Here is a 187,901-nt window from a genome sequence, read left to right on the forward strand (position 1 = left end):
TAATAAGGCTCATAACCTGAAGGTCGTAGGTTCAAATCCTACTCCCGCAACCAAAATAATACGCTAAATCAAACGCTTAGAGCCCGACTTAATCAGTCGGGCTTTCTGCGTTTGTTTCATGTCAACGCCATGTCAACGTTTGGCGAGTCGCACCCCCCGATAAGCCGTAATCGTTGGTAATCAACCGCACCCAAGGACGGTCGATGATGTTCGGGCGTATTGGAACGAATTGGTTTGGCCGGGTGATGGCTGACAATTAGGTCTGCTCGCGTTACGGTACCAGCTCGTAGTTCGTGCTGCGACCGCCGGCTTCGCCCTTCCGCATCAGGCCAAGTTCAATCAAGCTCGCAATGTCGCGATTTGCACTATCCTGAGAGCACTTGGCAATTGTCGCCCATTTCGACGTGGTCATCTTACCTTCAAAGCCGTCAAGTAAACGGTTCAGAACCTTGATCTGTCGCTCGTTCAGCGGCATCGGAGCTGCGCGCTCCCAGAATTGAGCCTTAGCGACAACTGCAGCTAGTACGCTATCCGCTCCACGGATGGCGCGATCCAGGCACGCGAGGAACCACAGAACCCACTCTGTTACGTCCGTGTCGCCCTTCTGCGTTTGCTCCAGTTGATCATAGTATGCGCTCCGTTCTGTTCGGATCTGCGCTGACATGCTGTAGAACCTCTGTGAGCTCCTCTCTGACCGCGCCAGCGCAAGATCAGCGATGGCACGAGCAATCCGTCCGTTACCATCCTCGAAGGGGTGGATCGTCATAAACCACAGATGCGCCAGGGCCGCCTTGATTACCGGATCGGATGAAATCGGCGCGTTGAACCAGGCGAGAAATGCTTCCATCTCTGCTGCGACCCAAAAGGCAGGTGGCGCTGTGTAATGCACGCGTTCCCGTCCGTAGGGTCCTGACACCACCTGCATCGGCCCGGTACTGTCATCGCGCCAATCCCCGACGCGGATGCGTGTCATGCCGCTGCGCCCGGTCGGAAACAGGGCGGCATGCCAGCCGAATAGGCGTTCCGCTGTCAGTGGAGCGTCGTAGTTGCGCGTCGCATCAAGCATGACCTCGACGATGCCTTCGACGTTGCGATCTGTCGGGGGCAGGGCGCCAATGTCGATGCCAAGACGACGCGCCAGCGATGAGCGCACCTGAGTGACGTCGAGCTGTTCGCCTTCGATTTCGCTTGTCTTGACGACGTCCTGTGTCAGCGTCTGCAGCACTGCTTCCTCGCGCAGCTTGAAGCCCAGCACTTCCATCCTGCCGATCAGTCTGCCCTGGATATGGCGCACCTCAGCTAGGTAGGCTGCGACGCGCGCGTCTTGCCAAGTAAGGTTAGGCCAGGTGTCCCGTTCCCAGGTTTGCATCACATTCTCCGCAAAATTTGCAGGGATGATCCGACTTTTTCTCCGCACTGGCAAGAGTAAAAGCCGTAGTATTTGCGGAGAATAGGGGGGATCAATCTCCGCACAACAAGCTAGTTGTGCTCGTGATCAAGGCTAATAGTATAAAGTTTGCACACAGAGATATGCTTTTTGGCGACGCTGACGGTCAAACAGTCCGCAACTGATCCGCCCCAACTGCAACACGGGTCTGACCACCCATGATCTCCATCAGGACCCAAACCCGCCGATCTGGCGCGATTGTTTCCACCTCTGCCACAAAATTTGCAAAAGGTCCCTTGGTCAACATCACCTGGTCTCCAGGCTTCAAGAGCTTTGGCGGCAGCAATTTGCCCTTTGCGTCACAGCGCAACATCAGCTGCGAGACCAGGTCCAGCGGCACAGCCGTCGGCTCCTTGCCGAAACTCACAAGCCGCGTGATGCCATGGGTCGAGTTAACTGTGCGCCAGAACCCGCGGGTCACATCGAAGGCCACGAAGATGTAGCCCGGAAACAGTGGCCGCATGGCAGTGACGTACTTGCCGTTCCGCGGGCGCGTTTCCTCTTCCATCGGCAGGAAGGTGTTGAAGCCCTGGCGCTTGAGGTTCTTATCCGCGATGTTGGCGCAGTTCGGCTTAAGTTGCGCCAGAAACCAGTTTGTGCCGCGATCGTGAAATGTCATTTTGCAACCTAGTTAATGTAATTTCCACACCTATCGCTCAAATTCGAACGCATGCAAGTAAGGTTTTCCGGGTGCGATGCGATAATTTGATGAAGGAGACTGCGCACCTCGCCCTCAGAGCATTGATATAATGAGATAATCCAGCACTATCAGCTTGATACACTTTGCGACCCGAGCAAACGTCCGACCGACAGACACACAGATCGGAGGCTGAGTTGGACGGGAGTGGCGAGATTACCGAGTTTCGGGCGGCGCAATATGTGCGCATGTCGACGGAGCATCAGCAGTATTCAACCCACAACCAGTCCGACAAGATCCGCGAATATGCCGAAAAGCGCGGCATCGAAATCATCAAGACCTACGCCGATGACGGCAAGAGCGGCCTTTCTATCGGCGGACGCGCCGCCCTGCAGCAGCTGATCGCGGATGTGGAATCTGGCGCGGCCGACTTCAACGTGATCCTGGTATATGACGTCAGCCGCTGGGGCCGTTTCCAGGATGCGGATGAGAGCGCCTATTACGAATACATCTGCAAGCGCGCCGGCATCAACGTCGCCTATTGCGCCGAGCAGTTCGAGAACGACGGCTCGCCCGTCTCAACCATCGTCAAGGGCGTCAAACGTGCGATGGCCGGCGAATACAGCCGGGAGCTTTCGGTCAAGGTCTTCGCCGGCCAATGCCGCCTAATTGAGCTGGGCTTCCGTCAAGGTGGCGCGGCAGGCTTCGGGCTGCGCCGGGTTCTCGTAAACGAGCGCGGCCAGATCAAGGGCGAGCTGAAGCGCGGTGAGCACAAATCGCTGCAAACAGATCGCGTGATCCTGATGCCCGGGCCCGACGAGGAAGTGGCTTGGGTCAACAAGATGTATCGCTGGCTGATCGAGGAGGACCTTTCTTTCCGCGAGATTGCCGATCGCCTGAACGGAGAAGGTGTCAAAACCGATCTGGACCGCCCCTGGAATTCTGGCACGGTGCGCACGGTTCTGACCAACGAGAAATACATCGGCAACAACGTCTACAACCGCTCCTCCTTCAAGCTGAAGAAGCTGCATGTGGAAAACCCACCCGATATGTGGGTGCGCAAGGAAGGCGCCTTCGAGGGGATTGTACCGCTCGAGTTTTTCCTGACGGCGCAGGAGATCATCACGGCACGGTCGGCGCGCCTGTCAGACGAAGAGCTGCTGGATCATTTGAAACGGCTTTATGCAGACGCGGGCCAGCTTTCTGGCGTGTTGATCGATCAGACGCCCGACATGCCGTCCTCATCAGCCTATCGAAACCGCTTCGGGTCTCTGGCCCGGGCCTATGAGATGATTGGTTATCGCTCGGACCGGGATCAGGAACGCATCGCGCTCAACAAGCGCCTGCGCGGGATGCATCCGGAGATCATAGCGCGCACTGAGGCGGCAATTGCCGAGGTGGGTGGCACAGTTGCGCGTGATCCTAAGACCGATTTGCTGACCATAAATGACGAGATGGTCGTCAGCTTAGTGCTGGCGCGATGCCAGCCTCAGGGCGACGGACGGCTACGCTGGAGAATCCGCTTTGACCCGATGCGCTATCAGGCCGACGTCACGCTGGCGGTCCGGCTTGACCCCGACAACCGCGACGAGCTCGATTACTACCTGCTGCCCTGGCTCGATCTACCCCGGCAGGAAATCCGCCTTTGCAACCGCACCAGCATCGCCTTTGAGGCCTTCCGGTTTGAGGATCTCGGCTTTTTCTACGGAATGGCAGAACGGGTCGGCATTCGCCGGAAATGGGGATGAGGCCTTGATGATGGAAATCGGAAGGAGAACACAACATGAACAATTGCGCTAAAAGAGGAAGCGAACCCTATGATGACTGACACACCCGAGAGCGTCACGCTCGTCCCCATCGACCGGATCGAGGTCCTGAACTCCCGGGACCGCAATATGAAGGTCTTTGAAGAGATAGTTGAAAACATCCGTTCCATCGGCTTGAAAAAGCCGATCACCGTGACAGAGCGCGAAGGTGCCGATGGGGCGCCCGCCTATTTGCTGGTCTGTGGCGAAGGACGATTGAATGCCTTTCGGCTGCTGGGTGAAAGCCACATCCCGGCGCTGGTGGTCAATGTGACCGATGAAGACGCCTTCATCATGTCGCTCGCCGAAAACATTGCCCGGCGGGGCCATCGGCCGCTGGAGATCCTGGCCGACATCGAGCTGTTGCTGGCGCGGGATTACAGCATCGACGACATCATCACTCGAACGGGGCTTTCCGAGAAATACGTTCGGGACATCGTTTTCTTGCTGGAAAAGGGTGAGGAGCGCCTGATCGAGGCGGTGCAAAACGGGACCATTCCGCTGACCACCGCTCTCGAAATCGCCCGCGCCAAGCATGACGATGAAAACCTCGGCGACATGCTGGAAGAGGCCTATAAGACCGGCCAACTCAAAGGGCACCAGATCACGGATGCCAAGCGGCTTATTGAAAAGCGCCGGGAAAAGGGCCCGAAAACCGGTGGTGATCGCCCGAAACTGCCAAACTCGGCGCATTCGCTGGTGAAGACATACCAGCGCGAGGTCGCCCGCCAACACAAGCTGATGCTGAAGGCCGATCACGCGCATCAGCAACTGCTCTTGGTGGTCCAAGGACTGAAACGCCTCTTTGCCGATGAGCACTTCGTGACGCTCCTGCGCGCCGAGGGCCTCGACAGCCTGCCGAAATACCTCGCCGACCGCATTGAAACCGCCTGAAACCCGAAAAGGAACATACGATGAATGACCTCAGCACTGTGAAGCCACTTTACCCGGGCGCTTTCCCCCAGCCAGACAGCGATGAAAACGACGCGCCGTATCCCAAGGCCCCGTTGAACCTGACGCTCGGGTTTGATCTGGAAACCTTCCAGATCCCGCTTGAGGAGCTGATGCCCTCGAAAAAGGTTCCCGACGGCGTGATGACAACACGCAAGTTCAAGCAGATTGTCTCCTCGATCCGGGAAATTGGGTTGATTGAGCCGCTCTCGGTGATCAAGCCAGATCCGGATGCTGCGGGGTTTCTACTGCTTGATGGCAATCTGAGGGTGCTGGCGCTGAAGGAATTGGGCCAGGACACCGCGCCTTGCCTCATTGCCAAGGATTTTGAGACCTACACCTACAATCACCGGATCAACCGGCTCTCAACCGTGCAGGAGCACTACATGCTGCGGCGCGCGATCGACAAAGGTGTCAGCAAGGAACGACTTGCGCGGGCCTTCAATGTGAACCTCTCGACCATTAACAGCCGGATTAACCTGCTGCACGGGATCTGCCCCAAGGCGGTGGAACTGCTGCAGGACCACCAGTTCACTCCGGACGTGACGCGGCACCTACGCAAGATGAAGGCCGCCCGGCAGATCGAGGCGGTGGAATTGATGATAGCCGCAAATACGATCACCGCCGCCCACGCGGACGCCCTCCTGAAGGCCACGCCGCCGGAACAGCGCACCGACTACAAGCCACCACAGCCGGAACAACCGACAGGCGACCCGCTGGAGCAAATCGTCAAGCTTGAGAGAGAGATGAGCCAGGTGCAGGAAAAGTACAAGCATGCCGAAGAAAACTACGGGTCCGAGCTGCTGAACCTGGTCGTCGCCAAAGGCTACCTGAAAAAGCTGATGGAAAACGAGGCGGTGCGCTCCTACGTGGCGCGGCATGCATCCGAGATCCTCGAGCAGTTCGACCTGGTGCTGAACACGGTCAGTATGGAGGAGGCAGTCGAACAGGCCGAACGGGAGGAAGGACCAATCGCCGCCGAAGCGACAGCACACACCCAAATGGCGAAAGACGACAGTGACGCAGCGCCGGCCCCTGGAATGGATGGCCAACTCGGATGACGGGCTCGTCCCGGGGTCAGATTGTAGTAGATCTGCCAAAGTGACTTATTTCCGAGCGACATAAGGCCGAGTCTCATGGGTCAGCCGCCATGCACCGCTCGGTGCCGACGATCAGCGGCGGTGATGAACCAGCCTTGTGCTGACGGGGTCGTTCAGTTATGAGCTTGTCACATATTCAGGTTCTCTGATAGTGGCGCGGTTGAAGGTCCGCCGATGTCCTCAGAGTGAGTGAGGTCCGCCTCTAGTTGGGCCTGCACCTGTGGGTTAGTGGCTACTTCATCGTCCGAACTGACGAAAACATCTGAAATTGTGAAATTCCCTCTTGTTTGCGCATGCAGCATTTGTTACCGCTCAAAGATGAACGATGTGGAATCTATTTTCAACGTCATCTTTGCATCCAACAAGGCGCCCTGCGGGCAGTTCTTGTGCGGTAGCCTGAGAAAATCTCAAATATGACTAGCAAGCGCACCAAACTGCAGGAAGACACGCATTTTCGCGTGCTCCGCCTCCTGCAAGAAAACCCAGAAATGTCCCAGCGAGAGCTGGCTGAGGCGGTTGGTGTCAGTGTCGGTGGAATACATTACGTTTTGAACGCCCTGATCGAAAAAGGTCTGGTGAAACTGGGGAATTTCACGGCGGCGGAAGACAAACGCCGATATGCCTACGTTTTGACGCCGAGAGGTATCGCGCGGAAGGTAGCACTGACGCGAGCATTTCTGGTCAGGAAGATGGAAGAGTACGAGGGGCTCAAGGAAGAGATCGAGTCGCTTCAAGTCGAGCTCGATGCCAACGCTGAAAAGAAGCTGTCCTGATCGCATTCGCAACTCGCTTGGCGGGGCATCTCTCACGAGGAACGGCGAAGTACTGCTCGGGCAGAGTTTGATTGCAGGCAGCGTCCACAAAAAATAGAATTTGAGGATCCAATGAAAAAAGTATTGCTGGTCTTTGGGACGCGGCCAGAAGCCATCAAGATGGCGCCAGTTTATGAAGCACTCAGGGCAAATCCCGGCCTTGATGTGCGGGTGGCTGTCACTGCCCAGCACCGCGAGATGCTGGACCAGGTTCTGCGTCTGTTTGGGATCGAACCCGAATACGATCTGAACGTGATGAAACCTGGGCAGGGGCTCACCGAGATCACCGCGGCGGTGCTTGCTGGGCTCAAGCCGGTGCTGGAAGAGTTTTCGCCAGATTTGCTACTGGTCCACGGAGACACGACAACAACGTTGTCGGCCTCGCTCGCGGCCTATTATCAGCAGATTCCGGTGGGCCATGTCGAGGCGGGGCTGCGGACCGGCAACATCTATTCGCCCTGGCCTGAAGAGATAAACCGTAAGGTCACTGGCGCTATTGCTCGGCTCCACTTCGCTCCGACAGAAAAGGCCGCTGCGAACCTGAAATTCGAGGGCGTCGAAGAAGACCAGATTTCGATTACTGGAAATACCGTCATCGACGCATTGCTTGAGGTGGTTGAGAGACTCGAGAACGATCCACAGCAGAGCTCAGCATTCGACACTAAATTCGGGATTGATCCGACCAAGCGACTGATCCTTGTGACGGGGCATCGTCGGGAGAGCTTTGGGGGCGGCTTCGAGCGTATTTGCTCTGCACTTGCCACCATAGCGAAGAGGGAAGACGTCCAGATCATCTATCCGGTGCACCTGAACCCGAATGTTAAGGGCCCTGTCGAGATCAGCCTCGGTGAGCTTGAGCGTGTTAAACTCATTGCGCCGCAGGATTATCTGCCTTTTGTGCATCTGATGCGTCGCGCAGACATAATACTGACTGACTCAGGCGGAGTGCAGGAAGAAGCCCCGTCGCTCGGCAAACCTGTGCTCGTAATGCGAGACACCACAGAACGGCCGGAGGCAGTGGACGCCGGCACGGTCAAGTTGGTGGGTACTGATGCCGATCTGATCGTACGAGAAACGAGTAGGCTCCTCGACGATCAAGCCGCCTACGACGCGATGTCGCGCGCGCATAATCCCTACGGCGTCGGGTTGGCCTCTCAGAGGATCCGCGATGCCGCTTTGTCATTTCTTACGATCGACTAGGATTAGCAATAATGCCTAAGCTCCCTTTCAAACGCATTTCTGTCGTCGGACTAGGCTATATCGGCCTGCCCACCGCCGCCATGTTCGCCTCGCGAAAAGTCGATGTGGTGGGTGTCGATGTGAACCAGAAAACTGTCGACACGATCAATCGTGGCGAGGTTCACATTGTAGAACCTGACCTCGACTTGGTGGTACGCGCAGTGGTGAAAGAGGGCTATTTGCGGGCCACCACGGTACCTGAACCCGCCGAGGCCTTTCTGATCGCGGTACCGACCCCGTTTAAGGGGCAAAACCACCAGCCCGATCTTGGCTTCATCGAGGCCGCGGCCCGCGCCATCGCGCCGGTGCTGGAAGCTGGCAATCTGGTGATCCTGGAAAGCACATCGCCGGTCGGGGCTACTGAAGCCATGGAAGGCTGGCTTGCAGAAGCCCGCCCAGACCTTAGCTTTCCCCAAACTGCCGGTGAAGACTCTGACATCCGCATAGCGCATTGTCCCGAACGGGTTCTGCCCGGCAAGGTGATGCAGGAACTTATCACCAACGACCGCGTGATCGGCGGCATGACGCCAGCCTGCTCGGAAGCGGCAGCCAGCCTCTACCGCTCCTTCGTCACCGGCGAGTGCGTGGTCGCCTCCGGGCCTCGCGTTGCGGAAATGGCGAAACTCACCGAGAACAGCTTCCGCGATATCAACATCGCATTCGCCAACGAGCTTTCGCTGATTTGCGACGCGCTGGGCATGGATGTCTGGGAACTCATTCGACTGGCCAACCGCCACCCGCGGGTCAATATCCTGCAGCCGGGTCCCGGCGTTGGAGGCCATTGCATCGCCGTAGACCCGTGGTTCATTGTCTCGTCCGCTCCTGAGCAGGCACATCTGATCCGCACCGCGCGCGAAGTGAACGACAGAAAGCCGGAATGGGTGCTCAAAAAGGTGCAGGCCGCGATTGGATGCTATCTCTTGGCCAACCCCGCGAAGACCGCTGCCGAGGTGACCCTTGCCGTTTACGGCTTGGCGTTCAAACCGGACATCGACGATTTGCGGGAAAGTCCTGCAATGGAAATAGCACGTTCGCTTTCGGCCACGCATGCGGGGCCGCTGATGATAGTCGAACCTTTCATCGATAGCCTTCCGCGCGATCTGAAAGACGCCAGCCTCGTCACTTATGCCCAAGCCTCCGAGGCCGACATCAACGTGCTTCTCGTCGATCATACCGCGTTCAAGAACGCAGCGGCACCGGTCGGCCGGAAGGTCGATTGTCGTGGCGTGTGGTGATCGACAGTCCATCAGAGCTTAGCAGGGAATCAAGACATGCAAATCAATGACCGCAAGATCGGCCCCGAACATCCGCCCCTCGTGATCGCCGAAATCGGTATCAACCATGGCGGCAGTCTCGAGGTCGCAAAGTCCATGGTGACCCTCGCCGCGAGGGCCGGTGCCGAATGCGTCAAGCACCAGACCCATTTCGTCGATGATGAAATGACCGAAGAAGCCAAGTCGATCTTTCCGCCCAACGCCGATGTGTCGATCTGGGAAGTGATGGAACGCTGTGCGTTGTCCCCCGCCGATGAAATCGCGCTCAAGCAGCACGCCGAGAGTCTGGGCGTGATCTATATTTCGACGCCGTTTTCAAGGAAAGCGGCGGATTTCCTTGCAGAAATCGACGTCCCGGCTTTCAAGATCGGCTCAGGCGAAGCCGACAACTTGCCGCTGATCCGTCACATTGCGAAATTTGGCAAGCCGGTCATCATGTCGACCGGGATGCAGACGATCGACTCGATGTCGCGCTCGGTTCAGATCCTTCGCGATGCGGGCGTTCCATTTGCACTGCTAGAATGCACCAACCTGTATCCGTCCCCCCCCGAGATCGTGTCGCTTCGCGGTGTGACCGAGTTGCGGCAGGCCTTCCCGGACGCGGTGGTCGGTTTCTCGGATCATTCGATCGGGCCGGATATGGCCCTTGCTTCCGTCGCGCTGGGTGCCTGCATTCTCGAACGTCACTTTACCGATACGCGGTATCGCGCCGGACCGGACATTTCCTGTTCGATGGATCCGGCAGAGCTGCGATATCTTGTTGATCGGTCGCGCGAAATCCATATCGCGGCGCGCAATTCCAAGGAGCGCAGCGCCCCTGAAGAAGACGTGTATCGGTTTGCCCGCGGGTCGGTCGTGGCCGACCGCGACCTGAAAGCCGGGGAAACGATCGGCGAAAGCGACATCTGGGCACGCCGTCCTGGAAGCGGCGAGATACCGGCGGATCAATTCGATGCGCTGATCGGTCGTCGGGTGAACCGCGACATGAAACGTAACACTCAGCTTCGCTGGTCGGATTTGGACTGAGTGGTTACAATGTCTGGAAAACCCGAATTGAATGCCAAGGCCGGGCATAACCTGCTCTTCGTGACGGGTACGCGGGCCGATTATGGCAAACTGGAACCGCTTGCCTTGGCAGCACTCGATGCTGGTCACCGGGTGACTTTCTTTGTCACCGGCATGCACATGCTTGAAAAATATGGGCTGACCAAGGAAGAGGTTCATCAACAAAAGCGCTTTAAAGTTGTCGAGTTCATCAACCAGCGCGATGGCGACCCTCAGGACATCATCCTCGCCAAGACTGTCATGGGGTTTTCTGATTACCTGCAGGAACATCAACCGGATCTGGTGATCATACATGGCGACCGCGTTGAAGCGCTTGCATGTTCATTGGTTTGCACGACCAATTACGTCCGCTGCGCCCATGTCGAAGGCGGTGAGGTTTCGGGAACGATCGACGAACAATTCCGGCACTGCAATACCAAGCTGTCCTCGGTGCACCTTGTCAGTTCGGACGAAGCAAAGGCCCGCGTCGAGCGTCTGGGAGAGCCGCCCGAGACTATCAACGTGATCGGTTCACCGGAACTTGACATCCATGGCCGCCCGTCGGGCGTGACGCTGGAACAGGTGCGGACGCGCTACAACATCGCCCCCGTCGATTACGGGATCTGCGTTTTCCATCCGGTTACCTCGGAAGCTTCCGCGATGGGTAAACAGGCCGAAGCACTGTTCGGGGCGCTGATCGACTCGGGACATTATTATGTCGTCATCCTGCCCAACAACGACCCCGGGTCCGAGTTGATCCTTTCGGTCATCCGAGAGCTGCCAAAAGACCGGTTTCGGGTCCTTCCGTCCATGCGTTTTGCCTATTTCTCGGAACTGATGCGCAATGCCCAGGCGATTATCGGCAATTCCAGTATGGGTGTGCGCGAAGCGCCATTCCTTGGCGTGCCGTCGCTCGATATCGGCACGCGGCAGTCGAACCGCGGAAACGCGCCTTCGCTGCTGCGCAGCGACGCGCATGACCGAGGCACCATCGACCGTTTCCTGTCTGAGTTCTGGGGGCAGCGGTTTCCCAGTAGTCAGAGCTTTGGAAGCGGCGACTCGGCGAAGAGCTTCGTTGAATTGTTGAACCGCGCAGATTTCTGGGACCGGCCGTTGCAGAAGTATTTCGTGGAATGACGGCCCATCGCACAACACCGGAAGCGATTGCGGTCGTGCCGGTTCGAGCCGGTTCCAAGGGGTTGCCCGGAAAAAACCTCATGCCGCTCAACGGCGTGCCCCTGTACCTGCACGCCGTCCGGCAAGGACTTCGCACCGTCGGTCGTGCCCTGCTCAGCACGGATATCGTGGAAATCGACGAGGCCGATCTGCCGGAGGGCTGCACATTGTGCAGGCGCCCCGAGCATCTGGCAGCCGACGACACACCGATGGCCGCGGTTATCGAGCACCTGATCGTCGAACGTTCGTTGCAAGGTGCCACAATCGTGCTGTTGCAGGCCACCTCGCCCTTGCGCTCGGATCAGGACGTCCAAAAAGCCGTGACCCTGTTTCAAGAGGGCGGTCACGACATGGTTCTGAGTGTCGTCGAGCGCGATCGAGGGGTTCTGAAGTACGGGACATTGGAAAACAACACCTTTACGGCCATGAGGGACCAAGCGTTTTGCTTCTACAACCGCCAGCAATTGCCGCCGGTCTTCGGCCCGAACGGAGCGGTATATGTTTTTCAGGCCCAACGGTTTCTTGACGTGAACGGGTTTCCGTCGGAACGCATAGGAGCAATCGCCATGCCGGCCGATCGCTCGGCGGATATCGATACGCTGGATGATTTGCATCGTGTGGAGTGGGTGCTGCAGATGCAAAGCTCCGCAAATAAGGGGTGATGAAACAAAGATGAGACTTATTGCAAGGCTCGACATCAAGAACGAGCACGTCATCAAGGGAATCCATCTGGAGGGACTGCGCAAGGTCGGAGATCCAAACGTCTTGGCCCGCAACTACTACGACCAGGGTATCGACGAGATCGTGTTCATGGATGCTGTGGCCAGCCTCTATGACCGCAACAACCTGTTTCACATCATCGAAGCAGCCTGCCGCGATGTATTCGTGCCGATTGCCGTCGGCGGGGGCATGCGCAGCGTAGAGGACGTGTCCAAAGCGCTGGGGGCCGGGGCGGACAAGGTCGTGATCAACACTGGTGCCGTGCAGAACATCAGGCTGATCGAGCAAGTCGCCCACAAGTTTGGGTCGCAATGCCTTGTCGGCTCGATCGAAGCCAAGAGACGCGATAATGGCTGGAAGGCCTATATCGACAACGGTCGTGAACCGACGAATCTTGATGTCGTGGAGTGGGCCCGCACCCTGCAAAGCGCGGGATGCGGCGAGATCCTGTTGACCTCGGTCGACAAGGAAGGCACCAGCCGCGGCTTTGACATCGACCTTGTCCGGCAGGTAAACGATGCGGTTACTCGCCCGGTCATTGTATCGGGTGGATATGGAAAACCTCAGCATCTGCAAGATCTGTTGGCCGCGACGCAACCGTCTGCCGTTGCCTTTGCGGCTGTTCTTCACTACCAGCGCAGCAGCGTCGATGACCTGCGTGCCGCTTTGAACTTATGTCAGGCGTGATTGATATGACAAAGACCAATTTGACCGGTGTCATCGACTATGGGGTCGGGAATGTCCGAAGCGTTTGCAGTGCCGTCGAGGCTGTCGGCGGACGACCGATTCTGAGTTCGGACCCCATTGAACTACTTGGATGCGAACGTCTTATTCTGCCCGGTGTCGGTGCCTTTGCCCATGGAATGACCGAACTCACATCGCGCGGGCTTGATACAGCCCTGAAGTCTGCCGTGAGTGACGGCATGCCGTTGTTGGGAATTTGCCTCGGCATGCAGATGCTGGCCCAAAGCAGCCTCGAATTCGGCGAGTCCGAAGGCCTGGGTCTTGCGCAAGGCGTTGTATCGTTGATCCCTTCCTCGGACCCCGCACACACGCTGCGCTTGCCACACGTAGCGTGGAAGACACTTGAACGACGGAGCGACGCCGCCGCGTGGCTGTTCGACGGTGTCGACCCGGACGCCCGTTTCTATTTTATCCACTCCTACGCGGTGCCCGCAACCTCGCCGGACGTTGTCGCGGTGGCCGAGATTGATGGAAACGAGTTCGCCGCGGTTTTTGCCGTAGACAATGTTGTCGGAACCCAATTTCATCCCGAGAAAAGCGGGCCGGAAGGCCTTAAAATGTTGAAAAATTTCGTAATGAAAGGAGACATGATCCATGTCTGAGACGGAAGCCCTCGAAGCCTTTTATGGCCTTCCGAACGAGGTTCGTTTTTGCAAGAGCTGTGTGATCTCCAACCAACGTCCCAGCTCGACTGTCGAATTCAAGCACGAGAAGGAAGACAAGAAGAAAACCATCGGCTTCGCTGCGGATGGCATCTGCGACGCCTGTCATTATCATCAGGAAAAAGCGCACCGCATCGACTGGAAGAAACGCGAGGATCAGCTTGTAGCTACTTTGGACAAGTTTCGGCGCAACGACGGCAGCTATGACATGATCGTTCCCGGAAGCGGAGGCAAGGATAGTGCCTACACATCGCACATCCTGAAGTATCGATATGGTATGAACCCGTTGACCGTGACGTGGGCCCCGCACCTTTACACAGATATCGGCTGGCAGAACTTCACCAACTGGATCCATGAAGGTGGCCATGACAACATCCTGTTCACGCCCAACGGGCGCCTTCACAGGCTACTGACGCGTTTGGCCTTCAAGAACCTGCTGCACCCCTTTCAGCCGTTTATTGTCGGTCAACGGATCATCGGGCCGGCGATGGCGCAGAAATATGGCGTGCAATTGGTGATGTACGGCGAGAACCAGGCCGAGTACGGCAACGATCCCAATGAAAACTTCAAGCCGACGATGGACACCAAATTCTTCTCAGCTCAGGATCCGATGCAAATGCGCCTAGGCGGTGTGAAGATCGCGGATATCATCCGCGACTACGACTACACGCTCAACGACTTTGCGCCCTACATCCCGCCGACCGCAGAAAGTCTCGAAAAAGCGGGGGTCGAGGTGCACTATCTGGGCTTCTACCTGCCTTGGGACCCGCAAGAGTGCTATTACTACGCCGTCGAGAACACCGGTTTTCAGGCCAACTCCGAGCGGACGCCCGGCACCTATTCGAAGTATTCGAGCATCGACGACAAGATCGACATGTTCCATTACTTCACCACGCTGATCAAATTCGGCATCGGTCGCGCAACCTACGACTCAGCCCAGGAAGTCCGAAACGGCAAGATCAACCGCGAAGAGGCAGTGCATCTTGTCCGCAAGTACGATCAGGAATTCCCGCAGCGCTATTATGCGGACTTCCTTGATTACATCGGACTGTCCGACGCCGAATTCTGGGAAACGGTCGACCAGTTCCGTTCGCCGCATCTTTGGCAGCACTCGGACAACGGGTGGGCGTTGCGCCACGTCGTCGAATAGGGGGCATCGCGGCCCCTGTGGCTGCCGATGCTGAGCGTTGGGATATGAGCCTGATTGATCGTCTGCGACGGCCCTCCGGAAGCGGAGCGTTCGTCGCGGAAATCGACGGACTGAGGTTCTTTGCCATCTTGCCGGTGGTTCTGGACCACGCCTGGTGGACCTACAGAGCCAATGTAGGGGACCCGGGTTTTGCGCTCGAGTCCCCGCTCGGACGCGTGTTTTCAGCGGGCGAACTGGGTGTTCAACTCTTTTTCGTCATCAGTGGATACGTGCTCGGGCTGGGTTTCTTCCGCGCCGCGAAAGAGCGCCGCGGGGTTGGCCTGGGCCGGTATTTCGTGCGGCGTCTTCGCCGGCTGGAACCCCCGTTCATCTTGATCATGACGATCTTTTTCGTCTTGCTGGTTGCGAGCGGGCGTTTCGGCCTGTTCGATGGTCTTGGGCATTACCTGGCGTCGATCACTTACCTGCACGGGTTGATCTATCTCGAGCCCAGTCCGATCAACACCGTTACCTGGTCCCTCGAGGTCGAGTTGCAGTTCTATGTCCTGGCACCGGCTCTCTATGCGATCTATCGACTGGAGCCGAGGCTGGCGCAGACCCTTTTCGCGGGTGGGATGCTGGTTTTCATTGCGACTGCGTATCTGGTGGGTGACTTTTATCTGACGCTGCTGTCGCATGGGCATTTGTTCTTGCTCGGTGCCGCGTTCCCCCTGCTGGGCCGTTTCGAAATCCCGGCACGGCTGGCCTTTGTTTTCCCCACGGCGCTGTTGGTGTATTTCCTGATCGAAGCCGACTATGCGTCGGTGTGGGGAAATCTGGCCAAGATCGTGTTGCTGACCGCGATCTTCGCGACGACACTGGGCTGCGCGCCGGTGCGCCGGTTCCTGTCCATGCCTTTTCTCTTCGTGGTGGGCGGGGCCTGCTATTCGATTTACCTGATCCACTATCCGCTTTTGTCCGCCTTCTCGAAAATCTGGGCGGCGACATCGTTTCCTGGAGGTTGCTGTCGTCGTTGTTCTTGTCGTCAGCATGATCTTTTTCGTCTTTGCCGAACGCCCTTTCATGACCCGATCTGCCGCCAGAAAGATCGCATAGCCAGAGGATTTCATGGTGTCCGAACTGCGCCTACTTCACATCGCCAGCTTCAGCGGAAACATCGGCGATAACGCCAACCACATCGGATTTCGCGATTGGTTGCAGAACCTAAGCCTGCGTCCTATCGCCTGGACGGAACTTGAAATCCGCCAGTTCTTCTGGCGTGAGCGCGCCTGGGACGCGGACCTGGTCGATTACATCAACGGCTTTGACGGATTGGTGATCGGCGGCGGCAACTACTTCGAGCTTTGGGTTGAAAACTCGCCGACCGGAACATCGATCGGCATCGCGCCCGACCTGTGGGCGAAAATCAATGTGCCGGTATATTTCAACGCCCTGGGGGTCGATCCCGGCCAAGGCGTTCCCGATGCCTGTCGCACGCGGTTTACCGGGTTCCTCGACACATTGCTCGCGAACGACAAGGTCCTCGTCAGCGTGCGGAATGACGGGGCCAAAAGAAACCTGTCCGATCATATCGGAACACCTTATGCGAACGCCGTTCTGCACGCTCCAGACAATGGGTTCTTTGCCGATTTTCAGCCGGCCAAGGGCATCCCGCTTTTCAGCGACCCGAATGTCAGCCGCATCGTCACGATAAACCTGGCCAGCGACATGGCCGAAATTCGGTTTGCCGGGCTCGACGACGGTGTCGAGGGGTTTGCCAAGGAAATTGCCAACGCAATAGGCACCCTTTCCGAACGGGATCCGGCGACCGGATTCCTGTTCGCGCCGCACATCTTTCGTGATCTCGATGTCGTGAACAGGGTGATCGACCGCCTGCCGGACCGCATGCGCCGCACCCGGGTCGCGCAGGCACCCTATGGAACGGGGGATGCGGCCGCACGGCTGGTTTTTGGCCATTACGCGGCCTCGGATGTCTGTGTCGGAACCCGTTTCCATGCCAATGTCGTGCCGATTGGCAACAGGCGTCAAACTCTCGGTCTGGTGTGCTACCCGCAGATTTCGGCGCTTTATGACGAGGTCGGCCAGCCCGACCGCTGTATCGACGTTTCAGAGCCCGGGTTTTCGACGATCCTCGCCGATCGGATTTCCGATGCCCTGGACGAACCAGACAGCGCCTTTTTGGGAACGCCGCAGCAGGCCCTTGATACGGCACAGGCCCTACGCGATGGCATTACGCCCCGCGTCGTCACCTGGATCGAGGGGCTCTGACCCCATGCCGAGCACCGGAGTTGTCTTTTTTGTCTTCAATGCCAGGGGTGTTGCGCGCTTGGCAGGCAACTCGGCTTTGCTCGATGGCGTCGATTGCGTGATTTCTGGCGTTCCGGGTGTATCGCTGGATATTCTGGGCGAGCGGGTCGCACATCTCACGCTGGAACAGGCTCTGGAAGCTTTCGGGATTACCCAGCGTGCGATCTCGACCCCGGAAAGCGCATATTGCCTAGCCTTGATGGACCGCGACGTCATCGGGCAGGTCTTGCCAAAGCTTGGTGTGAACGCGGACGAAAGCATCCGCCTCGCATTGCTGAATCACATCGGCCTGTTGACCCACAACGCATTCGCCTTCGAACTTCTGTTTCGCGCCTTGGTCGGTAACGGGTTGCGCAAGGCGCGTTTTTTCCGTTTTCACGGTCGCTATCGGCTTATCGAGAGGCTCGAGATCCGCACGTTACTTCAGATCGAACTGGGGTTTGGGCCCCTGTTACTGCATTTGTGCAATGAAGCGGGCATCAAGAAGGAGCATGTGGGTCAGGGCGCCCGCCTCGCATCTTTCAAGAATGCGCTGCGCGACTTGCTTTTGCTTGGGTATAAGGGCAAGACGCTGTTCTTGCGCAGCCGCGCAGCGCGCAGGCCCCCAGAGGGACAGAGTGTTGACGCCGTGTTCATCACCCGGGCTAGAACCGAAGTTGTCGCTGCCGAACCGATCATGCGGCACCGGGCCGGGCAAGGTTACCGCGACATCATGCTCGTCGATGATCTTATCAAATCACCTGACGGAACCGCTGCCGCATCGCGGGGAACACGCCCCTGGAATCCCTTGCACGGCTATTCCACTCCCGGCGAAATTGCGCGGATCTTTCTCACCTGTATTTCGCGACGGCATAGCGCAGCACGGCGCGCACTGGCGTCGCGGCCAGAGCGCGTGGCCGACTGGGGATTTCTAGGGAAGAAGGACATTGCGACCCAGATTATGTATACGGCTTTTGCATCTGTGCCCGAACTTCTCGTTCACCGTTTGCAGCTTGGTCGCGCGTTCGGCGCCCTGACCCCTTCGGCCGTCGTATCGTTCGATACCGTCGATCGCTGGGGTGCCCTCCAGGGCGAACTCGCCCTTCAGCGGTCGATGCGCTCTGTGATGATACAGAACACCTCGGCAGACGACGTATTCTATCCATGGCCATTGGCGATGGATCATCTCGTTGTGGGGAACCAGCGCCTTCGGGAAATCTTTACGGCGTCGGGCGCGGATCCCGCACGCGTCCATGCTTTCGGACTGCCACTTCAGGACGATGTGCTGACGGCGGGAAATGCCCGTTTGGACGCGTTGATCAATCGCGCCGCGCAGGGTCATTCGCCATTACGCGTGCTCGTAGCGACTCAGCCGTTCGTGCAAGAGTTCGACTATAACGCGGCACTGGTTGAGTCCTTGGAAACCGCAGCTAGCGACCTGAATTTTCCGCTGGTCTGGATCCTGAAACCTCATCCGCGTGAGCCCCTCGGGAAATACGAAACGGTTCGTGACGAACTCGCGTCGCGGTCACAGTCTGTCACACTGTTCAACGGGCCTTTCGAGGATGCCTTGTCCGAGGCCGACGTGGTTCTTTCGAGAACATCGACGAGCCTCGAATTTGCGGCACTGGGCGGAGTGCCCGGCATTGCGCACCTGCATCGATACCCCCGCGACATCGTGGATCGGCTCGATTATCTGAGGTCATCCGTCAACGACAAGAGCTACGACACCTCCGGCCTCAGGGCGCTTTTGCGGGCTTATGCGCCGGAAAAACGGGTCGAAAGCCTCGAGGCGTATGCGAACCGGCGGGCGGAGTTTATCGACGAGTTCTTTCCTGGCAAAGGACGAGCGACCGACCGCGTGGCCGACTTGATCGCTTCTGGATCGTCTGGATGCTGACCAGAAACGCGATGCGCCTGGCGGTCGGCGAGTTGGGAAGCCGCTTGCCTCTTCTCCTGCTCGAGGTGACTCTGGCGCGGCTGCTTGGTCCGGCCGTTTACGGCATTTGGTCAATTATTCAGACATTTGCGACATACGGTAATTTCCTGCATTTCGGCGTGTCATCGTCAATGGCCCGGCGGGAACCCGGTTTGATCGAACTCGGTTCGCCGAACGAGGTGCTTGCCAATCGAGCGGCGGCTTACGGTTTTCAGATCATGGTAATCGTGGTGGTTGCTGGGCTGCTTGTGGCGATCTCCGGTGTCCGTGACGATGCATTCGATGAGATCGGCGGTTTGTCGACCGCGCTTGCGCTGCTTGTCGTGATCTTGGCCCAGCAGTTCACCATTTCGACACAGGCAAGCGCGCTGAACGAATACAAGGTTATCGCTTCGTCAATCGCAAGGTTGGTTTACGCCTTCGCCTTCCTTGCGATTGGACTGGTCGTCATTCGGTTCGAGCCGCCACTGCTCTGGTTGACGCTCGGTTGGGCCGTGGCACTGGCTTTGGCACTGATAATGTTGAATGTGATTGCGCGCGGGATCGTGGTGTTCCCGAGGCTGGACTATCCCAGGACCATATCGATGCTTCGGGATGGTTTCCCGATCATGGTGCAAGGGCTGCTGCGTTTCGGCTTGATGAGCGTGGACAAGATCGCGGTGTTCTGGGTTGCGCGTCCCGAGGCCGTGGGATTTTACGGGATCGGGGCGCTTGCGGCCAGCGTGACCGGGCTTCCTGGATCGATAATCGCGAGGGTCTCTTTGCCGACGCATCTGCGGCTGCGTGAACGAACCAACGGCCCCGCGCTGATGCAAGCCGAGTTCGACCGGATGCTGGTGCTGATTCAGCTCCTTACCTACGGCGCGCTGTTCACGGTTTGCGCATTTTCACCGCTGCTTATTCACTTTGTACTGCCAGAATACGAACCCGCAGTGCGCGTCATTGGTATTCTTGCCATTACGGGGGGGGTCACAGGCCTCGCACAGGCTATGAGCGATGTCACCATGTCCTTGGGCATCAAGGCAGCAGTCTTGGTCAACACGGTCATTACCCTACTCCTCGAAATCTTGTTCTTGGGTGTCGCGTGGAACATTGGCGGCGGGATCGAGGGCATGGCTGCGTCAGTTCTGGTCGCGATGATCCTGATGAGTGGCCGTAGTGTGTGGCTGTGCATGCGTGCCGTCGGATTCGCGTGCGACGTTGCCAGGCGCCGCCTGGTCACACTCGCAGGGCTTGCAACCGTGGTCATGGTCGTATCCCTTGGGGTTCTGGAGCTTCAGATGATATGCATGGCCTATCTCGAAAGCGATGCCCGACCGGCTATCGTCGTAAACGTTCTTTTGTCGCTCGTGACCGGTCTCGGCTTGATCATCGCGTCGAAACGGTTCAGCGAACGTTCACAGGAAGATGAGATCGCGCGATGAGTGACCAAGCTGCCCAGAGCTCCGACCTGCTGTCGATCCGCGGTGAACTTAAGGTTCTGAAGGTCGCCGTCTTTTTCATGATCGTGTTTGCCGCTTTGAACTTGGTGGCTCTTCTCAGGCTTTTGGGTGTTCCGGGGCTGCCGCCGCTTCTGTTGTTGCTGTATCGGGCGATGGATGCGCTGATCGTGATTTCGTTCCTTAAGTATTGCGGATCGCGGGTCAAGGTTCGCGGCATCGACCTTTTGCTGCTCATCTTCGCGACCTATCCATTCCTGATCGGTATTGCCCGTGGAAATCTTTCGATCACCTTTGCAAACGACACGGTAATATTCTTCATGTTCATCGCAAAGATCGTGATTTTCAGAACGATCTTGTCACGCATTCATGCAGTTACCGACCTTGATGCGGTTTTCACGAAACCGGCACGCAAACTCGTGCTTTGGTGCGGTCTCTTTGCCGTAATTGCCCTTGCGGTGGCCTCGGTCCTGCTGGGAACCTCATCAGGCCGCTATTATCAGGCACCGGCGGAATTGACCTTTGCTGCAGCCCTGGTGTTAGCTCAGGGAAAGATATTCGCGTATCTCGTTTTTCTCGCGATCGCGCTTGCGGCAGGCAAGCGGATGGTCATGTTAGGGCTGATCGTCATTGCAGCTGTCGCCGCTCTGGCGCATCCGAAGGTGCGAAAGGGGTTTATCCGGTTCCTGGTCGTCGGCGTGGTATTTCTTCCAGTCGCGTTCATTGCCAGCAGCAGTTTTCTGGGTTCCGACCTGGTATCCGTCAACAAGATCCTCGGAACCTTCCGCCAGATCGAGCGTGCGATGGAGCAATCGGACAATCTCCTTGAAATCCTGATGTACACGGATCCAGGGCGTTATGTGGAATACGTATCATTGTTGCCCCATCTCGTTGACTGGTCGCTTTGGTTCGGAAATGGATACGGTTTTCGATACGATCTTGATTCCGACTTCCTTTTCGAATTCGGCATGGCCGATCATCTGGAAGTGACGAACGCCCATTTTACGCCGCTGGCGATCACGGCCAAATTTGGTCTGTTTGGCTTGATGATATGGATCATTTTGATAGCGCAGGTCTTGAGTACCAGGATCAATCGTAAGTCCTTTGCCGAGTACGCGTGTCGACTCGCCTTTATCTCGATGCTTGCTCAGTCGCTTTTCGCATATAGCTTTTTCATCAATATGTTCGTCCCGTTTTATATCGCGATGTCGATGGTTGGCAGCCGCCGGACCAAAGCGTCGAAACTACCGGAGACCTTGGTCACTGGTCAACAAAGAGGATACGGCTGATATGTGCGGACTGGTTTTTGCAATCTCGGCGCGGCCGGTGCGCAGCTTCGTATTGGTCGCACACGCAAGGCAGCATTATCGCGGACCGGATGGCGAAGGCGTGCTGTTCGAAGAGACTGGCGGTGTGCACATGGGCATGGCGCACGAGCGTCTGGCCATTGTTGGGTTGAGCGAAAGCGGCGCGCAGCCGATGCTGTCGGCCTCCGGGCGGTTCAGGATACTTTTCAACGGAGAAGTCTATAATTTTCGCGAGCTGGCCCGGCAATTCGGTCTGCACGATTTGAAATCGGGTACCGATACCGAAGTGATTGTCGAGCTTGTCGAGCGGTTGGGCATCGACGAGGCTGTGGCGCATTTCAACGGCATGTGGGCGATGGTCATACATGACATCGCGGCCAACCGCTTCTATGTCTCGCGCGACCGGTTCGGCAAGAAGCCACTTTACGTGCATCGCGACAGCGGCGGCGTCTTCATGGCCTCCGAGATGCACAGCCTTCTGGGGCTGCCCGGTGTCGATTTAACGCCAGACGCGGTGACGGCCTCGAGATTTCTGGCGCAATCCTTGCAGAATGTGGATGACCGCAGTTGGCTGGCGTCCATCAAGGCATTCCCGCCCGCGTCGATCGGCGAGATCGACGGCACCGATCCCACCGCGGGGGTCTCGAATATCCGCACCTTCTGGAAGTCCGGATACGAAACCCCGCTGCGGGCGCAGAGCCCGGACGATTGCATCGAGGAACTCAGATCACTGGTCCAGGATGCCGTTCGACTGCGCTTACACGCCGATGTTCCAGTCGGCGTTGCCCTGTCAGGGGGCATCGATTCGTCGATAATCGCTGTGCAGGCGACGCAGACGACCGGAGCCCAAGGGCAACGGACCGAGCTTTTTTCAGCCGTGAACCCTGGGTCGAAAGACGACGAGAGTGTCCATATCGACGCTATGGCCCGCCATTTGGACGGCGATGTCCGGCGCGTCCGTCTTGATCCAGAGGAAGGCGACGGATTGTTCGGTCTCTTGCAGACCTGCATTCGCCACGCCGACGGACCGGTCACGTCATTCTCGAGTCTGCTTTTCTACAAGTTGATGGAAAGCGCGCGCTCGGCTGGGATCACCGTTGTGTTGACGGGACAGGGCGCGGACGAGGCCTTTTGCGGCTATCGTAAATACCCGATCCTGGAAATCAAACGTCTGCTCAGGGCGCGCCGTGTGGGTGAAGCGACAAAACTCGCGGCGGGGTTCATCGCAAACGGCACGATCCTTCCTCAATTCAACCTCAACGACGCCAAGCGGTATACTGGTGCTTCGAACAAGTCGATCTTGGGGGAAGCCGCAGCGAGCGCGCTGGATCTGCAACCTCTCGGCCGGATCACCTCGTTGGGAGAGCGGCAGTGGCTGGATGTTTCGAAATATTCGGTCCCTTACCTGTGCCATTATGAGGATCGCATGTCGATGGCGTGGTCGCGCGAGGTCCGCTCTCCGTTCCTCGACTATCGCGTGGTGGATATGGGGCTACGAATGCCCGAGCGGTTGAAATTGTCGCGCGGCTGGACGAAATACGCCTTGCGCAAGGCCTTCGAGTGCGACCTTCCGCCCTCGATCGCGTGGCGCAAGGACAAGAAAGGGTTTGCGAACCCACAGGACGACTGGCTGAAGGGCAACCTGCAACCCGTTGTCCGCGACTTGATGGGGCGAAACGACGCGCGGGTCTATCAAACCGGCTTGGTGGACAAGGCCGGTTACCTCGAACGCTTCGATGCCTATTGCGCCGGGCGGGGGCATGTCTGGTTCCGTGACGTGTTTGCGCCTTTTGCCCTTGAACTGTGGATGGGCACCGCTGCCGAGATCGAACAGGACCTGAAGAAGCAGATGCAATGTCACGTTACGGCCTGATCGCCAGAACCGCACCGAAACTCGGCTTGCGCAACGTCGCACGAGTGGCACTTTACCGTGCAAGGCTTAAGTCGGGGTGGCGGCCGAGGCCGCCCGACACACCTTGCCCCGAGGGTGCGGTCTACGGCCTCGGTGACAGTGACCGACAGGGCGGTTCAGTCACACTGAAGCTCTTTGGCTGGTATCCAGTCGAATTGGGGGCAGCACCAGATTGGCACGCCGATCCCTTTGGTGCGGGCACCCGGCAGGATCCCGATGTCGACTGGGTCGCCGCGCTGCAACGGATCGGCGACGGGGACGTCAAGAGGTATTGGGAGCTGTCGCGCTTCTACTGGTTGCCCCAATTTGCGCTGGCAGCGCGTAATGGGGACGCGGATGCCGCAACTCGAATGGAAAACTGGCTGCGAGACTGGGTTGACGCAAACCCGCCCTATCGTAGTATCAACTGGGCCTGCGGACAGGAGGCCTCCATTCGCCTGATGAACCTCGCACTGGCGGCGTTGATCCTGGACACCTGGTGCGATCCATCGCCGACAATGCGGTGGCTCGTTGAAGTCCATGCACGGCGGATCCGGCCGACATTGTCATATGCCCTTGGACAGGACAACAACCACGGCACCGCTGAAGCCTGCGGGATCTACGTCGCAGGTAGCTGGGGGAAACGCTGGTCGATGCCGAACGCCGACCGGTGTGCACGGACCGGGTTGCGATGGCTGAATGATCGTGCGCTGCGGATGATTCAGGCTGACGGCAGCCCGTGTCAGTATTCGACGACCTATCACCGAGCCAATCTCGAGGGGTTCTGCCTGGCCGGCCTGTGGGCGGAAAAGACCGGTGCACCGCGACTGGGAACCGAGGCGCGGTCACGTATCTTGGACGGGGCGCGCTGGTTGCAGGCTATCGTCGACCCGGCAACCGGGGATGCACCAAACTTGGGTCCGAACGACGGCTCGCACCTGTTTACCGTGTCGCAAGCAGACTACCGCGATTTTCGCCCGACTGTGGCGCTGGCGGCGGTACTGTTTGACAACGAGCGACCATGGCCGGATTACGATGATCCCAGAGTGTCCGCGCTCGGCTTGAAACAAGGCGATCATTTCTGGCCCTCACCTACGTCGCGCAGTTCCGATGTCGGCGGCTATCATGTGTTGCGCGTCGGACAGGCCATGGCGGTTTTGCGCTATCCCCGGTTCCGCTATCGACCTAGCCAAGCGGACGCCCTGCATGTCGACCTGTGGCACGCGGGGCGCAACCTTCTGCGCGACGGCGGAACCTTCAGCTACAATGCCGAGGGAGCCGAATGGTTCGCAGGCACGGCAGCACATAATACCATCGAGTTCGACGGGCGCGACCAGATGCCCCGACTTGGGCGTTTCCTTTTTGGAGACTGGCTCAAGGCCGAAGCTGTTGAGCCTGTTTTGGATAATGGTGTTAAGGCAAGTGCAGCGGCGGCATACACAGATGCCCGTGGTGCCCAGCATCATCGGGCGATAACCCTGAGCGCTGGATCCTTGGTTTGTTGGGATGCGATAACCGGCAATTTTGAAGAGGCATGCTTGCGTTGGCGTTTGGTACCTGGCGAATGGTACTTTGAAGGTGACATTGTCCGTAATGGAAACTACTCGGTTGCGATTGAATTCGATGGCATGCCGATCTCCCCGACACTCGGCACCACGATGGAATCACGCTACTACCTGCGGAAAACAGAGATTCCGGAAATCTCGGTCAAGGTGAGTCGGCCGGGAATACTCATCACGAAAGTCGGCTTCTGATCATGCATGTTCTTTATTTCCATCAGCATTTCTCAACCCCGCAGGGATCAGCCGGCACCCGATCATATGAGATGGCCCAGGCACTCATCCGAGCCGGGCACAGCGTCACGATGGTCTGTGGCAGCTACGCGCAGGGCAATACCGGGCTGAGCATGCCGTTTAAAAAAGGTAGGCGGCGCGGCGCGGTCGATGGGATCGACGTGATCGAGTTCGCTCTCAACTATGGCAATCACATGGGGTTTGTTCAGCGACTTGGCGTATTCTTGAAATTCGCGGTTGGTTCGATCGGTGTGGCGCTTCGGGAGCCTGCTGACGTAGTGTTCGCGACGACAACCCCGCTTACCGCTGGCATTCCGGGCATTTTCGCACGCTGGCTAACGCAAAAACCCTTTGTGTTCGAGGTTCGGGATCTTTGGCCGGAATTACCCAAAGCGATGGGCGTGATCACCAACCCGGTTATGCTGTGGCTTATGTCCCTGCTGGAATGGGCATCTTATCGTTCGGCAGACCGGTTGGTGGGCCTTTCGCCTGGCATCGTCGAGGGCATCGCAGCCCGCGGGGTCGACAAATCGCGGATCGCCATGGTGCCAAATGGTTGCGATATGGATCTCTTCTCAACGCCCGAAGCGGCTTGGCGGCCAGACGGCGTTCAGGATGATCAGTTGCTTGCGATTTTCACGGGAACCCATGGGAACGCCAATGGTCTGGAAAGTGTTCTCAATGCTGCAGCGGTTTTGAAAGACCGCGGGCGCGACGACGTAAGGATCGCCTTGGTCGGGCAAGGGCGCGAGAAGCCAAAACTCGTAGCCGATGCTAAAGAACGTGGCCTCGACAATGTTCTTTTCGTCGATCCGGTTCCCAAGACCAAGCTCACTGGATTGATGGCGGGTGCTGATTTAGGCCTGCAAGTTCTTAGGAATGTTCCTGCATTTTACTTCGGCACGTCTCCGAACAAGTTCTTCGACTACATCTCTGCAGGGTTGCCAGTCTTAAACAACTATCCGGGCTGGCTTGCGGGTTTGATCGGTGAAAACGATTGTGGTTTCGCTGTGCCGCCCGATGATCCATCGGCCTTCGCAGATGCACTGATCGAGGCTGCAGAGCATCGGGACGCGCTGCGACTGAAAGGGGTTAACGCACGAGAGCTTGCCCAAACTCGTTTTGCACGCTCGGAGCTTTCTGACGACTGGGTTCAGTGGGTGACAGGGGTCGCGCGCTAAGCTTTAAGCCAAATAGCTGACAATTTTGAACGATACGGTAAATGAAGCGGATCATTGATATTCTCGGAGCCAGCGTGGGGTTGCTCCTCTTTTCGCCGGTTCTGGCGATTGTGGCCTATAAAATCCGCCGCGAGATGGGAGCGCCAGTGCTCTTCACCCAAACTCGCCCCGGGCGCGATGGCAAGCCGTTTGAGATGATCAAATTCCGCACCATGCGAGATGCGATTGACGCAGATGGCCGCCAGCTTCCTGATGCGGAGCGGCTCACCAAATTGGGCCGGTTCCTGCGGTCCAGCTCAATCGACGAACTGCCGGAACTTTGGAACGTGCTGAAGGGCGACATGAGCCTCGTCGGCCCGCGACCGCTCTTGATAGAATACTTGCCGCTCTACTCCGCAGAACAGGCACGCCGCCACGAGGTGCGCCCCGGCGTGACAGGCTGGGCGCAGGTGAACGGGCGAAATGCGATATCATGGGATGAGAAGTTCGCGCTCGACCTCTGGTATGTCGACAACCGAAGCCTCTGGCTGGATCTGAAGATCATTTGGCAGACGATCCGCAAGGTGATCAAACGCGATGGTATTTCAGCGGCGGGAGAAGCTACCATGTCAAAGTTTACGGGGAACGGATCGTGAGCCGGTTGATCGGCGTATATGGCGCTGCCGGATGCGGGCGCGGAGTCATGCCCTTGCTTCGCTCACAATACCGCGCGCCCGAACTTGTTTTCATCGACGATGGCCAAGCCCCAGGCTACGTAAACGGCCACGATATTTTGACCTGGACCGATTTTCTCGAACGCCAAACCGACCAAAAGGCAGTCAGCATCGCCATAGCCGCCTCACATATCCGCCAGACCCTCGCGGAAAAATGCGCCGCTGCAAATATCCCACTGATCGAGGTACGCGCCGCTTCTGTCGTGCAGATGGATGAAGTCGTGATCGAAGAAGGTGCATGCCTGTCCCCTTTCGTGACCCTGAGCTCGAACATCCGCATTGGCCGCTGCTTCCACGCTAACCTTTATTCCTATGTCGAGCATGATTGCATCATCGGTGACTTCGTGACCTTCGCACCGGGCGCCAAGGTGAACGGGAATGTCACCATCGGCGATCACGCTTATATCGGCTCGGGCGCCATTATCCGCCAGGGTCTCACCATTGGCGCTGGCGTCATTGTCGGCATGGGTGCGGTCGTCACCCGCGATGTGCCACCGGGCGTCACCGTCGTCGGCAATCCGGCCAAACCACTTATCAAGGACTGATCCATGCGTATCTACCTCTCCCGCCCCCACATGTCCGGCAATGAGGAGCGACGCGTGGCCGAAGCTTTTGCGTCGAACTTCATCGCCCCGCTGGGACCCCAACTGGACGCCTTTGAGGCGTCCGTGCGCGACTACCTCGGGGCGGATGTGCATTGCGTCGGCCTGTCCTCGGGTTCGGCGGCGCTGCACCTCGCGCTGCGCATCGCGGGGGTGGGCCCGGGCGACGAGGTCTGGATCTCTTCCATGACCTTCGCGGGCGGCATCTTCCCGGTAAACTACCTCGGCGCAAGTCCGCGTTTTTTTGATCTCTCACCTGAAAGCTGGACGGTCGACACAGCGCTGCTGGCCAAAGAGCTCGCAAAGGCCGCTACCGAAAACCGCCTGCCCAAGGCCATCGTACCGACCGATCTTTACGGCCAGTCCGCCGATCTCGACACGCTGGAGAGCCTCGCGGCGCAATACGGCGTACGCCTCATCGTTGACAGTGCCGAAAGCCTGGGCGCGACCTACAAGAATGGCCGCAAGGCCGGCACCGGCGGAGATGCCGCGATCCTGTCGTTCAACGGCAACAAGATTATCACCACCTCTGGCGGCGGCATGCTGGTCACCCGTCACAAAGCTTGGGCCGATGAGGCCCGTTTCCTCGCCACCCAGGCGCGCGACCCCGCCCCGCATTACGAGCATTCCACCTTTGGCTACAACTACCGCCTGTCAAACATCTGCGCGGCAATTGGGCTGGGGCAAATGGAGGTGCTGGACGCCCGCGTGGCTCGCCGCCGCGAGATCTTCGCGCGCTACAAAGCCGCGCTAGCCCGCCCCGGCATCGCCTTCATGCCTGAGCCCGAAGGCCTGCACTCGACCCGCTGGCTGACAGCCCTGACCATCGACCCTAGTGAAACCGGCATCACGCGTGAAGACATCCGCCTGATGCTGCTGGAGCACCAAATCGAATCCCGCCCGCTGTGGAAACCGATGCACATGCAGCCGCTCTATGCTGGCGCGCCCTATCACGGAAATGGGTTCGACGAGCGCCTCTTCGCCAACGGTCTCTGTCTACCTTCGGGCAGTGACATGACTGATGAGCAGCAGGATGAGGTGATTGAGCGGGTCTCAGCGCTCCTTGATAAAGGTCGTTGAACTATCCCGGTCAGCCTGATGCGAATAGGTCAGATCGGCTTAAGCAGGCAATAGCCTCAGATAGCTCGGATCCTTGGCCTCTTTGGCGAGAATGATCGTGTGCATACCAGCTGCTGTGGCTTTTTAAGGCAGACTTGCCGGACCCTTCAATAGCTCTGAGCCACCAGCCCGTTCGACGTCACCGACCGAAACCAAACGGTAATCAGAGCCGTGCCGGGCAATTAGAACACTGTGCTTATCGTCTAGATCACGCCGGTAGCGCTACTACTGATGATCTTCTTCGGCGCAGTCGCCGTAGCGTGTTGTAGGCAAGCCTCTGTTCCATTAGCGTTTTCTCGCGGGTCGGCCGCGCTTTGAGTTTAGGATGTAACCTTTAATGCGTAATTACATCGAACATTTTTCAATACTGAGCCGGCGCAATAAAATTGCGCTGCAAATTGTTCTCGACTCCATGCTGCTGGCCATTTCATTTCTTGGCGCCATGCTGTTACGGCTCGAGAGTCTAGATTTTGCAGGGCAGCCAGGTATCTGGGGCGCGTTGCTGTCCTCCATCATGGCCACCCTGCTGGCCTTTTGGGGATTGGGCCTTTATCGGGTTGTAGTGCGTTTCATCACCGGAAGGGTCCTAATAATCATTGGCAAGGGGGCTGTGGTGGCAGCAATTTCCCTTTTTGCCGCAGGACTTGTTTTTGACGCCAGCATTCCTCGATCTGTTCCGATCATTTTTGCTGTTTTTGCCTTTCTTTCCGTTGGTGGGCTGCGTTTCGCAGCACGGACGTATTTCCGGAACCCAAATCATTTGAACAAACGACCCGTGATCATCTACGGCGCTGGGGAAGCCGGACTTCAACTGCTGAACGCACTATTCCACGGCCAAGAATTTGCTCCGGTCGCTCTGGTCGATGATGACCCCTCCTTGCAGAACTTGGGCATCGGAGGATTGCGCGTTTATTCACCCGATAGAATACCGCGCCTGGTCCATGAGACGGGTGCCCGGGTGATCTTGCTGGCCATACCCAGCCTGGGTCGTGTCCGCCGCCGCGAGATTGTGAGCGCGCTGGAAGACCTGCAGCTGGAGATCAAGACGATCCCAGGCATGTCCGACATTATCAGCGGAAAGGCCAAGATTTCAGAACTGCGGACAGTTTCAGCTGAAGACTTGCTTGGGCGCGATCCTGTCGCCCCGGACACCGAACTGCTTGGCAGGAACATCACCGGGCGTGTGGTTATGGTCTCTGGCGCTGGAGGATCGATCGGCAGTGAGCTCTGCAGGCAGATTCTGACCCAGAATCCGTCCGTCTTGGTCCTTTACGACGTGTCCGAGTTTGCGCTTTACGCGATCGAAGCTGAACTAAGCGCAACAGCCGTGCGCTTGCTGCATCAGACTAAGGTCGTGCCCATCCTAGGGTCTGTGCAGCATAGCCGGCGGCTAGAGGCCGCTATCAAGGGCTTTAAGGTTCAGACGATCTACCATGCGGCAGCCTATAAGCATGTGCCGCTGGTAGAGGAAAACGTAGTTGAGGGCATCCGAAACAACGTGTTTGGCACACTCGCAATCACGCTCGCCGCCCAGAAACTTGGCGTCGAAAACTTCATTCTGATTTCCACTGACAAAGCGGTGCGGCCGACAAACGTCATGGGCGCGACCAAGCGCATCGCAGAGTTGATCTGCCAGGCCCATGCGCAGGAGGCATCTTCCACAGTCTTCTCGATGGTCCGGTTCGGGAATGTTCTTGGCTCGTCCGGGTCGGTCATCCCGCGGTTTCGGGCCCAGATCGAGGCTGGGGGACCTGTCACAGTCACGCACAAGGACATCAATCGCTACTTCATGACGATCCCCGAAGCGGCCCAGCTGGTGATCCAGGCAGGTGCCTTGGGTCAGGGTGGGGATGTTTTCGTGCTCGACATGGGAGACCCTGTAAAGATCATGGACCTCGCCTTCAGCATGGTTAAGCTGCATGGTCTGATCCCTTACATGGTCGACCACCCGGATCAGGTATTGCCGGAAAAGGGTGACATCCCGGTCTGTGTCACTGGTCTGCGCAAGGGCGAGAAGCTTTTCGAGGAGCTTCTGATCGGCAACAACCCAGCTCCAACCAAGCACCCACGGATCATGACAGCATCCGAAGTCTCACTGCCACGCGACGCGTTGATGGCAGTTCTGGATCGGCTTCTACAGGCCTGTGAGGCGTTCGACTTGCCAGCAATCGTAATCATTTTACACGAATTACCGCTCGAGTACGCGCCGTCGAGCACAGAGATCTCAGACCTGCTTTGGAGGGCTGATCACGACACCGACGAGCAGCAGAGCATGGCGATCGAGGCAGGCATTCGCACATGACATTTGCCGCCGAGAAGAAACCTAGACTCGCGCGCGTGTTGTTCAGCCGCACCCTTCACACATATTTTCTAATGCGCCGCGGACTGACGATTGGGGTTCGCGCGATTGTGCGGTCAGATGATGGTAAGTTCCTGCTCGTCCGCCACACCTACACTCCCGGATGGCATTTTCCTGGGGGCGGAGTCGAAAAGGGCGAAACGACAGAACAGGCTTTAATCAACGAATTGCGACAGGAGACCGGCCTGCAACTTGCTCATAAACCTGTTTTACACGGCGTGTTTTTTAATAATGGCGTGAGCAAAAGGGATCACGTTCTGGCATACCTTTGTGATGCCAAAGGGGCTGTCGATGCCAAGCCAAAGAGCATAGAAATCGCCGAAATCGGATATTTCGATTTCGAAAACCTACCGCCGGATACTGATCCTGGAACAGTTCGCCGCATTCGTGAAATTGTATGCGGAGATGCTCAAACTGAAGGCTGGTAACCAGTTCGGTCACAACACTGTTCGATCGTTCAATGATGGGTTTCCACTCCGACCACAACCATCCCCGTCAAATGCCAGACGGCCGCCATCATGATCCCCATATTGAAGGCAAACTCGTTGGCGCAGCTCTGCTTGAAGAACTCCCCCTCGAGGAACATGCAGGACCCCTTGCAGAGCTGAACGACGGGGCATGACATGCATTCGGGCCGGAAGGCAAAATGCGTCGCGGTATTCAGCGCGATCCCATCGAAGTCAGCTACATGCCCAATCTTGTGCACGCCCTTCGCCCCGGTGTTCTGGCAGGTCATGACGTTGCCGCGCAGATCCACGGCGATAGTGTCTTCCCGGTCCATGCCGCACTTTTGTCCAAGGGCCTCAATGGGCCTCTGCCGCTGGAGTGAGGCGTAGAACTCATCAATGCGCTCGCCGAGACCAAAGGCGTTCGGGTCCTCAACCAGCGCCTCGAAGATCGACCGCGTCAGGCTATTGAGTTCCGCAGGTTCAAACCGCCCCGTGCCGATTGCGGTCGCCGCATCATAAACATTCACCACGCCTTCGAGCCCGACAAACACATCCGGCCCGACATTTTCGGCGAACCAGGCCTTGAGGGCCCGAAGGTCGTGATGCTGGCGCGTCAGCACCGCATTGAACCCGGTCTTTTCGGGGCGATCGGCCAGCAGGGTTTCGATCCATCGACGCTTATCTGGATCATCAAGTGGATCGGGCCCGCGCAAATGCTGCCCCGGGCCGTCATGGCTGATCCCGATGGCAATGTCGTATTGCGCGATGAACTCGAGCTTTTCCCGATCAAGCAAGGATCCGTTGGTGATGATTGAGAAAGCAACCCCTGGAAACAGCTCCGCCAGTGCGGGGATCAACCGTTTGATCTTGGCCCAGTACAGAAAAGGCTCGCCGCCCCAGAGCTCAATCTGTTCTGGGGCTTGCGCGATCCATCCGTCAAGCTGGGTCAGAAACTGCGCGACATCTGCCAATTTGGAGACGGTTGCATCACCGATCTGGACAGCTTGATTGCAATAACTACAGGCGTAGTTACACGAGAGCCCAAGTTGGATTTTCAGGATGCGGGGTGCGCGGGATTTTCCGAGGGGTTTGTCTTTGGCCACGCGCGGTACCGCCGCGAAGATTCCCGGTTCTACCAGCAGCGGCAGCCCCTCGCATTCGGATGTGTGCGGGTTGTAGCGCACGTGATGACGGCTGCCGTCACGCGCTTCCAGTTTCAGATCGAACCACATCAGTCGAATAGCCTTTCCTCGATCGCCACGGGGAGATTGACGCGGAAGTTCGCGACGACCTGCACATGCGGCGCGCTCCCCTCGTAGGGGTGCTGGTTGTGGGGAATATGAGAGGGGAAGAAGACCGAGAGCCCCGGCCGCGGGTTAACCGAGTAGCCATGGCGGCTCTCATAAGGCAGCCGCCCCTCGTCAAAGTAGCGCGACGGGTCCTCGATTACGAACCGAGGGTTCCCCACGCTGTTCACCGGCTGGCCCGACCCACTGCCGGTCAGGAAGTGGACGCAGGTCAGGTCGCCCTCGCGGCTGTCTTTGTGGGTCGAGATGAAGCCGCCTTTGGTGATCACCAGCGCACGGTTTTCGCAATGATCGGGGTCGAGATATTTGGCCCAAGGGCCGAGCACGGCGCGCGCGCAAGCGAAGAGATGGGCTTTCAAGGTCTGACCTGCGTCGCATTGCTCAAGTATGCCGCGCACACGGCGCTTGGCTGCATTGGCCATCGACCCGCTGCCATTTGCTTCGACTGTGGCGATGGCCTCGTCGGCCAGTTGCCTATTCACCACCCAGTCGACTGGCGTCTCTACGAACGTGACCCGCGTCGGCCAGAGGTCGATACTCGTGCTTCGGATTTCCATCGTCAGCACCGGCAATTACAGTTGCAGTTGAAGCTATAGCGGTTGGCTGTAATGGTCACAGCACCGGAACTGCCGCCGCCTGAGAGGCTGTGAACCGTGCAGTTTGCCACGCAGTTACAGTTGCCGCCGGAAGTGTTGTAACTGCGCGGCCAAAAAGACCCTCCAGACGTCGGGGAGCCATTGCTGAGAGATACGCCCGTGATTGTGCCTGCACCAATTGCCGGCTTGTTGGTGATCCGCGACCAGTCCACGTTGCCGCTGTCGTCGATCACGATAGTTGTTCCGACCTTATAGGCCATGGCTGCCTCCTTGCGCCTGATGGGCCAGGATCTCGGAGAGCCCGGCCTTGCAGTGGGAATTTGGGAGTTCGAGCGAACAGAGGACGGGGATGCACATTCGCTCCTCGCCCTCGAAATAGGTGCTGTCATGGGGCACATGGCCCTCGAAGACGAACATGGAGCCCGTGCGTGGCTCGACCGCATACCAGCCGCCGACATAGGCGTCTGGGTTGTTGCAGGGCCAGAGCCGCTTACCGACATTCGCCGGATCGTAGAAGCGCACCGCGCCGCGATGGAGCGAGGTCTCGGGGCAATCGGCGTCCAGCACCACACGCGGGTAATAGGTGCAGACGATGTCGGTCTGAAAATGGGTGTGGGCGTTTATACCGACATTTTCGCGCAGGGCGCGGCGCTGCCAGAAGGTGTCCGACATCATGGCGATCTCGCCTGTGTGGTCGTAGCCATAGGCAAGCTGCAGATATTCCCTGACAGCTGCCGCCACCATCTGCGCCAGCACCGCAATCGCAGGGTCCTGTCGGTCCATCAGGAAATTGTGCCGCAGATGTCCAAGATGGTTGGTCTGGTCGCCAACATTACGGCCGTCGCCCGCGTCTTGAATGCGGTTCGCCACCGCGTCGTCGGCCGCTAACGCGTGTAGGTGGTCGTTAAAGCCCTCCGGCAACTCCCAGTGCTTGTGCAAAACGAAGGTGGGATAGATCAGCTGTAACTCGGTCGTGGTGGCAATCTCCATCACACCACCTCCAGGATGATTTTGCCGATCGCGGTATAGTGCTCGGTGTTAATCTTGACCGCGATCCGCTCGCCTGGGCTGAGCCCAAGCGCCTCGGCAACAAAGCTGCCCGCACCATTCATGTCCGTCGTCAGCCGCCGTTTCGGCAGATAGCCGGCGTCACTGTCGAGCTTGAGCGCCAGCGCATGTGCGCATGGCGCGCCATCGCCATTCCAGCGCAGCGCGATCGGCACATGAGCCCGCCCTCCCGCGGGCACGGTCACCGTCTCGGTCGCCACCGTGTGGAAATAGAACTGCTTGAACCACTGCCCGTCATTCGGGATCGTCGCGTCATCGATCCGGCCCGCGACGGTCGTACCATTCAGTAGGATTGGCTCTTGCTCACAGAGGACTTCGATGCGCGCACTGGACAGGGCCCCCGCGATCGGCATGAAGATCACCAACGCGTTGGAGCACTGCGTTCGGGCCCTGTGCCGAAAGGAAAAGTCAACTTTTTCACGCGCAGACTGCGCAAAACGGTTGCGCCAAGGAAGCGGGAATCCCGCTTCGTTGGTCATGATATCAATCAGTGCGTAATCAGTGATTTCATCATGGCCGATCATCCCGTCGAGAAACACATAAGAACGCCCTCTATAGATCGCCCCATGGGTCAATCCGGGCAAATCTGGAATGAACACGCCGTTGCCACGCATATCGACAAAGCCTGCCGCATTCGAGCGGTCATGAGGTGTCTCAAGCGCTGCCGCTAAGTCTGCCCATGGCAGTGGCTCGATGCCATCGCGCAGCCCTTGGCCGATCTCACAGGGATCGAAGACGGCAATCCCGGCATAGGTGTCTTGGACATCGACGGCGTAATGCAGCCGCGAGCCCGTGTTGTAGATGACATGTAGTCCGGTCTCGATCATGGCGCGCTCCTTTTCAGCTGATCGACCTCTTGGGCGAGGTCTTTGATGGCCTCGACAAGGAGGCCGACGAGATTGCCATAAGCGAGGCGCAGCACTCCCTCCGTCTCGACAACCGCTTCCGGTGCGACCGCCTGCACGTCCTGGGCAATGAGGCCCATCTGCCGTGCATCACTGCCCGCCATGGAAAAGGTGACGCCGCTCAGCGCCTGCACTTTGGCCAGCGCCGCGTGGATCGGGGCGATGTCGGATTTGAGGCGCGCGTCTGAGGAGGAGACGAAGTTCGGGGCGGTCACGGCACCGCTGAAGGTCGCTCCCGACAGGCGGGCAAAGGCGCTGGCGTGGTTGCCATCGAGAAGGTCGGCATCAATGCCAGAGCCAGACCCATCCACGGTCACCAGCTTGGCGCGGACCTGCGCGGCCGTGTCGGGAGACCCATCCGCCCCTGCGGGGCCTTGTGGACCCGTAGCCCCGGTGGCACCCGTGGGACCTGCAGGTCCCGTCGCACCTGTTGCCCCTGTCGCACCGGTTGAGCCTTTCAGGTTGACGTAAGCACCCCAGGTCGATCCGTTGAAAAAGCGAAGGCTGGTTCCGGACCACTGATGGGCAGGCGTTGGTCCTGTTGGCCCTGTCTGACCCTGCGGACCGGTCGCGCCTGTGTCACCTTTTGGGCCTGTTGCCCCGGTCGGACCTGCTGGACCTTGCGGTCCAGTTGGGCCGGTGTCGCCCTGAGGCCCAGTTGCACCGGTTGCCCCTGTGGCACCAATTGCACCCTTGAGATTGACGTAAGTGCCCCAGGCGGTGCCGGTATTGAACCGAAGGCTCGTACCAGACCATTGATGCGCCGGCGTTGGACCCGTGGCACCCGTTGAGCCCTGCGGACCCGTTGCACCTGTCGCGCCAGTATCCCCCTTTGGTCCTGTTGGCCCGGTCGCACCTTGGGGACCGGCCGGTCCGGTGGGGCCTTGCGGTCCAGTCTGTCCGAGTTCGATCACGGTTTCGGCGCCGGAGACACGTTTCAGGAAGAGCTTTCCGTCAGTAACATTTACGGCGAGTTCTCCGGCAGCGAGTTGCGCCGTGCTGGGTACCCGGCCGGCCACGGTCGTTCGTTTTACCAGAACGGTATTTGCCATGATCAGAATGTCCCACCGTCAAGGGTGATCCCGTTGATCGACCCACCGGTGATCGCGACATTGCTGGAGGCTTGCGTGGCCATGGACCCCAGTCCGAGGTTCGACCGCGATGTTGTCTTGTTCGGTAGGTCTGAGAGGTTCGAGGCTGCCGATAGCTTGCCCGCCAGCGCGTTCGTGACCGTGGTCGCAAAGTTGGGATCATCGCCCAGCGCGGCCGCCAATTCGTTCAGCGTGTCCATCGCTCCGGGCGCGGCATCAATAAGCGCACCGATGGCGGCAGCCACAAAGGCTGTTGTCGCAATCTGCGTTGTGTTCGTACCGGCCGTTGCCGTGGGGGCCGTCGGCGAACCTGTAAGGGCAGGTGATGCGTGAGCGGCCTTTGCATCCAGCGCCGTCTGGAGTCCCGTGACTTGCGCGATCGAATGGCTGTGGCTGGAGGGCGTGAAGCTTGTGGGCTTGCCCGTGATCCCAGACCAAGGAACGGCATCTGCAATTTCCGCGGCATCCACCTTGCCATCATTGTCCGTGTCATAGGTGGATTTTGCCATGTCGCCGGCGCCAAAGCCGGCAATGGCGTCATTGACGAAGGCCGTCGTTGCAATCTGCGTCGAGTTCGTGCCCGCGACCGCCGTCGGCGCCGTGGGTGATCCCGTGAAGGTGGGTGACGCCAAGGGCGCTTTCGCCGATAGCAGACTGTCTACCTGCGACTTGCGAACAAGGTCGGTCCCGCCGCTGGCATCTTGTCCAGATTTTGGCACGAGAGAGAAGGTTTTGGCCCCACCAACTGTCTGCGTGCCCACCAGCGCCAGAAAGCCACCACTCCCTGCTATGGGGACGATGGAGGTCGCATTGCCGTTGCCGTCATCGCCCTTTCCGACATAGACCGTATTGTCGACCTCGTTATGGGCAAGCTCGCCGGATTTTAGTGCAGCGGGCGCACCCGCCACGCCCGAGACACGGCGTTTGAGTTGGATGGTATTGGCCATCAGAAGAAGCCTCCGTTGATGGGTGTATCAGTGGGCAGGATCGTGATGCCCGGATCACCTTGATCGCCCTTGTCGCCTTGTGGGCCTGTCGCGCCCTGCGGACCTGGCTGGCCGCCGAGGCGTATGCGGAAAGGCCCGGAGACAACGCGCACCTTGATCGGCGCTGTGATGGTGATCGGGCCCGTTTGCAGCGTTGTTGCGCTCATGGGCTTAGCCCTCGCGTCACCGGCATCATCACGGGGATTTCGAGAAGGAAGCCCAAGTGTAGGTCTGGCTCGAGATCGGTGCGCACCAAATCCAACACCACGCGCCCAGGTGGGAGCACCGCGGTTTGGGACGGTGTCAAAGACAGTTCCAGCACAGTCTCAGTGACGTGCTGTATCCCGCCATTGGCGCTGGACAGTTCTGCCAGCAGCGCTGGATCACTGGGTTTGATGCGCAGATGACCGGTATAGCTTGCACCGTCCGCAAAAACCGATGCCTCGGCCTCAATCTGCAGACGCCAAGCGTAGCCGATGAGAATGGCCGGGCCCTCGCTCAAAGTGGCCACCGTCATGGTTGCCACCCGCAGAGCCGCGCGCCGACTTCGTTATGGGCAACGATCTGGGCCAGAGTGCCGTCGCTCATCAGGTCCTGGCGCGAGGGGCGAATAGGCTCGGCCCAATCGCAATCGTCCCGCAAAACTCGCGGGTCAATCGCGCATCCAGCGGTCAGCCCGACGCTCAAGATCAGTACGATCAGTGTTTTGAAGGTCATGACGGATGTCCTTGGACTTTTGCAGCGCGCGGACACGGGCATCGGCGCGGCGGATGGCGAGGTCGGCCTCTGCGGCGTGCTTGCCCTGGCGGATCAGGAGCCAGATGGCGACGCCAACTGCCGCAACAATCGCGCCCCAATAGGCAAAGCGTCGACCAAGGCCGGAGAACAGCGTGGTCAGGATGGCAATCATGCGGGTGCCCCCGGTGAGAGGGCCAAACAGCGCGTATCGAGCAGCAGCACGGTTTGCCCGCGCGCATCGGCGCCGGCCCGCATGTGTTCATACGTACGGACAGCGGCATCTTCGCAGGCGATAAAGTCAGGAAAGCGAACTGGGCTGATCCCACTGCCGCAGTCAGGCAGGCTGTCGCCCGCGATGCAGGAGACAACGATCAAGACCCAGGTCATGGCGTTTTCCCCGTGCGATGGTCGTCGATCCGGGCCGCCTTGGCGCGTAGGGCATAGATCACCACGCCAATGAACACCGCCGCGCCGATCCATGGCAGGACATTGGAAAGCGCGTTCTCCAGCCCGATTAGCGTCAAGACGCGCCCGGCCATGTCTCGGACCTCTTCTGCCTCCATAAGCGCAGGGGCAATCTGACTGCCGATCGAGCCCGCTGCACCAATGACACCGAGACCGATCTGCGCATTGGAGGCTGTTACGATCCGGCTTTCCGCGGGCGCACCAGAAGCCCTATCGGGTGTGATCTCCCGAGGCGTGGCATCTTCCAGCGCTTCGGTCAGCGCAACGTCGATGATGGGCACGAGGGCCAGGTCGTTGTCCTGCCGAAAGGCCAGGATGGCAGCGCGGGTGCGCGGCCCGATCTTTCCATCGATCTGACCCACCTCGTGATAGCCGAGTTCCTTTAGACGTCCTTGCACCTCCTCGACGGACATCGTCACGCTTGGCGCGACATTGCCCGCGCGCCGTACCCCGAGGAGCTTTGAGACCGGGTAGCGCTTCACATTGACGGCGTCGTCCTGGTTGCCGCCAAGGCCCCAAACCCAAGCGCCCTCGATCCGGTCGATAAAGAACACATGGCCCTGCCAGCTGGAGGAGCCGCGCGGGATCACACCGATGTCGCCCTGCTGGGCGTCTGCCACCTCGATCGGGATGCCCCAGTCGAGATAGGAGCGCGCCGTCAGCTTGCGGGTGGATTTGATCCCGGCCTTCTCGAGGCAATGTCCGACGAAGGCCGCGCACCAGGCCACAGAGTCGTGTTCGACCCAGTCGTGCCCCACCGAGGCATACATCTCCATGATGACGGGATTGTCGGCGGGCCCCGGCCCCTCGGTTGTGCCGATGTAGCTGCGGGCGATGTCGAATGGTGTCATGGTTCTCTCCCATGCAATGCAAAACGCCGCCCCAGACGGGGCGGCGCGTAGGATTTCCGTAAGTGGTGGGCGGGTTATTTCTTGCGGCAGAGCCAGGCCGCCAGCAGAGCTTCCGCCCCACGCGGGCCCAGATAAGCGAGAGTTGCCACGAACCCGGTCGAGACCGGCTGTGATAGGCCGATGTAACGCGCCGCCGCCTCCCCGATCAGCGCCATGCCGACGGCGACGGGGATTTCCCAGAGGAGTTCCTTGCCGAAGAAGCGGCGGTTGCCGAGCTTTACCTCCCCCGAATGCCACATCAGCCGTCCGGTGAAGGCACCAATCAGCGTGGTAACCGCCCCGCCGAAGAACGAGTTGATCATGTCGATGAACCCACCGTCATTCATGGGCGTGCCTCCTCAAGCGCCGCCACACGGGCGGCCAGTTCCTTGACGGCCTCGATCAAAAGGCCGGTGATATTGCCGTAGGCGACGGAGAGCTGGCCCGCCTCGTTGTCTCTGACGACTTCGGGCAGCACGGTCTCGACCTCCTGAGCGATGACGCCGATCTGGCGGCTTCCATCCATGGTGAAGCGCACCCCGCGCATGGCGGAGACCAGAGCCAGCGCATCGGCGATGGTCTCGATCTCGGACTTCAACCGCGCATCTGACGAGGAGACAAAGTTCGGGGCCGTGACGACGCCGGTGAAGGTTGCTCCGGACAGTGCCGCTTTTGCCGCGATCGCCGCGTCATAATCGGCTGCGGATTTCGTGGCCATTGTGCCGAGCCCAAGGTTGGTGCGAGCTACGGCCGTGTTCGCGAGCCCCGCCAGATTGCCTGCCGCATCCAGCAACGCATCCCAGCCCGTGTTCGTGGCGTTCCGGCGGCGCAGAACCGGCGGAGAGACCGAGGTGTCGACCCAGAGCATACCTGCCGTCGTCGCTGTTGGCGCCGAGGCCCCTGCGCTCGTCGATTGCAGGGCGGCGATCACCTCGTTGATCCGCGCCCGAACGGCTGCGCCCGCGTCGTTCGCGATCACAAAGCTGGATGTCTGGGGCATTTCAGCGTTTTCCGTTCTCAATCAAAAAGGCGTGCAGGCATTCGCGCTCAAAGCGCAGCCGAGAGGCAGCGAATGCGTGTGCCTGAGGGGCGCAAAGCGCGTTCACGCGACCTCATCGGCATAGAGCCGTAATTGGCTGACGATGGGCGTGTAGGACGCGTCCTTCGTCGTGAGATGCGCCCGCGCTTCCACCGCGCGGGCCTCGATTTCGTGGTTGTCTAGGCGACCCCAAGGACCCCAAACGGGGGCACCCGCTGGATCGTCATCGGTCTCGCGGATCTCGAATAGCACGTCGATCTCTGCCCCAGCCGATCCGTCAAAGTCGGCCCATGTGTCCATGAGTGCCGTTCGCGCATCGATCCGGTCATTGAGCGCGAGCGCCGCCACGCCGATTTCGGATCGGAGGCGGACACGTTTCACCGCGCCGAGATCGAGCCCGGCGGCAAAGCCGTATTGCCCCTCCATCGTGCTGACCTGCGTCACGCCATTTGCCGTCGCTGTAGCGAGCGTCAGGGTCGAACCCGTAACCTGTAGCCCAGATTTTGGACCGACAAAGCCGGGATCGGCCTGCAGGAAGTCTAAGGTCGAGAAGGCCAGCACCTGCGCGCCCTTGGTCGAGACGCGTGTTTCGGGGCCAGCGCGCCCGCCGCTGTCTTCAGCCCGCACCAGATACGTGCCGGGTTTCAGCGGTACGACGGCGATGGCCTCGCCGCCCGAGACCCGGTCCATCGAATAGCTGTCGGCCCAGGTTGCCGTCGCTTCCTTTGAGTGCCGGATCACGATGTTGCCGCCCACGCGGACGTCGGGATCGGCCGAACGCGTCCACTTCAGGATCGCAAGGCCACCTGCCGTTTGCAGGGTCACATTCTCGAGTTGGGCCGGAGGGGCGGTGAGCCCGAGGATTTCGGCTTGTGTTTCCTGCCAGGGCGAGGAGACGCCCAGAACCGAGATCGCTTTTACCCGGAAAGCCCAAGCCCCCGGTGCGATGTCGCGAATTTCAAGCGCAGTTCCGTCGGTGCGGCCATAGTCGATCCAGTCGGCCCCGCCAGAAAGTTTGCCCTGCAGCTGATAGGCCGCGACAAACCCAGACGGTGCTGCCTCCCACGCAATGCGTGCCAGAACCTTCAGCCCGCCGCCGTCTCGAGTGACATAGAGGTCCTCGGTGACCTGCGGCGCGCCGGGGGCCGGGATGTCATACGCATTGGGCAGCGCCGTGCGCGGGGCGGCGGCGTAGATCTGCTGCTCGGATGCCGACCAGTCATAGACCAAGGGCGAGGTCTCGCGCAGGACCAGCTCTGGGAGGAGCAGCGCGCCATCGCCCGATGCCGTCAAATCGAGGCTCACCCCATGCACCTCGAAGGGTTTGGCGGCAAAGCCCCAGCGGGCATAGGAGAGCGTCACCACATCGCCCACTGTGGCTGCCCAGGCTGAGAGCTTGCCCGACAGCCGCACCGTCATCTGCCGACGCGCGCGTTCGAGCTCAATCTTGGCCAGCCGCTGCGCCATAGACGCCGAGATCGTGAACGGCAGCGAGATGTCGCGCCATTTCTGTTCGCCCCCATCCTCGGCGAGGTAGACATCCGAGGCATAGGCCGGGAAGTCGTCAGGCTGCCAGTCGTTTTCGGGACTGACGAACTGCCCGCGCACGCCGTTGAAGTTGGACGACATCGTCACACGCGTCGCAAGGGTGAGCCCGCCCTCGCGGACATGGTCGGAGGTGAGCGCCACATCAGGCGCGCGCCACGCGCCCGCGTGGATACGCCAGGATCCACCCGAGAAAGCGCAGCGACCGGCGAAGGACGACAGCATCCCCTCGATGATGGTCTTCGGGACCTCGGAGAGGGTGATCACGCCGTTGCAGGCATAGCGCGGCTCAGACCCACCACCGGCCAGCGGGACGGTCTCATCGCAGATGTTCGCGGCCTCGACCAAGGACATCTCGTCAATCCCGTCGGGCTGGCCGATGCGCGCGCCAATGCCCCAAGTCGGATTGGCCATGTAATCTGCTAGGCAGAGGGCGGGGTTTTCTGAGTAACCTGCCGTTTGTGTTCGAGGGTCCCAGATGTCGTCCTTACCCTCGAGATCGACCGTGATGTTCGGGATCCCGCCCGGGAAGGCGTCCTGGTCATAGGTGAGGCGCAACCGGATCGCGGCACAGCCGCGCAGCCGGTGGTTCTCGGTCCATTTGTCCGGCAACGCTGCCTTGAGGCCCGCGAATGCGGTCTGATTGGCGGCGCCCAGTTTCTTCTCGACGACAACCTTTCCGGCCCAGCGGCCCTGCGCGGTCCCGGCGGCATTTATCGCCACTTCGCCTTCGAAATAGATGGCCCCAATCGATTTGACCCGATGCGTGGCCAGCACGATGACCAGATCGAGGAACTTATTGTCCGACCCCGAGGAGTGCAGGAAGACGATCACCCCACCTTTGCGGGTGCGGCCGTAGACGAGGTCGCGCGGCACCACCGGCTCGCGGATCGTGACCGTCCGCGGCTGCATCGTTGTCTGCGGTTTCGGCATCAATGCCTGCGCCGCGTAGGATAGAAGCAGCGTGCCGCCGATGCGCAGAAGGGCTGCGCCAATCCCGCCTGCAGCCAAAACGCCGCTGATCGCCCCCGCGATCGCGGTGACGGCTGTCACGATGAAGGGCATGAAACGGGTCCGGGTTCAGATGGGCCAGGCAAGCCGGCAGGAGGGCAGCGGTACGGTCACGAGGCCTTCAGGTGCCATGCCAACCGCTTGGGCCCCGGTACAGACGCCAAAGCCGAGGCCGGTATCGGCCAAAACGATATCGCCGCGCCCAGCCAAAAGAACGGCCGAGCGTGGCTCACCCAAAAGAGCTCGACCCATCTCCTCGAGCGAGGCCCAGCCCAAGCGGCGCATTACCCGCTCGCCGCCGAGCGCTGTGGTGTAGCGCCCGCGCCAGAGGGACGCGACATCCTCACCGCCGGTCAGGATCATGCGCGTCTCGAAGGCAAAGGTCGGGCAGTCATGCACGCCCCAAACGAAAGGACGCGCGCGGGCGGTATCGATCGCTGCTGCAAGCAGGCGTTCCCAGTGGTGAACGCGGGGGAGCATCATCCGCGCCCCCAGGTAATTTCGCGATCCTGGATCGCGGTGACGTATTCGAACCCGAGATCGCCCGGGAACAGCACCTGCTGGCTTTCATGGGTGTAGCGCCAGGTCCGCGCCACGGTGAGATCGATCAGACGGCTTTCATAGCTAATGGTGATCGTACAGGTATCGGCATCGTCCTTGATTTCTGGCACATCGAGCCGGCCCGAGAAGGCCTGAACCGGATCGGCGATGATGCTGCCATCCTCGGCCAGAAGCCCCAGCCAGATCCTGCCCGGCAGGCCCTGACGCGCTTCATCGATCGCCATCTGCACGAGATCCAGTGGCACGCCGGAAAGCGAGACGGCCGTGCCGCCGGCCACGACCTCTCCGGTTTCGTCGATGGCCCCGAGCCCGAGCAAAGACCCAGCCCCCGCCCAAGCCTGGCCGTTCCAACTGACCTCTCCCAATCCCGACCAGATCCGGACCCAGCCCGTGGCGAACTGACCCTCGAAGAAGATGACGGGCCTGAGGCTTTGATCGGCCAATGCCGTGGCGAAGGCGACGGTGAGATCGCGGCTCATCAGAGCGCCTCCCGTGCCGAGATCGTGAAGCGATGCTGATCCGCTCGGCCGATGACCGAGGGGACGGGTGCCGTCAGCCGCAACAGAACCGACGGGGCATCGAGGCCGAGCAGCGTGCCGACCGGCACGGAAGCCCGAAGCGGCGGCACGAGGGTGAGCGTCGCCTCGCTGCCCACGGGCACCACATCCGCCGTTAGCTGATAAAGCCGTGTGGTGGCATCTCCGCCCAACTGGAAGAAATCCCCCGCGCGAAGGCCAAGTCCCCAACCAGCCGTGCGCAGGGTGGAGGCTCCCGCAGCTTGCGCCTCGGTCACGTAAGGATTGCCCGCCGCCACCGGCACCTCGATCGAGGGATCGGGGAAGAGGAACCGGCCGCGCAATCCACCAAGGGCGGTGAAGAAGGCAGAAAGCCGACGGGCCTTAGCCCCTTGGGTCACCGCCATCTCGATCTGGTATTCCCACCACGACGCACCCCAGTCCTGGATCTGGGATGTGCCGGTGAACGGCGAGCGCGCCTCGGCCACAGATGTCACCAAGCGCCGCTCGAGCGAGGACACGAGCGTCAGGGGCAAGACAGGAATGGCCATCTCAGATCACCTGACCCCGCCGCCGCCCATCGGCCACGCTTTCTTTCGCTATGCGGGCGATCTCCGGGATCGCAGCGCGAAGGCGCGCGTCGATCTGCTCGGCCACACCCATCTGCGCCCCGCGCGCGTCGATGTTCACGGTCACGCCTGTGTCAGCACTGACTCGGCCGTAGCTCGCCGCCTCGCGGCGGTTCAGCACCCGTTCCCCACGCTGCAGGATCGTCGGGACTTCGTCGGGGCGGAGACCTGCCCAACCGCCGGAGTGCATCCGCGGCGCAGCAGCGAAGGCCAATGCTGGCACCGAGCGGCTATGTCCGGACAGTCCGACAATACCACCCGCATGCGAGACGGCCGCCGCAACGGACCCGCCGCCAAAGATGCCGGAGAGCGCCGAGGCGATGGGCCCCAGCACCGCACGCTTGAAGGACAGAACTGCAAGGTCCGCCAGGATCGAGCGAACGAGGCCCTTGAAGTCGAACTTGCCGGTCTCGACGAAGCTTCGGAACGCGCTTTCCGCGCCACTGAAAGCGCCGGTCAGGGTTTCACCGAGGCCTTTGCCCCAGTTCAGCGCATCTGCGGCATAGGCTTGAAGGGACTCCGAGACTGCACGCCAACCGGTGGCGATCCGATCCCCGGCGCTGCCCGCAGCCCCTCCCGCGCGCCCCATGGCATCCGACAGCCGATCTGCTGAGACAGTCGCCTCATCCAGCGCCGCCGCGCCTTCTTCGCCGGTGCCCGCAACGGCGTCACGAAGCGCGCCCCAGGATGTGAGCGGGGCTGTCGCGCCATTGGCGAGATCGGTTGCCGCCTGACGGTAGGTGTTCGCAGTGGCCAGCGCCTCGGCGGCAATCCCATCAAGACCAAGGTCAGGGGCCGTGAGCGGGTTGTCCTCGAAGGCTCGGCGAAATGCCTCTGCCGCAGCCGTTCCGGCATCTGCGGAGGCGCCTGCGAAGGGGTTGGGGATGTCACCGAGATTGATTTCACCGATCTGACCAAAGGTGGTCTCGATGCCCACTGCGGCAAGCGCATCGCGGATGCGTCCCGTAAAGGCATCGATCCGGGCGATGGCGCCGTTCAGCATAGCCTCGATCCCATCGAGCATGCGGTTGGCGGCCGAGAAGACGAGATCCCCGATCACGTCTGGCAGACGCGACCAGATCTCGCGGACAGCCAGTAGGGCACCCTCGAAGGCGTTGGCTGTGGTGTTGCCAAAAGCCACGACACTCTCGATGGCCCCAGCCATGCCGGAAGCGGCATCGGCCTTCAGATCGTAGAACATGGCGGTGGCCGCAGCCCCAGCGCTTGATGCCCCCATCTTGATCCGGTCCCAGACCTCGACCGCGACGTCTTTCAAGAGGCCCATGGCCTCGCCGAAGCCGCCCGCGCCGGAGGCCAACCGCGTGAACCAATAAACCAGCTCGCCCGCCCCGACGATGAGAGCACCGATGCCGGTGCGAATGAGCGCCCCGCGAAGGATGACGAGCGTCATTGCCAATCCCCGCACCGACAGTGCGGCCACCGCCATGGCGGCCACCCAGCGGCCTGCGAGGAAGGTGGCAAAGGTCCCGGCGTAGATCGCGAACCGATCAAGGTTGCTCAGCACCGCGTCAAAAGCCCGGCTGATCGGGCTGGTGCTGGACGCAAGGGCGACAAACGCATTGGCCACTGCCTCCAGCGACGGGGCGAGCGCCACGGCAATCCGGTTGCGAACGCCGGTGAAGACCTGGCCGATGCTGACCAGCGCGAGCTCCGAGCGGCGCATGGCAGCGATGGCATCCGCGTCCAGCACTGCGCCAAGCGCCTGTGCCTGTGCCCCGAGCCGGGTCATCTCTGCCCCGCCGTTTTGCAGCAGCGGGATCAGCCGGGTCGCATCCGAGGCCATCGCCTCGAGATAAAAGGTCATCTCCTGTTGGCTGACGCCCGCGCGTTCGAGGCTGTCGATATAGAGCTGCAGCGCCTCTGGCCCCGAGAGCCGTGCGAACTGGTCGGCCGTCACCCCCACCCGAGGCGCGATGTTCTCGAAGAAATCTGCCATCGGGCCGCCGCCCGTCTGCAGGAAATCACCCACCCGGTCATTCACGTCCTTCAGGATATCCGCGAGCTTCTCCTGTTCGATCCCCACCGTAGCCGAGGCCGCCGACCAGCGCTGGAACACCTCGGGGTTGGCATTGGCAACCTGGGAGAGCTGGCCGATCTCGTTGGCGGCCGCAACGGTCGAGCGGGTCATCGACACGACGGCAGCAGCGAGCGCCGTGGCAGCAGCAGTCGCAGCGATCCGGGCCCGACGCGCGAAGGCCGCCATGCGCGCATTGGCCTGGTCCATCTCGTGCGAGAGACGCCCCATGCCGCGCGCCCCCGCCTCGCCGACACCTTCCAGCTCGGCACGCACCTGGCGGCCGCCGGTCGCGGAGAGGCGGACGGAGACTTTTTTCTCAGCCATGTCGGTGTTCGATCTCTTCGTTTGTCTTGCGCACCATCACCGCCTCAATGGGTGGCAAGAGTTCCGCGATGATGAGGGGCGAGAGCCCGAGGGCTGCGCCGAGTTGCAGGGCTGCGCCCATGTCCCAGCCGAGGACAGCGCCGCCGCTCATGCCCCCCACGGCGCGCACCTGTCCGCCGAGGCGCTGGACCAGATCCCAGACCTGCCAGCCTTCCAGGGTGAGAGGTTTGTGCTGGGTCCGTGGGCATTCCGCGCACATAGAGGGGCACACCGCGCAATAGTCACCGCCCCCGCCGAACTCCCAGTCGGCGAGAGCGGTCAGGCGTTTTTTTCCGCATCCAGGATCAGCGCGCCCGCGATGTATTTCGTTTGAAACGCCTCGAAGATCGGCCAAAGCTCCAGCAGGGCATCGATGCCGTCATGTGAGATAGCCATTGGCTCGCCGTCCTCGTCTCCGACGCCCTCCCAATCCTTCACTACGATGCGCGCGACGGCCTTGGCGACGATGCGCGCGAGGTCGTCGTTGGAATCGCTGCTTTCAGCTCCAGCGGCAGCTGCGACAATCGCCGGATCGCTGCGTGCGGCGAGCATGATGGCTGTGGTCAGCGGCTCCACCAGCAGCCGCACGCCATGGCCGAGGTCGAGCCAGCGGGGTTCATTCGAAAGGTTCAAGCGCAGCATGGTCAGTAAACCTCGCGGTCGTTGGTCAGGGTAACGGTGCACATACGACCCACCACTGCATCGCTGGCCGCCTGCCAATCAAAGGTGGCCTGTACACCTTGCGGGCCCGAGATCTCGATCCGCGGGCGTGGAAGGTAAACAGCGTGGGCCGTAACGGTCAGGCTCTCGCCCGTTGGCAGCGTGTAGGAGAACTCCAACTCACAGGCCTCGCCGTTGATCGCCTGGGTCACGAGCGTCTGGTCCGCAAATCGGACAACGACATTGCCGGTCAGCGCCGCGATGGACGGATCAGCACCGTCGATTTTTCCATCGGAACGGATCGTCTCGATGCGATCGAGGTTGTTGGCATAGGTCAGGTCGGTGGAGACAACGTTGCCGATATTTGCCCCGTTCCGTGTGATCGAGCCGTTGAAGTGGCCGAAACGTTTCAGCGCGATATTGGCGGGCGTTCCCGCCGCCGTAGTCGTGGCGATGGCCTCGCCCTGTGCCACGATGCTGGCCGTTGAAGTCAGCAGCCCGGAACGCGCCATCTGCCAGTTTAGGCTATCCACCATGCAGCCGGAATACATGGCAAAGCGCGGTACCTCGGGCATGCCGGTCTCGACCGAGAATGATGGAAGCGCCCAACTGCCGGAACGGAACTCGTGGGTATAGGGGGCGTCGGCGCCTATGGTAGTGGGTGCCCCAAATGCTGCCTTCAACCAGAAGCCGAAGGCCTCGGCGTCAATCGGGATGACCACATCGCCATCGGCCGTCACCGCATCCTTGATTGGGGCCTGCGGATCGCGTCCGTAGCCCAGCAGTTCCGATGTCTGCAGCGGTTGCTCAGCCCCCAGCGTCGTGCTGGCAAATGGCATCTTGGTGTAGCCGCTCGCGGGCGGCGTTCCATAGGTCGTTTCGAACGCCAGCGCCATCTGCGCCCGCGCCCCTTGGGCTCGTGCCATGGTGTTTCTCCTCGAATTGGTCTGCTCAGCCCAGCGCGTCACTGGTCGCGTAGTGAAGGGTGATCGGAATGATCCCGGCTTTCAGAGAGGCGGCCCCCTCCACCGGAAGATCGACAGGTTCAGCAGCCTCCGGCTCGACCCAGTCGCACAACCCCCTCAATGTCCGATCGGCGGTGATCACCGCGCCGATCTGAGCGACAAGCGCGTCGAAAAGGGCGTCCCGATCCGTTGCTGATCGCACGATCATCTCGAGTTCGGCGCGATGCTGGAAATGATAGGTCAGCGGCGACAACGTCACGCCTGGCTCGCCCGGGGTGCCGTCGCGCAGGATCATGAGACCTGCAGGCGGGATGCGTTCCGGTAGAACTTCTCCGCGTAGAACCGGCACATGCGGGATCGTCCTGAGCAGGTCCGCCAGGGCGGTCAGGATGGTTTCGCGGGTGGTGGGCATTTACTTGTTTCCCAGCGCAGAATCCGGCATCTAGCCTGATAGCGGGCCTGTAGCTCAATTGGTTAGAGCAGAGCGCTCATAACGCTTTGGTTGCGGGTTCAAGTCCTGCCGGGCCTACCAAAGCCCCCTTGGCGGAATGGTAGACGCTGAAGACTTAAAATCTTTTGCCTTCGGGCGTGCCGGTTCGAGTCCGGCAGGGGGCACCAAAAGGAAGTGTGGCCGAGTGGTTTAAGGCTCTGGTCTTGAAAACCAGCGTAGGTGAGAGCCTACCGTGGGTTCGAATCCCACCGCTTCCGCCAGCCCTTTCATGACGCCCGTGCATCGAGCCAATTCGCCACGATCAGCCCCGGTATCGCCGCCTGTGCCCGCTCAGCATCCCGCGCCAGCGAAAGCCGTTTGGCGAGTTTCACCTGTGGTACCAGCAGGAAGATCGGCACAGTGCTCTGTCCACGCCCAGTCTTGGAGCGCGAGGCCACGCCCAGCCCGCGACTGTTCAGCCGCCCGTCGGCCACGAGCAAACTTGGTCCTCTCCGCCGATAGACAAAGCGCAGGGGCAGACCGCGCCGCCTTTCCCATTCGCCGGGCGTGAGCGCCTTGCCGCGGCTGCCCTTACCGGCCGCAGGCGTTGGGATGGCAAGCCAGAACCCATCTTTTGACCGGATCAATGGTCCGGTGTCATGCGCCCCGATGATCTGGGGTGCGTTTGACCAGACGAGCGCGGCCGCTTCCAGGCTTTCGCCCGCCGCAGGATAGGTTTTGGACCTGATCGTGTTGGCGAGCCGCTGACCGAGGCGCGCGCGCGTGATCTGGGCGCGCCAGTCGGATTTGAGACCAGCGCCTGCAACGCGCATGGCCGTGGTCACGGCCTTTTCGCCAGCGAGAATTTCGGCGCGCATCGCGTTGACAATGTCGCCGGTCACGGAGAGGTCGAGTTTCACGCGGCCGTTGCCTCGATTGTCCAGATCAAGCGCTCCCGATCACGGATCGGCTCGCCCTGTATTAGGAAGGTTTCGTCACCGATGAGGATCTGCTCATCGGGGCGAGGCGCGGGGAGCTCCGAGACGCGCACATCGAAGCGCATGGTCTCTGAGAGCAGACGCGCGGCCCCGAATGCGGTCACATCATCATTGCGCCGCATGATGATGCGGATGCGGGTGAACTGCCCTTCGCTGTCACGATGCCAGGCCTCGTGGGCGAGGTTCGGATCAGCGAAGAGCAGATCGAGGGCCAGGGCAAAGGCCGTCATGTCTCAGCGGCCTCAGTTAGAGCTGAAGATCCGGATGGCCAGCCGCGGGCGCTTGTTGACCGGCAGGATCGAGGCCTCGGTCATGAGATCGATCCAGCGCCCCTTGGTGTCCATCATCTGCCGCGCGTAAAGCGGCAGGCCGACGGTGTTGGCGGTCTCGAGCAGGTTGGCTGGCCCGCCATAGGTGGTGAAGGTGTCGAAGGTGCCAAGCGGGAAGGCGATGCCTTCGCCCGCGGGGATCAGGCGTTCCGAGGTGCCATTCGACAGGGTGACCGAGCCGTTGTATTCCTCGAAGAGGATGCCTGCGAACGGGAAGGCCCGGCGCATGTCTTCGCGCAGGGGCTGGCCGCCGGTCGCCGAGAAGAACTTGTAGGCTTCTTCGGTCTTGGGGTGGCTGATCAGCTTGTCGAAGAACTCCGAGCTCACAAGCGCATGCGCCGTGGTCATCGTCTCGCCGAGGAGGTTGTCCTCGATCCCGCGCAGGACCGTACGGACCTTGCCTTGCACATTGGTGCCGGCCGTGCCGAAGACGAAATCGACCGAGATCATCTCCAGCCCAAACTCGGTGAAGTAGTTGTAGAGGGTCGTGCCCGCACCATCCTTCACGATGCCGCGGAGCGCGTTCATCTCCATGTATTCGCGGGTCTGGGCATGCTTGCGGCGCATCAGCGTCAGCTTGCGGTTCATCACTTCGACCAGCGGATCAGCCGCGTCTGACAGGCCCAGCGCCGGCATGCCCTGGATATCGGCGGGCAGGATCACATCGTCATGTGGGATCCAAGGCAGGGCGAAGCTGCGCATCGAGCGCTGCTCGCGGGTGCCGACAGTGGCCGGCGCGCCCAGCGGGACCGAGGGCAGGAGGCTGAGGACACCTTCGCGCTGTTCGATGACAATGGAACGTTGCGTGACGCCTTCAAAGCGAAACAGGCCGATTTGGCCGAGGCGGGTGTAGAGGTTGGGCAGGATGTTGATGGCCTGCGTCATCTCGGCGAGCGAATAGCCGCCCGCATCAAACGGGTTGCGCGTGATGGTCATGAGGAACTCCGGGGAATAAGGGGTGACGCGCGAAAGCGCGACGGGAAGAACTGGCGATGCGCCTGATCAGGCAGCGTCGCGCGGGATGATGCCGAGCGCTGCCAGCTGGGCGTGCTTGGCCGCCGTCTTGGCCGCGTCATCGACACTGGCGTCGAACACGAGCGCGGCTTTCGAGACGATGGCTGGGCCGCGCAAGACGGCGATGCCGGCTACATCAGCCGCAGTTGCATCCACGTCGTAAAGCAGGACAGCGGCCGCGTTCTGAGCTCCGTCGGTGCCTGTGGCGGTGCTGAGTTTCATCTTGCCGCTCGCGGTGATGCGGCCCAGCACAGCGCCAACGGGGTAGCTGGTGCCGGCCAGCAGCGTGACGGTCTCTCGGGTGAAGTTGGGGTTCAGCTCGTATTTGAGGACATCGCCCATGGTGGGCGGTTGGGTCAGCATGGACATGGGCAATCTCCGAAGATGTGAGGGTCAAAAAGAAATCCCCCGCCGGGGAGGAGCGGCGGGGGATCAGGTGGGCGGCAGCTTTTGGGGAGAGCGGTTCAGCCCCTGCTGCCCGCCGAGGCAGCCTTCTTCGCGGCAGCCACAATCGGGCTTTCTGCGGATTTGGGGAGAACGGGTGAGGGTGGAGCGGCAACGATGTCGCGTGCATCTGCGGCTGCAGAGGCGCGCTGAAGGACCAGTTTGCGGAGGGCTTCCGGGGCCGTGCCCTCGCGCAGCGCCTTCGCGGCATCGATTGCGATGCCGAGGCGACCTGCTTGCGCCGCGATCTCGGCGATCTCCGCTGCCGCCTCGCGAAGCTGCGCCGACAGGTCCGCCAGATTGCTGGGTTGCGCAGCCGCCGGGGCGGGCAAAGGCGCGGCAGCTGCGACGGGCGCGGGGTCTTCTTCCTGCACGCTTTGTTCAGCTTCCTGCTCATCTTGTTCAGTCGCGCTCTCCAGCACGGTGTCCTCGGCATCTCTGATTTCCGTATTTGCCTCAGTGGCGTCAGTTGTGGCGCTCATGGCGGCCTCCTTTGCTCGGGGATGACTGGCGCGGGGCAGCCGCGCGGTAGGTGATGGGGCAGACAGGCTTTCGCGAAAGCGGGCAAAGCCACGGGTGAGGTCGATCACCTCATCGGCGAGGCCTGCGGCGATGGCATCCGTCCCGCGGAAGGTCGCAGCCTCGGTCGCCAGCGCTGCGTCCTGGCTCAGCCGCCCAGCGCGGCCCACGGCGACAGTCTCGGCGAAGAGGAACCGCAAAACATCGATCTCGCGCTGGATGTCATCGCGGACCGCTTCGGGCAGCGGCTCGTAGGGATTGCCATCGACCTTGTGCTGGCCTGAATGGATCAGCGTGACGCGAACGCCGTCCTGATCCAACTGGCTGCTAAGATCGGCATGCATCACCACCACGCCGATACTGCCAACGGCGCCGGTGCGCGGCAGCAGGATGCGGTCGGCCTGAGAGGCCAGCGCATAGCCTGCAGAGAAGGCATGTTCGGCGACGAAAGCCCAAACGGGCTTGTTACGGCGTAGGGCGCGGATCTGGTCAGCCAGGTCGAAGACGCCCGCCACCTCTCCGCCAAAGCTGTCGATCTCAAGCGCCACCGCGCGCACGGATGGATCGCGCGCCGCCGCATCGATCTGCGCGGCAATTCCCTCGTAACTGGTTTGGCCAGAGGACTGTCCGATCCAGCCACCGCGGTGGATAAGCACGCCGGAAATCTCGATCACCGCGATGCCGTCAACGACTGGATAGGGGGCATCGCCGTGATTGCGGAGACGCTCGCTAAGGTTTCCGGCGAGGATACTGGCGCGGGCGGGCAGGGGTGCCGCGCCTTCGTTCTCGTCATCCGGTCCTGGAAGTTCCACCCGGCGCCCGAGGATGCGTGGCCCGAGACCTGACAGAAACGCCATGGCCTTGGAGGGTTCCACCAGCAGCGGCGTATTGAAGGCGCGCGCGGCAATACGGGCATGGAGCATCAGGCTTGGTCCTCGTCAGGGCGTGGGCGGTCTTCCGCGTCATCGGTCTCATTGTTTGGCTCAGCCCCATCGCCCTCGGCCGGCAGGGCCTGTACGCCCTGCGCGGGCGAGCCCGGACGGCGGAAGTCGAGGCCCAGCGCTCGCTCGCGTTCCCGTTCAGCGGCGATTTCACGGTCGACTTGTTCGGCGTCATAGCCACGCTCGGCGATGGCCTGGGTGCGAGATTTCAGCCCTGCCTCGATCTGGGCGATCTCGGCATTGGCGTCTTTGAGCGGATCGACCCAGTCCCATTTCGTGGGGAGCCAATCGGCGGCCAGCATGCGCGGGCGCTCGGCCTCATAGCCTGGCAGGGCCAGCGCGCCTGATAGCACGGCTAGATCCAGCCAGCGCGCATAGACCGGCCGACAGAGCTGATAGACCATGACTGAATGCTGCCAGGCCGAGACACGACGGCGGAACTCGATTAGGGCAAGGCGCGAGTTCGAGAAGTTCCCCTTCACCATGTCATTGGCGAGGTAGGGGTAGGGGATCCCGAGCGCGGCCGAGATCTGCAGGAGCGTCCGGTATTGGAAGGGCTCATACGTCGCCCCGCTGTCAGCGGGCTGGCCGACAGTGACATCCTCGCCGGGATCGAGCCGCACAATCTGGCCCGGGCTGATCTCGACACCTGCGGGCATCTCCTCATCGTCCAAGGGGGCGAGCGGGTTCTCCGGGGCGGGCGAGGTCACGAACATCGCGTACATCGCGGCGACCTTTTTCCGGTCCAACTCCGCGTCGTCGTATTGATCCAAAAGGAACAACTTCACGATCGCCGGGGCCAATTTCGACACGCCACGCAGCTGACCACCCTCGACTGGGTCGATGACGTGGATCACCTCCGAGGCGGGCACGCGGACAATTTCTCCAGACATTACAGGATCGGTGCTGTCGCCCGGATGACGGCGGAAGAAGTGATAGGCGACGCGCCGTCCAATCCGGTCGAACTCAATCCCTTGGCGGATCGCGTTGCCGTTGCGCGCCACGCCGGTTTCATGGAGTGGCAGCATTTCCGAGGGCAGCATTTGCAGTTGGAGCGGAACCGTGAGGCCGTCCTCCACCCGCCGCGGCCGGATACGAACAAAGACCTCACCCGCCAGAAACACCTCGCGCGCCGCCCGGCGCTGTAGCCCGTAGAAATCCGTCAAGCCCTCGGCATCGGCCTCATCGGTCCAGGCGAGCCAAAGCCGCTGCAGCTCTTCCTTCCGCGCGGCATCGGCGAGTTTCGAGATCGGCTTGATCCCGTCGCCCACGGTATTCGCCGCCCAGCTTTCGACTGCATTCGCGGCATAGCCGTTGTTGCGCACGAGCCAGCGGGCGCGAGCGGTGATGTCAGGCCCCGAGGCGGCGATCAGCGCATTCACATGCGCGCGGGTCGCTTGGAACCCGCGCAGTCGCCGATGTTGCTGTCCAGCATCAAACCCGCCGATGAAGGCGCCGAGGCGCTGCCGCCAGTTCATCAGAGGTCTTTCACAGCAAAGGGGCGTAGCACACGCCCAGCGCCGCGCTCGAGTTTGGCGATGCGCCGTTCGACATCGCCTATGGCCGCGGCAAGCTCGGCGTCGGTCCCGTAGTTTACGGTCTTGCCGTCATAGCTGACCGACCGCGTGCCGCTGTAGCGCGCGGCCAAAAGCGCGCTGTGGCGGAGTTTTAGCTCGTCGAGGGTCATTCATCATTCCATGTATTTTGGCGTGCTGATCTTCCAGCCGCGCCGCCGGGGCGATGCGATCCGCCCCGCTTGCGGTTCGGTCGATTTATCGGGCTCGGCACCCTGCGCTGGGACAGCCGTCTCCACGCCGGCCTGTTTCTCCAACTGACGCCACATGCGTTCGTCGAAACGGTCGGCACCGAGGATCCACGCGGCCGCCCGGGCATAGACCCGTGTGTCCAGCGCCTCGTTGCGCTCACGCATCTTTTGCCATTCTTGGCGGGCGTAGCCGCGCCGGTTGCGGATTGTGACCAGCTGCTCTGCCACGAGCTGCTTGAGCCATTCGCTGTCTGCCCAGTCCGGCAGGTGGATCATACCCGCCGGATTGGTCATGCCCAGCGCACGATCTTCATCAGAGAGCCGCTCTAGCCGCAGATACCGATAGGTCTCTGCCTTGAAGGTGGCGGTGGCCACCGTCCATAGCCGCGCCCCACGCTTTAGTTTCCGACCATTGACGGTCGCATCGACAAAGGTTGGCCCCGACACGGGCGTCGCGCGGTTGAACCCCTCCAAACCTTTCACAGGTGCAACTTGCGCAATGCCTTGCGCACGTGCCCAGGCGTAGACGGCAGAGGTTTCATACCCAGTGTCGATTGCCAGCTTGGCCAGAGGCATTACCGCGCCGTTCTCATGCACCCAGGTTTGACCGAGCAGTTCTGTCAGTGCTTGCCAGCAGGCCGGATCACCAGGACCGCCTGGAATGACGATGTGATCGACGAGCCAGCTTTCGAGGCCACGGCCCCAAGCCCAGACATCGACCTCTATCCGGTCCTTCTGCACATCGGCTCCGGCGGTCAGGAACAACCCGCCCATGGGCACCTGCGCGGCGAATGCCTCACGGCGGTCCGCCAGCCGCTGCCATTCCGGCGCGTCCCCGCTTTCAACCCAGGTCTCGCCAAGGAGCGTGTTGCGCGCCGCACGCAGCATCTCGTCTGAACCCTGGGCCGCCAGCCAGTCGCGTGCGATCTGCTCCCAGCTTTTCCAGCCGATCGGCGAATAAAGCGCCGAGAGGTGAAACCCGATTGCGTTCGGGTCGGAACTGGTCGCCGTTGCCCGCCATTCGCCGCGCTCGAGCATCTGCGTCTTGTGGTGCTCGGCGATAGGGCGCTCGCACCCTTCGCAGGCATAGGCCGCTGTTTCCGGCCGGCCCTTGTCCCAGCGCAGCCGCTCGAACTGCAGCCATTGCATATGGCCGCAATGCGGACACGGCACGAAATACCGCCGCTGATCACTGGCCTCGAACTCGCGCTCGATGCGCGAGAGCCCCCGGATGGTCGGGGTCGAGACCATGAACACCTTACGCCGATGCGCAAAGGTCGTAGTCCGCGCCTCGGCGAGGCTCACAGGATCGCCTTCCTCGTCGGCGGAGGCCGGATAGGCATCGACCTCATCCAGAAACACATATCGGGCCGGCATGGACCGCAGGCCCGTCGCCGAATTAGCACCGGTCAGCACGAGAATGCCGCCTGGGAACTCCTTCGACAGCATCGAATTGCCCGCATCCCTAGACCGCGCCGGCTGGACGCGCTCCTTCAGCGCCGGGCTGTCTTCGATAAGCGGATCGATGCGGCCCCGTGAGGTGCGCTTGGCCATTTCCACTGTGGGCAGCACCGCCAGCATCGGGCCAGGCGCGTGATGGATCACAAAGCCGATCCAGTTGTTGCCAGCTTCCGTTGCGCCGACCTGGGCGGCCTTCATGAAGCTGATCCGCTGGGCTGGGTGGCCGGGGCTCAGCGCATCCATAATGGCGCGCAAATAGGGCGTGCGGGCTGTTCGGTATTGCCCTGGTTCAGCAGAGGCGCGCGAGGACAGCTTGCGATGCTTGTCGGCCCATTCGGAGACTGTGAGGTCAGGGTCAGGCCGCATGCCTCGACGCCAGGCACGCAGGATATCCTCGGCGCCGTCAAAGGCGAGATCGAGGCCCTCGGTCAGATCAGATGTGTTCTCCTCATCATTCAAGCGAGACCCTGAGGTCGGCCAGGGCATCGAGCTGCTCTCGGACATGGGTTTCCAACACCCTCTGCAAGATCGCAGTCTCGATCGTCACCGCCTTGCCGGATGCCTTCTCCATGTCTGCGGACAATTGTGCGGCCATGAGGGCCGCCACGCGTGTGGGCCAGGTGACCCAAAGATCCCGCTCCTGACGGGCCAGACGAAACACCAAGGTCTCGGCCCGCGCGCGATCCATTAGCACGCCCTTTTTCTTCTGGATCGAAAGCTGGCGCTCTTGCGCCTGATATACGGTCAGCGCCGTACGTGCTTTGATATAGGATGTGCTGTCACCGGGACCTGAGACTACAGGCCCTTCACCATTCGCGCCAAGCCCTCCCCGCGAGCGCATCTGTTGATCCGGATCGGTCGCTGAACCGCGCCGCACATCCGAGGCCGCGGCGTTGATCGAGCCATCGTCGAAGAGCACTAGGCGACCGGTCTTGCGGGCCTTCTGAACAGCCCCGCGGGAGATCCTGGCATGCTCGGCATAGGCGCGTTCTGACATACCTTCCATGGCGGTTGGATTGACCTCAAAACATTGAAAATAAACAGAAAAAACTGTATATTTGAGTTGATTACACTTCGGTGTCGAGCGATTCTCACATCAAGCAAATTGCCTGATTGGAGAAACACAGATGACCCTTGCCACCCGCTACAACGCCCAAGCCAAACGCCTGATGCCGCACATGGCAGACGATCTCGCGGTTGACCCCGCGATCGACAACGCCGGCCACATCGACGAGATCGTGTTCCGCCGCAGCGAATACCTGGGCGGCATGGCGGCGGTCCTCCTCGCCCTGATTGCGCAGCAGAAGTGAGGGCGATCCTATGAGCACCCGCGCACAGATCGCTATCCAGACCGGGCCCGAAGAGTGGGCGCATGTATATGTCCATTACGATGGCTACCCCGAGCACATGCTTCCCGCGCTAGCCGCGTGGGCGCCTGAGGACATCCTCGCCGCCCGCGAAATCCGGCAGGTCCGGGCTGATGCGCTGGACTGTTTTGATCCGCCCCGAGTGCCCCGCATCCTGCCGCGCCCAACTTGCGAACTGTCCCATCTCTATGTCTGGCAGGACGAGGCATGGGTCGATGCGACAGGCAACAGTTCCTGATCATAAAGCAATGATATTGCTTCTATTTTGCTACGTTAATCGGCTCTTCAGAGCGATTGTTATTGCACCAAAACGATGCAACTCACCTGAAAGGCCCATGCCATGACCACCTCCACCCTGATCGCCAACTTCCGCGCCGCCGCTGAAGAGATCGAAGCACGCCTCGCGCCCAGCGCCTGCGCCATGATCGCCGCGCACAACTGGATCGTGATCGACGACTTTGGACCCCTGACCTTCACGCTGACGCCTGAGGGCAAGAAACACCGCGCCACCTGCACGGGCCATGGCAGCGCCCACAAGGTCAACCGCTTCACGAAGGCAGATGCCGAGCGCCTTGCAGCTGCTTGTGACGCCCGCGCCGCTTTCTGGGCCGACGCTGCGCGCGAGGAAGCCGCCACGCTGCGCCGCCACATTGCCACGCTCGAAGCCCTCAGCGCCGCCTGATCGTACACCGGCGGGGCCAAGCGCCCCGCCACCCTCCATGAAAAGGATCCCACCATGACCAAGCACCCCATCCTGCCCAGCCGCAACGAAGATTACGGCTTCTTCCGCACCCTGACCGTCTGCCCACAGCGCGACCGCCGCAGCTCGGAGGTCTGGAGCCTTGCCTCGCGCCTGATCGCCGAAGCCATCCACGCCGACAGCGAAGACGAGATGATTGGCATCCGCGACTTTCTGGACAGCCGCATCGGTCGGCATTTCGCCGACGATGTCGTCGGCAACATGACCGGCGGCGGTATTGGGCTCGAGGCTGCTATCGGCTCCGCGATCCGCCGCTGGCAGGGCTGGCGCATCGACCGCCAGACTGAGCGTGAGCACGGCATCCCTGCTGGGCTGCCTTACCTAACCGGTTGGGTGCAGCACTTCGCGGTCACTGCCGCGATGGATGATGCCCACTGACCTGCTTCACGACACCTTTTGAAAAGGCGCAAACGATGCCCAAACTCACCGATACACAAACCATTATTCTCACCCGCGCTGCATCCCGCCCTGGCAATTTGGCTATGCCTCTGCCCGACGGGCTGGCTGGGGCTGCGGCCAAGATGACCGTCACCAAGATGATCGAGCGCGGTTGGCTTGAAGAGGTCGATGCCAATCTTCGTCGTCACGAACCGCTCTGGCGTGAGACCGGCGATGGTCATGGCACAACCTTGATTGCAACTGAGGCCGGACTTGATGCCATCGGCATTGATCCGGTTGTCGCGAGCACGGTCAGCACTATCCGCAAGGCTCGACCGGCGGCTAAATCTACAGAAGTGGCCGCAGACGCAAGTGAAGGCCCTAAGCTGGTCTCTATCCGGCAAGGTACCAAGCAGGCCATGTTGATCGAAATGCTGCAGCGCCCCGAAGGTGCCTCGATCACCGAGATTGTTGAAGCGACATCTTGGCAAGCACATACGGCGAGAGGTGCAATCTCTGGTGCGCTCAAGAAGAAGCTTGGCCTGACAATCACTTCCGAGAAACACCCTGAGCGTGGCACTGTTTACAAATTGGACGCGGCCTGATTCCGCCAGTCATCGCCAGCGCTCGAACAGCCGGCGCAGCGCATAGCTGCGCAGAAGCGAGATAATCACGAACATCGCGCCGATCGCGAGGTTGTCGTTCAGGCTTACTTTCAACCCGAACCACGGAAACACCACGATCTGCGTCAGCACCGCCAGCGCATAGCCCACCACGACATTGGTGATCGCTTCGATCAGCGATTGGCGCCGCGACTGCATCAAGCGGCCAACCTCTTGGATTTGAGTGCCGCGAAACTTTCGCCGCTGTCTTCCAGAACAGCCTCTTCGCCGGTGAAGGCCTGCCAGCGCTCGATGGCGACGTCGACGTAAACGGGGTTCAGCTCGACGCCGTAACAGATGCGCCCCGTGGTTTCCGCTGCAATGAGCGTCGTGCCGGATCCCATGAAGGGCTCGAAAACTGCTTGGCCGGGGCTGGAGTTGTTCAGGATCGGGCGGCGCATGCATTCGACCGGTTTTTGCGTGCCGTGTACGGTTTCGGCATCTTGGTCCTTGTTCGCGATTTGCCAGAGCGTGGTCTGTTTGCGATCACCGGCCCAGTGGCCTTTGCCCTTGGCGCGCACGGCATACCAGCAGGGCTCGTGCTGCCAGTGGTAATCGCCGCGGCTGAGCACTAGCCGATCCTTTGCCCAGATGATCTGGGAGCGGATGGCGAAGCCCGCGGCGATCAGGCTGTCGGCCACAGTCGCTGCATGAAGTGCGCCATGCCAGATATAGGCCACATCGCCGGGAAAGAGGGACCAGGCCTCGCGCCAGTCAGCGCGGTCGTCATTCAGCACCTTGCCGGTACGTTTGGTTTTTGCAGCTCCTGCCTGGTTGCGCCAGGACGGGTCGTATTCCACGCCGTAGGGTGGGTCAGTCACCATCAGCAACGGTCTGACGCTGCCCAGGAGGCGTCCAACCACATCGGCGCTGGTGCTGTCACCGCAGATCAGCCGGTGCGACCCAAGCTGCCAAAGGTCGCCTGCCACCGACACCGGGTTAACCGGCGGCTCCGGGATGTCATCCTCGCCCTCTACGGCCCCATCGTCGCCCACCGTCTCTGGATCCTGCAGTAGGGCATCCAGATCCTCATCCGAGAAGCCCAGCAGATCGAGGTCGAAGTCTTCCGCCAAGAGCCCTGCGATCTCGTCGCGCAGCATCGCCTCGTCCCATTCGCCAAGCTCGGTCAGCTTGTTATCGGCAATGCGGTAGGCGCGACGCTCCGCTTCATCTAGATGGCCAAGCCTGATGACAGGGGCCTCGGTCAGGCCCAGCGCGCCGGCTGCCAGCACGCGCCCATGGCCCGCAATCAACTCGCCGTCGTCCGCGACCAAGCAGGGAACGGTCCAGCCGAACTTCGCCATGCTGGCCGCAATCTTCGCAACCTGGGCCTCACCATGGATCTTCGCGTTCTTGGCATAAGGGCGCAGCTTCTCGATCGGCCAGAGCTCGATCTGGCGCGGTGCAAAGACAAGATCCATGGGGCGGGACGCTCACTGGCTGCAGGCAAGGCATGCTGAAGCCAGCTCCAAATGCATGGGCGTGTCAGCGATCGCGGTGCCGGAAAAACAAAAGCGCCCACGAGGGTGTCCTCTGGGCGCAATTCTTCGATGGTTCGTTGATAGGTCAAGGGGGCTAGAAATGTCAATCCGTTTTCTGTTTTGAATCAACGGCTTCTTAAAGTCGTGTGGTGGATTCCAACAAAGGTGGCTTCCTGGATTCCTCGATGGAATCCACTTGCACGGATGCAGGAAAGCGTAACCCTTTATAATGATTCAGGTTTTTGCGCGTCGTCCGCGTGCTGGCTTCCAGGTGGATTCCCCGGTGAAAAGGCCAGACGCTAGGAAACTTGCGCGCTGAGTACGCCCGTATACGCAAAGGCCCGAGGAGGAACCATGGGAGGGGGGGGGGGCGGACGCACACGGCCCTCTTCGGAAATTCATGCGGCTGGCCATCGCTGGGCCGTAACTTCCCCGAACCGGCCTTTTGAGACATCGTGCAGCAATTTTGGATGGGTGAGGGTTGGCGCGTCAGTTCCAGATGGCCTCCTGCTCCCAATTCTCCGGGAACCCAGCGGTCTGCGGGCGGATCTCGTACGGGAGGTCTTGGGTCAGGATCATGTCACGAAGACGGATGTGCCACTTGGTGCGCGGATAGTACTGCCGCATAATGAAGGTCATGATGACGATCGCGCTGTAGATCTTTTTCGTGGGCGCATCGTCGCCCATCCTGGGCTGTCGGAGGTGGTCAAGCTGTCCGAATGTCTTTTTCGGGGGGACGCCTGGGCTGTTTACCAAGGGCTTATTCCACGTCCGGGCGTGATGTGCGCAGCTGTTGCGGACGTCGTTGAGCGCTGTGATCCATGAAGCGAATGTCTTCATGGGGAGGTCTGGGTGAATGCGCGCCGCGATTGCCATTTTGTTTTTGTCGGAGAGGTGGGCGATAATGTGGGTCAGGTTGCCCCAGGTCCATGTCCCAGCCTCGATCCAGATCGGTGGGGGACCAAAGTAATTTCGTGCAAAATGCTTCGCGAAGTCCTCTTTCGAGCTTTTGAAGTGCTGATCCAGGCCGGCTATGAAACGCTCGAGAGGCGTGCTTTCATCTTCGTCCTTTTCGCTGAAGCGATCCTTGTATGAGCGCCTGTCGCGGTGGGCATGTGGTCCCAGCTCCCCGAGGACTTCAATCATCGCGGTTCTAACCGCGATCTCGATACGCTCGATCGCGTCCAGAAGTTCTATACGCAAGGCTTTGTCGAAGAGATAGAAGTTGATCGCATGATCGAAGGTCGTACCCACTTTGAACTTGTCGCATCGAACTTTCTGGTCCTCCTCACCGTTTGCCGCTGGGATCGTGCAGAAGTCACGGTACGGATACCCAAACGCGCTGAGTCGGTAGTATCCTATGCGGTGCAGGGAGCGCTCGGCATGGCCTCGGTCACGAATTTCCATGCCCCTCATCAACATTATGTCGATACATTCATCGGTCGACTTGTGCTGCTTGAGGTACTTCAATGTTGATACGGCTACATCCAGAAATTAGAAGACCGGGCTGTAACGAGGCGACTGAGGCCAGGTCAGGGAGCACCGGTCATAAGGCAAGAAAGGATAATAGCGTCGGCGCTGACGATGTCAACATTGTAGATGGAGCACCGAACGGTGAGGCAGTGCGGGATATCGGTTCGCTGCGCCCGGACTTAATCGTGACTGCGCTTTGCAGCCATTGGTGCCAGTGCAACGAAGTTCTGTTTCTCACCCGTATTGACCGTCTTTAACATAACTCCCACGGCTTGGCCTTTGGCATCTCGTTTGTCACCTGCACTTCGGTCAACATTCCACCTGCGATAAGCCCATCTCCAACCCAAACCAGCGCCTTCCACCAGGCGTCATACGCCCGCCTCGCTGCCTCAATCTGCCTTGCATCTGGCCGAAACATCACCGGACAGGCCCGCACCTCTACGGTCCGCCACTTGCCGCGCGACAGCACACGCTCGGTGCCGACTACCACGGTCGTTGCATGATCCCCGTGCCGATTGCGCTTCATCTCGACCGGCAAGCAGCGCGGCACAGCCCCTGGCATCCAATCAGGGGTGAGCCCAGCGCGCGCGAGCTCTGCCACTCGAATGGCCATACGCTTGCCGCCTAAGCTATCTGGCATTCCAGAAACAGTCGCAGCAATGACCTCGGCATCCTCGTGGGTGTAATCGCCCAGCTTGTAGCGACCGCCATCGATTTTGCAGCCCAGCGCGGCGCGTTGCATAAGCACGTGTTCGAGACCGAAGCCAAATCCCTGGCCACGCTCCGGATCAGGCGGTTCGGGCAGCTCCAGCTGTGCACATTCGGTGCGGAAGGCCCATTCCAGCGCCTGCTGCACTGTCATGATGCGCTTCGGGCGTCCATGACCAGCTTGCCGTGACGCCCTGTGCAAATTGCGATCGTGTTTCATTGGACGCCTCGCTCACGAAGTTGCTGTGATGTGACAAGGCCGCGGGCGAGCATCTGGTCGCGCATGCTGTTGCTGATTGCACTGGAGGGTAGGTATTTCTCCGAGTTCACCCAATCGGCGTAGAAGGCGGGAAGATCGGAGATCGGCTGGCGTTCCGGTTTTGTTGGCTTCTGTGTTTTGCGCCGACCTCGAGATTTTTCATCCGCCTTGCGCTGGGCGGTGCGCTGCATGACGCGATCCAGAGCCTTTGGCCCGTCAGGTGGCTCAGGATGCTCCTGCCGCGACGCTTCTGCCGCCTCGAGGATCTCGGCCTCGCTCAGCCCGAGGTCAGTCTGCCAGCGCCGAACATGCTCTCGGGGTGGCCAGCCTTGCCACCAGCCAGGAAGCGACCCGTCAGGATCGACGCCCAGCGCCGCGAGCAGCTTTCCAAAAAAATCATCAAAAGCGGTTTCGCGCGCTCGCGCGTCCTCCTCCTCCTTTACTGGTTTACTTAAAGGTTCCCTTACAAGGTTAGTCTCCGAATTTCGGAGATGGCTTTGGCTATTTTCCGGAAATGGAACTGCCCCAAATTCGGAGTTGGCTCCGTCTCCGAATTCCGGACACGGTTCGGCGTCATTTTCTTGGGTTATGCCTTGCTGGCCGTCTCCGATTTCTGGAGATGGCTCTTGTGGGTCGACCATTTCGAACCCCAAGATATAGCGTGTGGCTTGGCGGCGTTTGGTCCGATGATCCTGACATTGAATGCGTTGAATGAGCCCGAGCCCTTCCAGCTTCTTGAGGTGATCGTTGAGCGAAGAGATCGACATTTCAGCATCCTCGGCCAGACGGACCTGTGTCGGGAAACAGCCAAAGTCTGGGTTGTGACGATCGCAAAGATGCCAGAGGACGATCTTCGTCGCAGGCTTTAAACCCCTCTGCTGGATGGCCCAGTTGGTGGCGGCATGGCTCATGGCGCGCCCCTCCCGGTTGGGGAGGCAACACGCGTTGTGAACCCGTGGTCTGCCAAGGCGCCCAGCGCGTCATCAAGCGAGCGGACCAGCGCCCAGCCGAAGCCCTGCGCCAGCACTGCGTCGCGGAACGCCTCCTGCGCTGGGCTCAGCCGCCCCTTGAGGGATTTCAGCTCCAGGAACAGCACGCGGCCAGCGCAGAGAATGATTAGGTCAGCAAAGCCGGGATGGACGCCCATGCCGACGAGGATCGCCTGTCGCTTGGCTCCCCGCGGGCCTGCCTCCCTTACCTCGTTGGCGCAGTGATGAATGATGGCATCCTTGGGGAGAGCAAAGCGCAGCGCGGTCACGACAGCGCGCTGCAGATCAGCTTCTGGAGTTCCGCGTCGCTTCATGAGCGGCCCTCCCGATCTGGCGCGGGCAGCCGCCCAGGCGTTTTGGCATCGAGGACGACAAGCAGGAGGCGGGCATCCTCGCGCTCCTCGGGGGTTTCACCATGCTGGACCAACACATTGCAGGCGAGCCGAACGAGATAGTCGGAATGGTGCACCATATCGGCGACCACCATGCGCGCCTCGCGGCGGCGCTCTTCAATCCACTCATGGCGGACACGGTCCCGGGCGCTGGGCTTGCGGAAGGGAAGGGGGAGGCTCATCGGCGTGACCCCGCACGACGTGGCGCAGGGGCTTCCTGCAGCATCAGCCATTCCTGCACTGCATCTCGGCGATAGTAGATCTTCCGACCGGCGCGAACACAGGGCGGGCCGAAACGGATCTTCTCCCAGCGGTGCAGGGTTTCGACGGTGACCCCGAGTTCAAGGGCGAGGTCGAGGCGGCTGATCCAGCCGCTCATCAGGCGCTGAGGGCTACTGGATCGGGGGGCAGTTCCAAGGTCTGGCATCTGGTTTCTCCTGAGTTTGGCCCGACGAGGGCAGGGTTCAGGAGTTCAGAAGCGCAGAGCGGAAAGGGTGGCGGAAAGGCAGAGACCGGCGGTGATGCGCCAAATGGCTGCCGGTCATTGATATCATTGAGCTTTTGCGGCTTTGGCGCGGGTCGAGGTTGCGGCGCAGGACGGCGCAGAACCCTCGCAAATTGACCGATACAGAGTCGCAGCCGTCCAAAACTGGCTAATTTACAAGATTTCGCCGTGTTTCGTGGGCTTTCGCAGGCGTTCAAGGGGTATTCGCCCAACCGGCAAGGGGTCGGGACCCTTGCCGGTCATTGATTTTAAACGGAATTTGCAAAATCAGGGCATGGTCTGGGAGCAAAATGGCCTGAGGAGCACGCTTTAGGCGGCGAAACATACTCCGCTGGCCCACAGATTCGCCCAGCGCCATTAACACCGCCTTTATTTTTTTCCATGTTTTCAATGACCGGCAGGGTTTTGGCGCATCACCGCCGGTCACCGCCTATATGCCGCCCAGATCCCCATGCTTCGCTTGATAAGCCTGCGCATCTACGCCTGTGTCATGCGCACCAAGGAGGTATGAATATGGTCAACCGATTGCGATTAAATGATAAAACCGTGCGTGAGCAGATCCCGGAAGAGGATCGAGCCTACCAGGTCTTCGACACCGAGATACGGGGGCTGTCCATCCGCGTGATGCCCTCGGGCGAGCGGTCTTTTGTGATGGATTACCGCTTTGCAGGACGGCAGCGCCGCATGGCGATCGGGCGCTGGCCAGAATGGAGTGTCACTGCTGCTCGTGAGCGCGCGCGAGAACTGCGCCGCCTGATCGACGAGGGCACAGATCCTCTGGAAGAACGCGACACGTTGCGAGAAGCCCCTCGTTTCAACGACATGATCGAGCGGTATTTGATCGAGCATGCCTCGACGCTGACGCCTTTGAGCGCGTCCGATCATAAATCCTTCCTGACCAAGCTGGTCGCACCGCTCTGGGGCAACAAGCTGGTCACAGAGATCACGCCACATGATGTGACAAAGCTTTTGAACCTGATTGCAGAGGGCAGGGCGCGGCCGTCTAAGGCAAAGCCCAACAACCGCGCGCGTAAACTGCAAGGGCGCAAGCCCACACCGGTGCGTGCCAACCGCGTTGGCGAAGTTCTGCGTAAGATGTTCAACCTTGCCATCCAATGGGGCTGGCGCACGGACAATCCTGCTGCCGGCTTCAAAAAGCGCGTCGAGACGGCGCGCGAGCGCTTCCTCTCCCATGAAGAAATCGGCCGGCTGGCCGAAGTGCTGGATGCGGCCGAGGATCAGCGCGCCGCCGGCATCATCCGCATCTGCATGCTCACTGGGTCGCGGGTGGGTGAGGTGCGGCAGGCGCAGTTCGAGCAATTCAATCTGGAGCTGGGGATCTGGTCAAAGCCCGCAGCCACCACCAAGCAGCGCAAAATTCACCGGGTGCCGATCTCGGCCGATGTTGCGGCGATCGTGCGCCAGCGGGCGCTTGTGGTGCCCAAGGGCAATCCTTGGCTCTTTCCCGGTGACGTGCCGGGCCAGCCCGTCAAAGAAATTCGCCGGTTCTGGGTTATGGTGCAGCGCGAGGCCGACCTACCGGATGTGCGCATCCATGACCTGCGTCATACATTCGCCTCGCTCTTGGTCAGCGGCGGCGCTTCGCTGGAAATGATCGGTAAGCTTCTTGGCCATAGCCAAATGCAGACGACCCTGCGCTATGCGCATTTGATGGACTCGCCTCTGCGCGCCGGGGTCGATGCCGTGGCCGGCATGTTCCGGCCACGCCCGAAGATTGTGCATGACGCGGATGCCGAGAAAGAGGCAAAGCGGGCCTAAAAGCCAGGGCCTGTTTATTTCTCGCCGCGCATGGCGCGCCAGAAGGGCCGCAGACGGCGCCGAATGGTGCTCTCATCGGGGATCTCGCCGTTCTCGGCAACATCGGCAAACCAGTCCTGAAGATAACCGATCAGTTCGGCCTGGGTCTCGGGAATGCCATGTTCGTGGACGCGCTTCAGAAGCGCCACATACATGCCCTCCCAGTCATAGGGTGAGAGCGCGCCCGTGCCGCCGCCAATGCGGCGCAGCAGGTCATATTCGTCTTCGAACCTCAGGACGTCCTGACCGGTGATCAGGAGGTCTGCGATCGAGACTTCGACCCCGTCGGCAGGTTCGGTGACATAGCACCAGTCTTGCGCATTCTCCGGCTTGATCCTTTGCAGCTTGATGACCGTGGGGCCGGTGCCCGCGCGGCGAAAGAGGGGCAGCATGTCCATCGGCGAGATCGTGATCTTGCCGGAGACTTTCTCGTCGCCGCAGATCGCGAGAGAAACCCCTGTGACGATGTCCAGCTTGCCTTCGGTGGCCCAGCCGCCAATGTCGGCGATTGTGCAGCCCCATCGGGACGCGGTTTCGTGCAGGGTGAAGAATGCTCTTTGAGGTAGTGCCATGCGGGCTCCAGTTCTGATGTCGAGGTAAGACGGTGGGCGGCCTCGCAACTTGCTGACGCCGCCCAAGTGGCAGCGAGGCAGAAACTCCAGGGAGCAGGCCGCATGAAGCTGCACCGCCGCATTCATGGTCGTGCGGTGACTGCCAAATTCTTCAATCGATCGGCATCCTTAGGACGAATCGTCCTCTCTCGGGTTATAACCCAGGCACTACGTCAAGAACTGTCGGGGATAAGCGCCATGTCGTTCCAAAAGGCACAAGACCTGTTGAAGCTCGCTGGTATGTCTGCCAGCCGGCATGGCGGCATCACTGTGAAAGAAGTTGCCGAAGAGTTCAGCGTCAACGAGCGGACCGCCCAGCGCATGATTGCGGCCTTGAAAGATGTCTTTCCAAGCATCTCCCATCAGACGGACAATGAGCGCCGCCGACGGTGGAAGCTGCGCGACACCAGCATGCTCGGCATGCAAGGGCTCTACCGCCGGGAACTCGTCGCGCTCGAGGCCAGCATCACGCGGGCTGAGCGGGAGGGCGCTCATATGGAAGTGGAGGCGCTTCGGTCCCTGCGAGATCGCTTGGTGGCAACCTTGCCGTCAGCACAGGCCCGAAGCATGGAGGTGGATGCCGAGGCGATCCTCGAGGCCAAAGGCTATGCCTGCCGCCCAGGTCCAAAGGTCAAAACCTCTCCGGCTGTGCTGAACGTCGTTTCGGCTGCCCTCAGAGGGCCCTTCCGGCTCATCATCCGATACCAGGGGGCGCAGGATGCCAAACCGCGCAAACGCGTGATTGAGCCCTATGGAATTCTGCTCGGCACGCGACACTACCTGATTGCACTTGATATCGCCAAAGATGAAAATCTGCGGCGCTTCCGCATAGATCGCATTGAAAAGGCAGAGATAACAAATGAATGGTTCGAGAAGGACAAGGACTTCGATCTTGAGGCCTATGCGGCGCGGTCATTCGGGTCGTTTCACTCGGACGACGAGTTCAGCCGGGTAGCCTGGCGGTTCAGCCCAGCTGCCGCGCCGACGGCCTGGGAGTTTGAGTTTCATCCAAAGCAGGAAATGTCGGACTTGGAGGATGGTGGGCTACTGGTCAGCTTCAAAGCCAGTGGGTTGGTCGAGATGGCCTGGCATCTGGCTAAGTGGGGGAGCGAGGTTGAGGTGGTTGAGCCTGTGGCGTTGCGTGAGATTGTGACGGGATGTCGTGGTAGAACCATCCGCGTGCTGTCGTGATGTGGGATCCACCAAGACCTCCAAAGGGGCTTGTACACTCGTTGATGAAGGGGGGCTAAGTATGAATTCTTGGCGTCTGCGAGAGCGCCGCGCCAAAAGGTCAAGGCTGCCTTTCTAGCAGATTTTCGGCGCATTGGATCCCTGTATTGCTCTTCGGAGCATTTCGTCAGGTGACTCGATTTTCGAGTGTTCAAACATTAGCGAGAAACGCATGGGATCACCAATTGGATTTAGTCTGAAACCAATCGGCGACTTGTCTGTTACCGTTTTCAATTTTTCGCCTAATGGGCGTGACTCGGAAAGTGCGTAGGGCCAGCCCCTCAACTGGCAGTGAAAAACTTGTTTCAAAGTAAGCCGGTTGGCCGCCACAGCCTCCGGTAAGGCTATATTGATCATGTCAGCATCCTGTACCGACGGATAAAGTAGACTGTCCTTGTATGGTAAATTGAAAAGATTTTGAGCCATTGCGCAGCTCTTTTTGTAATGATGATCGTTTTCACGATTTATGGTTTTCGTGAACTCAGATTCGACAAATTCGCTAAGCTCGTGGCCCAATTGCTCTAGTGGACGCGCCATAGGGTTTGGCTTTGGTGGAGTCTTTATGACAACACTTGGCATATCGCCTTCATTCATCGCGCGAAGATGGTACACTCCCAACGTAAAATATTGACTTTCAGTGATAGCGGCTTCTTTGATTGCCGTCATTGGGTGGAGCGCGCCATAAAAAATGCGTTCGCCAATGTCGTTTGCTCTTGCTACCCTTACCAGAACTTCGGAAGGCGGCACCCAAATATCTGATGTTTCGAGGTGAGGCCGATCTTCGTCGCAGCTGCGCACCCGATAAACATAGCAGTTGCCAAGATTTGCCGTCATAATGCTGTAGACATGAAAAAATTTGTCTAGTTTTTGTCGGACCTCAGCAACAGACTCAGTCAAGAACTCCTTCTCTCTGAACCAGTCTAATTCGCGTCGAACATTCCGAAGGTACTCTTGCATTTAGTGTCTACCTCTTGAAAATGCAGCAATCATCAACCGATGCTCGAATGGCCGTTTCAGGTAAGCTGCACTGTGCTGACACCAACAATAATAATGACGTCAGCCTGCCTTTCCACGAAATTCATTCTGCAACTACAACGGATGCGCCCGCCTGTAGGTCCGACGGAGAGCTGCCGTTCGCCGCGGTCGCAAACCGATCTGATCACAATGACAGGAGCGGACTTTTACATCCCACGCGTCAGGCCGAGGACAAGACTGCAGAACCCCCTCAATTCGTCGGGATTTGTATCGCCGTATGGATCGCCATTGATCTCGGCATGGTTCTCGACCCTCGAATAGGCGTTGATATCCCTAAGGCCCTCGAGTGCACCTTTGAACGGGTGATCTTCGTTCGCAGTATTTAGCGCTCGAATGATTTGGTCGAGCGTTGCAGCTTCGCCAAAGAGTCCGGAGTCAGCTTTGCGGTAGAAGTCCTCGCAGACGGTTCGCAGGCGCGACCTTATGTATGATAATTCGTGGGGCTCGCCCTCGATGAACTCTTCTATTTTCATGCGCTCCGTAACATAGCGCGGTTGCGTTGAGCCAGGAATGTCGTAGGGCGCGATGGTCGTCACGCCGGGAGCGCCTGTTTGTAGCGCGAATGACCTGATGAGTTTCTGGTCGATTTTATCCCATAGAAGGCGGAGGAATCCCTTGTCGTGCGACAGAACGATCGTCTGTTTGGACCGGTCACAAATCCTTCTTATCTCAATGGCCGTGAACTGCCGCCTAAAATTGTCCAAACTCGTGAACGGGTCATCGAAAACGATGATTGTTTCGCTGAGATCCGGGTCCGCGTTGCATTGCGCCAAAAACAGCGCCAGTGCGAGAACCGACTTGTCTCCGGCGCTGAGTGTGTTTCGGAAGCTCGGCGCACCAGTTGTATCCCCGCTCACTCGGGGTGGAACCGGAACCTCGTTGATGAGAATCTGGTAGCTGGCGGTAGGCTCCTTGCCGCGATAGTCAGGTTCTTTGTAATCGATCCGAAAGCCCGCATTCAGACGCTTGAGATAGGAATTGATCGTCTTGCCGAGACTTTCGGTGATGGTCTTGCCGTGGGCGGTCAGCTCATCGCGAAGCTTGGCTTTCTCTTTTGCAATGTCGCCTTTGCGCTGCCTCTTCATTAGCAGGTCCGTGACTTTGGTAATGACCTCCGCTTCGAAGCGATGCTTTCGAGCCTGAAGGCTCTTAAGCTCGTTTGTGAGGCAATCAAGCTGCCCAGCGTCAACCGTGTCCTTAACGGCATCGACCTTCCGGTTGTACTCACCAAGCGCTGCATTGGCAGTTTCGATGGCCGCCCTCGCGCTCGTCCAGGCATCGATTGCAGCGCCAAGTTGCTCCATGCCTAACGCCACAGTGAGGTTTGCGGCTTTCGTCTGCAAAGCTGAATCCATTTCCGCAGCAGCGCGCTCTATCCCTAAAATCATTGCGTCAAGATCGATGGTCGCGGGGGCATCGACGCCAGCCGCCTCGCGCCAATACTCGAATTGTTTCTCGTTGGATTTGGAGCCTTGTTCCGCTGCGTTTCGGAAGTCGCCATTTGAGTAGCGCTGACAGGTTCGACGGAGCTTCTGAACATCTTCGGCCAGCTGTCGATACGATTCACTGAAAAAACGGCTATACGCTTCCAGCAGGCTCCGATCTCTAAGTTCCTGGCCGCAGAATGGACAATTGTCCTCCGCTTTGAATGGCAGACCCTGTTCCACCCACGTTTCCAGCCCCGGTTCGGTCGGCTCCTCGCATTCATGCGCTGCGACATGGGACCTTACGGCTTCCACGGCATCTGCGGCAATTCCTTCGACCGTCTTGTTTAGGACTGCCTCGAAGGTCGCCGGTTCGGATGGAAGCGGAAATGCGCTCGCACCGGCAGCGGCTTTAAGCTCTTTCGATTTCGCTGCGCGGGAAACCTCTGCCTGCTTTTTAGCGATTGCTGTATCGATGTCCGGATCCTGTTCCAGAGCTTCGAAGTCTGGCAGGCTCATGGTTGCTGGGCCTATCCCTCGAATACCGGCTGTCAGCTCCGCTTCGAGGGCGCGAATGGTCTTGTTGTTCTCGGTGTTTTCCTCATCCAGCGCCACGATCTGGCGAACGAGTCGCACGCCCTTTTCGCCGACAACGAGACCATACTGCCGACGCAGATGGTCAGCTGATACCGTGTCGCCGGAATAGACATTCTCATTCACAAAGAGGCTGTCGAACACTGCCACGCGGTTCTGGGTTCCGCTCCAACTGCCTCGCTCGAAATTCGCCCGACCTGAATCAAGCTGAAGAGAAATCTTCTGGTCCGGCCCCCCAGCGAGTGTCTTGCGGCCGATGATGATTTCCGGATCTCTGCGTGACAGAGATCGTAGAATATCTGCAATCGTCGATTTGCCCCAACCGTTCTCTCCATAGAAAAGCGTGCACTTTTCGAAGCGGACATTTTGGGTCGAGAGCGCCTTAGCAAATCGACCGACATTCTCTATGACGGTTATATTCCGTAACATGATACTCCCTCAAAGTCCGCTATGGGTCGATAACGATTACTGCCCGTTTGTCTAACGATCATCCATGTCAACGCCATGTCAACGAGCGTACGTCATTTTTTGAGTGTGGGGCACGACGAAAGCGTCCCAATGTCAGCGATTTTTAGGGCTGTAATTTTGTGAATTCAAAGGCTTGTTGCCTATGTATTTGAAATCGTTAAATTATTGAATTCATTCAATAATGGGCTCATAACCTGAAGGTCGTAGGTTCAAATCCTACTCCCGCAACCAAAATATCAAAATAAATCAAATGCTTACTTTCCTAGTAAAATACTGGGGAATTAAGCGTGTGCGTTTACGTCAACACCACGTCAACAAATCACGAGTCGCCTCATATCGCTTGGGTTACAGCCCTGAAAACCGCGCAGGGTGGCGATGAATGGCGAGCGGAATTCATTATTTTTCAATTCCGGCCACAACACAGCTTATACTTTCGGCCTGATCTGCAGGGGCATGGATCGTTCCGCCCCGGGCGGGGGGCGGCCTTGTCCGGCATGCCGGGAATATTAGCCGCAGATGCCCCAGCCAGTTCAGGGCGCGATTGGCGCAGGATCGTCGCGACACAGTTCGGGATCAGGTCCGGCGCTTCCAGATCGATTTCGTCGATCTCGTCATCCGTAATCTTGCTATTGCCCGTGTAGATGTCCTGAAGCGCCATCATGAAGATCATCGTGGCGCGAGTTTCGTCATCGGCCAGGTCGAGAAGGTTCTCCCAAGCCTCTGGACGCAACCGCATCGCACGAGTAAATCCGTCCACCCAAGGCTCCCATAGGGTCTCTTCACTGTTTGGATCCACCTCGTAGATTGGCTCGATCCAGAGCGATCGTGTCATCGTTTCCGCCACGGAATTGTAATGCGCCATCACGGCGCCGATCGTTTCTTCCGCCGCCTTTTGATCCGCGAATTCCGCCTCTCCAGTTTCGCCCCACACCTCCGGGAGCCATTCCGACGGTGAGATCCTCTCGGGGCAAGCCAGCACGCCGGTCACATAACCGTCGAGTTCGCTAAGCGTCATTGGCATATTATCGACTGGCAGCGCGAACAAGAGTTCGTTCAGCCGATCCAGCCGTTTTTCCTCTTTGGTCATGATCTGCCCTTTCTGTGTGCTGCCGTGATAATCAACGCGCGCATGAGGGTGAAGCCTTGGATAGACGCATCACCAGTCACTCCAGCCACTCATCCAGTTTCGACCAGCGCCGACGGCCTGAGACATTCTTTACCGCGATTGCCACGGCCTTCATCTGACCAACCAGCACGACGAGCTTTTTGCCCCGGGTAACGCCGGTGTAGATCAAGTTGCGCTGCAGCATCGCGTAGTGCTGGGTCATCACGGGGATCACGACGGCGGGGTATTCCGACCCCTGACTCTTGTGAATCGTGGCGGCATAGGCTGGAACAAGCGTGTCGAGTTCGCCAAAGAGAAATGTCACAGCGCGACCGTCGAAGTTCACGGCCACCTCGCCGTCATCGAGGTCGACATCCTCAATCATGCCGATGTCCCCGTTGTAGACGTCCTTGTCGTAATCGTTCTCGATCTGCATGACCTTGTCGCCCGGGGCGAAGGTCCATCCAAAACGTTCAACCTTCTTCTCCCCAGCGGGGTTCAGAGCGGCCTGCAGCTCGATGTTGAGGGACCGCGCGCCTACGCCGCCGCGGTTCATCGGGCAGAGGACTTGGATGTCCTTGATTGGATCGAAGTCAAAACGCTGCGGGATGCGCTTGGCGACCAGCTCAACAATGCGTGACACGGCTTGCTCGGGATCCGCTGCCGGCACGAAATAAAAATCCGCCTCGCCATCCGGCTTACCGAGATCGGGCAAACGGCCCGCATTGATGGCATGCGCGGTCGTGATGATCTTGCTCTGTGCTGCCTGCCGGAACACCTCGGTCAGACATACCACGGGCACCGCGCCTGAGCCGATGATATCGGCCAGCACCTGGCCTGGTCCAACAGAGGGCAATTGGTCGATATCGCCGACGATTAGCAGTGCCGCTGTGCTGGGCACGGCCTTCAAGAGCGATTGCATCAGCAGAACGTCGACCATCGAGCTTTCGTCCACGACCAGCAAGTCGCAATCGAGCGGGTTCTCCTCGTTGCGTTTGAAGCCGAAGGCTTTCGGGTCGAACTCCAGCAATCGATGGATGGTCTTGGCCTCCATGCCAGTGGCTTCGGTCATGCGTTTGGCCGCGCGACCCGTCGGCGCGCAGAGGAGCAGCTTTACGGCTTTGGCCGCGAGGATGCGCAGGATCGAATTCACGATCGTCGTCTTGCCGACGCCGGGTCCGCCAGTGATCACCATGAGCTTCGAGCGCAGTGCCAGCCGGATCGCCTCGGCTTGACTGGCCGCAAGGGTAAGGCCCGTCTTCTGCTCGATCCAGGGTAGCGCCCTGTCTGCGTCGATCTCCGGCCAGGGCAGGGCGCCCGCGCGGATGCGCTTTACATGCTCGGAGATACCGCGTTCGGCGAGATAGAGACCGGTTAGGAAGATGCAGTCGGTGTCGCCCACGCGATCGGCCGTTACGGTCTCCTCGGCCAGTTCTTCTTCCAAGGCGCTGTCGATCAAAGGGGCAGGGACCTCGAGCAGCTTGCCCGCCAGCCCGATCAACTCGGCCCGCGGCAAGCCGCAATGGCCATCGCCCATCGCCTCGGTGAGCGCGAAGGAAATGCCCGCGCGGACGCGGATCATCGCGGTTTTCTCAATGCCGAGTTTCTCGGCGATCATGTCCGCTGTCCGAAACCCGATGCCGCGGATGTCCTTGGCCAGCCTGTAGGGGTTTTCGCTCATGACCTGCACTGCATCCGTGCCATAGGTCTTGAAGATTCGCACCGCGCGCGCCGTGCCAACCCCATGCTGGTGCAGGAAGACCATGATCTCGCGGATCACCTTCTGATCCGCCCACCCGGCCGTGATCTTGGCTGCGCGCATGGGACCGATATCGGTGACTTCGCGCAGCCGTTCAGGCGCGGCTTCGATGATGTCGAAGACATCCTTGCCGAAGGCCTTGACCAGCCGCTTGGCATAGACCGGCCCAATCCCGCGGATCATGCCGGAGCCTAGGTATTTCTCGATGCCGTCAGTCGTGGACGGCGCATGGGTTTTCAGGAAGTGTGCCTTGAACTGCAGGCCATGGTTGCGGTCGTTTAACCAGGCCCCAGACGCCGTTATCCATTCGCCCGCCGAAATCATCGCGGCATGGCCCACAGTGGTCACCAGATCCCGGTGCCCTCTCGCTTTCACCCTCAGCACGCAGAAGCCGTTCTCAGAATTGTGGAAGGTCACCCGTTCCACAAGACCAGCGAGGACTTCCGTTGTGCTCTCGGCGGGTGGCTTCATGGCAGGCGCTGCCCCCGCCGCCAGTCCCATGGCATCACGAATTGTCCAACCCAGATATTGCGCCCAGCGCGGCGGGCTTGATCTTCCGCTCCGATGTAATCCCGCGAGTACCGCCTGTAGGCGACGGCCCAACCTTCGCTGACCAACCAGCGGTTCAGGTCCTGATTGTCTTGTTCGCAGACAGCGATCGCACGATCGTAACGGTCAACATCGCGCACCGCGCAGTTCACCGTACGGCGGCCGATCCGGTCGGCCAGGGCGAAGGCCGCTTGCTGCCCACAACGCCACTCGTCACCGGAATTACGCCGGCAAAGCTGTCTGCTCTCCGGGGCGTCAATGCCGTGTAGCCGGATCCTGACGCCGTGGATTTCAAGAGTGTCAGCGTCAATCACGCTGGCCACACCGACCAGATCGTTTGCCGCGACCGGAGCTGCCGAAAGAAAAGCGGCTAGGAGCAGGATCAGTCGCAGCACAGCTATCACACCCTCAGAAGGTCCAGCAAAGGGTCGAAGGCATAGAGCGCGGCCCTGCGGCCGGCTGCCGGCTGCAGGGTTCTGAGAAGACCCGCCTCGACAAGCCTTCGGGACAGCAGGCGCGCGGAGGTCGCTGGAATGCCCGATCTTTCGACAAAACGATCATTGCGAAATACCGGGCTAGCGAACACGAAATCCAGTGCCTGATCGTGAAACTGCGAGTTCAGCACCTCACGGAAACGCTCGCGCATTTCGCTGTGCAGACTGAAGATCGCATCAGCTGTCTGGATGTTCACTGTGGCCTGTTTATGCATGGCCTGCAGGAAGAAGATCACCCATCCGGTCCAGTCTTTCTCTGCGGACACCGCCCGCATTCGCTCGATGTATTCGTCCTTATGGGTCTCGAAATAGCCCGAGACAAAGAAGTTGGGTTGGCTGAGCACGTCTAGTCGCCAGAGCATCAGCGTGATCAGCATGCGGCCGATCCGGCCATTGCCATCTTCGAACGGGTGAAGCGCTTCGAATTCAACATGTGCGAGAGCCGTGCGGATGAGCGGACGCGTCGCACTGGTGTTTATGAACTGGACCAAAGCCGTCATCGCAGGTTCAAGCTGCTCTGGGGCAATGGGGACGTAGTAAATCTTTCCGCGGCGCTCATCCCCGATGTAGTTCTGCTCGATTTTATAGCTGCCAGGGCGCTTTGTAGCGCCACGCCCGGCGGAGAGCAGTTGTTGATGCGCAGATCGGATCAGGTGTTCCCCAAGCGGCATGCCCTCTGCAAGGGCATCTTGCGCACTTCGGAGGGCGCGCGAATAAAGGTAAGTCTCAATGTCGTCGTGGCGGGCGTCGCGATATAGATCCGTGCTTCCGGAATCTTCCTCTGCTTCCAGGCGATAGAGGTCCTCAATCGTCGAAATCGTGCCCTCCATACGTGACGAGGTCACTGCGTCCTGGCGGCGCAATGGAGCGAGGAACAGCTCGCCATTCACCATTCCTGATATCTTGGCATCATAGCGTGCCAGCGAAGCTGCAGCCTCTTCCAGTGGGCCAAGTAGCCGTTCATAATCCAGCGACTTGGGCGGAAAAGCACCCTCATGGTAGCGCACTGCATCTGCAAGATCGTAAGTTTTGGTGACCATTTTCCAGCTCAAACTGTCGTCAACGCGGTTTGATGGCACCCTAGTCACATCAAGCCCTGTTGGCAACGGAATGTGGGCAGGTATTGCCATCAACGGCTTTTGGTGCTTGTCGTTTGTCATCAAAGCGTCTTGGCGACAAGAAAACAGGTCAATGAGTTGCCAACCAGTCTTCTGATCTGCTTGGGCCTATTGCGACATTGGAAGGTAATGGCCGTGTCGGCCCGGCGGTGCCTGAAGATGGATTTGCCTCACATGAAGGTGTAGAGAAGCATTATGGATTTTGTCTTCTACGATCTTGAAACCACGGGGATCTCGCCCGAGTTCGACCAGCCGCTGCAGTTCGCTGCGATCTGGACGGATAAGAATTTCGTGGAGAAGGATCGGGTCAACATCCGCTGCCGGTTGGCGCCCCATATTTTGCCTTCACCACAGGCGCTGGTTGTGACCCGTGTCACCCCTGATCAATTGATAGACCCAAGCCTGCCGTCGCTGTTTGAGTTTTCGCAGCAGGTGGCAGAGTTCACCGAGCGATGGGCGCCCGCGATTTGGGTCGGCTACAATACGATGAAGTTCGACGAGGAGGTGCTGCGGCAGACCTTCTACCAGAACTTGTCGCCGAACATTTATGCCACGCAGTTCAATGGTAACACGCGCTTTGACATCCTGCCTGCCGTCTATGCTGCATATGTCCGACACCCTGGTCTACTTGTCTGGCCCACCGATGATACCGGCCGGCGGAGCTTCAAGCTTGATCGGCTGGCGCCTGCAAATGGCTTCAATGCCCACAACGCGCATGATGCCCTGGGGGATGTCGAGGCGACCATCCACATCGCACGTCTAATCGCAACGCGCAGCCCAGCGCTTTGGTCCGAGTTGATAGACAACGCCCACAAGGCACGCGTGCAGGCAAAGCTTGAAAGCTTTCGGCCCTATGAGCTCGTCACGCGCTTTGGCGGCGGTGAGCCGCGATCCTACGTGGGTTGTTTCTGTGGATACTCTCACGGTAACAGCGCGCAGGCCGCGTTTTTCGATCTGGATGCTGCTGACCCATCCGAGTTCCTCGGGGCCTCGGATGAGGCGATCTTTGCAGCAGTGGATGCCACGCCGAAGATCATTAGGGGCGTGTCCAAAAATAAGGCCCCCGCGCTCCTAGAACACACAGCTCCTAGCGCGGAGCATCTGCACCGGGCGACGATCATCGCCAACGCGCCTGAGTTTCGTCAGCGAGTAAGCGCGGCAATGGCCGCTCGCTTCGTAGAAGATCCCGACGCTCCGCCAAAGCCAGTTGAGCAGCAGATTTATGGGGAATTCTATTCGAACGCTAACAAGCAGCTTTTGCAGGAGTTTCAGCATGCGACCTGGCCGCGCCGGCAGGAAATCGTTGCAAACCTTTCAGATCCTCGGCTGCGTCAACTCGGTCGGCGGTTAGTGGCGTTTTACAGTCCGGAGCTGTTGACCGAGGAAGAGACGGCGCTTTTCAAAGCCTATCTGCGTGATAAGTGGTCTGCGCCCGATGTCCCTGAAACCGAATGGATGACCTTCGAAAAAGCGGAGGCCGCTTTGGGTGAATTACGTTCTGCTGGTGCTGCTGAGCCTCGTGAGCTTGAAGCTATTGGCTCATTTTTGAAGCCGATACGCAGCGCAATACACTGATCCTTCAATTGCCTTTCGTAACCAGGCTAGCACTTGATTTACTTACGGTCCTCAGATGCGATTTGGTCTATTCTGACGGGTATGGGCGTTAGCTGTGGAATGCGGCAAGCAAGATATCGCGTCACGTGTTCTGCGGTGGAAAAGGGTAAGCTATCTCCACTCTCATATATATAGCGACTTCTCCGAAAAATACCTTCGAGAAGTGCGAGTTCCTCATTTAGCCTTGGCATCCCGGAGAGGAGCTCTTCTTGATGTTCCGGCAAGGCATTTGTAAATGAATTCCCCAATTGATGACCCGCGCCACGTCCAGAGCTTGGCCGAAGCAGTGCCACTCCATCGCCGAAGTCGGTCGCCGTATCCTTCAAGTGGAGTGCTTTTAGGTATAGTTCAATTGCGTGACAGCGAAGATTGATTATGGGAATTGCATTGCTTCTATTATCTTTAAGTATTTCGACGGCGCTGTAGGGTCAGGATTCATAACCAGAACATGACCACGGCAGCCAAGGCGCATGCGGATAGGAAGACCTTCGGACACCTGTCGTAGCGGGTCGCGACCCGTCGCCAGTCCTTAAGGCGGGCGAAGCTGTTCTCGATCTTGTGGCGCTTTCGATAGCGCGCCTCATCGTGCGGGATCGCGACTTTGCGGCCTTTCCTCGACGGGATACAGGGTTTGATCCCCTTGTCTTCAAGGGCTTCGCGATACCAGTCCGCATCGTATCCACGGTCGGCTAGAAGGTGTTCGGCGGGAGGCAGGCCGTCTAGCAGTGCTCGGGCGCCGATGTAATCGCTCCGTTGGCCGGCCGTAAGAAACATCCGTAGCGGGCGGCCTGCCGCATCGGTCACCGCGTGCAGTTTTGAGTTCAAGCCGCCCTTGGTGCGCCCTATCAGGCGACCGCGCCCCCTTTTTTCAGCCCCAGGCTTGAGGCCGTGCGGTGCGTCTTCAAATGCGTCGCATCGATCATCAGCGTATCAGTCCCTCCGCCTTGATCGGCCAGTTCCAAAAGCATCCGAGCGAAGATCCCCTTCTCGCTCCATCGCTTCCACCGGCTGTAAAGCGTCTTGTGTGGCCCATACTCCGCAGGCGCATCGCGCCAACGCAAGCCATTGCGATTGATGAATATTATGCCCTCAACACCCGCTTGTCGTCCACGCGAGGTTTGCCGTGGGACTTCGGGAAAAAGGTTTCAGCTTGGCCATCTGTGCATCGCTCAGCCAGTAAAGGTCGCTCATGTCACCGCTCCGTTTTCGGAGCCGTGAATCACGCAGCGCAACAGAAATCAATGCATCCTGACCCTAATTTATATAATTCACTGCTTCAGCGAAGAGAAAATACAAAAAGTGCCATGGACACCAGCCAGTTGGATCTTAGCATAGTCGCAAAGCTGTCTTAAAACACAGAACCACTTAATACCTGAAAATAAGGGCATCTATTTGATTGAACTACAAAGAAATTACAAACCGGGCTCCACCCAGTTCAGATGTAGAAACACTAATTTCTCCGCGATGAGCCTCAACAATCTGTTTAACTAGTGACAACCCTAGGCCTGACGCATTTGCCTGCACTGCATTTCCCCTGCGTGCAGTGTAGAAACGTTCAAAGATAAGCTCAGTAGCTGCTTCGGTAACCCCTGGACCAGTATCTTCAATTTCTAGCACCACGCCGTGACGCCACGTCTTTTTCAATGTGATCCGAATAGTTCCAACCGGGCGCGTGAATGAGGTTGCATTATCAAGTAGATTTACAATGATTTGGCCCCATCGGTCTTGCAGCCCAGTAATAGCTACCCTTCGCTGAATGTTGCGAGCAAACTTGAGACAAGGATATTCGTTAACATCTTCATAGTGGTCGAGTATTTCTCCAATTGTTTCAGAAAGATCAAAGCGTTCACGCTTCTTCGTAACTAGATCGTTGTCAACCACAGCAGCTTCAGAGATCTCCGTCACGAGCTTGCTCATCCGAACAGCCTGCGCCTTCATTTTTCTTATGACCTCAGTGTCTGGCGCAGCCTGACTTTCGCAGCTCTCGGCATAAGCGATAATACTTGCTATTGGGTTCTTCAGTTCGTGGCTTACCTCAGTGGCAAACTGTTCTTTTTCCTGAAAGAGGTCCGTCACCTGATTAGTGAGTTTGACCAGATTTCCATGGAGCTTACCTATTTCGTCCCGGCGGCGACTTAGGCTATTGATCCGAAACCCCTGTAACTGCGTCGCGAGATCGTCTGGAGACAGTTTTTGATCCAGCCGTCGTGATAATTTGCGAAGGGGAAAGGCGATCGACGTCGCGAGGGAAAGACCGAACAAGCAACTGATCATTGAGATGCCGCCTAGTAAGTTCAGCCGAACGGCATTCCTACCAAAGTATGCATTCTTGATTTGATAAGTGTCTTGTACCTCAACTATCCCTACAGTCTCTTTTCCATCTCTTATTGGGGTAAGAACTCTTAGGGAGTATGAGCCCTGATCATCGTCCAAGACTTCAATTTGGCTCGTAAACCTTGCCCGCCTCGCAACAAGTGGTTCGGTGAGGACTTGGCTATCTACCACATACTTGTAGGCGTTGAACATGGTTGCCATGATTTGGTCGCTTAAGTTCACCTCGTCCTTCTGGGCGACGTTCAACTCATTTGGTAGCCCAGTCACAACAATGGGCGCCCGCCGGTTGACGGCGGAGCCATCAAAATACTTGAACCATTCGTCGAGTTCGCCTTCAGCCTCAAATCGATAGATTTTTATCCACTCAGAATTCGGAATAATTCGCCTTGAGAAGCGCTGGCTGATAACAACCATCTTCTCAAAGTCTGTGATCGTTTCATCTTGAATGACTGGCAAAGCGATCTGTGCATACAAGATGGACGCTAATGAAATTTGGTCCTTTTTGTACTTGATCGCGTTAGGAACAAAATCATCTGACGCCAATACAAACAGCCAAAGTACGGCATTAAACGTCAAGACAAGACCTAATATCTTTGCCAGAATACTGCGCATCTTTAGAGAGCTAACTTATACCCTAAGCCATGCACCGTCTTGATCGGTTCTGCGCCTTGATCAACAGCTCTTATTTTGGACCTGATGTTTCTTACATGGCTGTCGATCGTTCTGTCGCTGACGTACACATTGCCTTCATAGCAAGCGTCCATCAGCTGAGCTCTTTTTTTAACTGATCCAGGCCTTTCTGCGAGCGAAATTAATATCATACACTCTGTCACAGTGAGGGGGATGGCTTGATCCCGCCAACTCACTAAGTGACGCTCCCGGTCGATCGACAAGTCACCTGCTACGATGGGGCGTTGTGATACCTCCTCAGCTGGTGCGTACCGCCGAAGAACTGACTTGATCCGGAATATTAGAAGCTGTTTTGTGAACGGCTTCCCAACGTAATCATCTGCACCTACAGAAAACCCAATAAGTTGGTCGGCATCTTCATTCTTACTACTCAAGAAAATTGCAGGAATGGATGGATGTACGCCTCTCACTTTTTGGAGAAGATCTAACCCGTTCAGCTCAGGCATCTTGATGTCGAAAATCACAAGATCGACCGCTTGAGCCTCTAGATAAGCCAAAGCTTTCGCTGGACTAGAAAACGCACGCACCGAGAAGCCTTCCTCGAGGAGCATCTCCTCGAGTGGTGTTAAGATCTCCACTTCATCATCAACGATTACAATCTTAGGCATCTTGTCCTCACTTGAGACTTTCATGGAGGGTCATGCTCTTTGGATCAATCAGTTTCCCCGCGCCTGCACGCATTCTGCACAAATCTCCTTTGAATCCACACAAGCTGCAAAACGTATCTGCATTTTTGGTCTGTAAGCCCACACATACAGGTTGATGTGACCTGTCGAGCAGATGAGCTGGCTCTCCCCGCGAGGAATTCTCCCGCCTCGCGGGGGTTAGAAAAGCCAGCAATGAACCAAAGAGAGGTCACGGTGATATCAACAAGCACGTTAATCGTTTCGCTAATTCTAAGCTTCGCACTGGCTTTGTGGGCACAAGCATGACTCGCAAAATTATTTGTTCGGTGCTGTGCGTGGCCTTTGCTCAGATCGCTTCGGCGCAAGATACATGGGTGTTATCAGACGACCGCACGCTTATTGTTGAAAACGTGGAAGCTTCCAAAGGGTGGTTGGAGCTTACTACGTCCCAAAACTGTGAAGCTCTGGAGTTGCGGTTGTGGACAGAGTTTCCACATTCCAGCGTGCAAGGGGTAACAAGCGGTGACGCGATGGACCTGGTGTTCTTGTTGGCCGACAAGCAGATTGCATCTGAAGGTCGACTGTTAGAGCTCTTTCAAAGCGAAGCCGCAAACAGTGATCTCGTCTACATTAGATTGGGGTTCTGGGAGTGGGATGTGTCCGACTATCTGCCGCGCTTTACGGAGAAATCCGAGTTTTCTCTCCATGTTTCCAAAAATGGCGCCGTTACAAGCAGTACCTGGCCCGTGGCCAATCTTGGAGATGGTATTGAATTACTTAAACGGAGCTGTGATGCTCTGCACGAAGACACACTTCTGTGATGTTGTAGAATATCGATCGTGACAGTGTGTGCACACAATCAGCATTATTAATCAAAAAAACAAACGAGACCGATATTATGCGACACCTTATCCAAATAGCATCATTTTTAGTCTTGATGGCCTTTCCGTCGCTTCTTTTGGCTGAGCAGTCCGGCCGCCACGTCGCAATTGAAACCATTGTGGTGAGTGACAACACAACGGTGCCGGCTGGTGCTGAAGTGAACTTCTTGGGTGTCATCGACGTCAGTTTGAACACAGCACCAAGCGGCAAGCTCGCGACGTTTACTTACGGTGGTCAGGTGTACAACGCTGATGCCTCGTTGTTTTACGCTCAAAGTAGCGACCCAAACGTGACGACATATCCTGCACGGACTTTTGATAGCGGTGCTTCCGCATCAATGTGCTCAACATTTGTGCAACGGGTACACGGTGAAATTCTAGACTTCGCCGGTGACGGATATCAAAAATACTTTGAGCTCACGTCTGCTGGCCAGGTTGTTGATGCTTACGCGGTTACGAGCCCGACTGACATCTTTTCAAGACGAGAAGAACGTCGAGAGTTTTGTATAACTGGTCTCAATCATTCGACCCTCTATCAGCTGCGTCTCTTGCCCGACCTTGCACTGTCGCGGACAAGCTACGAGGTCGTTCTCAGCACTCCCATTACTATGGCGTTCAAGACACCGGGGCGAACTCCAAGCATCAAGCTGGACTCATCGAAATCAATCCTGACTGACCCTACCAGTGCGTTCATACCAATCGAGTATATCAACGTAACTGAGCTGGAAGTTACGCTGCACAAAGTCGACTTGGCATCGCTGCCTGCTTACGGCGACGTCTTTGCACTCCTAAATGGCGCCGAAATCGATCAGCTCGGAAATTTCTGGGCAGATGAGGTTGTTCAAAAAACGGTGCAGCTTGAAGCCCCGATCGATCAAGCACAGAATCTCAACCTAAACTTTAGCGACTTGTTGCAACAAGACACTACAGGGCTGTTTGTTGCTACATTCACATCGCCGCAGATCGACGCTAGCCGCTACAAAAAGCGGCCAACTCAATGGTTCTCGATCTCAAATATAGCGATGCAGTTTTACAAAGGGCTCAATCAGTCTGACATTTTTCTTACAAGTTTTAGCGATGCCACTCCAGTCGTCGATGCGGATGTGAGGGTTGTTGCGGCCAATAACCGTACCTTGTTTGAGGGCCGATCGGATGAAGCTGGCCGTGTCGCAATTCCAAATAATTATCTGAACGGCAGTGATGGTTTTGCGCCAAAATTCATCCTGGTTTCGGATGCCTCCCACGGCACAAGTATCATTCAAGTCGACAGCACGGATCAAAAACCTCGCTTTCTTGATGGTGGCGAAGTCAAACGGGTTCAGACGGATGTTTACCTAACCTCAGACAGAGGCATCTATCGGCCCGGAGAAGCCATTGAGCTGGTGGGGGTCGCGCGGCAACTAGACCTAACTCCTGTGCCAGCAGAAGAACTCATCTTAAAACTTGTTAACCGCCAGGATAACCAAGTTTATTCACTGGATGTATCGAGCAATGATGTTGGGGCCTTTTCTGCTCAGATCCCGCTCAAATCAACTACTCCACTAGGGCGCTACTCCATCCAGGTGACAACGGTTGATGGGGTGCCCCTCGCAAAACACGCCGTAACCATCAGCGATTTTGTACCCCTAACAATTGAAGCTCGCCTTGAGATTAAAGAAGATCATTGGCCGGTCGGAACTGAACAAGATATCTCTTTGACAGGTTCTTACTACTCTGGCGGGGTGGCGTCTGGTTTATCTGCAGAGATCACGACATCCTTACAAGAAGTCAGTTCTCACGATGACGGGCGTCTGTCGGGTTTTATATTTGGCAATAAAAATAACTTGCTGACGAACGAAGTGGATAGCTTCACCGGAGCGCTGGATGATGACGGTGAGTTCACGACCTCGCTGCTTGCCGAATATCAATTTGAAAAAGATCGGCTTTATGATGTCGTAATTGAGGGAACGGTGTACGATGTCGGCGGCCGGGCAAATACGGTGAAGAAGCGTGTCAGCCTTGACACCCAGCCAAGCTATGTTGGCGTAAGACCCGATTTTGACGACTATGCAAGTCGAGATTTTCCGCCGTCGTTTACTATCGCCTCTATAGATCGTCAGGGTGCGTCAGTTGCTTTCGAGGGGGTCTCATACACGGTCAACAAGGTCAAATATCGGTATAACTGGTACTATGATCGCGGATGGCGCTGGAATGCCGTACGCGTTTCAAGCGCCGCTGTGGAAGCAGGTGAGGTGACGAGCGACACGCTAACACTGCGAACGCCACTTGGTTGGGGACGTCATGAGATTATCGTCAAAAACAGTCATGGGTTTGAAACTTCGTATGAATTCTACGTTGGTTGGGGCGGTGATACGAAACCTGCGAGTGAGCCCGAACAGTTAAGCTTCTCTTTTGATGGCGCCTTGGTGCGTGGCACAGCGCCATTCAGTGGCGTGCTTTCGATCATGGTTGCTAATGAAGACATCCAAAAGGTGGTGCGGACAGAGGTGAAGCAAGGCGAGTTTGAACTTCCTTTTGTTCTTGCTGAGGAAACAGAGCCAGGGATCCACCTTCTTGCATCCCTTATTCGACCGATTGAGACAGGCTCTGAACACCTTCCGCAAATCGCTCTGGGAAAAACTTGGGTTTCTACCGTCAAGGCAAACCGGACAATTGACGTTGCAGTAAGTGCTCCAGCAAAAACTGACAGCCAGACACCTCTAGACGTTACCATCAACACAAATGCGTTGAGCGGTAGCGCGATGATCTTTGTGGTAGATGAAGGCATCCATGCGATATCTGGGTATAGAAATGATGATATTACAGAGCACTTCCTGAGTGAGCGCGCCCTAAATTATGGTATCTTCACAAATTTTGGGAAATTGGTCTCTCAAGACGAAACCTTGCGGTCGATACGTGTAGGCGGCGATGGCGATATGCTGTCCGCGGCGGCTCAAGCGCCCAAATCTGAATTTTTCAAAACGTTTGTCGAGGCCAGTCCTCTCCTCAGCATTATTGATGGCAAAGCCAGTTTTAGCTTCGAGCAAACAAACGAATGGGAAGGCCGCCTCCGCGTGGTTGTGGTTGCCGTCGACAAGACTGGGTTTGGTTTTTCCGAAACCGAAATTACTGTTCAAGATCCTGTCAGTATAGATGTCTCGGTGCCAAGATTTGTCGCTCCAAACGACAGAGTGAACGCCAAAATGAACGTTAGATGGAACGAGTTTAGCGGTCCAGTGGACCTACGAACCACTATTGGCGCATCAACGACTATTCAGAATATTGAGGCACCCACCTCTAATGAATACGCCATTGATCTGCCGATCGAAGCCCCGGCAGTAGGTACTCTTCCGGTGCATGTTGAAGTCACAGCTGGTGAGCGCGTTTATCGGCGAACATATGAAATTGTTGCACGCAACGCGTCCTACCCAATCACGGAAATTCAATCTGTGGAGTTGCAAAAACGAAACTGGCTCGGGTTCGGCGGGTCACTAGTCGAACCCTACAATGCAGATCTTGTAGAGCTTGACGCGCCGGGTAGTACGTACAGCGCGAGTTTGACCAATATCGCCGGCATCAACTTGATCCAGGCAGTATCGGAGCTCAATAAATACCCGTACGGCTGCGTTGAGCAGGTCTCATCTAAAGCCCGTGGCTTACTTGCTTTGACCGAAGTTCGCGGACTGAGCGAAGAAACCGCGAAGAAGATCCAGCTAGGTATTGATAACTTGCTGGCGAAGCAAAAAATCTCCGGAGCCTTTGGCTATTGGAGTGCAAACTCACGGACCTACGAGGTGTATCAGCCCTACGCGCTGGACACTTTGCAAAAACTACTGCCCTACGCGGACAATCCCGATCAAGTTGTGACCGCTATCAACAATGGCCTGGAGTACATGTACCGGTCGAACTTTGGAGACCAAAGCACTCAGCTTTACGCATATGGTATCTTGGCGCGTTCTGGGTATGAGGTAACATCTCGTGCTCGGTACACGATTGACCGAATATTGTCTCGGCAGCGTTCGGAGTTGTTATCAGCCAACGCCAGGCCTTACCTGATGGCGAATGCACTGGATGATTTTGCACTCGCTTATTGGACTGCAGCCAACCTGAGCGACACCAAAAGGATGATGCAGATCGCCGAGAAAGTTCGCTATTTGTTGGATCAATCTCCGGCAGTTGAAACACGTTCCAAGCGGTCCTCTGGGGTTTGGTTTTCTGGTGAACTGACAGAAGGCTTCGGAGCTAGGCTCTCCACTGCTGCACCGAAATATGCTCACCTTTTGACAGACATTGATCGCGATAGCTTAGCGCCTGCCTTGGCGGAAGTTATCGGGAACACGCATAAGTACCTTAGCCAGCGCCGCTATCGCTCTACGCAATCTAGCGCCAAGCTGGTTGCGCTGCAAAAGTATCAAGAGCAATCAATGGAAGGTACAAAAGTCTCAATCGACGGCATGAAATTTGTGCTCGATGAAACGGGAAGCATTCCTTTAACAGGCCATCAGCTTAAATCTGGTTTTGACATTGAGCATGATTCAAGCACACCGCTGTTCCTCAATGTTAAGACGACCGGGCAGCGGAGTTTTACTGACCCGTTGAATAACGGCTACAGGGTCAAAAAGTGGTGGTACGATCGGTCGGGGCATGCAGTCGATCTTGAAGCCGGACGACTAGATGTCAACCAAGGCGACTTGTTCACCGTAGTCATTGAGATCGACCGGACGAAATCAGGAGAAGGGTCAGATCTTCTTTTGACAGATCTATTGCCCACTGGTTTCGAGATTGAGGACGCAACGCTGGCGGACCCACAAGTAAACGGTATCGAGGTTGACTTGGGCGACGGCGAAACACCGTCTTTCACCGCTGCAATGGACGACCGTTTCATCGCGCACTTTGACGGTCGTTGGTATCGAAATGACCATGCTTTTGTCCGGTACACTGTCCGTGCCGCGTATCAAGGGAAAGCCCAAATTCCAGATGCAACGGTTGAGGAGATGTATGCTCCAGAAATCAACGGAAGATCAGGCATCAAGCAGGTCGTCGTTCAAGGAAGATGAAACGCGCTAAGCATATTATTGCGACGGTCTTCACAATTGTTGCGGTCATCACAGGCGCTCTGGCTTGGTATATTTCTCAACCACCCGAGCTTGGGCGCCTGACTGATGTTTCCAGTGTCCTTAGGTCAAACGACGGGCGCATTTTAAATCTGAGGCTTACCGAAAAAGGGTATTGGCGTGAGCCTGCGAAAATCGAGGAAATCGATCCCAGGCTGGTGGAGGTCCTGATAGCTTATGAGGACCAACGTTTCTGGAGGCACAATGGTGTGGACTTCAAGGCCGTAGGCCGCGCCGCTTTCAATCTTGTTAAACTTGCTCGTGTCACGTCAGGTGCATCCACCATAACAATGCAAACCGTGCGACTTCTAGACACGAGCCTGGGGCGTCAAACGCTGACCACCAAGTTGCGTCAGATGTTAGAGGCCATCCGGCTTGAGAGGCATTGGACCAAAGAAGAAATACTCGAGGCCTATTTCACATTGGCGCCTTATGGCGGCAACATTGAGGGCATCAAAGCAGCAACCGAGGCCTGGTTCCAGAAAAACCCTGCCGATCTAACGCTGAATGAGATCTCGTTGCTCGTTGCTCTTCCTCAATCACCAGAGCGACGTCGACCTGACAGGTTTCCCGATGCTGCATACAAGGCAAAACAGATTGTCTTGAGCAAAGTGGCCCCAAGGCTCGAACTGCTGCCAAGCACTATCGCCGAGGTTTCGCGGGAGCCTCTGCCCTCGCGTTTATCAAAGCCAAAGTCGCATGCTTTACACCTTGCTGATCGCTTTATTCAAACAACTAGGGCAAGTGGAAATACAACGCTATTTTGGGACTGGCAGCGCCAAGTAGAAAGCATTTTAGCGAATGCGATCGAAACACGCCCTGTGCCGATCCAAGCTGCAGCGCTGGTCGTTGAGCGTAAAAGTGGTTTTGTAAGAGCCTACGTCGGTTCTGCTCAATACGGTTCAACCGCGCGAAAAGGAGCTGTCAATTACCTAACAGCGCTCAGAAGTCCCGGTTCTACTTTAAAGCCGCTGATCTATGCCAAGGCCCTAAATCGTGGTCTTATTCGCTTAGATCAGGTTTTCGATGACACCACCTATTATAGGGCAGGATACCGACCTACGAATTTCGATCAGGGTTTCCGCGGAAAAGTTACTCTACGAGACGCGCTCGTCGCCTCACTTAACATTCCCGCTATCCGAGCCTTAGAGCAGGTTGGGCCCCGCATTCTCCACAACGAGCTCAACGGTTACCTAAATGGAAGTCTTTCGACCCAAGCGGATGCAGGCCTCAGTTTGGCTGTAGGGGGGCTATACCTTACACCAGAGCAGGTCGCCATGATCTACATGGGCCTCGCAGATCCTGGCCGCGCCCGGGAGTTAACATTTGAACCTGAGCAGCGGGTGGCAACAGATATGACGCTGATATCGCGCTCTACTTCCGACAAAATCTTGGATCTACTCATTCAAGAAATGAGCAATGGCGAGCGTGTAGCATTCAAAACAGGCACGTCTTATGCTCGTCAGGATGCTTGGAGCGTACAAATACATGAAAACCATCTTGTAGTAGTATGGATGGGTACCCCAGATAACGAGCCCACATCATCGCTGACAGGAGTAGGCTCAGCTTTTCCACTTTCGCTCGAAATTGGACGATCGCTCGGCTTAAGTGCCCCTACGAAGCCGAAGATCCCGCAGAGCGATGGTAAGGACGATTTTATAACAACTTTATCTTGTCCTGATCTTATACGCTATCCGCAGAATGGATCGTGGATACGGTCCGATGATCAAGTATTGGAAGTCATCGGTGACGACGATACCGTTTGGTACTTGAATGGAAAAAAACTTGAACGCTTCAAGCGCCAAATCGACGTACCGCAAGCCGGTATCAATGTATTAACAGCAAGAAAAGGCAGCTGCTCGCAATCAAATGAATTTTTTATTGAGCAGTAATTCTTGTGTCAAGAGAGGTATGGATATGAAATTCATGAGAAGTTTCAAATGACTGCTAAACTTATCGCTTTAGCTATTCTATTTTCATACCTCTATCTGTGGCTTGGTCGAATGGCTCGATCAGAACTTATTGAGAAAGGATGGTTCCCTCGTAATGGCTCTATATTTCTTGAAATGATAATGAGTCCGATTTTTGTTGTCTGGGGACTATTTTTTTACATGCAGCTTATTCTATCATTCATTCCGTTTATCATTGGAGGTGGGATATGCTATTGGCTAATCATTTACGTTATGGATATCTTCCGGTGGTGGCATTAAATTTATTTGTGGGAACCAAAATTTTGGCTTTTTCCTGTGTCCGCCGGCACTCCTCATAGCTTGAATCAGGCTAGAAGCCATCATCTGCCGATCCGCTGAGTTCCAGAACTGGGAGCATACATTCCATGGTATCTATCCACTCGCGGCCTCTGTTCTTTATGAAACCATGAGGCGTCAGCTCGCCAATGAGCGACCGCAAATTCAAAGTTACGCCGGCCATCTCGAAGATCGGCCATGTTCTTCAGATGTTGGTGTATGCGATTGAAACGTGTGGCGCTAAGGGGAGTGCCCCACTCATTTCGATAAGAGGCAGGAAGGAAGGGCAGGGTGGTATCGTAGTCTGCTGCCATCGCGTATTCTAAGATTGAACGTCGTTCGTTTTCTGTGCGGCCTGCGGTTTTACCCACTCGGTAGCCGAAGCAAACCAGCGGCGACATTTCCTGTCCGAATATGCCCTCGCCACCCTTAGACTTGTATTCACGCTCAAATTCGAGACGCGCTTTCAATATAAAGTCAGGAGCGGATGTTCTGATCTTTTTCAATAGAGCCTCGCGCTCTGCTTCGAGCCGTGATCGTTCGGCCTCACGCCGTGCGCGTTTTTCAGCATCTAGACGCTCTTTAGCTGCCTGTGCTTTGGCTGTGTCCCGCTCCCTTTCTGCGCGGACTTGTTTAGCCTGTGGACCCCAAACGAATAACCAAAGTAAGGCAAGCGCCGCGATAAGGAGAAGAAGCAAGGCTGAGCCGTCATTCATTGAAAATCCTATCGGCCACCTCTGTGTGGCTCTTGCCGGTACAACAATTCCACGCCAGTGTCGTCTTGAAGGCGAAACATGTCAAACTGCGTTGTGATGGTGAGATGGTCGCACCGCGCAGCCTCGAGGCTGCGGAATGACCAAGTTCAACGACACGATCCGCGTGCTGATCCTGCTGAAGTTGCGAAAGAAAAACGTGCGGCCGAAGATTTTGCCGTCTGCTGATTGCCGACCGGGTCAGGTCCAGACGAAGGACCCGCATGTCCTGTGCGCTATAGGTCGCTCATGGGGCTGGCGGCGGCGGATGTGAGCTTGCGAGTTTAACACGATCCAAGAACTGGCCGAAGCTGTTAAGCTTGCGGAATGCCATGTCAGCCGTCAGGTGCGGCGTGCCTGTCTCGCGTCGGAGACGCTGAAGTGCCTTACTTTTGGGCGCGGGCCTCTATCTCGTCGTGATCATGGACTAGGCGACACGTAAGGTACTGTCCTGGCGGATATCAAAAACGCTGGATGCCAGCTTCTGTGTTGAGGCGCTGCAAGAGGCCATTGCCAAATATGGCAAGCCCGAGATTATGAATAGGGATCAAGGATCGCAGTTCACGTGCTCCGCCTGGATCACCACTCTGACTGATGCCAAGATCAAAATCTCAATGGATGGTCGGGGCCGATACCTCGACAACATATTTATCGAGCGTCTGTGGTGATCCCTGAAGCAGGAGGCCGTCTACCTGCACGAATTGCAGGACGGATTCCAAACCAAACGCATCATCGACAACTGGGTCGAGTTCTGCAATGTTGAGCGGCCCGACACAGCGCTTGATAAACGAACTCCCGACGACGCATACTGTAAGCGGTGCGCCGCTCCCACACTTACGGCGTGACGCCTGATCTGCGATTCAGAGGCTTCTTTGATTTGTGGGGAGTTTCTGGATGGTAGCTACAAGCGAGTTTCTGGCAAGGGAGCCGCGTCGGGCGGACGGCAAGCGGACTTGGCCGCCGGAGTTGAAGGCTCGGATCGTGGCGGAGACTCTGATTGAAGGCGAGACGGTCAATGCGGTTGCTAAACGGTATGAGTTGATCCCCAGCACGGTGTCTGACTGGCGACGAATGGCGCGGCAGGGCAAACTGGTTCTGCCAAATTTGGAAGGTATGGATTTTGTGCCTGTTGAGATCGAGGCGTCTGCGCCTTTGGCCCAGCCTCTGGCCGTCACTTCCTCAAACACGATTGATGTGATCAAAGGCGATGTCACCGTTCGTCTTGATGCGGCAACGCCAGCCGCGCGACTCGCCGAGATCGCGCGGGCTTTGGCCACGTGATCATGCCATCCCACAAGGTTCGGATTTTTGTAGCCAGTGACCCGGTGGACTTCCGCAAGGGCCATGATGGGCTGGCCGCTTTGGTGCAGAGCCACCTGCGCCAGAAGCCGTTTGATGGGTCGGTCTATGTGTTCCGGGCCAAGCGCGCGGATCGGCTGAAGCTGATCTACTGGGACGGTAGCGGGTTGGTGATGGCCTACAAACGGCTCGAAGATAACAGCTTCACATGGCCCGCGGTCAAGAACGGGGTGATGCGCCTGGAACCGGCCCAGTTTGAGGCGCTGTTTGCGGGGTTGGATTGGCGGCGCGTGCGCCCTTTGGAGGTGGTAGCGCCCTCTGCGGCGGAGTGACTCACGGGGTTGTTTGCGCGGGTCATTCTGCCCTTGTTTTGTTATGGGATGGGGCATGACTGTGCCTGACAAATTGCCCGATGACATTGCCGAACTGAAGGCGATCATCCGTACGCAGCAGGATCAGAATGCGCGGCTTGAAGCCTTGGTCGCTTCGTTCAAGAAGGCGCTCTTCGGGGCCAAATCCGAGAAGCTTGACCCGGCCCAGTATGAGTTGGAACTCGAGGATATCGAGACCGCCATCGCGCAGGTGGAAGCAGAGATCGACGCGGACGAGCGCACCGCGCCCGTGCGGCCCCCAAAGCCGCGCCAGACCAATCGCGGATCACTGCCCAAACATCTGGAACGGGTTGAGGTGGTCATTGAACCCGAGCAATCCTGCGCCTGCGGAACTGAGCGTCACGTCATTGGCGAGGAGGTCAGCGAACGGCTGGACATCATCCCGGCCCAGTTCCGTGTGATTGTCACCCGCCGCCCCAAATACGCCTGCCGCTCCTGTGAGGGTGGGATCACCCAAGCGCCTGCACCCGCCCACATCATCGCGGGCGGCATGCCAACCGAAGCAACGCTCGCCCATGTGCTCGTCTCAAAATATGCCGATCACCTGCCGCTCTATCGGCAGGCACAAATCTACAGCCGCCAAGGGATCGATCTGGATCGCTCGACCCTGGCCGGGTGGGTAGGCAAGTCGGCGTTTGAATTGACCCCGGTCTATGAGGCGCTCATGGCCGATCTGAAGCGCTCCACCAAGCTCTTCATGGACGAAACCCCTGCGCCAGTTCTGGCCCCAGGGCGCAAACGCACAAAAACCGGATACTTCTGGGCCTTGGCCCGTGATAACAGGCCATGGGGCGGCGGCGATCCTCCCGGAGTGGCGTTTACCTATGCGCCCGGTCGGTCAGGGCAGCATGCGGATAACATCTTGAGCGGCTTCAGCGGCACCCTGCAGGTTGATGGATACGCAGGCTATAACAGCTTGCTCAAACGCCCTACACAGGATGTGGTGCTGGCCTATTGCTGGGCACACGCGCGGCGAAAATTGCATGACGTCACCCAATCTGGAGCTGCTCCAATCGCGCAGGAAGGCCTGGCGCAAATCCAGGCACTCTACCGTATCGAAAAAGACCTGAGAGGCCTGCCTGCCGATCAACGGCACGCTGCACGACGGGACCGCTCAAAACCCATCATCGACGCCTTCAAGCTCTGGCTCGCCCAGAACCGCGCACGCGTCTCAGCGAAATCGCCGACCGGTGAAGCCCTGAAATACATCGCCAAATACTGGGATGGCCTGTGTAGGTTCCTCGACGATGGCCGCATCGAACTCGACAACAACCCTGTCGAGCGCACCATCCGCCCCATCGCTCTGAACCGCAAAAACGCGCTCTTCGCCGGACATGATACCGGCGCTCAAAATTGGGCCGTAATCGCATCCCTGATCGAGACCTGCAAACTCAACGGGATCGAGCCGCATGGCTATCTGTCCGGTGTCCTGACAGCCATCGCAGGCGGGCACAAACAAGCGGATATCAAAGAATTGCTGCCTTGGAACTACACCGCACCAGTGTGAACGGCGCACCGCTTACTGTTGAACGCCTCTGTAGAGGGATAAGAATCATGCTCGTAACAGCAATCCTCCGCCTCGTGATGCGCGTCGTTAATGCAACTGCCTACGCGAACCAGCTCAGGGCCGAACGTGTTCTGAACGCACATCTCGCACGCGCTGGCAACAAACTCGACTGAGAACGCCAAAAGCCCTAAAGGCAAGATTCTGCCGTCTCTGCGAAGCAACTCACCGCCCTACCCGTTATGGCGCGTTGGGGCTATCAGCGACAACTAGGCTACATGCCTGTGACCGGGAAAACCGGACACGAAATCGTTCCAAGCGCGAAGAGCCGCCTCCTCCGCTTCAGCTGCGGTCCCGCACGGTTCTGACAAAGGGCCTTGTGGTGCGACTTCGCTCTCGCAACTGAGGCAGAGAAAATGCGCCTCGTGCTGCCCATATAATTCAAGGCAGTTGATTCCTAATTCGGCGCTTCTGCACACTGGGCATGGCTTAGGCTCAGTCATTGTCGTTCCACTCTACCGTTGATACGGACATTGCGGACTAGGGAAGCACTAATCTACACGTATGAGATTGTCGCTCGTGCCTTTCCGAGGCTCTCACTCGCTGATGTTGAGGATCGAAATCTTCGATTCTTCCCGACGCCATAACCAGTAACACTCCTGAATAGCCTCACGAGCGAGCTCCGGCTCGCGATCCCTTAGGGCTTGCACGAGTGCGCGGTACGCTTCGACGTTTCGTTCGAACGCACCGCGGACCATGGAGATGATCCTGACCTTGTTCGCAATCACAGATCGGATGACGGACGAGAGGCCATCGATGACGATGACGATTACAGGGTTGCGGCACGCCCTGGCGAGGCTGGCGTGAAGCTCGAACTGGAGCTCAACCACATCTTCCAAGGAGTCTGATGCAGCGATCTGGTCAATGAGATCCTCGAGGGCCTCAAGATCAGCATTGCTGGCCTGAATCGCGGCGGCTCCTGCCATTTCTCGACCAATCATTTCCATGGCGTTCTGGATCTGATCAATCGAGATGAACCCGAGCTTCAGAGCAACGCCGAAATAGAACTGCAGGAACCGCGAGTTTGGCAGCGCCAGATAGGTCCCGCTGCCTTGGACGCGCTGGAGCAACCCGAGCGTCTCCAGAACGGTCAGCCTATCCCGCAGAGTCGGGCGCTGGATGCCGAGTTGATCGGCCAGCTCACGCTCTGTGGGAAGCTTGATCCGTCCGCTGCTGTCGGGTCTCAGCTCCATCGCGATGTCGATGACGCGCGCAAGGATATCGTCTTCGCCGTCCGTCATATGAAAACGTAGTTCCTTTTACCCAGTGGCTCGTACCCCAAGCCGGGGCCGCGCCTCTTCATCCGCGTACGGGCCAGAACTACGATCTGCGAGAGCATGCATCAAGTCGCACAGTTGCGGGTAAGCTGCGTCAAAGATCGTGAACATGCGGTCGTAGGTCTCGATCGTCCGTTGGGACCCGGGCCTGATCGCTGTTGCGTTGGCCGAGATCAACGGAAGCTCCCTATCATCACTGCCCGTGAACAGCCCTGCCGCTATGGCACCAAGCAGGCCCGCTCCCAGTGCCGCAGCATCAGGCATATCAGACATGATATAGTCGAGCTTCAGGACGTCCGCCTTCATCTGCCCCCAGAACTTGTTCCGCGCTCCGCCGCCTACACTGAGCATGCGCTCCGGGCGCTTGCCCCATTTGGCGGAACCCCGCTCCAGAATCTGCCGAAGGCCGAACGTCGTGCCCTCAAAGACCGCGCGAACCATATCCTGTCGGCTGTGTCGGAGGAGAAGCCCGAGCCAGCTGCCGCTCGCCTCCGCATCCCAGATGGGGCTCCGCTCGCCGGCAAGGTAGGGCAGGAACAAGAGACCGTTGGCTCCTGGAACCGACTCCTGCGCCAGGCGCTCCAGCTCGGCAAGAGTCTTGAGCTCCGGCCAGACCTTGTTGTTGAGCCACCCGAACGCACCGCCCAGCGTCGACATTGCCCCGTGGGCGAGCCAGCGGCCGGGCACGATATGATGGCGATGCAGGAATGACGGCTCGAAGTCCGGACGGTCAAGGCAGAAGGTAATGACCCCGGACGTGCCGACGGACTCGAAAACCTCGCCGCTGTCCATCAGGCCAACCGCGAAGGAAGCCGCTGCCGTGTCGGCAGCGCCGAGCGCTACGGGGATGCCGGCCGGAACTCCAGTCAGGATGGAGGCTTCATCCGTCACTCGACCGATCATATCGGTACAGCCACTGATTTCTGGCAGGATAGCCCCATCGAGTCCCCACCTGGCTAGGAGGTCGCGACTCCACGACGGCTCGGGATCAGCAATACGCATCAGACCCGAGTAAGACGCTTGGGTCGGCTCGATGCCGTCCTGGCCACTTAGCCGGCGAGCCAGGAAACCGTTAAGCATAGTAACCCGCCGCACTTTTGCCCAAGCACCCGGTTCATTCTCACGGACCCAGGCCAGGTTGGCTGCCCAGCAGGTAGACGTGCTAGCCCGGTTGCCGGTCTGCTGCACCTCTGCTTCAGCGTCGGCACCAACCACATTTTCAAGACCTGCTTGGGCCCGGCCATCGAGGTAAAGGATGCCCGGCCGTATTGCCTGACCCTCCTCGTCGAGAAGGATGGTCGTCGGGCAAGTTGTGGCAAGCCCAATCGAGCTTATCGTAGGGACGCGGGTGGCAACCTCCCGAATAGCATCGGCGGTGGCCGCCCAATAGCGGTCGAGGTCGATTTCGGCCCAGAGCGGATAAGGTGTGACCACGGGAACCGCCCGGTGTGCCTTCGCAACCAAGCGGCCTTCGCGCGTGAAGGCACAAACCTTGATCCCGCTCGTTCCAGCATCGACCCCGAGGAAGGCTTCAGTCATTGCGGATTGCCACCTTAAGCGCCCGCCCACTCTCTGCCTCCTTCAGCGCCTCGACAGCATCTGCCAATCCGAAGCGATGGGTGACAAGCGAGTTGGCATCGATGAGCCCGCCTGCGAGCAGGTTGAGAGCCGTCTCATAATCTTGCCGACGCAGCGCGCTGGCTCCGGTCACGACGATCTCGTTGTAGTGCACGAGATTGACATCGAACGTCGCCATGTCACCCGCCGAGAACCCCGCGAAGAGGTTGACGCGGCCACCTTTGCGCACGAGCTTCAGCGCCTCGTTAGCAAGCGCCGGAACGCCGATGGCTAGGATCGCCACATCCGCGCCGAGACCGTCAGTCACCCCGCGGATTACCCCTGCCAAATCCTCCTTGGTCGGATCGCAGGCGATGTCGACGCCGCGCTCGAGGGCAGCCTCGCGGCGCATCTGGTTGGGCTCGCTGACGATGACCAGGCGTGCCCCGGCCCGACGCGCAAGCGCCGCATGCATGAGCCCGATCGGCCCTGCCCCGAGGATGACCACCACGTCACCGAGTTCAACGCCGACATTGCGCAAACCATTGATGCAGCACGCCAGAGGTTCCGCCAAAGCCGCCGCCTCGAACGGCATCCCCTGCGGGATACGGGCTGCGTTGCCGGAATCAAGCGCCAGCGCCGGCACCCTCAGGTACTCGGCATAAGCCCCATCGAACTCGTATCCGATGGCCTGACGATTCTGGCAGACATTCTCCCGGCCGGTTTTGCAATAGGCGCATTTGCGGCAGGGAATGACAGGATCAACCGACACCGGGTCACCGCAGGAGAACTGCGAGACGCCTGCCCCTACCTCAACCACCTCGCCCGCGAACTCGTGGCCGAGAACGGACGGGAAGCGGACGCCCTTGGTTTTGCGGCCACGCAAGATGCGGATATCTGTCCCGCACACGGTTGCGGCCCTCACCTTCAGGATCAGCTCACCGGGTCCGGCGGACGGGGTTGCGACATCCTGCAAGACGACGTCGTCGGGAGCGCGAAGAACTGCTGCCTTCATTTCTGGAGATCCTTCTCTTCTTCAAGGGCGCGCTCGTAAACTTTGAGAGCTCCTTCGACGCTGGCGTCATCGTGCATCAAAGCGGACAAGGATTTGATAACGGCGGAGGTATGCGGGTGAGACCACACGAAGCGGCCATAGGTAACACCGCGCATACCAACATCGAGTGCCTGGCGGGTCATGCGCAAATAGTCCTCCAGAGTCTCGCCCATCTCGCCACCAGCCAGAGCCACGATGGACGGGCAGGCATCCACCACCGAGCGGAAGCTCTCGGCTGAACCAGACCACATGGTTTTGATGATGTCGACGCCAAGCTCGGCGCCAGCGCGCACCGCGTAGGCCAACACCTCAGCGTCGTGCTGATCCTTGATCAGAGCGCCCTTCGGATAGATGTGCGCGACAAGCGGCATGCCGGCCGACGCTGCTTCTTTGGAGATCTTGCCAAGGAATGTCAGCTGCTGGGCCTGATCGGGGCCGCCGACGATGCAGCCCACCGAAATAGCGTCAGCGCCAAAGCGCACCGCTTCCTCCACGTCCGCAACGGGCGTGTCGTACGTCGGATGGTACTGCACGGAATAGGCACTAGCCTTCAAGATGATTGAGGCCTGGCCGGCATAGGGTGCGAACACCTTCTCGGCGATGCCCTTGTGCATGGTGATACCGTCAGGCTTGCCGGCTACAACCTTGCGCATAACAGAGCGGATATCCACGAGTCCGGGCATCATCCCGCGGGTGATCGGATGGTCAACCGTAACGGCGAGCATGCGGCCAGACTTGGGATTCACGATCCGGTTCAGACGAACTTCTTTCCCGAGAAACATAGAGGCTCCTTAATGCAGGTCGGATGTTGCCGACGAAACTGGGACTAGATTTGGTTATACCAATCAAGGCTGAGGTACAAGTCCAAACATCAATTGGTTGTGCCAATTTTACGCGACTAGGTTCCTTGGGTTGCCGGCCCGAAACAGCTCGATGTTCTCAAACAGCTGGTCCGTGAGCCCCTGGACAGCCTCGCTGCTCGCCCAAGCTACGTGCGGCGTAAGGATGAAGTCGGGCCGGTCCAGCAGGCGCATGAATGGGTGATCCGCAGCTGGCGGTTCCGCCGTGACCACATCAAAGGCAGCGCCGGAGATTTGTCCGGCTGTGAGCGCATCCGCCAGGGCAGCCTCGTCCACCAGCCCTCCGCGGGCCGTGTTGATGAGCAGGGGCCGACGCTCCATAAGGGCGAATTCCGGAGCGGCGATCATGTTGCGGGTCGATGGCATCAGCGGAGAGTGCAGCGTGATGACATCGCTCTGGCGGAGCACATCCTCGAAAGGGGTGTAGAGCGGACCCATGCCGGTTGAGCCCTTGTAGGCGGAGAACAGCACTCGCATGCCGAAGCCGCGGGCGATGTCGGCGACGGCTTGACCAAGCACGCCATCGCCGATGATACCGAGGGTCGAGCCGGCGAGATCGCGGATTGGATAGTCGAAGAAGCAGAACTGACCCGCCTCCTGCCATCGGCCTCGGCGAACAGCATCCGCATAGGCTAGGATGCTGCGCCGCAGGGCGAGGATCAGCGCGAAAGTGTGTTCGGGCACAGTGTTCACCGCATAATTGCGGATGTTGCACACGGAAATGCCGCGTTCCTGGCAGGCTGCGACGTCGATGATGTCGTACCCGGTGGCCGCAACAGCGACGAGCTTGAGCCTGGGTGCCTGCGCGATGGCATCGCGTCTTACCGGTGCCTTGTTGGTGATGACGATATCAGCATCAGCAATGCGCGTGCCTACATCGCCCGGAGCGGTCTTGCCATAGGTGATAAGCTCATGAGGGAAAGATAGCGTTCGCAGCTGCGTTTCTGGAGAGAGCGTCTCTCGATCGAGGAGCCGTCAAGCTGAACTCCGGTGGGGCGCAGACGCCGCTTACGAGTTTCTCAGGCAGTCGTTTTATCAGAATCTGCATCCCAATTTGTATCAAACCCAGTTTGACAACAATGACCGCCTAGATCTCATGAAGGTGATCTACGCAGTCCGGGATCGTGAGCCTAATGCACTCGAATGGCCATTTGATGATCTTGGGCGCGAAAGTTTCAAACTAGATAGACTCGCTCCGGCAAACGGCTTTACCAATCATGACGCCCACGATGCCCTCGGCGACGTGGAGGCGACCATCCATATCGCATCACTCATTCGCAAGCGTGCGCCTACGGTCTGGGATCAATGCTTGTTGAACCGCGACAAACACCAGGTTGATCGATTGCTAAAAAGCGGGCATCCCGTGTGCCTGATAGAACGATTTGGCGCGGCACCTCCACGATCCTATTTCGGAGCTTACGCAGGCACAAACCCGCAGAACAGGAACTCTGTGGCTTTCCTCGACCTTGACCTCTGCGATGGTTCTATCATCGATGCCAACAATCAAGATCTTGCCAAAGCTGTTTCTGCATCACCCAAGCTGATACGGACGATTTCGATAAACAAAGTCCCGAACCTTTTCCCAGTTGCCACCCCCAGCGCCGCGCATAGTTCGCTCGCCCAGCTAGTTTCTGCGCACCCTGAATTTCATAAACGAGTGGGGCAGGCTTTGGCCGATCGCTATGCGAATAAAGAGCCAGCTCAACACGTCGAACAGTTGATCTATGACGGATTCTACAGCACCGGTGACAAACAGGTCCTTGAAGATTTCATCGCCGCCGACTGGCGTGACCGCGCTCGAATTGTCGCTCAACTGGACGACATCCGCCTCAAGCAACTGGGTATGCGGCTTATCTTCTCTAATGCCTCAGAGTTTGCAACTATGAGCTACCGATCAGCAGCAAGCGCAGCGATCCGAGATCGCTGGCTGACCAACGAGCCATCCACGCCATGGACAACTAAGGCAACGGTAGAAAAACAACTCCACGAGATTGCCAATAGTGAGGTGCTAGACCAGGATCGGATTTGTGCACTTCAAGACTTCTATCACGCAAGAATCTCAGAAATTGACGCATAAATTCGCGCCGACGGCATGGCGCGTCATTTCTAACGCCACTTGATCCATCGTGTGGGTCTTCCCGGCTGCATTCCGCCACTGGCGAGCATACTCCCGCGCCGCCAGCCGCAAAACCCGCCGCCGCGCGGCCGGTCAACCAGCTCGTTACGATCACGAGGACAGCGGGCCCCCGCCTTCCACCGCAACCGCAACCCCACCCACCACCATCCCCGTCAAATGCCAGACCGCCGCCATCCAAATCCCCATATTAAACGCAAACTCGTTGGCGCAGGATTGTTTGAAGAACTCGCCTTCGAGGAACATGCAGGACCCCTTGCAGAGCTGGACGACGGGGCAGGACATGCATTCCTCTCGGAAAGCAAAATGCGTCCCGGTGTCGAGCGCAATCGCATCAAAGTCCTCGACGTGACCAATTTTGTGCTCGCCCTGTGCACCGGTATTTTGGCAAGTCATAACATTGCCGCGCAAGTCGACCGCGATAGTGTCCTCGCGGTCCATCCCACATTTCTGTCCAAGGCCATCAATGCTGCGGCGCCGTTGGATCGATTGGTAGAACTCGTTTATACGGTCTCCAAGACCAAAGGCTTCTGGGTCGTTTGCCAAGGCCTCAAAAATCGATTGCGTGAGGCCTCGAAGCTGGGCTGGCTCAAAGCGTCCTGTGCCGAGCGCTGTGGCTGCGTCGTAGACGTTCACCACACCCTCAAGGCCCACGAAAGCCTCGGGGCCCACCTTGTCGGCAAACCAATCTTGCAGCTCCTTCAGATCGTGGTGCTGCTGCGTGATCACCGCGTTAAAGCCGACCATCCCCGGCCGTTCAGCTAGTAGCGCGTCGATCCAGCGGCGCTTCTCAGGATCGTCCAAGGGATCAGGCCCGCGCAGATGCTGGCCCGGCCCGTCGTGCGAAATCGTAATGCCGATGTCGTACTTTGCGATGAAGTCGAGCTTTTCGCGGTCAAAGAGCGAGCCATTGGTGATGATGGAAAACCGGGCGTTGGGGAACCGCTCAGCCAAAGCTGGCAAAAGGCGTTTGATCTTTGCCCAGTAAACAAAAGGCTCGCCGCCCCACACCTCGATCTGCTCCGGTGCGTCCGTCATCCAGCCCTCAAGCTGTGCAAGAAAGCTTTCAACGTCGCTGAGTTTTGAGATGGTCGCGTCTGAGATTTGGAAGGCCTGGTTGCAATAGCTGCAGGCGTAATTGCACGACAGCCCCAGTTGGATTTTCAACACCCGGGGCGCGCGGGATTTGCCGAGGGGCTTGTCTTTCGCCACCCTTGGCACGGGGGCAAATGCGCTGGGCTCCACCGGCAGCTGCAGTCCCTCGCACTCCGAGGTATGCGGGTTATAGCGCAAGGTATGTCGAGCACCATCTGGCGCCTCTAGGGTCAGATCAAACCACATCAGTCAAAAAGCCTTTCTTCAAGGTCGTCGGGTAGGTTGACGCGGAAGTTTGCGACCACCTGCACATGGGGGGTGCTCCCCGCATGGGGGTGCTGGTTGTGGGGAATATGCGAAGGGAAAAACACCGACAGCCCGGGGCGTGGGTTGACGGAGTATCCGTGGCGCGGCTCAAAGGGCAGTCGGCCTTCGTCGAAGTAGCGCGAGGGGTCCTCGATCACAAAGCGCGGGTTTCCGACGCTATTGATAGGCTGACCTGCGCCACCCCCGGTCAGAAAGTGCACGCAGGTTAAATCGCCTTCTCGGCTGTCTTTGTGCGTTGAGATGAACCCGCCGGGAGCGATAACGAGTGCGCGGTTTTCACAATGGTCCGGGTCGAGATAGGCGGCCCATTGACCCAGCAAGGAGCGCGCGCAGGCAAAAAGGTGCGCCTTTAACACTTGCCCCGCAGAGCTTTGCTCGAGGATGCCTCGCACGCGCCGCTCCGGCGCGGCCTGCCCGCCTTTAAGCGTCAAAGGATCAGCACGCTTGATTGCCTCATTTGCCAGCTCGCGGTTTAGGCTCCAGTCCACGGGGGCTTCAAAAAACGAAACCCGCGTCGGCCAGAGCTCAAGGGAAGAGTGAGCAGCGTCCATTGTTAGCACCGGCAGTTGCAGTTGCAGTTGTAGAAGTTGCGGTGAGCCGTGAACGTCACCGCCCCGCTTGTTCCCCCGCCAGAGAGATTTTCGATGTAGCAGTTGCTCGTGCAATTGCAGTTGCTGCCATTGTTACCACCGTGCTTTCTGACGGAGCCTGATGTTGGGTTGCTCTGGACTAGCGTTACGGAGGTGATGTCTCCCGCACCAATGGCTGGCTTCCCGCTAATCCGGGACCAATCGATTGTGCCGCTGTCGCTGATCACGATGGTTGAGCCGACTTTATAGGCCATGGGGCCCTCCTTGCGTTTGATGGGCTAGGATCTCTGCGAGCCCGGCTTTGCAGTGAGAATTGGGAAGGTTGATCGAGCAAAGCACCGGAATGCACATCCGCTCCTCACCCTCAAAATACGTGCTGTCGTGGGGCACGTGGCCCTCGAAGACGAGCATGGAGCCCGCCTTTGGCTCCACCGCATACCAGCCGCCGACGTAGGCGTCAGGATTGCGGCACGGCCACAGTCTCTTTCCGACATTGGCCGGATCATAGAAGCGCACCGCCCCGCGATGCAGTGAGGTCTCAGGGCAGTCCGCGTCCAGCTTTACTCGGGGATAGTAGGTGCAGACGATGTCGGTCTGTATATGCGTGTGGGTGTTGATCCCAACGTTTTCCTTGTCAGCTCGGCGCTGCCAAAAGGTGTCGGACATCATCGAGATATCCCCGGTGTGCTCGTATCCATAGGCGAGCTGCAGATATTCGCGCACAGTCGCAGCCACCATCTCTGCTAGGGCCGCAATCGCAGGGTCTCGCTTATCCATCAAAAAATTGTGCCGCAGATGCCCAAGGTGGTTGGTTTGGTCGCCCACGTTGCGGCCGTCGTCCGCGTCATTGATGCGGTTGGCCACAGCGTCCTTGGCGGCCAGCGCGTACAGCCGGTCGTTGAACCCCTCGGGCATCTCCCAGTGTTTGTGCATCACGAAGGCCGGGTAGATTATCTGCATCTCGGAGGTGGTTTCGATGTGCATCAAACGACCTCCAGGAGGATCTTGCCGATGGCGGTGTAGTGCTCGGTGTTGATCTTCACCGCGATCCGGTCGCCGGGGCTGAGGCCCAAGGCCTCAATGGCAAAGCGCCCCACACCGTCTTCGCCCGTTACTAAGCGGCGTTTCGGCAAATACCCTGCGTCGCTGTCGAGCTTCAGCGTCAGCGCATGGGGGCAGGGCGCCCCATCCCCGTTCCACTTTAACGTAATGGGCACATCTGCTCGGCCGCCGGCGGGCACACGCACGACCTCCGTTCCCACCGCGTGGAAGTAGAACTGCTTAAACCAGACCCCATCATTGGGGATTGAGGCATCATCGATGCGGCTTGCCACGGGCGTCCCGTTCAGCAGGATCGGGTCTTGATCGCAGAGCAATTCAACGCGCGCCCCGGACAATGGCCCGGCGATAGGCATAAAGATCACAAGGGCGTTTGACGCCTGTGTCCGTGCCCGGTGCCGGAAAGAATAGTCCACCTTCTCGCGCGCAGATTGGGCAAAGCGGTTGCGCCACGGCAAAGGAAAGCCGTTGTTGTCGGTCATGATGTCGATCAGGGCGTAGTCGGTCAGCTCGTCGTGTCCGACCATGCCGTCGAGGAAGATGTAGGAGCGGCCTTTGTAGACCGCGCCATGGGGGCACCCGGGCAGGTCGGGCACAAAGACGCCGTTGCCCTCCAGATCGACAAATCCAGCCTTGTTGAAGCTGTCCTGCGGCTCCTCAATGGCCTCCTTCAAGTCTTGCCAAGCAATCTCGCCAATATAGTTAGGCGCGACTTGACCCTCTTGGCATGGCTCAAAAACACAGATGCCTGCGTAGGTATCCTGAACATCCACCGCGTAGTGGAGCCGCGCTGTCGTGTTGTAGATGACGTGCAATCCTGTCTCGATCATCGGTCTTTGCCTTTCAACTGCTCGACCTCTGCCAAGAGGTCTTTGATGGCCTCAACGAGAAGTCCGACGAGGTTGCCATATGCCAGCCGCAGCAGGCCTTCGGTCTCGACGACAGCTTCAGGGGCGACCGCTTGGACGTCCTGAGCGATCAGGCCGATTTCTCGACTTCCGCCTTCGATCATGTTGTAGGTAACGCCTCTCAGGGCCTGCACCTTTTGGAGCGCGTCAGAGATTGGCGTGACGTTTGTCTTCAGGCGCGCGTCGGAGGATGACACGAAGTTCGGGGAGGTCACCGTCCCACTAAACGTCGCCCCAGACAGCCGGGCAAATGAGCTTGCATGCAGGCCATCTAGCTTGTCGGCATCTATCCCGGAACCCGAGCCGTCCACAGTTTTGAGCTTGTCGCGCACTTGAGCGGCTGTGTCTGGTGAGCCGTTTGCACCAGCAGGCCCTTGGGGCCCGGTCGCACCAGTCGCTCCTGTAAGCCCTCGCACGCCCGTTGGTCCAGCTGGACCGGTTGCGCCTTGAGGACCCGCTGGACCTGTGGCACCGGTGTTCCCTTTCGGCCCGGTGGCGCCTGTCGCACCCTTCAGGTTTACATACCCTCCCCAAGCCGACCCGTTATAAAACCGTAGACTGGTCCCAGACCACTGATGTGCGGGTGTTGGGCCGGTTGCGCCCGTCGCGCCTTGCGGCCCGGTGGCACCGGTGTTTCCTTTTGAGCCAGTGGGTCCTGTTGGACCGGCGGGTCCCTCTGGTCCTGTGGGGCCCATAGCGCCGGTGTTGCCCTTTGGTCCGGTCGCACCAGTCGCTCCCTTCAGGTTTACGTACACCCCCCAGGTCGAGCCGGTGTAGAACCGCAGACTGGTCCCAGACCACTGATGCGCGGGTGTTGGGCCGGTTGCGCCGGTCGCGCCTTGTAGCCCAGTTGCGCCAGTCGCCCCCGTATTGCCTTTGGGACCTGTCGGCCCGCGCGCACCCGTCAGCCCTGCCGGTCCTCGCGGTCCGGTCTGCCCCAGTTCCACCACGCTTTCTGAGCCAGCGATGCGTTTCAGAAAGAGTTTGCCGTCAGCGATATTCATCGCCAGCTCACCAGGAGCAAGCTGCGCCGTGCTGGGTATCCGCCCAGCAACAGTGGTGCGTTTCACAAGAAGGGTGTTGGTCATGATCAGAAAGTCCCCCCATCCAGGGCAATCCCTGTGATCGACCCGCCCGTGATCGCGACAGATCCAGAGTTCTGCAAAGCCATGGACCCCAGCCCAAGGTTTGAGCGCGCAGCCCCCTTGTTCGGTAGATCCGAAAGGTTCGACGCTGCCGCCAGTTTGCCTGCCAGCGCATTGGTAACCGAGGCGGCAAAATTTGGATCATCGCCCAGAGCAGCCGCCAACTCATTGAGCGTGTTCATGGCTCCGGGAGCGGTATCGATCAGCGCACCGATTGCGGCGGCAACAAACCCTGTTGTTGCAATCTGTGTGGTGTTGGTGCCGGTAGAAGCCGTCGGCGCGGTTGGAGTTCCGCCAAAGGTCGGTGAGGTCAGTGGCGACTTACCATTAAGCGCGCTTTGTAGTCCCGTGATCTGTCCAATGGAATGACTGTGGCTTGAAGGCGCAAAGCTTGTCGGCTTGCCGGTAATCCCGGACCAAGGTGCCGCATCCGCAATTTCGGCCGCATCCACCTTGCCGTCATTGTCGCTGTCATAGGTGGATTTTGCCATGTCGCCGGCGCCAAAGCCGACAATAGCCTGGTTAACGAAGGCCGTCGTTGCAACCTGCGTTGAGTTCGTGCCCGTGACTGCCGTCGGCGCCGTGGGTGAGCCCGTGAAGGTGGGCGACGCTAAGGGCGCTTTTGCCGATAGCAGGCTGTCGACCTGCGACTTGCGAACGAGGTCCGATCCACCGCTGGCATCTTGGCCGGACTTTGGTACGAGCGAGAAGGTCTTGGCCCCACCGATGGTCTGATTGCCCACGCTGGCGACAAAGCCACCACTCCCCGCCACAGACACAATCGATGTTGCATTCCCGCTGCCATCATCGCCTTTGCCGACATAGAGCGTATCATCGACCTCATTATGAGCCAGCTCGCCTGATTTAAGTGATGCAGGTGCACCAGCGACCCCTGAGACGCGGCGCTTGAGTTGAATGGTATTGGCCATCAGAAAAAGCCTCCGTTGATGGGTGTGTCGGTGGGCAGAATGGTGATGCCGGGATCCCCCTGATCGCCCTTGTCCCCTTGGGGGCCTGGCTTGCCATCAGGACCCGGGGTGCCCAGAAGCCGGATCCGCGTGGCCCCCATAGCGATGCGGATTTTGATTGGGGCCGCGCCTGAAGACCCATCGGAGCCTGAGCTGGGGAATGGGGGACGCACGCCCTGTGGAGGACAGGCACTCATAGCAGGCCTCGGGTCACGGGCAGCATCACAGGGATCTCCAAGAGAAAGCCCAAAGGCAGAGTGGGGCTTACATCCACACGAACCATGTCCAGCACAACAGAGCCCGGTTCCAAGTTTGCGGTGTATGGGGCCGGGATTGTCAGAGACAGCAGGCAATCACTTTGGCGGGTCAAAGTTTCATCATCTGTCCTTAAGGTCGCAAGGATATCGGTGGCCGAAGGTTTGATCCGCACCTGCGCGATGATATCGGCGATCTCTGGAAACAGCGGGGTCTCGGCCTCCAAATCCAGCCTATAGGCATAGCCAACGAGAATGGCAGGGCCTTCAACGATGGCAACACTCATGGCACCCACCCGCAGAGCGTCGCTCCAACCTCGTTATGGGCGACGATCTGGGCGAGGGTTTGCGCACTCAGCACATCTTGGCGTGAGGGCCGAATGGGCGCGGCCAAATCACAATCTCCGCGCATCCCTCCTGTCTCAATCGCGCATCCAGCGGTCAGCCCGGCGCTTAAGACCAGCCCGGTCAGTGTTGTGCACCTCATGGCGGATCTCCTGTGATGTTTGCATGGCGCGAATGCGGGCCTCCGCGCGACGAATGGCGAGGTCAGCCTTTGCAGCGTGGCGCCCCTGGCGGAAGGCGATCCAGAGCGCGCTCAAAAGGGCAAAAGCAATGGCGCCGTAAAAGACAGCCCGACGGCCAAGGCCTCCGAGCAGTGTGCCTAAGACATGGATCATGGTGTTTTTCCCATGCGATGATCGTCGATCCGAGCAGCGCGGGATCGCAGGGCGTAGACGACAACGGCGAGGAACACGGCCGCACCGATCCACGGCAGAGCGATGGTGAGCCAATCCTCCAGCCCAAGCAAAGAGAACGCACGGCCGGCCATATCGCGTGCCTGTTCTGCCTCAACCAACGCCGGTGCGATCTGAGAGCCGATGGAGCCGGCCGCCCCCATTACCCCAAGTCCGACCTGTGCATTGGAGGCGGCGACGATCCGACTGTCTTTTGGCGCTCCAGATGCGCGCGCGGGGGTGATTGCGCGCGGCCCGGCATCCTCAAGGGCTTCGGCCATCACCACATCGATGATGGGGACGAGCGGCAGGCTGTTGTCATTGCGGAAGGCCAAAATAGCCGCGCGTGTTCGTGGCCCAACAATCCCGTCAATTATTCCCACTTCATGATAGCCAAGGGTCTTCAGCCGCCGCTGAACCGCCTCCACCGACAGAGTTACCTCCGGCGCAATATGGCTCGCTCTTCGGACACCCAGCAGCTTTGCGACCGGGTAGCGCTTGATATTCACCGCATCACCCTGGTTGCCGCCAAGGCCCCAGACCCAGGCCCCCTCAATCCGATCAATGAAGAAGACATGGCCCTGCCAACTTAAGCGGCCCCGCGGAATAATCCCGATATCTCCTTGTTGGGCATCCGCGGTCTTCACCGGGGCACCCCAGTCGAGATAAGACCGCGCGGTCAGCTTGCGGGTAGAGCGGATCCCAGCCTTCTCGAGACAGTGCCCGACAAAGGCCGCACACCAGGCGACGCTGTCATGTTCCACCCAGTCGTGACCAACAGACCCATACATTTCCATGATGGCGGGGTTGTTTTCGGGACCCGGGCCCTCGGTTGTGCCGATGTAGCTGCGGGCAATGTCGAACGGTGTCATGATCTGCTCCCATGCAAATGCAAACAGCCGCCCCAAAGGGCGGCTGCAGTTGAACGTTTAATAAAGGATAGGCTTTAAATGACCTTGAGCGGCTAGCTCGCTTGGGCGTCCTCAAAGACGGTGTCTTTGGCCTGCATCAGCCAATCATCCACGGCGGCGACCACGGAAGGACCAATGCCCGTCAGACCCATGAGTTGAACCTCAAAGAGGCCTTGGGCGTTTTCAGGATCGCACCAATGCCCGCCATGCGCGAGCACCAACCGCTTGACCGCTGCCACGGGATCCGGCGCGTTTTGTACCTGCGCCAAAACAGTTGCGATCTCAGTCATACCGTGTTCCTCCTATGGTCGTTTCTTGAGCCTCAATTGGTCATCGTGATTGGCCGCTTCAAGTGCGCGGTCCAATCTGCGTCGCTACTTCTTGCGACTGAGCCACGCGGCAAGGAGAGCCTCTGCCCCGCGTGGGCCAAGATAGGCGAGCGTTGCCACAAACCCGGTCGAGACAGGCTGCGAGAGCCCAATGTAGCGCGCGCCAGCTTCTCCAATCAGCGCCATGCCAACGGCGACGGGGATTTCCCACAGGAGTTCCTTGCCAAAAAAACAGCGATTGCCGAGTTTTACCTCGCCCGAATGCCACATCAGCCGGCCGGTAAAGGCGCCGATCAGCGTGGTCACCGCCCCACCAAACAGCGCGTTCATAGTGTCAATAAATCCGCTCTCACTCACAGGCGCGCCTCCTCCAATTCTGCCACTCGGGCAGACAATTCTTTGACGGCCTCAATCAACAGACCGGTGATATTGCCGTAAGCAACGGAGAGCTGACCGGTTTGCGCATCCGCTCTCACCACTTCAGGAAGGACCGCCTGGACCTCCTGCGCGATAACGCCAATCTGGCGGCTGCCATCCATTGTGAAGCGCACACCGCGCAGGGCTGAGACCAAGGCCAGTGCGCCGGCGATGGTCTCCACATCGGATTTTAACCGCGCATCGGACGAGGAGACGAAGTTCGGGGCTGTCACCACTCCGGTGAACGTCGCTCCCGACAGTGCCGCCTTCGCCGCAATCTCTGTGTCGTAATCCGCCGCCGATTTGGTCGCCATGCTCCCAAGCCCAAGGTTTGTCCGCGCCACAGCGTTGTTCGAAAGCCCCGCCAGATTGCCCACCGCATCCAAGAGCGCGTCCCAGCCAGTGTTCGTGGCATTCCTCCGGCGAAGAACTGGCGGCGAGACTGAGGTGTCGACCCAAAGCATGCCCGCGACGGCGGCACTCGGGGCCGAGGCCCCAGCACTGGTCGATTGCAGGGCTGCGATCACCTCGTTGATCCGCGCGCGCACCGCGGCACCCGCATCATTGGCAATCGTAAAGCTGGAGGTTTGCGTCATCTCAGCGGTTTCCGTTCTCATTTATAAAGATGTGCGGGCCTTTGCGTTCGAGGCGGAGCCGAGAGGCAGTGAATGCGCACACCTCAGGAACGGAAAGTGCCTTCACGCCACCTCGTCGGCGTAAAGCCGCAATTGCCTGACGATGGGCGTGTAAGACGCGTCCTTCGTCGTCAGAAACGCCCGTGCTTCTACTGCGCGGGCCTCGATTTCATGGTTATCGAGACGGCCCCAGGGGCCCCAGTTCGGCAAAGCTGCCGGATCGTCATCGGTCTCGCGGATCTCGAAGAGCACATCGATTTCTGCACCAGCTGATCCGTCAAAATCCGCCCAGGTGTCCATGAGCGCGGTGCGCGCATCGATCCGGTCGTTGAGCGCGAGCGCCGCCACGCCAATTTCAGAGCGCAGGCGCACGCGTTTCACGGCGCCCAGATCAAGTCCCGCCGCGAAGCCGTACCACCCCTCCATTGCGGTCACTTGTGTCACGCCATTGGCGGTTGCCGTGGCCAGTGTCAGGTTTGATCCAGTCACTTGTAGGTCCGATTTCGAGCCAACAAAGCCGGGATCGGCCTGCAAGAAGTCCAAGGTCGAGAAGGCCAACACCTGGGCGCCCTTGGTGGTGACCCGGGTCTCAAGCCCGGCGCGTCCGCCGCTGTCTTCGGCACGCACGAGATAGGTGCCGGGTTTGAGCGGTACGACTGCGATGGCTTCACCGCCTGAGACCCGGTCCATCGAATAGCTGTCAGCCCAAGTGGCCGTCGCTTCCTTCGAATGCCGGATCACGATGTTGCCACCGACCCGCACATCCGGATCCACCGAGCGGGACCATTTGAGGATCGCGAGCCCGCCAGCTGTTTGCAGCGTGATGTTCTCAAGCTGCGCTGGCGGGGCGGTCAGGCCAAGAATTTCGACCGATGTCTCCTGCCAAGCCGAGGAGACGCCCAGAACCGAGATCGCTTTGATGCGGAAAGCCCAGCCTCCTGGGGCAATGTCGCGGATTTCGAGCGCAGTGCCGTCGGTGCGGCCATAGTCAATCCAGTCGGCCGCACCAGCAAGTTTGCCCTGCAGCTGGTATGCTGCAACAAACCCAGACGGCGACGCCTCCCAGCTAATCTTGGCCAGAACCTTCAGCCCGCCGCCATCCCGCGTCACATAAAGGTCCTCGGTGACCTGCGGCGCGCCGGGTGCCGGGATGTCATAAGCATTGGGCAGCGCCGTTCTTGGAGCAGCCGCATAAATTTGCTCCTCACTTGCCGTCCAGTCGTAGACCAGAGGCGAAGTCTCGCGCAGAACGAGCTCCGGCAGCAACAATGCCCCATCGCCCGATGCGGTTAGATCAAGGCTCACTCCATGCACCTCGAATGGCTTCGCGGCAAAGCCCCAGCGGGCGTAGGACAGCGTCACCACATCTCCGACGCTGGCCGCCCAGGCCGAAAGCTTGCCCGAGAGCCGCACCGTCATCTGCCGCCGTGCGCGTTCAAGCTCGATCTTCGCAAGTCGCTGCGCCATCGAGGCCGAGATCGTAAACGGCAGCGAGATATCGCGCCACTTTTGTTCACCACCGTCCTCAGCCACATAGACAGCGCTCGCATAGGCCGGGAAGTCGTCGGGCTGCCAATCGTTCTCGGGGCTGACAAACTGCCCGCGCACGCCGTTGAAGTTTGACGACATCGTCACGCGCGTGGCGAGCGTGAGCCCACCCTCGCGGACATGGTCCGAGGTGAGCGCCGCATCCGGTGCCCGCCATGCCCCTGCATGTATGCGCCAGGACCCGCCCGAGAAGGCGCAGCGGCCTGCAAAGCTGGAGAGCATTCCTTCGATGATTGTCTTCGGGACCTCGGAAAGCGTGATCACCCCGTTGCAGGCATAGCGCGGCTCCGACCCGCCACCGGCAAGTGGAACGGGCTCGTCGCAGATATTTGCAGCCTCAATGAGGGACATCTCGTCGATCCCGTCGGGCTCGCCGATGCGCGCCCCGATGCCCCAGGTTGGGTTGGCCATATAGTCCGCAAGGCAAAGGGCGGAGTTTTCCGAATAGCCGGCGGTTTGGGTCCGCGGGTCCCAGATGTCGTCTTTACCCTCGATGTCCACCGTGATGTTCGGGATGCCACCCGGAAAGGCGTCCTGATCATAGGTCAGCCGCAGCCGAATGGCCGCACATCCCCGAAGCCGGTGGTTCTCGGTCCACTTGTCCGGCAGCGCGGATTTGAGGCCCGCGAAAGCGGTCTGGTTGGCAGCGCCGAGTGTCTTCTCGACGAGGACTTTTCCAGCCCAACGACCTTGGGCCTCGCCATTTGTGTCGAGGGCCACTTCCCCCTCAAAATAGATGGCACCGATCGATTGGACCCGATGCGTCGCCAGCACGATCACCAGATCGAGGAACTTATTGTCCGACCCCGAGGAATGCAGGAAGACGATGACCCCACCCTTGCGGGTGCGGCCATAGACAAGATCACGCGGCACTACGGGTTCGCGGATGGTCACGGTGCGCGGTTGCATCGTGGTTTGCGGTTTTGGCATCAGGGCCTGCGCCGCGGTGGATAGCAAAAGCGTGCCGCCGATCCGCAAAAGGGCCGCACCGATTCCGCCAGCCGCCAAGGTTGCACTGATTGCGCCCGCGACCGCAGTGACAGCAGAGACGACAAAGGGCATGGTTTAAGTCCAGTTTTGGAGGTTCTTGACTGCCAAAGTGAGAATGGCTTTACATGGCGTGGAGTTGACAACTGAAGGATCCAGGTCAAATGATTGGCCAACAACACCTTTTTTGAGCCGTTATTTACGCACAACAGATGCCTGGAGCAGGGATCTGGCAGTGTAAGGGTGATCGTAGACCGAGCAGCACCCAAGCTGTGTGACCGTCGGATATACGCGAGACCCTTAGCGCGGCTCGGGAGGGGAGGCCTGAGCCGCGCACCTATGCCACAAAAGCCAAATGCAGCCTTTAAACGGACCAAGCGACCCGGCAGGAGGTGAGTGGCACGGTCACGAGCCCTTCGGGTGTCATTCCCACAGCCTTGGCCCCAGTACAGATGCCAAACCCTAGGCCAGTGTCGGCAAGAACGATGTCGCCGCGCCCAGCAAGCAGCACCGTTGGGCGCGGTTCGCCCAAAAGCGCATGGCCCATCTCCTCAAGTGAGGCCCAACCTAAACGGCGCATCACTCGTGCGCCACCGAGTGCAGTTGTATAGCGCCCGCGCCAGAGGGCCGCGACATCCTCGCCGCCGGTCAGGATCATGCGAACCTCGAATGCAAAGGTGGGGCAGTCGTGGTGGCCCCAGGCGAAGGGCTTTGCTCGTGCGGTGTCTATGGCTGCGGCTAGTAGGTGTGGCCAGCCATAAACTTTCAAAGCATAGTCCTTTCAAGAACGTGATTATTTTGCGGGGAATTTTGAATGCTTAGAATGCTGGGCCGCTTTTGGTTTACTCTGATGGCACTCCTTACCGTTGCATCCCTTTCGTTGAATATTGGGATTCTTGCCGTCAGCACGATTGCAACCAAAGCAAGTATGGTTTTTGAGGCTTTGACCGGAACCACCTCAATGGTCACTGACTTACGTAACCAGCTCAAAGCCAAAGAGATGCGGATTTCGTCCCTATCGGATGAAGTGGCATCATTAAGGCAGCCCAAGGTCACGTATCGTGGAAAGCCACATCTTATCAAAGATGCAGTGTCTGACACTGCAGATCGAGTTTCAAAAAGAACGGCCATTGCTGCTTCACGCAGTGCGTCGTCTGTTGTTGCAGAATCGATACCCTATTTAGGTATTGCTGCGATTATTGGAGTCGCAGCTTGGGACATAAAAGACAGCTGTCAGACATTAAAAGATCTTTCCGAACTAGACTTAGCCTTCAACCCAGACAAAGAAGTTAACGCTCAAGCAGCCGAAGTCTGCGGTATGGAATTGCCTAAACGCGAAGATATCTGGGCGTCGGTTAAAGCAAACGCATCTGAGAGTTGGCATCAAGCTGGAACCTATGTTCCAGACTTGCCGGACTTTGAATGGCCATCGCTTTCAACGCTCGCTTTCTGGCAGTAGCTTACCCTCGTCCCCAGGTGATTTCGCGATCCTGGATCGCGGTTACGAATTCGAAGCCAAGATCGCCCGGGAACAAGACCTGCTGGCTTTCATGGGTGTAGCGCCAGGTCCGCGCCACGGTCAGATCGATCAGACGGCTTTCATAGCTGATGGTGATCGTGCAGGTGTCTGCGTCATCCTTGATTTCAGGGACATCGAGCCGACCTGAGAAGGCCTGAACCGGATCGGCAATGATGCTGCCATCCTCTTCTAGGAGCCCCAGCCAAATCCGGCCCGGCAGGCCTTGGCGCGCTTCATCAATCGCCATTTGAACAAGGTCCAGCGGCACGCCGGAAAGCGAGACGGCCGTGCCGCCGGCCACGACCTCTCCGGTTTCGTCTAGGGAGCCAAGGCCCAAGAGCGACCCGGCCCCAGCCCAGCTTTGGCCGTTCCAACTCACCTCTCCCAGCCCTGACCAGATCCGCACCCAGCCAGTCGCAAACTCGCCCTCAAAGAAAATGACGGGCCGGAGGCTTTGATCAGCCAGCGCGGTGGCGAAGGCGACGGTAAGATCGCGGCTCATCAGAGCGCCTCCCGCGCTGAGATCGTGAAGCGATGCTGATCCGCTCGGCCGATGACCGAGGGGACGGGTGCCGTCAGCCGCAACAGAACCGACGGGGCATCGAGGCCGAGCAGCGTGCCGACCGGCACGGAAGCCCGAAGCGGCGGCACGAGGGTGAGCGTCGCCTCGCTGCCCACGGGCACCACATCCGCCGTTAGCTGATAAAGCCGTGTGGTGGCATCTCCGCCCAACTGGAAGAAATCCCCCGCGCGAAGGCCAAGTCCCCAACCAGCCGTGCGCAGGGTGGAGGCTCCCGCAGCTTGCACCTCGGTCACGTAAGGATTGCCCGCCGCCACCGGCACCTTGATCGAAGGATCGGGGAACAGGAACCGGCCCCGCAATCCGCCAAGTGCCGTGAAGAAGGCCGAAAGCCGCCGGGCCTTGGCACCTTGGCTCACTGCCATCTCAAACTGATATTCCCACCACGACGCACCCCAATCTTGGATCTGGGACGTGCCGGTAAAGGGCGAGCGTGCCTCGGCCACAGACGTAATCAGCCTCCGCTCGAGGGAGGACACGAGCGTCAGCGGCAAGACAGGAATGGCCATCTCAGATCACCTGACCCCGGCGTCGGCCATCGGCCACGCTTTCTTTTGCGATGCGGGCGATTTCCGGAATGGCAGCCCGAAGCCGCGCATCAATCTGCTCGGCCACGCCCATCTGCGCCCCGCGCGCGTCGATGTTCACCGTCATGCCTGCGTCAGCACTGCCGCCCCTGCCATAGTCTGCCGCCTCGCGCCGGTTCAACACCCGTTCCCCGCGCTGCAGGATCGTTGGGACTTCGTCGGGGCGCAGACCGGCCCAGGAGCCAACCGGCCCCACGGTACCGCCGTTATGCATCCGCGGCGCCCCGGCAAAGGCCATCGCAGGCACTGAGCGGCTATGTCCCGACAGTCCCACAATACCGCCTGCATGCGAGACGGCTGCCGTTACAGACCCGCTGCCCCCAAAGACACCTCCGAGCGCCGAGGCGATGGAGCCCAGTACTGCGCGCTTGAACGACAGAACCGCAAGGTCCGCCAGGATCGAGCGCACGAGGCCCTTGAAGTCGAACTTGCCGGTCTCGACGAAGCTGCGGAAGGCGTTTTCCGCGCCACTGAAAGCGCCAGTCAGAGTTTCGCCGAGGCCTTTGCCCCAATTCATAGCATCCGCGGCATAGGCTTGAAGAGATTCTGAGACTGCACGCCAACCGGTGGCGATCCGGTCGCCAGCGCTCCCGGGCGCACCACCAGCTCGGCCCATGGCAGCCGACAGCCGATTTGCTGAGACAGTCGCCTCATCCAGCGCCGCCGCACCTTCTTCGCCGGTGCCCGCAACGGCATCGCGGAGCGCACCCCAGGAGGTGAGTGGCACCGTCGCGACACCCGCAAGATCGATGGCTGCCTGACGGTAGATGTTTGCGGTGGCCCGCGCCTCGGCGGCGATCGTTTCAAGCCCAAGGTCGGGAATAGTGAGCGGGTTGTTCTCGAAGGCTCGGCGAAAGGCATCTGCCGCAGCCGTTCCCGTGTCAGCGGAGGCGCCTGCAAAGGGATTGGGGATGTCGCCGAGGCTGATCTCACGGATCTGACCAAAGGTGGTCTCGATGCCCACAGCCGCGAGCGCATCGCGAATGCGACCCGTGAAGGCGTCAATCCTGCGGATTGCGCCGTTCAGCATGGCCTCGATCCCGTCGAGCATGCGGTTGGCGGCTGAGAAGACCAGATCCCCGATCACATCCGGCAGACGCGCCCAGATCTCGCGTACAGCCATTAGGGCACCCTCGAAGGTGTTGGCCGCTGCGTTGCCAAAAGCCGCGACACTCTCGATGGCCCCGGCCATGCCACTCGCGGCATCGGCTTTCAGGTCATAGAACATGGCGGTGGCCGCAGCCCCCGCGCTTGATGCCCCCATCTTGATCCGGTCCCAGACCTCGACCGCGACGTCTTTCAAGAGGCCCATAGCCTCGCCGAAGCTGCCTGCGCCGGAGGATAGACGGGTAAACCAATAGACCAACTCGCCTGCGCCTACGATCAACGCGCCAATGCCGGTGCGGATGAGCGCGCCCTTCAGAACCACCAGGGTCGTAGCGAGACCTCGGACCGACAGCGCCGCGGCGGCCATCGCCGAGACCCAGCGACCAGCGAGGAAGGTGGCGAAAGTCCCAGCATAAATCGCGAGCCGATCAAGGTTGCTCAGCACAGCATCAAAAGCCCGGCTGATTGGGCTGGTACTGGACGCAAGGGCGACAAACGCGTTGGCCACCGCCTCCAGCGACGGAGCAAGAGCCACGGCAATCCGGTTGCGCACGCCCGTAAACACCTGACCGATGCTGACTAGAGCCAGTTCAGAGCGGCGCATCGCGGCGATTGCGTCGGCGTCGAGCACCGCGCCAAGTGCCTGTGCCCGTGTTCCAAGCCGCGTCATCTCTGCCCCGCCGTTTTGCAGGAGCGGGATCAGCCGCGTCGTGTCAGACGCCATAGCTTCGAGATAAAAGGTCATCTCCTGTTGGCTGACGCCCGCGCGCTCGAGACTGTCGACATAGAGCTGCAGCGCTTCCGGTCCCGAGAGACGCGCAAACTGATCAGCCGTCACGCCCACACGTGGCGCGATGTTCTCAAAGAAGTCGGCCATAGGGCCGCCGCTCGTCTGCAGGAAATCCCCCACGCGGTCATTCACGTCCTTCAGGATATCGGCCAGCTTCTCTTGCTCGATCCCCACTGTGGCCGAGGCCGCCGACCAGCGCTGGAACACCTCGGGGTTGGCATTGGCCACTTGGGAGAGCTGGCTGATCTCGTTGGCGGCTGCAACGGTCGAGCGGGTCATCGCGACAACAGCAGCAGCGAGCGCCGTGGCGGCAGCAGTCGCCGCAATCCGGGTCCGGCGCGCGAAGGCTGCCATACGCGCATTAGCCTGATCCAGCTCATGGCTCAGACGTCCCATGCCACGAGACCCGGCGACACCGACGCCTTCCAACTCGGCGCGCACTTGGCGGCCACCAGTCGCGGATAGCCGGACGGATACGCGTTTCTCAGCCATGGTGGTGTTCGATCTCTTCGTTTGTCTTGCGCACCATCACCGCCTCGATGGGCGGCATGAGTTCCGCGATAATGAGAGGCGAGAGCCCAAGGGCTGCCCCGAGTTGCAAAGCCGCGCCCATGTCCCAGCCGAGGACAGCGCCGCCGCTCATGCCGCCCGCGACGCGCACTTGCCCGCCCAAACGCTGCACGAGATCCCAGATCTGCCAGCCCTCAAGTGTGCATGGCGCATGAAGGGCTCTGGGGCATTCCGCGCATACAGAGGGGCACCCCGCGCAATAGTCACCGCCCCCGCCGAACTCCCAGTCGGCGAGAGCGGTCAGGCGTTTTTTTCCGCGTCCAGGATGAGCGCGCCAGCGATGTAGCGTGTCTGGAAGGCCTCAAAGATGGGCCAGAGTTCCAAGAGGGCGTCGATGCCCTCAGGGTTCAGAGGCAGAGGCTCATCGTTTTCGTCACCGACGCCCTCCCAATCCTTCACGACGATGTGCGCGACGGCCTTGGCCACGATGCGGGCGAGGTCATCGTTAGTAGCGCTGCTATCAGCATCACCGGCTGCCGCAACGATCGTCGGATCGCTCCGCGCGGCCAACATAATAGCGGTGGTGAGCGGCTCAACGAACAGCCGCACGCCATGGCCGAGGTCCAGCCAGCGCGGTTCCGTGGACAGATTCAATCGCAGCATTAGTAATCCTCGCGGTCATTGGTGAGCGTGACAGTGCACATGCGGCCTACAACGGGATCGCTTGCTGCCTGCCAATCAAAGGTCGCCTGCACACCTTGTGGGCCTGAGATCTCAATCCGAGGGCGCGGCAGGTAAACCGCATGGGCCGTCAGGGTCAGGCTCTCGCCCGTGGTGAGCGCGTAGGAAAACTCCAACTCGCAGGCCTCGCCATTGATGGCTTGGTTCACCAGCGTCTGGTCTGCGAAGCGCACGACGACATTGCCGGTAAGCGCGGCGATGGACGGATCTGCACCGTCGATCTTCCCATCTGCCCGGATCGTCTCGATGCGGTCGAGGTTGTTGGCATAGGTAAGGTCTGCAGAGACAACGTTCCCGATGTTGGCTCCGTTCCGCGTGATCGACCCGTTGAAATGGCCGAAGCGTTTCAACGCGATAGTGGTTGGTGTGCCTACGGCGGTACTGGTGGCGATTGCCTCGCCCTGTGCCACGATGCTCGCCGTGGCCGTCAGCAGCCCGGAGCGCGCCATCTGCCAGTTGAGGCTGTCGACCATGCAACCGGAATACATCGCAAAGCGCGGCACCTCTGGCATGCCGGTCTCGACCGAGAAGCTCGGCAGCGCCCAGTTTCCTGAGCGGAACGCGTGGCTATAGTGCGCTTCCGCGCCCGTGGTCGTGGGCGCCCCAAACGCAGCCTTTAGCCAGAACCCAAAGGCCTCAGCATCAATGGGCACCACCACATCGCCATCCGCCGTCACCGCATCCTTGATCGGGGCTTGTGGATCGCGGCCATAGCCCAATAGCTCCGAGGTCTGCAGTGGTTGCTCGGCCCCCAGCGTTGTGCTGGCAAAAGGCATCTTGGTGTAGCCGCTCGCAGGCGGCGTGCCGTAGGTCATCTCGAACGCCAGCGCCATTTGCGCCCGCGCCCCTTGGGCTCGTGCCATGGTAATTTCTCCTCAGCTTCGAAAGATTAAACTGGTCTGGCTTGACGCCGGCGTTGGTGGGCCCCTAGCTGCCCCCACGTTTCAACGAAAGAGTGCCCTCATGGCCGATTACAAAACATCATCGAGCCCAAGTGCGCCAAGCCAGACAGAGCGCAAGCGCTCCATCTTTGCAGATGATCTGAGGATCGAAGGCAATATTACCTGCGAAGGCATTCTAGAGTTTGGCGGTCAGCTGACCGGTGATCTCACCGCTGATGCAGTGGTTTTGACACCTACGGCTCGGGTCAAGGGTAGCGTTCGTGCCCGCCAGCTGACCATTGAAGGCAAGCTAGAAGGTGATGTGACCGCAATGCATGTCAGTATCAAAACTGGTGCGCGCGTAATGGCCAGTGTGGCCTATGATCGTCTCGACATCGCCTCTGGGGCCCAAGTCGAGGGCGCATACAGCCGGGTGGATGCAGGAAAGTTCAAGCTTTAAGCCAAAGGATCGTTCGTCCCATAGTGCAATAGCACGGGCAAGATGGCAGCTTTTATACTGGCCGCACCCTCGACTGGAAGATCGACAGGTTCAGGGGCCTCTGCCTCGACCCAATCGCATAACCCCCGCAATGTCCGGTCGGCGGCAATGACAGCGCCGATGCGAGCCGTAAGTGCGTCAAACAAACCGTCGCGGTCTCTTGAAGATTGTACGATGACCTCGAGTTCGGCACGGTGCTGGTAATGATACGCCAGTGGTGACAGTGTCACAGCGGGCTCGCCAGGGCTGCCGTCACGCAGGATCATGAGACCTACGGGCGGGATGCGCTCTGGAAGCACCTCTCCACGCAGAACTGGCACATGTGGGATCGTGCGCAACAGGTCCGCCAAAGCGGTCAGGATGGTTTCGCGGGTGGTAGGCATCTAGATCTTCGCCATTAGGTCATTTCTTGACATGTACGGCTTTATACCGTACGTATTGGAAAAAGGAGTTCCCTCATGTTTGCTACTGAGAGCATCACACCGACCTCTGGCAAGATGGAGGCGCGCAAGGAATTGCGCCTGCATCGCGCTGATGAAGAACGCATCCGAGCCGCCGCAGCAGCAACCGGTTTGCAGGAAGCCGATTTCATTCGTCAGGCTGCGCTCTTACGTGCGCAGGAGGTCGAACAGCGTTTGTCGCTTTCAGTCCTGCCCATCGAGGCATTTGAGGCATTTCGCAGCGCGATCGAGGCGCCAGGCAAAGTCGTGACAGGGCTGGCGCGCGCTGCGGCCGCTAGCAAAGGTCATCTGACGGATGCCAAGTAAAGCACCGGTGGATCAACCCGCCCTTGTGATCGCGAAATTCGACAAGGCGCTGCATGATCGTAGCGCCTTTTCTTGTGGCTTTGGCCCGATCGATAATTTCCTAAAATCCTCGCTCTCGGATCAGATCAAGACCGGGATGGTCGCTGCTTGGATGGCCACGGCTGAAGGCGACCCAGCCGTTTTGGGGTTTTATACTCTTGGCGCACTGGCCATTCGCGCCAATCTCGGTCCGGGTAAATGGCAACGTGCCGGCGTGCCGGACATCCCGGTAATCTATATCCGTGCAGTTGCGGTGCGCAGTGACATGCAGGGCCAGGGCCTTGGCACAGCGCTTCTCATTGATGCCATGACGCGTTGCCTTGGCATCGCGGATCAGATGGGGGCAGCTGCCGTTGTCCTCGATGTTCTAGAGGACAACCAGTTTGAGCAACGCTGGCGCTTCTATAAAGGGCTTGGCTTTATACCATTGGGTGATCCCGACAATCCACAACGGGTTTATATTTCGATGGCAGATATCAGGGCGACGCTTGGCTGACATTGGCGTTCAAACCCTCTCTGAGAACCAATTCGCCACGATCAACCCCGGTACCGCTGCCTCCGCGCGCTTAGCATCCCGCGCTAGATTGAGCCTTTTGGCGAGTTTTAACTGAGGCACCAACATAAAGATGGGGACGGTACTCCGTCCTCGCCCGGTCTTGGACCGAGAGGCCACGCCCACCCCACGGCTGTTCAACCGCCCATCGGCCACGAGCAAGCTTGGACCTCCCCGCCGATAAACAAAGCGCAGGCGCAGACCGCGCCGCCTCTCCCATTCGCCGGGCGTGAGCGCCTTGCCGCGCGTGCCTTTACCGGCCGCGGGCGTTGGGATGGCCAGCCAGAATCCGTCCTTCGACCGGATCAATGGCCCGGTGTCATGCGCCCCAATGATCTGGGGTGCATTCGACCAGACAAGAGCCGCCGCTTTTAGGCTTTCGCCAGATTTTGGGTAGATTTGGCTCCGGATTGAATTCGCAAGGCGCCGGCCAAGGCCAGCTTGTGTAATCTGGCCCCGCCAGTTTTGTTTCAGATCCGAGCCCGCCTGCCGCATTGCTCGGGTCACAGCCTTTTCACCAGCAAGGATCTCGGCTTGCATGGACGCTACGATGTCGCCTGCCATTGAGAGGTCGAGTTTCATGCAGGCGTTGCCTCTATGGTCCAGATCAGCCGCTCGCGATCGCGGATCGGCTCGCCTTGGATCAGGAAGGTTTCCTCACCGAGCAGTATCTGCTCATCGGGCCGGGGTGCGGGGAGTTCGGAGACACGCACATCAAAGCGCAGTGACTCTGACACCAGGCGCGCGGCCCCGAATGTGGTCACGTCATCATTGCGGCGCATGATGACGCGGATGCGGGTGAACTGCCCCTCGCAGTCGCGATGCCAGGCCTCTTGGGCGAAGTTTGGATCGGCGAAGAGCATATCGAGGGCCACGGCAAATGCCGTCATTGCTTTCGTGCCTCAGTTCGAGCTGAAGAGCCGGATGGCGAGCCGTGGACGCTTGTTCACAGGTAAGGTGGAGGCCTCGGTCATAAGATCGATCCAGCGTCCTTTGCTGTCTATCTGCTGGCGGGCATAGAGCGGCAAGCCGACAGTATTGGCGGTCTCCAGCAAATTGGCCGGGCCGCCATAAGTGGTGAAGGTGTCGAAGGTGCCAAGGGGGAAGGCGATGCCTTCGCCTGCGGGGATCAAGCGCTCCGTTGTTCCATTCGAGAGCGCTACCGAGCCGTTATATTCTTCAAAGAGCAGCCCCGCGAAGGGGAAGGCGCGGCGCATGTCTTCCCGCAACGGCTGACCTCCATTTGCAGAGAAGTATTTATAGGCTTCTTCGGTCTTTGGGTGGCTGATTAATTTGTCGAAGAACTCGGGGCTGATCAAAGCATGGGCCGTGGTCATGGTCTCGCCCAAGAGATTGTCTTCGATGGCACGTAAAATACTGCGCACTTTACTCTGGATATTGGTGCCTGCCGTCCCGAAAACAAAGTCGACCTCAATCGGTTCCAAGCCAAATTCAGTGAAATAGTTGTAGAGGGTCGTGCCCGCGCCATCCTTCACGATACCGCGCAGCGCATTCATCTCCATGTATTCGCGGGTCTGGGCATGCTTTCGGCGCATCAGCGTCAGCTTGCGGTTCATCACTTCGACTAGCGGGTCAGCTGCATCCGAGATGCCCAGCGCGGGCATCCCCTGAATGTCGGCGGGCAGGATCACGTCATCATGGGGGATCCACGGGAGCGCAAAGCTGCGCATCGAGCGCTGCTCGCGGGTGCCGACGGTGGCCGGCGCGCCCAGTGGGACTGAGGGCAGGAGGCTGAGGACGCCTTCGCGCTGCTCAATCACCACAGAGCGTTGCGTGACGCCTTCAAAGCGGAAGAGGCCGATCTGGCCAAGACGGGTGTAGAGATTGGGCAGGATGTTAATGGCCTGCGTCATCTCGGCGAGCGAATAGCCGTCCGCATCAAACGGGTTGCGTGTGATGGTCATGGGGAACTCCGGAGAAATGGGGGAGGAATGTTGCGGCCTGATCAGGCGGGATCGCGCGGGATGATGCCGAGTGCGGTCAGCTGGGCATGCTTGGCCGCCGTTTTGGCGGCGTCATCTACGCTGGCGTCGAAGACTAGGGCCGCTTGTGAGGCGATGGCCGGACCGCGCACGATGACGACGGCCTTTTGGTCTGCGGCACTGGCATCGGTGGCATAGAGAAGCACAGCTGCAGCATTCTGTGCGCCATCACTGCCTGCTGCAGTGCTGAGCTTCATCTTGCCGCTCGCTGTGATGCGGCCAAGCACAGCGCCAACCGGATAATTGGCGCCGGCCAGTAGCGTGACGGTCTCGCGGGTGTAGTTGGGGTTCAGCTCGTATTTGAGCACATCGCCCATGGTGGGCGGTTGGGTGAGCACGGACATGGGCAATCTCCAAAAGATTGGGGTCAGAAAAAATCCCCCGCCGGGGAGGAACGGCGGGGGATCAGGTGGGCGGTTCGCGATGAGTGGGAGGGTGCTCAGTTGTTACGACCCGCCGAGGCAGCCTTCTTTGCGGCAGCCACAATTGGGCTTTCCACGGATTTTGGCAGAACAGGGGACGGCGGTGCCGCCACAATGTCGCGTGCATCTGCGGCGGCGCTCGCTTGGTCCAAAACCAATCGGCGCAAAGCCTCTGGGGCTGTTCCGTCGCGCAGAGCTTTCGCGGCGTCAATCGCGATGCCGAGGCGACCTGCCTGGGCTGTGATCTCTGCAATCTCGGCTGCTGACTCGCGAAGCTGTGCAGAGATCTCTGCCAGATTGGAAGGTTTCGTGCCGGCCGGTGTAGGTGATGCTGCGGCAGCGTCTGAGGCGGTCCCTGTGTCTTCTTGCAGCATTTCTTCTATATCGTCTGGGGCGTCGGATAGCTGTTCTGCTTCGTATAGCACCGTGTCTTCGGCATCGGTGGTTTCTGTATTTGCCTCTTCGGTATCTGTTTTGGCGCTCATGGCGGCCTCCTTTGCTCGGGGATGACTGGCGCGGCGCAGCCGCGCGGTAGGTGATGGGGCAGACAGGCTTTCGCGAAAGCGGGCAAAGCCACGGGAGAGGTCGATCACCTCATCGGCAAGGCCCGCGGCGACGGCATCCGTCCCGCGATAGGTCGCGGCCTCGGTGGCCAGCGCTGCCTCCTGGCTCAGGCGCCCAGCGCGGCCCACGGCGACAGTCTCGGCGAAGAGAAAGCGTAGAACATCGATCTCGCGCTGCATGTTGCCACGCACATTTGGCGGCAAAGGCTCATAGGGATTGCCATCAACCTTATGATCACCGGAATGGATCATCGTCACGCGCACGCCGTCCTGATCCAACTGGCCGCTGAGATCGGCATGCATCACCACCACACCGATACTGCCGACGGCGCCGGTGCGCGGTAGCAGGATCCGGTCAGCCTGGGATGCCAGTGCGTAGCCAGCCGAGAAGGCGTGTTCAGCGACAAAGGCCCAGACGGGCTTTGCGCCTCGGATCGCCCGGATGCGATCTGCGAGGTCAAAAATCCCGGCCACCTCGCCGCCGAAACTGTCGATTTCTAATGCAATGCCGCGCACCGCCGGATCGCTGGCTGCCGCCTCAACCTGTGTTGCGATCCCCTCATAGCTTGTTTGGCCAGAGGATTGCCCGATCCAACCGCCCCGATGGATCAAGACGCCCGAGATCTCGATCACCGCGATGCCGTCTACGACCGCGTAGGGCGCATTGCCATTTTGCTGCAGGTGGTCGGCGAGGTTGCCGGCCAAAATGCTGGCCTTTGCGGGAAGATGTGCTGCGGTGCTGTCTGACGCGTCGTCGTGATCAGAGAGATCGACCGGCCGTCCCAGAAGACGCGGCCCGAGCCCTGACAGAAACGCCATGGCCTTGGAGGGTTCCACCAAGAGCGGCGTGTTGAAAGAGCGTGCTGCAATGCGGGCGTGGAGCATTAGGGTCGGTCCTCTTCGGTGCGTGAACGCGCTGATACGTCATCGGCTGCGTCATCGCTGCGATTGTCATCTTCGCTGTCGTCGTTGACCGGCACTGCCTGCACACCTTGCGCGGGCGAACCCGGCCGGCGGAAGTCGAGACCCAGCGCGCGCTCACGTGCGCGCTCCGCGGCAACCTCCCGATCAACCTGCTCGGCGTCATAGCCGCGCTCGGCGATGGCCTGAGTGCGAGATTTGAGCCCCGCTTCGATCTGGGCGATTTCAGCATTGGCGTCTTTGAGTGGATCGACCCAGTCCCATTTCGTGGGGAGCCAATCCGCGGCGAGCATACGCGGGCGATCCGTTTCATAGCCTGGAAGCGTCATTGCGCCAGAGAGCACAGCCAAATCCAGCCAGCGCGCATAGGCGGGCCGGCAGAGCTGATAGACCATCACCGAGTGCTGCCAGGCCGAGACCCGGCGGCGGAATTCTATCAGGGCAAGGCGCGAGTTCGAGAAGTTCCCCTTTACCATGTCGTTCGCGAGGTAGGGATAGGGGATCCCGAGCGCGGCTGAGATCTGAAGCAGCGTCCGGTATTGAAACGGCTCGTAGGTTGCCCCGCTGTCTGCTGGCTGGCCTACGGTCACATCTTCACCCGGATCCAGTCGCACGATTTGACCGGGGCTGATCTCGACGCCTGCGGGCATCTCCTCGTCGTCCAAGGGGGCCAGCGGGTTCTCTGGCGCAGGCGAGGTCACGAACATCGCATACATGGCCGCGACTTTCTTCCGGTCAAGTTCCGCATCATCGTATTGATCCAGGAGAAAGAGCTTCACGATGGCTGGGGCCAGTTTTGACACACCGCGCAACTGACCACCCTCAACTGGGTCAATCACATGGATCACCTCCGAAGCGGGCACGCGGACAATCTCGCCGGAAAGCCCCGGATCGGTGCTGTCGCCCGGATGGCGCCGCAGGAAGTGATAGGCAACACGTCGCCCGATCCGATCGAACTCGATCCCTTGGCGGATGGCATTGCCATTCCGCGCCACGCCGGTCTCATGCAGTGGCAGCATTTCTGAGGGCAGCATCTGAAGCTGCAGCGGTACTGTCAGCCCATCCTCGGGCCGCCGGGGCCTGATCCGGACAAAGACCTCACCCGCCAGAAACACCTCGCGGGCAGCCCGGCGCTGCAGCCCGTAGAAATCCGTCAGCCCCTCGGCGTCCGCCTCATCCGTCCAGGCGAGCCACAACCGCTGAAGTTCTTCCTTGCGAGCAGCATCGACCAGTTTCGAGATCGGCTTGATCCCGTCGCCCACGGTGTTGGCCGCCCAGCTTTCCACCGCATTCACGGCATAGCCGTTGTTGCGCACGAGCCAACGTGCACGTGCAGTGATGTCTGGTCCTGAGGCCGCAATCAGCGCATTCACATGTGCGTGGGTCGCTTGGAACCCGCGAAGACGGCGATGATGCTGGCCCGCGTCAAACCCGCCGATAAACGCTCCAAGGCGCTGACGCCAGTTCATCACAGATCCTTCACGGCGAAGGGCCGGAGCATCCGTCCAGCGCCACGCTCGAGTTTTGCAATACGCCGTTCGACATCGCCTATGGCGGCGGCGAGTTCGGCATCCGTGCCGTAGTTCACGGTCTTGCCGTCATAGCTGACAGACCGCGTGCCGCTGTAGCGCGCGCCCAAAAGCGCGCTGTGGCGGAGTTTTAACTCGTCGAGGGTCATCTATCATTCCATGTATTTGGGCGTACTGATCTTCCAGCCACGCCGCCGGGGCGCTGCGATCCGCCCTGCTTGCGGTTCTGCAACCTTCTCTGGCAGGTCCGTCTGATCACTGATCTTGGTTTCCACGCCGGCCTGCTTCTCCAATTGGCGCCACATGCGTTCATCAAAACGGTCGGCGCCGAGAATCCATGCCGCGGCCCGGGCGTAGACCCGTGTGTCCAGCGCCTCGTTGCGCTCGCGCATCTTTTGCCATTCCTGGCGGGCATAGCCGCGCCGGTCACGTATGGTGACCAGCTGCTCTGCCACGAGCTGTTTCAGCCATTCGCTGTCGGCCCAGTCGGGCAGGTGGATCATGCCCGCCGGATTGGGCACACCCAGTGTGCGATCCTCGTCCGAGGGCCGCTCTAGCCGCAGATAGCGATACGTTTCCGCCTTGAAGGTGGCCGTAGCCACCGTCCAGAGCCGCGCCCCACGCTTGAGCTTCCGCCCATTCACGGTCGCGTCGACAAAGGTCGGGCCCGATACCGGCGTCGCGCGGTTGAACCCTTCGAGACCTTTGACGGGCGCGACCTGCGCAATGCCTTGCAGCCGCGCCCATGCATAGACCGCGGCGGCTTCATACCCAGTATCGATGGCCAGCTTTGCCAGCGGCATCACCGCGCCGTTCTCATGCACCCAAGTCTGGCCAAGCAGGTCCGTTAACGCCTGCCAGCAGGCAGGATCTCCAGGCCCGCCCGGAATGACGATGTGGTCAACCAGCCAACTCTCGAGCCCACGGCCCCAAGCCCAGACATCGACCTCGATGCGGTCCTTTTGCACGTCGGCTCCGGCGGTGAGGAACAGCCCGCCGAGGGGGATCTGCGCAGCATATGCCTCACGCCGATCCGCAAGCCGCTGCCATTCCGGCGCGTCGCCGCTTTCAACCCAGGTCTCGCCCAGAAGCGTGTTGCGCGCCGCACGCAGCATCTCGTCTGATCCTTGGGCCGCCAGCCAGTCCCGCGCGATCTGTTCCCAAGTTTTCCAGCCGATTGGCGAATAAAGTGCTGAGAGGTGGAAGCCGATCGCGTTAGGATCCGCACTGGTCGCCGTCGCCCGCCATTCCCCACGTGCCAACATATCTGTCTTGTGGTGTTCAGAAATTGAAGCGTCACAGCCTTCACAAGCATAGGCTGCGGTTTCAGGCTGCCCCTTGTCCCAGCGGAGCCGCTCAAACTGCAGCCATTGCATGTGGTCGCAATGCGGACACGGCACAAAATACCGCCGCTGGTCGCTGGCGTCGAACTCGCGCTCAATGCGGCTCAATCCCCGGATGGTTGGTGTCGAGACCATGAACACCTTACGTCGATGCGCGAAAGTGGTGGTGCGTGCTTCAGCCAGGCTGACCGGATCGCCTTCCTCGTCAGCCGAAGCCGGATAGGCATCGACCTCATCGAGAAACACATAACGCGCCGGCATCGAGCGCAGGCCGGTAGCGCTGTTCGCCCCGGTCAGCACCAGAATGCCGCCCGGAAACTCCTTGGACAGCATCGAGTTGCCCGCGTCGCGAGAGCGCGCCGGTTGGACCCGTTCTTTCAGCGCGGGGCTGTCCTCAATCAGCGGATCGATGCGGCCCCGCGAGGTGCGCTTGGCCATCTCCACCGTGGGCAGCACCGCCAGCATGGGGCCGGGCGCATGATGGATGACAAAACCGATCCAGTTGTTGCCGGCTTCTGTTGCGCCGACCTGGGCGGCCTTCATAAAGCTGATCCGCTGCGCCGGATTGTTCGGCGACAGCGCATCCATGATGGCGCGCAGGTATGGCGTTCGGGCCGTTCGGTATTGCCCGGGTTCGGCGGAAGCGCGCGAGGACAGTTTCCGATGGGTGTCGGCCCATTCGGAGACTGTGAGGTCAGGGTCGGGCCGCATTCCACGGCGCCATGCGCGCAGGATATCCTCGGCGCCGTCAAAGGCGAGATCGAAGCCTTCAGTTAGATCAGATGTGTTCTCCTCATCATTCAAGCGCGACCTTGAGGTTGGCCAGGGCGTCGAGCTGCTCTCGGACATGGGTTTCTAGCACCCTTTGCAGGATCGCGGTCTCGATCGTTACGGCCTTGCCGGATGCTGTCTCCATCTCTGCGGACAATTGCGCGGCCATCAGTGCGGCCACGCGTGTGGGCCAGGTGACCCAAAGATCCCGCTCCCGACGAGCGAGACGAAACACTAAGGTCTCGGCGCGCGCCCGATCCACCAATACGCCCTTCTTTTTCTGAATCGACAGTTGGCGCTCTTGGGCTTGGTAGACCGTAAGCGCCGTCCGAGCCTTTATGTAGGATGTGCTATCGCCTGTGCCCGAGGCCGCTGGCCCGTCACCAGTTGCACCAAACCCACCACGTGAGCGTATCTGTTGATCCGGATCGGTCGCTGAACCGCGCCGCGCATCCGAGGCCACCGCGTTGATGGACCCGTCTGCATAAAGCACTAGGCGGCCGGTCTTGCGGGCTTTTTGCACGGCCCCGCGGGAGATCCCGGCGTGTTCGGCGTAGGCGCGTTCAGATAGTCCTTCCATGACCTGTTCCAGAGCCTCAGAGCATTGTTATTAAACGGATAAATACGTCTATTTGAGTTGATTAGACTTCCGTGTCGAGCGACTCTCACATCAAGCAAACAGCCTGATTGGAGAAAGCCCATGAGCACCCGCGCACAGATTGCCATACAGACCGGACCCGAAGAATGGGCGCACGTCTACGTCCACTACGACGGCTACCCCGAGCACATACTGGCAGCACTTCACGCTTGGACGCCCGAGGACATCCTTGCCGCCCGCGAGATCCGGCAAGTCAGCGCCGAGGCGCTGGACTGTTTTGATCCGCCGCGGACGCCGCGGGTCTTGCCGCGACCAACCCGCGCCTTTGGCCATTTGTATGTTTGGCAGGACGGCACGTGGGCAGAAGCGGAGGCAGCACAATGAGCGAGCTGGTTCTTCCCAGTCAAAACGAGGCTCACGGGTTTTACGGGCAGATGAGCACCTGCGCGTTGCGGGACAGGCCGACGGATCGGATCTGGACGGTGACCTGCGCCTTTATTGGTTTGGCCACGGGTGCCGGTACCGAAGATGAGATGCGCGGCATCAGGGATTTCTTGGACAGCTCAATGGGACGGCATTTTGCAGATGATGTGATTGACGCGCAGCAAGGCCGCGCCACGAACAATGAAATCGCGATCATTAAAGCCATCGAGAAATGGCAAGCCTGGACCATCAGTGCGGAGACCCAGCGGAAAGAAGGCATCCCGGCCGGGCTGCCATACCTCACGGGTTGGGTGCAGCATTTCGCTGTCACGGCCGCGATGGATGATGCCGACTAACCAGTTTCACGAGACATTTTGAAAAGGAGCAAACGATGCCCAAACTCACCGATTCACAATCTATTATCCTCACGCGCGCCGCATCCCGCCCTCGCAACTTGGCCATGCCGTTGCCTAAGGGGTTGGCTGGCGCTGCGGCCAAGATGACTGTTGGCAAAATGATCGAGCGCGGCTGGCTTGAAGAGGTCGACGCCAATCTCTGCCGCAAAGAGCCGCTCTGGCGGGAGACCGGCGATGGTCACGGCACAACCTTGATTGCAACTGAGGCCGGGCTTGAAGCTATCGGCATTGATCCGGTCGTCGCAAGTACAGTTAGCAACATCTGCAAGGCCCGACCGGCGGGTAAACCTGCAGAAGCGGCCGCAGAGGCAAGCGAAGGCCCTAGGCTGGCCTCTATCCGGCAAGGTACCAAGCAGGCCCTGTTGATCGACATGCTGCAACGCCCCGAAGGTGCCTCTATCAACGAGATTGTTGAGGCGACATCTTGGCAAGCGCATACGGCGAGAGGTGCAATCTCTGGTGCCCTCAAGAAGAAGCTTGGCCTACCAATCACGTCCGAGAAACACCCCGAACGCGGCACTGTTTACAAATTGGACGCGGCCTGAGCCAGCCCATTATCGCCATCGCTCGAACAGTCGGCGTAGCGCATAACTGCGCAGCAAGGAAATCATCACAAACAGTGCACCGATTGCAAGGTTGTCGCCAAGGCTGACTTGCAGTCCAAACCATGGGAACACCATGATCTGCGTTAAGATTGCCAATGCATAGCCTACCACAACGTTGGTGACCGCCTCGATAAGTGATTGGCGCCGCGACTGCATCACGCTGCCAGCCGCTTGGACTTGAGGCTTGCGAAACTCTCCCCGCTGTCTGCCAAAACAGCCTCTTCACCCGTAAAGGCCTCCCAGCGCTCGATAGCGACATCGACGTAAACCGGGTTCAACTCGACGCCGTAGCAAATGCGCCCAGCGGTCTCCGCTGCGATGAGCGTGGTCCCGGATCCCATGAAGGGCTCGAAAACCGCCTGGCCGGGGCTGGAGTTGTTCAGGATTGGGCGGCGCATGCATTCGACCGGCTTTTGCGTGCCGTGCACGGTCTCAGTGTCTTGGTCCTTGTTTGCGATTTGCCAGAGCGTGGTCTGTTTGCGATCACCGGCCCAGTGGCCCTTGCCTTTGGCACGTACGGCATACCAGCAGGGCTCATGCTGCCAGTGGTAATCCCCGCGGCTGAGGACCAGCCGGTCTTTAGCCCAGATGATCTGGGAGCGGATGTTGAAACCGGCGGCAATCAGACTGTCGGCCACAGTCGCTGCGTGCAGAGCGCCGTGCCAGATATAGGCCACATCGCCGGGAAAGAGGGACCAGGCCTCGCGCCAGTCAGCGCGGTCGTCGTTGAGGACCTTGCCTGTGCGTTTGGTCTTTGCAGCGCCCGCTTGGTTGCGCCAAGAAGGGTCGTATTCCACGCCATAGGGTGGATCGGTCACCATCAGGAGCGGTTTGACGCTTCCCAGAAGCCGCCCAACAACATCGGCGCTGGTGCTGTCCCCACAGGTCAGCCGATGGGGCCCGAGCTGCCAAAGATCACCTTCGACTGACACAGGGGTTGCCGGGGGCTCTGGAACATCATCCTCGCCGTCAATCGCGCTGTCATTGCCCAGCGTCTCTGAATCCTGCAGCAGGGCATCCAGATCCTCATCCGAAAAGCCCAGCAGATCGAGGTCGAAGTCTTCGGCCAGCAAACCCGCAATTTCGTCGCGCAGCATCGTCTCGTCCCATTCGCCGAGCTCGGTTAGCTTGTTGTCGGCAATCCGGTAAGCGCGCCGTTCCGCTTCATCGAGATGCCCAAGCCGGATGATAGGAGCGTCGGTCAGGCCCAGCGCGCCGGCTGCCAGCACGCGCCCATGGCCCGCGATCAACTCGCCGTCGTCCGCGACCAAGCAAGGGACCGTCCAGCCGAACTTCGCCATGCTGGCCGCAATCTTCGCAACCTGGGCCTCGCCATGGATCTTCGCGTTCTTGGCATAGGGCCGCAGCTTCTCGATCGGCCAGAGCTCAATCTGGCGCGGCGCAAAGACAAGATCCATGGGGAGGAAGACTCACAGGGTAGGGGCGAGGCATGGTAGACGGCATCCTTGCAAAAGGATGTGTCAGCTATCGCAATGTCTGGAAAACGAAAGCGCCCGCGAGGGGTATCCTCCGAGCGCAATTCTTCGATAGTCAAGGGGTACGTCAAGAGGGGCAGCATTGTCAAAGCCAAATGTGAATCAGACTCACATTTTTTTTGGGTGGATTTTCGGGTGGCTTCCCGCTGGGTTCCTCTTTGGCTAAAGCTGGCTTGGATGGATTCTTGACTAAAAAACTAAAATCCACCTTTGGCACCCTTGGTTGGTGCGCAAGTATCTGTTGTTTATAGGCTTTATCTGAGGTGCGATCGCAGGTGGCTGCGAAGTGGATTCCCCGGTGAAAATCCAAGTCGCTAGAAAACTTGCGCGCTAAGCCCCCCCGTATACGGATTGCGCCCGGGAGGAACCATGGGAGGGGGACAGCCAACGCAACCGGCCCAATGCGGACCTTCAGGCCACCCGGGAGGAAGGTCCACTTGGATGAAGATTTTCTGATGCGGGCCAGGGTGCAATCTTTCGGCTTGGCTCGACTGTGGCCCGCGTTGGAAAATCTCTCAGGGAGGAAGCCGCGGGGGCTGGGCGGTGTCTATGGGGAAAGAGCGCTGTCTGTCGGGCTTGTGACTGCTGCCGATACGTTTTTGGTCAGATTGAAGACGGCGGTTCGTACGTTTTGCCCGCTCGCTTGCCTAAGATGGGAGCTGGGTCGCTGCCGGTTTGTACCTTTAACGTGATTTGCTGGATCGCTGCGCACAAGTGATTTTGGCCGGTGTTGCAGAAACAACCGGATCGCATTGGGCGGGATGAACGGGCAGTCAGTCATGCGGCCTGTTTCCTTGGTGGAGCGCGGGATCGGGGAACCTGGCCGCGCTTGAACGTTTCGATGATCAGCATTGTGCCGCCGCAACAGGGGCACGGTTCCCGCAATGTGAATGGTGTGGGATCATCCTCGGATGGTGGTTCTTGCTCTGGCGGGCTCGCCCCAATCAGGGCTCGGACCTTTGCAATATTGGTTTTACGTTGCGCGGACGCCAGCAGGCCATAGTGCCGGATCCGGTGGAACCCGTCGGGGAGAACATGCATCAGGAAACGGCGGATGAACTCGTCCGTTGTCAGGCGCATCACCTTTTGCCGGTCACCACTCTTGATGCGATAGTCCTTCCATCGGAACGCGACGGTGTTTGCATCGGCGCTGAAGAGGCGCTGGTTCGAGATCGCGACACGGTGCGTGTAACGACTGAGGTAGGCTAGAACTGCCCCGGGTCCGCCGAACGGTGGTTTGGCATAGACCACCCATTCAATTTTGCGGAACGGGGCCAACCAGTTTGCAAATGCACCGGTCTCAGCCAGCCCTTTTAGGTCACTATAAAACGCCAGATCACCCGAGCGATGCAACACCATCAGTCCTTCGATGAATAGGCGTCGGAACAACCGTGACAGCACCCGCACATGCAGGAAGAACCCCGGCTTGCACGCCACCCATTGGTTGCCGTCGCGCGACAAGCCACCGCCGGGGACGATCATGTGGATGTGTGGGTGATGGGTGAGCGCAGACCCCCATGTGTGCAACACGCTGGTCATGCCAACGCGTGCGCCGAGGCGCTTGGGATCAGCGGCGATGGTCGTCACGGTCTCGGCGGACGCCCGGAACAGCAGGCCGTAAATGGCGCGCTTGTTCCAGAGGGCGATCCTGGCAATCTCGGCTGGTAGCGTGAAGACGACATGGAAATACTCGACGGGCAGCAAGTCTTCGGCCCGTGCCGCCATCCAGTCGCGCGCAGCGGGTCCCTGACACTTTGGACAGTGCCGGTTTTTGCAGGAATTATACGCAATGTGCTGATGGCTGCACTTGGTGCAGGCTGCCACATGCCCACCGAGCGCCTCGGTCCGGCAGGCCTCTATCGCTGACATCACCTTAAGCTGGCTCAGGCTGATATGCCCTGCATTGGCCCGCCGCCACGCGGGACCATGCTTGCGGAATATGTCAGCAACCTCCAGCCTTGCGCGCGGCAATCCCCGTCCGTCACTCCGGTCGCTTCTTGCGTGTCTGGAGGTTCAACTGCTTGAGCGCCTCAAACGGGCTGGTTGTATCCCGGATCATCTTTGTGGCGACTTTGGTGTACTGCGCTGTTGTCGTCAGCTTGGCATGGCCTAACAGCACTTGGATCACTCGAACATCCGTCCCTGATTCCAGCAGATGGGTCGCAAAACTGTGCCGGAGCGTGTGCAGCGTTGCGGGTTTGTTGATCCCGGCCATGCGTTTGGCCGATGTGAAGGCCCGGTTCAACTGGCGCGGCGAGATCGGGTTGATCTTCGGCTTGCCCGGAAACATCCATCCTTCAGGCCGCGCCTCGCACCAATAGTCACGCAACAGGTCAAGCAATCCCGGCGACAGCATCACCTTACGATCCTTCCGCCCCTTGCCCTGCACGACGTGAATTAGCATTCGGTCGCTGTCGATATCGCCGGTCGTCAGATTGCAAACCTCAGAGGCGCGCAGACCCGCACCATAAGAGATACTGAGCGCCGCGCGATATTTGAGCCCGGGACCAGGTGCTACGGCCAGAAGTTCAGAGACTTCCTCAACGCTGAGCACAGCGGGCAGCTTGCGTGGCTCGGTGCGGAATTGCATGTACTTCTTCATCTCATCACGCCCGCAGGTCATCGAGAAAAAGAAACGCAGAGCAGTGATCCGCGCGTTGTAAACCGAGGGCGTGACCTCGTTATCCGTCATGTGAAGTTGATACGCGCGCAGCTCCTCACGCGTAGCCGTATCCGGTGAATGCCCCAGAAACGCAGCAAAATCCTTTACTGCCCGGATATGAGATCGCTGCGATTGGTGCCCCAGACCCCGAATGCGCATGTCTTCGATCATCCGCTCCCGAAGCGGTGTTGTTCTCTCGCTGACCATGAAATCCTCCTGTCTGTCGATTGAGAAACCTCAATCGTCAAACAGATCAGCCAGATCGCAAAATCCGCCAACATGTGGGATGCTTCAATACGCTTGCCACAAGCGCCAGTGCCGCGCGAGCGGCTTCGTCCCCGAGCCCAGACCAGCCATTGAACCAGCCTTCCGACGCCGCAGTGCAGCTTCCTCAGACCGGTCGTTCGTGCATCGCGCAGCCTTTTGGGCGGTTAAAGGACCGCAGTGCGGAAAAGCTGCCGTCCGCTATGTAGCGGTTCATCGTTTTGCGGTCGCCAAAGTTGTACCTGTGAAGAAGAAATTACTGCTGTCAGGGAAGGTTGGGCCAGAACGTATAATGGGCGGGCATGTCGCCAGTCAGACAGCCGCCGCGATTGCTTTTCCGCAGGTTATGGTATCTGCCGTCCCCCCAAGATCTCCGGTGCGCAACGCGGGATCGGTCAGAGTGGATTCGATCGCGGTCATTATGCCTTGTGCGGCTTCAGGATGCCCCAGATGTTCCAACATCATCGCACCTGACCAGATTTGACCGATCGGGTTGGCAATGCCCTTGCCTGCGATATCGGGTGCCGAGCCATGCACGGGCTCAAACAGCGAGGGGAACTTTCGCTCTGGATTGATATTGCCCGATGGTGCGATGCCGATGGTTCCCGTGCAGGCCGGACCCAGATCGGACAGGATATCCCCGAACAGATTTGATCCTACAACAACGTCAAAGCGATCAGGATGCAGCACAAACATCGCAGCTAAGATGTCGATGTGGTATTTATCGACTGTGACATCAGGATAGGTTTTCTGCATCTCAAGAACACGCTCATCCCAATAGGGCATCGTGATCGAAATCCCATTCGACTTGGTTGCCGAGGTCAGTTTCCCGCCACGTTTGCGTGCAAGATCAAATGCATATCGCAATATCCGGTCAACGCCCACGCGCGACATGACCGTTTCCTGCATAACAATCTCGCGGTCAGTCCCGGGGAACATCCTTCCGCCAATCGACGAATACTCGCCTTCGGTGTTCTCGCGCACGATCATCATATCGATATCGCCAGGACCGCGCCCTGCCAACGGAGAGGTCACGCCGGGCATCAGCTTAGCCGGGCGCAGACTGACATATTGGTCGAACTCACGACGGAACTGCAAAAGCGAACCCCATAGCGATACGTGATCCGGCACCGTATCCGGCCAGCCAACTGCACCAAAGAAAATTGCGTCATGGCCGCCAATCTGGTCTTTCCAGTTGTCCGGCATCATCTGGCCGTGTTGCTTGTAGTAGTCACATGACGAGAAATGAAATTCGTCAAAGTTAAAGTCCAAGCCATATTTTGTGGCGGCTGCGTTCAGGACACGCACCCCTTCGGGGACGACTTCCTTGCCAATCCCGTCGCCGGGAATAACCGCAATATTCATCTTGTTACTGGCCATAATCATGTCCTTTGTCGGTCGCTACAGGGTCTGATCGAGGTGAACGCTGCTTGGGTTCCCTAACAGGTCATCGTAGTGCACCAAAATTATGAGGCGATCTATGTCCTCGTGCATATGTATTGTCTAGGTTTAAGCTGCTACAAACAATCCAATTCCTGACTGTGGGTGATTCAGTACAATGCAGTGGGGGGCTTAGCTGCCGACAGCGGCGTTTAATCCGATCAGAGTGAATGTTGGGAAAGTCCGGCCAATCTGACTAACTTTGGGATGCATCGAACGAGTGCTGTGCTCACACTTCGGAGTTGTCCCAGCTGGGACTGTTCCAAAAGTGGGGGTTTTGCCCTAGTCGCGTCCGAGAGAAGATTGGATAGGGGTTTGTATGGTGTGGTCAGTTTGTCTGCTTGGGGAAGGTGTTGACGGAGTGACACAACGTATTGATCTGCTGGCATTGGGTTCAATTCCTTCACCTAACGATATCGATGAGATCGGGGTCACCCAAACCACAGGCAGGCGGCTACTCTGGGAATTGCAACAAGCTGTCGTTACGCTTCAGGAAGCCGCTCTTCGTGCCGCCGCGAAAGAGCGAACGGCGACCACATCAGACCTCACGCTCAAAGATTACCGCCTTCGGAAGGTCCAAACGCTGTTCGGCACTGTCTCATTGCGGGTCCCGCGCTTGGTCAATCAGGGCAGGATTGAGAGTGTTTTGCCAACAAGCTGTGGGGCTCGATCAACCCGCGAGTTTGATGATTTGCGCAACAAGTTGTCAGTTTGGTTGTGTCGCAAACTTTTCGAGCTTTTTCTCTGTCTAACGATGTGGCAGCAGTTTGTCTTTGAAGGCCACAGGCGCAGGGAGCAGAACCATGATTGATTTTAAAGGCGCGCATTATCCGAAATCTGTGATCCTGTACGCAGTCTATTTCTATGTTCGGTTTGCGGTATCGTATCGCGATCTCGAAGAAATCATGGCCGAGCGCGGCGTCGATGTTGATCACGCCACTCTGAACCGATGGGTCGAGAAGTATTCAAGCGCCATCGCTGTGCAAAGCCATCGCCGGAAGGCACAGACAGGGCGATCTTGGCGAATGGATGAGACTTACGTGAAGGTCAAAGGTCGCTGGATGTATATTTATCGAGCGATCGACAAATGGGCCAACACCCTTGATTTCATGCTGTCTGAACGACGTGATAAAGCGGCGGCGACCGCATTCTTCGCCAAGGTGATCGCCAGCAACGGATGGCCGGACAAGGTCGTTATCGACAAAAGCGGATCGAACGCGGCCGGTCTGTTCAACATGAATTGCCTGCTGGTAATGCATAACTGGTATTGGTTGATCGACGTCCTACAGGTGAAATATCTGAATAACATCATCGAGCAGGACCATCGTTTCATAAAGAAGATCACCCGCCCCATGCAGACCTTCAAGTCGTTCAATTCAGCCGCAGCCACTCTAGCGGGCATCGAAGTTGCGCATATGATCCGCAAAGGACAATTCGACCGACCAGGGAAGTCCGGCTTCGAGCAGTTCGCTGAGTTCGCTGGATAATTGTGTCCGGCTGAGGCCTCATCTCCCTTCACCCAAAAGTTTGCGACACTACCGACGGTCGCGCCGATACCGAGAAAGGCCGTGAAGAAGTTGAGCGAATTGGCATGGCACATCGGCATGACCAGGAGCGCGTCGTCTTGGCGCCGGAGGCCAAGCTCGACCTGCGTCATCAGCGCGAGCATGGCCATGCCGCGATGGCTGCGAATGGCGCCCTTGGGGTTGCCAGTGGTGCCGGACGTGTACATCAGGCACCAGGCATCGTCGGGTGACACCTCAACGTCCGGCTCCTCCGCCGACGCGGTTTCGAGGAAACCGGAGTAGCTAGTCCACCCCGGCAGTGCGGCGTCACCGATCAAGATGTAGGTGTTTTGGGGGATCGTCAGATCGGCGCGGATATCGTCCACGATATCGGCCAGCGCGGCCTCGGCGATCACCGCGGAGATCTTGCTATCCTTGCAGATGAAACACGCTTCGGGGCCTGTCAGGCGAAAGTTGATCGGGACCGCGATCAGGCCGGCCTTGGCGACGGCACCATAGATTTCGGCCCATTCCACACGGTTATAGGCCAGAACGGCGACGCGGTCGCCCTTCGAGAGCCCCAGCCCAAGAAGCGCGTTTGCAAGGCGGCAGGAGCGGGTGTTCCAATCGAGGAAGGTGAGGCTGCGTTCGAGATCCCGCGCACCGATGCGGTCGGGCTGAACCCTTGCCTGGGTGGACAGCATCTCTCCAACAGTCAGAAGCGCAGTCATGTCACAGGTCTCCGTCAGGTGTCAGGGGTTGGTCTTGTCGGCCGCGGGGCGCATCGAGCGCGGCGCGCAGGGTTTTGGCGGCGGCTAGGTCATGGTCGACCATCAGGGTCTCGGCGCGGTCCGTGTCGCCGCCTGCGATCGCATCGACGATCTCGGCATGCTGGCGCCAGATTTCGCGGGGAAGCGTCGCGCGGCGTAGAACCTCGCCCATCGCGCGGCGCAAGAAACGCCAGTGCGGCTCGGCGGTCCGCGCCAGGAGCGGGTTGCCGGACATGTCGTAGATCAACGTGTGCAGCGCCATATCGTGTCGGACTTGCCCGGCCACGTCGCCATTCGCGACGGCCTGCTCACCCCGTTCAAGGATGTCTCCCGCCGACTGGGCAAAACGCGCGCCAAGTTCTGGCGCGGCCGCAATGCGTGCCGCCGCCATGCGTGCGGCCAGGCCATCCAGTGTGGCGCGGATGTCGTAGTGGTGGCGCATCAGATCGGCATCGAGCGGCGTGACCCACAGGCCGCGCCGTCCGACCTCCTCCACCATCCCGTCCGCCTTCAGAAGGGCCATGGCCTGCTGCACGGGCTGACGTGACACGCCCAGACGCTCGGCCAACTGCTCCTGCACGAGGTGTGAGCCCGCTGGCAGCGCCCCCTCGCAGATCTGATCGACGATGGCGTCATAGACCTGATCGGTGAGGCTGGGTTGGGATTTGAGGATCTTCATTTACTGAATTCCGAGTTCTGAATTCAGAATTCAATATAGAGAGTCGCGGGCGCTGTCAAGCTGTCCAAGCGGGGCGTGATTAGCTGGACGGGCCGGTTGCCTCCCAATCCGGGGATCGGAACGTGTCGACCATGAAGTCGATGAAGCTGCGAATGCGCGGCACCATGTGGCGGTCGGGAAGGAACACCGCGTAGATGGCGGTGTCATCCAAGGCGGTGTGATCGGGCAGAAGCTGAACCAACCGCCCGTCGGCGATCGCGGGTCGGGCCAGATGTTCGGCCGCACGCATCGCGCCCATGCCGACCAGACACATCTGATATAGCGACATGCCCTGATTGCTGCGGAACCGGCTTTCGGCCTGGAAGATGACGTCCTTGCCGTCCTCTATGAACCGCCAGCGGTTCAGATGCGCCCGGCCACCATCCCAAGCCAGACAGGGGAAGGCGGCAAGGTCCGCAGGCCGGGTCGGCAGACCGTGCCGCGCGACAAGGGCAGGGGTGGCCACCACGATGCGCTGCAATCCGCACAGGCGACGATGCATCAAGCTGGAATCGCTGAGCGTTCCCATGCGGATAGCCACGTCGATCTGATCGTCGATCAGGCGTTCGCTGTCGTCGGTCAGGCGCATTTCAAGGGACAGCTTGGGGTGCCTTTCAAGAAACCCCGGTATGACGGAGGTGATGCGATCAAGCCCGAACGCAATCGGCACGGACACGCGCAACAGCCCGTCGACCTGCGCGTCGCTGATCTGCCAATCGGATTCCGCCGCTTCGACCGCATCAAGCACACGGCGCGCGACGTCGAGAAACCGCTCGCCATCGGGCGTCAGGCGGTGCCCGCGTGTGGTGCGGTGCATGAGTTTGACGCCAAGGCGCTTTTCCAGCCGTTGGATCGTCTGGCTGACGAATGGCTGACTGACCCCCAAACTATGGGCGGCGGCGGTGAAGGCACCGGTTGCGACCACCGCCTGATACACGCGCATTTCCAACAGCCTGTCGTCTTTCATCGCCTTCCTCATTCATTACAAAGAACGATAACACTTATTGCGACCATTGTATTGATGGAGTCGCGGGCGTTGCGCATTCTACGCCATCAAAGGCGACGGCAGTCCTGCCACGTCACGCATTGAGAGGAAATGCCATGCTGGATCTCGGAAACCGCGTCTCGATCTATCAACCCGAGCAAGAGGGGCTGATCTTTCCCGAACTGCCCGGCTTCGACACTGTCGAAGAGGAACGCCGCCACCGTAAGGAACGCCTTGTCGCGGCCTGTCGCGCCTTCGCGCAGCAAGGGTTTGACTACGGCTTTGCAGGACACCTGACCGTCCGCGATCCCGAGCACCCGGAACTCTACTGGACCAACCCGATGTGCGTTCATTTCGGCAAGGTGAAGATGTCGAACCTGATCCTCGTGGATCATGCGGGCACGGTGATCGAGGGCGATCACGCCGTGAACCGCGCGGGCTTCATCCTGCACGCCAATGTCCATGAAGAGCATCCCGACATCATCGCCATGTGCCATGCGCACACCACCTATGGCACCGCATGGTGCGCCACTGGCCGCCCGATCGACCCGATCACGCAAGATGCCTGCGCCTTCTTCGAGGACCATGTCGTCATCGGTGAACAAGGTGGTGCCGTCGCGGTGGAGAACCACGCCGGAAGCGACGTATCCAAAGCCTTCAAGGGCGTGAAGGCCGCGCTGCACCAAAACCACGGCCTGCTGACCGCGAGCCGCCACAGCATCGAGGCCGCCGCGTTCTGGTTCATCGCGCTTGAGCGGTGCTGCCAGCAGCAACTCGACATCGCGGCATCGGGGGTCGAGCCGATTCGCATCCCCGCCGACCGGGCGCGCTATAGCCGCGAGCATGTGGGCAGCGAATATATCGGCTGGCTGCACTTCCAGACCATCTGGAACCAACTTGTCGAAGATCAGCCCGATATGTTCGACTGACCAACGGACATCGCACCTGTGGGACGCACCTAGGAGGAACGGGGCATGAACCCTCAAGATTTCGATCAGATCCGGCGCCGTGAAGGTTATGGAGCCCCAAAGACTGTGCGCTTCGAACCGTTGTCCCGAAGTGCACGTCACACCCATGACAAGGTGTCGTTCGTCTATGTCCTGGAGGGTGAATTCATCCTGAATACTGCCGACGGCGCCCCGCGGTACCGTCCGGGCGAAACCTGTATTCTCGACAAGGACACCGAACACGCGGAGGAAGCCGGTCAAGACGGTGCGGTGATCCTCGTCGCAAGAAAATAACGTAGCGGCGGACATACCAAACAAAATGGATAGTACCTGAAGCTCGGTGCCCTAGACGCCCTTTCATGTCTTTGAGTGCGCCGAGAATCAAGTTGCCTTATGTCGCATTACGTACCTTTGTTGGGACGAACCCTATGTTGCGAGACCGGGGTCGAGACCAACACCGATCCCGAGCAGCGTGTCGAACGCGCTGCGCATGTGTCGCCGTCGGTTCCAGCGGAACACGAATTCGTCGAGATAGCTTTCGCAGAGCCCTCTAAACCCAACCAAAACCAGACTCCGCCAGCTGGGCGCGATCAACGTTTTGAAGATAGGAAGTTAACGATACGAAGTCCGAGTGAGCCAGGCGTTTGTTCGCGATCTTACACCCTTTTCATTCTTCTCGGCATAACATTGAACCGGAAAGGGACCGCGCGTGCGGCCCTTTTCCGGCTCTGCGCGTCAGCCCGTCGTCCCGGCAAGCGCCTGAATGTAAAGGTCTGCAATCGGATCATTTCGCATATCGACGCCGTCCATCATGACAACCTGCCCTTGTGCGACATCGCGGGTCAGGGTGACATTATGGGCCAGCCCAATCGGCAGCGCCCGCCCTGCCGCAGTGATCGGCAGCGCCTTACCCCACACGGTATAGCCGCCCTCGCCGTCCAGCACCTCGCCCGCCTTGAGGTCGCGTTTTGCGACGGAGGCGACAGTGCCGCACATCGCCCTTGTGCAACCCGTCGGCTCGTTACGCAGCGCCGCACTTAGGACAGAGACCGACAACTCCAGTCCGATCAGGTGAAACGGCTTGTACATCGCGGCATACCGCCCCGTGGAATCGGTGGGCAGCCCATATTGCGCAAAACAGGCGGCTGCATAGTCGTTGGGGGCCTCAAACACCACATAAACGCCCCACCGCAGATCACGGAACACAGGCCGACCATCCCGCTCAAGCGATGATACGGTCTCGACCATGCCGGAGCCGTCTAACTGCCCGCCGACCGCACGGGGGCGCATCACGTGGGCCAGGTCATCGACGCCGCAAGGTGGGAACGTCAGGCCTTGTGACGGCACCGTCAGCCCGCAGGCATTGGCAATGGCAACCATTTCAATGGCGCTTTTCGTCCCGTCCAAGAATGAATTAAACATTTGCGGGTTCATTCCTGCCGCTTTTGCCGCATCGGGGGTCAACCCGTAATGTTGCCACACGTCGTCGGGGGTGACGGCGTGAAAGGCAGGTAAGTATTTCGTTCCCTTACCAGCTGCCGTGACATGAAAACCGGCGGCGCGGGCCCAATCGACCATCTCGGAAACCAACGCGGGCTGGTCGCCGTAGGCCATGGAATAGACAACCCCCGCCGCCTCGGCTTCGCGGGCCAGAACAACGCCTGCCAGCACATCCGCCTCGACGTTGACCATCACCACGTGTTTGCCGGCCGCAATCGCGGCGCGGGCATGGGCGATACCAGCGCGGGGATTCCCAGTTGCTTCGATTACGACATCAACATCGTCGCGAGCCGCAAGAGAAGCACCGTCGTCCAGGAAGGCAGTGGCAGCCAAACGGTCATCATCCCAGCCCACGCCACGGCATGCCGCCCTTGCGCGGTCGGGGTTCAGGTCTGCAATAGCCGCAACCTCAAGCCCTCCGATAGTTGGCACTTGCGACAAAAACATCGACCCGAATTTTCCCGCGCCGATCAGCCCGGCCCGCACGGGGGTACCCCGCGCCGCCGCATCGGCAGCCAGTCTTGAGAGGTTCATATGGTTTCCTTTCTCTTGCGGGTGTGTGTCACAGCGTCCGCGTTCCGGTTGATTTCATGCGACGCAATGGGATCGAGCTCTCGATTTCGGCCACGCCTTTGACTTTGGTAAGCCGCCCGACAAGGAACTGTTCGAAATCTGCCATGTTGCGCGCCGACACCCGCAGTAAATAGTCGCGGCTGCCCGTCATGAGCCAGCAATCAACGACTTCGGCCATTGCGTTTATGGCAGTTTCAAACTGGTTCAGCGCATTGTCGATCTGACGGTCAAGTTTCACGGAAACAAAGACCGAAACCTCAAATCCGATGGCAGCTTCGTCCAGAATGGCGGTATACCCCGTGATGACACCACTGTCCTCGAGACGCTTCAATCGGCGCGAAACCGGAGTAGCACTGAGCCCGACTGTTTCACCCAAAAATTGAACAGAGATTCGACCTGATTGCTGCACGGCGCGCAAGATTCTTATGTCTATCTCGTCAAGATTAGCTATTTTCCCCAAGTTTATCAACTTTCGTAGGTATTTCCTGTTTTGATAAGTTGGAGTGATACGACATTCGCAGGAATCCTCCAAACCGTTTTGTATACGATACAGCCAACACAGGTGAGGACCATCAATGCAAGACGTAAATCTCAAGACAATTGAACAGCGCCTGCTGTGGTTGTCACATTGGATGATCCATAACGCCAACCATCTCCGCGCCAAGCAAGACGGCATCAAGATCGGCGGACACCAAGCGTCTTCGGCGTCGATGGTTTCCATCATGACCGCGCTGTATTTCTCGGCACTGAGGCCTGAGGACAGGGTGGCGGTCAAGCCTCACGCGTCGCCGGTTTTTCATGCGATGCAGTATCTGATGGGCCAGATCAGCCGTGAAAAACTACAAGCCTTTCGGGGCTTTGGCGGCGCGCAATCCTATCCGTCGCGCACCAAGGATGTGGATGATGTGGATTTTTCCACCGGATCGGTCGGGCTTGGTGTGGCAATCACGTCGTTTGCCTCGATCATACAGGATTATGTAACTTCGAAATCCTGGGGGGCTGATCGCCCGTTGGGACGCATGGTGGCACTGGTCGGCGATGCCGAGTTGGACGAGGGCAACGTCTATGAATGCCTGCAAGAGGGCTGGAAGAACGATCTGCGAAATGTGTGGTGGGTCGTGGACTACAATCGCCAGTCGTTGGACGGGATCGTTCACGAGGGTCTGTTCCAGCGTATAGAGAAGACCTTTGACGCTTTTGGGTGGGATGTGGTCAAGGTCAAATATGGAAAACTGCAACGCGCGGCCTTCGAAGAGCCGGGCGGCATTGCATTGCGCGACTGGATCGACCGCTGTTCCAACTCTGAATATGCGGCCCTGACCTTCATGGGGGGCAGTGTCTGGCGGCAACAATTGATGAATGACCTGGGGGATCAGGGCGATTTGACGGCGCTGATCGAGCGGCGCTCGGATGACGAACTGGCGGACCTAATGGAGAACCTTGGCGGGAACTGCGTTCAGACCATGGCCGAGGTCTTTGACGCCATCGACCACGACCGCCCGGTCTGTTTTCTGGCCTATACGATCAAGGGTTGGGGCACACCCATCGCGGGGCACAAGGACAACCACGGCGGACTGATGACGACCGCCCAGATGGACACATGGCAAGACCACATGGGCGTAGAGAAAGGCGAGGAATGGGATCCCTTCGCCACCGTGCCCGACCCTCAAGCCTTGCGCAGATATCTTGACGACGTGCCCTTCTTTGCGCAAGGCAGGCGGCGCTATCAGGATGCGACGTTGCCTGTGCCTGCCCTTGCCGCCCCGCAAGATCGTGAAATCTCGACCCAGATGGCGTTTGGGAAAATCCTTGACGGGCTGGCCAAGGCGCAGACCGCGCTGTCGGACAGGATCGTCACGACATCACCCGATGTAACGGGCACTACAAGTCTTGGGCCGTGGGTCAACCGCCGCAAGCTGTTCGGGCGCAATCCCCGCCCAGACGTGTTCAAGTCGCACAAGATACCGTCGACAGCGAAATGGGAATTCTCGCCTGACGGGCAGCACATCGAACTGGGCATCGCTGAAATGAACCTGTGTCTGTTGTTGGCAGCGGGCGGTCTGTCGACGTCGCTTTTCGGGCGCCGGCTGATCCCGATTGGCACGGTCTATGATCCGTTCGTTTCCCGCGCGCTCGATGCGCTGAACTACGCCTGCTATCAGGATGCGCGGTTCATGCTTGTCGGAACGCCTTCGGGCGTGACGCTTGCGCCCGAAGGCGGCGCGCACCAATCCATCGGCACCCCCTTGGTCGGGATGAGCCAACCGGGGCTGACCGCGTTTGAACCCGCTTTCGCCGACGAATTGGCCATTATCATGGAGTGGGCTTTTGGCTATCTGCAGGCTGACGACGGTGGGTCTGTTTATCTGCGGCTATCGACAAATCCGTTGGAACAGATCGGTCCACGCGGCGGGGACAGCTTTGCGGCGGATGTGATTGAAGGGGGCTATTGGCTGCGCGAACCCGGCCCCAACTGCGATGTGGTGATCGCCTATCAAGGCGTGGTCGCCCCCGAAGCGATTGCCGCAGCGGGAATGATCGGCAACGGGCGGCGTGACATCGGGGTTTTGGCCGTGACGTCGGCCGACCGGCTGCACGCAGGGTGGAGCGCGGCGCAGAAATCGCGGGCCGGTGGTCGACACATGGCACCCTCGCAGATCGAGAGATTACTGGGAAACCTGCCTGGACATTGCAGCATCCTGACAGTCATCGACGGCCACCCCGCAACGCTCAGTTGGCTGGGCGGCGTCGGGGGTCACCGCGTCATGCCCTGCGGTGTCGAAGAGTTTGGGCAGACAGGCACCATCGGTGATCTTTATCATCAATTCGGACTGGATGCCCACGCCATTGCGGCACGGGTTGCGACGCTAACGCCCGGACGAAACCTATGCACATGACATCCTGGAGGGGGAGCAACCATATGGGACCACTGAACGATATTCGAGTGATCGAGTTGGGGCAGCTGATTGCGGGGCCTTTCTGCGGCCAGTTGATGGCCGATTATGGTGCGGAGGTCATCAAGGTCGAACCGCCCAAAGTCGGGGACGTGATGCGGCAATGGGGCCGCGCCGACAAGGACGGAAAACCGGTCTGGTGGCAGGTTATCGCCCGCGGCAAGCGGTCCATCACGCTGGATTTGCGCGAGCCTGAGGGCCAACAGGTACTGCGGGATCTGGTCGCCACGGCAGATGTCCTGATCGAGAATTTTCGCCCTGGCACCATGGAACGCTGGGAGCTTGGATATGATGCCCTAAGCCGGATTAACCCGCGCCTGATCATGGCGCGTGTGTCGGGCTTTGGACAGGATGGGCCCTATGCCAAGCAAGCCGGCTTTGCCTCGGTCTGCGAAGCGATGGGCGGATTGCGCCACATTTCGGGCTACCCCGACCGGGCGCCGGTGCGTGTCGGTCTGTCGCTGGGGGATTCGATGGCCGGGATCAACGCGGCGATGGGGGTGTTGCTGGCGCTTCAGCATCGGCATAAAACCGGACGCGGGCAAATCGTAGACAGTTCGATCTTTGAAAGCGTCCTGCACCTGACCGAATCCATGGTTGCGGAATACGATGCAGCAGACCATATTCGCGAACGCCACGGGTCGTCCCTGCCCGGCATCGCCCCCTCCAACGCCTACCCTACCGCCGATGGCCGCGATGTGATCATCGGGGCCAACCAAGACACCGTCTATCGTCGGCTTTGCGAAGCGATGGGGGCACCCGAACTGGCCGATCATCCTGACTACGCGGACCACCGTGCACGTGGTCAAAACGCCGATGCCTTGGATGCCCGCGTCGGTGAATGGACCCGCCAGCACAACGCGCAGCACATCCTTAACACGCTGGCGCAGGCGGGTGTGCCCGTGGGGTTGGCCTATACCGCCCGCGAAATGGTCGAAGATCCGCATTTCGCCGCGCGGCAATCCATTGTGCGGGTGGCAGACGGCAACGGCGGAAGCCTTGCAATGCAGAATGTCTTTCCCCGCCTGTCGGAAAGCCCCGGCCACGTGCGGTCTTTGGGCCCTAAACTGGGCGCGGATACAGCCGAGATTTTGCAAGAACTTGGGTATGACGCCGCCGCGGTGGCGGATCTGGCCAAGGCGGGCATCGTCGGCCCCGAAGTCACCTACGCCGCGCACGGCCAAGAAAGTACATCCTGATGATAGAACCCATCCTCGTTGTCGTCATGTTGATCGGGATGATCGGCTTTGGCGCACCTATCTTTCTGGCGCTTGGCGCAAGCGGTCTTTTGGGCCTCTATATGGCGCGCGGATCGCTTGCGTTCTTCTTTGCGCCAACCTCTTTTTTCGGGCAGCTTAATTCTTTTGAACTGATCGCTTTGCCGCTGTTTATCCTGATGGGCAACCTGCTGGGGGCGACTCCGGTCGGCAAAAATCTGTTTCATGCCGCGTCGCTTTGGCTGTCATGGCTACGCGGTGGGCTGGCGATTTCTACCGTTGGGGCCTCGGCCATCTTTGGGGCCGTATCAGGCGTGTCGGTGGCTGGTGTTGCCGCCGTCGGATCCATTGCGGTGCCGCAGATGCTTGACCGGGGCTATTCGCGCGGCATTGCCGCCGGGTCGGTCGCATCGTCAGGGGCGTTGGCCATGCTGATCCCACCATCGGTTCCGTTCATCATTTACGGGGCGGTCTCCGGCGTATCCGTCGGCAAGCTGTTTATCGGAGGCATTGTGCCGGGGATTGCGCTGGCCCTGGCGCTTTGTCTGTACATCTATGTCCGCGCCTCGCTGAACCCCGAGGAAGCGCCGCTGGACACTGGCACAAGGGCCCCGTTGCGCGAACGGATGCGGGCCTTGGGCGGCATCTGGCACGCGCTGTTGCTGGTCTTTATCGTGCTCGGCGCAATTTATTCGGGTATCGCTACCCCGTCCGAGGCCGCCGCCTTTGGTGCGGCAGGTGCGCTTTTTATCGGCGGTGTCGTGTTTCGTGTCCTTGATTGGAAAACCCTGACATCGGTGTTTGCGTCGTCGGTCAAAGTGTCAGGCGCGATCCTGTTGATCATGGGCTGCGCAAAGATATTCGGGGACTATCTCAATCTGGTGCGTGTCCCGGAGAATGTAAGTGCAGCGCTGACGGCAACGAATCTGCCCGCGTGGGGGATTCTTGTGATCATCATGCTGGCGTTGGTCTTGCTGGGCATGTTGGTCGATGCTGTGTCGCTGATCGTGGTGACCACGCCGATCCTGTTGCCGTTGATCGTGACGCTTGGCTATGATCCCCTGTGGTTCGGCATCGTATTGGTGATGAACCTTGAGATTGCCGTAGTGACGCCCCCCGTGGGACTCAACCTCTATGCGCTGCGCGGTGTCTGCCCGATGCTGCGCGTCGAAGAAATCATCCGCGCCGTAATTCCCTTCGTCTTCGTCCAGTTTGTGATGTTGATGATCTTTGTCCTGTTCCCTGCACTCAGCCTTTGGCTGCCTAATTTGCTTTGAACCGGGCCCCTGTCATTCCATTAGGAGGAACCAAGAATGACCTATGATCGCCGCAGTTTTTTGAAAACGTCCGCCGCACTTGCGGGCACAACCGCCCTGACCTTTGCGTCACCTGCGTGGGCCAAAACGACCCTGACGGGCGTCAGCTATCTGCCGCCCAGCTACAAAGCTCTGTCCTTCGGCTCTAACGGCTTTGTCGAGCGTTTAGGTAAAAGCGATGCCGTCACCGTCGATTATTATGACAGCGGCAAGCTGTTGAAGGCTGACGAACAACTGCCTGCTTTGTTGTCGGGTGCGATCGACTTCATGTTCCACACGTCCAGCTACATCACCCGGTCCGTGCCCATCTTGGGCATCACAGGCCTGCCGGGAGTGGTTGAAGCGCTGTATGAAAACCCCGATCGCCTGAAGAAAGGCAGCCCCCTTTTCGATCTGATCAACGAAGAGTTAGGCAAGGAAGGTCTTTATATGGCCTCGATGATGGGTAACATTCTTCAGCCTGAATACCTTTGGAGCACAACAGCCGCACCGGTCCGTTCGCTTACGGACATCGATGGCAAGAAGGTTCGCGTTGTCAGCTTTGAAGCCACGCAGGTTGTCGAAGGGTTCGGGGCCGCGGCCGTGCGCATCCCGTCCTCCGAGCTTTACCTCGCGTTGCAACGTGGCACCGTGGATGCAGCGGTCGCCAACATCTCGACCATCATCGGGCGGTCGCTTCAAGAACAGTTGCACCAGGTCTACAAACTACCGCTGACCGCGTTTGGAATTGGCCTGTTCACCACCACTAAGCGGTGGGAAAAGATGACCGAAGATGAACGCGCAGCTTTTGGCGAAGCCGCCGATTGGCTGGATGAAAACGGCGCAGCCGAGGCGAACAATTCAATCTATCCCGATGAATTCTGGCCGATCATCAGCGACGCTGGGATCGAGATCATCGAACCCTCTGAAGAAGACCTGGCAGCATTGGATGAAGCCAGCGCGGGTGTACGCGAAGCATGGATCAAAGAGGTCGGCGCCGATGTTGGCGAACGCGCCATCGCGCTTGCCATGGGCACAAGCAGCTAAGCCACGAAGGGAACGGGACCGTGAAACATATCTTCAAGCGAATTGCACAGGCATTTCAGATCGCCGGACAGGTCGTTCTGGCCTTTATGATGATTACCATCTGTTACGATGCCTTCATGCGTTATGTGTTCACGGCCCCGACGTCTTGGTCGCTTGAGATCAATACGTTCCTGATTGTGTTCGTCGCGGCGATGACCGCGGCGGACGTTCAACGCACCGATAGCCACATCCGCATCACTTTTTTTGTCGATATGCTGGGCACATCTGCCCAACGGTTTACGCGGCTTGTTATTGCAGTGATCGGAATGATCTTTAGCGCGATCATGACGTGGCGCGGCGTTATTATGGCCCATCAGGCGTGGGACTTCGGTGAACGTGTTTCCTCCAGCTTCGGCACGCCGATGGTGTACCCTTATGCCTTGCTGCCACTCGGGTTCGGCATGCTTGCGCTTCAGTTCCTTTTTAACGCGCTGGATGCCGTGATGGGCAAAGCCCCATCGGGCGATGACCATCAAGACCTGCAAGAGATTTGAAACCAATGACCCAAAGACACCCAGAAATATGTGAAGTCGCCCCACGTGACGGTTTTCAGTCGATCATGGCACCGCTGCCAACCGATGAAAAGATTGCCATCATCCGCGATCTTGCCGCCACAGGCTGTACAAGGATCGAGATCGGCAGTTTCGTCAGCCCAAAGGCGGTGCCACAAATGGCCGATATGGCCGACATCGTCGACGGCGTGCGCGACCTGCCCGCGCGGCTGTCTGCGTTGGTGCCAAACCAGCGCGGCGCACAGGCGGCGCTGAGCGCTGGTATCACCGACATGGTCTATGTCTTTTCCATCTCGGAAACCCATAATCAGAACAACGTGCGCCAAAGCGTGGCACAGTCCCTAGACGGGTTGGCAAGGATCGTCACAGATTTGCCAGCCCGGACGCGCTTGCGCGTGGACCTGGCGACAGCGTTTGACTGCCCGTTTGACGGGGCAATTGGGCAAGGCACCGTTCTGGATGCCGTGCGCGCCGTGACACAGATTGCGCCGCACGCGGAAGTCGCATTTTGCGACACAACTGGTCGCGCCAACCCTTTCGTCGTCGCCGCACGGTTTGCAGCGGCTATCGCCCTGCCGCAAACGCAGGCCAACACCTGGGCGTTTCACGGGCATGACACCTTCGGGCAAGGCGTCGCCAACGCGATGGCTGCATGGCACAGCGGTGTGAACGTTTTCGATACAGCCGCCGCAGGGCTTGGCGGCTGTCCATTCGCGCCGGGGGCCACAGGCAACACCGCGACAGAGGATCTGGTCTTTGCTTTCAACGAAGGCGGGCTGCCAACCGGAATCGACATTGGGCTTTTGCTGCAAACTGCTGACCGCATCCATGCTCTGCCCGGCGGTATCACCGGAAGCCACTTGCGCCACGTCCCCAGGCATCGGGCTGCATGATCTTGGTCAATACGTTTTAAAATGTAGGTCCATTCAATGCGAACCCATTGAATATAAGAGCACCGCCTGAAACTGTCAGCCGGTGCTTTTCCAAGGCGTCAACGCATATTCAGATCACGCGAACTGAGCTACCTCCCCCAAATCGGACACTAACGTAATCTGCGATTTGTAGTTTGCTGATTTTCAACACGAAAGAAATCAGAGATGGGTCTTGTTGCACGTATCAACTCCAACTCGGAACACGGCCTATGAGGAGGTTCACCAGTTCACCAAGGCCATGAAGGCGCGTCAGGCCGGGACTGGGTTCCTGGGGAAGCCCGAAAGCCCCGCAGACGTTTTCAGCCTGCGCTACGGAGACTTCCTGAGCGTCGATGGGGAGGACCAACTGGACCAAGGTGGTCGCCCGGCGAGATATCGAGGAGCGACTGATGCGGCCACGGAATGGGCGAGGGAGTTCTACCTGAACGGTCTGATGATCAGTGCGAAGCGCTGGACCACTATAGCTGATTTTCTCTGTTTGCATCGACACCGCCTACTCCCAGATCAACAAACCAGCAACCTCAGGCCCGTTAATGTGACAACACCCTCCATCGCAATAGTGCACTTTCGCAGCTCAGAAATGAACTAAAGCAGTTTGTTGCGCTTGACCTGTTTGCGAAAAATGACTTCCCCTGTCGAGCTACAACCATGAAGCTGAAATACATTCTTTGCCGGATCTATGCCGACAAGATCCAAATTTTCCATCGTAATAACCTCCTGATAGTTTCCACCACTCAATCCTAGCACAACGCTAGGTGGGGGATGTCCAATCCATCAGAACCGCGTTTTGTCATCCCGCGACGCTAATTGCTCGCCCTGCCCGCCTCAACAGGTTTTCTTCTGACAGTGCCGAGTCATGGGTTACTGTACTCCCTGACTTGGTCCGCCGCCGTGCACTCGGATGGCGGGGTGCCGTTGACTTTATCCTCATGGATGACCGGGTTCATTGCGCAAGCCCCCCGGTGCTACCGTTGTCCGACCTTCATGTCCTTGAACAGTGTCGCAAATTCGCGGGGCTGCGAGCGCCAATACTGTTCGGGCGCTTCGACCTGTGCCCCCAGTGCAGCCGCCGCATGCCAGGGCCAGCGCGGATTATAAAGCATGCTTCGAGCCAGCGCGATTGCGTCGGCATCGCCGTCCTGCAAGATCTTTTCGGCCTGTTCGGGTTCGGTGATCAAACCCACGGCGATGGTCGGCAGGCCGGTCTCGGCCTTGATGCGGGCGGCAAAGGGCACCTGAAATCCGGGGCCAACCGGGATTTGCTGCTTGGGGGATACGCCGCCGGTCGAGACATGGATCGCTGCGCAACCACGCTCTTTCAGGGCTTGGGCAAGCGCCACTGTGCTGTCCAAATCCCAGCCTCCCGGCACCCAGTCGGTGGCTGATACGCGCACCCAGACGGGCATGTCGTCAGGCACCGCCGCCTTGACCGCGTCAAACACCTCAAGCGGGAAGCGCATGCGCGCCCGCTGGCTGCCGCCGTAGTCGTCGGTTCTTTCATTGGACAGGGGCGATAGGAATTGATGCAGCAAATAGCCATGCGCCATGTGCAGTTCGATCCCTTGAAAGCCCAGCCGAACCGAGCGTTTCGCGGTCTGCACGAACGCATCCTTGACGCGCTCCAACCCTTCGGCGTCCAACGCGGTGGGGGTGTCTTCGCCCGGTGCGTGCGGCAAGGCCGAGGGAGCCTCGCCCTTCCATCCTTGCGCCGCATCCGGCAAGATCTGCCCGCCGCCTTCCCATGGGGCCCGACTGGACGCCTTGCGCCCCGCATGCGCCAATTGGATCGCCAGTGGCATGTCAGATGAGGTGCGGATGGCGACAACCACACGGGCCAGCGCCGTCTCGTTGTCGTCTGAATAGAGGCCCAGATCACCGGGAGTGATGCGCCCCTCAGGCGAGACGGCGGTGGCTTCGATGATCATCAGGCCGGCACCTGACAGGGCCAGATGGCCAAGATGCATCAGGTGCCAATCCTGCGCATTGCCGTCGACGGCTGAATATTGGCACATCGGCGCGATGATGATGCGGTTCGCAAGGGGCAGCGTGCCGATGTTCAGAGTTTGAAAGAGAAGGCTCATGGTAACAGTTCCAACTTGGGGTTGGGCGCACGGTCTTGGGGTGCGCCGTTTATTTGGTGATGACGTATCGGGGCCTGTACGCAGGCGGATCAGACGTTCCGAGCGCTTGATTTATAGGCTTCCGCCGCATCGACCGCGAGTTTCACAAGGCGTGGATAGTGTTCAACCCGTGCCGCCGAATGCGCCGATGCCGCTGACCCCCGGATAACGCGCCCTTTGATGCCGTGAAAGATCGCGGCCATACGGAAAAAGTTGAAGGTGATGTAGAATTCGTAATCGGGAATGCCCGTACGCCCGGTCGCGGCGCAATACTGCGCCACATAGGAAGCCTCGTCTGGGATGTTCAGGGTGGTGGGATCGACATCGCCCAACCCCGCGACGACCTGGGGCGGCATCCGGTACATCATGGAATGATAGGTGAAATCGGCCAGCGGGTGCCCAAGGGTCGACAGTTCCCAATCCAGCACCGCGATGACCTTTGGTTCTGTGGGGTGGAAGATCAGGTTATCGCAGCGAAAATCACCATGCACGATGCAGGTCTCATCACTGTCGGGGATGGCGGTTGGCAGAAAGTCGATCAACATCTCCATACCCGGATCCCGCCTGGCATCCGTGTCTGCCAGATAGGATCGGGTCCAGCGACTGATCTGACGTTCGAAATAATTGCCGCCGCGGCCATAATCCTCAAGCCCGACGGCGCTTGGATCGATCTGGTGAAGCTGCGCCAAGGTGGCGTTCATCGCCGAGAAATAGGCAGGTCGTTCGTCTGCAGAAACATCCGGCAAGGTGGCATCCCAGAAGATCCGCCCCTCGACCATGTCCATGATGAAGAACCAACTGCCGATGATGGTCTCGTCCAGACAAACCGCATGGACATGGGCGACGGGAAACCCGGTCTGCCCAAGGGCCGTCAGCACTCGCGCCTCGCGGTCGACCGCATGGGCACCTTTGGCCAGTTGTCCGGGCGGTTTGCGGCGCAGCACATAGGTCTTGCCGGGTGTCACCAGCTTGTAGGTCGGGTTCGACTGGCCGCCGCGAAATTCAAACATCTCGAGAGGGCCGTCAAAGCCATCGACGTTTTCCGCCATCCATCGTGTCAGCGCGTCTTGGTCCAGGCCAAAGCCCGGACGCACAGGCCCTACTCCCAAATTGGCATCTTGATCGGTGGCAGAGGTGGTCACGCGGCGTTCTCCGCTTTCCAGTCGCGCTTGATCTTTTTGGCAAGGCTCCATTTGTGCACTTCGGTGGGGCCGTCATAGATACGGAAGGCGCGGATTTCGCGGAACACTTGTTCGACGATCGTGTCCGCCGTCACGCCCTGCCCGCCCATGCATTGCACGCAGCGATCGGCCACACGCATCAGCGCTTCGGACACGGCAACCTTGGCCATCGAGCTTTCGGCACCGCCCTGCGCCCCTGTGTCCAAAACATCGGCGCACCAATAGGTCATCAACTCGGCCTGCTTGAGATCGATCAGGTTCTCGGCCAGCATGAAACCGACGCCTTCGTGATCAACCAGCGGTTTACCAAAGGCCATCCGGCGGTTTGCATAATCGGTGGCGATTTCATTGGCACGGACGCAGGCCCCAAGCCATCGCATGCAGTGGCTAAGACGGGCGGGTGCCAGACGGACCTGCGCGTATTTGAACCCCTCGCCCGACGCGCCCAGCATCTGATCCGCCGGGACTCGCAGGTTGTCGATGGTGATCACCGAATGGCCCCCAGGCATTGAACTGTCGATGGTGTCCATCACCCGCACGATCTGGATTGCGGGATCGGGCAGATCGACCAGGAACATGCAGGCCCCCTCGTCGGATTTTGCCATGATAATGCCCATGCCCGCGCCGTCGGCCCCGGTGATATAGGTCTTGGATCCGTTGATCACCCAGTGATTGCCATCCATCTTGCAGGTGGTCTGCATCATCGACGGGTCAGACCCAGCACCGCCATCTTCGGCGGGTTCGGTCATAAAAAATGCCGACCGCATGCTGCCATCCACCATGCGCGGCAGAAACCGTTCCTTTAACTCAGGCGAGGCGACTTTGCCCAGAAGGTACATGTTGCCCTCGTCCGGCGCACAGGTGTGACAGGCCAGCGGCCCCAGCGGGGACAGGCCCGACCGGATCAGCACTGCTGCCGTTTCGCGTTGCGTCAGGTGCCCGCCATCATCCAGAATATGCGGCGTCATCACCCCTGCCGCTCGACCAAGGGCCTTCAATTCATCGGCAAGTGCTTCTGACGGACCGTGGGGGCCGCAGCGGAGATCGCCTTCGAACGGGGCCACGGTTTCGCGCACAAAGGCTTCGACCTTGTCCGCGATGTCGAGCGCACGTTGAGATATTCCCTGCCGTTCCAGATGAGTATTCATATGTAATTATCCTTTTCGGGTATCGCGTCGCGTTCAGCGCGTCAGGGGGGATTCAAATCCAAGCTCTTGCTTGATCTGTCGTTTGAGTATCTTGCCGTTAGCGTTGCGCGGTAAAAGCGTGTCGCGCAGCGTATAGCTTTCCCGGCAATGCTGTAGAACAACGTGAGGCAGGTATACCCACGGGGGCTATTGCTCAATCTGGCGGGTGGAAAAGCCCAAGAAATGTTTGAGACGACCCAATGTCCCGTAGACCAGATTTCGCGGCAGGTAGGATACCGCGATCCCGCTGCGTTCAGAAAGGTATTTCTGCGGCTGACCGGACTGGTTCCGCAGTCTTACAGACAAAGGTTCGCTGTTGGTTCGTGAGGGTACTGTAAAATTTACGCCCGGAACCACCGCAGGGTCAATACCTGCGGCGACGGCGCGCGCGTCAGTTTATTTGCGAGCGACCAAAATGGTTGCCCCGTCCGGGCCGGCCTCCTCGGCGTGATTTACGTCCTTCGGGAGGATGCAGGTTTCACCCGGGTCGTATCGCGGTGCACCATCGTCCGTGTTCAGGATAAATTCACCTTCGAGGACGTAGACAAATGACACTTGGTCGTGACTGTGCGTTTCGCTGCGCGACGACGGATCGAAGCGAACCCGCTTTGGCTCACCGTAGCCGTCACTGCGGGCGGTGTCTTCAAACTCATCTCTCGTCATGTGGTCGCTTTCTGTACTGAAACTTCGCGGCTGTCGGGCCGCAGTTCGGGTTTTGAGGAGGCGCGCAGCCGTTCACCAAGGTCCGAAACCTCGGCGTGCAAACGCTCCAAAGCGCGGGCATCCAGCCCCGTTCGTTCGAATATGCAGGCAGAGACATGCGCAGCGCGCCCTTCCATTTCGCCGCCCGCATCGGTGAGGGTCACATGAACCTTGCGCTCATCATGCGGATCACGATTGCGCGTGACCAACCCCGCAGCCTCAAGCCGTTTGAGAAGTGGCGTGACCGTGCTGGAATCCAGATAAAGCATGCCACCAATGCCGCTGACGTTCATTGGTGCCTTTTCCGCCCACAGAACACGCAGTACCAGATACTGTGGATAGGTGATCCCAAGCGCGTCCAGCAACGGGCGATAGGCCTGCTGCATCGCGTGCGTCGCTGAGTAGAGCGCGAAACAGATCATGTCTGATGGGGCCATTGTCATTCGATCCACTTACATAGTGCACGATTTAATTGCAAGCAATTGACATCCGGTATCAAGAGCGTCTATGACATGCGCACAATTAAATCGTGCACAAGGAGAATCCTATGTCTACCGATATTAAATACTGGACCGAAGCCCACGCCACAGGCGGAGGCCGTGAAGGCACAACTGCGCTGAAATCAGGTACGCTTGACCTGAACATGACTCCGCCCAAGGAATTGGGCGGGTCAGGCGCAGGTCACAACCCCGAAGAGCTCTTCGCGCTTGGCTATGCCGCATGCTATCTGGGTGCGATGCGGTTTGCGGCGCAGAGCGAAAAGCTGGGCAAGGTGCCGGACGACGCCACGGTGAACGCCCATGTCGGGATCGGCCCGCGCAGCGACGGCGGTTTTGGCCTGAAGGTCAAGCTGGTCGTCAACATGCCCGGCGTAGAGGCAACGGTCGCCGAAAAGATCGCGGAGCGCGGACATCACATCTGCCCCTATTCCAACGCTACAAATGGTAATATTCAGGTTGAGACAGAGGTTGCCTGACCACTAAACACGCGAGCAGTAGGCAATGGCTGTCCTGGACGGCCATTGCTGTCCTAAGTTCAAATCGCGTGGTCCCCAAACTGTAAGACGAAAAACAGAAATTTGGGTGAGCAAGCGAATATACCGCCCTATTTGGGGTCGTTTGCGGGAGGGGCGAATTGACACTCTAAGCCTCGTTTGGGTTAGCAGCCGTTCGTGCCCGTCGCGGCGAACGGCAGTTCTGATGAAGATTTTCTGATGCGGGCCAGGGTGCAATCTTTCGGCTTGGCTCGACTGTGGCCCGCGTTGGAAAATCTCTCAGGGAGGAAGCCGCGGGGGCTGGGCGGTGTCTATGGGGAAAGAGCGCTGTCTGTCGGGCTTGTGACTGCTGCCGATACGTTTTTGGTCAGATTGAAGACGGCGGTTCGTACGTTTTGCCCGCTCGCTTGCCTAAGATGGGAGCTGGGTCGCTGCCGGTTTGTACCTTTAACGTGATTTGCTGGATCGCTGCGCACAAGTGATTTTGGCCGGTGTTGCAGAAACAACCGGATCGCATTGGGCGGGATGAACGGGCAGTCAGTCATGCGGCCTGTTTCCTTGGTGGAGCGCGGGATCGGGGAACCTGGCCGCGCTTGAACGTTTCGATGATCAGCATTGTGCCGCCGCAACAGGGGCACGGTTCCCGCAATGTGAATGGTGTGGGATCATCCTCGGATGGTGGTTCTTGCTCTGGCGGGCTCGCCCCAATCAGGGCTCGGACCTTTGCAATATTGGTTTTACGTTGCGCGGACGCCAGCAGGCCATAGTGCCGGATCCGGTGGAACCCGTCGGGGAGAACATGCATCAGGAAACGGCGGATGAACTCGTCCGTTGTCAGGCGCATCACCTTTTGCCGGTCACCACTCTTGATGCGATAGTCCTTCCATCGGAACGCGACGGTGTTTGCATCGGCGCTGAAGAGGCGCTGGTTCGAGATCGCGACACGGTGCGTGTAACGACTGAGGTAGGCTAGAACTGCCCCGGGTCCGCCGAACGGTGGTTTGGCATAGACCACCCATTCAATTTTGCGGAACGGGGCCAACCAGTTTGCAAATGCACCGGTCTCAGCCAGCCCTTTTAGGTCACTATAAAACGCCAGATCACCCGAGCGATGCAACACCATCAGTCCTTCGATGAATAGGCGTCGGAACAACCGTGACAGCACCCGCACATGCAGGAAGAACCCCGGCTTGCACGCCACCCATTGGTTGCCGTCGCGCGACAAGCCACCGCCGGGGACGATCATGTGGATGTGTGGGTGATGGGTGAGCGCAGACCCCCATGTGTGCAACACGCTGGTCATGCCAACGCGTGCGCCGAGGCGCTTGGGATCAGCGGCGATGGTCGTCACGGTCTCGGCGGACGCCCGGAACAGCAGGCCGTAAATGGCGCGCTTGTTCCAGAGGGCGATCCTGGCAATCTCGGCTGGTAGCGTGAAGACGACATGGAAATACTCGACGGGCAGCAAGTCTTCGGCCCGTGCCGCCATCCAGTCGCGCGCAGCGGGTCCCTGACACTTTGGACAGTGCCGGTTTTTGCAGGAATTATACGCAATGTGCTGATGGCTGCACTTGGTGCAGGCTGCCACATGCCCACCGAGCGCCTCGGTCCGGCAGGCCTCTATCGCTGACATCACCTTAAGCTGGCTCAGGCTGATATGCCCTGCATTGGCCCGCCGCCACGCGGGACCATGCTTGCGGAATATGTCAGCAACCTCCAGCCTTGCGCGCGGCAATCCCCGTCCGTCACTCCGGTCGCTTCTTGCGTGTCTGGAGGTTCAACTGCTTGAGCGCCTCAAACGGGCTGGTTGTATCCCGGATCATCTTTGTGGCGACTTTGGTGTACTGCGCTGTTGTCGTCAGCTTGGCATGGCCTAACAGCACTTGGATCACTCGAACATCCGTCCCTGATTCCAGCAGATGGGTCGCAAAACTGTGCCGGAGCGTGTGCAGCGTTGCGGGTTTGTTGATCCCGGCCATGCGTTTGGCCGATGTGAAGGCCCGGTTCAACTGGCGCGGCGAGATCGGGTTGATCTTCGGCTTGCCCGGAAACATCCATCCTTCAGGCCGCGCCTCGCACCAATAGTCACGCAACAGGTCAAGCAATCCCGGCGACAGCATCACCTTACGATCCTTCCGCCCCTTGCCCTGCACGACGTGAATTAGCATTCGGTCGCTGTCGATATCGCCGGTCGTCAGATTGCAAACCTCAGAGGCGCGCAGACCCGCACCATAAGAGATACTGAGCGCCGCGCGATATTTGAGCCCGGGACCAGGTGCTACGGCCAGAAGTTCAGAGACTTCCTCAACGCTGAGCACAGCGGGCAGCTTGCGTGGCTCGGTGCGGAATTGCATGTACTTCTTCATCTCATCACGCCCGCAGGTCATCGAGAAAAAGAAACGCAGAGCAGTGATCCGCGCGTTGTAAACCGAGGGCGTGACCTCGTTATCCGTCATGTGAAGTTGATACGCGCGCAGCTCCTCACGCGTAGCCGTATCCGGTGAATGCCCCAGAAACGCAGCAAAATCCTTTACTGCCCGGATATGAGATCGCTGCGATTGGTGCCCCAGACCCCGAATGCGCATGTCTTCGATCATCCGCTCCCGAAGCGGTGTTGTTCTCTCGCTGACCATGAAATCCTCCTGTCTGTCGATTGAGAAACCTCAATCGTCAAACAGATCAGCCAGATCGCAAAATCCGCCAACATGTGGGATGCTTCAATACGCTTGCCACAAGCGCCAGTGCCGCGCGAGCGGCTTCGTCCTCTGAGCCCAACCCTCCCAATGCTGCAGGACACATGAACGGCCGCTTTTAGTTAGCAAAGTGGAACTAAACGCTTGGAGAACTCTCATTCAATGGCGGCATTGATGAATTCTGAAACGAGCTTCAACCGCGCCCGGTCTTTGGTGGCGATAAGGGACGTGTCCCGGGCTTCAGGCATTTCTTCGATGTCAATTTCGCAAAGATTGCTTTTGATCAGGCTGCTGTTTTGCAGGAACACCGCCACACCAATGCCCTGCAACACTGCTTCGCACATCAAAGGGAAGGTCGTCATGGTAGCCACACGATGAAGCGATATCTCGTAACGATCACAAGCGCGATCAAGTAAGCGGCGCGTGAGCGACCCCTTCTCGGGCACAATGACTGTCTCTTGCTCAAGTTCAGACAGTGAAACCTTGGTGCGCTTCGCGAAAGGGTGATCGCTTCGGCAATAGATCATGTAGCGCGCGCTTTCTATATGGATCTTTTCCCAATGCTCATGATCGGGCGCATCCGTGATCAAGCCTACATCCGCAAGGCGGTTGGCAATCATTGATTTGGCCGTCGTCCAATCATAAAGCCCAAAGTCGACGCAGATATCGGGAAAACGGCGCTGAAATCGTGCGATGGTCTTCAGCGCGGGTTGTGGCGCATTTCCGATGATCTTGAGACGCCCTTCTTTCATAGCGTTGAATCCTTCGAGCCTTTCGGTGACCTCTGCACTGAGGGCAATCATGCGGTCTGCCAGATCAAAAAAATCCTGTCCGGTCGGGGTCAGTTCCACCCCGTCGCGTCCGCGCAGCAAAAGAAGTGTCCCGACGCTCTTTTCAAGGTTGGCAATATGTTGCGTGATCGTTGATTGGGTGACGCCCAGCCGTGCGGCAGCGGCGGAAAAGCTCCCCTCACGGACGACATAGGCAAAGGCTTCGAATTGATGGTGGTTAGGGCGCATTATCTTTCCTTTTGCCCCTCAGATAGAACCCATCGGTTTCACTAATATGACGACACAAAACTGTTGTGCCCGCCACCTATTCCTTTGGTTGAACCAAAGGGGAATCACATGTCAGATTTGCACATCGCATCTGTCACCAAGCTCTTCGGAGAGACCTCCGTCTTGAAAGGGGTGACCTTGGACGTGAAGGATGGAGAGTTCATTTCGCTGGTGGGCCCATCTGGTTGCGGAAAATCGACTCTCTTGCGGATTATCGCAGGGCTGGAGACACCAACGACCGGCACCATCGCAATCGGTGGAGCAGATGTGACACAGCTCCGCGCGGCGGACCGCAATCTGTCGATGGTGTTTCAATCCTACGCGCTCTACCCGCATTTGACTGTGGCCGAGAATATCGCAGTGCCTTTGCAGATGCGTCAAATGACAGCGCTGCAGCGCTTGCCTTTGCTGGGCGGTCTTTTGCCCAGTGCGCGGGCGCAGGCGGGCGATATCGCCCAAGCGGTCAGCCATGCAGCCCAGATACTGGAAATCGCGCCTCTTCTTGATCGCAAACCGGGGCAATTGTCGGGCGGGCAGCGACAGAGGGTTGCTTTGGGGCGGGCCTTGGTCCGCGATCCGGCCGCGTTCTTGTTGGATGAACCACTGTCAAACCTTGATGCGAAACTGCGCGTTCAAACCCGCACAGAGATCGCTGAGCTGCACCGCCGCCTGCAGGCGACGTTTATCTACGTCACCCACGATCAGGTCGAAGCCATGACCATGTCCGACCGGATTGCGGTGATGATGGGAGGCGAAATCCTACAGTGTGCCCCCCCTGATGTGATCTATGAAGACCCCGACGACATTCGCGTGGCTGAATTTATCGGCTCGCCCAAGATCAATATCTTGCCGGTGGAGCGCAACGGCACCGTGCTGACGGTGTTTGATCAGGTTTTGAGTGCTCACTTCTCTGCTGACAGTCCAAAGTTGATGCAGATGGGCCTGCGCCCCGAGGCGCTGCGATTGACCCAAACCGCGCCGCTTTTGACGGGGCGGGTTGTGCATCTGGAAAACCTTGGGGCAGAGATCTTTGCCCAAGTTGCCTTAGATAGCAATGGATCGCGGGTGACCCTGCGGGCCATACCAGCGCAGCGGCACAGTTTGGGTCTGGGGGTGCAAGTTGGCCTGAGCTTTGATCTGAATTCAGTGATGTTGTTCGACGCAGACGGCGCACGGTTGCGCAAGGCCGAAGTTGCTGCCACCCGTGCAGCTGAGGTGGCCTGACATGGTGGCCGTGGACGCCAGCGGGGCCACAAGGGTCACCAAGCCCAAAGCAGACAACAGACAAGCCCGTACAGGTTGGATGTTGGCAACGCCTGCCTTGGTTCTAATGGTTTTGATACTGCTGGTGCCGATCATTCTGGCTGGTGTTCTGTCTTTCACCAATTATTCGTTGGGCAACTCTGGTTTTGGTTGGGTCGGACTGCAAAACTACGAGCGCCTGTTCGCCCGCTCCACTTATGAAAAGATGTTTGTCGCGACCTTTACTTACGTGGTGACCGTAGTGCCAATTTCCGTGGGCCTTGGCCTTGGAGCGGCCTTACTGGTTCACTCACTGGGCCGCATCGGGGATATCTACAAGACGATCTATTTCCTGCCGGTGATGGCAACGCTTCTGGCAATGGCTATTGCTTGGGAATTTATGCTGCATCCGACCATTGGCATGGTGAACCGCACGTTAGAGATGGCGTGCGGGACGTGGCTTGAGGTCATCCCCTTCTTTGCAGGTGGCTGCGCCGATGGCTTCCCAATTTGGTTGGGGGATCGTGACTACGCGATCTGGGTGGTTTGCTTTATTGGTATCTGGCAGGGCTTCGGCTTTAACATGGTGTTGTTTTTGGCCGGATTAACCTCGGTGCATCGAGAGCTGTACCACGCCGCAGAAATGGATGGTGCCCGCTCCGGGTGGGAGCGGTTCCGACTGGTCACATGGCCTGCGCTCGGACCGACCACTGTCTTTGTCGTGACCATCTCCTGCATCCGCGCCTTCCAAGTCTTCGATACGATCGAGGCCTTCTGGCCGCAGGGCGGTGGACCGAACAAATCCGCCTACGTAATGATGTTCGCGATCTTTGAGAAAGGCATCCAGCAGAACCTGATTGGGATCGGCTCGGCCATCACCATGTTGTTCCTGCTGTTCGTCATGTTTCTGACCCTGATCCAGCGCTGGCTGGTCGAACGCAAGGTGCACTACTGATGACACGTGATTGGTGGAAACATCTGGTGCTGATCCTTGGCGCGATTATTGTGCTGGCGCCGTTCTACATGATGGTCAGCTATTCGTTCAAAAGCCCCGGCGAAATCGACCGCGGCGAAGGCGGCTTTTTCGGCCGCCAGGAGATGATGATCGATCCGCGCTGTGTCGCCCTGCGCCAGCCGGGCCGCGCCGATATTGAAGCCGCCCGCGCGCGATTTGTGGGCCAAGACGACGCCAGCGTGCAGGCCTCTCTTTTGGCCGAGACTGAGGCGGACTGTTCCATGCGGCCTGCCCTTTTCAACTACTCCAAAGCCTTCACCGAAGCGCCGCTTGTCCGCTATCTTCTGAATGGCGTGGCCGTCACGCTTTCGATTTTCCTCATTCAAAGCGTTGTTGCCCTACCTGCGGCCTATGCATTGGCAAAGCTGAATTTCTGGGGGCGTGATGCGGTGTTCGGGCTGGTCCTGTTCTGCCTCTTGATCCCCGTCCACGCGATTGCATTGCCGCTTTATATCGGGCTGGCAAAGCTGGGGCTGACCAACACTTATGCCGCCCTTGTCGTGCCTTGGACGATTTCGGTCTTTGGAATTTTCCTGATGCGTCAGTTCTTTATGACCGTGCCAGACGATCTGATTGATGCCGCGCGGATGGACGGGATGTCCGAGCTAGCCATCGTCTGGCGGGTCATGTTGCCCACGGCGATACCCGCGCTTTTGGCCTTTGCCATCTTTTCTGTGGTGGCCCATTGGAACGATTATTTCTGGCCGCGCATCGTTGTCACCGGCAACCGCGATCTGTTCACCCCGCCACTGGGTTTGCGCGAATTCAAAGGCGATGGAGACGGGTCTTTCTTCGGCCCGATGATGGCCACGGCCACTGTGATCGTCACACCGCTGATCGTCGCGTTTCTGCTGGCACAGCGCCGCTTTATCGATGGGATCACGCTGTCTGGAATGAAGTAGGGCGCGCCTTGGCCCGCCCTACCCATAGCCCCGAAAGGGGATCATCGCCCCCATTGGGGGAACATCATTGGGGTCTACCAATCGCCAAACCGGACGTCCCCGCCAACTGGAGTAAACATAGTGAAAAATACCGTAACTGCAATGGCTCTGGCGCTTTCTGCCTCTGCCGCTTTCGCCGAAGACAAGGTGACGATCGAGTTCGCCTATCCCTATAGCCACCTGTTTGACGTGACCTACGAAGCGATGATGCCAGCTTTTCAGGCTGCGCATCCGAATATCGAGGTAAAGTTCCGCGCCACTTATGAATCTTATGAGGATGCCACCAACACAGTCCTACGCGAGGCTGTCGCAGGTAATTTGCCAGACGTCACCATGCAGGGTCTGAACCGTCAGGCGCCATTGGTCGACAAAGGCATCGCCCAGTCATTGGCCCCGTTCATTGCTGCGGAGACCAATTTTGAAACAGATGGTTACCATGAAGCGATGCTGTCCCTGTCGACCTTTAACGACGAAGTTTACGGTCTACCGTTCTCGATCTCTCTGCCGGTTGGCTATTACAACATGGATATCCTGCGTGAAGGTGGCATCTCTGAATTGCCAACAACATGGGACGAGGTCATCACAGCCTGTAAAACCATGAAAGCCAATGGCATCGACAACCCGATTTTCTGGGGCTGGAACATCACTGGCAACTGGTTTGTACAGGCCCTGTTATGGAGCCAGGACAAAGCCATCGTCGAAGCAGGCCGCGTGACCATGGACAGCCCTGAGGCACTGGTCGCTCTTGAACAGATGCAGGAAATCTTCACAGAGTGTGAGATGCAGAACCTCGAATGGAAGGCCGCGTTGTCATCTTTCTCTGCGGGTGATGTTGGCATGATGTTCTGGTCCACGTCAGCCCTCGGCGCGGTTGAGCGTAGCCAAGGCGATTTTGAACTTGTCACAGGTCCATTCCCCGGTCTCGACGGCACCCCTAAAGGTCTGCCAGCAGGCGGGAACGCAGCGATGCTGACCTCGACCTCAGACGATCCTGCCGTGCGCGAAGCGGCATGGACTTGGTTGAAATTCATCACCTCTGGTGAAGGTGCTGCAGAAGTGGCTAAGACCACGGGCTACATGCCACCCAACAAGGCCGCAAACGAGATCATCCTCGCCGATTTCTACGACCAGAACCCTAACAAGCAGACAGCTGTGGACCAGCTTCCGCTGTTGCGCGACTGGTTGGCCTACCCCGGCGATAACGGCCTGGCCATCACGCAGGTGATCTATGACGGCATCGAACGCATCGTCACCGGTGACGCCACCGACATGAAAGAGCTTCAGGAAGAATTGGTCGAAGAAATCGCCGACCTACTGCCAAACGGCTAAATCAACCTCTGGTCGCCCTTTCGAGGGCGGCCAGATTTCCATTCTAGAAAGGTCATGTTCATGAAGCTAGTGCATATCTCCGACATTCATTTAACGGCTCCCGGTGAACGCATGGGCGGATTGAACCCCCACAAGCGTTTCGCGCAAGCGCTCGACGACGTGCGATCCCAGCATAGCGACGCAGTGCGGATCATCATCACAGGCGATTTGACCCACTGGGGCGAACCTGCGGCCTATGCGACACTTGTAGATGCACTCAACGATTTGCCCTGTCCTGTGCGTTTGCTGATTGGCAATCACGATGACCGCGCCGCCTTTCTTGCAGCCTTCCCAGATCAGCCCAAAGACTCCGCAGGTTTCATCAACCACGCGGAAACGGTGGACGGCACGCGTTTGATCTACCTTGATACAACAGCCCCCTGCAACCACGCTGGCCACTTCTGCGCCGCGCGGCGCGCATGGCTGGAAAGGGAGCTGAAAGACTGCACCCGCGCGCGTCTGTTCATGCATCACAATGCAATGCCGCTTGGCCTGCCTGCCGAAGACAAAATCGCCCTCGTGCCAGAAGATCGCGCGCCATTGGCCGCGCTTTTGACAAAGTACCGCGACCGCATCGATTACATCCACTTTGGCCATGTCCATGCGCCGGTGCACGGGACTTGGTGCGGGATACCTTTTGCTGCCGTCCGTTCGACAGGAAATCAATCCCTGCCTGATCTGTCCGAACAAGAGCTGCTGCAAGGGGCCCCCATGGCCCCATCCTATGCCGTGATCCTCGCCCAGGATACGGGCACCACCATTCACGAAATCCCTTTCACTTGGGACGGACCGATTTTCAGTTCCGGGACAGAGTGGGACGATTGGGCCAAACCTGTTGCTGCAGAATGAAGTTTATTCATCTCACCGATACCCATGTCATTGGTGAAGGGACGCTCTATGGCCAAGACCCCGCCGCTCGACTGCGGGCCGCTGTGGCATCTATCAACAGGGAACATGGCGATGCGGACTTTGTTGTCCTGACGGGTGACATGACCCATTGGGGCGACGCAGCGGCCTACGAACGGTTTTCGCGCGAAATCGAACAGCTCAACATGCCCGCGCATCTGATGGTGGGTAATCACGACGATACAGCTGCCTTTGGTGCGGCTTTCCCAGAGATACCGCGCGACGAAAACGGTTTCGTCCAAAGCAGCTTTGAAACCCAGTTCGGGCGGTTTCTTTTGTTGGACACAAAAGACCCAGAATCCCATGCGGGCGCTTACTGCCCCGCGCGCCAAGCTTGGTTGGATCGCGAACTAGACCAAACCGACGGCTCGATCTTCCTGTTCATGCACCACCCGCCATTCAAGATCGGCATAGCCGCGATGGACCAGATCATGTTGCCGGATGCTAAGACGTTCTATGATGTTATTGCGCCCCATAAGGCCCGTATCCGGCACCTGTTCTTTGGTCATGTGCATCGTGCGATTTTTGGAAATTGGCGCGGCATTAGCCATTCCTGCATGCGTGGCCTCAACCATCAAGTCGCACTAGATCTGAACGGAACCGTCGATCGTATAAGGGCCAACTGCGAACCACCAGCCTATGGTGTGGTTATGCTTAGCGACGATCAGGTCACAGTTCATTTGCACGCTTTTGCCGACCGCTCAGAGCAGTTTTTCCTATGACATGACCTTGTAGGCTACGCAAAACTGAACGCCACTTGTCAGCCTGCCGGAAAACACCACACTGGCCGGCTTTTCCCCCGTTTAATGCGTAATAAGCCAAACGCTTTGGGTTTTCTGTTAGAATTTGATCGCGGGTGACTGGCGCTTTGTCCCTTTTGCCGCCTTATAGCGATCGTGAGCTGGACATTGGCGCGGCCGCAGCGAACGACAGCTAAGTCCCGCATAGAAGACATTGGTGCAGAATGCAGCGAATGACGACTTTCCGCCGATTCTGTGGAAAAACAGCGTGCTGCTGGCGCAGAAATTGCGGTTTCAAACTGGATGCGAGTGCCTTTCCTGTCATGCTTTGCACCTTTGCTGCGGTGCCGGAAAGATCTTAGCCAGTTTGCGGAGGTTTTGGGCGGTTGCAGCGAGGAGGAATTCGTCATTTGCGCCACATGGGCCACGTAATCGCAATCTTCCCAGTCCAAGGATGCGCTTGAGATGCGCGAAGAGCATCTCGACTTTCTTCCGCAACCGCATTGAGATCGCATATTGCTTGGTTTTGGCGATGTCGCGGGCAACTTGGCGGGCGTATTCATGTTCTTCGCGGGTGATCTTGCGGGCATCAGCTTTTGGACAGCACTTCATCTTCAATGGGCAGGCTTGGCAGGTGTGTTTCAGGGCCTGATACTTGGCTACACCTTTGCCAGTGGGGCCACGGTTCGGGTCTGAGTAGTTGCGGCGGAACTGCTTGAGCGGTTCGCCTTCGGGGCAGATATATTGGTTGTTCTCGGCGTCCCATTCGAAGTCGGTGCGAGACCAAGTGCCGTCGGTGCGCCCCGCTTTATCCAGAACAGGAATGTGGGGTTTGATATCGCGATCAACGAGCCATCCAAGCATGGGTCCTGATCCATAGGCGCTGTCAGCAATCAATCGTTCGGGGGCCAAGTCATGCCGGTCCTTGATCCGGTCCAACATAGTGCGCACAGACCCGACTTCAGCCTGCCGGATCGATCTTGTGCCTTCGACGTCGACGATCACGCTGTGATCAGTGTCGATCAAGTAATTGGTGGAATAGGCAAAGAAGGCGGGCCCTTTGCGGGCTGCAGTCCACTGGCTGGCGGGATCGGAATGGGATGTGAACTTGGGCTCGACCTCAGATGCAGCGCCGAAAGCGGCATCGTCCAGAACATCGTGATACTCACGCACGGCGCGCGGAGCATCCTGTGGCGTAATTGCTGATGTGTCCCAATCTTCCTTCGGCGTTGAGTTTTGTTTGTTGGCGTCAGCTTCGATCAAACTGGCATCTGCCGCAAAGCGCTGGCCGCTCACGAGACCGTCCGCAATGCAGCGCGCCACAGTCGTTTCAAACAAGTGGCGCAAAAGATCACTGTTACGGAAACGCCCATGCCGGTTCTTGGAAAAAGTCGAATGGTTCGGCACAGGATCAGCAAGATCAAGACGGCAGAACCAGCGGTAAGCAAGGTTCAGATGAACCTCCTCACACAGACGTCGTTCCGATCGGATACCAAGGCAATACCCAACCAAAAGCATGCGGATCAGCAGCTCTGGATCAATCGATGGGCGGCCCGTGTGGCTGTAAAATTCTGCAAGATGTGGACGGATACTGCTTAGGTCAACAAACCGGTCAATCGAACGTAGCAGGTGATCTTGAGGCACATGATTTTCAACAGAGAACTCATAAAACAACGCGCCTTGCGCCTCCTGCTTTGGTCCCATCATCGCCAACCCTCCTGCTCGTTAGAAGAATTGAACCAGCAGATTGAGCTTCGATCAAGGGAGAGTTTTTCAACAAAATCCGCCCACCGTAACAATCGCCTAGGGCTCCCACGGCAGTACCTTTGGCATTCCTTCTATCACTACAACCTCCCGCAGCATTCCGCCGGCCTGCAGCCCCTCTTTGATCCAGCCCAGAGCTTTCATCCAATCACGATACCCCCTCCGTGCGGCCTCAATTTGCTCTGGATAGGGTTGATAGGTCACTGGACAGGCCCGCACCTCAACGGTCCGCCACTTCCCGCGTGACAATACCCGCTCGGTCCCGACAACCACAGTCGTTGCATGATCCCCATACCGATTACGCTTCATCTCGAACGGTACACATTGCGGCACCGCCCCGGGCATCCAGTCCGGCGTCAGCCCAGCGCGGGCAAGCTCGGCCACGTGTATTGCCATGCGCTTGCCACCAAGATCATCAGGCATTCCGGCAACCGTGGCGGCGATCACTTCGGCATCCTCATGGGTGTAGCTGTCTTTTTTGTAGCGCCCGCCGTCAATCTGGCAGCCCAGCGCTGCCCGCTGCATAAGCACGTACTCCAACCCAAAACCATACCCCTGCCGATGTGCCCGCTCGGGATCAGGCGGCTCAGGAAGCTCGAGCTGTGCGCGTTCGGTACGGAAGGTCCACTCCAAGGCCTGTTGGACGGCCATTACACGCTTTGGGCGCCCACTACGTGACTGGAGGCCTTGTTCCTGCGGTGAGGCGAGGGGGCGCCCATGCAGCTTACGATCAAACCGGCTCACAGCACACCCCGCATCCTCAGCTGGTCATGGGTCACCAACTCACGCTCCAGCATGGCTTGGCACATGGCGGTGCTGATCATGCTGGGTGGTAGGTAGCCGGCACCCTTCACGCGCTTGGCATAGAAGGCAGCCAACTCATCGATGCTGGGCGCAGGCCCTGAAGCTGCCTTTCCCCGCAGTCTTTTGCCGTCCTGGCCCTTTGATCCCTTTGAAGTCGTTTTGCGCTGGGCAGCGCGCTGCATGAGGCGATCCAATGCCTTGGGCCCGTCGGGAGGCTCGGGGTGGTCCTGCCTCGACGTCCCGGCGGTTTCGAGGATCTCCGCCTCGCTCAGCCTGAGCTCACCAATCCACCGTCGAACGTGCTCTCGCGGAGGCCAGCCCTGCCACCAGCCAGGAAGAGGTCCGTCAGGATCGAAGCCCAGCGCTTTGAGCAGCTTGCCAAAAAAAACATCAAATGCGGTTTCGCGCGCTTGCGCGTGCTCCTCCTCCTTTACTGATTTACTTAAAGGTTCCCTTACAGGGTTAGTGTCCCATTTTGAGACACGGGAATCGCCATTTTTGAGACACGGGTTTGGGCCAAAGTGAGACACGGACCCGTGTCCTGTTTCGAGACACGGCGGGCCTTGCGTAGGATGCCCTTGCCCCCCATTGCAGTAGGAAGTTTCTCTGTCTCGTCCGTGTCCCAAATCCAGACACGGGTTTTTTGCCGGGTTTTGCGATGCGGATGATGCATCCTCAGGGTGGTTGGACGGGGCTGTGTCACCTGCATCCGTAGCAATGTTTCCATCCAGGGGTGGGCTTGATGCTCGTGCGCCATCTTTGAACTCAAACCCCAGCAGATACCGCGTGGGGCGCTGCTGTCCGGTCTTGGTATCGACGATGCGCACACGCTTGATCAAACGGCGGGCTTCCAATTCGTCGAGATGCCGGTTCAGCGTTGCGCGCCCGATTTCACAATCATGCGCCAGGCGCGCTTGTGTCGGAAAACAGCCAAAGTCGGGGTTGAACCGATCACAGAGATGCCAAAGCACGATTTTGGTTGTGGGCTTCAGCCCGCGCTGCTGGATGGCCCAGTTGGTGGCGGCGTGGCTCATGGTGCGCTTCTCACGATAGGAGAGGCTACACGCGTTGTGAACCCGTTATCTGCCAGGGCGCCCAGCGCGTCATCAAGCGAGCGCACCAGTGCCCACCCAAAGCCCTGTGCCAAGACCGTGTCACGGAATGCCTCCTGCGCAGGACTGAGACGGCCTTTCAGCGACTTCAGCTCAAGAAACAGGACGCGACCCTCGCAGAGCACCATCAGATCGGCAAAGCCGGCATGGACGCCCATCCCAACGAGGATCGCTTGCTTGCGCGCCCCGCGTGGCCCAGCCTCAGACACTTCATTGGCGCTGTGGTGGATAATTGTGCCTTGGGGGAGGGCAAAGTGCAGCGCGCTCACAACAGCGCGCTGCAGGTCCGCCTCAGGCGTTCCGCGTCGCTTCATGAGCGGCCCTCCCTGTCCAGCGCAGGAAGCCGCCCTGGCGTCTTGGCGTCGAGGACCACGAGCAGGATGCGGGCGTCCTCGCGCTCCTCAGGCGTCGCGCCGTGTTTGACCAGCACAGTGCAGGCAAGGCGCAGCAGATAGTCGGAGTGATGTGCTACGTCCGCAATCACAATCCGCGCCTCGCGCAGGCGCTCTTCGATCCAATCCGCGCGCACAGCAGCGCGCTTCTGTGTTCTGGTTTTGCCGATGTATCCCATCAGCGCCGCCCCCGTGTGCGTATAGGGCGCTTGGTGTCCGGGCTTGGATCTTGTTCCTGCGCGTCAATCCACGCGAGCACTGAGCTGCGGCGATAAAGCACCCGGCGTCCTGCCTTCACGCTGCTTGGTCCTTTGCGTTGTCTGTGCCATCGCCCGAGCGTGTCCTCGGTGACACAAAGCTCCCGTGCCAGTTCAGCCCGGGTCATCCACGCGCTTAGAAGGGGGACATGTGTAACTGAGGTGCTCGGAAGGGGATCTACGGATATGTCCATGGTCTGCTCCTGTTTGAGACTGCCGATGCGGGGCAGCGCCGTTTTGACGTCAGAGCATGAAGGTAGGGGGTGGCGGGGAGGCAGAAGGTGGCGGAAGTCGCCACCTAATTATGCCACCCCAATAAATGTTGGTGTTTTGAGCAGTTTGATTAAGTCTCAAAATCGGGGCCTAAAGTGGCAGATGAGAGTCAAGAACAAAATATGAACAAAGACGGCAAAGTTTGTTTGTGAATCGCCGGTTCATGCCCGATGTTCAAACCGTTCCCCAAGTGGAAGCCGTCCAACGCAGTCAGGTGTCCTGGCCGCGTACGTGATTGGTTTGTCTAAATGTGGGGGGCATCCCAGGGGGTTGGCTGCACCGGTTCTGCGATGCGGCTGCGAGATTTAATGTGAAGGAACAGATATATGGGGCTACCAGAACGGGTATTTTATACAGTGCAAGAAGCGTCGGTGCGGTGGGAATGCCGTTTGACGGATTTGGGCGGTTGGGCTGCCAAAGGTCACTTTGCTATTGTGACCACGATCGCGTCTCATCAAAGCCGCACCCAGCGCTTTGATGGATTTGTTTCAATTTCAGTTGGAGATATCATGCCGCTTTTGAGACAGGGTAGGCGGGCTTTGGTTGAGGTGCCGCTTGGGCGGGTGCGTCCCTTGGAGCAAGAGATATGGATCGAGTTTGCGCCGGGCAGTGACGACGCACCCAATGTGCACCTGGAAGACCTGTTGATCCTTGCGGAAGATGTCTATCGGTTTGAAGCAGAACATGATCTGTCGCGGCGACCAACAGCGGGGGTTGGTGCCCCCAAGCGATATGACTGGGAAAGTATGTATGCGGCGCAAATTGTTCGTATCCACAATGAAGGCTTACCGGAAAGCCAAACGGCCTGGGTAGCGGAGATCCAAGAGTGGTTTGCAAGTGAGGCAGGTGGGGTGGATGTGCCTGATGAGCGTACAATACGGCGACGTCTCGCGCCCATTTGGAAGGCTCTGACCCAGACCTAAGGTTTGCATGGTTCCAAAGCGGGTAGGGTCGTTTGGGCGGGGTGGCGTAATTGTGACAGAACTTCAGCCACCTTCCGCCTCCCTGTCCAAGCATGTCGACGTTTAACTTGATTGAGCCGCGCTTATACGCGTCATGGCAGCTCAAAGAGGGATTGAACGATGACACAAAGGATTAAGCTGACCGAAAAGATCGTCCGAGATGCAGAGCCAATACCCGGGCGTGACTATCAGATATTTGACGGGGAGCTGCGCGGGTTTGCTGTGTGTATCTACCGAGGGGGTGGGCGGGCGTTCACCATCGATTATCGGTATGCGGGGCGCCAACGCAGGATGACGCTGGGACGTTGGCCGGATTGGTCCGTTGCCGCCGCACGCGAGCGGGCGAAGCTGCTCAGGCGCGAAGTCGATGCGGGTATTGATCCGCTGGCAGAACGGGGCGCTTTGCGTGAGGCTCCCCGGATCTGTGATTTGATTGCGCGTTATGAGGCAGAGCATTTGGTCCGCTTGGCACCAACCAACGCAGCGGATCAACGCTCGATGATGACCAAGCTGATTGGGCCGGAATGGAACAATCGCCTTGTTGAGGACATTACGAAGTCAGATGTTGAGCGTTTGCTGGCTAAAATCGCTGAAGGGCGGGCGCGCCCGTCCAAGGCCAAGCCGAGCAACCGTGCGCGTAGACTGCAAGGCTCGAAGCCCACGCCTATCCGTGCAAACCGCGTGGGCGAGGTGCTGCGCAAAATGTTCAACCTGGCCATAGAGTGGGAGTGGCGCACAACCAACCCAGCCAATGGGTTCTATCGCCGGATTGAGAGCCCGCGCGAGCGGTTCTTGACCAAAGACGAGATCGAGCGGTTGGCTGCGGTCTTGGAGAGAGCCGAAGACCAGCGCGCGGCGGGAATTATCCGGCTTTGCATGTTGACGGGAGCACGCGTGGGCGAGGTGCGCCAGTCCCAGTTTGAACAGTTCAATCTAGATTTGATGGTCTGGTCCAAGCCTGCGGCAACTACAAAGCAACGCCGTGTGCACCGCGTCCCAATCTCAGCAGATGTGGCTGCACATGTTCGCCAGCGTCAGCTGATTGTGCCCAAGGGCAACCCTTGGCTGTTTCCTGGTGATGTTCCAGGGCAGCCGGTGAAAGAGATACGCAGGTTCTGGACCCGCGTGCAGCGCGAAGCTGAACTGGCGGACGTGCGTATCCATGATTTGCGCCACACCTTTGCCTCGCTGCTGGTCAGCGGTGGCGCGTCGCTTGAGATGATCGGCAAGCTGCTCGGTCACACTCAAATGCAAACCACGCAGCGCTATGCACATCTGCTTGATGCACCTCTTAGGGCTGGGGTGGATGCTGTCGCTGAAGTGCTGCGCCCAAAGCCACGGTTGGTTGAAAGTGTCGATGCGTCGCTCCTTGTGTGACCGCACGCAGCTTCGCCGTATCCGACACCTCCATGCCGCCATACTGCGATTTGAACTTATAAAATGTCCCTTGGCTCAGTCCGTACTTGCGGCACACGTCCGCAGTCGGCATCCCAGCTTCTTGTTCTTTGATCATCCCGATAATCTGTGAAGTGGTCCTACATTTTAGGACAGGCTTGCGGCTCAGCTAAGATGCATCTGGGTTAGGTTTCATGCCGCGTGGTTCATCTGTAGCGCATCAAAGTATGCGTTGTCGGGCGTTCCTTTTTCAAGCGCAGTATGTGGCCGCTCAGCGTTGTAAAATCCGATCCAACTGTCGATGAGGCGTTTGGCCTGGAACCCGTCCTGCAATTCATGCAAGTATACAGCCTCCTGCTTCAAAGACCGCCACAGCCGTTCGATGAAGATATTGTCGAGATACCGGCCGCGCCCATCCATTGAGATTTTGACATCAGCCTCAGTCAAGGTCGTGATCCAAGCAGTACCAGTAAACTGCGATCCTTGATCGGTATTCATGATCTCCGGCTTGCCATATTTTGCGATGGCTTCGTTCAATGCCTCAACGCAGAAGCTGGCGTCCAGCGTGTTCGAGAGCCGCCATGCCAATATCTTGCGCGTGGCCCAATCCATGATCGCGACCAGATACAAGAACCCACGGCGCACTGGAATGTAGGTGATGTCGCTGCACCAAACGTGGTTTGGCCGCGTGATCGGCAACTTCCTCAAAAGGTAGGGATAAATGCGGTGCTGCGGGTGCTTCTTGCTGGTGTTAGGTCCTTTGTATATGGCCTGTAATCCCATGAGACCCATTAATCGGCGCACACGGTGGCGACCCGCTTGGAACCCATTTCGGGGCAGATAGGCCGCAATCTGGCGACTGCCAAAGAACGGGTACTTCGTAAGCACCCGGTCAATTTCATTCATCAGCTCCAGTGTCTGAGCATACACACCGACTGGCACATAATACAGCGATGACCGGCTAATCTTCAGCAGTTTGCATTGGCTGGCAGGCTCAGATCCGTATGATCCCGATGGATCATAGTCTTGCGTTCACTCGGGCTCATCGCTTCAGCCCTTGTGACAAAAAATCGTTTTCGACCGCCAACTTTCCGATCTTCGCATGAAGTTCTTTGACCTCGGCCTCGTTGTCTTCCGCTCGTCTGACCTTATCAGAAAACACGCCCGCCAGCCCATCAATGGCCTGCCGTTTCCATGTCGTCACCTGTGTTGGATGAACCTTGTGCTTGGCTGCAATCTCTTGCGCTGTGCGATCTCCACGAAGCGCCTCAAGCGCTACCGCGGCCTTAAACTTGTCTGAAAAACTGCGTCTCTTCGTCATTTGTGTATCCTGTATTCAAGGTTGGATACATCTTAGCACGCTGTCCAGTTTTGCCGGACCACTTCAAACCTGGCTTTATCGGCAGCGCCATCTCCATTTAGATCCGCATCGATTTCTAAAAAATTCGCAAACTCTTTAAGATCTGTGTTCTGATCAAGACATTGTAATGGTCTTTTCTTTTCTAATGCTTCGAGGTGGGTATTATAATGGAAAGCAATGCATGATGACCGGCCTTCGCAAGCATTCCTCCTTGCCAGCCAATTAGTCTGAAGCTTCACCTCGTGTGGCTCTCGATCGCGCGACACCCACAATCCCCCCATCAACTCATCCAAGGCACTCAGCTCAGGATCGCTACAAATAGCTATCTCAGTCTCAGTCGTAGCTTTGTTGCAGTCAAAGCTGGCAGCCTTACCCACACTTCCGATGCCCACTGAAAGCAGCAGAGCTAGACCAACCAATCTTAAGTACTGAAGCATAACCCAACCTTTCCTGTATGGAAAAACACCATTTTATAAGTGCATTTAGGTTTAAATAAAAAGTAATTACTCGACACGCTCAATCAAATCATACATCAACGAGATATTAGTGTGATTAAAGCTCAACTCAGGTAAATTATCTACGTGCAAAACGTGTTCAAAATTCTCTCCGGGATCAATATTTTTTCCCCTTACTGTCTGCACTTCTTCTGAACCATTATCATACTCGATCTTAAGTAACTTGTTCTCAAAATCCAGGACAGTCGTTTCAAACAAATGAACATTTCTAGCGTAGTATAATTTCGAATATTTTTTTAAAATAATTTCATCTTCATTTATTTTAAAGGTAAAATTTTCTCCGCCTGCCCCCCAACCACCGGCAGACCTCATGAAAGAGGTATTCAACTCCAATGAGTGATCTCCTAACTCAGAAAGATCATATTCCAACATAAGACAACTATCATCCATATGAGGGAGAAGTGAGGCATTGTAGTCGATCAATCTCCAATCTGATGTGCGATGCACGGTAATGATATAAGAGATTGGATGGTATGTTTCAGAAAAACAGCCGTAATCCTCAGTTTCGTTGGTATTGTGTACCCAGACAATTACAGTCTGGCCAATCTCAGAAAGCACTAATCGTCTTTCGATGGTCCATCCAAAATCTTGTGAGGCTCTGCTAGGCTTATATAAGCCGTAAAAATCTCCAAGCCTAGTGAGATATGCTTCTGTCAAACATGCGCTAAGCCCAAAACAATTGGTCTGAACCTCTTCAATCCATCTAAATTGATTGTCTCGCAGAGCGGTCCTTTCAAATGCAGGGAAATCGAACGTGTCTGTTTCAAAAGAAAGGTCTTCAGAACTGAGGTTAATTGAGTATTTTAATTGGTACAGCGATGACATCAACTCATCCAAAGCACTCAACTCAGGATCACTACAGATAGCTATCTCAGTCTCTGTTGTAGCCTTGTTGCAGTCAAAGCTGGCGGCAGCCGCAATGCTTGGGACTCCCATGACTAGCATTAGACATATAAAGAGCTGTCTGATCATCTGCATTGCCTCCAGGTGCGTTGATTGCTCATCAATCTATTAGCAAGGAGAGGGCGTTGCAAGGAGCCGCCCCAACGCCAATCGGACCCATATTAGCCCCCATTAATTCTTGATAGTGTCTTGATTTGAAGACATGCGCATGGAGGCCGTGCTGATGTATTTTCCGCTCGATCAGTATCATCTCTATCAATCGCCAACCCCACACTCAAATGCAAACCACGCAGCGCTACGCACATCTGCTTGATGCACCTCTTAGGGCTGGGGTGGATGCTGTCGCTGAAGTGCTGCGCCCAAAGCCACGGTTAGTTGAAAGTGTCGATGCGTCGCTCCGTGCGACAAGCGCCCACACAAGAAGTGGCTGAGTTGCGTTAGTCCACGTTCACGGTGAAAATGTTTAGGTCTCGGGCGGTCAGAAATTAGATTGGCGAAGACGCGACGTCTATTCTACAATTTGTGTTGCCATTTGGCTTTGAATGAGCTCGTCCTCAACGAGGACATAAATGTCGTTAGGCGGTGTCGTAAGACTGTGGATCATGACGCCTGGATCAATACCCATTTCGATTAAGTGCGCCATTGTTCGACCTTGCCCCCGCTGAATATTCTCGACGGCGAGAAAAACAGGCATAAAGCCCGGCGTTTCGTAATAGTGTTGATGAAGCCCTACAATGCCCTCTCGGGAAACGCGCCTTTCAATGCCTCCAGCCAGTATATATGGGCAAGCGGATAGGCATATCTCAAGCGCAGACAGTTGCGTGTTGAACTCCTGCTCTCGTATAATACGGCCTATTTGCAGAGCTTCATCAACGATGCCGCCTGTGCTGTTTACCGCGATTACTTCTGGTGGAGAGGCTAAAGTTTCCAGATAGGCGCTGAACCGGTTTGCGTCGCCTTGCGCGATCTCGCCGTGCATGTGCAAGACACTATTCAAATCGGAACTTTGGTGTATGGAAAAGACTAATCGCGTTGGCTGATCCGCGGCCAGATCAATGGTGTGGTCCAGATCTGTATCGGGCGTCTCCACACGTGGCAGAACTGGTTGGTATTTGCGGACTTGGTCGCCCGGCGACACGGGGCTCTCGATCGAAAGCTTTGGGGATGTCCCGGCGAACTCCCAACGCATACTCACATCCGCTGCAATCAGCAGCCCAACTATCACTAATTGAACTGCTAAGACCAGTTTAAGCCAATTTCCTATCGTCAGAAAACGGCTGTTTTGGAAAATTCGGTACACAGGCTAGTCCGCCTTGGATGCATTATCGTCTTGAGCGGCCTCGCTTCCTCGGACACGCCGTAAAATCTCGGTATCCATGTCGTTCATGGACATTTCCACTTCCCTCATGGCACTCACGGCCGCTCTCAGATCGGCTAGAGTCAAAGTTTCTTCGATACTGAGACCATCCCGGCCATTTCTGATTGCTGCCTGAGTGACAGCTAAGACGAAAACAAGAACGCCGGGAAGGAGGTCAATGGCAATGGCTCCGGCCCAAGATGGAACAAAGTTGCCAGCATACCGGATTACGGCGTCTGCACTGGAAATCGGATTATAGGCGGTTTCTTGCGGTGGCTCCATTGCGAGCACTTCGCCTGCAGCTTGCCCCAGAGTTTGGCTGCGTTGGTCCAATGCATCCAAAACTGACCCGATTGTAGAAGATTGGGCCTGTCGTACGCTGGTGGTTTGTCCGTCGAGCTCGGGTAGAACGACTGAGGCTGGCAAATCTTCTGCTGCGCGAGCAACCAGAAGTGCTACTGAGAATTGGTTTAAGTTTGAGATGACACCGGCCAGCCGAACGCTTTCTTCAGAAAAAGCTACTGAACGTTGCTCGACCGGCCCCGGGGCTACCGTAAGCCCGCGCATCCGACCAAGGATTTCATTTCCCTGTTCGTAGGCATCCACGATCAATGGTTGTTGTTCGGAGATTTGCTCCTCTAGGCTTTGCAGCTCTTCTGTCTTTTGCCGTAGGACGCGATAGACTGCACCTTCTCCCGCGGTGCCGGATAACTCGCCTGAGCGTTCTTGTTCTGCGAGCGCTTCAAAAGCTTCGCGTGCGCGGCGGACCTCTCGTTCTAAAGCTTGTGCAGAAAGGGCGATGTCATGAGCTTGTTCCAACGCAGATTGATAGCCTCGAACCGTGCGTTCAAGATGCTGCTCAACCGCAGCTGACCCTGCAAGTGCGGCGGCATTGAGCCAACTCGACATTGCAATGATTGCCAGAGACCCGACCATCGTGGACACCGTAAGCCCGATAAATCCGCCGGCCGTACGCATTGAAGGCAGCAATCGGAGCATGTAACTCCAAAATACAAAGATCCCGACGGACACAGCGACAGAATAGGCCACTGCGGCGAAAAAACTCATGGCACCAGTATCTTCAAGTAATGATGTAACTCCAAGGTACGTGTACACACCCGATGCAATCGCCAGAACCCCAAGAGCGGCCGGTGTAAAAGTGTCGAGCCATGCTAGGTGCCCCTCTAACTCTTTTGCTGTGCGCAAACCTTTGGTCTCTGCAGCTGTCAGCCGTCGATTCGTATCGCCCATCGAATATTCCTTCAGTGATTGGCTAGCAGTAGCGTGCTTGGGTCAATCGTGACCTGGCACCAGCGGGTTCGAGTGATCTGTAGCGTCCCCCGGAATAGCGCCTACAGTCGAGAGCGTTTCCGTTCTCAATAATTATTGCTCCAACGTCTGCCCATTGGCCATCAACATTGATAAAGCACGTGCCGACCCAACGGTCATAGGTTCGTTTGCCGTTAAGCTCGCAAACAACGCGTTTCCCCTTTAGAAGACGTTCCATGAATGACTTGGCATCACGACCGTGAAGTGTGGTGGTTTCTGGCGCATCTACGCCATTTAAGCGGACTGGAGTGCCTGCTACTACAATTGTGTCTGCGTCCCGTACGTAAGCTGTGCCGTCTACCTCTCTCGCCTCGGCTGAGGAAGTAGCAATAGTCAGTGCTAAGGCCAAAGTGATCTTAAGATGTTTTTTAATTCCCAATTCGACTACTCTTTTTGCAATGATAACGATGCAATGCATCAGGTGCCGCTAAGTCTTAAATTGGTATCCCATATTGACGTACACGTCGAGCCTGTCGTCTAAACGAAGTATTTGATTGCTTCGCATTAAGGCTTGAGGTTGTTCCACAAAGGAAAATTCACGGGCAATTAACCTTGTCTCAGCGCGACGAAAACGCCACGGATGCGCACTGCCAGCATTTGCATCACAGCTTCTATTAGCTGTTCGTCAGCGGGACGCATCTTTCGAGGCGATTAACAAGCCGATCGTCTACATCAACGCCACATCAACCCGCGAATGCATGTTCCGTGCAGGGTTTGTGGCTGAATGACGGTCAATGCGTGCCAATATCAGGTGAAAAAGATTGAGAGATCAAAGGGTTTCTGTCTAAGCTTTTGAATTTAAGAGGTTATTTAAGTCGCCTGCATATGGGCTCATAACCTGAAGGTCGTAGGTTCAAATCCTACTCCCGCAACCAAATAACTACGCCAAATCAAATGCTTAGAGCCCGACTTAATCAGTCGGGCTTTATGCGTTTGTTTCATGTCAACGCCATGTCAACGTTTGGCGAGTCGCACCCTCCGAAAAGCCGTAATCATTGATAATCAGCCGCGCTCAGCGGTGACCGATGATGTTCAGCTGCATTGAAACGGATTGGCTCGGCCAGCTGATGGCGACGATCGTGATCACTCCCAGCCTATTCTCCGCAGAGAATGCGGAGAATAGATCAGATAATCTCCGCACAGCACGCTTACTCTATCCAGGAACGTTGGCTAGAACTGAAATGTGAAAAGTTCACTGTGAGCGCGAGAGTCAGCTGTTGATCTCAGTTTCGAACGCTTCGATCGTAGCGAGGATTTCATCGAACTTTGGTGCGTCACCGATGATCATTTCCCGCATGCCAGCATAGTCTTTTCGAAGCGCGGCGGCGAGGTTGGCGTTCGGTACCAAGCGCAAGGAGCCGGGCTTGGCCTCATCGTAGTTTGCCCAGGCGGATTTGAAAAATACCGATTTGTGATGTGCGACTTGGGTCAGCAAATCAAGCTTTCCGAGGGCTCGCTTTTTGGCCTCATGCCCAATCAGTTGAGCCATATCGTAGTAATGGCGGGACATGCGATCTGCGAGGGGTTTGGTTGCATCTTGGTGGAACAGCATATGCAAAATGGTGGCTTTCTCCCAGAACGTGCGCTCGACCCCTAACACTTTTACGCCGACCAGACCGTCTGCTAGAAGATCTGGAAAAGCCTGATGCAAGTACGGCGCAATCTCGATCTGCTCGGCAGGCAATTGGACGCCACGGGCGCCGAACTCAAAGCGTACAACCGGTTTGACATAGCCCGCAGCGTTTTCTGCCAATGTAGGGTAGGTGAAGAGAATGGTTTGCGGGTCGTTTGGATCAACCGATAGGGTGAAGCTTTGTTCTAGACTGGAGCCAAACGCTGTTTGAATCTCGGCCAGCAGTGGGCCACCGACGGCTTCTTTCGCTGCTTCCTCCAGTTCCTGAAGCACCCTTTTCTGTTTCTTGCCCTTCATGTCTGGGCCTTCTGGGTCACGGTCGCCTACAAACCCGAGTCGTTTGCGGTCAAGCGAGAGGTCCACGTCCTCAGAGAAGCGGTGGATCACGTCATAGGCTTTGGACAGGGAGGTTCCTCCCTTGAAGATCAACTGCTTGCCGATAGTTGGCAGTGCAAAGAGTTGCTTGAGGGACCAGCAAACCCAGAAATCTTTTTCGATGATTGCCTTTGACATTCCAAGCCGCGCTGCAGTTTCTTGAAAGGCTTCATCTCTAAGGTCAGGCGCGTCGTTGGCGAAATTTTCCATGCTTAAGCGTTTGACACAATCTGTTGAATAATGGGTTGCATCCATGCAGGAACGTGCCTGCTTTGATTTGCCAAAAGCTTCAGATCATTATCGTCCAGTGCGCGTGCAAGCTGGTCGACGACTTGAGTGTTCACACGGTCTTTGCCGACATAACGCAATGCCTGGAAGACAACCCCGGTTTTCTGGCCTGCGCCGACGAGCGTCTTGGAGGACGCGTTCCGGAATTGGATGACTTGCCGTCCAACTTTTTTGGTGCGGGTCGGACCGTCGGTCATATAGGTCGGCTTGGAGGGTACCTGAGTGGAAAGGCCCAACTGATTAGCAGCCATCGAAGGAGATGGTTGCAAGATCTGACCGTCCTTTCGTGCGACAGCCTTTGCTATGTCATCTGCGGAAGGCGACAGAAATCCGAAGCGCGGGCTCTTCTTTGGGTAGTCATACAGCCCCCGTGTCAGCCGCCGGATCACACCTTGATCCGCAAGGCGTGATAGGGCCTGATCTACGCTTGCGCGGGATCCTATACCGAGAAAGTCGCTGGGTGCGAAGATGGCCCCACGACCTTTGTCAATGATCCGTTGTTTGATGCTTGAAGTGATCATGCTTATGCCCTCTGTCAGAAAATACGGTATATTTTTCTGAAAATCAATAGGTGACAGGGCGCCTCTTGGGGCATCGCTTACATCGATAGTTTTCAGAGAGCCTCAGCTATGAGCAACGCGGCTGACCGCTCGGGCGAGCCAGGTTGGAAACTGTGGTGCTGCTGCGACCAATTCGGAAAACGAGGCGCCTGGGATTTTACGCTTGAGCGTCTTCAGTGCGCCTTCGGCCTGTTCAGGGCCCAACCATGCTAGCGCACGGACCACTTGCCCCGACGGCCGATTTGCAAGAGCAAGTTGCCAACGCGGAGCATGCCGCAGTTCGACCTCTTGTTTACCGATGGACAGCGTCCGGCTACGGCCAGAGGTGAAATACACGGACCGTATAGGAACCTGGGTCGTCAGCCCTAGAGCGTTGGCCGCTGCTGCACCGCTGGGAACAATGACTTCCCCACGCTGAGCCGCCAACGCTTCAATGGCTTGATCAATCGAGGGCGCTCGAACGCCGAACCGTCCCTTCACGGGGCGCATGTAGATACCGCGGCCAGCACGAATAAGCTGACCGCGTTCGGTAAGGCGTTTCAGGGCCTGATCCACGCCTGCGCGACTGCCAAGGTGCAGAAGGCCTTTCGCGGCCAAGGCAGCCCCCTCAGGGAGTTGCTCGGCATGTGCCATGATTTGTTCGCTTAGGTGTTGCATGCTACCTCTTGTGTCAGAAACATAAATAGTTTTCTGACAGTTTGCAACTGCCAGCACTCCAGAGCGCGCTAAGTGGCGTTCTCCCTTTGTCTCGGCTATGCTTCAAGTATGGATTTTGTTTTCTACGATCTTGAAACCACGGGGATCTCCCCCGAGTTTGACCAGCCGCTGCAGTTCGCCGCGATCTGGACGGATGAGAATTTTGTGGAAAAGGATCGGGTCAACATCCGCTGCCGGTTGGCGCCCCATATTTTGCCCTCACCGCAAGCGTTGGTTGTGACCCGCGTCACCCCTGATCAGTTGACTGACCCAAACCTACCGTCGCTGTTTGAGTTTTCGCAGCAGGTGGCCGAGTTCACCGAACGATGGGCGCCGGCGATTTGGGTTGGCTACAACACGATGAAGTTCGACGAGGAGGTGCTGCGGCAGACCTTCTACCAGAACCTGTCGCCGAACATTTACGCCACGCAGTTCAATGGCAACACGCGCTTTGACATTTTGCCTGCTGTCTATGCCGCTTATGCCCGTCACCCGGATCTACTCGTCTGGCCCACCGATGGCACTGGCCGACGGAGCTTCAAGCTTGATCGGCTGGCGCCTGCAAATGGCTTTAATGCCCACAACGCTCATGATGCCCTGGGGGACGTTGAGGCGACCATCCATATCGCGCGCCTAATCGCAACGCATAGCCCAGCGCTTTGGTCCGAGTTGGTCGACAACGCTCATAAGGCGCGTGTGCAGGCAAAGCTAGAAAGCTTCCGGCCCTATGAGCTGGTCACGCGCTTTGGCGGCGGTGAGCCGCGATCCTACGTCGGCTGTCTCTGCGGGTACTCCCACGGCAACAGCGCGCAAGCGGCGTTTTTTGATCTGGATGCTGCTGACCCATCTGATTTCCTCGAGGCCTCGGATGAGACGATCTTCGCCGCAGTGGATGCCACGCCAAAGATCATTAGGGGCGTGTCCACAAATAAGGCCCCCGCGTTCCTTGAACACACAGCGCCCAGCGCAGAGCATCTGCGCCGAGCGACGGTCATAGCCAACGCGCCTGAGTTTCGTCAGCGTGTAGGCGCGGCAATGGCCGCTCGCTTCGTCGAAGATCCCGACGCCCCGCCCAAGCCGGTTGAGCGACAAATCTATGGGGAATTCTACTCCAACGCCGACAAGCAGCTTTTGCAAGAGTTTCAGCATGCAACCTGGCCGCGCCGCCAAGAAATCGTCGCAAGCATTTCAGATACTCGGCTGCGTCAGCTCGGTCGGCGGCTGGTGGCGTTTTACAGCCCAGAGCTTCTGACAGCAGAAGAGCTGGCGCTTTTCAAAGCCTATCTGCGTGATAAGTGGTCGGCGCCCGACGTCCCTGAAACCGAATGGATGACCTTCGAAAAAGCGGAGGCCGCACTATGCGATTTGCGTAATGCCGTCGCTGCAGAACCCCGCGAGCTTGACGCGATTGCGTCATTTTTAAGGGGAACGTGCGCGGGTGGTGCCTAGGAACATCAACACTTACAGTATTCGGGGCCCTATATCTCGCCTTGGGTAACCGGCAGAAAAAGAAAAATCCACAGTACGAATGCCGCAACTGTGGGGGGACGGGGGCTCCGCGATTTGGATGGGTTATGGTAGCCTTGCACTGGCTCCATTTGTAGGTTGGGCGGGAAGCGGTAGTTCGCTTCGCCAGGCATGAATGGCAGCTGAGCAGAGCTTCCAACCAGATCATGTGAGCGAAAGACAGGCATGTATCGCGCGAGGCAAATGGATTCGCAGGCGCACACGACGAGAGTTGCTTTTCAGTGTGATGGGCTGCATCCTCATATAGACCCTTACTAAAGCCACGTGAGAGTATTGTGTTAGACCAGACATTTTCTGCAATGAACCTCAGGAGAATATCCGAGAGAGAGAAGCGGCGAGGAAGAGTTCGAGATCTCCACTTCTTCGAGTCTGTGAAGATGAAGACAGAAGAACTAAAGCAGGCAAATCACGATACCAAAGAATTTAGGCGTCTTCATCCCGGAAAATACTCAGACGATGAACAGGCTGAGTTTAACCTCCTCAAGGAGCTTCGGGAAGAGAAGCGGCGCCAGCGTGATGATGCACTGCTTCGAGAGCTTGATAGTGTTTCCAGTCAGATCAACAAGAAAGACTTTTACGTTTCGTTCACTCAAGAAGAAGGTAAGCGGTGCGCCAGTCACACGGGCTTCGCGTAGTTCCAGGGCAATAGGTCGTT

General features: G+C 58.5%; 193 protein-coding genes, 3 tRNA genes and 4 pseudogenes. 74 read left to right on the top strand and 126 right to left on the bottom strand.

The genetic code is table 11. The annotated features are described in order from the left end of the window. Positions 1 to 271 precede the first annotated feature (271 nt). Both THS5294_RS13475 and nusG read right to left on the bottom strand, forming a co-directional pair. Positions 272 to 1,369 carry a Fic family protein gene (locus tag THS5294_RS13475; RefSeq protein ID WP_048599733.1) on the bottom strand — a complete coding sequence of 366 codons (1,098 nt, stop codon included), beginning with the start codon at positions 1,367 to 1,369 and terminating at the stop codon, positions 272 to 274. Between the two features lie 184 nt (positions 1,370 to 1,553). Next, positions 1,554 to 2,066, bottom strand: coding sequence for a transcription termination/antitermination protein NusG (nusG, locus tag THS5294_RS13480; RefSeq protein ID WP_048599734.1), 513 nt, complete (start codon positions 2,064 to 2,066; stop codon positions 1,554 to 1,556). Positions 2,067 to 2,281: 215 nt separating this feature from the next. Between nusG and THS5294_RS13485 the strand changes: the two genes are divergently transcribed. The 25 genes from THS5294_RS13485 to THS5294_RS13605 all read left to right on the top strand — a co-directional run bounded on the left by THS5294_RS13485 (position 2,282) and on the right by THS5294_RS13605 (position 31,818). Next, positions 2,282 to 3,832, top strand: coding sequence for a recombinase family protein (locus THS5294_RS13485; protein ID WP_267884467.1), 1,551 nt, complete (start codon positions 2,282 to 2,284; stop codon positions 3,830 to 3,832). A gap of 69 nt (positions 3,833 to 3,901) precedes the next feature. After that, a complete protein-coding gene (locus THS5294_RS13490; protein ID WP_038008854.1) occupies positions 3,902 to 4,783 on the top strand; it encodes a ParB N-terminal domain-containing protein in 882 nt (293 codons plus the stop codon). Between the two features lie 20 nt (positions 4,784 to 4,803). After that, entirely contained in the window at positions 4,804 to 5,901 is a 1,098-nt protein-coding gene (locus THS5294_RS13495) for a plasmid partitioning protein RepB C-terminal domain-containing protein (protein ID WP_072936738.1), read from the top strand. A 452-nt stretch (positions 5,902 to 6,353) separates the two neighbouring features. Beyond that, positions 6,354 to 6,713 carry a MarR family EPS-associated transcriptional regulator gene (locus tag THS5294_RS13500; RefSeq protein ID WP_048599735.1) on the top strand — a complete coding sequence of 120 codons (360 nt, stop codon included), beginning with the start codon at positions 6,354 to 6,356 and terminating at the stop codon, positions 6,711 to 6,713. A gap of 111 nt (positions 6,714 to 6,824) precedes the next feature. Further along, complete coding sequence (gene wecB, locus THS5294_RS13505; RefSeq protein WP_048599736.1) at positions 6,825 to 7,952, top strand: non-hydrolyzing UDP-N-acetylglucosamine 2-epimerase; 1,128 nt, start codon at positions 6,825 to 6,827, stop codon at positions 7,950 to 7,952. An 11-nt stretch (positions 7,953 to 7,963) separates the two neighbouring features. Next, positions 7,964 to 9,226, top strand: coding sequence for a UDP-N-acetyl-D-mannosamine dehydrogenase (wecC, locus tag THS5294_RS13510; RefSeq protein WP_048599737.1), 1,263 nt, complete (start codon positions 7,964 to 7,966; stop codon positions 9,224 to 9,226). Positions 9,227 to 9,262: 36 nt separating this feature from the next. After that, the gene (locus THS5294_RS13515; RefSeq protein ID WP_048599738.1) at positions 9,263 to 10,291 is read left to right on the top strand and encodes an N-acetylneuraminate synthase family protein; all 1,029 of its coding nucleotides are present in this window, start codon (positions 9,263 to 9,265) and stop codon (positions 10,289 to 10,291) included. Positions 10,292 to 10,300: 9 nt separating this feature from the next. Further along, on the top strand, positions 10,301 to 11,446 hold the full coding sequence (gene neuC / locus THS5294_RS13520) for a UDP-N-acetylglucosamine 2-epimerase (RefSeq protein WP_048599739.1): 1,146 nt from the start codon (positions 10,301 to 10,303) through the stop codon (positions 11,444 to 11,446). After that, positions 11,443 to 12,147: an acylneuraminate cytidylyltransferase family protein gene (locus THS5294_RS13525; protein ID WP_058124208.1), complete on the top strand. Its 705-nt coding sequence runs from the start codon at positions 11,443 to 11,445 to the stop codon at positions 12,145 to 12,147. The genes neuC and THS5294_RS13525 overlap by 4 nt, the downstream gene beginning before the upstream one ends. 10 nt (positions 12,148 to 12,157) lie before the next feature. After that, positions 12,158 to 12,892 carry an imidazole glycerol phosphate synthase subunit HisF gene (gene hisF / locus THS5294_RS13530; RefSeq protein WP_048599741.1) on the top strand — a complete coding sequence of 245 codons (735 nt, stop codon included), beginning with the start codon at positions 12,158 to 12,160 and terminating at the stop codon, positions 12,890 to 12,892. 5 nt (positions 12,893 to 12,897) lie between these two features. After that, complete coding sequence (gene hisH, locus THS5294_RS13535) at positions 12,898 to 13,551, top strand: imidazole glycerol phosphate synthase subunit HisH (RefSeq protein WP_072936739.1); 654 nt, start codon at positions 12,898 to 12,900, stop codon at positions 13,549 to 13,551. Next, positions 13,544 to 14,761 (top strand): N-acetyl sugar amidotransferase, encoded by a 1,218-nt coding sequence (locus THS5294_RS13540; RefSeq protein WP_048599743.1) that lies wholly within the window; start codon positions 13,544 to 13,546, stop codon positions 14,759 to 14,761. The genes hisH and THS5294_RS13540 overlap by 8 nt, the downstream gene beginning before the upstream one ends. Before the next feature lie 44 nt (positions 14,762 to 14,805). Beyond that, entirely contained in the window at positions 14,806 to 15,927 is a 1,122-nt protein-coding gene (locus THS5294_RS13545; RefSeq protein ID WP_072936737.1) for an acyltransferase family protein, read from the top strand. After that, positions 15,869 to 17,029 (top strand): polysaccharide pyruvyl transferase family protein, encoded by a 1,161-nt coding sequence (locus THS5294_RS13550; protein ID WP_048599745.1) that lies wholly within the window; start codon positions 15,869 to 15,871, stop codon positions 17,027 to 17,029. The genes THS5294_RS13545 and THS5294_RS13550 overlap by 59 nt, the downstream gene beginning before the upstream one ends. A gap of 4 nt (positions 17,030 to 17,033) precedes the next feature. Next, complete coding sequence (locus THS5294_RS13555; protein WP_048599746.1) at positions 17,034 to 18,947, top strand: CDP-glycerol glycerophosphotransferase family protein; 1,914 nt, start codon at positions 17,034 to 17,036, stop codon at positions 18,945 to 18,947. After that, entirely contained in the window at positions 18,941 to 20,410 is a 1,470-nt protein-coding gene (locus THS5294_RS13560) for an MATE family efflux transporter (RefSeq protein WP_048599747.1), read from the top strand. The genes THS5294_RS13555 and THS5294_RS13560 overlap by 7 nt, the downstream gene beginning before the upstream one ends. Beyond that, entirely contained in the window at positions 20,407 to 21,714 is a 1,308-nt protein-coding gene (locus tag THS5294_RS13565) for an O-antigen ligase family protein (RefSeq protein WP_048599748.1), read from the top strand. Before THS5294_RS13560 ends, THS5294_RS13565 begins: the two co-directional genes overlap by 4 nt. A 1-nt stretch (position 21,715) precedes the next feature. Then, on the top strand, positions 21,716 to 23,605 hold the full coding sequence (gene asnB, locus THS5294_RS13570) for an asparagine synthase (glutamine-hydrolyzing) (RefSeq protein WP_048599749.1): 1,890 nt from the start codon (positions 21,716 to 21,718) through the stop codon (positions 23,603 to 23,605). Continuing rightward, positions 23,587 to 25,377, top strand: coding sequence for a heparinase II/III family protein (locus THS5294_RS13575; RefSeq protein WP_048599750.1), 1,791 nt, complete (start codon positions 23,587 to 23,589; stop codon positions 25,375 to 25,377). Before asnB ends, THS5294_RS13575 begins: the two co-directional genes overlap by 19 nt. A gap of 2 nt (positions 25,378 to 25,379) precedes the next feature. Continuing rightward, a complete protein-coding gene (locus tag THS5294_RS13580) occupies positions 25,380 to 26,597 on the top strand; it encodes a glycosyltransferase family 4 protein (protein ID WP_048599751.1) in 1,218 nt (405 codons plus the stop codon). 41 nt (positions 26,598 to 26,638) lie between these two features. Beyond that, entirely contained in the window at positions 26,639 to 27,232 is a 594-nt protein-coding gene (locus THS5294_RS13585; RefSeq protein ID WP_048599752.1) for a sugar transferase, read from the top strand. Next, on the top strand, positions 27,229 to 27,855 hold the full coding sequence (locus THS5294_RS13590) for an acetyltransferase (protein ID WP_048599753.1): 627 nt from the start codon (positions 27,229 to 27,231) through the stop codon (positions 27,853 to 27,855). The genes THS5294_RS13585 and THS5294_RS13590 overlap by 4 nt, the downstream gene beginning before the upstream one ends. A gap of 3 nt (positions 27,856 to 27,858) precedes the next feature. Continuing rightward, positions 27,859 to 28,992: a DegT/DnrJ/EryC1/StrS family aminotransferase gene (locus THS5294_RS13595; RefSeq protein ID WP_048599754.1), complete on the top strand. Its 1,134-nt coding sequence runs from the start codon at positions 27,859 to 27,861 to the stop codon at positions 28,990 to 28,992. Positions 28,993 to 29,368: 376 nt separating this feature from the next. Beyond that, complete coding sequence (locus THS5294_RS13600) at positions 29,369 to 31,333, top strand: polysaccharide biosynthesis protein (protein WP_048599755.1); 1,965 nt, start codon at positions 29,369 to 29,371, stop codon at positions 31,331 to 31,333. Continuing rightward, entirely contained in the window at positions 31,330 to 31,818 is a 489-nt protein-coding gene (locus THS5294_RS13605) for an NUDIX domain-containing protein (protein WP_048599756.1), read from the top strand. Before THS5294_RS13600 ends, THS5294_RS13605 begins: the two co-directional genes overlap by 4 nt. Before the next feature lie 29 nt (positions 31,819 to 31,847). Here the strand turns inward: THS5294_RS13605 and THS5294_RS13610 are convergent, their stop codons facing one another. The 23 genes from THS5294_RS13610 to THS5294_RS13720 form a co-directional block, all read right to left on the bottom strand. Beyond that, positions 31,848 to 33,071, bottom strand: a complete 1,224-nt coding sequence (locus THS5294_RS13610; RefSeq protein WP_048599757.1) for a radical SAM/SPASM domain-containing protein — start codon at positions 33,069 to 33,071, stop codon at positions 31,848 to 31,850. After that, the gene (locus tag THS5294_RS13615; RefSeq protein WP_048599758.1) at positions 33,071 to 33,703 is read right to left on the bottom strand and encodes a hypothetical protein; all 633 of its coding nucleotides are present in this window, start codon (positions 33,701 to 33,703) and stop codon (positions 33,071 to 33,073) included. The genes THS5294_RS13610 and THS5294_RS13615 overlap by 1 nt, the downstream gene beginning before the upstream one ends. 2 nt (positions 33,704 to 33,705) lie before the next feature. Further along, entirely contained in the window at positions 33,706 to 34,002 is a 297-nt protein-coding gene (locus tag THS5294_RS13620; RefSeq protein WP_048599759.1) for a hypothetical protein, read from the bottom strand. Continuing rightward, positions 33,992 to 34,732: a hypothetical protein gene (locus THS5294_RS13625; protein ID WP_048599760.1), complete on the bottom strand. Its 741-nt coding sequence runs from the start codon at positions 34,730 to 34,732 to the stop codon at positions 33,992 to 33,994. The genes THS5294_RS13620 and THS5294_RS13625 overlap by 11 nt, the downstream gene beginning before the upstream one ends. Then, positions 34,732 to 35,637 (bottom strand): hypothetical protein, encoded by a 906-nt coding sequence (locus tag THS5294_RS13630; RefSeq protein WP_048599761.1) that lies wholly within the window; start codon positions 35,635 to 35,637, stop codon positions 34,732 to 34,734. The genes THS5294_RS13625 and THS5294_RS13630 overlap by 1 nt, the downstream gene beginning before the upstream one ends. Further along, positions 35,634 to 36,767: a tail fiber domain-containing protein gene (locus tag THS5294_RS18770; RefSeq protein ID WP_053084907.1), complete on the bottom strand. Its 1,134-nt coding sequence runs from the start codon at positions 36,765 to 36,767 to the stop codon at positions 35,634 to 35,636. The genes THS5294_RS13630 and THS5294_RS18770 overlap by 4 nt, the downstream gene beginning before the upstream one ends. 2 nt (positions 36,768 to 36,769) lie before the next feature. Beyond that, positions 36,770 to 37,753 carry a hypothetical protein gene (locus THS5294_RS13640; protein WP_048599762.1) on the bottom strand — a complete coding sequence of 328 codons (984 nt, stop codon included), beginning with the start codon at positions 37,751 to 37,753 and terminating at the stop codon, positions 36,770 to 36,772. Continuing rightward, positions 37,753 to 37,959: a hypothetical protein gene (locus tag THS5294_RS13645; protein ID WP_048599763.1), complete on the bottom strand. Its 207-nt coding sequence runs from the start codon at positions 37,957 to 37,959 to the stop codon at positions 37,753 to 37,755. The genes THS5294_RS13640 and THS5294_RS13645 overlap by 1 nt, the downstream gene beginning before the upstream one ends. Continuing rightward, the gene (locus THS5294_RS13650; RefSeq protein WP_048599764.1) at positions 37,956 to 38,309 is read right to left on the bottom strand and encodes a hypothetical protein; all 354 of its coding nucleotides are present in this window, start codon (positions 38,307 to 38,309) and stop codon (positions 37,956 to 37,958) included. Before THS5294_RS13650 ends, THS5294_RS13645 begins: the two co-directional genes overlap by 4 nt. Positions 38,310 to 38,444: 135 nt before the next feature. Continuing rightward, positions 38,445 to 38,702 carry a hypothetical protein gene (locus THS5294_RS13655; RefSeq protein WP_048599765.1) on the bottom strand — a complete coding sequence of 86 codons (258 nt, stop codon included), beginning with the start codon at positions 38,700 to 38,702 and terminating at the stop codon, positions 38,445 to 38,447. Beyond that, positions 38,699 to 38,917 carry a hypothetical protein gene (locus THS5294_RS13660; protein WP_048599766.1) on the bottom strand — a complete coding sequence of 73 codons (219 nt, stop codon included), beginning with the start codon at positions 38,915 to 38,917 and terminating at the stop codon, positions 38,699 to 38,701. Before THS5294_RS13660 ends, THS5294_RS13655 begins: the two co-directional genes overlap by 4 nt. Continuing rightward, positions 38,914 to 39,846, bottom strand: a complete 933-nt coding sequence (locus THS5294_RS13665; protein WP_048599767.1) for a C40 family peptidase — start codon at positions 39,844 to 39,846, stop codon at positions 38,914 to 38,916. The genes THS5294_RS13660 and THS5294_RS13665 overlap by 4 nt, the downstream gene beginning before the upstream one ends. Positions 39,847 to 39,920: 74 nt before the next feature. Further along, positions 39,921 to 40,232 carry a phage holin family protein gene (locus tag THS5294_RS13670; RefSeq protein WP_048599768.1) on the bottom strand — a complete coding sequence of 104 codons (312 nt, stop codon included), beginning with the start codon at positions 40,230 to 40,232 and terminating at the stop codon, positions 39,921 to 39,923. Continuing rightward, positions 40,229 to 40,885, bottom strand: coding sequence for a tail fiber domain-containing protein (locus THS5294_RS18095; protein ID WP_072936736.1), 657 nt, complete (start codon positions 40,883 to 40,885; stop codon positions 40,229 to 40,231). Before THS5294_RS18095 ends, THS5294_RS13670 begins: the two co-directional genes overlap by 4 nt. A 102-nt stretch (positions 40,886 to 40,987) precedes the next feature. Continuing rightward, positions 40,988 to 43,534 (bottom strand): phage tail protein, encoded by a 2,547-nt coding sequence (locus THS5294_RS13680; protein ID WP_048599769.1) that lies wholly within the window; start codon positions 43,532 to 43,534, stop codon positions 40,988 to 40,990. Positions 43,535 to 43,549: 15 nt separating this feature from the next. Further along, positions 43,550 to 43,963: a DUF6950 family protein gene (locus THS5294_RS13685; RefSeq protein WP_233486484.1), complete on the bottom strand. Its 414-nt coding sequence runs from the start codon at positions 43,961 to 43,963 to the stop codon at positions 43,550 to 43,552. Continuing rightward, on the bottom strand, positions 43,960 to 44,520 hold the full coding sequence (locus tag THS5294_RS13690) for a hypothetical protein (RefSeq protein WP_048599770.1): 561 nt from the start codon (positions 44,518 to 44,520) through the stop codon (positions 43,960 to 43,962). The genes THS5294_RS13685 and THS5294_RS13690 overlap by 4 nt, the downstream gene beginning before the upstream one ends. Continuing rightward, complete coding sequence (locus THS5294_RS13695; protein ID WP_048599771.1) at positions 44,520 to 45,107, bottom strand: hypothetical protein; 588 nt, start codon at positions 45,105 to 45,107, stop codon at positions 44,520 to 44,522. Before THS5294_RS13695 ends, THS5294_RS13690 begins: the two co-directional genes overlap by 1 nt. A 1-nt stretch (position 45,108) precedes the next feature. Continuing rightward, entirely contained in the window at positions 45,109 to 47,547 is a 2,439-nt protein-coding gene (locus THS5294_RS13700; RefSeq protein WP_048599772.1) for a phage tail tape measure C-terminal domain-containing protein, read from the bottom strand. Further along, the gene (locus THS5294_RS18455) at positions 47,540 to 47,698 is read right to left on the bottom strand and encodes a DUF7697 family protein (RefSeq protein ID WP_170863235.1); all 159 of its coding nucleotides are present in this window, start codon (positions 47,696 to 47,698) and stop codon (positions 47,540 to 47,542) included. The genes THS5294_RS13700 and THS5294_RS18455 overlap by 8 nt, the downstream gene beginning before the upstream one ends. A 167-nt stretch (positions 47,699 to 47,865) precedes the next feature. After that, positions 47,866 to 48,228 carry a phage-derived protein YdaY family protein gene (locus tag THS5294_RS13710; RefSeq protein ID WP_048599774.1) on the bottom strand — a complete coding sequence of 121 codons (363 nt, stop codon included), beginning with the start codon at positions 48,226 to 48,228 and terminating at the stop codon, positions 47,866 to 47,868. A gap of 2 nt (positions 48,229 to 48,230) precedes the next feature. Then, complete coding sequence (locus THS5294_RS13715; RefSeq protein WP_048599775.1) at positions 48,231 to 49,172, bottom strand: phage tail tube protein; 942 nt, start codon at positions 49,170 to 49,172, stop codon at positions 48,231 to 48,233. Positions 49,173 to 49,197: 25 nt separating this feature from the next. Further along, the gene (locus tag THS5294_RS13720) at positions 49,198 to 49,623 is read right to left on the bottom strand and encodes a hypothetical protein (protein ID WP_048599776.1); all 426 of its coding nucleotides are present in this window, start codon (positions 49,621 to 49,623) and stop codon (positions 49,198 to 49,200) included. Positions 49,624 to 49,666: 43 nt separating this feature from the next. On the opposite strand from THS5294_RS13720, the gene THS5294_RS13725 reads away from it, so the two are divergent. From THS5294_RS13725 to THS5294_RS13735, 3 genes are all read left to right on the top strand, one after another. Beyond that, positions 49,667 to 49,743 (top strand) — tRNA-Ile (locus THS5294_RS13725). A 2-nt stretch (positions 49,744 to 49,745) separates the two neighbouring features. Then, a tRNA-Leu gene (locus THS5294_RS13730) sits at positions 49,746 to 49,829 on the top strand. Positions 49,830 to 49,832: 3 nt separating this feature from the next. Continuing rightward, positions 49,833 to 49,922 (top strand) — tRNA-Ser (locus THS5294_RS13735). Positions 49,923 to 49,928: 6 nt separating this feature from the next. Here the strand turns inward: THS5294_RS13735 and THS5294_RS13740 are convergent. From THS5294_RS13740 to THS5294_RS13780, 9 genes are all read right to left on the bottom strand, one after another. Next, on the bottom strand, positions 49,929 to 50,561 hold the full coding sequence (locus tag THS5294_RS13740; protein WP_048599777.1) for a DUF6441 family protein: 633 nt from the start codon (positions 50,559 to 50,561) through the stop codon (positions 49,929 to 49,931). Further along, positions 50,558 to 50,869 (bottom strand): head-tail joining protein, encoded by a 312-nt coding sequence (locus THS5294_RS13745; RefSeq protein ID WP_048599778.1) that lies wholly within the window; start codon positions 50,867 to 50,869, stop codon positions 50,558 to 50,560. Before THS5294_RS13745 ends, THS5294_RS13740 begins: the two co-directional genes overlap by 4 nt. Before the next feature lie 12 nt (positions 50,870 to 50,881). Continuing rightward, complete coding sequence (locus THS5294_RS13750; RefSeq protein ID WP_048599779.1) at positions 50,882 to 51,904, bottom strand: major capsid protein; 1,023 nt, start codon at positions 51,902 to 51,904, stop codon at positions 50,882 to 50,884. 66 nt (positions 51,905 to 51,970) lie between these two features. Further along, the gene (locus tag THS5294_RS13755; RefSeq protein WP_048599780.1) at positions 51,971 to 52,351 is read right to left on the bottom strand and encodes a head decoration protein; all 381 of its coding nucleotides are present in this window, start codon (positions 52,349 to 52,351) and stop codon (positions 51,971 to 51,973) included. A gap of 95 nt (positions 52,352 to 52,446) precedes the next feature. Next, complete coding sequence (locus THS5294_RS13760; protein WP_048599781.1) at positions 52,447 to 53,868, bottom strand: S49 family peptidase; 1,422 nt, start codon at positions 53,866 to 53,868, stop codon at positions 52,447 to 52,449. Beyond that, on the bottom strand, positions 53,868 to 55,364 hold the full coding sequence (locus tag THS5294_RS13765; RefSeq protein WP_048599782.1) for a phage portal protein: 1,497 nt from the start codon (positions 55,362 to 55,364) through the stop codon (positions 53,868 to 53,870). Before THS5294_RS13765 ends, THS5294_RS13760 begins: the two co-directional genes overlap by 1 nt. After that, on the bottom strand, positions 55,364 to 55,573 hold the full coding sequence (locus THS5294_RS13770; RefSeq protein WP_048599783.1) for a phage head-tail joining protein: 210 nt from the start codon (positions 55,571 to 55,573) through the stop codon (positions 55,364 to 55,366). Before THS5294_RS13770 ends, THS5294_RS13765 begins: the two co-directional genes overlap by 1 nt. A 3-nt stretch (positions 55,574 to 55,576) precedes the next feature. Further along, positions 55,577 to 57,598 (bottom strand): phage terminase large subunit family protein, encoded by a 2,022-nt coding sequence (locus THS5294_RS13775; protein WP_370726550.1) that lies wholly within the window; start codon positions 57,596 to 57,598, stop codon positions 55,577 to 55,579. Beyond that, positions 57,564 to 58,118 (bottom strand): hypothetical protein, encoded by a 555-nt coding sequence (locus THS5294_RS13780; RefSeq protein WP_048599785.1) that lies wholly within the window; start codon positions 58,116 to 58,118, stop codon positions 57,564 to 57,566. The genes THS5294_RS13775 and THS5294_RS13780 overlap by 35 nt, the downstream gene beginning before the upstream one ends. A 121-nt stretch (positions 58,119 to 58,239) precedes the next feature. Here THS5294_RS13780 and THS5294_RS13785 point away from each other — a divergent pair, with 121 nt between their 5' ends. The 5 genes from THS5294_RS13785 (at position 58,240) to THS5294_RS13805 (ending at position 60,222) form a co-directional block, all read left to right on the top strand. Next, complete coding sequence (locus tag THS5294_RS13785) at positions 58,240 to 58,422, top strand: hypothetical protein (protein WP_048599786.1); 183 nt, start codon at positions 58,240 to 58,242, stop codon at positions 58,420 to 58,422. Between the two features lie 10 nt (positions 58,423 to 58,432). Next, positions 58,433 to 58,717 carry a hypothetical protein gene (locus THS5294_RS13790; RefSeq protein ID WP_048599787.1) on the top strand — a complete coding sequence of 95 codons (285 nt, stop codon included), beginning with the start codon at positions 58,433 to 58,435 and terminating at the stop codon, positions 58,715 to 58,717. A gap of 102 nt (positions 58,718 to 58,819) precedes the next feature. Further along, entirely contained in the window at positions 58,820 to 59,161 is a 342-nt protein-coding gene (locus THS5294_RS13795; RefSeq protein ID WP_058124210.1) for a hypothetical protein, read from the top strand. A gap of 54 nt (positions 59,162 to 59,215) precedes the next feature. Further along, positions 59,216 to 59,617, top strand: coding sequence for a hypothetical protein (locus THS5294_RS13800; protein WP_048599789.1), 402 nt, complete (start codon positions 59,216 to 59,218; stop codon positions 59,615 to 59,617). A 35-nt stretch (positions 59,618 to 59,652) separates the two neighbouring features. Beyond that, on the top strand, positions 59,653 to 60,222 hold the full coding sequence (locus THS5294_RS13805) for a DUF3489 domain-containing protein (protein ID WP_048599790.1): 570 nt from the start codon (positions 59,653 to 59,655) through the stop codon (positions 60,220 to 60,222). A gap of 9 nt (positions 60,223 to 60,231) precedes the next feature. Here THS5294_RS13805 and THS5294_RS13810 read toward each other — a convergent pair whose 3' ends face one another. The 8 genes from THS5294_RS13810 to THS5294_RS13845 all read right to left on the bottom strand — a co-directional run bounded on the left by THS5294_RS13810 (position 60,232) and on the right by THS5294_RS13845 (position 65,960). After that, a complete protein-coding gene (locus tag THS5294_RS13810) occupies positions 60,232 to 60,438 on the bottom strand; it encodes a DUF7220 family protein (protein ID WP_370726551.1) in 207 nt (68 codons plus the stop codon). Then, a complete protein-coding gene (locus THS5294_RS13815; RefSeq protein ID WP_048599792.1) occupies positions 60,438 to 61,700 on the bottom strand; it encodes a site-specific DNA-methyltransferase in 1,263 nt (420 codons plus the stop codon). The genes THS5294_RS13810 and THS5294_RS13815 overlap by 1 nt, the downstream gene beginning before the upstream one ends. Positions 61,701 to 62,249: 549 nt before the next feature. Beyond that, on the bottom strand, positions 62,250 to 63,167 hold the full coding sequence (locus tag THS5294_RS13820; RefSeq protein ID WP_158441662.1) for an Abi family protein: 918 nt from the start codon (positions 63,165 to 63,167) through the stop codon (positions 62,250 to 62,252). A 319-nt stretch (positions 63,168 to 63,486) separates the two neighbouring features. After that, the gene (locus THS5294_RS13825; RefSeq protein WP_244528799.1) at positions 63,487 to 64,095 is read right to left on the bottom strand and encodes a DUF2184 domain-containing protein; all 609 of its coding nucleotides are present in this window, start codon (positions 64,093 to 64,095) and stop codon (positions 63,487 to 63,489) included. Between the two features lie 62 nt (positions 64,096 to 64,157). Then, the gene (locus THS5294_RS13830) at positions 64,158 to 65,111 is read right to left on the bottom strand and encodes a helix-turn-helix domain-containing protein (protein ID WP_048599796.1); all 954 of its coding nucleotides are present in this window, start codon (positions 65,109 to 65,111) and stop codon (positions 64,158 to 64,160) included. Beyond that, entirely contained in the window at positions 65,108 to 65,503 is a 396-nt protein-coding gene (locus THS5294_RS13835; protein ID WP_048599797.1) for a VRR-NUC domain-containing protein, read from the bottom strand. Before THS5294_RS13835 ends, THS5294_RS13830 begins: the two co-directional genes overlap by 4 nt. Then, positions 65,500 to 65,763 carry a hypothetical protein gene (locus THS5294_RS13840; RefSeq protein WP_048599798.1) on the bottom strand — a complete coding sequence of 88 codons (264 nt, stop codon included), beginning with the start codon at positions 65,761 to 65,763 and terminating at the stop codon, positions 65,500 to 65,502. The genes THS5294_RS13835 and THS5294_RS13840 overlap by 4 nt, the downstream gene beginning before the upstream one ends. After that, positions 65,760 to 65,960, bottom strand: coding sequence for a MerR family transcriptional regulator (locus tag THS5294_RS13845; protein WP_233486486.1), 201 nt, complete (start codon positions 65,958 to 65,960; stop codon positions 65,760 to 65,762). The genes THS5294_RS13840 and THS5294_RS13845 overlap by 4 nt, the downstream gene beginning before the upstream one ends. A gap of 639 nt (positions 65,961 to 66,599) precedes the next feature. Between THS5294_RS13845 and THS5294_RS13850 the strand changes: the two genes are divergently transcribed. Continuing rightward, positions 66,600 to 67,865 carry a tyrosine-type recombinase/integrase gene (locus THS5294_RS13850; RefSeq protein ID WP_048599800.1) on the top strand — a complete coding sequence of 422 codons (1,266 nt, stop codon included), beginning with the start codon at positions 66,600 to 66,602 and terminating at the stop codon, positions 67,863 to 67,865. A 14-nt stretch (positions 67,866 to 67,879) separates the two neighbouring features. Here THS5294_RS13850 and THS5294_RS13855 read toward each other — a convergent pair whose 3' ends face one another. Further along, positions 67,880 to 68,476, bottom strand: coding sequence for a hypothetical protein (locus tag THS5294_RS13855; protein WP_048599801.1), 597 nt, complete (start codon positions 68,474 to 68,476; stop codon positions 67,880 to 67,882). A gap of 102 nt (positions 68,477 to 68,578) precedes the next feature. On the opposite strand from THS5294_RS13855, the gene THS5294_RS13860 reads away from it, so the two are divergent. Next, complete coding sequence (locus THS5294_RS13860) at positions 68,579 to 69,706, top strand: helix-turn-helix transcriptional regulator (protein ID WP_082136700.1); 1,128 nt, start codon at positions 68,579 to 68,581, stop codon at positions 69,704 to 69,706. 114 nt (positions 69,707 to 69,820) lie between these two features. Here THS5294_RS13860 and THS5294_RS13865 read toward each other — a convergent pair whose 3' ends face one another. From THS5294_RS13865 to THS5294_RS13890, 6 genes are all read right to left on the bottom strand, one after another. Beyond that, the gene (locus THS5294_RS13865; protein WP_158441663.1) at positions 69,821 to 70,642 is read right to left on the bottom strand and encodes an RES family NAD+ phosphorylase; all 822 of its coding nucleotides are present in this window, start codon (positions 70,640 to 70,642) and stop codon (positions 69,821 to 69,823) included. Between the two features lie 284 nt (positions 70,643 to 70,926). Further along, on the bottom strand, positions 70,927 to 73,227 hold the full coding sequence (locus THS5294_RS13870; protein WP_048599804.1) for an AAA family ATPase: 2,301 nt from the start codon (positions 73,225 to 73,227) through the stop codon (positions 70,927 to 70,929). 442 nt (positions 73,228 to 73,669) lie between these two features. Next, positions 73,670 to 74,353: a UPF0149 family protein gene (locus tag THS5294_RS13875; RefSeq protein ID WP_058124211.1), complete on the bottom strand. Its 684-nt coding sequence runs from the start codon at positions 74,351 to 74,353 to the stop codon at positions 73,670 to 73,672. Positions 74,354 to 74,429: 76 nt separating this feature from the next. After that, complete coding sequence (gene recD2, locus THS5294_RS13880; RefSeq protein WP_058124308.1) at positions 74,430 to 76,601, bottom strand: SF1B family DNA helicase RecD2; 2,172 nt, start codon at positions 76,599 to 76,601, stop codon at positions 74,430 to 74,432. Next, positions 76,598 to 77,074, bottom strand: coding sequence for a thermonuclease family protein (locus THS5294_RS13885; RefSeq protein WP_233486487.1), 477 nt, complete (start codon positions 77,072 to 77,074; stop codon positions 76,598 to 76,600). Before THS5294_RS13885 ends, recD2 begins: the two co-directional genes overlap by 4 nt. A gap of 5 nt (positions 77,075 to 77,079) precedes the next feature. Beyond that, positions 77,080 to 78,333: a Fic family protein gene (locus THS5294_RS13890; RefSeq protein WP_233486488.1), complete on the bottom strand. Its 1,254-nt coding sequence runs from the start codon at positions 78,331 to 78,333 to the stop codon at positions 77,080 to 77,082. Between the two features lie 153 nt (positions 78,334 to 78,486). Here THS5294_RS13890 and THS5294_RS13895 point away from each other — a divergent pair, with 153 nt between their 5' ends. Next, positions 78,487 to 79,866, top strand: coding sequence for an exodeoxyribonuclease I (locus THS5294_RS13895; protein ID WP_058124212.1), 1,380 nt, complete (start codon positions 78,487 to 78,489; stop codon positions 79,864 to 79,866). 474 nt (positions 79,867 to 80,340) lie between these two features. On the opposite strand, the pseudogene THS5294_RS18100 reads toward THS5294_RS13895, so the two are convergent. From THS5294_RS18100 to THS5294_RS13915, 3 genes and pseudogenes are all read right to left on the bottom strand, one after another. Then, positions 80,341 to 81,096: pseudogene (locus THS5294_RS18100) on the bottom strand (IS5 family transposase). A gap of 210 nt (positions 81,097 to 81,306) precedes the next feature. Beyond that, the gene (locus THS5294_RS13910) at positions 81,307 to 82,851 is read right to left on the bottom strand and encodes a sensor histidine kinase (protein WP_058124214.1); all 1,545 of its coding nucleotides are present in this window, start codon (positions 82,849 to 82,851) and stop codon (positions 81,307 to 81,309) included. 2 nt (positions 82,852 to 82,853) lie between these two features. Beyond that, on the bottom strand, positions 82,854 to 83,537 hold the full coding sequence (locus tag THS5294_RS13915) for a response regulator (protein WP_058124311.1): 684 nt from the start codon (positions 83,535 to 83,537) through the stop codon (positions 82,854 to 82,856). A 320-nt stretch (positions 83,538 to 83,857) separates the two neighbouring features. Between THS5294_RS13915 and THS5294_RS13920 the strand changes: the two genes are divergently transcribed. From THS5294_RS13920 to pbpC, 3 genes are all read left to right on the top strand, one after another. Then, positions 83,858 to 84,376 (top strand): hypothetical protein, encoded by a 519-nt coding sequence (locus tag THS5294_RS13920; protein ID WP_058124215.1) that lies wholly within the window; start codon positions 83,858 to 83,860, stop codon positions 84,374 to 84,376. A gap of 77 nt (positions 84,377 to 84,453) precedes the next feature. Beyond that, the gene (locus THS5294_RS13925; RefSeq protein ID WP_058124216.1) at positions 84,454 to 89,472 is read left to right on the top strand and encodes an alpha-2-macroglobulin family protein; all 5,019 of its coding nucleotides are present in this window, start codon (positions 84,454 to 84,456) and stop codon (positions 89,470 to 89,472) included. Beyond that, positions 89,469 to 91,421 (top strand): penicillin-binding protein 1C, encoded by a 1,953-nt coding sequence (pbpC, locus tag THS5294_RS13930; protein WP_058124217.1) that lies wholly within the window; start codon positions 89,469 to 89,471, stop codon positions 91,419 to 91,421. Before THS5294_RS13925 ends, pbpC begins: the two co-directional genes overlap by 4 nt. A 398-nt stretch (positions 91,422 to 91,819) precedes the next feature. On the opposite strand, the gene THS5294_RS13935 is transcribed toward pbpC, so the two are convergent. After that, positions 91,820 to 92,491, bottom strand: a complete 672-nt coding sequence (locus tag THS5294_RS13935; protein ID WP_058124218.1) for a hypothetical protein — start codon at positions 92,489 to 92,491, stop codon at positions 91,820 to 91,822. A gap of 136 nt (positions 92,492 to 92,627) precedes the next feature. Between THS5294_RS13935 and THS5294_RS18390 the strand changes: the two genes are divergently transcribed. The 6 genes from THS5294_RS18390 to THS5294_RS18720 all read left to right on the top strand — a co-directional run bounded on the left by THS5294_RS18390 (position 92,628) and on the right by THS5294_RS18720 (position 95,898). Next, positions 92,628 to 92,801, top strand: a complete 174-nt coding sequence (locus THS5294_RS18390) for a hypothetical protein (RefSeq protein ID WP_158508603.1) — start codon at positions 92,628 to 92,630, stop codon at positions 92,799 to 92,801. A 172-nt stretch (positions 92,802 to 92,973) separates the two neighbouring features. Next, positions 92,974 to 93,195 carry a DDE-type integrase/transposase/recombinase gene (locus THS5294_RS18845; protein ID WP_082645039.1) on the top strand — a complete coding sequence of 74 codons (222 nt, stop codon included), beginning with the start codon at positions 92,974 to 92,976 and terminating at the stop codon, positions 93,193 to 93,195. A gap of 226 nt (positions 93,196 to 93,421) precedes the next feature. Continuing rightward, positions 93,422 to 93,808, top strand: a complete 387-nt coding sequence (locus THS5294_RS13940; RefSeq protein WP_037211607.1) for a transposase — start codon at positions 93,422 to 93,424, stop codon at positions 93,806 to 93,808. A 2-nt stretch (positions 93,809 to 93,810) separates the two neighbouring features. Beyond that, on the top strand, positions 93,811 to 94,158 hold the full coding sequence (tnpB, locus tag THS5294_RS13945) for an IS66 family insertion sequence element accessory protein TnpB (RefSeq protein ID WP_081940321.1): 348 nt from the start codon (positions 93,811 to 93,813) through the stop codon (positions 94,156 to 94,158). Between the two features lie 55 nt (positions 94,159 to 94,213). Then, on the top strand, positions 94,214 to 95,725 hold the full coding sequence (gene tnpC, locus THS5294_RS13950) for an IS66 family transposase (RefSeq protein ID WP_037211611.1): 1,512 nt from the start codon (positions 94,214 to 94,216) through the stop codon (positions 95,723 to 95,725). A gap of 47 nt (positions 95,726 to 95,772) precedes the next feature. Beyond that, positions 95,773 to 95,898: a hypothetical protein gene (locus THS5294_RS18720; protein WP_268873762.1), complete on the top strand. Its 126-nt coding sequence runs from the start codon at positions 95,773 to 95,775 to the stop codon at positions 95,896 to 95,898. Between the two features lie 420 nt (positions 95,899 to 96,318). On the opposite strand, the gene THS5294_RS13955 is transcribed toward THS5294_RS18720, so the two are convergent. From THS5294_RS13955 to THS5294_RS13975, 5 genes are all read right to left on the bottom strand, one after another. Further along, complete coding sequence (locus tag THS5294_RS13955; RefSeq protein WP_036356142.1) at positions 96,319 to 97,023, bottom strand: FadR/GntR family transcriptional regulator; 705 nt, start codon at positions 97,021 to 97,023, stop codon at positions 96,319 to 96,321. An 18-nt stretch (positions 97,024 to 97,041) separates the two neighbouring features. Next, positions 97,042 to 98,598 carry a xylulokinase gene (locus THS5294_RS13960; RefSeq protein ID WP_058124219.1) on the bottom strand — a complete coding sequence of 519 codons (1,557 nt, stop codon included), beginning with the start codon at positions 98,596 to 98,598 and terminating at the stop codon, positions 97,042 to 97,044. After that, positions 98,591 to 99,631: a zinc-dependent dehydrogenase gene (locus THS5294_RS13965; protein ID WP_058124220.1), complete on the bottom strand. Its 1,041-nt coding sequence runs from the start codon at positions 99,629 to 99,631 to the stop codon at positions 98,591 to 98,593. Before THS5294_RS13965 ends, THS5294_RS13960 begins: the two co-directional genes overlap by 8 nt. Beyond that, positions 99,628 to 100,452: a class I fructose-bisphosphate aldolase gene (locus THS5294_RS13970; protein ID WP_058124221.1), complete on the bottom strand. Its 825-nt coding sequence runs from the start codon at positions 100,450 to 100,452 to the stop codon at positions 99,628 to 99,630. The genes THS5294_RS13965 and THS5294_RS13970 overlap by 4 nt, the downstream gene beginning before the upstream one ends. Before the next feature lie 108 nt (positions 100,453 to 100,560). Continuing rightward, positions 100,561 to 101,466: a D-2-hydroxyacid dehydrogenase gene (locus THS5294_RS13975; RefSeq protein WP_058124222.1), complete on the bottom strand. Its 906-nt coding sequence runs from the start codon at positions 101,464 to 101,466 to the stop codon at positions 100,561 to 100,563. A gap of 160 nt (positions 101,467 to 101,626) precedes the next feature. Here THS5294_RS13975 and THS5294_RS13980 point away from each other — a divergent pair, with 160 nt between their 5' ends. Continuing rightward, positions 101,627 to 102,607 carry an exodeoxyribonuclease I gene (locus THS5294_RS13980; RefSeq protein ID WP_139278651.1) on the top strand — a complete coding sequence of 327 codons (981 nt, stop codon included), beginning with the start codon at positions 101,627 to 101,629 and terminating at the stop codon, positions 102,605 to 102,607. A gap of 150 nt (positions 102,608 to 102,757) precedes the next feature. Here THS5294_RS13980 and THS5294_RS13985 read toward each other — a convergent pair whose 3' ends face one another. The 16 genes from THS5294_RS13985 to THS5294_RS14055 form a co-directional block, all read right to left on the bottom strand. Beyond that, the gene (locus THS5294_RS13985) at positions 102,758 to 104,005 is read right to left on the bottom strand and encodes a radical SAM/SPASM domain-containing protein (protein ID WP_058124224.1); all 1,248 of its coding nucleotides are present in this window, start codon (positions 104,003 to 104,005) and stop codon (positions 102,758 to 102,760) included. Next, complete coding sequence (locus THS5294_RS13990; RefSeq protein ID WP_139278650.1) at positions 104,005 to 104,574, bottom strand: hypothetical protein; 570 nt, start codon at positions 104,572 to 104,574, stop codon at positions 104,005 to 104,007. The genes THS5294_RS13985 and THS5294_RS13990 overlap by 1 nt, the downstream gene beginning before the upstream one ends. A 65-nt stretch (positions 104,575 to 104,639) precedes the next feature. Continuing rightward, the gene (locus THS5294_RS13995; protein WP_058124226.1) at positions 104,640 to 104,930 is read right to left on the bottom strand and encodes a hypothetical protein; all 291 of its coding nucleotides are present in this window, start codon (positions 104,928 to 104,930) and stop codon (positions 104,640 to 104,642) included. Then, complete coding sequence (locus tag THS5294_RS14000) at positions 104,920 to 105,660, bottom strand: hypothetical protein (protein WP_058124227.1); 741 nt, start codon at positions 105,658 to 105,660, stop codon at positions 104,920 to 104,922. Before THS5294_RS14000 ends, THS5294_RS13995 begins: the two co-directional genes overlap by 11 nt. Beyond that, positions 105,660 to 106,565 carry a carbohydrate-binding protein gene (locus tag THS5294_RS14005; protein ID WP_058124228.1) on the bottom strand — a complete coding sequence of 302 codons (906 nt, stop codon included), beginning with the start codon at positions 106,563 to 106,565 and terminating at the stop codon, positions 105,660 to 105,662. Before THS5294_RS14005 ends, THS5294_RS14000 begins: the two co-directional genes overlap by 1 nt. Next, positions 106,562 to 107,731, bottom strand: coding sequence for a tail fiber domain-containing protein (locus THS5294_RS18775; RefSeq protein WP_058124229.1), 1,170 nt, complete (start codon positions 107,729 to 107,731; stop codon positions 106,562 to 106,564). The genes THS5294_RS14005 and THS5294_RS18775 overlap by 4 nt, the downstream gene beginning before the upstream one ends. A gap of 2 nt (positions 107,732 to 107,733) precedes the next feature. Beyond that, positions 107,734 to 108,717, bottom strand: coding sequence for a hypothetical protein (locus THS5294_RS14015; protein ID WP_058124230.1), 984 nt, complete (start codon positions 108,715 to 108,717; stop codon positions 107,734 to 107,736). Then, positions 108,717 to 108,953: a hypothetical protein gene (locus THS5294_RS18285; RefSeq protein ID WP_072936730.1), complete on the bottom strand. Its 237-nt coding sequence runs from the start codon at positions 108,951 to 108,953 to the stop codon at positions 108,717 to 108,719. The genes THS5294_RS14015 and THS5294_RS18285 overlap by 1 nt, the downstream gene beginning before the upstream one ends. Continuing rightward, positions 108,950 to 109,297, bottom strand: coding sequence for a hypothetical protein (locus THS5294_RS14020; RefSeq protein ID WP_058124231.1), 348 nt, complete (start codon positions 109,295 to 109,297; stop codon positions 108,950 to 108,952). The genes THS5294_RS18285 and THS5294_RS14020 overlap by 4 nt, the downstream gene beginning before the upstream one ends. Before the next feature lie 135 nt (positions 109,298 to 109,432). Beyond that, a complete protein-coding gene (locus tag THS5294_RS14025; RefSeq protein ID WP_058124232.1) occupies positions 109,433 to 109,690 on the bottom strand; it encodes a hypothetical protein in 258 nt (85 codons plus the stop codon). After that, positions 109,687 to 110,619 carry a C40 family peptidase gene (locus THS5294_RS14030; protein WP_058124312.1) on the bottom strand — a complete coding sequence of 311 codons (933 nt, stop codon included), beginning with the start codon at positions 110,617 to 110,619 and terminating at the stop codon, positions 109,687 to 109,689. The genes THS5294_RS14025 and THS5294_RS14030 overlap by 4 nt, the downstream gene beginning before the upstream one ends. 92 nt (positions 110,620 to 110,711) lie before the next feature. Next, positions 110,712 to 110,948, bottom strand: coding sequence for a hypothetical protein (locus tag THS5294_RS14035; RefSeq protein ID WP_058124233.1), 237 nt, complete (start codon positions 110,946 to 110,948; stop codon positions 110,712 to 110,714). Positions 110,949 to 111,032: 84 nt separating this feature from the next. Continuing rightward, complete coding sequence (locus tag THS5294_RS14040) at positions 111,033 to 111,344, bottom strand: phage holin family protein (RefSeq protein ID WP_058124234.1); 312 nt, start codon at positions 111,342 to 111,344, stop codon at positions 111,033 to 111,035. Beyond that, positions 111,341 to 112,000 (bottom strand): tail fiber domain-containing protein, encoded by a 660-nt coding sequence (locus tag THS5294_RS18110; protein ID WP_072936729.1) that lies wholly within the window; start codon positions 111,998 to 112,000, stop codon positions 111,341 to 111,343. Before THS5294_RS18110 ends, THS5294_RS14040 begins: the two co-directional genes overlap by 4 nt. A gap of 102 nt (positions 112,001 to 112,102) precedes the next feature. After that, a complete protein-coding gene (locus THS5294_RS14050; RefSeq protein WP_058124235.1) occupies positions 112,103 to 114,649 on the bottom strand; it encodes a phage tail protein in 2,547 nt (848 codons plus the stop codon). A 289-nt stretch (positions 114,650 to 114,938) separates the two neighbouring features. Next, positions 114,939 to 115,343: a DUF6950 family protein gene (locus THS5294_RS14055; RefSeq protein ID WP_058124236.1), complete on the bottom strand. Its 405-nt coding sequence runs from the start codon at positions 115,341 to 115,343 to the stop codon at positions 114,939 to 114,941. A gap of 45 nt (positions 115,344 to 115,388) precedes the next feature. On the opposite strand from THS5294_RS14055, the gene THS5294_RS14060 reads away from it, so the two are divergent. Continuing rightward, on the top strand, positions 115,389 to 116,033 hold the full coding sequence (locus THS5294_RS14060; protein WP_139278649.1) for a hypothetical protein: 645 nt from the start codon (positions 115,389 to 115,391) through the stop codon (positions 116,031 to 116,033). A gap of 1 nt (position 116,034) precedes the next feature. On the opposite strand, the gene THS5294_RS14065 is transcribed toward THS5294_RS14060, so the two are convergent. The 6 genes from THS5294_RS14065 to THS5294_RS14090 form a co-directional block, all read right to left on the bottom strand. Further along, positions 116,035 to 116,595, bottom strand: a complete 561-nt coding sequence (locus THS5294_RS14065; RefSeq protein ID WP_058124238.1) for a hypothetical protein — start codon at positions 116,593 to 116,595, stop codon at positions 116,035 to 116,037. Beyond that, positions 116,595 to 117,182: a hypothetical protein gene (locus tag THS5294_RS14070; RefSeq protein ID WP_058124239.1), complete on the bottom strand. Its 588-nt coding sequence runs from the start codon at positions 117,180 to 117,182 to the stop codon at positions 116,595 to 116,597. The genes THS5294_RS14065 and THS5294_RS14070 overlap by 1 nt, the downstream gene beginning before the upstream one ends. A gap of 1 nt (position 117,183) precedes the next feature. Then, positions 117,184 to 119,649, bottom strand: a complete 2,466-nt coding sequence (locus tag THS5294_RS14075; protein WP_058124240.1) for a phage tail tape measure C-terminal domain-containing protein — start codon at positions 119,647 to 119,649, stop codon at positions 117,184 to 117,186. Further along, the gene (locus THS5294_RS14080) at positions 119,642 to 119,839 is read right to left on the bottom strand and encodes a DUF7697 family protein (protein WP_058124241.1); all 198 of its coding nucleotides are present in this window, start codon (positions 119,837 to 119,839) and stop codon (positions 119,642 to 119,644) included. Before THS5294_RS14080 ends, THS5294_RS14075 begins: the two co-directional genes overlap by 8 nt. 128 nt (positions 119,840 to 119,967) lie before the next feature. Further along, a complete protein-coding gene (locus THS5294_RS14085; RefSeq protein ID WP_058124242.1) occupies positions 119,968 to 120,330 on the bottom strand; it encodes a phage-derived protein YdaY family protein in 363 nt (120 codons plus the stop codon). After that, positions 120,330 to 121,271: a phage tail tube protein gene (locus tag THS5294_RS14090; RefSeq protein WP_058124243.1), complete on the bottom strand. Its 942-nt coding sequence runs from the start codon at positions 121,269 to 121,271 to the stop codon at positions 120,330 to 120,332. Before THS5294_RS14090 ends, THS5294_RS14085 begins: the two co-directional genes overlap by 1 nt. A gap of 100 nt (positions 121,272 to 121,371) precedes the next feature. Between THS5294_RS14090 and THS5294_RS14095 the strand changes: the two genes are divergently transcribed. Beyond that, complete coding sequence (locus tag THS5294_RS14095; protein ID WP_058124244.1) at positions 121,372 to 121,749, top strand: bactofilin family protein; 378 nt, start codon at positions 121,372 to 121,374, stop codon at positions 121,747 to 121,749. Here the strand turns inward: THS5294_RS14095 and THS5294_RS14100 are convergent. Beyond that, complete coding sequence (locus THS5294_RS14100; RefSeq protein ID WP_058124245.1) at positions 121,746 to 122,171, bottom strand: hypothetical protein; 426 nt, start codon at positions 122,169 to 122,171, stop codon at positions 121,746 to 121,748. The genes THS5294_RS14095 and THS5294_RS14100 overlap by 4 nt on opposite strands. Positions 122,172 to 122,246: 75 nt before the next feature. Here THS5294_RS14100 and THS5294_RS14105 point away from each other — a divergent pair, with 75 nt between their 5' ends. Continuing rightward, a complete protein-coding gene (locus tag THS5294_RS14105) occupies positions 122,247 to 122,555 on the top strand; it encodes a type II toxin -antitoxin system TacA 1-like antitoxin (protein WP_038009042.1) in 309 nt (102 codons plus the stop codon). Then, positions 122,545 to 123,090 carry a GNAT family N-acetyltransferase gene (locus THS5294_RS14110; protein ID WP_052077335.1) on the top strand — a complete coding sequence of 182 codons (546 nt, stop codon included), beginning with the start codon at positions 122,545 to 122,547 and terminating at the stop codon, positions 123,088 to 123,090. The genes THS5294_RS14105 and THS5294_RS14110 overlap by 11 nt, the downstream gene beginning before the upstream one ends. 9 nt (positions 123,091 to 123,099) lie before the next feature. Here the strand turns inward: THS5294_RS14110 and THS5294_RS14115 are convergent, their stop codons facing one another. The 9 genes from THS5294_RS14115 to THS5294_RS14155 form a co-directional block, all read right to left on the bottom strand. Continuing rightward, positions 123,100 to 123,729 (bottom strand): DUF6441 family protein, encoded by a 630-nt coding sequence (locus THS5294_RS14115; RefSeq protein WP_058124246.1) that lies wholly within the window; start codon positions 123,727 to 123,729, stop codon positions 123,100 to 123,102. After that, entirely contained in the window at positions 123,726 to 124,037 is a 312-nt protein-coding gene (locus THS5294_RS14120) for a head-tail joining protein (RefSeq protein WP_058124247.1), read from the bottom strand. The genes THS5294_RS14115 and THS5294_RS14120 overlap by 4 nt, the downstream gene beginning before the upstream one ends. 12 nt (positions 124,038 to 124,049) lie before the next feature. After that, the gene (locus tag THS5294_RS14125; protein ID WP_058124248.1) at positions 124,050 to 125,072 is read right to left on the bottom strand and encodes a major capsid protein; all 1,023 of its coding nucleotides are present in this window, start codon (positions 125,070 to 125,072) and stop codon (positions 124,050 to 124,052) included. 41 nt (positions 125,073 to 125,113) lie between these two features. Next, entirely contained in the window at positions 125,114 to 125,494 is a 381-nt protein-coding gene (locus tag THS5294_RS14130; RefSeq protein WP_058124249.1) for a head decoration protein, read from the bottom strand. A 95-nt stretch (positions 125,495 to 125,589) separates the two neighbouring features. Further along, complete coding sequence (locus THS5294_RS14135; RefSeq protein ID WP_058124250.1) at positions 125,590 to 127,020, bottom strand: S49 family peptidase; 1,431 nt, start codon at positions 127,018 to 127,020, stop codon at positions 125,590 to 125,592. Next, a complete protein-coding gene (locus THS5294_RS14140; protein WP_058124251.1) occupies positions 127,020 to 128,525 on the bottom strand; it encodes a phage portal protein in 1,506 nt (501 codons plus the stop codon). The genes THS5294_RS14135 and THS5294_RS14140 overlap by 1 nt, the downstream gene beginning before the upstream one ends. Beyond that, positions 128,525 to 128,734, bottom strand: coding sequence for a phage head-tail joining protein (locus tag THS5294_RS14145; RefSeq protein ID WP_058124252.1), 210 nt, complete (start codon positions 128,732 to 128,734; stop codon positions 128,525 to 128,527). Before THS5294_RS14145 ends, THS5294_RS14140 begins: the two co-directional genes overlap by 1 nt. Positions 128,735 to 128,737: 3 nt before the next feature. Further along, positions 128,738 to 130,777, bottom strand: a complete 2,040-nt coding sequence (locus THS5294_RS14150; RefSeq protein ID WP_058124253.1) for a phage terminase large subunit family protein — start codon at positions 130,775 to 130,777, stop codon at positions 128,738 to 128,740. Further along, complete coding sequence (locus tag THS5294_RS14155) at positions 130,725 to 131,279, bottom strand: hypothetical protein (protein ID WP_058124254.1); 555 nt, start codon at positions 131,277 to 131,279, stop codon at positions 130,725 to 130,727. The genes THS5294_RS14150 and THS5294_RS14155 overlap by 53 nt, the downstream gene beginning before the upstream one ends. A gap of 120 nt (positions 131,280 to 131,399) precedes the next feature. On the opposite strand from THS5294_RS14155, the gene THS5294_RS14160 reads away from it, so the two are divergent. From THS5294_RS14160 to THS5294_RS14170, 3 genes are read left to right on the top strand one after another with little or no spacing between them, the layout of a single operon-like run. Then, the gene (locus THS5294_RS14160; protein ID WP_058124255.1) at positions 131,400 to 131,681 is read left to right on the top strand and encodes a hypothetical protein; all 282 of its coding nucleotides are present in this window, start codon (positions 131,400 to 131,402) and stop codon (positions 131,679 to 131,681) included. Beyond that, positions 131,678 to 132,076, top strand: a complete 399-nt coding sequence (locus THS5294_RS14165; RefSeq protein WP_058124256.1) for a hypothetical protein — start codon at positions 131,678 to 131,680, stop codon at positions 132,074 to 132,076. Before THS5294_RS14160 ends, THS5294_RS14165 begins: the two co-directional genes overlap by 4 nt. A gap of 35 nt (positions 132,077 to 132,111) precedes the next feature. Then, the gene (locus THS5294_RS14170; protein ID WP_058124257.1) at positions 132,112 to 132,681 is read left to right on the top strand and encodes a DUF3489 domain-containing protein; all 570 of its coding nucleotides are present in this window, start codon (positions 132,112 to 132,114) and stop codon (positions 132,679 to 132,681) included. A gap of 9 nt (positions 132,682 to 132,690) precedes the next feature. Here the strand turns inward: THS5294_RS14170 and THS5294_RS18915 are convergent, their stop codons facing one another. The 5 genes from THS5294_RS18915 to THS5294_RS14195 all read right to left on the bottom strand — a co-directional run bounded on the left by THS5294_RS18915 (position 132,691) and on the right by THS5294_RS14195 (position 138,543). Further along, the gene (locus THS5294_RS18915; protein ID WP_425303908.1) at positions 132,691 to 132,897 is read right to left on the bottom strand and encodes a DUF7220 family protein; all 207 of its coding nucleotides are present in this window, start codon (positions 132,895 to 132,897) and stop codon (positions 132,691 to 132,693) included. Then, entirely contained in the window at positions 132,897 to 134,159 is a 1,263-nt protein-coding gene (locus THS5294_RS14180) for a site-specific DNA-methyltransferase (RefSeq protein ID WP_058124259.1), read from the bottom strand. The genes THS5294_RS18915 and THS5294_RS14180 overlap by 1 nt, the downstream gene beginning before the upstream one ends. An 855-nt stretch (positions 134,160 to 135,014) precedes the next feature. Continuing rightward, positions 135,015 to 136,208 (bottom strand): IS91 family transposase, encoded by a 1,194-nt coding sequence (locus THS5294_RS14185; protein WP_058124260.1) that lies wholly within the window; start codon positions 136,206 to 136,208, stop codon positions 135,015 to 135,017. A gap of 10 nt (positions 136,209 to 136,218) precedes the next feature. Then, positions 136,219 to 137,106: a tyrosine-type recombinase/integrase gene (locus THS5294_RS14190; RefSeq protein WP_058124261.1), complete on the bottom strand. Its 888-nt coding sequence runs from the start codon at positions 137,104 to 137,106 to the stop codon at positions 136,219 to 136,221. A gap of 369 nt (positions 137,107 to 137,475) precedes the next feature. Beyond that, positions 137,476 to 138,543: a tartrate dehydrogenase gene (locus THS5294_RS14195; RefSeq protein ID WP_058124262.1), complete on the bottom strand. Its 1,068-nt coding sequence runs from the start codon at positions 138,541 to 138,543 to the stop codon at positions 137,476 to 137,478. Between the two features lie 421 nt (positions 138,544 to 138,964). Between THS5294_RS14195 and THS5294_RS14200 the strand changes: the two genes are divergently transcribed. Together THS5294_RS14200 and THS5294_RS18115 are read left to right on the top strand one after the other, a co-directional pair. Beyond that, positions 138,965 to 139,414 carry a hypothetical protein gene (locus tag THS5294_RS14200; RefSeq protein ID WP_139278672.1) on the top strand — a complete coding sequence of 150 codons (450 nt, stop codon included), beginning with the start codon at positions 138,965 to 138,967 and terminating at the stop codon, positions 139,412 to 139,414. Beyond that, positions 139,407 to 140,090, top strand: coding sequence for an IS6 family transposase (locus THS5294_RS18115; protein WP_072936814.1), 684 nt, complete (start codon positions 139,407 to 139,409; stop codon positions 140,088 to 140,090). The genes THS5294_RS14200 and THS5294_RS18115 overlap by 8 nt, the downstream gene beginning before the upstream one ends. 50 nt (positions 140,091 to 140,140) lie before the next feature. On the opposite strand, the pseudogene THS5294_RS18655 reads toward THS5294_RS18115, so the two are convergent. The 3 genes and pseudogenes from THS5294_RS18655 to THS5294_RS14215 form a co-directional block, all read right to left on the bottom strand. After that, a pseudogene (locus tag THS5294_RS18655) lies at positions 140,141 to 140,839 on the bottom strand (AMP-binding protein); the annotation flags it as partial. 1 nt (position 140,840) lies between these two features. Beyond that, entirely contained in the window at positions 140,841 to 141,557 is a 717-nt protein-coding gene (locus tag THS5294_RS14210) for a GntR family transcriptional regulator (protein WP_058124265.1), read from the bottom strand. Between the two features lie 79 nt (positions 141,558 to 141,636). Continuing rightward, positions 141,637 to 142,563, bottom strand: coding sequence for a LysR family transcriptional regulator (locus THS5294_RS14215; protein WP_058124266.1), 927 nt, complete (start codon positions 142,561 to 142,563; stop codon positions 141,637 to 141,639). Positions 142,564 to 142,697: 134 nt separating this feature from the next. Here THS5294_RS14215 and THS5294_RS14220 point away from each other — a divergent pair, with 134 nt between their 5' ends. Together THS5294_RS14220 and THS5294_RS14225 are read left to right on the top strand one after the other, a co-directional pair. After that, entirely contained in the window at positions 142,698 to 143,510 is an 813-nt protein-coding gene (locus tag THS5294_RS14220; protein WP_058124267.1) for a class II aldolase/adducin family protein, read from the top strand. A gap of 45 nt (positions 143,511 to 143,555) precedes the next feature. Continuing rightward, positions 143,556 to 143,822, top strand: a complete 267-nt coding sequence (locus tag THS5294_RS14225; protein ID WP_058124268.1) for a cupin domain-containing protein — start codon at positions 143,556 to 143,558, stop codon at positions 143,820 to 143,822. Between the two features lie 132 nt (positions 143,823 to 143,954). Here THS5294_RS14225 and THS5294_RS18395 read toward each other — a convergent pair whose 3' ends face one another. The 3 genes from THS5294_RS18395 to THS5294_RS14235 all read right to left on the bottom strand — a co-directional run bounded on the left by THS5294_RS18395 (position 143,955) and on the right by THS5294_RS14235 (position 146,277). Continuing rightward, entirely contained in the window at positions 143,955 to 144,092 is a 138-nt protein-coding gene (locus tag THS5294_RS18395) for a hypothetical protein (RefSeq protein ID WP_158508604.1), read from the bottom strand. A 171-nt stretch (positions 144,093 to 144,263) separates the two neighbouring features. Beyond that, positions 144,264 to 145,562, bottom strand: coding sequence for an NAD(P)H-dependent oxidoreductase (locus tag THS5294_RS14230; RefSeq protein WP_058124269.1), 1,299 nt, complete (start codon positions 145,560 to 145,562; stop codon positions 144,264 to 144,266). A gap of 28 nt (positions 145,563 to 145,590) precedes the next feature. Further along, positions 145,591 to 146,277 carry an Lrp/AsnC family transcriptional regulator gene (locus tag THS5294_RS14235; RefSeq protein WP_082645047.1) on the bottom strand — a complete coding sequence of 229 codons (687 nt, stop codon included), beginning with the start codon at positions 146,275 to 146,277 and terminating at the stop codon, positions 145,591 to 145,593. Between THS5294_RS14235 and THS5294_RS14240 the strand changes: the two genes are divergently transcribed. Genes THS5294_RS14240 through THS5294_RS14265 form a run of 6 tightly spaced genes read left to right on the top strand, consistent with a single transcriptional unit; the run spans position 146,177 to position 153,558 of the window. Then, positions 146,177 to 148,498, top strand: a complete 2,322-nt coding sequence (locus THS5294_RS14240; protein WP_058124271.1) for a thiamine pyrophosphate-binding protein — start codon at positions 146,177 to 146,179, stop codon at positions 148,496 to 148,498. The two genes, THS5294_RS14235 and THS5294_RS14240, sit on opposite strands and share 101 nt — an antisense overlap. Before the next feature lie 23 nt (positions 148,499 to 148,521). Beyond that, positions 148,522 to 149,754: a CaiB/BaiF CoA transferase family protein gene (locus tag THS5294_RS14245; RefSeq protein WP_058124272.1), complete on the top strand. Its 1,233-nt coding sequence runs from the start codon at positions 148,522 to 148,524 to the stop codon at positions 149,752 to 149,754. Next, entirely contained in the window at positions 149,754 to 151,049 is a 1,296-nt protein-coding gene (locus THS5294_RS14250; RefSeq protein ID WP_058124273.1) for a TRAP transporter large permease, read from the top strand. Before THS5294_RS14245 ends, THS5294_RS14250 begins: the two co-directional genes overlap by 1 nt. 36 nt (positions 151,050 to 151,085) lie before the next feature. Next, positions 151,086 to 152,114 carry a TRAP transporter substrate-binding protein gene (locus THS5294_RS14255; protein WP_058124274.1) on the top strand — a complete coding sequence of 343 codons (1,029 nt, stop codon included), beginning with the start codon at positions 151,086 to 151,088 and terminating at the stop codon, positions 152,112 to 152,114. A gap of 20 nt (positions 152,115 to 152,134) precedes the next feature. Then, complete coding sequence (locus THS5294_RS14260; protein WP_058124275.1) at positions 152,135 to 152,647, top strand: TRAP transporter small permease; 513 nt, start codon at positions 152,135 to 152,137, stop codon at positions 152,645 to 152,647. Positions 152,648 to 152,652: 5 nt separating this feature from the next. Then, positions 152,653 to 153,558 (top strand): hydroxymethylglutaryl-CoA lyase, encoded by a 906-nt coding sequence (locus THS5294_RS14265; protein ID WP_058124276.1) that lies wholly within the window; start codon positions 152,653 to 152,655, stop codon positions 153,556 to 153,558. Positions 153,559 to 154,562: 1,004 nt separating this feature from the next. Here THS5294_RS14265 and THS5294_RS14275 read toward each other — a convergent pair. The 3 genes from THS5294_RS14275 to THS5294_RS14285 all read right to left on the bottom strand — a co-directional run bounded on the left by THS5294_RS14275 (position 154,563) and on the right by THS5294_RS14285 (position 158,046). Beyond that, positions 154,563 to 155,678: an NADH:flavin oxidoreductase/NADH oxidase gene (locus THS5294_RS14275; RefSeq protein WP_058124278.1), complete on the bottom strand. Its 1,116-nt coding sequence runs from the start codon at positions 155,676 to 155,678 to the stop codon at positions 154,563 to 154,565. An 89-nt stretch (positions 155,679 to 155,767) separates the two neighbouring features. Then, positions 155,768 to 156,859, bottom strand: coding sequence for a phosphotransferase (locus tag THS5294_RS14280; RefSeq protein WP_058124279.1), 1,092 nt, complete (start codon positions 156,857 to 156,859; stop codon positions 155,768 to 155,770). After that, the gene (locus THS5294_RS14285; protein WP_058124280.1) at positions 156,856 to 158,046 is read right to left on the bottom strand and encodes an acyl-CoA dehydrogenase family protein; all 1,191 of its coding nucleotides are present in this window, start codon (positions 158,044 to 158,046) and stop codon (positions 156,856 to 156,858) included. Before THS5294_RS14285 ends, THS5294_RS14280 begins: the two co-directional genes overlap by 4 nt. Positions 158,047 to 158,208: 162 nt before the next feature. Between THS5294_RS14285 and THS5294_RS18850 the strand changes: the two genes are divergently transcribed. Further along, positions 158,209 to 158,412, top strand: coding sequence for a helix-turn-helix domain-containing protein (locus tag THS5294_RS18850; RefSeq protein WP_082645042.1), 204 nt, complete (start codon positions 158,209 to 158,211; stop codon positions 158,410 to 158,412). Positions 158,413 to 158,481: 69 nt separating this feature from the next. On the opposite strand, the gene THS5294_RS14290 is transcribed toward THS5294_RS18850, so the two are convergent. Beyond that, a complete protein-coding gene (locus tag THS5294_RS14290) occupies positions 158,482 to 158,748 on the bottom strand; it encodes a cupin domain-containing protein (protein ID WP_058124281.1) in 267 nt (88 codons plus the stop codon). Further along, positions 158,745 to 159,230, bottom strand: a complete 486-nt coding sequence (locus tag THS5294_RS14295) for a MarR family winged helix-turn-helix transcriptional regulator (RefSeq protein ID WP_058124282.1) — start codon at positions 159,228 to 159,230, stop codon at positions 158,745 to 158,747. Before THS5294_RS14295 ends, THS5294_RS14290 begins: the two co-directional genes overlap by 4 nt. 104 nt (positions 159,231 to 159,334) lie before the next feature. On the opposite strand from THS5294_RS14295, the gene THS5294_RS14300 reads away from it, so the two are divergent. Continuing rightward, positions 159,335 to 159,763: an organic hydroperoxide resistance protein gene (locus THS5294_RS14300; RefSeq protein WP_058124283.1), complete on the top strand. Its 429-nt coding sequence runs from the start codon at positions 159,335 to 159,337 to the stop codon at positions 159,761 to 159,763. A 559-nt stretch (positions 159,764 to 160,322) separates the two neighbouring features. On the opposite strand, the gene THS5294_RS14305 is transcribed toward THS5294_RS14300, so the two are convergent. From THS5294_RS14305 to THS5294_RS14315, 3 genes are all read right to left on the bottom strand, one after another. Further along, on the bottom strand, positions 160,323 to 161,516 hold the full coding sequence (locus THS5294_RS14305) for an IS91 family transposase (RefSeq protein WP_058124260.1): 1,194 nt from the start codon (positions 161,514 to 161,516) through the stop codon (positions 160,323 to 160,325). Positions 161,517 to 161,526: 10 nt separating this feature from the next. Further along, complete coding sequence (locus THS5294_RS14310; RefSeq protein WP_058124261.1) at positions 161,527 to 162,414, bottom strand: tyrosine-type recombinase/integrase; 888 nt, start codon at positions 162,412 to 162,414, stop codon at positions 161,527 to 161,529. Positions 162,415 to 162,629: 215 nt separating this feature from the next. After that, a complete protein-coding gene (locus tag THS5294_RS14315; RefSeq protein ID WP_058124284.1) occupies positions 162,630 to 163,493 on the bottom strand; it encodes a LysR family transcriptional regulator in 864 nt (287 codons plus the stop codon). Between the two features lie 108 nt (positions 163,494 to 163,601). Between THS5294_RS14315 and THS5294_RS14320 the strand changes: the two genes are divergently transcribed. The 6 genes from THS5294_RS14320 to THS5294_RS14345 all read left to right on the top strand — a co-directional run bounded on the left by THS5294_RS14320 (position 163,602) and on the right by THS5294_RS14345 (position 169,726). After that, positions 163,602 to 164,756: an ABC transporter ATP-binding protein gene (locus THS5294_RS14320; RefSeq protein WP_058124285.1), complete on the top strand. Its 1,155-nt coding sequence runs from the start codon at positions 163,602 to 163,604 to the stop codon at positions 164,754 to 164,756. Between the two features lies 1 nt (position 164,757). Next, entirely contained in the window at positions 164,758 to 165,729 is a 972-nt protein-coding gene (locus THS5294_RS14325; RefSeq protein ID WP_058124286.1) for a carbohydrate ABC transporter permease, read from the top strand. Then, positions 165,729 to 166,691, top strand: a complete 963-nt coding sequence (locus THS5294_RS14330; RefSeq protein WP_058124287.1) for a carbohydrate ABC transporter permease — start codon at positions 165,729 to 165,731, stop codon at positions 166,689 to 166,691. The genes THS5294_RS14325 and THS5294_RS14330 overlap by 1 nt, the downstream gene beginning before the upstream one ends. A gap of 120 nt (positions 166,692 to 166,811) precedes the next feature. Continuing rightward, positions 166,812 to 168,059 (top strand): ABC transporter substrate-binding protein, encoded by a 1,248-nt coding sequence (locus THS5294_RS14335; protein WP_058124288.1) that lies wholly within the window; start codon positions 166,812 to 166,814, stop codon positions 168,057 to 168,059. 60 nt (positions 168,060 to 168,119) lie between these two features. Further along, a complete protein-coding gene (locus tag THS5294_RS14340; RefSeq protein WP_058124289.1) occupies positions 168,120 to 168,947 on the top strand; it encodes a phosphodiesterase in 828 nt (275 codons plus the stop codon). Continuing rightward, on the top strand, positions 168,944 to 169,726 hold the full coding sequence (locus THS5294_RS14345; RefSeq protein ID WP_058124290.1) for a phosphodiesterase: 783 nt from the start codon (positions 168,944 to 168,946) through the stop codon (positions 169,724 to 169,726). Before THS5294_RS14340 ends, THS5294_RS14345 begins: the two co-directional genes overlap by 4 nt. 339 nt (positions 169,727 to 170,065) lie before the next feature. Here THS5294_RS14345 and THS5294_RS14350 read toward each other — a convergent pair whose 3' ends face one another. The 6 genes from THS5294_RS14350 to THS5294_RS18125 all read right to left on the bottom strand — a co-directional run bounded on the left by THS5294_RS14350 (position 170,066) and on the right by THS5294_RS18125 (position 174,267). Next, the gene (locus THS5294_RS14350; protein WP_058124291.1) at positions 170,066 to 171,451 is read right to left on the bottom strand and encodes an IS1182 family transposase; all 1,386 of its coding nucleotides are present in this window, start codon (positions 171,449 to 171,451) and stop codon (positions 170,066 to 170,068) included. Positions 171,452 to 171,547: 96 nt separating this feature from the next. Then, complete coding sequence (locus THS5294_RS14355; protein ID WP_082645043.1) at positions 171,548 to 172,252, bottom strand: hypothetical protein; 705 nt, start codon at positions 172,250 to 172,252, stop codon at positions 171,548 to 171,550. Continuing rightward, positions 172,249 to 173,346 carry a helix-turn-helix domain-containing protein gene (locus tag THS5294_RS14360; RefSeq protein ID WP_058124293.1) on the bottom strand — a complete coding sequence of 366 codons (1,098 nt, stop codon included), beginning with the start codon at positions 173,344 to 173,346 and terminating at the stop codon, positions 172,249 to 172,251. The genes THS5294_RS14355 and THS5294_RS14360 overlap by 4 nt, the downstream gene beginning before the upstream one ends. Further along, the gene (locus THS5294_RS14365; protein ID WP_058124294.1) at positions 173,343 to 173,738 is read right to left on the bottom strand and encodes a VRR-NUC domain-containing protein; all 396 of its coding nucleotides are present in this window, start codon (positions 173,736 to 173,738) and stop codon (positions 173,343 to 173,345) included. Before THS5294_RS14365 ends, THS5294_RS14360 begins: the two co-directional genes overlap by 4 nt. Then, a complete protein-coding gene (locus THS5294_RS14370) occupies positions 173,735 to 173,995 on the bottom strand; it encodes a hypothetical protein (RefSeq protein ID WP_058124295.1) in 261 nt (86 codons plus the stop codon). Before THS5294_RS14370 ends, THS5294_RS14365 begins: the two co-directional genes overlap by 4 nt. Next, entirely contained in the window at positions 173,995 to 174,267 is a 273-nt protein-coding gene (locus tag THS5294_RS18125; protein WP_072936817.1) for a helix-turn-helix transcriptional regulator, read from the bottom strand. Before THS5294_RS18125 ends, THS5294_RS14370 begins: the two co-directional genes overlap by 1 nt. 588 nt (positions 174,268 to 174,855) lie before the next feature. On the opposite strand from THS5294_RS18125, the gene THS5294_RS14375 reads away from it, so the two are divergent. Both THS5294_RS14375 and THS5294_RS14380 read left to right on the top strand, forming a co-directional pair. Next, positions 174,856 to 175,269, top strand: coding sequence for a hypothetical protein (locus tag THS5294_RS14375; protein WP_233486489.1), 414 nt, complete (start codon positions 174,856 to 174,858; stop codon positions 175,267 to 175,269). 159 nt (positions 175,270 to 175,428) lie between these two features. Further along, positions 175,429 to 176,685, top strand: coding sequence for a tyrosine-type recombinase/integrase (locus tag THS5294_RS14380; protein WP_058124297.1), 1,257 nt, complete (start codon positions 175,429 to 175,431; stop codon positions 176,683 to 176,685). On the opposite strand, the pseudogene THS5294_RS18130 reads toward THS5294_RS14380, so the two are convergent. From THS5294_RS18130 to THS5294_RS14425, 10 genes and pseudogenes are all read right to left on the bottom strand, one after another. After that, a pseudogene (locus THS5294_RS18130) lies at positions 176,684 to 176,872 on the bottom strand (transposase); the annotation flags it as partial. The gene THS5294_RS14380 and the pseudogene THS5294_RS18130 sit on opposite strands and share 2 nt — an antisense overlap. Positions 176,873 to 176,895: 23 nt before the next feature. Further along, positions 176,896 to 178,024, bottom strand: a pseudogene (locus THS5294_RS18295) (IS3 family transposase). A 32-nt stretch (positions 178,025 to 178,056) separates the two neighbouring features. Next, entirely contained in the window at positions 178,057 to 178,500 is a 444-nt protein-coding gene (locus THS5294_RS14395) for a lysozyme inhibitor LprI family protein (protein ID WP_058124299.1), read from the bottom strand. Between the two features lie 66 nt (positions 178,501 to 178,566). Further along, positions 178,567 to 179,550, bottom strand: a complete 984-nt coding sequence (locus THS5294_RS14400; RefSeq protein WP_058124300.1) for a lysozyme inhibitor LprI family protein — start codon at positions 179,548 to 179,550, stop codon at positions 178,567 to 178,569. Between the two features lie 439 nt (positions 179,551 to 179,989). Continuing rightward, complete coding sequence (locus THS5294_RS14405) at positions 179,990 to 180,781, bottom strand: COG3904 family protein (protein WP_072936816.1); 792 nt, start codon at positions 180,779 to 180,781, stop codon at positions 179,990 to 179,992. Positions 180,782 to 180,784: 3 nt separating this feature from the next. Next, positions 180,785 to 182,089, bottom strand: a complete 1,305-nt coding sequence (locus tag THS5294_RS14410) for a hypothetical protein (RefSeq protein ID WP_058124302.1) — start codon at positions 182,087 to 182,089, stop codon at positions 180,785 to 180,787. Between the two features lie 22 nt (positions 182,090 to 182,111). Next, positions 182,112 to 182,585 (bottom strand): thermonuclease family protein, encoded by a 474-nt coding sequence (locus THS5294_RS18140; RefSeq protein WP_082645045.1) that lies wholly within the window; start codon positions 182,583 to 182,585, stop codon positions 182,112 to 182,114. A 792-nt stretch (positions 182,586 to 183,377) separates the two neighbouring features. Further along, the gene (locus tag THS5294_RS14415; protein WP_082645046.1) at positions 183,378 to 184,430 is read right to left on the bottom strand and encodes a nucleotidyl transferase AbiEii/AbiGii toxin family protein; all 1,053 of its coding nucleotides are present in this window, start codon (positions 184,428 to 184,430) and stop codon (positions 183,378 to 183,380) included. After that, positions 184,388 to 184,984, bottom strand: a complete 597-nt coding sequence (locus THS5294_RS14420) for a DUF6088 family protein (RefSeq protein ID WP_058124304.1) — start codon at positions 184,982 to 184,984, stop codon at positions 184,388 to 184,390. Before THS5294_RS14420 ends, THS5294_RS14415 begins: the two co-directional genes overlap by 43 nt. Before the next feature lie 102 nt (positions 184,985 to 185,086). Then, on the bottom strand, positions 185,087 to 185,680 hold the full coding sequence (locus tag THS5294_RS14425) for a DUF6088 family protein (RefSeq protein ID WP_058124305.1): 594 nt from the start codon (positions 185,678 to 185,680) through the stop codon (positions 185,087 to 185,089). Positions 185,681 to 185,788: 108 nt separating this feature from the next. On the opposite strand from THS5294_RS14425, the gene THS5294_RS14430 reads away from it, so the two are divergent. Further along, positions 185,789 to 187,168 (top strand): exodeoxyribonuclease I, encoded by a 1,380-nt coding sequence (locus tag THS5294_RS14430; protein ID WP_058124306.1) that lies wholly within the window; start codon positions 185,789 to 185,791, stop codon positions 187,166 to 187,168. A 527-nt stretch (positions 187,169 to 187,695) separates the two neighbouring features. Here the strand turns inward: THS5294_RS14430 and THS5294_RS18660 are convergent. Then, on the bottom strand, positions 187,696 to 187,901 hold a 206-nt coding region (locus THS5294_RS18660; protein WP_233486490.1), incomplete at its 5' end, for a hypothetical protein.

Source organism: Thalassobacter stenotrophicus (assembly GCF_001458315.1).
Taxonomy (GTDB): Bacteria; Pseudomonadota; Alphaproteobacteria; order Rhodobacterales; family Rhodobacteraceae; genus Thalassobacter; species Thalassobacter stenotrophicus.

Coding starts and splice junctions, on each gene's coding strand:
- THS5294_RS13475 (WP_048599733.1), bottom strand. CDS start 1,369: ATGCAAACCTGGGAACGGGACACCTGGCCTAACCTTACTTGGCAAGAC.
- nusG (WP_048599734.1), bottom strand. CDS start 2,066: ATGACATTTCACGATCGCGGCACAAACTGGTTTCTGGCGCAACTTAAG.
- THS5294_RS13490 (WP_038008854.1), top strand. CDS start 3,902: ATGATGACTGACACACCCGAGAGCGTCACGCTCGTCCCCATCGACCGG.
- THS5294_RS13495 (WP_072936738.1), top strand. CDS start 4,804: ATGAATGACCTCAGCACTGTGAAGCCACTTTACCCGGGCGCTTTCCCC.
- THS5294_RS13500 (WP_048599735.1), top strand. CDS start 6,354: ATGACTAGCAAGCGCACCAAACTGCAGGAAGACACGCATTTTCGCGTG.
- wecB (WP_048599736.1), top strand. CDS start 6,825: ATGAAAAAAGTATTGCTGGTCTTTGGGACGCGGCCAGAAGCCATCAAG.
- wecC (WP_048599737.1), top strand. CDS start 7,964: ATGCCTAAGCTCCCTTTCAAACGCATTTCTGTCGTCGGACTAGGCTAT.
- THS5294_RS13515 (WP_048599738.1), top strand. CDS start 9,263: ATGCAAATCAATGACCGCAAGATCGGCCCCGAACATCCGCCCCTCGTG.
- neuC (WP_048599739.1), top strand. CDS start 10,301: ATGTCTGGAAAACCCGAATTGAATGCCAAGGCCGGGCATAACCTGCTC.
- THS5294_RS13525 (WP_058124208.1), top strand. CDS start 11,443: ATGACGGCCCATCGCACAACACCGGAAGCGATTGCGGTCGTGCCGGTT.
- hisF (WP_048599741.1), top strand. CDS start 12,158: ATGAGACTTATTGCAAGGCTCGACATCAAGAACGAGCACGTCATCAAG.
- hisH (WP_072936739.1), top strand. CDS start 12,898: ATGACAAAGACCAATTTGACCGGTGTCATCGACTATGGGGTCGGGAAT.
- THS5294_RS13540 (WP_048599743.1), top strand. CDS start 13,544: ATGTCTGAGACGGAAGCCCTCGAAGCCTTTTATGGCCTTCCGAACGAG.
- THS5294_RS13545 (WP_072936737.1), top strand. CDS start 14,806: ATGAGCCTGATTGATCGTCTGCGACGGCCCTCCGGAAGCGGAGCGTTC.
- THS5294_RS13550 (WP_048599745.1), top strand. CDS start 15,869: ATGGTGTCCGAACTGCGCCTACTTCACATCGCCAGCTTCAGCGGAAAC.
- THS5294_RS13555 (WP_048599746.1), top strand. CDS start 17,034: ATGCCGAGCACCGGAGTTGTCTTTTTTGTCTTCAATGCCAGGGGTGTT.
- THS5294_RS13560 (WP_048599747.1), top strand. CDS start 18,941: ATGCTGACCAGAAACGCGATGCGCCTGGCGGTCGGCGAGTTGGGAAGC.
- THS5294_RS13565 (WP_048599748.1), top strand. CDS start 20,407: ATGAGTGACCAAGCTGCCCAGAGCTCCGACCTGCTGTCGATCCGCGGT.
- asnB (WP_048599749.1), top strand. CDS start 21,716: ATGTGCGGACTGGTTTTTGCAATCTCGGCGCGGCCGGTGCGCAGCTTC.
- THS5294_RS13575 (WP_048599750.1), top strand. CDS start 23,587: ATGTCACGTTACGGCCTGATCGCCAGAACCGCACCGAAACTCGGCTTG.
- THS5294_RS13580 (WP_048599751.1), top strand. CDS start 25,380: ATGCATGTTCTTTATTTCCATCAGCATTTCTCAACCCCGCAGGGATCA.
- THS5294_RS13585 (WP_048599752.1), top strand. CDS start 26,639: ATGAAGCGGATCATTGATATTCTCGGAGCCAGCGTGGGGTTGCTCCTC.
- THS5294_RS13595 (WP_048599754.1), top strand. CDS start 27,859: ATGCGTATCTACCTCTCCCGCCCCCACATGTCCGGCAATGAGGAGCGA.
- THS5294_RS13600 (WP_048599755.1), top strand. CDS start 29,369: ATGCGTAATTACATCGAACATTTTTCAATACTGAGCCGGCGCAATAAA.
- THS5294_RS13605 (WP_048599756.1), top strand. CDS start 31,330: ATGACATTTGCCGCCGAGAAGAAACCTAGACTCGCGCGCGTGTTGTTC.
- THS5294_RS13610 (WP_048599757.1), bottom strand. CDS start 33,071: ATGTGGTTCGATCTGAAACTGGAAGCGCGTGACGGCAGCCGTCATCAC.
- THS5294_RS13615 (WP_048599758.1), bottom strand. CDS start 33,703: ATGGAAATCCGAAGCACGAGTATCGACCTCTGGCCGACGCGGGTCACG.
- THS5294_RS13620 (WP_048599759.1), bottom strand. CDS start 34,002: ATGGCCTATAAGGTCGGAACAACTATCGTGATCGACGACAGCGGCAAC.
- THS5294_RS13625 (WP_048599760.1), bottom strand. CDS start 34,732: ATGGAGATTGCCACCACGACCGAGTTACAGCTGATCTATCCCACCTTC.
- THS5294_RS13630 (WP_048599761.1), bottom strand. CDS start 35,637: ATGATCGAGACCGGACTACATGTCATCTACAACACGGGCTCGCGGCTG.
- THS5294_RS18770 (WP_053084907.1), bottom strand. CDS start 36,767: ATGGCAAATACCGTTCTGGTAAAACGAACGACCGTGGCCGGCCGGGTA.
- THS5294_RS13640 (WP_048599762.1), bottom strand. CDS start 37,753: ATGGCCAATACCATCCAACTCAAACGCCGTGTCTCGGGCGTGGCGGGT.
- THS5294_RS13645 (WP_048599763.1), bottom strand. CDS start 37,959: ATGAGCGCAACAACGCTGCAAACGGGCCCGATCACCATCACAGCGCCG.
- THS5294_RS13650 (WP_048599764.1), bottom strand. CDS start 38,309: ATGACGGTGGCCACTTTGAGCGAGGGCCCGGCCATTCTCATCGGCTAC.
- THS5294_RS13655 (WP_048599765.1), bottom strand. CDS start 38,702: ATGATTGCCATCCTGACCACGCTGTTCTCCGGCCTTGGTCGACGCTTT.
- THS5294_RS13660 (WP_048599766.1), bottom strand. CDS start 38,917: ATGACCTGGGTCTTGATCGTTGTCTCCTGCATCGCGGGCGACAGCCTG.
- THS5294_RS13665 (WP_048599767.1), bottom strand. CDS start 39,846: ATGACACCATTCGACATCGCCCGCAGCTACATCGGCACAACCGAGGGG.
- THS5294_RS13670 (WP_048599768.1), bottom strand. CDS start 40,232: ATGAATGACGGTGGGTTCATCGACATGATCAACTCGTTCTTCGGCGGG.
- THS5294_RS18095 (WP_072936736.1), bottom strand. CDS start 40,885: ATGCCCCAGACATCCAGCTTTGTGATCGCGAACGACGCGGGCGCAGCC.
- THS5294_RS13680 (WP_048599769.1), bottom strand. CDS start 43,534: ATGCCCTTCATCGTGACAGCCGTCACCGCGATCGCGGGGGCGATCAGC.
- THS5294_RS13685 (WP_233486484.1), bottom strand. CDS start 43,963: ATGATGCTCCCCCGCGTTCACCACTGGGAACGCCTGCTTGCAGCAGCG.
- THS5294_RS13690 (WP_048599770.1), bottom strand. CDS start 44,520: ATGAGCCGCGATCTCACCGTCGCCTTCGCCACGGCATTGGCCGATCAA.
- THS5294_RS13695 (WP_048599771.1), bottom strand. CDS start 45,107: ATGGCCATTCCTGTCTTGCCCCTGACGCTCGTGTCCTCGCTCGAGCGG.
- THS5294_RS13700 (WP_048599772.1), bottom strand. CDS start 47,547: ATGGCTGAGAAAAAAGTCTCCGTCCGCCTCTCCGCGACCGGCGGCCGC.
- THS5294_RS18455 (WP_170863235.1), bottom strand. CDS start 47,698: ATGAGCGGCGGCGCTGTCCTCGGCTGGGACATGGGCGCAGCCCTGCAA.
- THS5294_RS13710 (WP_048599774.1), bottom strand. CDS start 48,228: ATGCTGCGCTTGAACCTTTCGAATGAACCCCGCTGGCTCGACCTCGGC.
- THS5294_RS13715 (WP_048599775.1), bottom strand. CDS start 49,172: ATGGCACGAGCCCAAGGGGCGCGGGCGCAGATGGCGCTGGCGTTCGAA.
- THS5294_RS13720 (WP_048599776.1), bottom strand. CDS start 49,623: ATGCCCACCACCCGCGAAACCATCCTGACCGCCCTGGCGGACCTGCTC.
- THS5294_RS13745 (WP_048599778.1), bottom strand. CDS start 50,869: ATGACGGCCTTTGCCCTGGCCCTCGATCTGCTCTTCGCTGATCCGAAC.
- THS5294_RS13750 (WP_048599779.1), bottom strand. CDS start 51,904: ATGACCATCACGCGCAACCCGTTTGATGCGGGCGGCTATTCGCTCGCC.
- THS5294_RS13755 (WP_048599780.1), bottom strand. CDS start 52,351: ATGTCCATGCTGACCCAACCGCCCACCATGGGCGATGTCCTCAAATAC.
- THS5294_RS13760 (WP_048599781.1), bottom strand. CDS start 53,868: ATGCTCCATGCCCGTATTGCCGCGCGCGCCTTCAATACGCCGCTGCTG.
- THS5294_RS13765 (WP_048599782.1), bottom strand. CDS start 55,364: ATGAACTGGCGGCAGCGCCTCGGCGCCTTCATCGGCGGGTTTGATGCT.
- THS5294_RS13770 (WP_048599783.1), bottom strand. CDS start 55,573: ATGACCCTCGACGAGCTAAAACTCCGCCACAGCGCGCTTTTGGCCGCG.
- THS5294_RS13775 (WP_370726550.1), bottom strand. CDS start 57,598: ATGCCCTGGCCGACCTCAGGGTCTCGCTTGAATGATGAGGAGAACACA.
- THS5294_RS13780 (WP_048599785.1), bottom strand. CDS start 58,118: ATGGAAGGTATGTCAGAACGCGCCTATGCCGAGCATGCCAGGATCTCC.
- THS5294_RS13785 (WP_048599786.1), top strand. CDS start 58,240: ATGACCCTTGCCACCCGCTACAACGCCCAAGCCAAACGCCTGATGCCG.
- THS5294_RS13790 (WP_048599787.1), top strand. CDS start 58,433: ATGAGCACCCGCGCACAGATCGCTATCCAGACCGGGCCCGAAGAGTGG.
- THS5294_RS13795 (WP_058124210.1), top strand. CDS start 58,820: ATGACCACCTCCACCCTGATCGCCAACTTCCGCGCCGCCGCTGAAGAG.
- THS5294_RS13800 (WP_048599789.1), top strand. CDS start 59,216: ATGACCAAGCACCCCATCCTGCCCAGCCGCAACGAAGATTACGGCTTC.
- THS5294_RS13805 (WP_048599790.1), top strand. CDS start 59,653: ATGCCCAAACTCACCGATACACAAACCATTATTCTCACCCGCGCTGCA.
- THS5294_RS13810 (WP_370726551.1), bottom strand. CDS start 60,438: ATGCAGTCGCGGCGCCAATCGCTGATCGAAGCGATCACCAATGTCGTG.
- THS5294_RS13815 (WP_048599792.1), bottom strand. CDS start 61,700: ATGGATCTTGTCTTTGCACCGCGCCAGATCGAGCTCTGGCCGATCGAG.
- THS5294_RS13820 (WP_158441662.1), bottom strand. CDS start 63,167: ATGGAAATTCGTGACCGAGGCCATGCCGAGCGCTCCCTGCACCGCATA.
- THS5294_RS13825 (WP_244528799.1), bottom strand. CDS start 64,095: ATGACAGTGCAGCAGGCGCTGGAATGGGCCTTCCGCACCGAATGTGCA.
- THS5294_RS13830 (WP_048599796.1), bottom strand. CDS start 65,111: ATGAGCCATGCCGCCACCAACTGGGCCATCCAGCAGAGGGGTTTAAAG.
- THS5294_RS13835 (WP_048599797.1), bottom strand. CDS start 65,503: ATGAAGCGACGCGGAACTCCAGAAGCTGATCTGCAGCGCGCTGTCGTG.
- THS5294_RS13840 (WP_048599798.1), bottom strand. CDS start 65,763: ATGAGCCTCCCCCTTCCCTTCCGCAAGCCCAGCGCCCGGGACCGTGTC.
- THS5294_RS13845 (WP_233486486.1), bottom strand. CDS start 65,960: ATGAGCGGCTGGATCAGCCGCCTCGACCTCGCCCTTGAACTCGGGGTC.
- THS5294_RS13850 (WP_048599800.1), top strand. CDS start 66,600: ATGGTCAACCGATTGCGATTAAATGATAAAACCGTGCGTGAGCAGATC.
- THS5294_RS13855 (WP_048599801.1), bottom strand. CDS start 68,476: ATGGCACTACCTCAAAGAGCATTCTTCACCCTGCACGAAACCGCGTCC.
- THS5294_RS13860 (WP_082136700.1), top strand. CDS start 68,579: ATGAAGCTGCACCGCCGCATTCATGGTCGTGCGGTGACTGCCAAATTC.
- THS5294_RS13870 (WP_048599804.1), bottom strand. CDS start 73,227: ATGTTACGGAATATAACCGTCATAGAGAATGTCGGTCGATTTGCTAAG.
- THS5294_RS13875 (WP_058124211.1), bottom strand. CDS start 74,353: ATGACCAAAGAGGAAAAACGGCTGGATCGGCTGAACGAACTCTTGTTC.
- recD2 (WP_058124308.1), bottom strand. CDS start 76,601: ATGAAGCCACCCGCCGAGAGCACAACGGAAGTCCTCGCTGGTCTTGTG.
- THS5294_RS13890 (WP_233486488.1), bottom strand. CDS start 78,333: ATGACAAACGACAAGCACCAAAAGCCGTTGATGGCAATACCTGCCCAC.
- THS5294_RS13895 (WP_058124212.1), top strand. CDS start 78,487: ATGGATTTTGTCTTCTACGATCTTGAAACCACGGGGATCTCGCCCGAG.
- THS5294_RS13910 (WP_058124214.1), bottom strand. CDS start 82,851: ATGCGCAGTATTCTGGCAAAGATATTAGGTCTTGTCTTGACGTTTAAT.
- THS5294_RS13915 (WP_058124311.1), bottom strand. CDS start 83,537: ATGCCTAAGATTGTAATCGTTGATGATGAAGTGGAGATCTTAACACCA.
- THS5294_RS13920 (WP_058124215.1), top strand. CDS start 83,858: ATGACTCGCAAAATTATTTGTTCGGTGCTGTGCGTGGCCTTTGCTCAG.
- THS5294_RS13925 (WP_058124216.1), top strand. CDS start 84,454: ATGCGACACCTTATCCAAATAGCATCATTTTTAGTCTTGATGGCCTTT.
- pbpC (WP_058124217.1), top strand. CDS start 89,469: ATGAAACGCGCTAAGCATATTATTGCGACGGTCTTCACAATTGTTGCG.
- THS5294_RS13935 (WP_058124218.1), bottom strand. CDS start 92,491: ATGAATGACGGCTCAGCCTTGCTTCTTCTCCTTATCGCGGCGCTTGCC.
- THS5294_RS18390 (WP_158508603.1), top strand. CDS start 92,628: ATGACCAAGTTCAACGACACGATCCGCGTGCTGATCCTGCTGAAGTTG.
- THS5294_RS13940 (WP_037211607.1), top strand. CDS start 93,422: ATGGTAGCTACAAGCGAGTTTCTGGCAAGGGAGCCGCGTCGGGCGGAC.
- tnpB (WP_081940321.1), top strand. CDS start 93,811: ATGCCATCCCACAAGGTTCGGATTTTTGTAGCCAGTGACCCGGTGGAC.
- tnpC (WP_037211611.1), top strand. CDS start 94,214: ATGACTGTGCCTGACAAATTGCCCGATGACATTGCCGAACTGAAGGCG.
- THS5294_RS18720 (WP_268873762.1), top strand. CDS start 95,773: ATGCTCGTAACAGCAATCCTCCGCCTCGTGATGCGCGTCGTTAATGCA.
- THS5294_RS13955 (WP_036356142.1), bottom strand. CDS start 97,023: ATGACGGACGGCGAAGACGATATCCTTGCGCGCGTCATCGACATCGCG.
- THS5294_RS13960 (WP_058124219.1), bottom strand. CDS start 98,598: ATGACTGAAGCCTTCCTCGGGGTCGATGCTGGAACGAGCGGGATCAAG.
- THS5294_RS13965 (WP_058124220.1), bottom strand. CDS start 99,631: ATGAAGGCAGCAGTTCTTCGCGCTCCCGACGACGTCGTCTTGCAGGAT.
- THS5294_RS13970 (WP_058124221.1), bottom strand. CDS start 100,452: ATGTTTCTCGGGAAAGAAGTTCGTCTGAACCGGATCGTGAATCCCAAG.
- THS5294_RS13980 (WP_139278651.1), top strand. CDS start 101,627: ATGAAGGTGATCTACGCAGTCCGGGATCGTGAGCCTAATGCACTCGAA.
- THS5294_RS13985 (WP_058124224.1), bottom strand. CDS start 104,005: ATGTGGTTTGATCTGACCCTAGAGGCGCCAGATGGTGCTCGACATACC.
- THS5294_RS13995 (WP_058124226.1), bottom strand. CDS start 104,930: ATGGCCTATAAAGTCGGCTCAACCATCGTGATCAGCGACAGCGGCACA.
- THS5294_RS14000 (WP_058124227.1), bottom strand. CDS start 105,660: ATGCACATCGAAACCACCTCCGAGATGCAGATAATCTACCCGGCCTTC.
- THS5294_RS14005 (WP_058124228.1), bottom strand. CDS start 106,565: ATGATCGAGACAGGATTGCACGTCATCTACAACACGACAGCGCGGCTC.
- THS5294_RS18775 (WP_058124229.1), bottom strand. CDS start 107,731: ATGACCAACACCCTTCTTGTGAAACGCACCACTGTTGCTGGGCGGATA.
- THS5294_RS14015 (WP_058124230.1), bottom strand. CDS start 108,717: ATGGCCAATACCATTCAACTCAAGCGCCGCGTCTCAGGGGTCGCTGGT.
- THS5294_RS18285 (WP_072936730.1), bottom strand. CDS start 108,953: ATGAGTGCCTGTCCTCCACAGGGCGTGCGTCCCCCATTCCCCAGCTCA.
- THS5294_RS14020 (WP_058124231.1), bottom strand. CDS start 109,297: ATGAGTGTTGCCATCGTTGAAGGCCCTGCCATTCTCGTTGGCTATGCC.
- THS5294_RS14025 (WP_058124232.1), bottom strand. CDS start 109,690: ATGATCCATGTCTTAGGCACACTGCTCGGAGGCCTTGGCCGTCGGGCT.
- THS5294_RS14030 (WP_058124312.1), bottom strand. CDS start 110,619: ATGACACCGTTCGACATTGCCCGCAGCTACATCGGCACAACCGAGGGC.
- THS5294_RS14035 (WP_058124233.1), bottom strand. CDS start 110,948: ATGACTGAGATCGCAACTGTTTTGGCGCAGGTACAAAACGCGCCGGAT.
- THS5294_RS18110 (WP_072936729.1), bottom strand. CDS start 112,000: ATGACGCAAACCTCCAGCTTTACGATTGCCAATGATGCGGGTGCCGCG.
- THS5294_RS14050 (WP_058124235.1), bottom strand. CDS start 114,649: ATGCCCTTTGTCGTCTCTGCTGTCACTGCGGTCGCGGGCGCAATCAGT.
- THS5294_RS14060 (WP_139278649.1), top strand. CDS start 115,389: ATGCTTAGAATGCTGGGCCGCTTTTGGTTTACTCTGATGGCACTCCTT.
- THS5294_RS14065 (WP_058124238.1), bottom strand. CDS start 116,595: ATGAGCCGCGATCTTACCGTCGCCTTCGCCACCGCGCTGGCTGATCAA.
- THS5294_RS14070 (WP_058124239.1), bottom strand. CDS start 117,182: ATGGCCATTCCTGTCTTGCCGCTGACGCTCGTGTCCTCCCTCGAGCGG.
- THS5294_RS14075 (WP_058124240.1), bottom strand. CDS start 119,649: ATGGCTGAGAAACGCGTATCCGTCCGGCTATCCGCGACTGGTGGCCGC.
- THS5294_RS14085 (WP_058124242.1), bottom strand. CDS start 120,330: ATGCTGCGATTGAATCTGTCCACGGAACCGCGCTGGCTGGACCTCGGC.
- THS5294_RS14090 (WP_058124243.1), bottom strand. CDS start 121,271: ATGGCACGAGCCCAAGGGGCGCGGGCGCAAATGGCGCTGGCGTTCGAG.
- THS5294_RS14095 (WP_058124244.1), top strand. CDS start 121,372: ATGGCCGATTACAAAACATCATCGAGCCCAAGTGCGCCAAGCCAGACA.
- THS5294_RS14100 (WP_058124245.1), bottom strand. CDS start 122,171: ATGCCTACCACCCGCGAAACCATCCTGACCGCTTTGGCGGACCTGTTG.
- THS5294_RS14105 (WP_038009042.1), top strand. CDS start 122,247: ATGTTTGCTACTGAGAGCATCACACCGACCTCTGGCAAGATGGAGGCG.
- THS5294_RS14110 (WP_052077335.1), top strand. CDS start 122,545: ATGCCAAGTAAAGCACCGGTGGATCAACCCGCCCTTGTGATCGCGAAA.
- THS5294_RS14115 (WP_058124246.1), bottom strand. CDS start 123,729: ATGAAACTCGACCTCTCAATGGCAGGCGACATCGTAGCGTCCATGCAA.
- THS5294_RS14120 (WP_058124247.1), bottom strand. CDS start 124,037: ATGACGGCATTTGCCGTGGCCCTCGATATGCTCTTCGCCGATCCAAAC.
- THS5294_RS14125 (WP_058124248.1), bottom strand. CDS start 125,072: ATGACCATCACACGCAACCCGTTTGATGCGGACGGCTATTCGCTCGCC.
- THS5294_RS14130 (WP_058124249.1), bottom strand. CDS start 125,494: ATGTCCGTGCTCACCCAACCGCCCACCATGGGCGATGTGCTCAAATAC.
- THS5294_RS14135 (WP_058124250.1), bottom strand. CDS start 127,020: ATGCTCCACGCCCGCATTGCAGCACGCTCTTTCAACACGCCGCTCTTG.
- THS5294_RS14140 (WP_058124251.1), bottom strand. CDS start 128,525: ATGAACTGGCGTCAGCGCCTTGGAGCGTTTATCGGCGGGTTTGACGCG.
- THS5294_RS14145 (WP_058124252.1), bottom strand. CDS start 128,734: ATGACCCTCGACGAGTTAAAACTCCGCCACAGCGCGCTTTTGGGCGCG.
- THS5294_RS14150 (WP_058124253.1), bottom strand. CDS start 130,777: ATGTCCGAGAGCAGCTCGACGCCCTGGCCAACCTCAAGGTCGCGCTTG.
- THS5294_RS14155 (WP_058124254.1), bottom strand. CDS start 131,279: ATGGAAGGACTATCTGAACGCGCCTACGCCGAACACGCCGGGATCTCC.
- THS5294_RS14160 (WP_058124255.1), top strand. CDS start 131,400: ATGAGCACCCGCGCACAGATTGCCATACAGACCGGACCCGAAGAATGG.
- THS5294_RS14165 (WP_058124256.1), top strand. CDS start 131,678: ATGAGCGAGCTGGTTCTTCCCAGTCAAAACGAGGCTCACGGGTTTTAC.
- THS5294_RS14170 (WP_058124257.1), top strand. CDS start 132,112: ATGCCCAAACTCACCGATTCACAATCTATTATCCTCACGCGCGCCGCA.
- THS5294_RS18915 (WP_425303908.1), bottom strand. CDS start 132,897: ATGCAGTCGCGGCGCCAATCACTTATCGAGGCGGTCACCAACGTTGTG.
- THS5294_RS14180 (WP_058124259.1), bottom strand. CDS start 134,159: ATGGATCTTGTCTTTGCGCCGCGCCAGATTGAGCTCTGGCCGATCGAG.
- THS5294_RS14190 (WP_058124261.1), bottom strand. CDS start 137,106: ATGGTCAGCGAGAGAACAACACCGCTTCGGGAGCGGATGATCGAAGAC.
- THS5294_RS14195 (WP_058124262.1), bottom strand. CDS start 138,543: ATGGCCAGTAACAAGATGAATATTGCGGTTATTCCCGGCGACGGGATT.
- THS5294_RS18115 (WP_072936814.1), top strand. CDS start 139,407: ATGATTGATTTTAAAGGCGCGCATTATCCGAAATCTGTGATCCTGTAC.
- THS5294_RS14210 (WP_058124265.1), bottom strand. CDS start 141,557: ATGAAGATCCTCAAATCCCAACCCAGCCTCACCGATCAGGTCTATGAC.
- THS5294_RS14215 (WP_058124266.1), bottom strand. CDS start 142,563: ATGAAAGACGACAGGCTGTTGGAAATGCGCGTGTATCAGGCGGTGGTC.
- THS5294_RS14220 (WP_058124267.1), top strand. CDS start 142,698: ATGCTGGATCTCGGAAACCGCGTCTCGATCTATCAACCCGAGCAAGAG.
- THS5294_RS14225 (WP_058124268.1), top strand. CDS start 143,556: ATGAACCCTCAAGATTTCGATCAGATCCGGCGCCGTGAAGGTTATGGA.
- THS5294_RS14230 (WP_058124269.1), bottom strand. CDS start 145,562: ATGAACCTCTCAAGACTGGCTGCCGATGCGGCGGCGCGGGGTACCCCC.
- THS5294_RS14240 (WP_058124271.1), top strand. CDS start 146,177: ATGCAAGACGTAAATCTCAAGACAATTGAACAGCGCCTGCTGTGGTTG.
- THS5294_RS14235 (WP_082645047.1), bottom strand. CDS start 146,277: ATGCCGTCTTGCTTGGCGCGGAGATGGTTGGCGTTATGGATCATCCAA.
- THS5294_RS14245 (WP_058124272.1), top strand. CDS start 148,522: ATGGGACCACTGAACGATATTCGAGTGATCGAGTTGGGGCAGCTGATT.
- THS5294_RS14250 (WP_058124273.1), top strand. CDS start 149,754: ATGATAGAACCCATCCTCGTTGTCGTCATGTTGATCGGGATGATCGGC.
- THS5294_RS14255 (WP_058124274.1), top strand. CDS start 151,086: ATGACCTATGATCGCCGCAGTTTTTTGAAAACGTCCGCCGCACTTGCG.
- THS5294_RS14265 (WP_058124276.1), top strand. CDS start 152,653: ATGACCCAAAGACACCCAGAAATATGTGAAGTCGCCCCACGTGACGGT.
- THS5294_RS14275 (WP_058124278.1), bottom strand. CDS start 155,678: ATGAGCCTTCTCTTTCAAACTCTGAACATCGGCACGCTGCCCCTTGCG.
- THS5294_RS14285 (WP_058124280.1), bottom strand. CDS start 158,046: ATGAATACTCATCTGGAACGGCAGGGAATATCTCAACGTGCGCTCGAC.
- THS5294_RS14290 (WP_058124281.1), bottom strand. CDS start 158,748: ATGACGAGAGATGAGTTTGAAGACACCGCCCGCAGTGACGGCTACGGT.
- THS5294_RS14295 (WP_058124282.1), bottom strand. CDS start 159,230: ATGACAATGGCCCCATCAGACATGATCTGTTTCGCGCTCTACTCAGCG.
- THS5294_RS14300 (WP_058124283.1), top strand. CDS start 159,335: ATGTCTACCGATATTAAATACTGGACCGAAGCCCACGCCACAGGCGGA.
- THS5294_RS14310 (WP_058124261.1), bottom strand. CDS start 162,414: ATGGTCAGCGAGAGAACAACACCGCTTCGGGAGCGGATGATCGAAGAC.
- THS5294_RS14315 (WP_058124284.1), bottom strand. CDS start 163,493: ATGCGCCCTAACCACCATCAATTCGAAGCCTTTGCCTATGTCGTCCGT.
- THS5294_RS14320 (WP_058124285.1), top strand. CDS start 163,602: ATGTCAGATTTGCACATCGCATCTGTCACCAAGCTCTTCGGAGAGACC.
- THS5294_RS14325 (WP_058124286.1), top strand. CDS start 164,758: ATGGTGGCCGTGGACGCCAGCGGGGCCACAAGGGTCACCAAGCCCAAA.
- THS5294_RS14330 (WP_058124287.1), top strand. CDS start 165,729: ATGACACGTGATTGGTGGAAACATCTGGTGCTGATCCTTGGCGCGATT.
- THS5294_RS14340 (WP_058124289.1), top strand. CDS start 168,120: ATGAAGCTAGTGCATATCTCCGACATTCATTTAACGGCTCCCGGTGAA.
- THS5294_RS14345 (WP_058124290.1), top strand. CDS start 168,944: ATGAAGTTTATTCATCTCACCGATACCCATGTCATTGGTGAAGGGACG.
- THS5294_RS14350 (WP_058124291.1), bottom strand. CDS start 171,451: ATGATGGGACCAAAGCAGGAGGCGCAAGGCGCGTTGTTTTATGAGTTC.
- THS5294_RS14360 (WP_058124293.1), bottom strand. CDS start 173,346: ATGAGCCACGCCGCCACCAACTGGGCCATCCAGCAGCGCGGGCTGAAG.
- THS5294_RS14365 (WP_058124294.1), bottom strand. CDS start 173,738: ATGAAGCGACGCGGAACGCCTGAGGCGGACCTGCAGCGCGCTGTTGTG.
- THS5294_RS14370 (WP_058124295.1), bottom strand. CDS start 173,995: ATGGGATACATCGGCAAAACCAGAACACAGAAGCGCGCTGCTGTGCGC.
- THS5294_RS18125 (WP_072936817.1), bottom strand. CDS start 174,267: ATGGACATATCCGTAGATCCCCTTCCGAGCACCTCAGTTACACATGTC.
- THS5294_RS14375 (WP_233486489.1), top strand. CDS start 174,856: ATGCCGCTTTTGAGACAGGGTAGGCGGGCTTTGGTTGAGGTGCCGCTT.
- THS5294_RS14380 (WP_058124297.1), top strand. CDS start 175,429: ATGACACAAAGGATTAAGCTGACCGAAAAGATCGTCCGAGATGCAGAG.
- THS5294_RS14395 (WP_058124299.1), bottom strand. CDS start 178,500: ATGCTTCAGTACTTAAGATTGGTTGGTCTAGCTCTGCTGCTTTCAGTG.
- THS5294_RS14400 (WP_058124300.1), bottom strand. CDS start 179,550: ATGATCAGACAGCTCTTTATATGTCTAATGCTAGTCATGGGAGTCCCA.
- THS5294_RS14410 (WP_058124302.1), bottom strand. CDS start 182,089: ATGGGCGATACGAATCGACGGCTGACAGCTGCAGAGACCAAAGGTTTG.
- THS5294_RS18140 (WP_082645045.1), bottom strand. CDS start 182,585: ATGCATTGCATCGTTATCATTGCAAAAAGAGTAGTCGAATTGGGAATT.
- THS5294_RS14415 (WP_082645046.1), bottom strand. CDS start 184,430: ATGGATGCAACCCATTATTCAACAGATTGTGTCAAACGCTTAAGCATG.
- THS5294_RS14420 (WP_058124304.1), bottom strand. CDS start 184,984: ATGATCACTTCAAGCATCAAACAACGGATCATTGACAAAGGTCGTGGG.
- THS5294_RS14425 (WP_058124305.1), bottom strand. CDS start 185,680: ATGCAACACCTAAGCGAACAAATCATGGCACATGCCGAGCAACTCCCT.
- THS5294_RS14430 (WP_058124306.1), top strand. CDS start 185,789: ATGGATTTTGTTTTCTACGATCTTGAAACCACGGGGATCTCCCCCGAG.